Raw genomic sequence first — 225,667 nt, 5'->3', positions numbered from 1 at the left:
TCCGTCATGCTCCGCTTAATGGCATAGGGCAGCCATGCGCGTCGAGTGGAACACCAAGAAAATAGCGGAAGATCTGCTGGCGCATTATGACGTCAACGCGCGTCGCCTGCCCTGGCGAGCGCTGCCGGGCGCGAATGCCACCGATCCGTACCGCGTGTGGCTGTCCGAAGTGATGCTTCAGCAGACCACGGTCGCGGCCGTGGTACCTTATTTCACGAAATTTACCCAGCGCTGGCCCAGCGTCGAAGCACTTGCCGCAGCCGATGATGCCGACGTCATGGCTGCCTGGGCGGGGCTTGGCTATTATGCCCGCGCCCGCAACCTCCTCGCCTGCGCCCGCGCCGTGGCCAGCGCGCATGGCGGGACGTTCCCCGATACTGAAGATGGCCTTCGCGCACTTCCAGGGGTGGGGGCTTATACCGCGGCTGCCGTCGCCGCCATCGCTTTTGGCCGTCGCGCTGTCGTCGTCGATGCCAATGTCGAGCGAGTGGTCGCCCGTCTCTTCGCCATCGACACACCGCTGCCAGCCGCCAGGCCTGCCATCCGCGCCGCTGCTGACGGTGTCACGCCTGACACCCGTGCCGGAGACTTCGCGCAGGCCATGATGGATCTTGGCGCGACCATCTGCACGCCACGGACCCCCGCCTGCGGCATCTGCCCGCTGCGCGCCGACTGTGCGGCTGTGTTGACGGCCGATCCCGCCGCCTTCCCGGTCAAGGCCGCGAAGAAAATCAGACCGCATCGTCTTGGCCATGGCTGGTGGATCGAGCGCCCGGACGGCCATGTCTGGTTGGTCCGTCGCCCGGCGAAGGGGCTGCTCGGCGGTATGCGCGCGCTTCCTTCGTCTGATTGGAGAGCTACTCCTGACGCCACCCCGCCGATCACCGCTCGGTGGCGTGCGCTTGCTGCCCCCGTGGCCCATATTTTCACCCATTTCTCGCTGGCGTTGACCGTCCATGTCGCCCATGTGACGGAAAACTGTCAGCCGCCGGGGGAAGGCGAGTGGTGGCCGCTCGCCCGGATCGGGGATGCGGGACTGCCCACCCTGTTCCGCCGTGCAGCGGATGCGGTAATGAAGGAGAGTGCACATCATGCCCGGCCTTGAAAACTCTGCCCATGAGCAGCTCGGCTTTGTTGGCGGACGGCTCGACCGAGCAGACCATATTCGCGTGAAACCGGAACTCGTGGCCCAGGCTTTCGCCTCATCGGACGCGTGCTGTCTGGTCCTCGACGGCCTTGATCCCGTCACCCTCAACGGCCATTTGCTGATGGAGCCGATTGGCCCGGAAACACAGGTCGGGGATCATATTCTGCTCGGCTTGGACGCAGGGAGGCGACCAATCTTTGCCCGCCTTGCCGCCGAGGTGGGCAGCAATTTTGTGCCCAGCGCACGCAGCCGCTCGATCGTCACCGAAGTGCCCGCCGACGAAGTCGCGCTTTACGGCGCCGCGCGCAGTCTGGTCCACTGGCACGGACGCCATCCTTATTGTTCGGTATGCGGCGCGGGCACTCGACCAGAAAAGGCAGGCTGGGCGCGCCGATGCGGCACCTGTGACGCCGAACATTTTCCTCGCGTCGATCCGGTGGTCATCATGCTCGCCGAACATCGCGGCCGCGTTCTGGTGGGCCGACAGCATAGCTGGCCGCAGGGCTTTTATTCCGCTCTTGCCGGGTTCATCGAGCCGGGGGAGACGATCGAAGAGGCCGTTGCCCGTGAGATCAAGGAAGAAGCGGGCGTGACCGTACATTCGGTTCGCTATGTGACGAGCCAGCCTTGGCCTTTCCCGTCTTCGCTGATGATCGCCTGTATTGCGCAGGCCGACGATGATGCGCTGGCGCTCGACGAAACGGAAATCGAGCATGCTTTCTGGTGCGACCTCGATGGTGTCCGCGCCGCGCTGGCGAAGGATCCCAACGCACCCTTCATCTCTCCCCAGCCAATGGCTGTCGCCTGGCATCTGCTCAAATATTGGGCCGGTGCGCAGGTTGCCCCCTCGGAACCAAGCGCGTAAGGCCCAAGGCCTGAACCCTTAGCAGAAACGACCCGCACCCATGCTCAGCCTAGATGAAGCCCAGTCCCGCGCCCAGGATCTGGTGGCGGCGGCGCGCAGGGCAGGGGCTGACGCTGCCGACGCCATCTATGCCTGCAACGCATCCACTACCGTGGCGGTCCGCCTGGGCGCTCTTGAGGATGTAGAGCGGTCGGAAGGCGAAGAGATCGGTCTGCGCATATTCATGGGCCAGCGTTCCGCCAGTATCGCCGCTTCGGATATGAACGCCGCGACGCTCGGCACGCTGGTCGAACGTTGCATCGCCATGGCCCGTGAGGCGCCAGAGGACCCTTATGCCGGCCTTGCCCCGGAGGACCGGTTGCTGCGTGATGCGCTCCCTGCGCTGGACCTCGCCGATCCCAACGATCCCGAACCCGCACTGCTGCGTGAACGTGCCCTGGAGGTCGAGGAAGCTGCCCGCGCTGTCTCCGGCGTCACGAACAGCGAAGGGGGAGGCGCATCCAATGGCCGCAGCCAGGTTGCGCTCGCCACAAGCCATGGCTTTGCGGGGGCCTATGCGGGCACCAGTCATTCAACCTGGGCCAGCGTACTCGCAGGCGCCGGCGCGAACATGCAGCGCGATCATGCCAGCCATAGCGTCCGTCATCTCGATGATCTGGAGAAGCCTGCTGTCATCGGTGCCCGCGCAGGTGAGCGGGCTGTCGCCCGTCTGAACCCGGCCAAGCTGGAAAGCGGTGTCCTGCCGATCGTCTTTGACCCGCGCATCGGGTCCAGCATCATGGGCCATCTGATCGGCGGGATGGTCGGTCCTGCGATCACGCGTCGGTCCAGCTTCCTGCTCGACTCGATTGGACAGGCACTGTTCGACAGCGCCATAACCATCATCGACGATCCACTGCGGCAACGTGGCATACGCTCGCGTCCCTTCGATGGCGAAGGGCTGCCCGTCGCCCGCTGCGCGCTAATTGACCAAGGTGTATTAACGGGATGGCTGCTCGATAGCGCCTCTGCTCGCCAGCTCGGCCTGGAACCCACCGGCCATGCCAGCAGGGGTGGCAGCGGCGCGCCGGGCGCGGGTGTCACAAACGTACATATGGAGCCGGGCAGCCTTTCGCCCGCGCAACTTATGGCCGACATAAAGCGTGGTCTTTACGTCACCGAACTGATCGGCATGGGCGTTAACGGCGTTACTGGCGATTATAGTCGTGGTGCCGCCGGTTTCCTGATCGAAGATGGGGCGATCACCCGTCCCGTCTCGGAAATCACCATCGCCAGCAATTTGAAGGATATGTTCCGTGCGCTTGTCCCTGCGGACGACCTTGTTTTCCGCTACGGTATGAATGTGCCCACCATCCGCATCGACGGGATGACCATTGCCGGAGGCTGAAATCGACCTGCGCGCACTGGTTGGCGCTGTATCGGATGCCGCTGACCGCGCGCTCACCCTCTGGGCGGGCGGCCAGACCCAGGTGCGCCAGTGGGAAAAAGTGCCCGGCCATCCTGTGTGTGAGGCAGACCTCGAAATCGACGAGATGTTGCGCCAGAGCCTCGGCCGCATCGACCCCGAGGCCGGATGGTTGTCGGAGGAGACTGCCGATACCGTCCATCGTCTGGACTTGCCGCGGGTTTGGGTGGTCGATCCGATCGACGGCACCCGCGACTATCTGCGAGGCCGTCCGGGTTGGGCTGTCTCGGTCGCGCTAGTGGAACATGGTGCGGTGCGCATCGGCATTCTCGCGGCTCCCGCGCGGAACGAACTCTGGCTCGCTCAGGCGGGGGAGGGCGCGACCCGCAACGGCCGTGTCTTGCAGGCGGGCATGCGCGCGATACTGCCCGGCGCACGTGTGCCCGCCGACCAACTGCCCCGCCAAGACCGCGATCTGTTCGCCGTGCACAAGCCCAACAGCATCGCGCTGCGCATGGCGATGGTCGCCGCTGACGAAGCCGACATTGTCGCTACTGTCCGCTGGGGCAATGAATGGGACGTAGCCGCCGCCGCCCTGATAGCGCAGGAGGCTGGCGCTATCGTCACCGACGCGCTCGGCGATGAATTGTCTTTCAACCGGCCGGAGCCTACCGCCCTGGGCCTGCTGTGCACGGCGCCCGGCATCCATGCCGCCGCGACCAAACGACTTGCGCCCCGCGTCCACGAATTGCTTGGGCGCGGTTAGCGCGTGGGCCAGGACGGAATCACGCTGGGCAGAGACCCGGCCGCGACTGATTAACCAGAAGAGAAGGCTTGCGAAGATATCATTCCGATGAGGCCAGTGCGGAAAGATATCAGGTGGCGAAAAATTCATCCATCGACCTGCTGAAGGGCGCGCTGATGCTGCTCGTCATGGCCGGTCACGCCATGGAACTGGCTGAAGCGCGCCATCTTGTTCTGTGGATCGGATCGGGTTTTCGGATGCCGTTGATGATGGGCATTTCCGGCTATCTGCTCAACATCACTCGGGTTCGGAGCGTCGGATCAGCCGACTTGCTGTCCCGTTATGGACGGCGCATGCTGGTCCCCTGGTCGGTCGCGATGCTCGTTTATGTCGTCGCGGGACATTGGCCCATGTCCTGGACTACGCCGCTCGACCTGCTGCTGCGGCCACCTTTCCATCTCTGGTATGTGCCCGTCCTCTTTTTCCTGATCCTGGCCACCCGATTGCTGCCCTTTTCGCCGCTGTTATTGCTAGCGATGGCAATGCCCTTCAGCTTGGCGGTCATGTACAATTTTGGCCTCGGCCATGGCCCGGTTTACGGCGGCCTTCTGGCGCCGGACAGCCGCTTCCTGCAATATCCCATCTATTTCTTCTTCGGCATGCTGCTTGCTGAACGGACGTCTTCCAAAGGCGCTCTATTGCGAGCGCTGTTCTCAGCCGTGCTTGGTCTCATTTGGTGGTCTGGCCTTTACGTCGATGGGAAAGAACTGGCGTATGTCCCGGCTCGTTTGCTCATGTGCCTGGGTCTGATCGGCCTGCTGCCGGTCCTGTCGGGGCTTCATCTTCATAACGCGCCCCTCGACGCAATCGGGCGTGATAGCCTCTTCTTCTATCTATGGCATCCGCTGGTGATGGGATCGGTGATGCTGACCGGCATTGGTCCACTGGCGACGCTGGCCCTATCAATCCTGTTGCTCGCAGTAGCGAGCCGACTTGCCACCCCGCGACCTGTCGCCGCCCTGCTGCTGGGGACCAATCCGGCAAGGTTGCGCCCGATATCGGCCAACACGGCACCCGCGATAGCTGCCTAAAAGGTTAGCGCCCAGCCGGCCCAGTCATCGAGCCACTAGGGTCCAACCTGCCTCACAGTTTCCCATATTTGGCTTCGTATCCAGCCAAGTCGCCAGCAGCCAGATATCTCGCCTGGTCGACCCATTGGTCGCGCACCGGGCGTCCCTTGAAATTGCCTAGCTTGGTGTCGATTGCGGCGATGTCGGCATCGCTCCAGCCTGCGATCTGCGCGTAGCGGGTGACGCCCAGTTCGATCAGCAGCAGGTTCAGCTTGGGTCCTACACCCTTGAGTTTCAGCAGATTGTCAGGCTCGTCAGACGCCGCGCTGGAGGAGGCGGGGGCCGCCTCAACGGCAGCGGGCATGATTCCGGGTTCAGACTCGGCCATTGGCGCCGCGATCGGCTCGGCCGGAACGTCATCCCGGATCGGTGGGGGAGGAGCTATATCCCGCCGCTCGACTTCCGCCGGGTGCTCGACCACCGGCGCGTCCACGGTCTTCTTGCGGCCCGTCAGCAGGAAGACGACGCCGATCAAAATCAGCAGCGCGACTAGCAGCCACAGGCCATAATCAATGAAAAACTGCTGCATTAACCGGTCCTCCCTGTTTATCCAGACATTTAAGGGAGATCCGCCGGTTGAGGCAAGAGTGTCAGCGTGCTTCGCGCTCTATCTCGCGCCAGCCAATATCCCTGCGGCAGAAACCGGTTGGGAAGTCGATCGCATCCACCGCCCGATAGGCTGCCGCCTGCGCCGCGCCGACGCTGTCTCCCGTTGCCGTGACGTTCAGAACGCGACCGCCGTTGGCGACCAGCTTGCCGTGCTTCTCGGCTGTGCCGGCATGAAAGACGCGCGCGCCGTCCGCTTCGGCCGTTTCAATGCCCGCGATCACGCCGCCCTTTTCCGGCGTGCCGGGATAGCCGCTCGCCGCCATCACGACCGTCAGCGCCGTGCGGTCGGCGAGTTTCACCGGCCCCTGTTCCGCCAGCGTTCCTTGAGCAACCGCGAGTAGTAGTTCGACCAGGTCGCCGTCAAAACGCATCATCAGCACTTGGCATTCCGGGTCGCCGAAGCGCGCATTATACTCGATCAGCTTGGGACCTTCTTCCGTCAGCATCAATCCGGCGTAGAGCACTCCCGAATAGGGCGTTCCCTCAGTCGCCAGCGTCTCGACCGTCGGACGGATGATCTTCTCGATGACTTCGGCTTCCAACTCGGGGGTCAGCACCCGTGCCGGGCTATAGGCTCCCATGCCGCCGGTATTAGGGCCGGTATCGCCATCGCCGACCCGCTTGTGATCCTGCGCCGAACCGAACGGCAGGATGGCGTTGCCGTCGGTGAGAGCGAAGAAGCTTGCTTCCTCCCCGCGCATGAACTCCTCAAGCACCACTTCTTCGCCCGCTGCGCCGAACGCGCCGGAAAACATCGTGTCCAGCGCGGCGAGCGCCTCATCCTGCGTCTCCGCGATGATGACGCCCTTACCTGCAGCCAGGCCATCCGCCTTGATCACTACCGGGAGTCCGAAATCGGGCAGCGCGGCGATGGCGCCATCCTTGCTGTGGACGCGTTCATAACCGGCGGTGGGGATGTTGGCCCGTTTGCACAGGTCCTTGGTGAAGCCTTTCGACCCTTCAAGCTGGGCGGCCTTCTTCCCCGGACCGAATACCGGATATCCCTTGACCCGAAGATTGTCGGCGAGGCCATCGACCAAGGGGGCTTCCGGTCCGATCACCACCAGCCCGATCGAATGGCGCAGGCAGAAGTCGACAACTGCGCGATGATCCGTGACATCCAGATCGACCAATGTCGCATGCTGGGCTATGCCGGGGTTGCCGGGCGCTGCATAAAGGGCATTGAGAGTTGGCGATTGCGCCAGCTTCCACGCCAGAGCATGTTCGCGACCGCCGCTGCCCAACAGAAGGATGTTCATTTCGCCCATGTCCCCGGAATATGAAGCTGGTTTCGATACGTCGGGCCGCCTGTTAGCGGAGGAACGGGCGGGGGACAACGCACCGCCGCTTTCGGTGAGCGAATTGTCGGCCATGTTGAAGCGGACGGTCGAGGACCGCTTTGGCCATGTCCGCCTGCGTGGCGAAATATCGGGTTTCAAGCGCGCCGCATCGGGTCATCTTTATCTCTGCCTCAAGGACGATAATGCCGTCATCGACGGCGTGATGTGGAAGGGTGGAGCAGCACGCCTGCCGTTCGCGCCGCAGGACGGGGTCGAGGTGATCGCCACCGGCAAGCTGACGACATATCCGGGGCGCTCCAAATATCAGATCGTCATCGATCGGATGGAGCTTGCGGGCGAAGGCGCGCTGATGGCGCTGCTGGAGAAGCTGAAGCAAAAGCTCGCCGCCGAGGGCCTCTTCGACAGGGATCGGAAACGTCGCCTGCCTTTCCTGCCCCGTACAATCGGCGTCGTCACATCCCCCACCGGCGCGGTCATTCGCGACATCCTGCATCGTCTTGAGGACCGCTGCCCGACAAATGTCCTTCTCTGGCCCGTGCTAGTGCAAGGGCAAGGCGCGGCCGAGCAGGTCGCGCGGGCGGTGCGCGGTTTTTCGGACATGAAGCCCGGCGGCCCGCTGCCTCGGCCCGACCTCGTCATCGTGGCGCGTGGCGGCGGCTCCATCGAGGATCTCTGGAGCTTCAACGAGGAAATCGTGGTCCGTGCCGTGGCGGAGTGTTCAATTCCCGTCATTTCTGCCGTGGGGCATGAGACCGACACAACGCTGTGCGATCATGCCGCCGACATGCGCGCACCGACGCCCACCGCCGCAGCTGAACTGGCCGTGCCGGTCCGGGCCGACCTCATGGCCATGCTGACCGAGCAGGGTTTGCGGATGAACCGCGCCGTGCGACGGGGCGCGGCGCAGGCGCGCGAGCGGCTGGACATGCAGGTCCGTCTGATGCCGACGCCCGACACCTTGCTTGCGCCACAGCGGCAACGGCTCGACCAGCTATCCGATAGCTTGGGCAATTGCCTGCGCCATCGCGTTGCCGACGCCCGTGCGCATCTGGGGCAGGCCAGTGGCGCGCTTCGCCCTGCTCTCCTACTGCAATATCTAAGCCGGGGTAAGGAACGCCTCGACCGCTTGCGCCTGCGCCCGGATTATCTGACCCGCGTTTTTCATGCTCAGGCTACGGCTTTCGATAGCCTTTCGCGCCTCTTTGTTTCGGTCAATCCAGACCTCCCGCTCCAGCGCGGATTTGCGCGGGTGATGGCGGGAGATCACCTCGTCAAAAGGGTTGCCGACGCGCGCGCAGCAGGAGCGGTCTCGCTTCATTTTGCCGACGGTACAATCGGGGCGGTGGTGGAGGGTGGTTCCCCCTCTCAACCTCTTGAGAAGCCGGAAAGCCAATCTATATCCGCTTCACCGCGTGCGCCCCGCAATTCGCGGCAACGCGGGGAAAGCCGGCAACAGGATCTGTTCTCCTGATGCGCTCGAAAATGGAAAAGGCCGCTGATTCATGCTGATGTCCAACCGTGACCGCCCGGCCCGGCTGCATTATATGGCCTATAGCTTCCGCGTCCTGCAGGCGGGCGACCATGTTATTTGTGCCGTCACCGGACAGAAGATCCCGCTCGACGATCTTCGTTACTGGAGCATTGCCCGGCAGGAGGCCTATGCCACCGCCGAAGCCTCTGTCCGGGCCGAGTTAAAGGCGCGGGGCCACTAATCGGACCAGTCGGTGTTGTGCCCGCACGTTTGCGATGCATTTCAGGCCTATTCGATTTGCAGCGCATCTGTGTTGGCGTGTTTGGCGACGGCCAGAGCGGCCAGAACATCACTAAGGCATCGGGCGCTCTGTCATCGCCTCCAGCCCTAAGCAACTGCGCTGATCCTGTCGCCCTGCGCAACTTTTTCACACAGTTTCCGCAAACATCAGAAGCAAAGTTCGGCGGACGCCACATCAACGTCACAAAGTTATCTAGCGGCGCTAAAAGTAACATTTAGAAATGATGTGGCAAATTTACGACAGTGCAACAGCAAACTGCACTCTCTTCCGCGACGCTGCTTTACACTCTTAAAACGACTGCGCAGACTGCGCCACAGCACGGATGAAGAGGGGTTTGCTGTCGGGCTCCTAATGCTCCTCTCCATGCGTGGACAACAAAGGGCGCAGGCTTGCTTGCGTCGCTCCAGAGCAAGGGACTGGACTGTGAAGAAAATCTCGAACAATGCGTGGCTGCGCGGAAGCGCGGCGCTGCAGGCGCTTGCAAGTGCAAGCGTCGGCTTCGCGGCCCTCGCCGCACCTGCCTTCGCGCAGGACGCTCCCGCAGGCACCGTGGCTGATGAGCCCGAGGCCACTATCATCGTCACGGGGTCTATTCTGCGGCAGGACGTGAACAACACGCCTTCGCCCGTATCGGTTCTGACCTCGGAATCACTTGAACAACGCGGTATTCAGACCACTCAGGAAGCGCTGCAGCGCATCTCGTCGAATAACGGCGCGGCGCTGACCAACAGCTTCTCGGCCAACGGCGCCTTCGCGGCCGGTGCATCGGCGGTGTCGCTGCGTGGCCTCACCACCAGTTCGACACTGGTCCTGTTTGACGGCCAGCGCGCCGCCTATTACCCGCTGGCGGATGACGCGACCCGCAATTTCGTCGATCTGAACACGATCCCTGACGACATCGTCGATCGCGTCGAAGTGCTGCGGGACGGCGCGTCTTCCACCTATGGCGCAGACGCCATCGCGGGCGTCATCAACGTCATCACCAAGAAGCAGTTCAAAGGCATCGGCGGCCGCGTCGAAGGCGGCATCACCGAGCGCGGCGACGGCGAAAACTACCGGATCAGCCTGACCGCAGGCACCGGGGACCTCGGCCGCGACGGTTACAATATCTACGCCAGCGGCTTCTGGTATCGCCAGAATGCGCTCTACAATCGCGACCGGCCTTACCCCTATAACTCGCAGGATCTGTCCGGCATCTGCCGTGATGGCGTCTGCGGGCCGCAGGTCGGCCCCAACGGGGGCTCGATTAACCCTTCAAGCACCGGCTATGTTGGCTGGGACGATGCCACCTCGTCGAGTGATCGCCGCTCCTTCGCAACGACGTTCTTCGTCGCTCCGACAGATTCGCTTAGTGCGCTTGATGATCCGCTTGGGCGCTATCAGATTCTCAATCCTGCCGCGGGCTGTATCGCTGGGGAAACCCCTTATACGCTCACCCCGGCTGAGTTGGCCCAGTCGGACGGGCAGAATACATTCGCGCCCACGACTGTTTGTCAAGGCGATCTGGTGCGCCAATATGGCGTCATCTCGCCCCGTATCGAGCGTTTCGGCGGCGCGTTGAAGGCAACCGTCGCCGTCACCGACGATATCGAAGCGTCGTTCACCGCCAACTATCTGCAGAGCAAGGTCAGCTATAGCGGTGAACCGGCAACGATCCGCGCCAACGGGCCGGCCGGTATCGCCTTCCCCCGTTTCAGCACTTATAATAGCGGTTTGCCGAACGCGCCCGGTTCTTTCGCGCTCGCGCTGCCGGTCTATGTCTGCCCGCTCGTCAATGGCCTGCCACAGCCCAACTGTGACGCCGGCAATGGCACGCTCAACCCGAACAATCCCTTCGCCGCGCAAGGCCTGCAGGCCCGCATCCTTGGTCGCATTCCCAACCTGACCGAGTTCAACGAAACGCTGAGCCGTACTTATCGCGGCGCTTTCTCGATCGCGGGGCCGATCACGGACAGCTGGAACTTTGCGGCTGATATCGTCGGCATGCGGACCGATCTCACCCGCACGCAGACCGGCTATGTCTATATCCAGCGGCTGCTGAACGTCGTTGCCGATGGTAGCTATAATTTCGTCAATCCGCTGTCGAATAGCCAGGCGACACTCGATTATCTGTCACCGGATAATATCACCAAGTCGAGTTCCGAACTTTATGCGGCGCAGCTGAGCTTCAACGGCACGCTGTTCGAACTGCCGGCTGGTCCTGTTCAGCTGGGCTTTGGCGGTCAGATCCGTTTGGAAGCGATCAATGCACCTAGCGCCAACGCGGACTATGCGGGGCCCACCGAGCGCTATTTCATCATCAACGCCTTTGGCACTCAGGGCGAACGCGTCGTTAGGTCCGGCTTTGTCGAATTGAGCGTCCCTGCTTTCGAAGGTTTCGAGGTGAACGCTTCGGGCCGCTACGATAATTATAATAGCGGGCAAGACGCCTTCTCGCCGAAGGTCGGTTTCCGTTACAAACCGATTGATGCCCTGACGCTTCGCGGCACCTGGTCGCGCGGCTTCCGTATCCCCAGCTTCGCGGAAGCGAACGCACTGCCCACGACGGGATTCGTGAATAACACGGCATCGACTTTCCCCGAGTCCTATCTTGCCCAATTTGGCTGTACGAGGGCGACCTTTACCAGCTGCCCGACCTATCTCAGCTCCAGCAGCTATGGTCAAACTCAGTTGGCCAGCCCTGATCTGGAACCGGAAAAATCGACCAGCTGGACGGCAGGCGTCATATTCGAGCCGATCCGAAACGTCCGGCTCAGCGTCGATTATTACAACATCAAGAAGAAGGGCGCGATTATCCCAGCGCCGTTCGGGCCGGCATTGGCGGCATATTATTCCGGTCAGGCCATCCCGGCAGGCTACAACATCATCCAGGATTCACCCGATCCGACAAACCCCACGGCTTTGCCGCGCGTCGCCTATGTACAGGCGCCCCTCATCAACGCCACGACGATCCGTTCCGAAGGCTTGGATTTCGGGGCGACGGGCCGGTTCAATTTTGGCGATGTCCGTTTCACCAGCTCGCTGGAAGCTACCTACATCATCAATCTCGACACGACCTTTGCCGACGGAAGCCGGGAAAGCTATGAAGGCACGCTTGGCAACTACAGCCTGACCGCCGGGTCGGGCACGCCCGAATGGCACGGCAGCTGGACCAATACGCTGGAGTGGGGCAAATTCACCGTGTCCGCCACGGCGGAATTCTTTGGCGGCTACAACCTGTCTGCTGAAGATATTGAAGGTCCAGGCGCGTCTGGAGGCTGTGGCCTTCTCTCCCCGCAGTTCGTCGATTGCGATGTTGATGACTATATCACCGTCGATCTTGCCACCAGCTACAAGCTCAATGACAATTTCACGCTCTACTTGAACGTGCTCAATGTCTTTGACGACCTACCGCCGATCGATCCTGTCACCTATGGGGCCAACAATTACAACCCCGTTCAGGGCGGCACCGGCATTTACGGCCGCGCCTACCGCGTGGGCGTAAAAGCCAACTTCTGATCGAAGTGATCGCAAATAATGATTAGGGGGGTGCCGGTTGGTGCCCCCCTAATCATCGTTATGGCGAGCGAGGGATCAGTCACCCCACGCTCAGCTTAAGCGCGCCATCGCCCTCATCGACGCGCACCGTGGACCCGTCGGGAACTTCGCCGCGCAGGATGAGGTCGGCCAGTGGATCCTGCAGGTAACGCTGCACCGCTCGCTTCAATGGCCGCGCGCCATAGACCGGGTCGTAGCCTACCCGCCCCAGCCACGCCCGCGCGCCATCGGTCAGGTCCAGCACGACCTTGCGATCCTTCAACAGCTTTTGCACGCGCCCAACCTGGATATCGACGATCGGGGCCATATGGCTCGCGCCCAGACGGTGGAACAGGATCACCTCGTCCAGCCGGTTGAGGAATTCGGGCCTGAAGTGGCTCCGGACGATCTCCATCACCTGATCCTCGACCTTCTCTACCGGTTCGTCATCGGCCAGCCCGGCAATGAACTGGCTGCCCAGGTTCGACGTCAGCACGATGATCGTGTTGGTGAAATCGACGGTTCGTCCCTGACCATCGGTCAGGCGGCCATCGTCCAGCACTTGCAGCAGCACGTTGAACACATCGCTATGTGCTTTTTCAACCTCGTCGAACAGCACGACCTGGTAGGGCCGCCGCCGCACCGCCTCGGTCAACACGCCGCCTTCCTCATAGCCGACATAGCCGGGAGGCGCGCCGATCAGCCGGGCGACGCTGTGCTTCTCCATGAACTCGCTCATGTCGATGCGCACCATCGCGCTATCGTCGTCAAACAGGAAACCGGCGAGCGCCTTGGTCAATTCGGTCTTGCCGACGCCTGTCGGCCCCAGGAACAGGAAGGAACCAAGCGGCCGGTTGGGATCCTGCAATCCGGCCCGCGAGCGCCGAACGGCGGTCGATACGGCTTTCACCGCATCGGCCTGTCCGATCACTCGCTTGCCAAGCTCTTCCTCCATCGCGAGCAGCTTCTCCCGCTCCCCTTCCATCATCTTGTCGACGGGAATGCCCGTCCAGCGCGACACGACGCCTGCAATGTCTTCGCTCGTCACTTCCTCGCGCAGCATCGCGCCTTCGGTCGCGCCTTCCGCCTCCGCGATCTTGCGCTCCAGCTCGGGAATGCGCCCATAGGCCAGCTCACCAGCCTTGCCGAGGTCACCCGCCCGCTGCGCCTGCTCTAGTTCCACCCGAGCGGCGTCCAACTGCTCCTTCAACTTGCTCTCGCCAGCAATCTTGTCCTTCTCCGCCTGCCAGCGCTGTGTCAGTTCGGCCGACTGCTGCTCCAGATTGGCAAGATCGCTCTCCAAAGCCTCCAGACGATCCTTCGACGCTTTATCGGTCTCCTTGCGGAGCGCTTCGCGTTCGATTTTCAGCTGGATGATGCGCCGGTCGAGCGTCTCGATCTCCTCAGGCTTGGACTCGACCTCCATGCGCAGGCGTGACGCAGCCTCGTCCATCAGGTCGATGGCCTTGTCGGGCAGGAATCGGTCGGTAATGTAGCGGTTCGAAAGCGTCGCCGCCGACACGATCGCCCCGTCGGTGATCCGCACGCCATGGTGCAGCTCATATTTCTCCTTGAGCCCGCGCAGGATGGAGATGGTGTCCTCCACCGTCGGCTCGCCCACAAAAATGGGCTGGAAACGCCGTTGAAGCGCCGGGTCCTTTTCAACATATTTGCGATATTCGTCGAGCGTCGTCGCGCCGATGCAGTGCAATTCGCCGCGTGCGAGGGCGGGCTTGAGCAGATTGCCCGCGTCCATCGCGCCTTCTGATTTGCCCGCGCCGATCAGCGTGTGCATTTCGTCGATGAATAATATGATCTGGCCTTCACCAGCCTTCACCTCGTCGAGCACGCCTTTCAGCCGCTCTTCGAACTCGCCGCGATATTTGGCGCCAGCGATCAGCGACCCCATGTCGAGCGCCATCAGCGCGCGGTCCCTGAGCGTATCGGGCACGTCGCCATTGGCGATGCGCAGCGCTAAGCCTTCGGCGATCGCGGTCTTGCCGACGCCGGGGTCGCCGATCAGGACCGGATTGTTCTTGGTCCGGCGTGCCAGGATCTGGATGGTACGCCGGATTTCCTCGTCGCGGCCGATCACCGGGTCGAGCTTGCCATCCCTCGCCGCCTGCGTGAGGTCGCGTGCAAATTTCTTCAGCGCGTCATAGCGATCTTCCGCGCTCGCCGTATCGGCTGAACGGCCGCCGCGCAGGTTGTTGATCGCTGCGTTGAGCGCCTCGGCCTTCAGGCCAGCTGCATTCAGCGCCTTTCCGGCCGCCGTGGTGGTGGCGAGTGTCAGGGCCAGCAGCAGTCGCTCGACCGTGACGAAGCTGTCGCCCGCCTTGGCGGCAACCTGTTCGGCGCTGTCGAGCACGCGGACGGCGTCATTGTCGAGTCCCGGCGTCTGTTGCGCACCACTGCCCGACACCGCGGGCACCTTCGCCAGCGCCGCGTCGGTCTCCCGAAGTGCCACGGCAGCATCACCGCCTGCGGCCTTGATCAGGCCGGACGCCATGCCCTGCTCATCTTCCAGCAGCGCCTTCAGCAGATGCTCGGGGCTTATGCGCTGATGGCTCATCCGAATTGCGACGGTTTGCGCCGACTGGAGGAATCCCTTGGCGCGGTCAGTGAATTTCTCGAGGTTCATGTCATCCTCACGGGCTTAAATATGCCAGTCATGTAGTGTTGCTAAAAAGCCACACAAGGGGCGCATCCAAATAATGCGTCAGTCTATGCTCATTGTTTCGTCACCTTTTGCGCTTCAGCCGCAAATTCATCCCCGAAAAAATCGCCTGAATACCATTGGGGCGCATGATCCGCATTGGCGACGTCCCGCGCAATGGCGTAATTTACGTATGCGAACTTGGCCGCGGCGTTCCAATTGAAGGGCAGGCTGATCCGGTCAGACGGCTGATGATAATCGGTTTTCAGGAACTTCTGGAACTCCTGCCTTCCCGAACCGTCAAAGCCGGTCATCAGGAAGACGGCGGGGATACCTTCCTGGACGAAGCGATAATGGTCCGACCGGGTGAACAGCCCCTCGTCCGGCAACGGGTCAGGCGATAGTGCGATGCCCGACGCCTCTGCCGCCCGTTGGACAATCGGCCCCAAGGTTGAATGTTCAGCGCCAAATGCGATCAAGTCCTGGAAATCATAAGTCAGGATGGGCATGTCCAGATTGATAACTGCCACCACCCGTCCGCCAGGCGGTGTCACCGGATGTTTCGCCAGGAACTGCGATCCTATCAGCCCGTCCTCCTCGGCGGTGACGGCCGCGAACAGGATCGATCGGCGCGGTCGCCGTCCGTGTTGCGCGAAGGCCTTGGCCACCGCCAGCATGGTCGCGACGCCAGCTGCATTATCCATTGCGCCATTGCAAATCCTGGGAAGCCCCTTGGCGTCGCTGCGCATTCCCAGATGATCGAGATGCGCCATCAGCAGAATATATTCGTCCTCCAGTTGCGGGTCCGATCCCTTCAACATCGCCAGCACATTGGAGCTGGCTGCCGCGCTGACCGCAGCGTTACGTTCCAGCCTGACGGTCGGGCGAAGCGGGAAGCCTCGCATGGGCCTGCGCTTTGCCGCCTGCTTGCGGATTGCCGTCAGGGACGCGCCGCTTCCAGCCAGCAAAGCGTTGGCGGCGGCGCCGGTGGCATAGGCGGTCGCGACGATGCCCGGCGTCCGGCTGAAGCTGCGCCCATCTGCTCCCACCCAGCCGACGATGGGTCCCGTGAGGCGGTCGCGCAACCTGACCCAAGGCGTACGCGTCAGGAGACTTTCGCTGGGGATGGTGATGAGTCCGATGGCGCCTGCGGCCTGCGCTGCTGCGGCCTTTTCGGCGGCCAGATGCGCGGCGATCTCACTCGGCAAGCCGGCGGGCGCGCCGGACAGGGCGACTGCGAATTTTCCCTTCAGATCGAGACCCGCATAATCGTCGATCTTCTCGCGCACTGACGCCACTCCGAAACCGACAAATACCGCCTGCGCCTCTACGGTCTGACGAGGCTCCCGGCCAAAGGCGCTGATGATGACGTCGCCGCCATTTTCGAACCGCCTGCCGCCTATGGTGAGCGATGACGTCATCCGCTGGTCCAGCTGGGTGACGACAAGCGGCACCGACTGATACCAGCTATCTTGCACCGCCTGTCGCAGGCCGAGCGCTTCGAAGCGTGCGGCAACATAGCGTGCGGCAAGATCATAACCGCGCGTGGCCGCATCCCGGCCTTCCAGCAAATCGTCCGAGAGGAAGCCTATATCCGCCCGGATTTCGGCGGAGGAGATTTCGGCGGGCGAACCCTGCGCTGCAGGGGCGGGGATCAGGAAAAAGAATGAACAAACCAGAAAAAAGCGGCGGTCGAGGCGCATCAGCGGTTATCCTCTCCTTGATTGAAACATGACGTTATCCCGTGTTGCACCCCTGTCCAGCGGAATGCGTATTGCGCGGCTAACCCGCCTCGCTATGCTGCGCCTGTGCGGGGTGTGCGGCCGCATGCCATTGATTTCATGAGGCGCTCATGACCTTTTTCCCCCTGTCGCGGCGGCTGATGCTGGCGCTTGGCCTTTGCTCTCTGTCGCTCGCGCCGATAACGCAGGCGGTCTCCGCGCCTGGCGTGGCTGCGCCCGCGCCGCTCTCCAGCCTCGTTGAGGCAGTCGATATTCCCTATGAGCAGTTCACACTCAAAAATGGGCTGCGCGTTATCGTTCATACCGATCGCAAGGCGCCGGTGGTCGCGGTGTCGGTCTGGTATCATGTCGGGTCGCGGTTTGAACCCAAGGGCAAGACCGGCTTTGCGCATCTGTTCGAACATCTGATGTTCTATGGTTCGGAAAATGCGGACGGGCCATTTTTCGGTCGTCTGGAGGATATCGGCGCGACCGACTGGAATGGCACGACCTGGTTTGATCGAACCAATTATTTCGAGACGGTGCCGACAGGCGCGCTCGACCGGGCCTTGTTTCTGGAAGCCGACCGCATGGGCCATCTGCTGGGCGCTGTCACGCAGGCCAAGCTGGATACGCAGCGCGGGGTCGTCCAGAATGAAAAACGGATGGGCGAGAATGAGCCCTATGGCCTCGTCGAATATGCTCAGCTGGCCGCCATGCTGCCGGAGGGGCACCCCTATCGCCATTCGACGATCGGCTCGATGGCAGATCTGAATGCGGCCAGTCTTGCCGATGTGCAGAACTGGTTCAAGACGCATTACGGTCCCAACAATGCCGTACTGGTGCTGGCGGGGGACATTGATCCTCCCACTGCCCGTGCCAAGGTAGAAAAATGGTTTGGCGATATTCCGCCCGGCCCGGCGCCCAAGGATGTGGAAGCGGCCGTCCCCACCCTTCCGCAGGATGTCGAGAAGGTGATGCACGACAATGTCGCGGCCACGCGGCTCTATCGCAATTGGATCGTACCTGGAGTGAATTCGGCAGACCTGCCGCAGCTCGACCTTGCCATGGCGGTATTTGGCGGGCTCAAATCCTCTCGCCTGGATAATGTGCTGGTACGCGGGGAGAAGGTTGCGGTGGCCGTCAAGGCGAGCGTCCAGCCCTTTGAAAAGCTGTCCATCGCGGAGATTACGGTAGACGTTAAGCCCGGTCAGGATGCCGCAGCGGTGGGCAAGCGGCTGGACCAGCTGCTCGCCGACTATCTGGCCAAGGGGCCTACAAGCGATGAGGTTCAGCGGGCGGCGACGCGGCAGCTTTCCGGCACCATCGGCGGCTTGGAAAAGGTAGGCGGGTTCAGCGGCAAGGCGGTGACGCTGGCCGAAGGTGCGGTCTATTCCAACGATCCGGCAAAATATAAGAAGGACCTTGCTTTCTACGCCGCCGCTACGCCGCAATCGGTGGGCGAGGCGGCTCGCAAATGGCTGGGGCGGCCGGTGTTTCGGCTGACCGTTGCACCTGGCGACAGGTCCCCGGAAGATAATGCGCTGGCAGGCAACGCGACACATCGCCCCGCCTATTTCCGTGATCCCCAGAAGGCTGCGCCTGTGGCGGCGACACCGCCAGCGCCGACGAAAATCGCCGCGCCCGCTATCGAACCGGTCAAGGATCTGGAATTCCCGAAGATCGAACATGCGAAGCTGAAGAACGGGATTCCGGTCATATTTGCGCGCCGGGCGACGGTGCCGGTGATTCGGGTATCGGTGTCATTCGATGCTGGCAATGCCGCCGATGACAAGGCGAAGCTCGGCACGGCGGGGCTGACCACTGCGTTGCTGGACGAAGGGACGAAGACGCGGAACTCGATCCAGATTGCCGAGGAGCAGGAGCGGCTGGGGGCATCCATCAGCGCGGGTAACGGCATGGATACGACCACCGTCGGTCTTTATGCGTTGAAGCCCAATCTTGATGCGTCGCTCGGATTGCTGGCCGATGTGATCCGCAACCCGGCCTTCGCCCCGCAAGAGGTGGAACGGCTGCGTGGGCAGGTGCTGACCCGGATTGCCGCCGAAAAGACCGCGCCCATGCCGATTGCACAACGCCTGTTGCCGCCGCTTCTTTACGGGCAGGCGCATCCCTATGGCATTCCCTTTACCGGGTCGGGCACGGAAAGCGGGGTCAAGGCGGTGACGCGCGCTGACCTTATCGCCTTCCATGACAGATGGCTGCGGCCCGACAATGCCACCATCTTCGTAGCGGGCGACACGGAACTGGCCGAGGTCATGCCGCTGCTTGAAAAGCGGTTCGGCGACTGGAAAGCGCCGAATGTCGCGAAGGGAACCAAGCTGTTCCGCATGGACCGGATGATGCGACCGTCACGGATCATATTGGTCGACAAGCCGCAGAGCCCGCAGTCGATGATCCTCGCGGGGCTGCTGACCAACAAGCGCGGCATCGACAATCCGGTGACGCTGATCACAGCCAACGAGGTGCTGGGTGGTAGTTCGACGTCCCGTCTGATCATGGATCTGCGCGAGACGAAGGGGTGGGCCTATTCGGCGGGAAGCACCCTGCCTGGCGTGAAGGATACGATGCCGCTTCTGGTCTATGCGCCGGTGCAGACGGACAAGACGGGGGCGTCGATCGTTGCGGCGCGCAAGGACATCACCGACTTTCTGACGAGCAAGGGGACGAGTGAGGCCGAGCGGAACCAGACGATCAACAGCCAGATCCTGTCGCTGCCCGGCAGCTTCGAAACATCGTCCGACCTGCTGGGCGCGATGATGCGTAATCGGCTGCTGGAACGGCCGGACGATTTCTATGAAAAGCTGCCAGCGATCTACAGGGCAATGACTCCGGCCGACCTGGACATGGCCGCGCGTGACGCGATCAATCCCGACCGGCTGATCTGGGTGGTCGTGGGTGACGCGAAACTGGTGCGGCCGCAGCTTGACGCCGTGGGCCTGCCGGTCGAGATGGGAACATTGGCCGACTAAGGTCCGCAAAGGAGAATGAAGATGGCAGCTGTCGATGGAGCCTATGATTGTGTGGCGAAGACGCCGCTGGGGGAGCAGAAGGGCGTGTTGACCGTCATCAGTTCGGGAGACGGCTTCCATGGGACTTTCGCCGGGATGATGGGTTCGCTCGATGTGGCTGAGGGCAAGGTTGATGGGAACAAGCTGACCTGGAAGATGAACATGACGATGCCGATGCCGGTGACGATGGATTGCGAGGCCGAGGTGAGTGGCGACAGCATCAGCGGGACCATGCAATTGGGCGCGTTTGGGGCGGCTGGGTTTTCCGGGACGAAGCGGGCTTGATATTGAGGATTTCCGGGGGTTTTTGAAAGCTCCCGGAATTTGAATGCGTGAATGAAGTAGCGAAATAATCGCGGATTATTGACGTTACTCATTTAGTTAGCTACCTAAATTATATGTCGCGGTTGGAAATGGAGCGCGCGCTGGCGCGGAAACTGCCTTTGCTGGTGCGCAGTTGGCGGGCGCTGGCGGATGAGGCGCTGGCGGAGTTTCGCGTGTCGAACAGCGCGGGTTGGTGCCTTGTCCATCTGGACCGGCTGGGCGCTGAGACCCGGCAGGCGGATCTGGCGGAGTTGCTGGGGATCACCCAGCCTTCTCTGGTCAGGACGCTGGATCAGCTGGAGGCGATGGCGCTGGTTAAGCGGGCGTCCAATCCCGATGACAAGCGATCCAATCGCATCGGCTTTACGCCGGCGGGCAAGGAACTGGCGGGGCGCATCGAGGAACGGCTTGATGGCTTGCGGCGTGAACTGCTGGACGGGGTGCCCGATGCCGCCATCGAGATTACGGTGAACCTGTTAGAGCTGTTCAGCCGCCGGATCGCCGAGCGCCGCCAGCGGCCCTGAGCGTTTGCGCGAGCCTCTGTTGAAGGCAAAGGAAATCCCGCCGATCCTGCGACCGGCGGGATATTCCGAGGGTTCATCACGCCCCTGAGGCAGGCGAGCCGCCCGCCCGAAGAGCGATCAATATTGAACGGTGACCGTCACGGCGCGGCGGTTCTGCGCCCAGGAGGCTTCGTCGGAACCCAGCGCAGCGGGACGTTCCTTGCCATAGCTGACGGTGTTGATGCGGCTGGGGTCGATGCCCAGTGAGGCGAGATAGTTTTTCGCGGCATTGGCGCGGCGTTCGCCCAGGGCGATGTTGTAGTCGCGGGTGCCGCGTTCGTCTGCATGGCCTTCGATCGTCACGCGGACATTGGGGTTCTGCTGCAACCAGGCGGCCTGGCTTTGCAGGGTCTGCTGATCCTGCGCATCGACATCATATTGGTCCGTGTCGAAGAAGATGCGGTCGGACGAGACGGAAGCGACGAAATCCTCCTGGCTGCCCTTCACCACACCGCTGGTTCCGCCGATGTCAGTGGGGGTCTGGGCGCTCGTATCGGTCGGCGGCGGGGGAGGCAGATCCTTGGGCGCCTTCTTGCCGCAGGCGGCAAGGGCCAGGACGCATCCTGCGATCAGAAGGGGGCGGGTAAGTTTCATGGCGGTCTCCTTAAGAGAGGTATGAGTTCGTTACGCCTTCGCGACGATGTGGTTCCCTGTCAGGGCAGCAATGGACCCCATGCAGGGTCGGAGCCGCTGAGCGGGGTGGGGATGCGGCGTTCGTTTACCCCGGTAAGATCGACCTGCCAGACCTGGCTGGAGCCGTTGCGGCCGGGCGTGGTGCGGAAAAATTGCAGAACGCGGCCATTGGGCGACCAGCTTGGCTGTTCATCCTGCCAGCCGTTGGTCAATATGCGTTCATTGCCGCCGTCCGGCGTCATGACGGCGATCTTGAAGTCGCCCGAAATCTTCGTGAAGGCGATCAGGTCGCCGCGCGGGCTCCATTCGGGCGTGGCATAGCGCCCGCCCCCATGGCTGATGCGGCGCAGGCCCGATCCATCGGCGTTCATCACATAAATCTGCTGGCTGCCCGACCGGTCGCTTTCAAAGACGATGCGGCTGCCATCGGGCGAATAGCTGCCCCCGACGTCGATGCCGGGCGCGTTGGTGAGGCGAACCGGCTGGCCGCCTTGCGCGGACACGCGGTAGATGTCGGTATTGCCCCCGACAGCCATGGAAAAGAGGATATTGCGGCCATCAGGCGACCAGCGCGGCGCGAAGGTGGTATTGTTGCTTTCGGTGACGAGCCGCTGGCGACCGCTGCCGATGTCATAGACATAGATGCGTACCCGGCTGCCCAGATAGCTGACATAGACGATCGACTTGTAATCGGGCGAGAAGCGCGGAGTGAGCGCGATCGACTGGCCATTGGTGATGAAGCGGTGGTTCGCGCCATCGGAGTCCATGATGGCGAGCCGCTTGGTGCGATTCCCCTTTGGCCCGCTTTCCGCGATATAGGCGATGCGGCTGTCGAAGAAGGGACTTTCGCCCGACAGGCGGGCATAGATGGCGTCGGCGCATTTATGCGCGGCGCGTCGCCAGTCGCGGGGCGCAACGATAAAGCCCTGACGGGTCAGTTCCTGTTTCAGCGCGACGTCATAGAGGTAACAGCCAACGGTGATGTCCGCTTCGCCGCCGGTGGTGCGGACAAAGCCCTGCACGAGCGCCTGATAGGCGCCCCATTTGTCATAGACGGGGTTAGTGACTTCGGGAAAGGCGATGGTCGGGATGCCACCGGGGCCGGACGGATCGAACAGGCCGGAGCCTTTGAGGTCGGTGGCGATGACTTCGGCGATTTTCCGCCCGAGTTCAGTGGACGACCCGGCTGGCGTCGAAACCTCCGCCTGCGCGGGCAGGGCCGGGACGACGATTTTCAGGTTGCTCTCAATCTCACCTGTCACATCGACCGACAGCTGGGCGAGTGCTGGCGGAGCAAAGGCTGCGCAAAGGGCAAGCAGTGCGGTTATTCCGAAGCGTTTCATCGCGCTTTCCTTGCATAGACTCTGAGGGGTTTGAGCCAGTTCCACTGGTCATAATATTCGGCCGGAAGCCCCTGGAAAGGGGATGCCTGAAGCACGGCCTGCACCGCGCGTTCCTTGTAAATGGAAACCTGCGGGCTATTGCTGGCGGTCCTGCCCTGTATATCGAGAACCTCCGGCCTGCCGATCACCCGGCCATTGCGGTCGAGCTTCACTTCAAGAAAGGCAACCAGCAGTTCGACGTCCGCGCCCGAGGGAAGTTTCAGGTGGCGGTAGATCTGGTCGCTGATGAGGCGGTCGAGCGCGGCCTTTTGCGCCGGACCCATGGTGGCGGCGGGCGGCGGCGCGGCCTTTCGCGGCGCGTCGGCTTCGGTGTCGATGCCTTTCAGGAAATCCTTGCCGAGAAGCGAGCCTTTTGGCTTTTCCGCCTTGCCCTGCCCGGATGCGCGCGCGGGGGCATCCGCCTTGGGCTTGGCGGCAGACTTCGCCTTTGACGGCGCGGGCTTGGCGGCGGGCTTTGCAGGGGCGGGTTTGGGCTTTGGCGCAGCCTTGGCCACTTCCTTCTTCGGCGGCGCGGGCTTGGGCTTGGCGGGCGTTGGCTTTTCCGCCTTTTTGGGAGGCGCTGGCTTTGGCGGGGGCGGTGCTGGCGTCGGTTCCGGCTCAGGAGTGGGAGCGGGTTCTGGGACCGGCGCGGGCGCAGCGTCCTCGGTCGGGCCTTCTTCGGGCGCGACACTGGGCGGCGGGGGCTGAAGCGAGACCTGGGGCGCGGTGGACTGGAGCGCGGCTTCGTCCACCAGGCTGACGTCCATGGGCGGCGAGTTCAGTTTCAGGGGATTGGGGGTGGCGAGAAAGCCGACCGACAGCAAGCCGAACAGCAGGACATGTCCTGCGCTCGCCACGCCAAGGCCGATCTTCTCCGCGCGTTCCATGCCCGAACCCTATGCCCCCTATTCTGAACCGTCGCCGAGCGCGGCGTCATTGCCCCCGGTGCTGACCAGTGCGACCTTGTTGAGGCCTGCGCGGTTGAGTTCGCCCATGACCCGCATCACCCGGCCATAGTCGAGGCCGGTGTCGGCGCGCAGGAAGATTTGCGGAGGCTCTGCCTTGCCAGCATTGGCGGAGACGATTTCGGCAAGGCGGCCCGGCAGGTCAGCGTCGCTGATTTCAGCTTCGTCGATATAGAGGCCGCCGTCGCGGTCAATGGACACGATGGTCGGTTTCTGGTCCTGGTCCAGCCCCTTGGCGCGGGTTTCGGGCAGGTTCACGGGAACCCCGGTGACGAGCAGCGGCGCTGTCACCATGAAGATGATGAGCAGCACCAGCATGACATCGACCAGCGGCGTGACGTTGATGTCGGCCATCGGCGCGCGGCCACGGCCACGGCGGTGAGAGGGCGGGCCGGACATGGCCATTTATTGGACCTCCGTCCGGCTCGTCATGCCAGCGGAGGCTGGCATCTCGTGCCTTTGAGCGCGCCTGTAGTCGATGGAGATCCCAGCTTTCGCTGGGATGACGGGTGAGGGGATGATGTTGACCGTCACCGCTGCGTTTCCAGTTCGCGGCTGAGCGTCGAATAAAAGCCGTCGGCAAAGCGGGTGAGCTTTGATTCCATGCGGTTGATGCCGTGGCTGAACCGGTTGTAGGCGATGACGGCGGGGATCGCGGCGAACAGGCCGATGGCGGTGGCGAACAGGGCTTCGGCGATGCCGGGCGCGACGACCGCCAGCGAGCTGTTCTGTTCTTTCGCAATCGCGGTAAAGGCGCGCATGATGCCCCAGACGGTGCCGAACAGGCCGACGAAGGGCGCGACCGAGCCGATGGTGGCGAGGATGTTGAGCCGGTCGGACAGGCGATCCACCTCAGCCGCGATCATGCTGGACATGGCCGTCCCGAGCCGGTCGCGCGTGCCGTCGCGGTCGATCACTTTCTGCGCGGTCGATCGCCGCCATTCGGTGACGCCTGCGGCCATCACCTTAGCGGCAGGGAAATCGGACTTGCCGCGCGCTTCATAGAAGCGGTCGATATCCTCCGCCTTCCAGAAATCCTCCTCGAAGCTGCTGCTCTGGCGGCTGGCCTTGCGCAGGGTGACGCTGAAGCCGATGATCATCGCCCAGGTCCAGATGCTGGCGAGCACGAGGCCCAGCATCACCACCTTTACGACGATATCCGCCTGTAGGAACAGGGCGAGCGGCGAAATGGTCGCAGCGTCGGTGGCGGCGCCGACCGCCGCGCCTAGGTCGGGCATCGAAAGGCTCATGGGTTGATGTCTTCCCCTCTCATCAAGCAGCTGAAAATGTCTATCCAGGGCTTCGGCTGCCGCGTCGGGCGGCCCTGGTGTGTCAGGAAGGCGACGCAGACTTCGCCATCCGTCAGTATTTCATCGCCGCGCCTGACTCTCTGATGAATGGTGCAGGCGACAGGGCGAATTGCGGTCACGCGGCTTTCGACCATCAGGTCGTCGTCCAGCCGCGCGGGCCGCTTGTAGGCGATCTTTAGGTCGGTGACGGCATAGACGCCGGTGCCATCTTCCTGCGCGGCGCGCTGGTCGATGCCCGCTGCGCGCAGCATGTCCGACCGGGCGCGTTCCATGTAGCGCAGATAGTTGGCGTGATAGACCATGCCGGAAAGGTCCGTATCCTCAAAATAAACCCGCAGCGGAAAGTGATGCACGGCGGCGATGAACCTTCCGGTCGCCGGTACGGGCATGGACGCTGATACGGACATGCGCGGCCTTTTAACCATCTAGCGCGCGGCGCGCAAAGGCGGAAATGCTCCACTGCAAACCAATCTGCCGGGAGCACGGGGCCGTCCGTCCCATCCGATGACGGCGCTCATGGTCGGTTAACACAGCCGCCGTTGTGATTGACGCGCAAAAGGCGCTGGCCCGTCGCCTTCCTTGCCGCTAGTGGGCGACATGTTGATTTACGCGGAGACAATGGCATGATCGACATTCGCACAGTCGGCGTCATCGGCGCCGGCCAGATGGGCGCGGGCATCGCTCAGGTCACGGCGCAGGCCGGTTATGACGTGATCCTGTGCGACGTCGATCTGGAGCGCGCGGAAAAAGGGCTGCAGAGCATTTCGCGCCAGCTGGACCGCGCGGTGGAAAAGGGCAAGCTGACCGCGCAAGAGTCCAAGGCTGCCCTTGCCCGTATCCGCGCGAGCGGCGACCTGACGCCGCTGGCCGGGGCCCAGCTGGTGATCGAGGCGGCGACCGAGCGGGAGGAGATCAAGCGCAGCATCTTCGCCAATGTCGGCGCGGTCGTCACCCCCGGCACGATCCTGGCGACCAACACATCGTCCATCCCGATCACCCGGCTGGCGCAGGTGGCGCCCGATCCGACGTTGTTCGTGGGCATCCACTTCTTCAACCCGGTTCCGGTGATGGTGCTGGTCGAGCTGATCCGCGGGCTGGCGACGTCCGACGAGACGGTGGCGGCGGTCGAAGCCTATATCGCGCGGCTGGGCAAGCAGGTTGTGCAGGCGTTCGATGCGCCCGGTTTCGTGGTCAACCGCATCCTGCTGCCGATGATCAACGAGGCTGTGTTCGCGCTGGGCGAAGGCGTGGCGGGCATTCGCGACATCGACACGGGCGTGCAGCTGGGGCTGAACCATCCGATGGGGCCGCTGACGCTGGCGGATTTCATCGGGCTGGACACCTGCCTTGAGATCCTGAACGTGCTGCAGTCGACCACCGGCGATTCCAAATATCGCCCTGCCCCGCTGCTGGTGAAATATGTCGAGGCGGGCTGGCTGGGACGGAAGACCGGCAAGGGCTTTTACGACTATTCGGGCGCGGAGCCGGTGCCGACGCGCTGATCGGTCAGTCCGACTTTAACCGGTGTTTTTTCAGGCAGTGGCGTAGCTGGTCATAGCTGAGGCCCAGGGCCTTGGCCGTTGCGCGCTGGTTGTAGCGGTGGCGTTCCAGTGCGGCCTGCACGAGGGCCGCTTCATGCGCATCCACCGCCGCGCGCAGATCAGTGACGGGTGCGGGCGGCGTGGCGGCGATGGGAGCAACGCCCTCTGACGGCGCGCCCGGCGCTGGAGACTGCGGTTTCCAGGGCGAGGCGAAGGGGTCGAAGACGATAGCCGCGATCGGGCGGGCAGGTTCGTTCCAGCGATAGACGGCGCGCTCCACAACATTGCGCAATTCGCGGACATTGCCGGGCCAGGGGTGCGCGTCCAGACCGGCCATGCAGGCGGGGGAGAAGCCGGGCCATTCCGGCCAGCCCAGCTCCGCCGCCATGCGCCGCCCGAAATGGTCCGCCAGCACCGCCACATCGCCTTCGCGGGCGCGCAGCGGCGGCAGGGTGATGACTTCAAAGCTCAGGCGGTCGAGCAGGTCGGCGCGAAAGCGGCCGGACTCCGCCAGCGCAGGCAGATCCTCATTGGTCGCGGCGACGATGCGGGCATCGACGGTCATGGGGCGGGACGCGCCGATCCGGGTGACTTCGCCATATTCGATGACGCGGAGCAGCCTTTCCTGCGCGGCCATGGACAGCATCGCCAGTTCGTCGAGAAAGAGGGTGCCGCCGTCCGCTTCCTCGAAACGTCCGGCACGGGCGCGGGTGGCGCCGGTGAACGCGCCCTGTTCATGGCCGAACAGTTCCGCTTCGATCAGCGTTTCGGGCAGCGCGGCGCAGTTCATGATGATGAGCGGCTCGCCCCAGCGCGGCGATAGGCGGTGGAGCCGTTCGGCGATCAGTTCCTTGCCCGTGCCGCGTTCGCCGATCACAAGGACCGGGCGATTGAGTTCCGCCGCGCGGCCAGCCTGTTCGACCGCGTCGAGGAAGGCAAGCGACTGGCCGATGAACTGCGTGTTTCTTTCCATCGCCAATATATGGTGAAAATCCCCACATATTGGCAAGCCCTATCGGCGCGTGCCGAGGGAATAGTCGGCAAATCCGGGCTTCGGGGGAATTGGCACGGATTCTGCAATCACATGGCCTGAAGCCGTTGAACGGAAGGATTGCAGTTCCGATGGGTATTTTTTCACGCACGCGCGACATCATCGCCGCCAATGTCACCGACCTGCTCGACCGGGCGGAAGACCCGGCCAAGATGATCCGCATGATCATCCTGGAGATGGAGGAAACGCTGGTCGAGGTGCGCGCGTCCGCCGCCCGCACCATCGCCGACCAGAAGGAGATGCGCCGCCATATCGATAAGCTGCGCGGCCTGCAGGAAAGCTGGACGGAAAAGGCGCAGCTGGCGCTGAGCAAGGATCGCGAGGATCTGGCCAAGGCGGCGCTTGTCGAGAAACAGAAGGCCGCCGACATGGCCGAGCAGCTGTCGCACGAGATCGAGGTGCTGGACGAGGCGCTGAAGGTTTCAGAGGAGGACATCGCCAAGTTGCAGGCCAAGCTGCGCGAGGCGCGGACCCGGCAGAACAGCCTGGTCACGCGCATGGAAAGTGCCCACAATCGGCTGCGGATGCGCGAAGCCTATGCCGGCGAAAAGGTGAACGAGGCCTTTGCCCGTTTCGACATGCTGGAGCGCCGGGTGGACATGGCCGAAGGGCGCGCCGACGCCCTGGGCATGGGGCAGGGCAAGAAGAGCCTGGAGGAAGAGATTGCCGACCTTCAGTCCGCCGACAGGGTGGACGCCGAACTGGCGGCGCTGAAGGCGAGCATGAACAGCTGCAGGGGGGCATGAGGTGATGGAAGATATCATCGTCCCGATCGCCATAGTGGGCATGCTGTTCATCGGCATGCCCTGGCTGATCCTGCACTATACGACCAAGTGGAGGCAGTCGCCCAAGATCACCGATGAGGATGAGCAGTTGCTGGACGAGCTGCACCTGCTCGCCCGGCGGCTGGAGGACAGGTTGCAGACGGTCGAGCGGATCGTCGCGGCCGATAACCCTGATTTCCGGCCTGATTTCCGCACCGATTTCCGTCCATCGCGCCCGCCGCAGGACGACGGCTACGATTTCGACCGCCAAAATCTCCAAGGGAGGAACTGACATGGCTGCCCGCCGCACCAAATTCTACCTCGACAAGCAGAATGGCAAATGGATGGGCGTGTGCGCCGGCATTGCCGACTATACCGGCGTCGATGTGACGTGGGTCCGGGTCGGCGCGGTGCTGGTCACGTTGATGGGCGCCTTTCCCTGGTCGCTGATCGCCTATTTCGCCGCCGCCTATTTCGCCGAGAACAAGCCCGCGGGCCTTTATTCCGACCGGGATGACGAGAAATTCTGGCAGGGCGTGCGGTCCAACCCGGCGCGATCGGCGCGCGACGTCCGGTCCAAATTCCGCGACATCGACCGGCGGCTGGCGGACATCGAGGCTTTCTACACCAGCCGTAACCGCCGTCTGGCGGACGAGATCGACAGCCTGCGCTGAGCGTAATTGAGGAGGGACGGGATGAGCGAGCCTGTTTCGATGATGATCCTGGCGCTGAGCGGGCTGCTGGCGCTGACGATCGTTGCGTTGGCGGCGTTGCGGGGCTGGAGCGGATGGCTTGAGCTGAAGCGCGCGGAGCTGGGGCGAGCGGGTGGCGAGACGCCGCCTTCGGCCAACGCGCGGATAGAGGTGGCGGACCTTAAGGAACGCATCCGCAAGCTGGAGGCGATCGCGGCGGGCGTGGATATTTGAGAGGAAAAGCGGCTTTCGCACGCCGCTTTTCCGCCTATATGCGATGGCATGACCGATGTGCCCGCCCTTGCCGATCTTCAGGAAGAATATGAATTTCTGGATGCCGATGACCGCTATCGGTTGCTGATCGACCTGGGCCGCGCGCTGGAGCCGATGCCCGACGCGCTCAAGACCGACGCGACGCTGGTGCGGGGCTGTTCGGCGGCGGTGTGGGTTTATCCCACCGTGCTTGACGATGGACGGCTGCATTTCCTGGCCGACAGCAACGCGGCGATTACCAAGGGGATCATCGCGCTGGTGCTGTTGACCGTGCAGGACCAGACGCCCGCCGTGATCAGCGCCGCCGACATCGAAGGGGCGCTTGCGCCGTTCGACCTCAAGAATCAGCTCAGCTCCAATCGGACACAGGGCATCCCCAATATGATCGCGCTTATCCGCCAGACCGCGGACCGCTACAGCTAGGGCGGAAACCTCCTGCCCAATACGCGTTCTCCTTTACGTATGCGAAACGGACAAGGGAGACGCGCGATGCGCGGCATTATGGCGCTGGCGGCGATTGGGCTGATCGCGGCCTGTTCGGGCGAGGATAAAGGCCCAACCCAGCGCGATCAGATCGGCCAGCAGTGGAAATATGAGGGCGGCGAAGGCAGCAAGGCGACGCTCGCCTATATCGGCAGCGCCAACAGCGTGCCGACCATGACGGCGGAGGACACATTTTCCGTTCTGCTGGTGCAGCCGACGCCTGAGGGCGGTGGCGAGGTGACGGTGAAGCTGGTCGGCGCGCCATTCAGCTGCGACCTGTCCGACTGCCGCGTCACGGCGACGACCGACGATGGCAAGCGCCATGAGTGGCGCGGGCGGATGACCGAGAACAAGGATGGGATTGCCGTGCTTCCCGCCGCCGGGGCTTATGAAGCGGTGCAGGGCAACAAGGTGGTGAAGGTCGATCTGGTCGTGGGGCCAAAGGACCAGAGTTTTCCCTTTGCGTTCAATGTGGCGGGGCTGGATTTGAAGCAGTGACGCGGTGCTGGAGGACCGTCATCCCAGCGGAAGCTGGGATCTTGGGAGAGGGCGCGGCATCCGGCCTGAGACTCCTGCCTTCGCTGGGGTGACGGAGAACAGAGGAACTGCGGGCATCACTCCTGCAATGATACGCCCGGACTCCTCGGATCGGCTGCGCCCTGCCAGTGGCCGTCGGGCGTGCGTTCAGCCGCGTTGGCCTTGAGGCCCATGGGGGCAATCGTCACTTTATGGCCCCAGGCTTCGAGCGGATCCTTCATCTTTTCCAGCGTCGTGCCCTTTTCGAGGACAAGGCCGTTGGCGTTGAAGAATTGCAGGCCGAGCGCAATCGAATCCTGTGCTGACAGGCCCCAGTCGAAATGGGCGATCAGCGCCTTTGCCACCTGCATGATGATGGTGCGCCCACCTGCCGCGCCAACGGTGAAGACGGGCGTGCCCTTTGCATCATAGACAATGGTCGGCGACATGGAGGAAAGGGGGCGCTTGCCCGGCTCCACCCGGTTGGCGACGGGCGCGCCGTCCTTTTCCGGCGTGAAGCTGAAATCGGTCAGTTCATTGTTCAGGATGACGCCATTCGCGATCAGCTGGCTGCCGAAGAAGCTTTCGATGGTGGACGTCCAGGCGGCGATGTCACCATTGCGGTCGACCGCGACGAAATGGCTGGTGCCGCTTTCCGGTTGCGGCTGGGCGGTGGTGCGCGGCTGTGCACCCGGCGGCGTGCCGGGGCGATAGTCGTTGAGCGCGCGGCCTAGCGCGATCCGGGCGGAGCGTTGCTTGAGATAGGTGGGGTCGATAAGGCCCGCGATCGGCACGGATACATAGTCGGGATCGCCCAGCCATGTTTCGCGGTCGGCATAGGCGAGGCGCATGGCTTCGCCGATGACGTGCCAGGAACGGGCATCGTCCTTGCCCCATTGCCCCAGCGGAAAGCGTTCGACCATGCCCAATATCTGGAGGACGGTGACGCCCCCCGATGAAGCCGGACCCATGCCGCAGATGGTGTAGGCGCGATACGGGCCGCAGACGGGCTTGCGGGTCTTCACCTGATAGGCGGCAAGGTCGGCCTCCGTCATCGGCACGGGATTTTTGGGCGCATTGGTGACGGTGCTGGCGATCGTCCGCGCCATTTCGCCGATATAGAAGGCGTCGGGCCCCTCTGCGGCGATGCGGCGGAACAGGGCGGCGAGCGGCGGATTTTTGAGCGTCGTGCCGATGGGGGCGGGCGCGCCGTCGATCCAGAAATATTTCTGGATCTCCGGGAAGTCGGCCCAGACAGGGGCCACCGCCTTCATCGCGGTGTCGAGCCGCTGGCGCACTTCGAAACCGTCTTCGGCGAGGCGGATCGCCGGATCGAACAGGGTGGCCCACGGGAGCTTGCCCCATTTGCGGTGCGCTTCCCAGGCGAGGCGCAGATTGCCCGGCACGCCGACCGAATAGCCGCCGGGCCAGGCCGAGCGGAAGGAGAGCGGCTGGCCATCCGGGCCGAGGAAACGATCGGGCCGCGCCGCTGCCGGAGCGGTTTCGCGGCCGTCGAGCGATTCGAGCAGGCCCGTCTCGCCATCATGGTGCATCAGGAAGCCGCCCCCGCCGATGCCGCTATTATGGGGTTCGACGACGTTGAGGGCGAGCATCATGGCGATGGCCGCATCCGTGGCGCTGCCGCCCCGGCGCAGCATCTCCTGTCCGGCGGCGGCGGCGCGCGGGTCGGCGGCGGACACGGTGGCGTTGAGCGCGACCGGCTCCCGCGCTGCAAGCGGCGCGGCGGGCAGGAGGGCGAGGGCGATTGGGGCCAGCAGCGTGGCGAGGCGGAACGTCATGCGCGCCACCCTATCGTCCGTCCCCCGCGCTGCAAGTCCTTCAGATCAGGCGTCGATGCCGATGACCTGGCCGATATGGGTGAAGCCGTCGCGTGCCATCAGCTTTTTGAGGCCCGCATTGATCCGCCTGGGCAGATGAGGCCCTTCATAGACCAGCGCGCTGTATAGCTGGATCAGGCTGGCCCCGGCGCGCAGCCGGGCATAGGCCTGCTCTGCCGTGGCGATGCCGCCGACGCCGATCAGCGGCAGGCGATCGCCCAATATTGCACGGAAATCGCGTAGCCGCTGGAGCGAAAGGTCCGTGAGCGGCGCGCCGGACAGGCCGCCGCTTTCCCCTGCATGCCGAGACCGGAGCGCTGGCCGGGAAATGGTGGTGTTGGACACGATCAGCGCGTCGACCCGATGGTCGAGGCAGGCGGCGGCGATATCTTCGATATCGGCCGGCTCCAGATCCGGCGCCACCTTGAGGAAGATGGGCGTCTTGTCGGCACCCCGCGCGGCCATGACGGCCCCCAGCAGCTGGTCGAGCGCGGCGCGATCCTGCAAGGCGCGCAGGCCCGGCGTGTTCGGCGATGAGATGTTGACCGTCAGATAGTCGGCAAGCGGCGCCATGCAGGTGACGCCGGTCACATAATCGGCGATCCGGTCGGCCGCGTCCTTGTTCGCGCCGATATTGATGCCGACCACGGGCGCGGGGCCGTCCCCTGCCGGACGGCGGCGCTTGGCGACGCGTTCGGCCGCCGCTGCGAGGCCGCCATTGTTGAAGCCCATGCGATTGATGACCGCGCGATCCTCGACCAGGCGGAAAAGGCGCGGCTGGGGATTGCCCGGCTGCGGCATCGGGGTCAGCGTTCCCAGCTCGGTAAAGCCAAAGCCCAGCCCGTGCATCTTGTGGGCGACCAGCCCTTCCTTGTCATATCCTGCAGCGAGGCCGACCGGATTGGGGAAGTGGATGCCCGCGACTGTCTGCGCCAGCGCCGGATCCGGGCGGGCCGGGGCCGGGTTCGGCATCAGGCGAAGCAGCGCGATCGAAAGATGATGCGCGCGTTCGGCATCGAGAGCGAAGAACAGGGGGCGGACGAGGCTGTAGAACATGGCGCGCGCTATGCCAGCGCGTAAGGCCGCCGTCGAGTCGTTGTGGCAAGAACGCAACAGCTGCTCGGGAAGGGGATCTGGAACGCCATTTGGAGCAGAATCGTCCCGATTCAGACCGGCTCATGTCCGATCCATCCAATCATCCTTCTCCGATTCGGACTTATGAGAGTCCTGCGACCCGAAGGCTCTAAGCCATTTGGCTGACGAGACCTTTTACTGACCCGGCGGATAAAACCGCCGGGTCATTTTTTTGCGAAGCGGTTCGTAAAAAATCCTCTCTCCCTTCCATCGCTCTTGCGCGGGCGGAAAGAAGCTTCATAGTAGGCGGCAGGGGTGAATATGGGGCTATATCGCGACAGGCCGTCCGGGGGGATGCAAAGCATTTCGTCAAATAGCGCGGAGACGCCGCTTTCCTATATGGTAGAAGCGGCACAGGGGCCGGTACGACTACGCTATTTCGCGCCTCCCGAACATTTGCGGGCTTATTTCGGATCGCTGTATATCTTCACCGAAAGCGCCAGCCATTATTCGGATGTGACCCGTGCCGATGTGCCGCAGCTGCGCTTCATGGTGCAGGGCAGCGGCAATTATCATTTCCACGATGGAAAGACGAAGCCGACGCCTGAAGTCTGCCTGTTGGGTCCGACGCTGGGCGCGACGCGTTTTGAACTGGATGGCCCTGCCCACGTCATTGGCGTGTCGCTCCTGCCTGCGGGCTGGGTGAGCCTGGAAGGGGGTGATGCCAGCGCGCTGGCGGACCGGCTGCGCGACCTGAGCATCGAACATGAGGGCGCGCTTGCGGCATTGCTGTCCCGGTTGCGAACCGTCGATGACGCGGAGGTTGTCGCGGACCATTGCTGGTCCGCGCTGGACCAATGGGTGGCTCCGCTGCCCGATACGACCTGGCGGCTGCTGGAAGCGGTGGATGGTTGGTTGATGGGCGAAGGATCGCCGCGGATCGAGGCGCTGGTCGAGCGGACCGGGCTGTCGCCGCGTCAACTCGCACGGTTGACCAACCGCTATTATGGCTGCCCGCCCAAGCTGCTCGCGCGGAAATATCGAGCGCTTCGGTGCAGCGCGCGCATCGCGCTGGACGGCCATAGCTGGCAGGAATTATGCGAGGACGGGCGCTTTTACGACCAGTCCCATTTTATCCGGGAGATCAAGCATTTCATTGGATTGACCCCGCACCAGTTGCAGACAGAGCCGACCGCGGTGGCGCAATTGACGCTGCTGCGGCGTTCGCTGGGCGGCGACGTAGCGGTGCTGAACCGCTTCAGCTGATCTGCCAATCTGCGCAAAAATGGCTTGATTCCGAGGGGCCGCGCGACCACATGAGTAATCGGATTGATTCGATCCGATTTGAGAATGGTTCGCAACGCAGGGCGCTTTGTCGATATGAGGCTGTCGAGTTTCGCAGATTATGCCGTGGTGCTGATGTCCGCCGCCGCACGCCATTGCGGCGCGGCGCGGATGAATGCGACCACGCTGGCGGCTGAAACCGGCATCCCGCTTCCCACCGCGCAGAAGCTGGTGAGCCGCCTGTCGGCCGCCGGGCTGCTGGAATCGAGCCGTGGTACGGGCGGCGGGGTAAGGCTGGCACGACCGCCAGCGACTATCACGCTCGCCGATGTGGTCGAAGCGGTAGAAGGGCCGATCGCCATGACCGCCTGCGCCGAACATGGCGCGCATGACTGTTTGCTGGAGCAGGAGTGCCGCGTCCGGCCGCATATGAACGTGGCCAATGACGCGATCCGATTGGCGCTGGCAGGCGTCACGATCGCCAGCCTGACACAAGACATGCCCCAACCTCCGTTCGTTTCGAGCCCCTTGACGCCGCCTGAGGCGTTGCTTCCGGCCGATGAAGTCGAGAAACAAACCGCGCTATGACCGAAGAGACCACCACCATCCGCAACCTGGAAGCGCATGAGGCGGCGACACGCGCCTCCACCTATGAACATGGCTGGTCCTCCGCCATCGAACAGGATTTCGCGCCCAAAGGGCTGAACGAGGATACGGTCCGCTTCATTTCGGCCAAGAAGAAGGAGCCGGAATGGCTGCTGGAATGGCGGTTGAAGGCGTTCCGGTTGTGGCAGACGATGGAAGCGCCCGACTGGGCCAAGCTCAACGTGCCGCCGATCGATTATCAGGACGCCTATTATTATGCCGAGCCCAAGAAAAAGGCGGAGCTGAATTCGCTGGACGAGGTCGATCCGGAGATTTTGGCGACCTATCAGAAGCTGGGCATTCCCATCGCCGAGCAGGAAGTGCTGGCGGGGGTCAAGGGCAGCCGCAAGGTTGCCGTCGATGCAGTGTTCGACAGCGTGTCCGTCGCCACCACTTTCCGCAAGGAACTGGAGGAAGCGGGGGTCATCTTCCGTTCGATCAGCGAGGCGGTGCGCGAATATCCGGAGTTGATCCGCAAGTGGCTGGGCAAGGTCGTGCCGATGCACGACAATTATTTCGCCACATTGAACTGCGCGGTCTTTTCCGACGGCACCTTTGTCTACATCCCCAAGGGCGTGCGTTGCCCGATGGAGCTTTCCACCTATTTCCGCATCAATGCGGAGAATACCGGGCAGTTCGAACGCACGCTGATCGTCGCGGACGAGGGCAGCTATGTTTCCTATCTGGAAGGCTGCACCGCGCCGATGCGCGACGAGAACCAACTGCACGCCGCCGTGGTCGAGCTGGTCGCGCTGGACGATGCGGAGATCAAATATTCGACCGTCCAGAACTGGTATCCGGGCGACGAGAACGGCAAGGGCGGCATCTATAATTTCGTGACCAAGCGGGCGCTGTGCCAGGGCAAGAACAGCAAGGTCAGCTGGACGCAGGTGGAAACCGGCAGCGCGATTACATGGAAATATCCCAGCTGCGTGCTGAACGGCGAGAATAGCGTGGGCGAATTCTACTCGGTGGCGCTCACCAACAACATGCAGCAGGCCGATACCGGCACCAAGATGATCCATAACGGCAAGGGTTCGCGATCGACCATCGTGTCGAAGGGAATTTCAGCAGGACGCAGCAACAACACCTATCGCGGTCTCGTGCGCGTCGCGCCGGGTGCGGAGGGCGTGCGCAACTTCACTCAGTGCGACAGCCTGCTGCTGGGCGACCAGTGCGGCGCGCATACCGTGCCCTATATCGAAGTGCGCAACCCCAGCGCCCAGATCGAGCATGAGGCGACCACCAGCAAGATCAGTGACGACCAGCTGTTCTATGCGATGCAGCGCGGGCTGGATGCGGAGAGCGCGGTCGGGCTGATCGTCAACGGCTTTGCGCGCGAAGTGCTGCAACAGCTGCCGATGGAGTTCGCGGTCGAGGCACAGAAGCTGCTCGGCATTTCACTTGAAGGATCGGTGGGCTGAGGCCCCCAAAGATACCAGGGAAGAGAATTTTGAGCGACGAAGACGATATTCAGGATGCCCTGGCCGATTTCGCGGAAGATGTCGGCAATGGCCAGTCATGGACCGCCGCGATCCGTATCCTGACCGAGGATTATGAGCTGGAAGAGGGCGAGCTGGAAGAGCGCGCCCGCAAGGATTTCGGCGATCTCGACGCCTATCAGGCGGAGTGCCGTGCTGCGCTTGAAGCCGGGGACGTAGCCTTTACCGAGAAGCTGCGGACCGACAAGGCGTTTCACAAGGCGAAGGCGCCCAACCTCGCCCGCATGGGGCCGGTGACCGAATTCGTGACCGGATTGCTGGAAAAGGGATCGCCTGAACCGGGTGCGGACTGGTGGCCATATATGCCGATCAAGCGGCATATCGACACGCTGTTCCCCGCGCCGGGCGATGTGCGGGACATGGCCTTCTGGACCGCGCGGACGCTTCAGCGCGCGCATAAGGGTTGAATACATGCTGACGATCGAGAAGCTGACTAACGAGATTGACGGCAAGGCGATCCTGAAGGGTCTGTCGCTGTCCATCAATCCGGGCGAGATCCATGCGATCATGGGGCCGAACGGCGCGGGCAAGTCCACGCTGGCCTATACGCTGGGCGGCCGCCCCAATTATGAAGTGACGGGCGGCAGCGCGACCTTCGACGGCAAGGACCTGTTCGAGCTGGAGCCGCATGAGCGCGCCGCCGCCGGGCTGTTCCTTGGCTTTCAATATCCGGTCGAGATACCCGGCGTTTCCAACCTGCAATTCCTGCGCGAAAGCCTCAATGCGCAGCGCCGCGCGCGGGGCGAGAAGGAATTGAACGGCGGCGAGTTCATCCGCCTTGCCAAGGAAAAGGCGGCGCTGCTGGGTCTCGACATGGAGATGCTCAAGCGGCCGGTGAATGTCGGCTTTTCTGGCGGTGAGAAGAAGCGCGCCGAAATGGTGCAGATGGGGATCCTCGATCCCAAGCTGGCGATATTGGACGAAACCGACTCGGGGCTCGACATCGACGCGCTCAAGATCGTGGGCGCGGGCATCAACGCGATCATGCGGCGGCCCGACAAGGCGGTGCTGCTGATCACCCATTATCAGCGGCTGCTGGACTATGTGAAGCCGGACTTCGTGCATGTGCTGGCGGGTGGCCGGATCGTGAAATCGGGCGGGCCGGAACTGGCGCTGGAACTGGAGCGCGAAGGCTATGCCGAGGTAGTCGGGGCCGAGGTGGTCGCCGCGTGACCGCTCTTGCTCTGCCGACCCGCCGTCAGGAAGAATGGCGCTACAGCGATCTGGAGGCTGTCGCCTCTGTCTGGCCTTTGCCTGCGCCGACGCGGATTGATGTGCCCGAAGGTGAAACCGCGCGCCATCATCTGTTGCAGAACGCAGGCGATGGGGCGGTGGCGGTGCATGATTATGTCATCACCATTGCTGACGGGGCGCGGTGCGACTTTCATGTGCTCAATGTCGGGGGCAAGCTGGGGCGCGTGACCTTTGCCGTGACGCTGGGCAAGGGCAGCCATTTCGAGCTGAACGGCGCGATCATCGGCGGCGGGGATCAGGTGCTAGAGATCATCACCTCCGTCACCCATGCCCAGCCTGACGCCACCAGCGGGCAGACGATCCGGTCGATCCTGGGGCAGCGTGCAACCGGCAGCTATCTGGGCAGTATCAACGTCGCGCGCGATGCGCAGCGCACGGATGCCTTCCAGTCGGTGAAGGCCATGCTGCTGGACCGCACGGCGACGGCGAACGCCAAGCCGGAGCTGGAAATCTACGCCGATGACGTCAAGTGCGCCCATGGCGCGACCGTTGGCGAACTGGACAAGCAGGCGCTGTTCTACATGGCGTCGCGCGGCATGGACCCGGCGACGGCCAAGACGCTGCTGCTGAAGGCCTTTGTCGCTGGCGTGTTCGACGATGTCACCGACGAAGCGGCGAAGGACAGGCTGGAAGCGGCGGCGATCGCCAAGCTGGAGGCGCTGGTATGACGGAACTGGCCCAAGGGCTGCGGTTGCGGGATGAATTTCCCGGCGTCGGCAACTGGCATTATCTCGACAGTGCCGCCACCGCGCAGAAGCCCAATGCCGTGATCGACGCCATCGCCCGCGCCTATGGGCCGGACTATGCGACGGTGCATCGCGGCGTCTATGAGCGGTCGGCGAACATGACGCTGGCCTATGAAGCGGCGCGGCACAAGGTTGCAGACTTCATCGGCGCGCAGTCGGACAGTGAGATCGTCTATGTCCGGGGTGCGACAGAAGGGATCAACCTTGTCGCGCAAAGCTGGGCGGGGACGCAGTTGAAGGCAGGCGACCGCATCCTGCTGTCCTGCCTTGAGCATCACAGCAATATCGTGCCGTGGCAAATCGTCGCGGAAAAAGTCGGCGCACATATCGATGTCGTGCCGCTGACCACGGACGGCAAGATCGATCTGGACGCGATGCGCGGGATGATCACGCCGCAGCATCGCATGGTCGCGCTGGCCCATGTATCCAACGTGCTGGGTAGCGTGCTGGACGTGCGCCGCGCCGCCGACATTGCGCACATGGTCGGTGCAAAGATCCTGATCGATGGCTGTCAGGCAGTGCCGCGCCTTGGCGTTGATGTGCAGGCGCTCGATTGCGATTTCTACGTCTTTTCCGCGCACAAGCTTTATGGCCCGACCGGCATCGGCGTGCTGTGGGGCCGCAAGGAACTGCTGGACGCCATGCCGCCTTATCAGGGGGGCGGATCGATGATCGACAAGGTGACGTTCGAAAAGACGACCTATGCGCCGCCGCCGACCCGGTTCGAGGCGGGGACGCCGCACATCACCGGCGTGGTCGGGCTGTCCGCCGCGATCGACTATGTGCGGGGCATCGGGCTTGACGCGATCCACGCCCATGAATGCGCGCTGGTGGGCAAGGCGCGCGCGGCGCTGGAAAGCCTGAACAGCGTCCGTGTCTTCGGGCCGGAGGATAGCGCCGGAATCCTCTCCTTCGAGGTCGAGGGGGTGCATCCGCATGATGTGGGCACCATATTGGATGAAACGGGCGTCGCGATCCGCGCCGGACATCATTGCGCCCAACCGCTGATGCGCCATCTGGGCGTCGAAGCGACCGCACGGGCCAGTTTCGGCATTTATAGCGACGACAGCGATGTGGATGCGCTGGTCCTGGGACTTGAGCGAGTGAGGAAAATCTTCGGATGAGCGAAGAGCGCAAGATATTGGTGGAAGAAGTCGAAGCGGTGGACATGCCGCCCAAGGCGCGCGTCGAGGAGGTGGCAGAGGCCGCCCCCCGCCAGCGCGACTATCTGGACGGATTCCTGAGCGCCGGTCCCGCCGAAACGCCCAAGGGCGAGCCGGGCGGCAGCCTGTATGACGCGATCATCGACGCGCTGAAGGAAATTTACGACCCTGAAATCCCGGTCAACATCTATGACCTGGGCCTGGTCTATGGCGTCGATGTGACGGAGGACGGCCATGCGGTCGTCACCATGACGCTGACGACGCCGCACTGCCCGGTCGCTGAATCGATGCCGGGCGAAGTCGAATTGCGCGTGGGCGCTGTGCCCGGCGTGGGGGACGCGCAGGTGAACCTTGTCTGGGATCCGCCATGGGACCCGCAGAAAATGTCGGACGAGGCCAAGCTTGAACTGGGAATGCTCTGATGACCATTGAGACCAAGACCCGCGCCCGCCCCGCCGCCGTCATCCTGACGCCTAGCGCTGAGGCGCGTATCGCCGAACTGATGGGCAAGGCGCCCGAAGGAGCGATCGGCGTCAAGCTGTCCACGCCGCGCCGTGGCTGTTCGGGCCTTGCCTATTCGGTCGATTATGTGACCGAGGAAGCGAAGTTTGACGAGAAGATCGAGACGCCCGGCGGCACCTTCTACATTGACGGCGGTTCGGTGCTCTATCTCGTCGGGTCGACGATGGATTGGGTGGAGGATGACTTCACCGCTGGTTTCGTCTTCAACAATCCCAATGCCAAGGGCAGCTGCGGCTGCGGCGAGAGCTTTACCGTTTAATCCGGAAGGCTGGCTCTATGCCCCATATGCTGATCCTGGGCATGGGCTACACTGCCTCCCGCCTTGCAGCGCGGCTGCATGCGCAGGGCTGGCAGGTTACCGGCGTGCGACGCGCCGCCGATGCGCAGGCGATCGCCTTTGATGACGAGAGCGCGGTGTACGCCGCCGTTGCCCGCGCTACCCATATCCTTTCGTCCGTGCCGCCCGAGGGCGAGGCCGATCCCGTGCTGACCCGCTATGGCGCTGCGATCGCCGCAGCGCCCGCGCTGTGGACCGGCTATCTGTCCTCCACGGGCGTTTATGGCGATGCTTCGGGGGCCTGGGTGGATGAAGACAGCCCTACCGGATCCGGGCGGCGCGGGGCGCGGGTGCGGGCGGATGCCGATTGGGGCGCGCTGCGTCCCGACATGCGTCGGTTTCGCCTGCCGGGTATTTACGGGCCGGGCCGGAGCGCGCTGGATCGGGTGCGGGAGGGACGCGCGCATCGCATCGACCTGCCCGATCAGGTGTTCAGTCGCGCCCATGTGGATGACATCGTTTCGGGCATCGTCGCGTCGTTCGACGGGCCGCCGGGGATTTATAATCTTTCCGACGATCTGCCCTGCGCCCAAAACCGCCTTATCGAAGCGGCTTGTGCGATGCTGGGCCGTCCCGAGCCGCCGCTGCTGACACTGGAACAGGCGGGGCTGTCGCCGATGGCGCGGTCCTTCTATGCCGAGAACCGGCGGGTTGCGAATGGGCGGGCCAAGCGGCTGCTGGGCTGGTCCCCGCGCTATCCGACCTACCGCGAGGGGCTTGCCGCCTGCCTTGCACAAGCGGGCTGACACGGTTCGGCGCGTTGCTTACGCCGCGTTAACCAAATGCCGCGATGGGTGGTCCCACAGCTTTGCAGGGACCATCATCCATGGAATCGATAGACCGCCAATTCGCCGCGCTCAGCCTGCGGATGAGCCGCCTGCCGACGCCGGAACGTGCGGCCTGCGCGCCGCAGTCGCTCGCCAGCCTGATCGACCGCGTGAATGCGGCCAAGCGGCATTATGAGGCGGGCCTGCGCCGTTAAGCGGATTTCGCCCGCAGCGCGATCACCATGCCCCCGACGGCGAGCAGCGCGCCCGCCGCGCTGAGCGTGGTCCAGCGATAGCCCTCCAGCACGGTTGATATCAGCATCGCGATGACCGGGATCAGCACGCTGGTATAGGCGGCGCGGCCTGGCCCTACGCGCTGGATGAGCTGGAAATAGAGGGGGAAGGTGATGACCGACCCGGCGATCCCCAGCCATGCAATGCCCAGCAGATAGCCCGCGCGCCATTCCATCACCGGCGGGCCGACTGTCGCCCAGGCATAGGCCGCGTCGATCATGCTGCCGATCAGCATCGCCCAGGTAAGTACGGTCGCCATCGGCAGGCGGCGGGCGATCTGCATGCCCTGCATCACATTGGCGGCCGATGCGCTCAGCAGACCCGCGACGCTCAGGACGATGCCCACCAGCACGGCGTCAGCCGATACCGGGGCGGCGCGATATTCGCGCAGCAGCAGCAACGCTATCCCCGCGATCGCCACGATCGAGCCAGTGATGAAGGCGCGGCTGACCGGCTGGCGAAAGGCGATCCAGGCGATGATGCTGTTGGGGATCAGCAGCAGTGCATAGACCGTCGCGACGATGCCGGACGTCAGATAATGTTCAGCGCGATAGACGAAGTTGAAGTTGAGGACGAACTGCGCAAGGCCGAGCAGCGCGGCAAAGGCAATGCCGGCTGGCGGCAGGCGCAGGGGTACGCGCCGCGCAAGCGCGAACAGCGCCATGCCCGCCGCGCCCAGCAGGAAGCGGTAACAAACCGACCAGCTGGGCGGGACCGCGGCGAGCTGGTCGCGAATGACGATCCAGGTGGAACTCCAGATGACGACCACGAGCAGGAAGGGCAGCACCACGCCGCCCTTCGCTTCCTGGCCGTTCACGGCAGTGCCTTCAGCGCATCGGCGAGCGGGCGGACGCTGGCGGCGTCCTGTGCCCAGTTGGTGACGAGGCGCGCGGCCCCTTCGCCCCAGTCGTAAAAGTCGAACCCTTGCGCGCGCAGGCTGGCGGCCTCTTTGGGCGACAGGCGGATGAACAGTTCGTTCGCCTGAACCGGATGAAGCAGGCGCGTCGGCACGGAGAGCGCCAATGCTGTTGCTGCGGCGTTGGCGGAGCGGGCGTTGCGAAGCCAGAGGCCGTCTTCCAGCAACGCGAGTATCTGTGCGGCGAGGTAGCGGCCCTTGGACAGCAAATGGCCGCCGCGCTTGCGCCAGCGGGCTGCCTCCGCCACGCGCGCGTCCGCCTGCGGCCCAAAGAACAGCAATGCTTCGCCCGCCATGCCGCCATTCTTGACGCAGCCAAAGGTCAGGATGTCCACGCCGGCGCGCCATGTGACATCGCCGGGATGGCAATCCAGAGAGGCGATGGCGTTGGCGAATCGCGCGCCATCCATGTGCAGCCCAAGCCCATGGCCGCGCGCGACCTGACCGATCGCCGCGACCTCATCGGGCGTGTAGGCCAGGCCATATTCAGTCGCCTGGGTGATGCTGATCGCGCGGGCGGGAACTTGATGCACATCGGGCCGGATCGCCTTCAGCCGCTCGACCAGAATGACCGGCGACAGCTTTGCGCCTTCGCCGGGCAGGGCCATCAGGGTCGCGCCATGGGTGTAAAAGCCGGGCGCACCGCACTCATCGACGACGATATGCGATTCTTCATGGCAGAATATCCCGCCATAGGGCGGGCAGAGGCAGGCCAGCGCGATGCTGTTGGCGGCGGTGCCGGTGGTGACCCACAGGGCGCGGACGGGCGCATCGAACAGGTCCGAAAATGCACCGTCCAGCCGCGCGCTCCACGCGTCGCCGTCATAGCCATGATCGGCCTGATCGGCGGCGGCGATGGCGGCCATCACATCCGGGCAGACGGGCGTCGCATTGTCGGAAAAATAATGCATGGACGCGGGATAGAGACCGCGCCGCCCCGCGCCAAGATGCCAGCCAAATCGCAGCGGCCCTTTCGCCGCTGAAATAAATTGGTCAGTATTAATGACCAATTGTCTCATCCAGCCGTTTGTGACATAGGCGGCCCCGTCCTACCCCGAAGGAGCATAGATTATGGACGTCCAGCAGAAGTCGCGCTTTACCGTCATCCCGAGCAGCAAGGCTGTATCGGCTGACCAGCGCGCAATATTGCTGGAAGATCCGGGCTTCGGGCGGTTGTTCACCGACCATATGGTGACGATTCGCTACACCGAGGGACAGGGATGGCATAGCCATGTCGTTGGCCCGCGCGAGCCGTTCCAACTCGATCCTGCCTGTGCCGTGCTGCATTATGCGCAGGAAATCTTCGAAGGCATGAAGGCCTATCGCCGGGAAGATGGCAGCATCGCCATGTTCCGGCCGGAGGAAAATGCCCGCCGCTTCGCCGAATCGGCCGAGCGCATGGCGATGCCGGTCCTGCCTGAGGATGTTTTCCTGGAGGCGGTCGAGGAACTGGTGAAGATCGACGCCGACTGGATTCCGGGCGGCGAGGGCAGCCTGTACCTGCGCCCCTTCATGTTCGCGAGCGAGAGCTTCCTGGGCGTGCGCCCGGCGGCGGAATATATCTTCTGCGTCATCGCCTCGCCTGCAGGCGCCTATTTCAAGGGCGGCAAGAAGGCGGTCACGCTGTGGGTGTCCGAACATTATACCCGCGCGGCTAAGGGCGGCACGGGCGCGGCCAAGTGCGGCGGCAATTACGCCGCCAGCCTGGTGGCGCAGTCGGAAGCGACGCGGCATGGCTGCGATCAGGTCGTCTTCCTGGACGCGGCCGAACATAAATGGGTCGAGGAACTGGGCGGCATGAACGTCTTCTTCGTCATGGATGACGGGGCGATCGTCACGCCGCCGCTGTCGGGTACGATCCTGCCCGGCATCACCCGCAACAGCATCATCACTCTCGCCCGTGCCAAGGGGCATGAGGTGCGCGAGGAACTTTACAGCTTTGCCCAGTGGCGCGCGGATGCGGCCAGCGGCAAGCTGCGCGAAGCCTTTGCCTGCGGCACGGCGGCAGTCGTCACTGCCATCGGCACGGTGAAGAGTGCCGAGGGCGATTTCACCATCGGCAACGGCGACGGCGGGATCGTCACCGAAGCGCTGCGGGCCGAATTGACGGGCATCCAGCGCGGAAGCGTGGCCGACCCGGCTGGCTGGGTGCGCAAGCTGTAGGGACTGTCGCCCCGTTCGGGCTGAGCCTGTCGAAGCCCGTCGCCGGATTTGAGGTAGAAAGGCCCTTCGACAAGCTCAGCACGAGCGGAGTATTGGCAGTGGGCTGGCGCTTCCCAATTCCTTCCCAAACGCCTAGACAGGCGGCATGCAAAATTTTGATGTGGTCATCTTGGGCGCGGGTCTGGTTGGGCTGACCCTTGGCATCGCTCTTTCGGGTCATGGCGTGCGGTGCGCCGTCATCGACCCGGCCGATCCGGTGGAAACAAGCGCAGTGGGCTTTGACGGGCGCGTTTCGGCCATCAGCTCGACCAGTCACGCCATGCTGTCGGCAATCGGCGTCACCGCCTTTCTGGAAGGCAAGGGCTGCCCCATCGACCGGATCTGGGTGAGCGATGGGCTGGAGCCGGGTGCGCTCGATTTTGCGCCCGACCCTGATGACGGCGTGATGGGAACCATGTTCCCCAATCGCGAGCTGCGCATCGCACTGGCCCAAGCGGCGGAAAAGGCGGAGAAGCTGAACCGTTTCCAGCCCGACCGCGCAACCCATGTCGATCGCAATTCCGATGGCGTGACGCTGACATTGGCGAGCGGAGCGGTGTTGCACGGCGCGCTGCTGGTGGCAGCGGAGGGGCGCAACAGTCCCACGCGGGAAGCGGCCGGAATTCGCACCACGCGCTGGCAATATAAGCATACGGCCATGGTGACGGCGATCGACCATGAGGTGCCCCACGCCAACACCGCTTACGAGATTTTCTATCCCGGCGGTCCCTTCGCGCTGCTGCCGATGCTGCCGGGCACCCGATCCGCCATCGTGTGGACCGTGCCTACCGAGCAGGCGCCGGTGATGCTCAAGCTTTCCGAGCGGGCGTGGCTGGCGGAGGCGCAGAAACGGATGGGCGGGTTCCTGGGCGAGATTTCGCTCGCCGGGCCACGGTCCAGCTATCCACTGGGCTTTCATCATGCGGCGCGGATCACTGACACGCGGCTGGCGCTGGTGGGCGACAGCGCGCATGCGATCCACCCGATCGCGGGGCAAGGCCTTAATCTGGGCTTCCGCGACGTCGCGGCGCTGGTTGAAGTGCTGGTCGAAGGAATGCGGTTGGGGCTGGACCCCGGCGACGCGCAGTTGCTGGCCCGCTATCAGCGCTGGCGCGGACTGGACGCCATGTCGGTCAGCGTGGCGATGGACGGGCTGGTCCGGCTGTTCGACGTGCCGGGCCGCCTTCCTTCGCTGGTCCGTCGCGCGGGGCTGGCGGCGGTGCAGCGCACGTCGGTGCTCAAGAACCGCTTCATGGCCGAAGCGCGCGGGGAATCCGGCGCGCTGCCCAAGTTGCTGATCGGCGAAATGGTTTAAATCGAAAGGTTTAATAGCGGCGGCAACCTTCTCCTTTTATAGCCAGTGCGCGGCGATGTTGCCGCGTATCGGAGGAGAAGAAAGCAGGTGTCATTTGCAGATGCGATCATCGCTCTTGGAGTGATGATCGCCTTTGCGACCTTGGTTCTCAAGATCGTGGAGGTTTCGCGCTCCAAATAGGATGTGCGACGGGCGGAGGCGCGCGGCAACGCGCCTCCAAACGAGCGAACCCCCGCTACGGCAATAGCGGGGGTTCTAGTATCGAAGGCCAAAAGCCCGTGACATTTGCCAAGTTGATATAAGCCAAGGTGCTTAGGATTTCAACATCATGTTGAAGTCACCCCAGCCCGCGCCCCAGCATGTCGCGGGCGAAGGCACCGCTATCGACCGCTTCGGCTACCCCTGACGGTTGGCGACCAGATTCTCCACCACTGACGGGTCAGCGAGCGTGCTGGTGTCGCCCAGAGCCTGCGCGGAAACCTCGCCTTCCGCGATCTTGCGCAGGATGCGGCGCATGATCTTGCCCGACCGGGTCTTGGGCAGGCTCGGCGCGAACTGGATGACGTCGGGCGTGGCGATCGGCCCGATTTCGGTACGCACCCAGGTAACGAGCGTCTTGCGCAGCTCGTCGCTCGGCTCCTCATGGGCGTTGAGCGTCACATAGGCGTAAATGCCCTGCCCCTTGATGTCGTGGGGAAAGCCTACCACGGCGGCTTCGGCCACGGCTTCGTGCAGCACCAGCGCGCTTTCGACTTCAGCGGTGCCCATGCGGTGCCCGGAGACGTTGATGACGTCATCGACCCGGCCGGTGATCCAGTAATAGCCGTCCGCGTCGCGGCGCGCCCCGTCGCCGGTCGTATATTTGCCGGGAAAGGTGGTGAAATAGGTCTGGAAGAAGCGCTCATGATCGCCCCAGACCGTGCGCATCTGGCCGGGCCAGCTTTGCGCGATGACCAGATTGCCTTCCGCCGCGCCGTCCAGCACCTTGCCCTCGCTATCGACGATCTGTGGCACCACGCCGGGCATGGGCAGCGTTGCCGAGCCGGGCTTGAGGTCGGTCGCCCCGGGCATGGGCGCGATCATCGCCGCGCCTGTTTCGGTCTGCCACCAGGTATCGACGATCGGGCAGCGATCCTCGCCCACGACATGATGATACCAGCGCCAGGCTTCGGGATTGATGGGTTCGCCCACGGTGCCCAGCAGGCGCAGCGACTTGCGGCTGGTCCTGGTGACGAATTCGTCGCCTTCCTTCATCAGCGCGCGCAGCGCCGTGGGCGCGGTGAAGATCGTCTGCACCTGATGGCGGTCCACCACTTCCCAGATGCGGCTGGGCGTCGGATGGTTGGGCACGCCTTCATACATCAGCGTGGTCGCGCCGTTCGCCAGCGGGCCATAGACGATGTAGCTGTGGCCCGTGACCCAGCCGATGTCGGCGGCGCACCAGTAGATGTCGCCCGGGCGATAATCGAAGCAGAGTTCGTGGGTCAGGCTGGCCCAGAGCAGATAGCCGCCGGTGGTGTGCAGCACGCCCTTGGGCTTGCCGGTCGAGCCGGAAGTGTAGAGGATGAACAGCGGGTCTTCCGCATTCATCGGTTCGGGCGCGCAATCGGCGGAAACCTTGGCGGCTTCCTCATGCAGCCAGAGGTCGCGGCCTTCCTGCATGGTCACGGCGCCGCCGGTCGCCTGCACGACCACCACCTTGTCAACGCTCGGGCAATCCTTGAGCGCGGCATCGACATTGGCCTTGAGCGGCACTTGTCTGCCCGCGCGGCAGCCTTCGTCGGCGGTGATGACGAGGGTGGAATCGCAATCGATGATGCGGCCGGCGAGCGCTTCGGGTGAGAAGCCGCCAAAGACCACGCTGTGGATCGCACCGATGCGGGCGCACGCGAGCAAGGCGAAGGCCGCCTCCGGGATCATCGGCAGATAGACGGTGATACGGTCGCCCTTCTTCGCGCCCGCGCTCTTCAGCACATTGGCGAAGCGGCAGACCTCTTCATGAACCTGCCTGTAGGTGTAACGGCGCGGTTCCGCATCGGGCGAATCCGGTTCCCAGATGATCGCGGTCTGGTCGCCGCGCTCGGCAAGATGCCTGTCGATGCAGTTGATGCTGACGTTGAGGACGCCGTCTGCAAACCATTTGACGCCGAAATCGGCTTCATTGAAGCTGCTTTCATCGGTTTTGGTCGGGAAGGTTGCCCAGTCGAGCCGCCTGGCCCGATCCAGCCAATAAGCATGAGAATCCTGGATCGATCGCTGATAATCCGTCTCCCGTCCGTCCCGGTCGAGCAACGCTGAAGCGGCCCATTCCGAAGGTACCGGGAAAAAATCATCAGACATCGGGCATCCTTTCCTTTGCGATCATCAGACCCTCTAGAGGCTGTATCCGGTCACCGGAAGCCAGGATCGCGCACGCGCCGCCAAAGTTTCCACCATTATCGCCCCTGGATTTAGCAGGAGCGAGCGATTTTGTCGCTTTTCGCGAAGGCTGGCTCCGCCTAACAGGAAGCCTATGTGGCAGCTTTTCCAATTCCCGCTTTGTCCCTTTTCTCGCAAGATACGCCTGCTGCTCGGCGAAAAGGGGGTGGGCTACGATCTGGTGCGCGAATCGCCCTGGGAGGCGCGTGACGAATTCCTGGACCTCAATCCCGCTGGCACGACGCCGGTCATGGTCGATGTCGAAAAGGGCGTCACACTGATCGACAGCCAGGCGATCTGCGAATATTTCGAGGAGACGGTGGAAAAATTCCCGCTGATCTCCGGCACGGCGGCGGGCCGGGCGGAGGTGCGGCGGCTGACCGCCTTTTTCGACCAGAATTTCTATGGCGATGTCGTCGGGCCGCTGCTGCACGAGCGGATGAAGAAGCGCCTGATCGAGCGTGCGCCCCCCGATGCCAGGGTGCTGCGCGAGGCAATGAAACGCGCCAATGTCCATATGGATTATATGGATTACCTGCTGGACCATCGCAGCTGGATGGCAGGCGGAACCATGAGCCTGGCCGACATTGCCGCGGCGGCGCATCTGTCGGTCGCGGATTATCTGGGCGGCATCGACTGGGCCGGGCATGAGACGGTGAAGCGCTGGTATGCAGGCTTCAAGTCGCGCCCGTCCTTCCGTCCTCTGCTGTCGGAACGGATGGAGGTGATCACCCCGCCGCCCCATTATGAAAAGCCGGATTTCTGAAATGCCGTTCCCCTCCGCTTGGCGGAAGGGAGGCGATCAGTCGATTTCCGCAGCCAGATAGACGCGGTTGCGGCCATGTTCCTTGGCGAGATACAGCGCCCGGTCGGCGGCCTTCAGCGCGGCGCGGGGATCGTCATAGGCCAGCACGTTGGACACGCCTGCTGAAAAGCTTACCCGCTCCATGCGTTCGCCATTGGTGCGGTTGACGAGGCTGCGAGTGGCAAGATCCTGACGCACGCTGTCCACTGCCTCGCAGGCTTCGGCGGCGGTTTTGCCCCGGAACAGCATGACGAATTCCTCTCCCCCGTGCCGCGCGACATGACACTGGTCATTGCTGGCCTTCGCCAGCAGCCCGGCGACGAATTTCAGCACCCGGTCGCCCGTGTCATGGCCATGGGTATCGTTGATCAGCTTGAAATGATCGATGTCGCAAAAGGCGACGGCTAGCTGCTGGCCCTCCTTCTGCGCCAGCGCGATCTCTTCACGAAGCGTTCCTTCAAAGGCACGGCGATTGGGCAGGCCGGTCAGATGATCATGTTCGGCCGCGCGGCGTGCGTTCGCAAGGCTGGAACGCAGGGCGTGGGTTTGCTTTTCATTCTGCCTCAGCTGGCCTTCGACCTGGCGGGTCTTTTCCACCATCGACCGGGTCAGCGCGACCAGGCGGGCAAGGACGGGCTCATTATCGGCTCGGGCCGCCAAGCCCTTCACCTCTTCCTGCAAGGCGGCGCCATAATCCTTGGCCGAATTGCGCGATTCAGTCATCAGGCCGGTGAATTCGGACAGGTTTTCCTCGACCTTCGCTAGCATCATGGACAGCGCCTCGGGCGTTACCTCATCGGCGCGCTGCTCGGCGACGATTTCCTCCACCAGGCCGTTGCTGATCGTGCCGCGTTCGGCCAGCACGGCCCTGATGGCCTTTTCCACGCCAATCTGCGCGCCGGTCAGATAATCATGCGCCACGCCGAAATTGAGCGGCGTCAGGTCAAGATCATGCGCGAAGAGGAAATTGCCGATCTCGTCATAGAGTTTGCGGCGGCGGTTGATTTCGCGGTGCGCGCTGCTGCCCGCGCGGGCGCGCTGGGGTTCGGTCTCCTCGACCTCCTCCTCGGCTTCGCCCTTGCCGGACAGGCCGCGCGCCCATCGCGTCAGGCGATCGGCAAGGCCATGTTGTGGATTTGCGGAAGATGATGCCCCAGTCATAACCCCGTATAACGGACGACCACCATCAAGGTTAAGGGCGCTGAAGGCAGAAAATCACAAGCCTCTGAAGAGCCGATGATTTTCCCGTTTCAAATGTCCGCGCCGATCAGCCAATCGCGGAAAATGCGCACCGCGCGGGTTTGCAGGGCGCGCGGGCGGCAGACGAAAAAATAGCGATAGGGGCTTTCCACCCGCGTCTCGGGAAACAGCCGCACCAGACGGGAATCGCCCGCTTCCTTGTAATGGCTGGCATGCATGACCGCCACGCCCAGGCCCTGCGCCGCGGCCTCTAGCATCAACTGCCCCGAATCATAATTGTCGATGGCCAGCGGCTGAAGGTCGGGCAGCTTGACCGCTTCCTTCCACGCGTCGAACGACAGCGTCATGTCGCGATGAAGCAGAATGGTGTGCTGGGCCAGATCGGCAGGCGTCGCCAGCGCGTTGGGCGGTTCCAGCAGCGCCTTGCGGCCGATCAGGTACACCTCGTCATGGTCCAGTTCATGGGCGTAGAGCGCCGGATCGATATCCTTGGCCAGGACGATTGCCGCATCCAGCCCTTCGCCAAGCCGCGCAACGGCATAGGGCGTGGTTTCGATGTCGATATGCAGCTGGGGATGCTTTTGCCGCAGGGCGCCCAGATGGGGGAAAAGGCGCTGCGTGGCGAAGAGGGGCATGACCGCAAGGCGCAGGCGCAGCTGGTTGCCGCCGCTCTGGATGTTTTCAAGCGCCTGGCTGAGGGAATCGAGGGCCGGGGCGATGTCGTCCAGCAACTTCTGCCCATCGGCGTTCATTTCCAACGCCTGATGCTTACGGTCGAAGAGTGGGCGGCCGATGAAACGCTCCAGCGCCTGAACGCGGCGGCTGAGCGCAGGGGTCGATAGCGCAAGTTCTTCCGCCGCAGCCTTTACCGAGCCGAGGCGGGCAACCTGAACAAAGGCCTCAAGGGCCGTGAGGGGCGGTAATCTGCGCATAATATGTCAAAACCAGCATCCACTCTGCTGCGACGCGTCATCCGTTGGGGGACGGTGACGCATGATCCAGCACGTTATCATCTCTTTCCACCCAGCAGAAAATCGCGTCAACCGGCAAGATGCAAAATTTGCAACTCCTCAAATTCTTTCGCACTTGCGAAATTACATGCTGCGGCGCACATAGGAAAGGCCTTTCAGGCATCCTCTCCTAAAACTTTCCGGGCTGACCTTCGGGTCGGCCCTTTTTTTGTTTGGGCTTTCGTAATGGTCGGGCTCTTTCTTTGGCGTCTGACGTTTCCTATCTCGTTACGCAGTGACAAGAATGGGGATGGCAATGGCCGAACAGGACAGCCTGGAACGCAGGATTCAGGTCGCAAACGCGAGGCCGGAGGACGCGGGACGCGGGCTTGCGCGCATTCCGCTGGCGGTGATGGCGGAACTACAGCTGGCCGAAGGCGATGTGATCGAGATCGTTGGCAAACGGTCCACGTCCGCGCGGGTGGTCCGCCCCTACAAGGAAGATGAAGGGTTGGATGTGCTGCGCCTGGATGGCCTGCAGCGTGCCAATGCCGGGGTAGGATCAGGCGACTTCGTCCATGTCAGCAAGGTCGAGCCACGCCCGGCCCAGCGCGTCGTATTCGCACCTGCACAAAATAATCTGCGGCTCCAGGGCAACCCCGACGCACTGAAACGCGTCTTTTTTCAGCGGCCCCTGGCGGCCGGTGACATCGTCGCGACCGCCGGGCAGCAGCAAGTGCCGCCGGGCGACATGCCGCCCCAGTTGCGCCAGATGCTGGCGGCGCCCGCCTATGCGCTCCAGGAAATCCGGCTTGTCGTCGTGTCCACCCTGCCCAAGGGCGTGGTCCAGATCGATGCGGACACCGAAATCGAGCTGCGCGCCGAATATGAGGAGCCGCGCGAGCTTCGGCGGGCCGATGTCACCTATGACGATGTCGGCGGCATGGCCGAGGCGATCGACCAGTTGCGTGAGATGGTGGAATTGCCGCTGCGCTATCCCGAACTGTTCGAGCGGCTGGGCGTCGATCCGCCCAAGGGGGTGCTGCTCCATGGCCCGCCGGGAACCGGCAAGACGCGGCTGGCGCGTGCTGTCGCCAATGAATCGGAGGCGGAGTTCTTCCTGATCAACGGCCCCGAGATCATGGGTTCGGCCTATGGCGAGTCCGAAAAGCAGCTGCGCGAGATATTTGAGGCGGCGACGAAATCCTCGCCCTCGATCCTGTTCATCGACGAGATCGATTCCATCGCACCCAAGCGCGGCAATGTGACCGGAGAGACGGAAAAGCGGCTGGTAGCCCAGTTGCTGACCCTGATGGACGGGCTGGAGCCGCGCACCAATCTGGTCGTCATCGCCGCCACGAACCGGCCCGAAGCCATAGACGAGGCGCTGCGGCGGCCGGGCCGTTTCGACCGTGAAATCATTGTCGGCGTACCGGACGAGCGCGGGCGGCGCGAGATCATGGGCATCCATACGCGCGGCATGCCGCTCGACGAGCGCGTCGACCTGAGCGAACTGGCGCGGATGACCTATGGCTTTGTCGGCGCCGACCTGGCTGCGCTGACCCGCGAGGCGGCGATCGAAACGGTGCGCCGCTTCATGCCGCGCCTGAACCTTGAGGAAGGGACGATCCCGCCCGACGTGCTGGAGGAATTGTCCGTCACGCGCGAGGATTTCATGGCCGCGATCAAGCGGGTGCAGCCGTCCGCGATGCGCGAGGTCATGGTGCAGGCGCCCAATATCGGCTGGGCCGACATTGGCGGCCTGGACGACGCGCAGATGCGCCTGAAGGAAGGGGTGGAACTGCCGCTGAAGGATCCGGACGCTTTCCGCCGGCTGGGTATTCGCCCGGCCAAGGGCTTCCTGCTTTATGGTCCGCCCGGCACCGGCAAGACGCTGCTCGCCAAGGCGGTCGCGCGCGAGGCGCAGGCGAACTTCATCGCGACCAAGTCGAGCGACCTGCTGTCCAAATGGTATGGCGAGAGCGAGCAACAGATCGCCCGCCTGTTCGCGCGCGCGCGGCAGGTAGCGCCGACCGTCATCTTCATCGACGAACTGGACAGCCTGGTCCCCGTCCGTGGTGGCGGTCTGGGCGAACCGGCGGTGACGGAGCGGGTGGTGAACACCATCCTCGCGGAAATGGACGGCTTGGAAGAGTTGCAGTCGGTGATCGTCATCGGCGCGACCAACCGGCCGACGCTGATCGACCCCGCGCTGTTGCGGCCGGGGCGGTTCGACGAGCTGATCTACGTCCCCGTGCCTGACAAGGCTGGGCGCAGGCGCATCCTGGCGATCCATACCGGCAAGATGCCGCTGGCCGATGATGTCGATCTGGACGATCTGGCCGAGCGGACGGAACGGTTCACCGGCGCTGACCTTGAGGATCTGGTGCGTCGCGCCGGTTTGGTCGCGCTGCGCCAGTCGCTATCGGTCGAGAAGGTCGGGCATGCGCATTTCGAAGCCGCGATGGAGGAAACCCGTGCGTCCGTCACGCCGGAAATGGAGCGGGAATATGAACAGATCCAGACCCAGCTGAAGCAGAGCGCGATGCGCGTCGAACCGATCGGTTTCGTGTCTCCGGACATGTTGCGATCGCGGGAACGGCAATCTTAACAAGGGCTAGTGGATTGCGGATTGAACCGGTCTGCATATCCGCGCGTTCGTTACCGCAGGCCGGGCGTGCGCCCGGCCTGCGTGCAAAGCGGCTTGCAAGACTTGCCGATATTTGCAACGCCCTGACGAGATGGCAAACAGGCGAGTATTGATGGCCTCCATTCCCCTGAAGAAAAAAGCAGACCCCGCCTCGTTCCTGGGCCAGTGGAGCATGTTCTTCCGCCAGTTCGTGAAGCATCCGGGAATGATCGGATCGGTCATTCCCTCTTCCGCCGCGCTGGTGAACAGCATGCTGGATCGTGTCGATTGGCAACGGACGCGGCTGTTCGTTGAATATGGTCCCGGCGTGGGCACATTCACCCGGCCGATCCTGGAGCGGATGCATCCCGATGCGACCTTGCTGGCCATCGACCTCAACCTGGATTTCGTCGCCTGGCTGGAAGCGCAGATCGATGATCCCCGGCTGCGTGTCGTCAATGGGTCGGCGGCCGATGTGCGCCGCTTCATCACCGAATCAGGGCACCAGCAGGCCGATTACATCCTTTCGGGCATTCCTTTTTCGACCCTGCCGGACGGGGTGGGGGAATTTATCTGCGCAGAGACGCAGCGCGCGATCCGGCCGGGGGGCGAATTTCTGGTCTATCAATATTCAGCCTATGTTCGGCGGCTGCTCACAGAACAGTTCAACGAGATTGTCGAGCGGGTGGAGTGGCGCAATATCCCGCCCTGCCGCATGTTCAGGGCGCTGAAGGCGGAGCGCCTCGCACAGGCGGCTTGACCGGCGTGGCGGCAGGCCATGGCCCTGCCGCCCGCACGGGTTCGCATGGCCCGGCTTTCATGCTAAGGGCGCGGGCGAAAGGCCTGACTATCATGAACGACCTCACCCAGACTCCCGAAATGCTGATTGCGACCATGGGCGCGCGTGCGCGTTCTGCTGCCGCAACATTGGTGAGCGCAAGCGACGCGCAGAAGATCGATGCGCTGCGCCGTGCCGCTCAAGCGTTGCGCGATCAGGCGCCGCAGATCATCGCCGCCAATGCGCGTGACATGGACAATGCGGTCGCAAACGGCCTGTCGCCAGCGCTGCTGGACCGGTTGCGGCTGGACGAGGACCGGGTTCTGGCGACGGCTGCGGGCGTCGATCAGGTGGCGAGCCTCGTCAATCCGCTGGGCAGCGTGATCGACACGCAGGTGCGTCCCAATGGCATGGAGTTGAGCCGGGTGCGCGTGCCGCTGGGCGTGATCGGCATCATCTATGAAAGCCGTCCCAATGTGACCGCCGATGCGGCTGCACTGTGCCTGCGCGCAGGCAATGCCGTGATCCTGCGCGGCGGCAGCGAAGCGAAGGAAAGCAACCGGGCGATCCATGCCGCCATGGCGGAGGGTATCGCCGCCGCTGGCCTGCCCGCAGACGCGGTGCAGCTGGTCCCGACGACCGACCGTGCGGCTGTGGGCGCGCTGCTGAAAGCCGCCGAGTTCATCGACCTGATCGTGCCGCGCGGTGGCAAGAGCCTGGTCGCCCGCGTGCAGGAAGAAGCGCGCGTGCCGGTTCTCGCGCATCTCGACGGCATCAACCACAGCTATGTCGATGGCGCGGCCGACCCTGACATGGCGGTCAAGCTGGTGGTCAACGCCAAGATGCGCCGTACCGGCATTTGCGGCGCGACCGAAACCGTGCTGATCGACAAGGCGTTCGGCCAGGCGCCTGCGATCGTGAAGGCGCTGCTCGACGCCAAGTGCGAAGTGCGCGGCGACGAAGCCGTGCGGGCGATGGACAGCCGCGTTACCGCTGCGTCCGACGAGGACTGGGACACCGAATATCTCGACGCCATCGTGTCGGTTCGGATCGTCGATGGGATGGACGAAGCGCTGTCCCATATCGCGGCCCATGCCAGCCATCATACCGATGCGATCATTACGGAGGATGCGGGCAAGGCCGAGCGCTTCCTGAACGCGGTCGATAGCGCGATCGTCATGTGGAATGCTTCGACGCAGTTCGCCGATGGCGGCGAGTTCGGGCTGGGCGCGGAAATCGGCATTTCCACCGGCCGACTGCATGCGCGTGGGCCGGTCGCCCTGGAAGGGTTGACTACCTACAAGTGGTTGGTGCGTGGGACGGGGCAGACGCGGCCGTAAACATCTTGCGATACCCATTCCCCCGTTCGGGCTGAGCCTGTCGAAGCCGCTCTTTTTGCAAAGAGAAGTGAAGCCCTTCGACAAGCTCAGGGCGAACGGAGGGGAGGAATTACCCCTTCACCACCGCATCAATAGCCTTCAGCTTTTCCAGCATCGGCCCGACCCACGCAATTGGCAGCATGACCGGGCCGTCGGACGGCGCCTGATCGGGATCGTCATGGGCTTCGGCAAAGATCGCCGCGACGCCTGCGGCCACGGCGCTGCGCGCGAGTAGCGGCGCATATTCGCGCTGCCCGCCCGATGCCGATCCCAGCCCGCCGGGTTGCTGCACCGAATGGGTGGCGTCGAACACGACCGGATAGCCGGTCTGCGCCATCACCGGCAGCGAACGCATGTCGCTGACCAATGTGTTGTAGCCGAAACTCGCGCCGCGTTCGGTGAGCAGGATGCGATCATTGCCGGTGGACGCGACCTTTTGCGCGACGGCGGCCATGTCCCAGGGGGCGAGGAACTGGCCCTTCTTCACATTGACGACCGCGCCCGTCTTCCCCGCGGCCAGCAACAGGTCGGTCTGGCGGCAGAGGAAGGCGGGTATTTGCAGGATGTCGACCGCCTGCGCGGCTGCTTCGACCTGTCCCGCCTCATGCACGTCGGTCAGCACGGGGCAACCGAACTGCGCCTTCACCTCTGCCAGTATCGCAAGCCCAGCATCGATGCCGACGCCGCGTTGCCCCGAAACGGACGTCCGGTTCGCCTTGTCGAACGAGGATTTGAAGATGAAGGGCACGCCAGCCGCTGCCGCGATGCCGCACAGCCGGTCCGCCATCATCATGACATGATCGCGGCTTTCGATCTGGCAGGGGCCGGAAATCAGGACGAAGGGCAGGTCGTTGCCGATCGTCACCGATCCGATGGAAACATGTTTGATCATCGCGCTCACTTCGGCGCTTTTGCAAAACGGCGCAAGAGTTGCCCGCGCCACAGCCCCTTGCCGGGGTGATAGTTCCAGCAGAACCAGCCAAAGGCCAGGCAGGCGAGTAGGGACGGCAGCGCCATCGGGTCGCCATTGTCCCGCATGTGCCGGTAAAAGGCGAAGTCCGCCCGCCACCGGTCCCGCTCGCCGCCGCCGCCATTGATGCCATAGGCATTGTCATGGCGCCGACAGCCGATGTTTCGGTTGTATTTGCGGTGGTCTATGAAATAGCAGTAATCGCGTTCGGGTGTCGTCATGGCCCGATGTGGACGGGGGCCATGGAAAAGTTCAAGCGTAAAGTCTTCTACCTTGGCGGTTTCGATCCGCGCGGGGTGCGTTTCTATCACCAGCTGTATCGCGAGCAGGCCGAGAAATATGCGCGCCTTTCGGGTGAGCAGGTGGACGTGAGCGCGCGCCGTTCCGGCCCGGCCTCGTCCGCGTGCTGGACCATCACCAACCACAGCGCAGGGGTCGAAACCGACTATGAATTCCTCCGCTGGGAGGATCTGGTCGGCAAGGTGTGGGTGCGCAATCCGCTGGCGCTCGCCTGGCGGTCCATCGCCACCTACAGCGCCCATGCCCGGCACATGCAGTTCCTGCGGATGCGCAGGCTGCGGCCGGGGCCGGTCATCACTATCCTTTACCCGCCGCTGCTGGCCGTGCTGATCCCGCTGGCGCTGGCGCTGGTTCCGGCGCTACTGCTGTCGCTCGTGCTGCCCGCCTGGATCGCCGCGCTCGTCGGCATCGGGGTGAGCGTGCTTTTCTCGGGCCGCTTGCTGAACAAGCTGATCGTGCCGTGGCTGCTGCGCTTCATGTATTATAACCACAGCGTCGCGGCGCGGGGGCCGGGGGCGGAAATGGATGCCCGGCTCGACCAGTTCGCCGCCCGGATCGCCGAAGAGATGGACGGCCCCTATGACGAAGTCGTCTTTGCGTCGCACAGCAACGGCACCATCTATGCGATGAGCGTGCTGCGTCGCATCTTCGATCTGCGGGAAGGCAAGCCGTTGCCCGACAGGTTCATCGTGCTGACGCTGGGGCAGGTCGTGCCCGTCATCGCATTGCGCAAGGACGCCCGCTGGTATCATGAGGATCTGAAGGCGCTGGACGACAAGGCGTTTCGCTTGATTGACTTTTCCGCCCCGGCCGATGGCGCGGCCTATCATGGCGTTCACCCCGTCCGGCTGGTTTCCGACCGTTGCGTGGCGCGGGTGGAACTGCTTTCGCCGCGCTTCCACGTCTTTTACGACCCGGAAAATTATAATAGCGGCTGGTCGAACAAATATGAGGCGCATTTCGATTATCTGCGCGTAGGCGATCGCCTGTCGCCGGTGGACTATGTCAGCCTGACCGCTGGCCGTCGCACCATCGATGAAGCCTTGGCGCAGTTCAGGGCCATATCGTGACCGAACCTTTCACCCCGCCCTATCCCCAGCCACCCCGCACCCGTCGCGGCCTGATCAAGCGATTCCTGCGCGGCTGGCACAGCTGGATCCATGTGCTGTTCGAGAAAAGCTATACGATGAAGCTGGGCGAAATCCGCATGCCCGGCCAGACCATGTATATCGCCAACGAGCTGTCCCTGGTGGACAGGATATTGCGCGGCGGCACGGCCTTTCCCAAGCATCGCGAACTGGTTCGCAACCTGTCGCCGCTGATCGGCAACAGCGTCTTTTCCGCCAATGGCGAGGATTGGGAAAGCCAGCGCGCGATGGTGAACCCCGCCTTTGCGCACACCGCGCTCAATCGTTCCATGCCGTTGATGGTGGCGGCGGCGGACGATCTGCTCGCTCGCATCGACGCGGCCGACCGCCGCAGACCCGTCGATATCGACCCGATGATGACCCATGTCGCGGCCGACATCATATTCCGCACGCTCTTTTCCGAAGCGCTGGATGAGCACCGCTCCAACATCATCCACAACGCCTTCGGCAAGTTCCAGCGCTTCGCCCACAGCGCCTCCATGCTGCGCCTCTATGGCGCGCCCGCGCGCTGGTTTGAAACGCGGTCGCTGAAACCGGCAAAGGCGATCCATGATGTGTTCCGTCCCATCGTGGAGGCCCGCTACGAGGGATATCACGGGCGCGGCGAAGCCCCGCATCGCGACATCCTCCAGTCGCTTATCGAGGCGAAGCATCCCGACAGCGGGGAACCCTTCACCCTGCAACAGGTGATGGATCAGGTTTCGACCGTGTTCCTCGCGGGCCATGAAACGTCCGCCAGCACGATGACCTGGGCGCTCTACATGCTTGCTGAATGTCCGCACATCCAGACCGCCGCTCGCGCCGAAGTTGCCGGGATAGCAGGTGACGCGCCTCTTGCGGCGTCGATGCTCAAGGACATGGGGGCGATCCGCAACATCTTCCGGGAAACGCTGCGGCTATATCCGCCGGTCGCCTTCTTCCCGCGCGAAGTCACCTGCCCCATGCCGATGCGCGACAAGCAATTGGAAGAAGGCGCGATGCTGGTGGTTGCGCCCTGGCTGACGCAGCGGAACAAGGACAATTGGGCCTGCCCGCACAGCTTCGATCCCGATCGTTTCGATGATCCCGCCAATGCGGAGATGGTGAAACAGGCCTGGTTCCCCTTTGGCCGGGGCCCGCGCGTGTGCGTCGGTGCCGGTTTTGCCCAGCAGGAGGTGATGACCGTGATCGCCAGCGTGGTGCGGCGCTATCGCCTGTCCGTGCCTGACGGCTTCAAGCCCGAACCGATCAGCCGCCTGACGATCCGGCCGAGGACGGGGATGAAGCTGATGTTCGAGGGGGTTTCGGCCCCGTGAGCGAAGCGGGGGCGGTTAGCGCGCCTCCAGTACCATGTTGAAGGGGCCCTCCGTCGCACGTCTCACCCGGCTGAACCCGCCGTCGCGCAAGACAGCGGTCAGCTTTGCTTCCCCGGCCTGCGCGCCGAGCGCGGCACCCACCTCCTGATCCAGCGACGTCGGTACGCAGATCATCGTGGACGCATTGTAATAGAGCCGACCTACCGGATTGAAATTGTCTTCCGGCCGGTCTCCTGCGATCGGTTCGACGATCATCCAGCTTCCGTCCGGCGCCAGGATCTCCCGCATATGCTCGGCGCACCCGCGCGGATCGCCCATGTCGTGCAGGCAGTCATACATGGTGACGAGATCGAAATCACGGCCTGGAACCTCCTTCGCGGTCGCCACCTCGAACTGGACTCGGTCCTCGAGCCCATGCGCCTGCGCATGATGCCGCGCTTCCTCGATCGACGGCTCGTGGAAGTCGTAGCCGGTGAATCGGCTTTCCGGATAAGCCTCCGCCATTAGCAGCGTCGAAAAGCCAACGCCGCAGCCAACATCGGCGACCTTCGCGCCCGTCCGAAGCTTCGCCTCGACGCCGTCCAGCGCGGGGATCCAATTCTGGACGATGTTGTTGACATAGCCGGGCCGGAAAAAGGCCCCCGTCGCGCAAAAGAGGCAGCCGGCATGATCTCCCCAGCGGACGCCCGTCCCGTGTCGGAAGCATTCCTCGACCTTTGTTTCGGCTTCGATCATGGCTGCGACCATTTCGAAGGCCGCGACCAGATATACCGGACTATCGGCATGATGGAACACCATCGCCTGCTCGGGCGACAGGCTGAACCGGTCCGTGGTCGGGTCGAAATCTATATAGCCGTTCGCCGCCTGCGCCAACGCCCATTCCCGCACGTAGCGCTCGTGCAGCCCGCCGGCTCGCTGCGCCAGATTGGCGGCGGTAGCGGGCTCTTTTGCCAGCGCGTCGAACAGCCCCAGCCTGACGCCAATTCGCACCGTGGGTACGCTCATCGCGCCGCCCAGGTCGCCCAGCATCTTTCCCACAAACTCGTGCAGTTTCACTTCGTCGATCGGTGCGGACATGGCTGCGCTCCTCTCGTCAGACGCCCGACTCCAAGGTCGGCCGCTCGCGGGCGAGAAAATAGCATATCGATCGAGATCGCGCGACGGCGATGGTCCTCGCTCAGCCCTTTATGCGTGTCACCATCTGCTGCCCGGCAAGTCGTTGTCGTGTATAGCGCCGCTTCAACAAGACGCTCACAACCAATAACGGCACGGCCGCTATGATGCACAAGGCTCCCAGCATCGGCGGCCAGAGCCCGAACAGGCTGTGTACATCCAGCGCGAATGGCGTCAGCAGCAGGAGGAATCCCGCCGTCAGCAGCCACAGCCCCCAGCGGCGGGGCCGCACCGCGACCATGCGCATTTCGTGGCGATGCGCCTTGCGCCCTTCCTTGGTGGACAGGTCATGATGCTTCATCGCTGCCATAAAGCGGAAAAGCGCCCTGCCTGTCCAGCGCCACAACGGGGTGGCGCGGGCATTGCATTTGGGCTATCGAGGGGCATCCCCGGGGGACCGCTCACAAGCGGTTGAGAGGCAGCTGATGTGGCTGCGACCCGCTGAACCTGATCCGGCTAAAACCGGCGTAGGAAGGGACGGCTTGTCAGAGGCAGTCCGACCATCCCGCGCCACGTGCGATGAAGAGGAGGACGGAACTGCCGATGGACACGATTTCCGTCCTTACCCTGCGTCTTGCCGAAGTGATCGGCCTCTACATGGTCGTGATGGGCGTGGGCGGCCTCGCCGCGCCCCATCGCTGGCGCGCCATGATGGACGATCTGGAGCGGTCGCCGGGGCTCGTCATGGCGCTGGGCTTTCCGGTGTTTGCGATCGGCGCGGCGCTGGTGCTTATCCACGATATCTGGACCGACCCGCTGGCCATCGTCGTGACGCTGATCGGCTATGTCGCGTTGGTCAAAGGCGCGCTGCTGCTTGCCGTTCCCGGTCCGCTCGTCAAGCTGGGGCGCTGGTCACTCAACTTCACCCGTGCATGGGCGATCATTTCGATTCTGCTCGGCATCCTCCTGTTTCTCGCCGGTCTTACGGGCCGCGCGACCGTCATCGCCTGAAAGGAAAACCCATGGCCGACATTCCCGCCCGCACCGAAATGCGCGTTACCACTGGTCCCATTCGCGGATCCCGCAAGATCCATGTCGGTCCGCTGAAGGTCGCCATGCGCGAGATCGACCTGGAGCCGGGCAGCGGCGAAGCGCCGGTCCGCGTCTATGACACGTCCGGCCCCTATACCGATCCCGATGCACGCATCGACATCATGGCGGGCCTGCCTGCGCTGCGCCGTGACTGGATCATGAGACGGGGCGATGTAGAGGAATATGACGCGCGAGCGACCAAGCCCGAGGATAATGGCCTCAAAGGCCCCGATCGCAGCGGCGGCGTCCAGCCTTTTCCGCATACCATCCAGCGGCCGCTGCGCGCCAAGCCGGGCATGAACGTGTCGCAGATGCACTACGCCCGCCAGGGCATCATCACCCCGGAAATGGAATATGTCGCCGAGCGTGAGAATCTGGGCCGCGCCCGTCTGGCCGAATATGTGCGTGACGGTCAGGATTGGGGCGCGGAAATCCCTGATTATGTGACGCCCGAGTTCGTCCGCGACGAGATCGCGCGTGGCCGGGCAATCATCCCCAACAACATCAACCACCCGGAATCGGAGCCGATGGCGATCGGTCGCAATTTCCTGGTGAAGATCAACGCCAATATCGGCAACAGCGCCGTTGCATCGGACGTCGCGAGCGAAGTCGACAAGCTGGTCTGGTCGATCCGCTGGGGCGCGGACACGGTGATGGACCTGTCCACCGGCCGCAACATTCACGACACGCGCGAATGGATCATGCGCAACTCGCCCGTGCCCATCGGCACCGTGCCCATCTATCAGGCGCTGGAAAAGGTCGGCGGCATTGCCGAGGAACTGACCTGGGAAATCTTCCGCGACACGTTGATCGAGCAGGCCGAACAGGGCGTCGATTATTTCACCATCCATGCGGGCGTGCGCCTGCCCTATATCCCGATGACCGCCAAGCGCGTCACCGGCATCGTCTCGCGCGGCGGGTCGATCATGGCGAAATGGTGCCTCGCCCATCACAAGGAATCGTTCCTCTACGAGCATTTCGATGAGATCACCGAGATCATGAAGGCCTATGACATCGCCTACTCGCTGGGCGATGGCCTGCGTCCCGGATCGATCGCGGACGCCAATGACGAAGCGCAGTTCGCCGAACTCTATACGCTGGGCGAACTGACCAAGCGCGCCTGGGAACAGGATGTGCAGGTGATGATCGAAGGGCCGGGCCACGTGCCCATGCACAAGATCAAGCAAAATATGGACAAGCAGCTGGAGGCATGCGGCGAGGCGCCTTTCTATACGCTTGGCCCCCTCACCACCGACATCGCGCCGGGCTATGACCATATCACCAGCGGCATCGGCGCGGCGATGATCGGCTGGTACGGCACGGCGATGCTTTGCTATGTGACGCCAAAGGAGCATCTGGGCCTGCCGGATCGTGACGATGTGAAGGTCGGCGTGGTGACCTACAAGCTCGCCGCCCATGCCGCCGACCTTGCCAAGGGGCATCCGGCGGCCAAGGTTCGCGACGACGCATTGAGCCGCGCGCGCTTTGAATTCCGTTGGCGCGACCAGTTCAACCTGTCGCTCGACCCCGACACGGCGGAGAAATATCACGACCAGACGCTCCCTGCGGAAGGCGCGAAGTCCGCGCATTTCTGTTCCATGTGCGGACCCAAATTCTGCTCGATGAAGATCACGCAGGAAGTGCGTGATTTTGCCGCAAAGCAGAACCAGCCCGCCGACAACTTCATCGCGGCGGAGGATGCGGAAAAGGGGATGGCGGAGATGAGCGAAATCTTCCGCCAGACGGGCAGCGAACTTTACATGGGCGCTGGCGACCGGGAGCATGACTGAGCACTGACAAGGCGGTGGGCTGGCGTGGCGATGATGCTGACGCCGGCTCGTTTCCTCTTATACCTTCTGATATACTCCGCCATAGCAGTGCACGCTTGGCAGGACTGATGATAATTTGAGCCAACCCTGAAAAAGAGGAGGCTACCCTTGTCTGAGGAACCTGCCATTCTGTCTGCGGTCGAAGACCGGCGTCGCTTCTTGAAGAGCTGTGGCCGTTTCGCTGCGACTGTTCCGCCCGCGATGACGATCATGTTATCCACGTCCCTGTCATCGGCAGCGATCGCGGCTTCGGGCGGCGGCGGTGGCGGCGGACCCAAGGGCAATAATGGCGTCGGAAACGGCCCCGATCCGCAGCCTCCGGGCAACCCGCCGATCAATGACGGACCTGGCACCGGCCCCGGTAGTCCGGGCAACAGGGGCGGGGCGCACTAAGCTGGGCTTCAACGGCGAAACGGTTGTGCGCGTGGTTCCCGTAACGGGGTTGAACTGATGTTGCGCCTGACCCCCGGGACATCGATGACGTTCATCGACGACCAGCCGGTGATCGTGTCCCGGTGCCGCCATGCCCTTTTCGAGTTGAACCAGATCGCCGGTTATATCGGGTGCCGCCTGGAAGATGGCGTGAGCCTGCCTCAGCTTGCGCAGGAGGTCGTCGAGCGCGGGTTCACCCCCGCCTCGGCGATGCTCCAGACTGTACTGGCGGACTGGTCCCAATCGGGACTGGTGCATGCCACCGACCGACCGCCTGCATCCGATCCCATCCTGATCCAGTCCGTGACGCTAGGCGGGCGGAGCTTCTCGCTGCGCTACCATGATCAGGCGTTGGTCGATCATGTCGCCCCGCTTTTCGCGCATCTGCAGGCGGAATGGCCGGATGGGCCGGTCGATAATGTCTATCATCTCTGGTCCACCCACAGCCTGTGCCTGTTCAGCCGCGATCCAGGCCATGCGTCCGTGCTGCAGCTCAACCAGGCCGGTACGATCGTCAAGGCGCGGGTCATTCAGGACGTCATCCAAGACGCGCGCTGGAGCCTTGCGCTTCATGCCGGCTGTGTGAGCCGCAACGGCCGAATGCTGCTGCTGACGGGTCATCCGGGCGCGGGCAAGACGACGCTGACATCCTGGCTGCTGAAAAGCGACTTCGCCTATCATGGTGACGACATCGCTATGCTGGACCGCGACGGCCGGGTCCAGGGGCTGCCCTTCATGCCCACGGTGAAGTCGGGCGCATGGCCGATGATGGCGTCGCGCTATCCGGGGCGTCTTCAACCCAGGATCCATTGGCGTCCCGACGGCCGGCGGGTGCGCTACCTTGGCTTGCCGTCGCCCGTGGACCAGGGGCCGCTACCGGTCGGCTGGATCGTCAAGCTGCGGCGGAGAAAGGGCGCGCGCGCACAATTGACGCCCCAGCAACCGATGGCGATTATCAGGCATCTTCTGTCCGAAGCGGCGTCGGCCAGCGGTGAGGTCGATCGCCCCGCGCTCGACGCGTTGATCGGCGCCGTCAGCGGGGCGCGAAGCTGCGAACTGCATTATGACGATCTGGACGAGGCGGCGGCATTGCTGGGCGCATTTTGTGGCCCGGCTTGATCATCTTCATGGTCTGCTTGCCTGCCTGCGCGGAGACACGCCTGCCGCCGCTGATTGGTCGGCCATCATCGGGCTGGCCAACAAGACGCTGTGCAGTCCCACTGTCTCGGCCCGGCTGAGCGATGCCGGGCGGCTGGCCGAATTGCCCGCCGACGTCCGCATTTTCCTGTCCGAGATGGAAAGGCGCAATGCCGAGCGTAATGAGCGCCTGCTGAGCCAGCTTGATGAGGCGGCGGCGGTGATGAATGCCCGTGAGGTCCGCCCCATATTATTGAAGGGTACGGCCTGGCTCGCTCATGCCCCGCCGCAGGAGCGATCGGCGCGAATGCTGGCCGACATCGACCTGATGGTCGCGGTCGATCGCTTCGGCGATGTGATCGATCAGTTGTGCAGCATAGGCTATCGCCTCGAAGCGCCGGTCGTTCACGCGGGTGTCCCGGCAGTCCTGTCGCGACCGCAGGACGCGGCGACGATCGACCTTCATTGCGAATATGGCAGCCTCAGCACGCTATTCTATCTGTTTGATGATCTGGCAGGGAACGCGACCGAAGTGGCGCTGCCCGGCAGCAGGGTCCTGCTGCCGTCTCCGGTTGCTTGCACCGCGATCCTGCTGCTCCACGACCAGCTCAAGGGCCGTGATTATCTGCGGGGCCGGATCGACCTGCGCCATCTTGTCGATATCCAGTCGTTCGCCGCCGACTTTAGTGAAGCGGAGTGGGCAGAGCTGAACCACCTGTTCGGATCGGCCTACGCGCGCAACGCGATGCGCACGCAACTGCTGACGGCACGCAGGTTGCTGGGCATGGCCGTGCCCCGAGCGATGACGCGCGGCGTCCGGCCATGGCTGCAATATCGGCGGCGGCTGATCCAGCTGAGATGGCCGGGCATGGCGCCACTTCTGACGCTGCTGTCGCTGATGGACCCCTGTTATCTTTCTGCGAGACGCGCGGCGCGGCGGCAGGGCAGGGCAGGCCCTATGATAGGGATGGGCCTGCCCCGGCGTGACAGTGTGGAGCGGCTCTTCCTGCGCAATGAACTGGGCAAGATTTGATTGTGGGGTTTAACCGCAGGGCCACCCCGCAGCCGAATATCTTGCGAAACGACGAGCGTTGCCCCCGCGCGCCGTGATGGCGCGTTAGGAGGTCATGAAACTTCGCATCCGTCACGAGACGACTTATCGCTACCGGAACCCGGTGGAACTGGAAACGCATCGGCTCATGCTCATGCCGCGCAATTCCCATGACCTGCGGATTTTGTCGAACTCGGTTCGTATCGCCCCGCACGCAGAGGTGGAATGGACGCAGGATGTGTTCGGCAATCTGGTCGCCACCGCACATTTTTCGGAGCGTACGAGCCAGCTTTGCATTTCCACCGATATCCTGGTCGAGCAACATGCGCCTGCCTGGCCAGTCTTCCGGATCGCCCCGGTCGCTCATTCCTATCCATTCCGATATTCGGACGAAGAAATTGCCGATCTCGGCGCGCACGTGAAAACCCAATATCCCGACGATGGCGGGAGATTCGATAAATGGGTTCAGGGCTTTGTGTACGGGACGGTCACCGACACCCTGTCTCTCCTCAAGGACGTCAACACAGGGATAGGGGATGCGATCGCCTATCGGATCCGGGACGAGGCCGGAACGCAGGCTCCACTGGAAACCCTGTCCCTGGGGAGCGGCTCGTGCAGGGACATGGCGGCGCTGTTCATCGATGCGGTTCGTCATCTGGGCTTCGGCGCCCGCGCGGTGTCGGGCTATCTATATGATCCCGATCAGCCCGTGTCCGATCCGGGATCAACCCACGCCTGGGCGGAGGTCTATCTTCCTTCGGCAGGCTGGATCGCGTTTGATCCGACGCACCGGCGCGTCGGATCGGCCAACCTCATCGGCGTGGCGGTCGGCCGGTGCAACAAGCAGATCATGCCGGTCGCCGGCGGATTCATCGGGGCGGCTGATGATTTTATCGATATGGATGTCCGCGTGAGTGTTGCTTCAGCCTGAAGGGCGTGCGCAAGCGGTTATCTTTTGACCGATGGCAGGCGCGCCGTCCGCCGTGATGTGCTATACGGGATTATTCCGGTTCGCTTCATCCAGACCAGGCCGGGGCTGAGAGACATAGGCGCTCCCGTTTGGCGAGGAGCGTGAAATGTCGGCAGCACAATATCCCGATCCACCTTGTCATTGGCCATGAAGACCAGCGGCGCTCAGTTGAAAAGGCGGGCTGCGCAACCCGCGTCCAACGAAAAGGAATAGTGATTATGGCCAAAGGTCAGAAAAAATCGAACCGCGAAGTGCGCAAACCCAAGGCGGAAAAGCCCCGGAAGCAGAATGCATCCAATCCTTCGCAAAAGCCCGGCGTGGTGAGCCTCGTCACCCTGAAAAGCTGAACCGGACGGTCCTACATGCTACCCTGTTGGGGGCCTGTTGCGGACCCACAGGGAAACCCATCGCGGATGACGTAGGGACGCTTCCTGGGAGGGAGCGGCCTGTGCTGATGCCGCCTCGGGCGTCGGCGTCGTCGGTAGCGCAGCCTGTCGATCGCGCTCCAGCGCCGCAGCGAGATCCGCCGGGTCAATCGAGTGATGCTCGGTGACGGATCCTTTCCGGACACGGAGCGTCGTCGCCGTTCGGCGAAAGGCCGTATGCGCGGCCCCCTCCAGCATCTCCTCGTCGGTTTCCACTTCATAGGAACCGGCGGGCAGAGGTTCATCAAAGCCGATCAGGCGAAACGGCGCGGCGAAAGTTACCGACTTGCGCGTGGTACGTACCGTCATGATGCATCCTTCCCGGCGCCGCGCATTTTGATGAAAATGTCAGGCATCATCGCCCGTTTCGGCAATCGCAACCTCGGTGGTGATCAGCAGTCCTGCGATGGACGCTGCGTCCTGCAAGGCGGTGCGCACGACTTTTGTGGGGTCGATGACGCCTGACTGGAACAGGTTTTCATACTGTTCTGTCTGGGCGTTGAATCCCAGATTCTCATCCCCTCCGTCTAGTAACCGGCCAGCGACCACCCCGCCGTCGAAACCCGCATTCGCGGCGATCTGCCGAACCGGCGCCTGCAACGCGCGGTGGATGATGTCGATGCCGCGCCGCTGATCGTCATTAAGAGGGCTTATCCCCGCCAAGGCCTTCGACGCATAGAGCAAGGCGGTGCCACCGCCCGGCAACACCCCTTCCTCGACCGCCGCGCGGGTCGCGTGCAGGGCGTCCTCGACGCGGTCCTTCCTTTCCCTGACTTCCACTTCAGACGCGCCGCCGACCTTGATGACGGCGACCCCGCCGGCCAGCTTGGCCAGCCGCTCCTGGAGCTTTTCCTTGTCATAATCACTGGTCGTGGCTTCGATCTGCGCCCGGATCGCGTCCACGCGGCCGCGAATGGCGTCGGCATCGCCTGCGCCATGGACGATGGTGGTCGTATCCTTCGTGATCGATACGCGCCTGGCGGTTCCCAGCATGTCGAGCGTGACATTCGCCAGCTTGATGCCCAGATCCTGGGTCACGACGCTGCTTGCGGTCAGGATGGCCAGATCCTCAAGCATCGCCTTGCGACGATCGCCAAAGCCCGGCGCCTTGACCGCCGCGACCTTCAACCCGCCGCGCAGGTTATTGACCACCAGGGTCGATAACGCATCGCCTTCGATATCCTCGGCGATGACGAGCAGCGATCGATGCGCCTTGGCCACTGCCTCCAGGATCGGCAGCAGCGCCTGCACGTCCCCCATCTTCTTTTCATGGAGCAGGATGTAGGGATCCTCCATCTCGACGATCATCTTCTCGTGGTTGGTCACGAAATGGGGCGACAGATAGCCACGGTCGAACTGCATGCCCTCGACGACATCAAGCTCGAACTCGATCCCGGCCGCTTCCTCGATCGTGATCACGCCTTCCTTGCCGACCCTTTCCATCGCCTCGGCGATCCTGGTGCCGACAATCTCGTCGCCATTGGCCGAAACGATGCCGACCTGCGCGATCTCCTGATTGTTCGAAACGGGCTTGGACCGCGCCTTTAGCTCGGTCACGACGGCGGCTACGGCCAGGTCGATGCCGCGCTTGAGGTCCATCGGATCGACCCCGGCTGCCACCGATTTCATGCCTTCCTGCACGATTGCCTGCGCCAGCACGGTTGCCGTGGTGGTGCCGTCGCCTGCATGATCATGCGCCCTGGATGCCACCGCGCGGATCATCTGGGCGCCCATATTCTCGAACCTGTCCTTCAGCTCGATCTCCTTGGCGACGGTAACGCCATCCTTGGTGATGCGGGGCGCGCCGAAGTTCTTGTCGATGAGAATATTGCGCCCCTTGGGGCCGAGCGTCACGCGCACTGCATTGGCCAGGATATCGACACCGCGCGCGATGCCTTCGCGCGCCTCATGCGCGAATTTCACCTTTTTGGCTGTCATGGCTTTGGTTCACTTTGCTGTTGCTGGGCCGCGACGAGATCGTCGCTTTCACAAGCAGGAGCCAGCGCTGCCAATTTGCGAGTTAGCACTCCCTGGGGAATGCCTATGCCTCTCATATGCGCCTTGCCGGGGAGGATAACAAGCTGGACGCCTGCGGGTCCATCAAGGGTGCCGGAAGTGGGGCATTCACAATGCCGGAGCCCGAAGGCAAAATCAGTTTGTCAGAGACTGAATGGTGCGGTCGAGAAGACTCGAACTTCCACGGCCTTTCGGCCACAACGACCTCAACGTTGCGCGTCTACCAATTCCGCCACGACCGCACATTTTCCGGGAACCGGCGGGGCCGGTGCCTTGGTAGGAGCCGGCCCTTAGCAAAGGGTTCGGACCCATGCAACAACCGATCTTCATGCGCGTTTGTTTTGCCGAAGACGCAAATGAACACGGCGCGCCAAAGAAGGAGCAGGTCGCATGTCTCCCCGTTTCTGGTTGTTCAGCATGGCAAGTGCAGGGGCCGCCCTGGCGGGCGGGCTGGGGCTTGGCATGTACGCGACGACTTCGCCGCGTGTCGCGTTCACCGATGCCGCCACGCCCTATTCCGACGATCAGGAGAGTGTGGCGCAGCCTGAACCGGCCGCTTTGAACGGTCCTGTCGAAATCACATGCAAGGGCTGCGGTCCGACGCTGGCGGATCGGCAGATGGCGGCCATGATGGGCAGTGGGTGGAGCGGTTATGACGATCCCGTTGTGCGCGACTATATGGCGCAGGATTATGAAATAAGCGAAGTCGCGCCGGTTGTGGCCGAGGAAGCGCGGCCCATGCCTGTTCGGCAGTTGCCGGCCAATATCGAACGCTTTGCCGCTGGCGAGGTGAACGTGCCGGTACAGATGGTTCAGCAGAGCCTTGCCGCAGATGCAGCGCCGCTCAACGGCGGATCTTACTGACGCTGGACGGAGGGCCGCTATCGGGAAGTGGTTTCCCTGACCTATTAGAGAAAATGGGAGCAAGGCGTTCTGCCTCGCTCCCATTTTCATCATCTTATTCCGCCGCAACGACTTCCGCAGGGGCGTCGCTCAACGGGTGGGTCAGCCGGTTGATCATTTCCTTCGGGCAGACCTGCCAGAAGTAACGGCGCCAGCGATCCCAATCGTCCAGTATGGTGTTCGACCATTTGCTGTCGGTCGTCACCGCATGCTCGGCGATCAGCGCCTTGAGCTGGGCTTCCCAATGGGCGCTTTCCAGCCGCTGCCAGACGATGCTTTCCGGGTTGGCGCGCCGTTCAAAGCTGCCATCCTCGTCCAGGATGAAGGCCATGCCGCCGGTCATGCCCGCGCCGAAGTTGGCGCCGGTCCTGCCCAGGATCACCGCCGTCCCGCCCGTCATATATTCGCAGCCATTGGCGCCGCAGCCTTCCACGACCACCTGCGCGCCCGAATTGCGGACGGCGAAGCGTTCGCCCGCCTGGCCCGCCGCGAACAGCTTGCCCGCCGTCGCGCCGTACAGGACGGTGTTGCCGATGATCGTGTTGTCCTTGCTCGACAGTGGCGATGACACGGTCGTACGCACGACGATGGTGCCGCCCGACAGGCCCTTGCCCACATAGTCGTTGGCGTCGCCAAAGACTTCCAGCGTGATGCCCTTGCACAGGAACGCGCCCAGCGACTGGCCCGCAGAGCCGCGCAGACGCACGGTCAGATGCCCGTCCGCCAGCGTGGACATGCCGAACCGCTCTGTCACGGCAGCGGACAGGCGGGTGCCGACGGCGCGATGCGTGTTGCGCACCGTGTAGGTCAGCTGCATCTTTTCGCCACGTTCGAACACCGCCTTGGCATCGCGCATCATCTGCGCGTCCAGGCTGTCAGGCACCTCGTTGCGCCATTCGGTCAGGCTGAAGCGCCGCTGTTCGTCGGGCGCATCCACCTTGGCCAGGATGGGATTGAGGTCCAGATCGTCCAGATGCTCCGCGCCTCGATTGACCTGCTTGAGCAGTTCGGTGCGGCCGATCACTTCGTCCAGGCTGCGATAGCCCAGCCGCGCCAGGATTTCGCGCACTTCCTCGGCGATGAAGGTCATCAGGTTGATGACCTTTTCCGGCGTGCCAGTGAACTTCTGGCGCAGCTTTTCGTCCTGCACGCAAACGCCCACGGGGCAGGTGTTGCTGTGGCACTGGCGCACCATGATGCAGCCCATGGCCACCAGCGACAGCGTGCCGATGCCATATTCCTCCGCACCCAGGATCGCGGCGATCACGATGTCGCGCCCGGTCTTGAGGCCGCCATCGGTGCGTAATTTGACGCGATGGCGCAGGCCGTTGAGCGTCAACACCTGATTGGCTTCGGACAGGCCCATTTCCCAAGGCGTACCGGCATATTTGATCGACGTCTGCGGCGACGCGCCAGTGCCGCCGACATGGCCAGCGATCAGGATGACGTCGGCATGCGCCTTCGCCACGCCCGCCGCGACCGTGCCGATGCCTGCCTGGCTGACCAGCTTGACGCACACTCGCGCGCGCGGGTTGATCATCTTGCAGTCGTAGATGAGCTGCGCGAGATCCTCGATCGAATAGATGTCATGATGCGGTGGCGGCGAGATCAGCGTCACGCCGGGCGTCGAATGCCGCAGCTTGGCGATGAACTCGGTCACCTTGAAACCGGGCAGCTGGCCGCCTTCGCCAGGCTTGGCGCCCTGTGCGACCTTGATCTCGATTTCCTCGGCGCTGCCCAGATATTCGGCATGGACGCCAAAGCGGCCCGACGCGATCTGCTTGATCACGCTGTTCGCATTGTCGCCATTTTCATAGGGCTTGAAGCGGTTTGCGTCCTCGCCGCCTTCACCCGACACGGCCTTCGCGCCGATGCGGTTCATCGCGATCGCCAGCGTCTCATGCGCTTCGGGCGACAGAGCGCCCAGCGACATGCCTGGCGTCACGAAGCGCTTGCGGATTTCCGTGGTCGCCTCGACCTCGTCGATCGGCACGGCTTCGCGGGCGAAGTTGAACTCCAGCAGGTCGCGCAGATAGACCGGCGGCAAATCGCGCACGCCGCGCGCGAATTGCAGATAGGTCGAATAGCTGTCCGTGCCGACCGCCGTCTGTAGAAGGTGCATGAGCTGCGCGGAATAGGCGTGGGTTTCCCCGCCATTGCGCTGGCGATAGAAGCCGCCGATCGGCAAACGCACGGCCGCGCTGTCATAGGCCGCCTCATGGCGCAGCTTCGCGCTGTAATGGAGCGAGGCATAGCCTTCGCCCGAAATCTTCGCGGGCATGCCGGGGAAGAGATCGTTGACGAGCGCGCGGGACAGGCCGACTGCTTCGAAATTATAGCCGCCCCGATAGCTGCTGATGACCGCGATGCCCATCTTGGACATGATCTTCAGCAGGCCTTCGTTGACGGCGATGCGGAACCGTTCGAAACACTCGTCCAGCGACAGATCGCCGAACAGACCGCGCGCATGGCGGTCCGCGATGCTCGCTTCGGCGAGATAGGCGTTGACCGTGGTCGCGCCGACGCCGATCAGCACCGCGAAATAATGCGTGTCCAGCGCTTCGGCGCAGCGCACGTTGATCGACGCATAGCTGCGCAGCCCCTTGCGGACGAGATGCGTATGCACCGCCGCCGCCGCCAGCACGCCTGCAATGGCGATCCGGTCGGCATCGACATGCTCGTCGGTCAGGAAGATTTCGGTCCGGCCTTCGCGCACGGCCTGCTCGGCTTCCTCGCGGATGCGGGCGATTGCCGCGCGCAGCTGTTCCTGCCCGCCCTCTGCCGGGAATGTGCAGTCGATTTCCGCCACGGCCGGGCCGAAATGCGCTTTCAGCCGCGCCCATTCGGCCGAGACGAGCACCGGGGAGTTCAGCACCAGCACATGGCTGTTCTGGGTATCCTGCTCCAGGATATTGTGCAGGTTCGAGAACCGCGTGCGCAGGCTCATCACATGCCGTTCGCGCAAGCTGTCGATCGGCGGGTTGGTGACCTGGCTGAAATTCTGGCGGAAGAAGTGGCTGACCGTGCGCGGCTTGTCGGAAATGACGGCCAGCGGCGTGTCGTCGCCCATCGAACCGATGGCTTCCTTCGCATCCTCGACCATCGGTGCGAGGATCAGTTCCATATCCTCCAGCGTCAGGTTCGCCGCGACCTGGCGGCGCGTCAGCTCTGCCTTGTCCCAGGCAGGCAGGGCGCTTTCCGCCTGCGGCAGATCGCCGACCGTCATGAAGTCCTTGATCAGTTCGGCATAGGGCCGCTCACTTGCGATCTGGTCCTTGATGGCGCGATCGTCGTAGATCTCGCCTTCCTGCAGATCGACGGCGATCATCTGGCCGGGGCCCATGCGGCCCTTCTTGACGATGGTGGTTTCGGGCACCACGACCATGCCGGTTTCCGACCCCACGATCAGCAGGTTGTCGCCCGTCAGCGTGTAGCGCAGCGGACGCAGCGCGTTGCGGTCAACGCCCGCCACGACCCAGCGGCCATCCGTCATCGCGAGCGCGGCGGGGCCATCCCACGGCTCCATCACGGATGCGAGATATTCGTACATATCGACATGCGACTGCGGCGTTTCGTTCGCCGCCGCCTGCCATGCCTCGGGCACCAGCATCAGCTTTGCCGTGGGCGCGTCGCGGCCCGAGCGGCAGATCGCCTCGAACACGGCGTCCAGCGCAGCGGTATCCGACGCGCCAGCCGGGATCACCGGCTTGATGTCCTCCGACTGCTCGCCGAAGGCGAGGCTGGCCATCTTGATCTCGTGGCTCTTCATCCAGTTCTTGTTGCCGCGGATCGTGTTGATCTCGCCATTATGCGCCAGCGTGCGGAACGGCTGGGCCAGCCACCATTGCGGGAAGGTGTTGGTCGAATAACGCTGGTGGAATATCGCCACGCGGCTTTCGAACCGCTCATCCTGAAGGTCGGGGTAAAAGACCGACAGCGATTCGGCGAGGAACAGGCCCTTGTAGATGATCGACCGGCAGCTCAGCGAGCAGATATAGAAATCCTGGATCTGCGCGGCGATGACCTTCTTCTCGATCCGGCGGCGGATGAGGTAGAGATCCTTTTCGAACTCGGCGATGTCGCGTTCTTCGGGCATCGGCCCGGCGATCATGATCTGCTCGATCTCTGGACGGGTGCGCTGTGCCTTCTCGCCGATGACGGAGACATCGACGGGCACCTGGCGCCAGCCATAGATGGTGTAGCCCGCGTCGATGATCTCGCTTTCGACGATGGTCCGGCAGTTCTCCTGCGCCGACAGGTCCGTGCGCGGCAGGAAGATCATGCCGACCGCAAGCCGGTTGGGCAGGGGCTTGTGGCCAGAGTCCGCAATGGCGTCGTCGAAGAAGCGCACCGGCAGGTCGACATGGATGCCCGCGCCGTCGCCCGTCTTGCCATCGGCATCGACGGCGCCACGGTGCCACACGGCCTTCAGCGCATCGATCGCCGAAGCGACGACACGGCGGCTTGGGCGGCCGTCAGTAGCGGCGACGAGGCCCACGCCACAGGCGTCGCCTTCCATCTCCGGATGATACATGCCCTCGGCGGCAAGGCGCGCGCGCTCTTCCGGGCTCGCCATATAGGGGGTGTTGGCCATGAATGCCTCCTCGTCAAATCCGTCGGTTCGAGCCTGTCTCGATTTGCTGTGCCACGTTCTCGACAAGCTCGAACCGAACGGGCTGAATGGGTAGTTTTAGGCCGCGACTTTCTGGCCCGCCGCCGCCTTGGCCTTCGCCTTGAGGTAGCGGTGCATATGCTCGGTCACGTCGCGCCCGTCGCGGATCGCCCAGACGACCAGCGACGCGCCGCGCACGATGTCGCCAGCGGCGAACACGCCGTCCATCGACGTCATCATCGTCTTGTGATCGACGCGCAGCGTGCCCCAACGGGTGACCGACAGGTCTTCAGCGCCGAACATTTTGGGCAGTTCTTCGGGGTCATAGCCCAGCGCCTTGATGACGAGATCGGCCTCCAGCGTATATTCCGTGCCCGGATCGGGTTCGGGCGCACGGCGACCGGAAGCGTCGGGCTGACCCAGGCGCATCTTCGTCACCTTGACGCCGGACACATGTTCCGTGCCCTCGAACGCGATGGGTGCGGAAAGCCAGACGAACTCGACGCCTTCCTCCTCGGCATTCTGCACTTCGCGTTGCGATCCGGGCATATTGTCGCGGTCGCGGCGATAGAGGCACTTCACGGAAGTCGCGCCCTGGCGGATGGCGGTGCGGACGCAGTCCATCGCGGTGTCGCCGCCGCCGATCACGACGACCTTCTTGCCGTTGGCATGCAGCGTGCCATCCTCATGTTCCGGCACTGCGTCGCCAAATCCGGCCTTGTTCGACGCGGTCAGGAAATCGAGCGCCTTGACGACACCGGCAGCACCGACGCCGGGAGCCTTGATGTCGCGCGGCTTGTACACGCCGGTCGCGATCAGGATCGCGTCGTGCCGTGTCCGCAACTCTTCAAGCGACGCGTCGCGCCCGACCTCGAACCCTTCATGGAAGACGATGCCGCCATCCTTCAGGCGCTGGACGCGACGCATGACAACGTCCTTTTCCAGCTTGAAGCCGGGGATGCCATAGGTCAGCAGCCCGCCCGCGCGGTCGTGCCGGTCATAGACATGCACTTCATATCCAGCCACGCGCAGATATTCGGCGGTGGTGAGACCGGCAGGCCCTGCACCGATGACGCCGACCGACTGGCCGAGCGGCTTGCCGGGGACGAGCGGCTCGACCCAGCCTTCCTTCCAGGCGGTGTCGGTGATGAACTTTTCCACGCTGCCGATGGTGACGGCGCCGTGACCGGAAAATTCGATGACGCAATTGCCTTCGCACAGGCGATCCTGCGGGCAGATGCGGCCGCAGATTTCCGGCATGGTGCTGGTCAGGTTGGACAGCTCATAGGCTTCTCGCAACCGCCCCTCCGCCGTCAGGCGCAGCCAGTCGGGAATATGGTTGTGCAGCGGGCAATGCGTTGAACAATAGGGGACGCCGCACTGCGAACAGCGCGAAGACTGTTCTTCCGCGCGTTCCAGCAGAAAGCTGCGGCTGATTTCCATGAAATCGTCCGCGCGATCATCCGCCGAACGCTTCTCGGGATAGGCTTGGCCCGTTCCCACGAATTTCAGCATTGGATTGTCAGCCATGATGAGTCCCTAAAATGATTTCAGGGGGTCCATAGCAGAAAAACCCGCAGAGTCACGTGGATTCTGGCATTTAAGACAGCCAATATGACCTAATTATAAATGATTTTCCACCCGCTTCGTCGTTGGAGCAATGGCTTTGGGCCAATTTAGTCCCTATTCGGACCTAACGTGCCCACAGCCATGCCAGCGCCCCGACTCCGGCGATGATGCGATACCAGGCAAATGGCGCGAAGCCGTGGCGCGACACCAGGCCGACAAACCAGCGGATCACCAACAGCGCGACAATGAAGGAGACTGCAAAGCCCAACAATATGCTGTCCCATCCGACCGCTGACGATGTGATCTGATCGCCCTTTTTCAGCAGTTCCAGGGTGGTGGCGCCCAACATGGTGGGAATGGCGAGGAAAAAGCTGAATTCGGCGGCGGTCCGCCGCTCGACGCCCAGAGCCAGCGCGCCCATGATCGTCGCACCCGATCGGCTGACGCCGGGAATCATCGAAATGCATTGGATAAGGCCGATGCCCACCACGCGCGCGACCGGAATGTCGGCGATGCCGTGAAAGCGGCCAGCCTTGATCATCCGTTCGAGCAGGAGGATCGCCACGCCCCCCGCGATCAGCGCCCATGCCACCACATGCGGCGCTCCCAGCAACACTTCGATATAATCGTGAAGCGCCAGGCCGATGACGGCCGATGGGATGAAGGCGATCACCAGATTGCGCAGGAAACGCCAGCTGGTGGCATTGCGGTGCAGCAGCCCCATGCCTACCGCCCAGAAAGTGCGCCAATAAAGGACGACCACCGCCAGGATCGCTCCCAGTTGGATGATCACATTGAACATCGCCCAGACCGACGCGTCATATCCCAGCAGCTCGCTCGCCAGGATGAGGTGACCGGTCGAGGATACCGGCAGAAATTCGGTCAGCCCCTCGACTATGCCAAGCAGGATGACCGTCAGATAATGTAGATCCATCGGGCGGCTAAGGTCCTCGGCAAGAGAAAGAAAACCGCCCCGGACGGGTTGGGCGCGGCATTGGAGAGCCTATTGTGCAGAAGCGAAGGACGCGCGCAATGCCGCGCCTGTTCTTCGACCGCGCCATCCGGTCGTTCCGCCGATACTCGTCAAGCCAGCCGGCTGGCGCGCTCGTTCAAGCCTTTGCGCGACCGGCGAAGCGGCCGTGGCGCCGATAGCGGACCAGCCATTTGTCCGCGACCGCCTCCATCGGGGTGGGCGACACGCCCAGTTCCACGAGACCAGAAGCGCCGGGCGACACGATATTGTCTTTCTGCAGCATCGCATATTGGTCCCGCGTGATGGGTGCGCCCGGCAACCAGCCAAGGCTTGCGATCGCCGACGCGATGGAAGGGGGCACCGGAACCAGGCTGCGTTCGCGGCCAATGGCCTTGGCGATCCAGCGGTTGAGGTCGATCATGCTGATCTGGCTGGGTCCGCCCAGTTCAAACGTCTTGCCGCCGTGACGGCCGGGGTCAGCCGCCGCATTGGCAATCGCCTGCGCGACATCGGCGACATAAACCGGCTGAAACTTCGTGTCGGCGCCGATGACCGGAACCACCGGCAACCGGCTGATCAGGTCGGCAAAGCGGTTGAGGAACTGATCCTCGGGGCCGAAGATGATCGACGGGCGGATGATGGTCGCATTGGGGAACGCGGCCTTTACCGCCGCTTCGCCCGCTGCCTTAGACCGGCCATAGGCGGATGGGCTTTGCAGGTCCGCGCCGATGGCCGACACATGGACCAGCGCCTGTACGCCCGCTTCCGCCGCCGCCTTTGCTACGTTGGCCGCGCCGTCATGATGCGATCCTTCCAGATCGCCGCTCAGCACGCCGACCAGGTTGATGACGATGTCGCTGCCCGCAATGGCGCGCGCGACGCTTTGCGGCTTGCGGATGTCGGCTGCGACAAACTGGGTCTGGCCCAGCCCACCGAGCGGCTTCACGCGCAGCGCGGTCGCCAGATCGCGTTGGGCCACGCGCACGCGCGCGCCACGTTCCATCAGCGCCTGCGCGACCTGCCGGCCGAGGAAGCCGCCGCCGCCGAACACCGTAACCAGACTGTCCTTCATCACGCGTTCCATGCCTGTCCTGCTTGGGGGAATGACTGCAAGCGCTTCCCTTGCAACAGCCGCCGCCCGCTGACAACAGGCGGGCGAGGGCGCGGGTTCCTTTTTTATCCGATCCAGCCTTGCAGGCCCGCGATCATCCACAGGCCAAGGGCCAGGAACAGCAGCGCCGCGCCAATCTGCAGCGCGCGCATCGGCACTTTCTTCGCCAGCGCCTCGCCAAAAATCACCGCCGGGACGTTGGCGATCATCATGCCCAATGTGGTGCCCGCCGTCACCGCAAAGACATTTTCGAACTGCGCGCCAAGCGCCACGGTCGCGACCTGCGTCTTGTCCCCCATCTCCACCAGGAAGAAGGCGATCAGCGTGGTGAGGAATACGCCTGCCTTCGACGGCGCTTTCAGCGGTTCATCCTCGTCAATCTCGTCGGGGATCAGCGTCCAGGCGGCCATGGCGATGAAGCTGGCGGCGACGGCGTAGCGGAACCAGTCCTGGGTCAGGATATCGGCGATGGAACGACCGACCAGCGCCGCCAGGAAATGATTGGCCAGCGTCGCGAACAATATGCCCATGATGATCGGCACCGGCTTTCGAAAGCGGGTGGCGAGCAGCATGGCGAGCAATTGGGTCTTGTCGCCCATTTCGGCGAGCGCGACCAGCGTAGTGGAGGTGAGGAGAGCGTCCATAAATAATATCCGGGGCCGGGCGAAGGGTTGAAGACGCAATGCCATCGCCTCCTCCCGCCCGGCCGGACAGGGAAAAGCCGATGCCATTGGTCTCGCCCGATGCGGTGGTCCGGGCGCTTGCCCGACGTCCCCGCATCCCGCATGCCATGGCCTCTCGGCCAAATATGTTGACATGCGGCCCATTCGATCGCTCGAATGGCTGGCTACTCCCCAGATGACAGGGCGCGTTTAGGGAATATTGCGCGCGGAGGCAATTGGGTAACCGCCCCGTTGCAACGAGCATGGCGCGCGGAAGCTGCGGGGGTGGGCCATGCCCGGCCCGCTCACTACTCCGCCGCGTCGGCGATGGTTTCGGGCAATGCGCGCACGGCCTCGGCCGAAACCGGCTCGCGGACCAGTGCGTCCACCGGCTCCAGCGTGTCCAGTTCGCGCCCGCCCGTTTCGATATTGAGGTCGCGCAGCTTGCGTCCTGTCACCAGCACCCGGCCTTCGAAGCTGCCCACGAAGCTGTTATAGTCGCTCACCGCGCCCGTTAGCCGGTTGCCCAGTTTCTTGAGCGATCCAGCCGCGCCCGCCAGCCGCTCATAAAGCTCCTTGCCCAGCGCGCCGATCCGCTTGGCTTCGTCCGCCATCTTCTCCTGCCGCCACACCGCCGCGACGGTGCGGGCAATCGCGATCAGATTGGTCGGCGTCGCTAGCAGCACACGCTTGCCGAACGCATGGTCCCACAGCTGCGGATCATGCTCCAGCGCGGCGGACAGGAAATGCTCGCCCGGGACGAACATGATGACATAATCGGGCGCTTCCTCAAACTGGTCGGCGTAGCTCTTGCGCCCCAGCGTATCGACATGCGCCCGCATCGCCGCCGCGTGGGCCGAGAGCAGGCGCTTGCGCTCATCCTCGCCATCCGCGCCGTAGGCGTCCTGATAGGAATTCAGCGACACCTTCGCGTCGATCACCAGCGCCCGTCCGCCCGGCACGCGCAATATGGCGTCGGGCCGCAACCGGCCATCCTCGCCCTCGACGCTCACCTCGGTCCGGAAATCGACATGTTCGGAAAGCCCGCATGTCTCCAGCACATTGCGCAACTGCTGTTCGCCCCAGCGCCCGCGCGCCTTGGGCGCATGGCGCAGCGAATCGACCAGCCGCTGCGCCTCGGCCCGCACCGCCTCCTGCCCCGACTTCATCGATTCTATCTCGCCGCGCAGGATGCCATAGGCTTCCGTGCGTTGCTGCTCGATCTGGCTGATCTTCTGGTCGTAGCGCTGAATCGTCTCGTTGACCGGATGCAGCAATTGCTTCAGCTGCGCCTCGCTCTTTTCATGCGCCTGCGCCAGCCGCTGGTCCGCCCGCTCCAGGAAATGGCTCTGCGCCTGATGCAGCAGCTTACCGCCAATCTCGCTGAACTGCGCCGACAACTGCTCCTTGGCGTCCTTCAGCGCCGCGATCTGCGCCTCGAACGCCTCGGCCCGCGCCTGTGTGTCGGATCGCAGCGCGGCGATCTCCTGCTCGACCAGCCCTCGCGCGTTACGCTCTTCCTCCAGCCGCCGCGCAAGCTCGCCCGCCTGGACCGCGCGATCCTGCGCCACGACCAGTTCCTGTAGCGCGCCGTTGCGCTGCGCCTCCGCCTGACCAAGCCTCGCCGCAAGCTCCGCCTTTTCCGCGGCCAGCGACGCCGTCGCCTTGCCGCGCAACAGCCAGCCAAGCCCCAACCCCGCAACCAGGGCGATAAGGCTTATGATGACGGCCAGGCTGTCCATGATGATCCCCCTTATGGAACGAAAGGGGAACCTAGCGGCCCGACCCGGTCCCCGCAACCCTCGTTGCGTTCAGGCGAGTGACGCGCGAAGACCTTGCTGGCGACGGCAACTCCGGCCTTGCGCGATCTGGAGAGATCATCGCACTTGTCTGAACAGCGATGAACAGGAATATGTGTGTATGCAGACGCTTCTTGACCGCATGTGGACGGATCCCTGCGCGATCCTTTTGCGATGACGCAAACGCCGCCCTTCGCGGCCTTCGCGCCGCCCGTGCGCAAACCATCCCCGCTGCGCAAAGAGATTACGGCGGCATATCGCCGACCCGAAGCGGAATGCGTCCAGCCCTTGCTGGATCTGGCGACTTTACCCCCCAAAGTCCGGTCGGACGCCCGCACCACCGCATATGCGCTTGTCTCGTCGATCAGGGAAAAGCGGACCCGCAGCGGCGTCGAAACCCTGGTTCAGGAATTTGCCCTGTCGAGTCAGGAGGGCGTGGCGTTGATGTGCCTGGCCGAGGCCCTGCTGCGCATTCCGGACGACCAGACCCGTGACGCGTTGATCCGTGACAAGATCGCAAAGGGCGACTGGATGTCGCATGTGGGCAGCGGCAAGCCCCTTTTCGTCAATGCGGCGTCCTGGGGGCTGGTCGTCACCGGCAAGCTGCTCGACAGCGTGAATGACCGGGGGCTGGCCGCCGCACTCTCGCATTTGCTTGCGCGGGCGGGGGAACCCGTGATCCGGCGCGCCGTCGATATCGCCATGCGATTGATGGGGGAGCAGTTCGTCACCGGTGAGACCATCGGCAAGGCGTTGAAGCGCGCGCGCGCTCTGGAGGCGAAGGGTTTCACATATAGCTACGACATGCTGGGCGAGGCGGCGATGACAGCCGCGGACGCCGTCCGCTATTATCGGGATTATGAGCAGGCCATTCATGCGATAGGCAAAGCATCGGCCGGTCGCGGTATTTATTTTGGTCCCGGCGTCTCCATCAAGCTCTCCGCCCTTCACCCGCGATACAGCCGCGCCCAGGCCGGTCGCGTGACCGATGAACTTCTGCCCCGTGTCAAGGCGCTGGCGGCGCTGGCGAAACGCTATGATATCGGCTTCAATATCGACGCGGAGGAGGCGGACCGCCTCGAATTGTCGCTGGACCTGCTGGAAAGCCTGGCGCTCGATCCCGATCTGTCGGGCTGGAACGGTCTCGGCTTCGCGGTGCAGGCCTATGGCCAGCGATGCCCCTTTGTGATCGACTGGATCGTCGATCTCGCGCGCCGCGCGAACCGGCGGATCATGGTGCGGCTCGTAAAGGGCGCTTACTGGGATACCGAAATCAAGCGCACACAGGTCGATGGGCTGGCCGACTTTCCCGTCTATACGCGCAAGGTCCATACCGATGTCGCCTATATAGCCTGCGCCAAAAAGCTGTTGGCCGCCCCCGACGCGATATTCCCACAGTTCGCGACGCATAACGCCCAGACGCTGGCGACCATTTTTCACATCGCTGGCCCGAATTTCGCGGCCGGCGACTATGAGTTTCAATGCCTGCACGGCATGGGCGAGCCGCTTTATGGCGAGGTGGTGGGAAAGGAGAAGCTCGATCGGCCCTGTCGCATCTACGCGCCGGTCGGAACGCATGAGACGCTGCTGGCCTATCTTGTCCGCCGCCTGCTTGAAAACGGGGCCAATTCGTCATTCGTGAACCGGGTCGCTGATGCGAGCGTCGCGATCGACGAACTCGTCATGGATCCTGTCGAGCAGGTCCGCGCGATGGACCGGCCGGGACATCCGCACGACCAGATCGCCTTGCCGTCGGCGCTCTACGCTGATCGCCGTAACTCTGCGGGCATCGACCTGAGCGACGAGGACGCGCTGGCGCATTTGTCGTGCGCCCTGACAGAGAGTGCGACGAAGCAATGGCATGCCAGGCCCGAAATTTACGGGCACCGGATCGTGCGCAGCGAACGACCAGTGTGCAATCCTGCGGATGCGACCGATGTGGTGGGAATGGTGGCCTTTTGCGTGGAGCAGGACGCGCGCGACGCCTGCCGGATAGCCGCCCATGCCGCCGCAGCCTGGGCCGCTACGCCGGTTGCCGACCGCGCCGCCATGCTGGAGCGGGCAGCCGATGTCATGCAGGCGCAAATGCCTCATCTCATGGGGCTGGCCATCCGCGAGGCGGGCAAGTCAGCGGCAAATGCGATCGCCGAGGTCCGCGAGGCGATAGATTTCCTGCGCTACTATGCGGCGCAGGCCCGAACGACTTTGGGGCCAACGCAACAGCCGATCGGCCCCATAGTCTGCATCAGCCCCTGGAATTTCCCGCTTGCGATCTTCACGGGCCAGATCGCTGCAGCTTTGGTCGCCGGTAATCCGGTCCTTGCCAAACCGGCGGAAGAAACCCCGCTGATCGCCGCCGAGGCGGTGCGCATCCTTCATGCCGCGGGCGTCCCCGCCGATGTGCTCCAGCTGCTGCCGGGCGCGGGCGAGATCGGGGCCGCGCTCGTTGGGGCTGCGGAAATCGCGGGCGTGATCTTCACCGGCTCGACAGAGGTCGCGCGCCTGATCCAGAAACAGCTTGCCACGCGTCTGTCGCCCGATGGCCGCCCAATCCCGCTGATCGCGGAAACGGGCGGTCAAAATGCCATGATCGTGGACAGCAGCGCCCTCGCCGAACAGGTGGTGGCCGATGTGATCGCGTCGGCCTTTGACAGCGCTGGCCAGCGATGTTCGGCACTTCGCGTCCTGTGCCTGCAGGACGAGATCGCCGATGGCACCCTCTCAATGTTGAAGGAGGCTCTGAAGGAACTCAGCATCGGACGACCTGATCGCCTGTCGGTCGATATTGGTCCGGTCATTACCATGGAGGCCAAGGCCAGCATCGAGAAGCATATCGATGCGATGCGCGCAAAGGGGCGGCGTATCGAGCAGCATGCAATGCCGACGGACATCGGGCGGGGCAGCTTCGTGCCACCGACGATCATTGAGATCGACAGCATCGCCGATCTTGAGCGAGAGGTTTTCGGCCCGGTCCTTCATGTTATCCGCTACGACCGCGAACGGCTTGGACATGTGATCGAAGCGATCAACGCGACAGGATATGGGCTGACCTTCGGTCTGCACACCCGCCTCGACGCGACTATGGACTATGTGACCCAGCGGGTGAAGGCGGGCAATCTCTATATCAATCGCAACATGATCGGCGCGGTCGTCGGCGTCCAGCCATTCGGAGGAAGCGGACTGTCCGGCACGGGCCCCAAGGCGGGCGGGCCTCTCTATCTGGCCCGTCTGGTCCGGGAACCGCCAGCGGCCAGCGGGGGCACATCGATGCCTGTTGATGAGGCGCTGGCGGCCTTCACCTATTGGCTGGCGCAGCGCGGCGAAACTGCGGTGCTCGCATGGGCCCGGACCTGCGCGGCGCAATCGATGCTCAGCCAGACGATAGAGCTGCCTGGGCCAGTCGGTGAGCGCAATCTCTACACGATCCACCCCCGCGGCCGCATATTGCTGCATGCGAAAACCGAACCTGGCCTTTTGACGCAAATCGCGGCGGTGCTCGCAACAGGCTGCGAAGGCGTGATCGATGCAGCGAAGCTTCCTTCGGACTTGCCCGCCAGCGTCGCGGCGAGACTATCGGATGACACCGGCGGCGCCCTTGCCGGGGCCCTTGTAGAAGGCGAGGATGCTGACATCATCAGCCTGTCGGTAGCGATGGCGAACCGGCCCGGACCCATTGTGCCGGTTCATGCCGCATCCTCTGCTCGCCGTATCGCTGGCCAGCCTTACCCGCTCGAGTGGCTGCTCGAAGAGGTGTCGATTTCGATCAACACGACAGCAGCCGGGGGCAATGCGAGCCTGATGACGCTTGGGTGACAGCAAGCGGTTTCAGCTAACCTGTCGCCAATGTCCCATCGGCATCTCCCCTAGCCAATCTGGTTGGGGGCAAAAATCATTCCCACTCGATCGTGCCGGGGGGCTTGGACGTGAAGTCGTAGCATACGCGGTTGATGCCCTTGACCTCGTTGATGATGCGTGTCGCCACACGGCTGAGGAAGGATGCGTCGAAGGGGTAGATGTCCGCCGTCATGCCGTCGGTCGATGTGACGGCGCGCAAGGCGCACACATTGTCATAGGTGCGGTGGTCGCCCATCACGCCTACGGTGCGCACCGGCAGCAGTACGGCGAAGGCTTGCCAGATCGCGTCGTACAGGCCCGCGTTGCGGATTTCCTCCAGATAGATGGCGTCCGCCTTGCGCAGGATGTCGCAGCGTTCCTTGCTCACTTCGCCCGGAATGCGGATGGCAAGGCCAGGTCCGGGGAAGGGGTGGCGGCCAACGAAAATCTCCGGCAGCCCCAGCTCGCGGCCCAGCACGCGGACTTCGTCCTTGAACAGCTCGCGCAGCGGCTCGACCAGCTTCATGTTCATGCGCTCGGGCAGGCCACCCACATTATGATGGCTCTTGATCGTCACCGACGGCCCGCCGGTGAAGGACACAGACTCGATCACATCGGGATAAAGCGTGCCCTGCGCCAGGAACGCCGCGCCGCCGATCTTCCGCGCTTCATCCTCGAACACATCGATGAAGGTCTTGCCGATGAACTTGCGCTTGGCTTCCGGGTCGGTGACGCCCTCCAGCCCCTTCATGAACAGCGTTTCGGCGTTCACATGGACCAGCGGGATATTGTAGCTGCCCCGGAACAGCGAAACGACCTGCTCGGCCTCGCCGCTGCGCATCAGGCCGTGGTCGACGAACACGCAGGTCAGCTGGTCGCCGATCGCCTCGTGGATCAGCACGGCGGCGACGGCGCTGTCGACCCCGCCCGACAGGCCGCAGATCACCTTGCCATCGCCAACCTGCTCGCGGATTTCGGCAATCTTGGTGGCGCGGAACTCGGCCATCGTCCAATCACCCTTCAGGCCGCAGACATGGCGCGCGAAATTGGCGATCAGCTTGCCACCATCGGGCGTGTGCACGACTTCGGGATGGAATTGCGTGGCGTAGAAGCGCTTTTCCTCATTCGCGGTCATGGCGAAGGGCGCGCCCTCGCTCACCGCGACCACCTCGAAACCCGGCGCGAGCTTCGTCACCTTGTCGCCATGGCTCATCCACACCTGATGCCGTTCGCCTTCGGCCCACAGACCGTCAAACAGGGCGCAGCGCTTCTTCACCTCGATGAAGGCGCGGCCGAACTCGCCGCTCTCGCCGCCTTCCACCTGGCCGCCCATCTGCTGCATCATCGTCTGCTGGCCATAGCAGATGCCCAGGATCGGAATGCCCGCATCGAAAAATGGCTGCGGCGCGCGGGGGCTGTCCTCCCACATGACGGATGATGGTCCGCCGGACAGGATGATGCCCTTTGGCTGGAGCCGCTTGAAGGCCTCGGCGGCGCTGTTGAACGGCGCGATCTCCGAATAGACGCCCGCCTCGCGCACGCGCCGGGCGATGAGCTGCGTCACCTGGCTGCCGAAGTCCACGATAAGGATGGAATCCTGAAGGGGCAGCGTCATCGAATCGCCTTTGTCAGCCGGAAGAAGAGGGATGGGGCGCGGTTAGTCCGCCCGCTTCGATATGTCCAGTTTACTCCCGCTTCCTTGCGCAGGTCTAGGACAGCGCTTCAGCCTGTCCCTGCCGTCCCGCCGCCCATCCCAGCAAAGCCGCGGCACCCAGAACGGCAGCTGCGATCACGAAGGCGCTGCCGATGAAGGGCAGCATCGGTTTCGCGCCCACCGACAGCGAATAGATGCCGCCGAAGAAAATGGGCGACAATATCCCTGCGATCGATCCGACGCTGTTGTTGGCGCCCTGCAACTGCCCCTGTTCCGATTCCGACACCCGCTGCGTCATCAGAGACTGGATCGTGGGCATAGCCAGACCCCATAGCGCGTTGGGCAGCATCGCCGCGATGAACAGCCAGCCGGTCGGCGCCAGTCCCATCGCCAATATGCCGACCGACCCGAACGCCAGGCCGGTCACCATCGTTGCGCGATCGCCGAGCCGCTTGACCACCGGCCCCACCAGCAGCCCCTGCACGCCCATGTCCATCAGGCCCACCAGCGCCAGCAGCGTCCCCACCTGCCACGCGCCCCAGCCATAGCGATCGCCCGCATAGAGGACGAACACCGCCGAAAAGAGGTGATGTGCGAAATAAAGCAGGAAATTGACGATGGCGAGGCTCGACAATTCAGGGTGCGACCGCAGCAGCTTCAAGGCCCCAAAGGGGTTGGCCCGCCGCCAGGAAAAGGCCATGCGCCTTTCTACCGGCAGCGATTCGGGCAGCACGAACAAGCCGTAGACAAAAGCGAGGGCGGAAAGCGCCGCCGCCGCCCAGAAGGGCGCCCGCAACGAAATCTCGCCCAGCACTCCGCCCAGCAGAGGCCCCGCGACAAAGCCGCCGCTGAATGCCGCGCCGATCAGCCCATAGCCACGCGCCCTTTTTTCCGGCGGCGTGATGTCGGCCATATAGGCAAAGGTGGATGTGAAGCTGGACGATGTCACGCCCGCCAATATCCGCCCCAGCGCCAGCCACCAGAGATTGGGGGCCAAAGCCATCAGCATGAAATCCAGCGCCAGTCCCGCGACCGACACCAGGATCACGGGCCGTCGCCCGAAACGGTCGGAAAGCGATCCGATCACTGGCGAGCAGAGAAACTGCATGGCCGCCCACAGCGCCACGAACAGCCCGTTCCACAGGCCAGCCGCGCTGGTGGACCCGGACAGCTGCTCTATCAGTTGCGGCAGCACCGGGACGATGATCCCCATCGACATGACGTCGAGCAGCGCAGTCACCAGAATGAACGCGATCGCGCCTGTGCGATGAGGTGAGGACGGGGGACGCATGCAGGTCGCCTAGATCATTTGCGCGCCCTCTGGAAACAGCCGATTACAGGAAGGGCAAGAAACCGGAGGCCCCCGGTCGAAAGGTGCGGCGGGGGTGCGCGAAGGCGTCGCCTGACCGTTCATCCGCGATTTTTTTTGTGGGCTGGACAGCGCTTTAGGCGCGATACCGCCTAGCGGTCTGCCCGGTCCCGCCGGAAATAGACATTCTGTATGCGCCCGTTCGCGATCGTGCAGGTGAAGTGGCGCATGCGTCCATCCTGTGTCCGCCATCCGCTGCGTATCTCGACGTCGCCATCGATGCTGAACCCGTCGCGGCTGTCGCGCGCGGCTTCCATCTGCCGGACCTCGGCATAGCCGCCGTCGCGCTCGGCCTCGTCGCGGGCGGCCAGTGCGCAGGCATCGGCCATCGCGCTTTCCTCCCGCTCATCGGCGTCCTGCGCTTCGGGGGCATAATCCTCGTCGCGCGCACTGGAGCGACGGCTGCTTTCATCACCCCGACGGGGAAGGGGGGGCGATTGCTCCGCGCCGGTGACGTCGGAAAAATCTTCTTCATCCGCCTTATTCTGCGGGCCTTGGGGGACGTCATCCTCCACGCCATAAAAGTCATCGTCGGCAGAGGTGCCTTGCGGGGCCTGCTGGTCATTGGCTTCGGGATAATCATAGCCGGGCTGCGTCTGCGCGGTCGCAGTACCGGCCACCAGCAACGCCGCGCCCAGTATCGAAACTGTTGTCTTCAATCCTGCCTTGCCGATCATCGCCATCGCTCCTTCAGAACGGCAGCCGCTCTATATGCGGTCGGCTGTCGCGCGGCTGAACGCGGATCATGGCTCGTCGCGGATCTTCAGCCCGGTATAGTAGGCGGCAAAGGCATAGCTGTCGGCATATTCGTCGATCAGCTTGTCGACAGGCTTTCCCGATCCATGGCCCGTGCGGGTATCGACGCGCAGCAGGCGAGGGCGGGGGCCAAGGTCCGCCGCCTGCAACGCTGCGGCATATTTGAAGCTGTGCGCGGGCACCACGCGGTCGTCGGTGTCGGCGGTGTTGACCAGTATCGCCGGATAATCCTGTCCCGCCCTGATATTATGATAGGGCGAATAGCCGTAGAGCAGCCGGAAGTCCTCTTCTCGGTCCGGCGAACCATAATCCTCGATCCAGTAGCGCCCGGCGGTGAAACGGTCGAAACGCAGCATGTCCATCACGCCCACGGCGGGCAGTGCTGCCGCGAACAGGTCGGGCCGCTGGTTGACTACCGCGCCCACCAGCAGCCCTCCGTTGGAGCGCCCCTCGATCGCCAGCCCGTCCTTTGTCGTATAGCCCCGCGCTTTCAGCCATTCGCCCGCCGCGATGAAGTCGTCGAACACATTCTGCTTGTTGGCCCCGCGCCCGGCATCATACCAGGCGCGCCCATATTCGCCGCCGCCGCGCAGATTGGCGATAGCATAGACCCCGCCCTGCTCCAGCCATGCCAGCCGCGTCGCGGAATAGCCCGGCGTCAGTGATATGTTGAACCCGCCATAGCCATAGAGGATCGTGGGCGCAGGCTTCCCGCTGGCCGCCAGCGCCTTCTTGCGGATCACCGTCATCGGGATCAGCGTGCCGTCTTTCGACGGATAGCTGACCTGCTCGATCCCGAACTGATCGGGGTCGAAGGACAGGGCGGGCCGGGCGAACAGGTCGAAACGCAGCGTCGCAGTGTCGAAGCGGTAGATGCTGGGCGGACTGGTGAAGCCGGAAAAGCTGAAGAATGTTTCCGGATCGCCCTCCCGCCCCGAAAAACCCGCCGCAGCGCCGACGCCCGGCAACGGCACGTCGCTCACCCGCCGTCCGTCCAGCTCGACCAGCTCCGCAACCGTCTGCGCACCGACGGCATAGGCCAGGATCAGGCGGCTGCCGATCAGTGATCCGCCCGCCAGCCTGTCCGCGCGTTCCGCCACCACCTGCTGCGCGCCCCGCCGCCGGTTGCGCGCATCGATCGCCACCACGCGCAGATTGGGGGCGCCAAGGTCGGTGATGAAATAGAGCATCGACCCGCGACTGCCGATCAGCCGCCAGTCATTGCCCAGCCCCCGCACCAGCATGCGCAGCTTCATCCGCCCGCCGCTCAGTTCCGCCACGCGCAGCTCGCGGCGCGGATCGGTGCCCTGGAAGGAGCTGACCAGCAGCCAGCGGCCATCGCTCGTAACCTGCGCCGTATGGCCCAGGCTGGGGCGCTCAGGCGTCGCATGGACCAGCTGGTCCTGCGCCTGATGCTGGCCCAGCCGGTGATAGAATATCTGCTGCCCCATCGTTGCGGAGCGGAAGGCTTCCCCATCCTGCGGCGCGGGGAAACGCGCGTAGAAAAATCCCTCGCTTCGCCCGTCCCACGCCAGCTGGGAGAATTTCACCCACTCGACCCGATCGTCGCGCACGCGGCCGCTATCGACGTCCAGTATCTTCAGCGTGCGCCAATCGCTGCCCGCCACCTGCACCGCATAAAGCAGATAGCGGCCGTCGGGGGAGGGCGCCCATTCGGCAAGAGCCACGCCGCCATCTTCGGCCCAGCTGTTGGGGTCCAGAAGCCGCCGCTGCGTACCGCTCAACCCCTCTCGCACATAAAGTGGAGTGTGTCGTTCAAGCCCGCTGTTATAGCCGTAGAAATAGCGCCCACCAGCTTTACGCGGCAGCGTGAAGCGGCCTTGGCCAAGCAGCGCCTCCATCCGTTTGCGCAGGATGGCGCGGCCGGGAAGGCGATCAATGACACGGCGGGTGAGGGCGTTCTGCCTGTCCAGCCATTCGCGTACATCCAGGTCTGTGCGAACGTCGTTTTCCAGCCAGCGATAGGGATCGGCCACCTTGATGCCGAAACGCTCCTCGACCAGATCGAGCCGCCTGGCGTCGGGATAGCGCAGCGTAGCCCCAGCACTGTCGCGAAGGCGGCCGACATCGGGTTCGGCCGACGCGGGGAAAGCCGCCGCCAGCAGGATCAGCGCCGCCAAAAGCAGCCGAATAGCGCGCATCCTCTCCCGTTCGTACCGCTGAAAATGAAGCAGGCCATGGCTCGGTTGAGCCATGGCCTGCTTCTAATCTACTGATCCGCCTTTGTAAAAGCGGTTTACCCGATCAGGCTGCTTCCAGCTCGTCCGCGTCGGCGCCCTGCACCGGACCCGAATCCTGGCCCTTCGCATCGACGTCGCGATCGACCAGTTCGATGATCGCGATCGGCGCAGCGTCCGAAGCGCGGAAACCGGCCTTGATCACGCGGGTATAGCCGCCGTTGCGATCCTTGTAACGCTCGGCCAGGACTTCGAACAGCTTGGTCAGCTGCGTGTCGTCCTGAAGGCGGGAGTGGGCCAGACGACGGTTCGACAGGCCACCCTTCTTGGCGAGGGTGATCAGCTTTTCGACGTAAGGACGCAGTTCCTTGGCCTTGGGCGTGGTCGTCTGGATCTGCTCATGCTTGATGAGCGAAGCGGCAAGGTTGCGGAGCAGCGAGTTACGATGCCCGGTGCTGCGCTGCAGCTTACGATGACCGATCTTGTGACGCATGATATCTTCCTTCGTTCGTTAAGGGCCCGTGTGAGGTAGCCCATACCCGGCACAGTTGAGGTCGTGCCTATCACCTTGATGTCGTCACCCCAGCGGAAGCTGGGGTGACGGGTGTGGATCAGCCCAGCAGCTCCTGTTCGAGCTTCTTGGCCATTTCCTCGATATTTTCCGGCGGCCAGCCGGGGATGTCCATGCCCAGGCGCAAGCCCATGGACGACAGCACTTCCTTGATTTCGTTCAGCGACTTGCGGCCGAAATTGGGGGTGCGCAGCATCTCGGCTTCGGTCTTCTGGACGAGATCGCCGATATAGATGATGTTGTCGTTCTTGAGGCAGTTGGCGCTGCGGACCGACAGTTCCAGCTCGTCCACCTTCTTGAGCAGGTAGCGGTTGATCTGGTTGGTGTCGCTCTCGCCTTCCGAAGCGGCCGAGGCAGAGGCGCCAGCGGCCGGAGCGGCGACGGGCAGCGCGTCCTCGAAGTGGACGAACAGCTGAAGCTGGTCCTGCAGGATGCGGGCGGCATAGGCCACCGCGTCTTCCGGCGTGACGGTGCCGTCGGTTTCGACGGTCAGCGACAGCTTGTCATAGTCCAGTTCCTGGCCGACGCGGGTGTTGTCCACCTTGTAGGCGACCTGACGGACCGGCGAGTAGAGCGCGTCGATCGGGATAAGGCCGATCGGCGCATCGGCCGGACGGTTGGCGACGGCGGGGACATAGCCCTTGCCGACGTCAGCGGTCAGTTCCATGTTCAGCGTCGCGCCCTGGTCCAGGTGACAGATCACCAGATCGGGGTTCATCACTTCGATGTCGCCAACAGTGGTGATGTCACCCGCGCGGACTTCGCCAGGGCCGGTCGCGGACAGTTGCAGGCGGCGGGGACCGTCGCCTTCCATGCGCAGCGCGACCTGCTTGATGTTGAGGACGATGTCCGTGACATCTTCACGCACGCCGGTCAGCGACGAGAATTCATGCAGGACGTTCTCGATCTTGATCGAGGTGACCGCCGCGCCCTGGAGCGAGGACAGAAGAACCCGGCGCAGCGCGTTGCCAAGCGTCAGGCCAAAGCCGCGCTCCAGCGGCTCGGCGACGAAGGTCGCCTTGCGCTTGCCGTCGCCCGCGGCCTTGATCTCAAGGCTGTTGGGCTTCTTCAATTCCTGCCAGTTCTTCATGTTGACAGTCATGTATTTCCCCTGGGGATAAGGCCGGAACGCTGAAATCCTGAACCCGACAGGACGTTGCGGCGATGCAGATGGGTAAACGGGCGACGCGTCCGCCGCCCGGCAAGCCTTGTGCCGCTGTTAGACGCGGCGACGCTTGGAAGGACGCACGCCATTGTGCGGGATCGGCGTCACGTCGCGGATAGAAGTGATGTGGAAGCCGACGGCCTGCAGGGCGCGCAGTGCCGATTCACGGCCCGAACCGGGGCCCTTCACTTCGACTTCCAGCGTGCGCACGCCATGTTCGGCGGCCTTGCGGCCCGCGTCTTCAGCGCAGACCTGCGCGGCGTACGGGGTAGATTTGCGGCTGCCCTTGAAGCCCATCATGCCTGCCGAGGACCAGCTGATCGCATTGCCCTGGGCGTCGGTGATGGTCACCATGGTGTTGTTGAAGCTGGCGTTGACGTGCGCGACGCCGGCCGAGATGTTCTTGCGTTCGCGGCGCTTGATGCGCTGGGGTTCGCGTGCCATTGTTAGCTCTTCCTACAAAATCTGGTTGCGCAGGAGGCGTCTCGCTTGGGGAGATCTGCCTCCGGCGGAGTAATTCGTCCCCCGGACGAATTACTTCTTCTTGCCGGCGATCGGCTTGGCCTTGCCCTTGCGGGTGCGCGCATTGGTATGCGTGCGCTGACCGCGGACCGGCAGGCCTTTGCGATGACGCAGGCCACGATAGCAGGCCAGATCCATCAGGCGCTTGATGTTCATCGCGGTTTCACGACGCAGGTCACCTTCAACGGTGAGGTCGGCGTCAATGGCTTCGCGGATCTGCAGGACTTCGGCGTCCGACAGGTCCTGAACGCGGCGGCTCTGGTCGATGCCCAGCTTCGTGGCGATGTCGACGGCGGTCTTGCGGCCGATACCGTGAATGTAGGTGAGCGCGATGATTACGCGCTTGTTGGTCGGGATGTTAACACCCGCAATACGTGCCATGGTAATCTGTACTCCTGCTCCACGGGACGGTTGGCGCCGTCCCATCTCAAAGCGTCCGGGCCAAAGCCCTAGAAGGACTTCGGCCGATTCGATAGCCCCCGGGACGCAAAAAAGACGGCCAGTGCCATGCACTGCCGCTCACCAGCATGTCCGGGATGAGCCAGCCCCTAGCGATTCGGCGGGAAACTGTCAATCGGCAGCTGGTGTGCCGGGGGCTTTCCGCGTGCGTGCCGCCGCGCCCGCGCGTACTCACGAACGGGCAACGGCGGACCTCGCCGGTTCGCTGGCTCGCCTTTCGGGCCGCCCGGCCCTTTTCGGGTTGAAGCCTTGCCCCTGCCTCGGGCATGAGGCGGCATGCGTTTTCATCCTGTCTCCGCCGCGCTCGCGCCCATGCTGTTCCTTTTGCCTTCCTGTGTGGGCGCGCCGGAGCAGGCGGCAGCGCCTGCGCCCCGGCCATCCGCGCCGCCTCCGGCGCCAGCACCAGCGCCCGCGCCGGTTCCGGCGCCGCTGGACTGGCAATATCGCCCCGCCACGCCCGGCAACTGGGTCTACCGTGCCGATGGCGCGGGGTCGTTGGCCGCCTTCTCCGCGCCCGGCGCCGGTGCGGTGCTGACATTGCGCTGCGATCCCGCGGCGGGCCGGATCAGCTTTCTGCGTGCGGGAGCGGGGCAGGGCGCGATGACGCTGCGCACGACCTATGGCGCGGTCAGCTGGCCTGCTGCGGCAGCCACTTCGGGCACGTTCGCCACCCGCGCCGCCAGCGACCCGGCGCTTGACCAGATTGCCTACAGCCGGGGCCGGTTCGCGGTGGAAGTCCAGGGATTGGAAACGCTGATCGTTCCCGCCTGGGCAGAGGTGGGACGCGTGATCGAGGATTGCCGCCGCTAACCGCGCTGTGACCCTGCGGTCGGCGCGCAATTTCGCCATATCTTGTGGGCTGGATACTGCGCGACGCACCAGATCAGCTTTTCAGGCGGACGCGCAAGTATGATTCGAAAAAAGAATATTACAAGTCTTGATCATGTCTTCCGTCTGATTCACAGTCCGGTTCGTGGCCAAGCACTAAGATGATTTCCAAGGCAGGCTACGCCGGGCTTCAACAAGCGAAAGGAGGTGATCCGATGTCTCATGGTTCAGCAGTGAGGTCGGTCAAGTCCCTTCGGGAAACGCGCCGCTGAGCGACGCCGTCGGCGTCGATTTTTCAAGAGCATTTTTGAGGCATCTGCGCCGCCGTCCGTGGCGTGATGGTCCTCTGCTTGAGAAGATAGCGCGATCCACGTTTCCCTTGGGCGGCACTTCCGGCCGCTGACCATGTCAATGATGGGCCGCTGGGATTTATCTGCCCAGCGGCCCCTCTCATTTTGGTTGGCGGAAGGCGGGCCGCGCGATGCTATCGTTCAGCGCCTTTCACCTTGCCCCATGTGCGCGCCGCCGTGTAGCCCAGATACCCTGTCCCAAACAGCGCATAGAGCGGCTCGGGCAGTGCTTCGAAATAGGCGCGCATCGTCCGGATGATCGCTTCGGCCATCTCCGGCCGCGCGCCCCCGACCAGCCCCAGCGGTACGGACCATAACAGCAGCCCGTACATGACGTAGAGGAACGCGGGCCTTGCGCGCACCGTCCAGCGATCCGCGGGCGTGCGGGGACGGCGGGGCGCGCTCATAAATTGCCGATCCGATTTGCAAGCCAGCCATAGAGAAACGCCTCATTGGCGGGCCTGCTCTCCGCCAGCGCCACATAGCGTTCGCCCTGCAACGCCTCGATCGTCTTGAGCAGCACCTTCTCCCCGGCCTTGCCGCGCAGCATGATGAAGGCGCCGAGCGCGCCCAGTGTCTTCGCTCCGATTACGCGATCGACCCTCAGGTCCGGATAATCCTTCTGATTGCGATTGAGGGCGTTGAGCGCTCTTTGCAGGAAGCCGGTCGCAGTTCCCGGACCCATGTTGACGGCGCTGTCGAACAATTCCGCCGCTATTTGCGGCGCGGCCTGCGCGACGAAGGCATAGCCTGGCCGTTCCCAGTAAAGCCGCCGGTATATTGCTTCCGCCATCGTACGGGGCAGCCGCCGCATGTCGCCAGCATAGCCATTGGCCCGCGCCACTGCCTGCGTAATGCCGAAATTGGTCGGGCCACCCCGATCCGCCGGATGGTTGCTATAGCCCCCCTCGCGTGCGATCACTTCGTCGATCAGCGCCGAAACATCCATGAAAACCGCCTCCTCTATTCGAATGAGGCGAAGCATTTATCCCATATGGTTCGCTGTAGGACAGCGAAAATCGCCGGCTCGCACCAAAATAGGAAAAATAGGATTTGGATAAACCAGGAAGGGCACCCGCGAAAAACGCGTTCATTTCGCCACTTCATTCATCGGCAGGCGAGGCGCTCGATGCAAAGTGTTCTGACACAAGGCCAGGATCGCGCCGGTCAGGGCTTGGGGCTGCGAACCGGCATCGCCATGATGGGATTGATAGAAGAGGTCGCGAATTTCCGGGTTCCGAAACATCCGCGCATACATTTCATGGACAATGTCCAGCCCATGGGCTTCCAGTGCGGGAACCGTGGCCTTCACGAGCGCGATGGTTGGTCACTGAGGGGCTGTGACATCTACATCTCCCGTGAAATATTATCGGGATAGGCGGTCTCACCGTCAGCGGGCAGGTGGATGATCGTAAAAGTCGACCTGCATCTTCATCGCGCCGATCGGAGTGACGAAATGGGGCTGTTGTGGCTCCACCAAACCTGGCTGGTCGGGTGTGAGGAGTGTCGTGGAAGGCGGATCGAGATAAGTGAGTTCAAGCTGCCCCTCGATCACGCGGATCACGCCCCAAACGCCTGCCTTTGTATCGTGGCGCGCGCGCAGGGCCGCCGGCAATGTGTCTTGGTCGAACACAGGCGTCGAGCGATAAGGTTGGACAGTTTTCATGGACGCAACCTCTGTTCAGGCTCCTCCGCGCTGAAGACTCCTCGCGGGACATCAGCCCGGCGTGGCATGGCATCGAGCTGGAAGTAGAGGGCGAGTTTCAAACTCTCTGCAATGTGCGCTGCCTTGGCCTGGAGCGCCGTCGCGGCGTCGGGTTCCATCAATGCTTCGGTCGTCTCGTTCCAGAGACCGAGCCAGCGATCAAACAGTGCAGGCTTGATGCGATCCTTATGCTTGAAGTGGGCCGGGACTGGTTGCCCCTTGTAGCGACCGCTTCCCAACATTACCGACGACCAGAAGGCAGTCAATTTTTTCAAATGGTCGGGCCAGTCCCGAACTGCATCATGGAAGATGGGGCCGAGTTCTGCATCTGCCCGCACACGAGCATAAAAAGCCTGCACCACCCGTTCCAGGCCTGCTTCGTCGATCGTTGAGGCATTGTCCACGACTCATGCTCCAATCATGCATATTTAATGCATCTATATCTGACGTTTGAAAGATGCAACGTTAGACCTATTATCCGACTGCCGATCGCGGCCGTTCGGAACGCCATGACGCTGACGCTGTTTACGGACTATTCAATACGCGTGCTGGCTTATCTCGCCGCGCGGCCCGATCACCTGTGCTCATCGCGGAGGTCGCCACGGCCTGTCGCATCTCGCAAAATCACCTCATGAAAGGTGAATGATCTCGCGCGGTCGGGATGTCGGGATATATCGAAAGCGTCCGCGTCCGTGGCGGCGGCATCCGTCCCGGCCAAGCTCCTGAGGAGATCAACATCGGCACGCTTGTCCGCCATACCGAGGGCGGATTTGATCTTGTTGATTGCGCAAGCTGCGTGATTGCGCCTGCCTTGCAGCACGACCGGCGTGCTCAAGGAAGCGCTCTGCGTCTTCTTGGCCGTACTGGATCGTTACTCGCTGGCGGACCTGATGGACAAACGAAGGGGTACGGGCATATTGTTGGCAGGAACAGCCTCCCGCCAGAAGTCGGGCGATAATGTACGGGCCTGATTGTTGAACTACATCCGCCTTGCGCCCGGTAAGCCAGATCGACGCGTCCTATCGTCTGGCTAACGTCTCCCGCCATGCTGCTATATTCAGATGATTGGCCCGGCTTATACGATCGAGAAGCATCCCCTCCTCCCGGGTGAACGTTTGACAAATCGTCCTTCGGGAGCAGAATTCGTCGAACCGGCGCAGCTGTAGTTCAAGATATTTGACACAGGGAGGGTCTGTCATGTGCGACCATTTTCCTGGAGCGCAGCGATCATCGCCACTAAGGCGTCCTCGGCCCGCTCCCGGAGCATCGGGTCATTCGCGTTCAGGTCGCCGCGCAACCATCGTGGAATCCGCTGCACCATGTCGCGAACGGAGACGCGGGCAAGTGCGCGCTCATCGGTTGTAATCATTTCCTCGCACGTGTTCCTGTCCGTTTCCTGATCGACCCTTTGGTTGACGATGAAGGCCCTCTCGGCGGCGGATCAAGTCTTCACAAATCCCGCCCACCGCGTCGTGACATTAAGCCGCCCGCAGATGAAGGATGATCTATTATTCATCTATCACATCGCATATGTGAGATGAAAGATTGTAATTTGATGTTTCATATATCATACAGTGCTTATGATCACGTCTCAGCAAATGCGGGCTGCGCGAGCGTTGCTCGGCATCGATCAACGTCAACTCGCCGCGTTGGCAGGTGTTTCTCTGCCAACGATCCAGCGGATGGAAGCGTCCGACGGGCAGGTGCGAAGCGTCGTCGATACCTTGGTCAAGGTGATCAACGCTATCGAGTCCGCAGGAATCGAGATCATAGGAGAGAATGCCCAGAGCAGCGGGGCGGGACGTGGCGTACGCCTCAAGGACAGCTTTGTCGGCGGACAAACCAGGCGTGTACCGTCGGTCCTGTTCGATCAATCGGCACAAGACGATGGATGCTGATGGCCGCCTGATCGCTTTCACCCCGAAGCTGGTCACGGTCCTGCGCGAGGGCTATTCGCTCGATCGGCTGAGGCGCGACTGTATTGCCGGCCTCACCGTTGCGATCGTCGCCCTACCTCTGGCCATGGCGCTGGCGATCGCAAGCGGCGCATCGCCCGACAAGGGACTTGTCACGGCTGTTATTGCCGGTTTCCTGATCTCGGCGCTTGGTGGCTCGCGCGTTCAGGTGGGCGGACCAACCGGCGCCTTCGTCGTCGTCGTTTTCGGCGTCATCGCACAACATGGCTATGACGGTCTGCTGCTCGCGACATTGATGGCGGGGGCGATGCTGATCATCGCCGGCTATGCGGGCTTGGGTAACCTCGTGCGCTTCATTCCGCAGCCGGTGGTCACCGGCTTCACAGCCGGCATCGCGGTGATCATCGCATCAAGCCAGGTGAAGGATTTTCTCGGCCTGTCGATGGAAAGCGTGCCCGCTGATTTTCTTGGAAAATGGGCAGCCTATTTTGTGGAGCTGGACAGCGTCCGCCTCGGCACCCTGACGGTGGGTGTGGGATCGCTGGCGCTAATCACAGCCCTTCGCAAATGGGCGCCGCGCTTACCGGGCTTCCTGATCGCCGTTATATTAGCGGCAGTAGCCGTCGCGCTTCTCCATCTTCCAGTGGAGACGATCGGGTCGCGCTTTCCGGACCTGCCGACGGGCCTCCCCGTTCCCGCCTTGCCTGCATTTTCCCTGGCGAAGGCGCGGGCGATCATACCGTCGGCTTTCACCATCGCCTTTCTCGCCGGGATCGAGGCGCTCCTCTCGGCGGTCGTCGCCGATGGCATGATCGGTTCGCGGCATCGATCCAATCAGGAGCTGGTGGGTCAGGGGATAGCGAACATCGCGTCGGCACTGTTCGGCGGCCTGCCCGCGACCGGCGCTATCGCGCGCACGGCCACCAACATCAAGGCTGGCGCGATCACACCCGTGGCCGGCATGATGCACGCGCTGTTCCTGCTGCTGTTCATACTGTTCGCTTCGGATCTCATGGCCTATGTGCCTTTGGCGGCGCTCGCGGCCATATTGTTCATGGTCGCCTGGGGTATGAGCGAACATCATCGCTTCATCCAGTTGCTGCGCATGCCCAATGGCGATCGCACTCTCCTCCTGCTGACTTTCAGCCTCACGGTCCTCGTCGATCTCACGGTCGCGATCGGCGTCGGCGTCACGCTCGCCTCGCTCCTCTTCATGATGCGCATGAGCCGAGCGGTGGAGATCGCAAACGACAGCAGCGAAATTGTGCTGCCATCAGAGGAGGAAGGAGAGGACGTCCATCAGCGCGACGCGCTTCCTCCGGGCGTCGAAGTCTTCCGCATCGATGGCCCTCTCTTCTTCGGCGTCGCCAATGAATTGCTCGATACGCTGCGGCGCGTCGGGCCGCCGCCGAAGATCATCATCCTTCGTATGCGGCGGGTGCCGCTGCTCGATGCCAGCGGCGTGACGACGATCGAGGAAGTCGTGCGGTACGCCGCGTCGGCCGGCACGCAGATCATAATTTCGGGCATTCAGCCGCAGCCCCTAGCAATGCTCGTGCGGGTTTCACTGGGGCCAGCGGACCGGCATATGATCTTCAGTCACGATTTTCCCGACGCCCTGCGCGTTGCAAGAGCAATCGCCGCTGCACCCGCGACGGCAGCCGAACGGCTCAACTGACCAGCAAAAGATGGATCTTCACATGAACGATACGAATGATGATTATTTCTATGACGAAGCTTCAGGCGAGTGGATCTCCAAATCGGAAGCTGCCGCTATGGCGTTGGCGGCAGACCGGGTGGAGGTGCGCGATTCCGCCGGCAACCTTCTGGCGGACGGCGACAGCGTCATCACGATCAAGGATCTGAAGGTCAAGGGAGCTGGACAGACGCTGCGCAAGGGAACCGTGATCAAGTCGATCCGGCTGACTGGCGACCCGCAGGAAATTGACTGCCGCTATGAAGGAATCAAAGGGCTGGTTCTCAGGGCCGAGTTCGTTCGCAAGCATTGATCGAGGCCAGCGGCTGCACCGTCGCGCGTGAGATCAAGGGTGTTGCGGATTGAAGGCATGGGTCATCTTTCCGTGAAAGCACGATTGAGTGGGTTCATGCGTGTCGGGAGATGCAGCCTCGACCGGCCCGCCCATCGATCAGGCTGGGGTCAGAAAGCGTCTGCGGTTTGGTTCAGTAACGGCGGTGGGCGAGAAGCCATGCGGTGTGGCGGTCGAACAGTTCGCGGTCGGCGGTGTCCAGCAATGTTCTCGATGTGAGGAGGGCAAGGGCCATGCGTGCGTCAAGTTTGATCCACAATTCGCTCATCGGAACCGGACGCTGGGGGATACACTGCCAGAGGTCTTGGTCCCTGCTGACAACGAGCAAGGCGCCATGGTCGAAGAAATGCTTGCACCGCATTTGGTGATAGCGGCTTAAACGTTCCGTCGGGAAGCAGTTGCGCACACGGGATGTCGCCGCTGGCGATTTGGCTCCGAAAGAGGTCGAGTGCGCGGAGGTCACGTTCAAGCGCCTGACTCGGCTGGGTGATAAGTTTCGATTTGAGGCTCGTGGCGCACCTTGCTGCGGAAGTGGGCCAATATGAATGCGATGCCTCCGCCGAATAGCAGAGCCATCCCAATACCCGTCTCTATCGGATTGGGAGCAAGGATGAGAGTGATCGCAAGCACCGCAATGAGGGCTGAGGCGAGGCGCAATAAATCGATTAAAAGGCGATTGTTCCGCCCGCGCCTTGCAGTTGATACCATCGCGTCAAGCACGCTCGTCGGGATGATGGCTGTCAGGCCGTTCCTGACGGTCGTTTCAGAAACGCAATTAGCCGTCCCGAATTTTGACGAACTCGGCGGGACGAAGAAGCAGCGGCTCTAGCATCTGCCTGTCGGCATAATGGCGGGGAGGCGAATCCTCAATTCGGAAGGGTGGCGTACGCGTTCAATATCGAAGCGTCGGGATGCACCGCGTGGCCGCTGCCAAAAATAAATTTGCACCACCAGAGCGGATTTGTGGCCCCTGGCGGGGTGAAAATATCAGCTAACCTGTTGAAATATTGGTCGGGACGAGAGGATTCGAACCTCCGACCCCCACACCCCCAGTGTGATGCGCTACCAGGCTGCGCTACGTCCCGACCGGAGCGGCGGCACATAGAAGCATGTTTGAAAACATGCAAGCGTTTCGGCGCGCCCTTTCTGCCGTCCAGCGCCATCCCTAATCATATTGCCTCACTATCCACATCTGTGTTAGCCGCGCGCCTTTGATCCGCAGGCACTTGCCTGCCTGCGGCTGGACAAGAGAACAAGGCGAAAGTCCCACCATGCTCATTACCCCAGCCTTTGCCCAGACCGCGGGCGAGCAGTCGTCCGGCGCTTCGATGCTGATACAGATGGCGCCGCTCGTCCTCATCTTCGTCGTCTTCTACTTTCTGCTGATCCGCCCGCAGCAAAAGCGGATGAAGGAGCACAAGGCAAAGATCGACGCAGTGAAAAAGGGCGATCAGGTGGTGACCGGCGGTGGCTTGGTCGGCAAGGTTGCCCGGGTCGATGAGCATTATGTCGATGTCGAACTTGCGCCGGGCATGAAGGTGAAGGCAGTCAAATCGACCCTTACCGACGTCGTCGATCCCACGACCGCCAAGCCCGCGAACGACTGAGCCAGCGATGCTGAACTTTTCGCGCTGGGCCGTTACGGCGATCCTGCTGCCCCTGGTTATCGGCATCCTCTGCGCGGTGCCGAGTTTTCTGCCCGACACGGCTGTCGAGCGGTTACCCTCTTTCATGCAGACCCGCGTCAATCTGGGTCTGGATCTTTCGGGCGGCAGCCATCTGCTGCTTGAAGCATCAACGCAGGACGTCGCCAAGCAGCGCCTCGTCAACATGGAGGAGCAGGTCCGCACGGAGCTGCGCCGCGGCAGCCCGCGCATAGCCATCGGCGACATTTCCAGCCGCGATGGCAAGCTCAGCTTCATGGTTCGCGATCCGTCGCAAGTTGATGCTGCGGTCGAGCGTGTCCGGCCGCTGACGCAGGGCGCAGGCCTCACCGGTCAGCGTGACTTCAATGTCGAGGTGGTGAACAGTTCGACCATCGTCATCACGCCGACGAACGCGGGGATCGACAATGCGGTCAAGAGCGCGATGGAAGTCGCGACCGAGGTCATCCGCAAGCGTATCGACGAAATGGGCACGCGTGAGCCTACGATCCAGCAGCAGGGCGGCAATCGGATCGTCGTACAGGTTCCCGGCCTGCAAAACCCCAAGGCACTGAAGGATCTGCTGGGCCAGACGGCCAAGCTGGAATTCAAGCTGGTCGATACCGCCGCAAACCCGTCCGAAGTGGCGCAGGGTCGCGCGCCCGTGGGCAGCGAGGTGCTGCCTTATCTCGATAATCCTTCCGGCGTGCCGGTGATAGCGGTCAAGCGCCAGGTGATGGTGTCGGGAGAGGATCTTACCGACGCCACGCAAGGTTATGACCAGAATAACCAGCCGATCGTCAACATTCGCTTCAACGGATCGGGCGGGCGCAAGTTCGGCCAGGTGACGTCGCAGAATGTCAACCGGCCCTTCGCCATCATCCTTGACGGCAAAGTGCTGTCGGCCCCGAACATCAATGAGCCGATCCTCGGTGGCTCCGCTCAGATCAGCGGCAACTTTACCGTGGAAAGCGCGAACCAGCTGGCGATCGCACTGCGCTCGGGCAAGCTGCCCGTCGCATTGACGGTTGTTGAGGAGCGCACGGTGGGTCCGCAGTTGGGCGCGGATTCGATCCGGGCGGGCCTTATGGCTTCAATCATCGCCGTGGTTGCGGTCGCTGTCTTCATGTTCGTCAGCTACGGTCGGTTCGGCATGTACGCGAACCTTGCCGTCGCGATAAACGTGCTCGTCATCCTGGGCGTCATGGGCATGTTAGGTGCGACTTTGACGCTGCCGGGCATCGCGGGTTTCGTGCTGACCATCGGCACGGCGGTGGACGCCAACGTGCTTATTTATGAGCGGATCCGTGAAGAGCGGCGGCGCGGGCGAAATGTCGTACAGGCGATCGAGTTCGGCTATAAAGAAGCCAGCCGGACCATTTTCGAAGCGAATGTCACTCACGCCATCGCTGGCGGCATCATGCTCGCCTTGGGTTCCGGCCCGGTCAAGGGTTTCGCCATCGTGCTGCTGATTGGCATCGCTACCAGCGTATTCACTGCCGTGACCTTCACCCGCCTGCTCGCGTCGCGTTGGCTTCGTGCCAAGCGTCCGACCGAGATCGTCATTTAAGGGCCGGGAGAAAGACCCATGAAACTTCTGAAGCTCGTCCCCGATCACACCAACATCGGCTTTGTGAAGCTGCGCCACTGGGCCTTCGCCCTTACCGCGCTGCTGACCGTGCTTGCCGTCGGCACCACCGCCTATCGTGGCCTCAACTTGGGCGTCGATTTCGTCGGCGGCCTGATGATCGAGGCGCGCTTTCCCCAGGCGGTTGAAACGGATCGTGTGCGCAGCACCATCGCCGCGCTGGATGTGGGCGAAAGCTCGCTCCAGCAATTTGGCGATCCCAATACCGTGCAGATCCGCCTTCCCTTGCCCGAACAGGGCGGGGCGGGCGCGGCAAATGCGATTGTTGAAAAGACGCGTAACGCCATGACGGCCCAGTTCCCGGGTGTAACCTTCTCCCGATACGATACGGTGTCGGGTAAAGTTTCGGGCGAACTGATCCAGAACGGCGTCCTGGCCGTCCTGCTTGCCGTGATCGGCATCGCGGTCTTTTCCTGGTTCCGATATGAATGGCAGTTCGGCGTTTCGACCTTCGTCGCCATTATGCATGATCTGCTGATGACGCTGGGCTTCTTTGCTGTCACCCAGTTGGAATTCGACCTGAACATCGTCGCCGCGGTGCTGACCATCGTCGGCTACTCGATCAACGACAAGATGGTGATCGACGACCGTATCCGCGAAAATATGCGCAAATATCGCAAGATGGACATGAAAGCGCTTATCGACCTGTCGGTCAATGAAACGCTGCCGCGCACCGTCATGACGTCGGTCACGATCATGCTGGCGCTGGGCGCGTTGTTGTTCTTCGGCGGCCACGTGCTGCGTGGTTTCACCGCAGCCATGATGTTGGGCATCGTGGTCGGCACCTATTCCTCGGTCTATGTGTCCTCGTCGCTGCTGATCACGCTGGGCCTCTCGCCACAGGTGTCGGAACGCAAGGCGGCCAAGACCAATATCGCCGACAGAGCCGAGCGCACGGGGCCACGCGATGACGGGGCGCGGCCCTGATCGACAAACGCATCGGCATGGAACTGCGCCGCGACGATGCGGGGCAGGGGCCGATTGTCACGGGCTTTGTAGGGCGCGGCTTTCGCGTCAGGGATGACGTCTTTCCGGGCGGACTGCTGCTAAGTCCGCTTCGGGCGCTGGCATGGAACGATGCGCCTTCGCCCGACCAGTTGACCGTGGCCGCGTTGGGCGATCTTCTGGATATCCAACCACGGCCGGAATTCCTGCTGCTGGGCACCGGCGCCGGTCTGCGTCAGCCGCCGCGCGCCTTCGTCCGCGAATTGGAGACCAAAGGCATTGGCGTCGAAGCGATGGACAGCCGCGCTGCAGCGCGTGCCTGGGGCGTACTTCGCGCGGAAGAGCGCTGGATCGTGGCGGCTCTGCTCCCGCTTTGATCGTCAGCGCATACCACCGCGCTATGGTGTTGGCTTTTCAGGCCCCGTCTTGCGCTTTGTGCGCCACCCGCATAGTCTGAAGCCAAGTTCCGCCACCTGTCGGTGTCGGCGAAGAAGAAAAGAGTTACGGCCATGGTGCAGCAAAGCCGCCCATCGCCGCAGAGTTCCGGTCCCGCCGGGGGTGTTTCGGGCAAGGGCGCCCGTTCCGGCCAGGGTAATGGGAGCAAGGCTGCGGCCATACCTCCCCCGTCGGCGCAGCGGGGTCCGTTGCCTCATTCGCCGCGCGGCAGACGGTCCTATGCCGCGATCGACCTTGGTACGAATAATTGCCGCCTGCTGATTGCCAAGCCTTCCGCCGATGGATTCATCGTCGTCGATGCCTTTTCCCGCATCGTCCGGTTGGGTGAAGGACTGGCGGCGACCGGACGAATCAGCGATGCCGCCATCGATCGGGCGATTGCGGCGTTGTCCATCTGCGCCGACAAGCTGCGGCGTCGGCATGTGACACTTGCGCGATCGGTTGCGACAGAGGCATGCCGCCGCGCCTCCAACGGCGCCGACTTCATTCAGCGCGTCTATCGCGAAACTGGCATCGCCCTCGACATCATCAGCGCGCAGGAGGAAGCCAGGCTGGCTGTCATGGGATGTCATGCGCTGCTGGAGCCAGGCGATAGCCCGGCGCTGATATTCGACATCGGCGGCGGCTCGACCGAACTGGTGCTGGTAGACGCCAATCAATCGGGCGCGCCGCATATTGTTGACTGGGTCAGCGCGCCTTGGGGCGTCGTCTCACTCACGGAAAGCGAATTGTTCGACCATGCTGATCCGGGTGAACGGATCGCCGCCTATGCGCGGATGCGCTCGCGCGTGGCCGACGCATTCGCCCCGCTTGCTCGCCGCCTGCCGCGCAATGTGCCAGCGATAAGGCTGCTTGGCACGTCGGGGACCGTGACAACGCTGGCCAGCTTGCATCTTAACCTTCCCCGCTATGACCGACAGGCAATCGACGGGCTGATTGTGCCATCCGCGTCCATGCGCGCCATTTCCGGCAGGCTATCGACCATGGCGTTGGCGGAGCGGCAGAAGCTGCCCTGTATCGGATCGGAACGGGCGGACCTGGTCGTGGCGGGCTGCGCGATACTCGAAGCCATACTCGACATCTGGCCTGCGGAGCGGCTGGGCGTAGCGGACCGGGGCATTCGTGAAGGCATATTGCGCGGCCTCATGGACCGTGACGGAGTAGTGATGTGAGGGGTGCAGGTGCGGGCAAGGTCCGGGTCAAATCGGCGAAGGGGCGCACGGCGCAATCGACACGCTGGCTCGAACGGCAGCTTAACGATCCCTATGTCCGGCGCGCCAAGGCGGAAGGGTGGCGCAGCCGCGCTGCCTTCAAGCTGATCGAGCTTGACGAGAAGTTTCACTTCGTAAAGGGATCCCGCGCGGTCGTCGATCTGGGCGTCGCGCCTGGCGGATGGGCGCAGGTCGTCAGGAAATTGTCGCCCAAGGCGAAGGTGGTGGGCATCGACCTGCTGCCGACCGATCCCATTCACGGAGTCACCCTGTTTCAGATGGACTTCATGGACGACAAGGCTCCGGCTCTGCTGACCGAGACGCTGGGGGATGCACCCGATCTCGTCATCTCTGACATGGCGGCAAACACTGTGGGCCATGCGCAGACCGACCATCTGCGCACGATGGGGCTCGTCGAGGCGGCGGCGTGGTTTGCGGTAGAGAATCTGCGGAAGGGCGGCACCTTTGTCGCGAAGGTGTTTGCGGGGGGGACTGATGCTGACCTGCTCGCCATATTGAAAAAGCATTTCACGACAATCAAGCACGCTAAGCCGCCGGCCAGCCGAAAGGGCAGCGTTGAGTGGTATGTCGTGGCACAGGGTTTCAAGGGACGGCCCGAAGAACAGGGCTGACGCCGCCGCACGCAGCGGCCTTTTTTCAGACAGCGGGGGCACATTGGTTTCGACGGTATCGACGGTCGCCTATCTCGGGCTGGACGCGCGCAGCGTGGAGGTTCAGTGCCAGCTGGTCCCGGGCCTCCCCAACTTCATCGTGGTGGGCCTGCCTGACAAGGCGGTGGCGGAAAGCCGGGAACGGGTGCGCAACGCCATCGCCGCTATAGGCCTGTCGCTGCCGCCCAAGCGGATTACGGTAAACCTTTCGCCTGCGGATCTGCCCAAGGAAGGCTCTCATTTCGACCTGCCTATCGCCCTGGCCCTGCTGGGAGCGATGGGAGTGATCGATGCGGAGACGCTGGCCGGCTATATGGTGGTCGGCGAACTGAGCCTGGACGGCCGCATCGCCACGACCCCCGGCGTCCTGCTTGCTGCGCTGCACGCGGGGGAAAGGGAATTGGGCCTGGTGTGCCCGGTCGCTCAAGGATCGGAAGCGGCATGGGCGGGCCAGGTCGAAGTGATCGCGGCGCCAGACCTGCTCAGCCTTCTCAACCATTTCAAGGGCAGCGCTGCACTGTCGCCTCCCCAGCCCGGCGCAGTCGAGCCGCCGCCGCGCGCGTCCGATCTGAAACAGGTAAAGGGACAGGAGACGGCCAAGCGTGCGTTGGAGATCGCTGCCGCTGGCGGTCATAACCTGTTGATGGTTGGTCCTCCCGGAGCAGGCAAGTCGCTGATGGCGAGCTGCCTGCCCGGCATATTGCCGGAACTGACCCCGGCCGAGGCGCTGGAAACCTCAATGGTCGCGAGCGTCGCCGGATCATTGGAAGGGGGACGGATCAGCCGCGCGCGGCCGTTCCGCAATCCGCATCACAGCGCATCCATGGCCGCGTTGGTTGGCGGCGGACACAAGGCCCGACCTGGTGAAGTCAGCATGGCGCATCTGGGCGTGCTGTTCCTGGATGAGTTGCCCGAATTCCAGCGCACGGTTCTTGATTCCCTGCGTCAGCCGCTGGAGACCGGCGAGGTCACGGTGGCGCGCGCCAACGCACATGTCACGTTTCCGGCGCGGGTGCAGTTGGTGGCGGCGATGAATCCCTGCCGCTGCGGTCATCTGGGCGATCCGGCATTGGCTTGTTCGCGCGCGCCTCGATGCGCCGCCGATTATCAGGCCAAGGTATCGGGGCCGTTGCTGGACCGCATCGACCTGCATGTGGAAGTGCAGGCGGTGACGGCGGCGGATCTGGTCCTGCCTCCACCCGCCGAAGGTTCGACAGAGGTCGCAGCGCGGGTCGCGGCGGCGCGAGAGGTGCAGACGCAGCGCTATGCGGGAACCAGGGTCCGCACCAATGCCGAGGTCGATGGCGACCGGCTGGAGGATGTAGCAGGCCCCGACGCGGCCGGGCGTGAACTGCTGGCGCAGGCGGCAGCGGCAATGAAGCTGTCGGCGAGGGGCTATACACGGGTGCTGCGGGTGGCGCGGACCATTGCCGACCTCGCCGGATCGGAAAAGGTCGGGCGGGTGCATGTGGCCGAAGCGCTCAGCTATCGCAGGCGGGCTCCGGTGAACTGACCATGACAATGCACGCGATCAAAAGGGCGCACATCTAACCCCGATCGCCGACATCGGCGAGGCGGGCAGTTGCGACCCGCTGCACCTGGAGAACGTCTTTCCGGGCATCCAGGAAACGGCGGGGATTGATGGGTTCGCCGTTCAGCCGCACCTCGAAATGCAGATGGTCGCCAGTAGAACGGCCGGTCGATCCCATGCGAGCGATCATCGCGCCCCGGCCGACCTGCTGGCCGACCCGGGCGGCAAAGCCCGACAGATGGGCGTAGCGGGTCATGAGACCATTACCGTGACTAACCTCTACCACATTGCCATAGCCGCTGCGCTGGCCGACAAAGCTGATCTTGCCAGCTGCGGCGGCCAGGATCGGCTGGCCATGGCTGCCGGGAAAGTCGATGCCCGCATGAAAGGCCGCGTGGCCGTTGAACGGGTCGCGGCGATAGCCGTATGAACTGGATTGCATCGGCGCCAAAGTGGGGCGGCCCGACGGAATCGTCATCAGGCTGCTCTCCAGAAACTCCATGCGGGACAGCGCGTCCGTCAGCCGTTCAAATTCCTGCGGCATCGCGTCGCGCTGGCCGCGCCATGGCACAAAGGGGCCGCCTTGCGCACGCGCGGCGGTACGCGCCAGGGCATCGGGATTGAGGCCGAAACTGCGGATCGCCGCCGCCGTTTTGTCGGCACGCCGCTTCACGGCATCGGTCAGCAGCATGGCGAACCGGCGCTGACGGGCATCGATCGTCAGCAGGGGCTGGGCTTCTGAAGAGGCGCTGATCTGGAGCTTGAGAGCGGGAGAGCCACCCTTGGCTGCCGCCTTGTCCGACTTGCCCACCAATCCTTCTGCGGCGTCGCTTTCCTCATCGCCGAAATGGGTGCGGTAAAGATCGTCCATGAAATCCTGCCGCGCCTGAAGGTCGCGGGCGAGTGTCTCCACCGACCGGCGATAGCTCTCCACCTTATCGGACGCCTTGGCGACCGCCTTGCGCTCGGCGTCTATTGCGGCGCGCTCGTGCGCCACAGCCGAGCGGTCAGAGACCATCGAGAGTGAAAGTGCGGCCGCTCCCATCAAAAGCGCGCAAAGAAGCGCCGCCGCCAGCAGTTGAACGCGGGTAGATATGCGTATGAATTTGACCTGTCCGTCAGACCGCAGGAAGATTTCCCGCTCGGGGCACAGGGTAATAATCCTGACCCAGAGGGCAGCAACCCTCTTCTTGGTTCGATACAACAATTGCGACCCCGCATTCGATTTTTCGAGAATCGGGGCGCTAGCAAATGCAGGAAGAGCGCGCGAATCCGCACCGGCGGACTCGTGACGAGTCGAAATGAAGGCGGGCTGAAACGTGCAATCGGGGTTACGGTTCCCGACAAAGGCAAATTTTTCAGGCGTTTTGAGAGCGGGTCGTTCGGGCCGAGCGTAGCAAGGTCGGCACCATAATTGCGGGTACAGCGGCGCCGAAATGAAATCCTTGCGCATAATGGCATCCGCCCGCCCGCAGATAGTTTAGTTGGTGCCTATTTTCGACGCCCTCGGCGACGGTGCGGATGTTCAGGCTGTAGGCCAGGTTGAGCAGCGTCCTGACGATCGCTGCATCATCGGGGTCGGTTTCCAGGTCGCGAACGAAGCGTTGGTCGATCTTGATGACGTCGATCGGAAACTGTTTCAAATGCGAGAGCGAGGCATAGCCGGTGCCAAAATCGTCCAGCGCGATCGATAGGCCCGCGTCGCTGAGCTGATGCAGGCTGCGTTCCACGACTTCGGCGTTGCGGCCAAGGAATACGGACTCCGTCACCTCAAGCTCTATTCGTGAAGGCGGCACGCCCACACTTTCCAACTGCGCTAACAAACGGTCGGGAAAGCCGCTGTCATGCAATTCCACGCCTGGCACATTAATGGCGACATGGCCGATATCGAGGCCAAGATCCTGCCAGCGCCGACAGTCGGCGAGTACCTGTTCCAGCATCCGATCGGTGATCTTGCGTCCCAATTCCGAATGCTCGAACGCGGCGGCTATTTCGCCGGGCATGATGATCGATCCATCCGTTCGGACGCAGCGAAGCAGCGCTTCGAAACCGATTATGGCGCCGGTCGCAAGATCGATTTTTGGCTGATACCAGGGGGCGGGTGGCGCATGCACCAGCGCATGACGTGCACGTTCCAGCATCCTGGCCTCGCGTTGCCAGCGGTCCAGCAGCCAGGGTTCGAACAGGCAAGCCCGGCCGCGGCCACCATTCTTCGCCTCATAAAGCGCGATGTCCGCGAACTTCATCAGATCGGCAATGTCGCCAGCATGCTCGGGGAACAGTGCGACGCCCATGCTGACCCGGCAGTCCACATCGCGAGCGCCATGGCTAAGCGGCTGGTGCAATTGTGTCGTCATGCGCGCGAGAATCGCCTCCAGATCGGAGGCGTTGCGCAGGCGGGTGAGCAGCACGGCAAATTCGTCGCCGCCCATGCGGGCGACAAGATCGCCGGGCCGCACCGCCGCCCGCAGCCGCTCAGCCACCGCGCACAGCAGTGCGTCGCCGGCATCGTGGCCCGCGCTGTCATTGATTCGCTTGAACTCATCGACGTCGATCAGCACCACGGCCATCAGCCCGCCGGTCCGGCTGGTCGCGCTTACCGCCTGGGTCAGCGTCGCCATGAAATGCGACCGGTTGGCAAGGCCAGTGAGCGCATCGGTCATGGCCAGATGGGCGAGGTGCCGCTCCGCATTCTTGCGGTCGGTAATATCGACAATGCTGGAAAGCACGCAATCTTCGCCTCCGATCGCGATCGGACGAGACGCCAGCAAAACGTCGTGAACCATGGCATCCTTGGCAACGATCCGGCATTCCTGATTATCGACCGCGTCGCCGGAGGATATCCGGTCGCGGAGGCTGGCCTGAGCCGCAGCCCCTTCGCCGAGTACTTGAACGCGCGAAATATCACCATCCGAACCAAAAGTACGGGCTGCCGCGTCGTTGAAGCGGACGACCGTTCCGCCAGGGCGCGTTACCAGCAATGGGATTGGCACGCTCATGAACATGCGCTCCAGCGTTTCGCCATTGCTTGCCAGGGCTGCGCGCGCGTCCTGCGCCGCCTGGCTAGCCACCCATTCCTGACGCTGGAGGCGATTGGTGCGGCTGATGGCGATCCACATGCTGCAGTGGAGCATCAGTCCCGCCATCAGCATGCCCGGCATTGTAGGGGATAACGGCGCGGGCGCGAGATAGCCGGCCAGCAGCAGGATGCCACATCCCAGGCCGCCGCCGAAATTGCCGCGAAAGCTGGTCGGCACCACGAGGTAGAAGACCAGCGGCAGCATCACCAACACGAATATCGCGATATCGCTGCGCGAGGTGACCAGGAATGCGACACCTATGGCGGTCACGATCTGCCAGATGAAGCACAGCCGTTCGACCGCTTTGAAATCGGCCAGGCGGCTGCTGAGCGACAGGCAGAAGAGCGACCAGAGGACGACCGTCACACGCGCCGGGACGGCGATCCAGAAATGCGCCGTACCGGCGAAGCGCCAGTCGCTCAGCAGGAATAGCGCATTGAGAATTGCGGACAGAAAGAACAGCGTTCGCGCTTGGCGACAGGATTCCGGCAGGCGCTGCCCCTGGAAGGCGGCCTCTCTAGCCGGATCACGAAATTCGCCAGTGAAAGAAGATAGTTGCGTCACGACCTGTCCAAGTGAGCGTCGTCGGAGCGCCCTTTACGAAACAATAGCTTGGCGACCGTTATCAATTTCCTAAAACGGTTGTTCACCATTCCGGGCTGAGTGGGAAACGGAGCGCATCGGGACTCCGCTTGACCCTGAAAGGCGCCATGGTTATAGGCGCGCCTGCTCAGCTACCGGATGCATTGAGGATTCGTCTTCAGGTCGATGGCGCTAGGCAGAGCTGAACATTGCCGGCTGCTCTTGCGGCTCCAGCGGGCATCTGCCCACCGGGGCCTTTGCTGTTTGGAGGATTTGTGCCTTCAGCGGCAAGCAACGCGGGGATGGTTCCGGTAAAGTAACTGAAAAGGTGAAGGGCTTCATGCCAACGATCAACCAGCTGGTCCGCAAGGGCCGCGAGCTGCAGAAGACCAAGTCGAAGGTCCCTGCAATGGAAGCAAACCCGCAAAAGCGCGGCGTTTGCACCCGTGTTTACACGACGACCCCGAAGAAGCCGAACTCGGCTCTCCGCAAGGTGGCGAAGGTGCGTCTGGTCAACCAGCGCGAAGTCATCACCTACATTCCGGGTGAAGGCCACAACCTTCAGGAGCACAGCGTCGTGCTGATCCGTGGCGGCCGCGTACGCGATCTTCCCGGTGTGCGTTACCACGTGCTGCGCGGCGTTCTGGATACCCAGGGCGTCAAGGACCGTAAGCAGAGCCGTTCGAAGTACGGCGCGAAGCGTCCGAAGTAAGGGGAGACCAGTAATATGTCACGTCGTCGTCGCCCCGAAAAGCGCGTTATCCTTCCCGATCCCAAGTTCGGTGATATCGTGCTGTCGAAGTTCATGAACAGCATCATGCAAGACGGCAAGAAGGCCGTTGCAGAGTCCATCGTGTACGGTGCGCTCGAAACCGTCGAGACGAAGTCCAAGAAGGACCCGATCGCGATGTTCCATGATGCGCTCAACAATGTGAAGCCCGGCATCGAAGTCCGTAGCCGCCGTGTTGGTGGTGCGACCTACCAGGTCCCCGTCGAAGTGCGCCCCGAGCGCGCTCAGGCGCTGGCCATCCGCTGGCTGATCACGGCTTCGCGCAACCGCAGCGAAACCACCATGGCCGCCCGCCTGTCGGGCGAGTTGCTGGACGCTGCCAACAACCGCGGCAATGCCGTCAAGAAGCGCGAAGACACGCACCGCATGGCGGAAGCGAACCGCGCCTTCTCGCACTACCGCTGGTAAGGAGTGGCGGGCGCCCCGGTGCCCGCTCCGCCAACTTGGTTTTGAAGATCGGTCCGTTCGCCGTGGGGCTACCCATGGCGGACGGATTGGTTTAGGGGCCAGCCGCAAGACTCATTCACTCACCGCCGGCGTGCCGGCAACGGAGAAGCATCATGGCCCGCAGCCATCCGCTCGAACGCTATCGTAATTTCGGTATCATGGCGCATATCGACGCCGGCAAGACCACCACGACCGAGCGTATCCTTTATTATACCGGCAAGTCATACAAGATCGGCGAAGTCCACGACGGCGCGGCCACGATGGACTGGATGGAGCAGGAGCAGGAGCGTGGTATCACCATCACCTCGGCTGCGACGACCTGCGTTTGGAAGGCCGAAGAGGGCAAGGGCCCCGAGCATCGCCTGAACATCATCGACACCCCCGGCCACGTTGACTTCACCATCGAAGTCGAGCGTTCGCTGCGCGTGCTCGACGGCGCTGTCGCCGCGTTCGACGGTGTCGCCGGCGTTGAGCCGCAGTCGGAAACCGTGTGGCGCCAGGCGGACAAGTACAAGGTTCCGCGGATGTGCTTCATCAACAAGCTCGACCGTACCGGCGCCAACTTCTATTATTGCGTACAGACGATCATCGACCGCCTGGGCGCCACGCCGGCCGTCCTCTATCTGCCCATTGGTGCGGAGTCAGAGTTCAAGGGCCTGGTCGATCTGGTTGAGAATCGCGCGATCATCTGGAAGGACGAGAATCTGGGTGCTGAGTTCACCTATGAGGAAATACCGGCCGATCTCGCCGACAAGGCTGCCGAATATCGTGAAAAGCTGATCGAACTGGCTGTTGAGCAGGACGACGAGGCGATGGAAGCCTATCTGGAAGGCAATCTGCCCGACGTCGCCACGCTCAAGAAGTTGATCCGCAAGGGCACGCTCAATCAGTCGTTCGTGCCGGTCCTGTGCGGCTCGGCGTTTAAGAACAAGGGCGTGCAGCCTCTGCTAGACGCGGTCGTGGACTATCTGCCTTCGCCGCTGGATATCGAAGACGTTCAGGGTATCAACCCGGACACCGAAGAGCCGGACAGCCGCGCGACCGCGGATGACGCGCCTTTCTCCGGTCTGGCGTTCAAGATCATGAACGATCCGTTCGTGGGCTCGCTGACCTTCCTGCGCGTCTATTCCGGCACCCTGACCAAGGGCACCTATCTGAACTCGGTCAAGGACAAGAAGGAAAAGATCGGCCGTATGCTTCTGATGCATGCGAACAGCCGTGAAGACATTGACGCGGCCTATGCCGGCGACATCGTCGCGCTGGCGGGCATGAAGGAGACCACCACCGGTGATACGCTGTGCGCCGAGCGCCAGCCCATCATCCTGGAGCGGATGGAATTCCCCGAGCCGGTCATCGAACTGTCGGTCGAACCCAAGACCAAGGCCGACCAGGAAAAGATGGGCGTTGCTCTCAACCGCCTGGCCGCCGAGGATCCGTCCTTCCGTGTCTCGACCGACCACGAATCGGGTCAGACCATCATCAAGGGCATGGGCGAACTTCACCTCGAAATCCTGGTCGATCGCATGAAGCGCGAGTTCAAGGTCGAGGCGAATGTCGGTGCGCCGCAGGTGGCCTATCGCGAATATCTCAAAAAGGCCGTTGACGTCGATTATACCCACAAGAAGCAGTCGGGCGGCACCGGCCAGTTCGGCCGCATCAAGGTGAAGGTCACGCCGGGCGAGCGTGGCGCGGGCATCATCTTCAAGGATGAGATCAAGGGCGGCAATATTCCCAAGGAATATATCCCGGCGATCGAGAAGGGCATGCGCGAAACCGCAGCGACCGGCTCGCTGATCGGCTTCCCGATCATCGACTTCGAGATCAACCTGTATGACGGCGCCTATCATGATGTCGACTCGTCAGCGCTGGCCTTCGAAATCACCGGTCGAGCCGCGATGCGGGAAGTCGCGCAGAAGGCAGGAATCACGCTGCTCGAACCGGTCATGAAGGTCGAGGTCGTCACCCCTGAAGAATATCTGGGCGACGTCATCGGCGACATGAACAGTCGCCGCGGCCAGATCCAGGGCACCGATACGCGCGGCAACGCGCAGGTGGTCGAGGCTATGGTCCCGCTGGCCAACATGTTCGGCTATGTGAACTCGCTGCGTTCCTTCACCCAGGGACGCGCGAACTACTCCATGATCTTCTCCCATTATGACGAAGTGCCGCAGAATGTTGCGGACGAAGTCAAGGCGAAGATGGCCTGATGATTTTCCTCGGCCGGGCCGTGAAAACGGCTCGGTTAGGGGCTGGTAATCTGTGAATTTGCTGCTATGGACGCGCCTTCGCGAGGCGCGGCCGAGCGGTCTGACCAAGCTGATTTGATTAGAAGGTAGGATAAAAATGGCTAAGGCTAAGTTTGAGCGGAACAAGCCGCACTGCAACATCGGCACCATCGGTCACGTCGACCATGGCAAGACCTCGCTGACCGCGGCGATCACCAAGGTTCTCGCCGAAACCGGCGGTGCGACCTTCACCAGCTATGACAACATCGACAAGGCTCCTGAAGAGCGCGAGCGTGGCATCACCATCTCGACCGCGCACGTCGAGTATGAGACTGAAGCGCGTCACTATGCGCACGTCGACTGCCCGGGTCACGCTGACTACGTCAAGAACATGATCACCGGTGCGGCTCAGATGGACGGCGCGATTCTCGTTGTTTCGGCTACCGACGGCCCGATGCCCCAGACCCGTGAGCACATCCTGCTCGCCAAGCAGGTCGGCGTTCCGCAGCTCGTCGTGTTCATGAACAAGGTTGACCTTGTCGATGACGCTGAAATCCTCGAGCTGGTCGAGCTGGAAATCCGCGAGCTGTTGAGCTCCTATGATTTCGACGGCGACAATATTCCGATCATCCCCGGTTCGGCTGTCGCTGCTCTGCAGGACAAGACTCCTGAAATCGGCCATGACGCCGTTCTGAAGCTGATGGCTGCTGTCGACAGCTGGATTCCGCAGCCGGAGCGTCCGGTTGACAAGCCGTTCCTGATGCCGATCGAAGACGTGTTCTCGATCTCGGGTCGCGGCACCGTCGTGACCGGCCGCGTCGAAACCGGCATCGTCAAGGTGGGTGAAGAAGTCGAGATCGTCGGCATCAAGGACACCCGCAAGACCACCGTCACGGGCGTTGAAATGTTCCGTAAGCTGCTGGACGAAGGTCGCGCAGGCGACAACATCGGTGCGCTGGTGCGTGGTGTTGGCCGTGAAGACGTCGAGCGTGGCCAGGTTCTGGCCAAGCCCGGTTCGGTCACCCCGCACACCGAGTTCGACGCTGAAGTGTATGTGCTGTCGAAGGAAGAAGGCGGCCGTCACACTCCGTTCTTCGCGAACTATCGTCCGCAGTTCTACTTCCGCACCACGGATGTCACCGGCGAAGTCATCCTGCCCGAGGGCACTGAGATGGTCATGCCCGGCGACAACGTGAAGCTCGGGGTGAAGCTGATTGCTCCGATTGCGATGGACGCGGGTCTCCGCTTCGCCATCCGTGAAGGTGGCCGCACCGTCGGCGCCGGGGTTGTCGGTACGATCTCGAAGTAATATAGGACGCCAGCGGCGCGAATCGCCTGATTCGCGCCGCTGAGAATTTTAACCGCCCCGGATCGCCTTTCTCCGGCTCGAATGAGCTAGAAGGGCATTGCAGGGGCGGTTTGTTATTGGCTCTTTCGCATCGGTACAGGAACAATGGACAGCAACATCCGCATTCGCCTCAAGGCGTTCGATCATCGCGTGCTTGATCAGGCGACCGGCGACATCGCCGACACCGCCCGCCGCACCGGTGCCCTTATTCGCGGTCCGATTCCCCTTCCGACGCGCATCGAAAAGTTCACAGTCAACCGTGGTCCGCACATCGACAAGAAGTCGCGTGAGCAGTTCGAGGTTCGCACCTACAAGCGTATGCTTGACATTGTGCAGCCGACGCCGCAGACGGTCGACGCGCTGATGAAGCTGGACTTGGCTGCCGGCGTGAACGTCGAAATCAAGCTGGCCTAAGCTGGCAAGTCCCTGCTTTCCGAAAGGAGGGCAGGGTATCGGGCATTCCGGAAATCCGGACGCTCAAACGACACAAGGGATACCGCACGGCCCTTCCGGTGAACCGGGAAGGCTCGTGGTTCTGGTCCTCCGTCGCTGTTCCCGAGCAGGGGGTGGCATCCAACCCGGACGGGGTGATCTATATAGGGGTTGGCCGCGAAGGAGAGATCCTGAGCGGTTTTTTCGTTGGATACGCCCGCTGCTAAGGCGGGCCTCTATGGGAGTAATCAGTGATGCGCACAGGCGTGATCGCTAAGAAAGTCGGGATGACCCGTCTGTTCCAAGAGGATGGACGGCATGTTCCGGTTACGGTTTTGGCCCTTGAGGGCAATCAGGTCGTGGCCCGCAAGGAAGTTGATCGCGACGGCTATGTCGCAGTTCAGCTCGGTGCGGGTGTTGCGAAGGTCAAGAATGTTGCCAAGCCGCAGCGCGGTCATTTCGCCAAGGCGGAAGTGGAGCCGAAGGCGCGTCTGGTGGAATTCCGTGTCGCCGAGGATGCGCTCCTCGATGTCGGCGCAGAAATCGCCGCTGACCATTTCATCGCCGGCCAGCTGGTCGATGTTGCCGGTCACACCCAGGGTAAGGGTTTCGCCGGCGCCATGAAGCGCTGGGGCTTCGGCGGTATGCGCGCCACCCACGGCGTGTCGATCAGTCACCGTGCGCATGGTTCGACTGGTAACCGCCAGGATCCGGGCCGCGTCTTCAAGAACAAGAAGATGGCGGGCCATATGGGCGATCGCGAACGGACCCAGCAGAATCTGGAAATCGTGCGCACCGATGTCGAGCGCGGCCTTCTCTTCGTGAAGGGCAGCGTACCAGGCGCCAAGGGCACCTGGCTGACCGTCAGCGACGCCGTTAAGGTGAAGCGCCCGGCAGATGCTCCTTATCCAGCGAGCCTGAAGGCGGCCGCCAACAGCAACCCCGCTCCGGCCGAGACGCCTGCTGAAGAAGCTGCTGCTCCCGAAGCGACCGAAGGCCAGGAGGGCTAAATCATGAAGGTCAATGTACAGACCCTCGACGCGCAGGCTGCTGGTGACCTGGAGCTCAACGATGCCGTGTTCGGCGTTGAGCCCCGCACCGACATCCTGCACCGCGTCGTCACTTGGCAGCTCGAAAAGCGCCGGGCGCCTGCCCGCGCCACCCGTGAGCGTTCGGACGTTGCCCGCACCGGCAAGAAGTTCGGCCGTCAAAAGGGCGGCGGTACTGCCCGTCACGGCGATCGCAGGGCGCCCGTGTTTATCGGCGGTGGTAAGGCTCATGGTGCCCGCGCTCGCGACTTTGGGCACGATCTCAACAAGAAGATTCGTGCGCTCGGCCTGAAAATGGCTCTGTCGTCGAAGGCGAAGGATGGTTCGTTGATCGTCCTCGACAATCTGGACGTCGCGGAGGGCAAGACCAAGGCGCTCGTCGCGCACCTCGCCAAGCTGAACCTGACCAAGGCGCTGTTTATCGATGGCGATGCGGTCAACGTCAGCTTTGCGAAGGCTTCGGCCAACATCATCGGCGTGAACCTGCTGCCGGCCGTTGGCGCCAACGTTTACGACATCCTGAAAGCCGATTCGCTGGTGCTTACCCGCGCCGCGGTCGAAAAGCTGGAGGCCCGTTTCAATGGCTAAGAAAGAAGCCGCGACCGTTGACAATCGTCATTATGACGTCGTCGTCGCGCCGGTCATCACTGAGAAGTCCACCCTTCTCTCCGAAAATAACGCCGTTGTCTTCAAGGTCGCCAATGATGCGACCAAGCCAGAGATCAAGGCTGCCGTCGAAGCGCTCTGGGGCGTGACGGTCAAGAGCGTGAACACGCTGGTCACGAAGGGCAAGACGAAGAAGTGGAAGGGCAAGCCCTACACGCGGTCGGATGTGAAGAAGGCGATCGTTCGCCTGGCTGAAGGCCAGTCGATCGACATCACCGAAGGAGTGCGCTGACGATGGCGCTGAAGCATTATAATCCGACGAGCCCGGCACGCCGTGGCTTGATCCTCGTGGATCGCAGCGGCCTGCACAAGGGCAAGCCGGTCAAGGCGCTGACTGAGGGCAAGCGCAAGACGGGCGGCCGTAACAACAAGGGCCATGTGACCTCGCGCGGTATCGCCGGTGGCCACAAGCAGCGCTATCGCATCATCGACTTCAAGCGTCGCCTGTGGGACGTGGAGGGCACGGTCGAGCGTTTGGAATATGACCCCAACCGCACTGCCTTTATCGCGCTGGTCAACTATCCCGACGGCACCCAGGCCTATATCCTGGCGCCGCAGCGTCTGGCGCCCGGTGACAAGGTCGTCGCGGGTAAGAAGACCGACGTGAAGCCAGGCAACGCGATGGAACTGGGTCAGATGCCGGTCGGCACGATCATCCACAATATCGAGATGAAGCCGGGCAAGGGCGGTCAGCTCTGCCGTTCGGCGGGCACCTATGCCCAGCTGGTCGGTCGTGATCGTGGCATGGTGATGGTTCGCTTGTCCTCGGGCGAACAGCGTTACATCCGTTCGGACTGCATGGGCACCATCGGTGCTGTCAGTAATCCGGACAATGGCAACACCAACCTCGCCAAGGCAGGCCGCAACCGTTGGAAGGGCATCCGCCCCCTGACGCGCGGTGTGGCGAAGAACCCGGTCGATCACCCCCACGGCGGTGGCGAAGGCCGGACCTCGGGCGGCCGTCATCCGGTTACCCCCTGGGGCAAGCCGACAAAGGGTGCGCGCACCCGCCACAACAAGGCGACGGACAAGTTCATCATCCGTAGCCGCCACGCTAAGAAGAAGAGGTAAGCGAGATGGCTCGTTCCGTCTGGAAAGGTCCGTTCGTGGACCTCAGCCTTCTGAAGAAGGCGGAAGTCGCGCAGGACGCCGGTGGCCGTTCGGGTCCGATCAAGACCTGGTCGCGCCGCTCCACGATCCTGCCGCAGTTCGTAGGCCTGACGTTCAACGTCTATAATGGCCGCAAGCACGTGCCGGTTTCGGTCAACGAGGACATGGTGGGTCACAAGCTGGGCGAATTCGCCCCGACCCGCTACTTCCCCGGCCACGCTGCCGACAAGAAGGGCAAGCGCTAATGAGCAAGGAAAAGGCTCCCCGTCGCGTCGCTGACAATGAGGCGCTGGCTGTTGGCACGCAAATCCGTGGTTCGGCCCAGAAGCTGAACCTGGTGGCTACGCTGATTCGCGGCCGCAAGGTTGAGGATGCGCTGAACATCCTCGCTTTCTCGAAGAAGGCGATGGCGGTGGACGTACGCAAGGTGCTGGCTTCGGCCATCGCCAATGCGGAAAACAATCACAATCTGGATGTCGATGCACTGGTCGTCGCGGAAGCCTCGGTGGGTAAGAGCTTCACTTTGAAGCGCTTCCACGCTCGCGGCCGTGGCAAATCGACCCGGATCCTGAAGCCCTTCAGCCGCGTGCGCATCGTCGTGCGGGAAGCAGCTGAAGAAGCGGAGGCGTAAGACTATGGGTCACAAGAGCAATCCGATCGGTCTGCGCCTGCAGATCAACCGTACCTGGGACAGCCGCTGGTTCGCAGAAGGCGCCGACTATGGCCGCCTGCTGCTGGAGGATCTGAAGATCCGCCAGTTCATCATGAAGAACCTGCCGCAGGCCGCGATCTCCAAGGTCGTGATCGAGCGACCGGCCAAGCTGTGCCGGATTTCGATCTACGCAGCCCGCCCCGGTGTCATCATCGGCAAGAAGGGCGCGGACATTGAAAAGCTCCGCAAGAAGCTAGGCAGCCTGACATCTTCGGACGTCAGCTTGAACATCGTTGAAATCCGCAAGCCGGAAATCGACTCCAAGCTCGTTGCGCAGGGTATCGCCGATCAGCTGGAACGCCGCGTGGCATTCCGCCGCGCTATGAAGCGTGCTGTACAGTCTGCTCTCCGTCTGGGCGCAGAAGGTATCAAGATAACCTGTGGCGGCCGTCTGGGCGGCGCAGAGATCGCGCGCGTCGAATGGTATCGCGAAGGCCGCGTTCCGCTGCACACGCTGCGTGCGAACGTCGACTATGCTGAAGCCACGGCGCACACCGCTTATGGCGTCTGCGGCATCAAGGTCTGGATCTTCAAGGGCGAGATTCTCGGCCATGATCCGTTCGCGACCGACCGGCTGATGCTGGAGGCTCAGACCTCCGGTGTGCGCCCGGCGCGCTGAAGATAAGAAGGTAATAGCGTCATGCTGCAACCGAAGAAAATGAAGTTCCGCAAGACCTTCAAGGGCCGGATCAAGGGCGACGCCAAAGGCGGATCGGCTCTGAACTTTGGCTCCTATGGTCTGAAGGCTCTGGAGCCCGAGCGGATCACCGCACGCCAGATCGAAGCGGCTCGCCGTGCGATCACGCGCCACATCCGCCGTCAGGGACGGCTGTGGATCCGCGTGTTCCCCGATGTGCCTGTGTCGAAGAAGCCGGCCGAAGTCCGTCAGGGCAAGGGCAAGGGTTCGGTTGAATATTGGGCGGCACGGGTTAAGCCCGGTCGTATCCTGTTCGAACTGGACGGCGTTCCCGGCCCGCTCGCAGCAGAGGCATTCTCGCGCGCCGCGATGAAGCTGCCCGTCAAGACCAAGGTTGTTGCCCGCCTCGGCGACACCTCGCACCTGGAGGGTTAAGCCGTGGCGAACGTTGCCGACCTCAAGACCAAGACGGACGACGAACTGTCGACCGAACTCAACAACCTGAAGCGCGAGCAGTTCAATCTGCGCTTCCAGGCGGCCACCAACCAGCTGGAAAAGCCCAGCCGCGTGAAGGAAGTCCGCCGGTCGATCGCGCAGATCAAGACCCTCCAGACCGAGCGTTCGCGCTTGGCCGCGAAGTAAAGGAAACACACGATGCCCAAGCGCGTGCTGACGGGAACGGTGGTTTCCGACAAGACCGACAAGACGGTGGTAGTTCGCGTGGAGCGCAAGGTTAAGCATGCGCTCTACGGCAAGATCATCCGCCGTTCGAAGAAGTACCATGCCCATGACGAGGGCAATGTCTACAAGGAAGGCGAAACGGTCCGCATCGAGGAGACCGCTCCGATTTCCAAGCTCAAGACCTGGAAGGTCATCGAGCGCGTGGACACCCACAAGTCGCCGGAAACGGCGGCCTGAGGGAGGCTCGTTGAGCCTTTGAACGAAAAATGCGGCGCGGGGCTGGCCTTTTCCTTAAGGAAAGGGTACAGGCCCGCGCTTCGCGTAGAGTCAAAGGTTCGGCTTAGGGGCTCTAGGCAACGAAATTCGGAACCGCCGGGAATTGCCCCGGTAGGCCAAATAAGAAGGAACCGGATCCATGATCCAGATGCAATCCAATCTTGACGTCGCTGACAACAGCGGCGCCAAGCGCGTCCAGTGCATCAAGGTGCTGGGCGGCTCGAAGCGTCGCTTCGCGAGCGTGGGCGACATCATCGTCGTCTCGATCAAGGAAGCTGCCCCTCGTGGCAAGGTGAAGAAGGGTGACGTGCATCGCGCCGTCATCGTGCGCACCGCCAAGGACGTGCGTCGCGCTGATGGCAGCGTGATTCGTTTCGACGGCAACGCCGCTGTGCTCATCAACAAGAACGAGGAGCCGATCGGCACCCGTATCTTTGGCCCGGTCGTTCGCGAACTGCGCGCCAAGAAGCACATGAAGATCATCTCGCTCGCTCCCGAGGTGCTGTAATGAGCGCTGCAAGAATCAAGAAGGGCGACAAGGTCGTCATCCTGGCTGGCAAGGACAAGGGCCGCACCGGCTCGGTCCTTCAGGTGCTGCCGACCAAGGACAAGGTCCTCGTCGAAGGCATCAACGTGCATGCGCGTCACCGCAAGCCTGACCAGGCGAACCCGCAAGGTGGCATCGAGCGCAAGCCCGCGCCGCTCCACATTTCGAACGTTGCTGTCGCCGACAAGGATGGCAAGCCGACCCGCGTCCGTTTCGAGGACCGCGACGGCAAGAAGGTCCGCGTCGCCGTCAAGTCGGGTGAGGTGCTGTAATGAGCGACAAGTATACTCCGCGCTCGAAGGCGCAGTATGACGCCGAAATCGTCAAGGCGATGACCGAGAAGTTCGGTTACAAGAACGTCATGGAAGTGCCGAAGATCGAGAAGATCACGCTTAACATGGGCGTGGGCGAGGCGACGCAGGACAAGAAGAAGGTCACTTCTGCGGCCGAGGAAATGGAACTGATCGCCGGTCAGAAGCCGGTCATCACCAAGGCTCGCAAGTCGATCGCGCAGTTCAAGCTGCGTGAAGGCATGCCGATCGGCGCCAAGGTGACGCTGCGCCGCGAGCGCATGTATGAGTTCCTGGATCGTCTGATCAACGTCGCGCTCCCTCGCGTGCGCGACTTCCGTGGTCTCAATCCGAAGAGCTTCGATGGCCGTGGCAACTATGCCTTCGGTATCAAGGAGCAGATCATCTTCCCCGAGATCAACTATGACCGCATCGACAAGGTGCGCGGCATGGACATCATCGTGACCACCACGGCGAAGACGGACGAGGAAGCGCGCGAACTGCTGCGTCTCTTCGGCTTCCCCTTCCCGCTTGAAGAGCAGAAGCAGGCGGCCTGAACAGGTCCCGCTTCTCTCCCAATGCATAGACAAAGGAAGAGAACTTAAGTCATGGCGAAACTGAGTTCGATCAACAAGAACGAGCGCCGCAAGAAGCTGGTAAAGAAATATGCCGGCCGCTATGCGAAGCTCAAGGCGATCGCGAATGATACCGCGGCCGATGACAGCGATCGCCTGATCGCGCGTCTGAAGATGGCGGAGATCCCCCGCAATGGTAACCCGACTCGCGTCCGGAACCGCTGTGAACTGACGGGACGTCCCCGCGCTTATTACCGCAAATTCCGTCTCTGCCGCGTGCAGCTTCGTGATCTGGCTAACAAGGGCCTGATCCCCGGCGTCACCAAGTCGAGCTGGTAAGGATCATTTGAGATGGCATTGACCGATCCCCTGGGTGATATGCTCACCCGCATCCGCAATGGGCAGCAGGCGAAGAAGGACAGCGTAGTGTCTCCCGCTTCGAAGCTCCGTGCCCGCGTGCTCGACGTGTTGCAGCGCGAAGGATATATCCGTGGCTATTCCGAGGAAGCTCTCGGCAAGCACCCCGGCCTGCGCATTGAATTGAAGTATTTCGAAGGCCAGCCGGCGATTAAGCATGTCGCCCGCGTGTCGAAGCCCGGCCGTCGCGTCTATTCAGGTTCCAAGGAACTGCCGGTAGTGCGTAATGGCCTGGGCATCACCATCGTGTCGACGCCTCGTGGCGTTCTGTCCGACGCCGAGGCGCGTGAGCAGAATGTCGGCGGCGAAGTGCTGGCGGAGGTGTTCTGATGAGCCGTATCGGTAAAAAGCCGGTCGCGATCCCCGCGGGGGTGACGGCGACCATCGAGGCCGGGCAGCTCTCGGTGAAAGGCCCCAAGGGCACTCTCGCCATGCCGCTGCGCGACGAGATCAGCTACACGCTGGAGAATGACGGCATTTCGGTGCAGCCCGCAAACAAGACCAAGCAGGCGCGCGCCTTCTGGGGCATGCAGCGGACCCTGGTGCAGAACCTGATCACCGGCGTGACCGAGGGCTTCTCCAAGAAGTTGCTCATCACCGGTGTCGGCTACCGCGCCAACTCGCAGGGCAAGAACCTCAAGCTGCAGCTGGGCTACAGCCATGACGTCGATTTCGAGATCCCGGAAGGGATCGAGATCAAGACCCCGGACAATACCACGGTCGAGATCAGCGGCATCGACAAACAGCAGGTCGGTCAGGTAGCGGCCGAGATCCGTCGTTGGCGCAAGCCCGAACCCTATAAGGGCAAGGGCATCAAGTACGCCGGCGAATTCATCTTCCGCAAGGAAGGGAAGAAGAAGTAAGATGGCAAAGCTTTCCCTCTTCGCGCGGCGTCGCCGTCGCGTTCGCACCGCGCTCAAGGCTGTTTCGGGCCATAAGCCCCGCCTTAGCGTCCACCGTTCGGGCCGTCACATTTACGCCCAGGTGATTGATGACACGCAGGGCAAGACCCTGGCTGCGGCATCGACCCTGGACAAGGATGTGCGCGGTAAGGCCGGTGCAACCGCGCAAGCCGCCGCCGAAGTCGGCAAGCGGGTCGCCGTTGCGGCGACCGCTGCCGGCGTCACCCAGGTCGTGTTCGATCGCGGTGGCTTCCTCTTCCATGGCCGCGTCAAGGCGCTGGCCGATGCGGCCCGTGAAGCCGGGCTGGAGTTCTGAACATGGCTGACGAAAACGAAATCCAGGCCCAGCCGGGCGCACCCGCTGCCGTCGAAGGTGGCGAGCAGCAGACCGAGGCGCGCGGTCCCGGCCGTGGTCGTGGCCGTGGCGGCGACCGCAACCGTGGCGAACGTGGTGGTCGTGGCCGCCGTGACGACCGCCGTGGCGGCAATCGCGATGAAGATCAGGGCGAAGAACTGATCGAGAAGCTGGTTCACATCAACCGCGTATCGAAGACCGTCAAGGGCGGTAAGCGCTTCGGCTTCGCTGCTCTGGTCGTGGTCGGCGACGGCAAGGGCCGTGCGGGCTTTGGTCATGGCAAGGCGCGCGAAGTGCCTGAAGCGATCAGCAAGGCGACTGCTTCGGCCAAGAAGGCGATGGTTCGCGTTCCGCTGAAGGAAGGCCGCACGCTGCATCATGACGGCCTTGGTCATTTCGGCGCAGGCAAGGTGACGGTTCGTTCGGCTCCGGCCGGTACGGGCATCATTGCGGGCGGTCCGATGCGCGCCGTGTTCGAAAGCCTCGGCGTCGCTGACGTCGTGACCAAGTCGAACGGCACGTCGAACCCCTACAACATGATCCGTGCAACCTTCGCGGCGCTGGGTGAGCAGACCAGCCCGAAGTCGGTGGCGCAGCGCCGTGGCAAGAAGGTCGCTGACCTGCTCCGTCGCGGCGGTGCTTCGGCCGAAGTCGCGCAGGCTGATGCCGAAGCGATTGTGGAGTAAGACGACATGGCGAAGATCAAGATCAAGCAGATCGGTTCGCCGATCCGTCGCCCCGCCGACCAGAAGAAGATTCTGATCGGTCTGGGCCTGGGCAAGATGCACCGGGTGGTGGAGCTGGAAGACACTGCGGAAGTCCGCGGCGCGATCAAGAAGCTGCCCCATATGGTGCAGGTGGTGGAAGGCTAAGGCCTGCGACCAGACAGAATTGAGCGGGAGAGGGGGGAGCCCCTCTTTCGTTTTTTGGGAAGCGCGCTAGTGGCGCCTCCTCTTTGTTGTCCCTCGTCGGGACTGCGCGAACATAGCGAAAGCGAGTGCACAGATGACCAAGCTTAACGAACTCAATGACAATGCTGGCGCCCGCAAGGGCCGCATGCGCGTCGGCCGCGGCATCGGCTCGGGCAAGGGCAAGACTGCTGGCCGAGGCCAGAAGGGCGCGAAGGCTCGTTCGGGCGTTGCCATCAATGGCTTCGAGGGTGGCCAGATGCCGCTCCACATGCGCATTCCGAAGCGCGGCTTCAACAACATCTTCGCCAAGGATTACGCGATCGTGAACCTGGGGGCGCTGCAGAAGGCTATTGAGGCCGGCAAGCTGGACGCCAACGCGACGATCGATCATGCAGCGCTCAAGGCGGCTGCTCTGGCCCGTGGCGGCAAGGATGGCGTGCGTTTGCTCGGCAAGGGCGAACTGACCGCGAAGGTCAACTTGCTGGTGGCCGGCGCATCGAAGGGCGCTATTGAGGCTGTTGAGAAGGCTGGCGGTAAGGTCGAGGTGATCGAGGTCGTTCCTGCAGCAGAAAAGGCCAAGGCCAAGAAGGGCACCGCCCTGGCCGCCAAGAAGGCGGCCCGGAAGGGCTGAGCCTGCTTCCAAAGCTTGCAAGCATGACCCCGCTGCCCGATATGGGCCAGCGGGGTCATCTGTTTCGGGGGCGCTTTGTCGCATGAACCGCAAATCGCGGTTCGACAGGGCTCCGTGACCCCGCTAAGGGGTTAGCGATTCAGGCCGGGGCGAGACTCCGGCAAGATGTTTTGAAGGGCAGCCAAGATGGCATCGAGAGCCGACCAGCTCGCATCCAATCTCAGCCTGGCGAAGTTCAGCCAGGCGACCGATCTCAAGAAGCGCCTATGGTTTACGCTGGGCGCGCTGATCGTTTTCCGCTTTTTGAGCTTCGTGCCGCTGCCGGGTGTAGATCCGACCGCGCTGGCGGAGCTGTACAAGCAGACCAATGGCGGTGTCCTCGACATCTTCAATACCTTCTCGGGCGGGTCGCTGTCGCGCATGAGCCTTATTGCGCTTGGCGTGATGCCGTACATTACGGCGTCGATCGTGGTGCAACTGGCCGCCTCTCTCTCGCCGCAGCTCGCTGCGATCAAGAAGGAAGGCGAAAGCGGGCGCAAGAAGCTCAATCAATATACGCGCTACGGGACGGTCGGCCTGACGGCCGTGCAGGGCTATTTCATCGCCGTGGGCCTTGAGAGTTTCGGCGCGCAGTCCGGCGTGCAGGCTGTTGTCGATCCGGGCGTTCTCTTCCGCGTCGCCGCGGTCGTATCGCTGATCGGCGGCACCATGTTCCTGATGTGGCTCGGTGAGCAAATCACGTCGCGCGGGATCGGCAATGGCGTCAGTCTCATAATTATGGCGGGCATCGTGGCGCAGTTGCCGGTGACGCTTGGCAACCTGTTCAAGTCGGGGAGCGAGGGGTCGATCTCCGGCCTGCTCATCGTGCTGATCATCGCAATGGCGGTCGGTCTGATCCTGCTGATCTGCTTCATGGAGCGGGCGCAGCGACGGGTGCTGATCCAGTATCCCAAGCGCCAGACCCGGCAAGGCCTTATGCAGGCCGATCGCAGCCATCTGCCGCTGAAAGTGAATACAGCAGGTGTCATCCCGCCGATCTTCGCCAGTTCGCTGCTGCTCATGCCGCTCACCATCTCGCAATTCGCGGGACAGACCGTGGCGGGTGAGAGCAGGCTGGGTGATTTCGTGTTGACGCTGAACCAGTATCTGTCTCATGGCAGTCCGGTCTACATGGCCCTCTACGGCCTCGGCATCGTGTTCTTCTGCTTCTTTTACACGGCAGTCGTGTTCAATCCGGAAGAGACTGCGGATAATCTGAAGCGTAATGGTGGCTTCATACCCGGCATTCGTCCGGGTAAGAACACGGAACATTATCTGGACTATGTGCTGACCCGGATCACCGTGATCGGTGCAGCCTATCTCACGATCATCTGTCTGGTGCCGGAGTTCGCCATCGCAAGGGCGGGTATTCCCTTCTATCTGGGTGGAACAAGCCTGCTGATCGTCGTCAATGTTACGGTGGATACCGTGACGCAGATCCAGAGCCATCTGCTGGCGCATCAATATGGCGATCTGATCAAGAAGGCCAAGCTGAAGGGACGGCTCCGCTGAGCGGTGCGACGCGTCAAAGCGCAAGAACAGGGGAGTATGCGCGCATGAATATCATTCTGCTGGGTCCTCCGGGAGCGGGCAAGGGCACGCAGGCGAGCCGCCTGGTGGAAAGCCGGGGCATGGTGCAACTGTCGACTGGCGACATGCTGCGAGCCGCAGTCAAGGCGCAGACGCCCATCGGCCTCAAGGCCAAAGCGGTCATGGAAGCGGGTCAATTGGTATCCGACGAGATCGTGTCGGGAATCATCGGCGAAGCGCTCGATGATCTTGGCGTCGAAACCGGGGTAATCTTCGATGGTTACCCGCGGACTGAGGCGCAGGCGCACTCGCTCGACGGGATTCTCGCTGATCGCGGCCGGACGCTTGATTATGTCGTGGAGTTGGAGGTCGATGAGGATGCGCTGGTCGAGCGCATCACTGGCCGCTTCACCTGCGCGACTTGCGGCGAGGGCTATCATGACGTCTTCAAGCAGCCCAAAGTCGAGGGTCAGTGCGACAAATGCGAGGGGCATGAATTCAAGCGTCGTCCTGACGATAACGAGCAAACCGTGCGGACCCGGATGGCCGAATATCGCGCCAAGACGTCGCCGATTCTGCCCATCTATGAAGCGCGCGGCATCGTGTCGCGTGTTGATGGCATGGCCGATATGAGCGATGTGAGCGTCGCGATCGCCGCAATCCTGGACCAGGGCCAAGGCTGAGTTACCTCCTGCCCGGCGGATCAAGACCCGGCTTGCCGTTCGCCGAGGGCTTGGCCTTGGCGAACCTGAGCGTCCAGCTTGGTCGGTGTCCTTTTGCGCCGCCGGGGCGGGCTGGAGCTAGATCTCGTTGAAGCCCTTGTCCGCCTTGATCGCGTCCTGTTCGGGGGCGTTGTTGCCCTGCTTGGAAAAGGCCGCAATCCTGCCTTGCGCCCGAGGCAAAGCAGTTTACACCGATGCCTGTAGAGCTACTGTATTTCCGGTTGCCGAAGGACGATCGGGTGAAGCCGAAGGAGAATATGAGATCGACTACTTCCAAGTCGATATCGCTGAACTGCGCTACGAGGGCGGTAAAGGCTTCCTCTTTATCGCCGTGGACCGCAGGCCGAACTGATGTTTGCTGGCATGCACTGCAAGGCGACCAAGCTTGCAGCAGCCCGCCATACCAGATCCACACTATCCTCGGACAATGGGGTCCGGTTCACCGATCGCTGTCAAAGCGAAGGAAAAGCTTGGATCGCTTGTGCGAATATCACGAAATTGAAAACTCGGTCCCATTTACATTTCTGCGTTTCTATTAACGGTTGATTGCTGTTTAATTGCTATGGCGGGCGGGTGAGTGGATTGCCCTCTCGTGCCCGTCTGACGGAATTGGATGCATTGCGCGGCGTTGGTGCGCTGTGTGTGCTGATATTCCACTATTCCACACGCTTTCACGAATTGTTCCCGCAGGCAGCGCATGTGCCTTTCAGCTTTCCTGGCGGCAATTATCGGGTGCTGCTGTTCTTCACCATTTCGGGCTTCGCCATTTTCTTCACGCTGGACCGGATCGCGAGCGTGGCGGATTTCACCGTCAATCGCATAGCCCGGCTCTATCCCGCCTACCTGGTAGCCATGGCGCTGACGCTTTCGATCGAATATCTGGCCAAGGCATCGCAATTGCTGATCGGGCCCGGGGCTATCCTTGCGAATATCACCATGCTGCAGGGCTTTGCCTTTCTGCCCGAGGTGGATGGCGCCTATTGGACCTTGACGGTCGAGATCGCCTTTTACTTTTGCATGATTGAGATGTGGAAATGGGTTGGCATGAGGTGGCTGGAGCCCATGTTCATCCCGTGGCTGGCGCTCCGGGCGATTTATGGTTTCTGGCCAGACATGCCCGAACGCATCGTAATGATCCTGGTGCTGCGCTATGTGCCATTTTTCATCATCGGCATGCTATCCTATCGCGTATGGGCGGGACAGCGAAGCTGGCGGCAACAGGCGATCTATGCGGCGCTTGCCCTGCTATCGGTCGCAGTGATGGAAAGCTGGGACGTCACGCTGGTCGCTTGCATCCTGCTGGCCAGCTTCGCTGCGCTGATCGCGGGCTATTTGCGTTGGGTCGCTGTGCGGCCGCTCGTTTGGATGGGCGGCATCAGCTATTCCTTCTACCTCATCCACCAGCATGTCGGCTTTGTCGTGATGCTGAAGATTGCAGAACTGGGCTTTAGCCCCTGGATTGGTTTTCTGACTGCATTTCTTGTCGCCCTGACCCTGGGAACGCTGATCAACCGTGTCGTCGAACGGCCTGCGGGGGAGGCAATCCTGAACTGGTGGCGCAAGCGGCGTCGGAAGAGTGTGGCATTGACCGAGGCAACAGCCGGTTCCACCTGACCCTTGGGAAGGCGCCATTGTCGCTCGGAGAAGCCTTTCCCGCATGATTGACTTGGCCGGACATGAAAAATGGGGCGCTGCCTTGATCCGGCAACGCCCCATTTTTACTAACAGTCATTCTTACTGCGCGCGCGGAGCCGCGGCTGCTGCGTTCGCCGGAAGGCCGCCGAGCTGGGTCACCAGCTTCGTATAGGCGTCGAGATAGGCAAGGACAATGACCTGACCTATCTCCGTATTCTGATAGCCGCCGCCACCGGCTGCGGCGAAACCGCCCCACCAGCCCGCGCCGCCACCACCGCCGAAGCTGAGGTCCGACTTGCGCGAATAGCCTTCGGTCAGCGCCTCTTCCTCGGTCGTGCGGGCGTTGACGATCGACAGGGTGACGTTGGCCTCGCTCTTCTTGACTGAAATGCCGCCAGCCAGTGCGCCCAGGGTGCGGCCGCCGAGGAATCCGCCAAGCATGCCGCCGATTGCGTTGCCGCCCGAATTCTTGTTCGATGAGACGATGTCAGGCTGCAGATAATAATCGGCCGCTTTCACCTGGCCCTTGCCTAGGTTCGATCCCGCCTGAAGTTCGCCGGAGTCCGCCATCGCGCGTTCCAGGTTTCTGCTGGCCATCGCGCGTCCGCGATTGACGATGCCGAAGCAGCCGGACTGCTGAATGAAGACCTTCAGGATCGCTTCGGGGCTGCCCAGATTCAGTTCGCGCCACCACTGATTGTCCGGTTCAACGATCGCGACCGTGCCAATGCGACGGGTGCAACGCGGAATTTCGGCGGTTTTCTTGGCCTGCTGTTGACGCGCGGACGAGCCCTTTTCAGCGGCGATGGCAGGCGTGGTCAGAACGGCAAGGCTGGCCGCGGCGGCGAGGAATTTCGTGAACCTATGCATGGCTATGCACCCCCTGGAAGTTGCTGATCTGTGTTTGTTTGAGGCCACCCTGTTGTTGAGCAATCCTCTAGCACAACGGTGTGGCGGTTCAAGCGATGCAAAGGAGGGATAGGGCATGCTTGTGCGATGAACGTCGCCGATGCGCGTCTCTGCTGACAGGTCTGCAAATGGCTGCTATCGGCGCGGTCCATGACCGACCTTTCCCACATTCGCAATTTCTCGATCATCGCTCATATCGACCATGGCAAGTCGACATTGGCCGACCGGCTGATCCAGCGCACCGGCGGCCTCACGGACCGCGAGATGTCGGCCCAGGTTCTCGACAATATGGATATCGAGAAAGAGCGTGGCATCACCATCAAGGCGCAGACCGTGCGCCTCGACTATGTTGCCAAGAATGGGGAAACCTATGAACTGAACCTCATGGACACACCGGGCCATGTCGATTTCGCTTATGAGGTCAGCAGGTCGCTCGCCGCTTGCGAGGGAGCGTTGCTGGTGGTCGATGCGGCGCAGGGCGTGGAAGCGCAGACGCTGGCTAACGTCTATCAGTCAATCGAGCATGACCATGAGATCGTGCCTGTTCTCAACAAGATCGACCTGCCTGCAGCCGAGCCGGAGAAGGTGCGCGCGGAAATCGAGGAAGTGATTGGCCTCGATGCGTCGCAGGCCGTATTGGCCAGCGCAAAGTCGGGCATCGGCATCGACGAGGTGCTGGAAGCCATCGTTGCCCGCATTCCGGCGCCCAAGGGCGACAGGGACGCGCCGCTCGAAGCGATGCTGGTCGATAGCTGGTACGACCCCTATCTGGGCGTCGTCATTCTGGTGCGCGTGATGAACGGTGTCATCAAGAAGGGCCAGAACATCAAGTTCATGATCGGCGGCACCGAGCATCTGATCGACCGCGTCGGTTGCATGCGGCCCAAGATCGAAGCGTTGCCCGAGCTTGGCCCCGGCGAGATCGGCTTCATCACCGCCCAGATCAAGGACATCAGCCAGACCCGCGTTGGCGACACAATCACGACGGTCAAGAACCCCGCAGCTAAGCCGCTGCCGGGGTTCAAGGAAGTGCAGCCTGTTGTCTTCTGTGGCCTGTTCCCCGTCGATGCGAACGACTTTGAGAAGCTGCGGGATTCGATCTCCAAGCTGCGCCTGAACGATGCGAGCTTCTCCTTCGAGATGGAAACCAGCGCGGCGCTGGGCTTCGGCTTTCGCTGCGGGTTCCTGGGGTTGCTCCACCTGGAGATCATCCAGGAGCGGCTGACGCGCGAATATGATCTGGACCTCATCACGACCGCGCCGTCGGTGGTCTATGAGATGCACATGAAGGACGGGACCGTGCGCCACCTGCACAACCCGGCCGACATGCCCGATCCCAACCATATCGAGATGATCGAGGAGCCATGGATCGAGGCGGTGATCTATTGCCCTGACGAGTATCTCGGCTCGATCCTAAAGCTCTGCCAGGACCGGCGCGGCATCCAGAAGAACCTGACCTATGTCGGCGGCCGCGCGCAGGTGACCTATGAACTGCCGCTCAACGAAGTGGTGTTCGATTTCTATGACCGGCTGAAGTCGATTTCACGCGGCTATGCGAGTTTCGACTATCATCAGATCGGCACGCGCGAGGGTGACCTCGTCAAGATGAGCATTCTCGTCAATAACGAGCCGGTCGATGCGCTCAGCATGATTGTCCACCGCAGCGCCGCCGAAGCGCGAGGTCGGCATATGTGCGAACGGCTGAAAGACCTGATCCCCCGTCACCTGTTCAAGATTCCGATCCAGGCGGCGATCGGCGGCAAGGTTATCGCGCGCGAGACGATCGCGGCGATGCGCAAGGACGTGACCGCCAAATGCTATGGCGGCGACATCACCCGCAAGAAGAAGCTGTTGGAGAAGCAGAAGGAAGGCAAGAAGCGGATGCGCGAATATGGCAGCGTCCAGATTCCTCAGGAAGCCTTTATCGCAGCGCTACGCATGGGCGACGAAAGCTGATTAATCGCGCATGTTGACCAGAGCGCGGCTTCCATGGTCAATGCAGTAAGCAAGCGGCAGGAGGCGAAATGGGCACGGGCTGGCTATATGACGAACATCCCGCGATGTTCCGGGCGCATCCTTTCCTGTTCATCCTGCTGCTGATTTCGGTCCTCGGCATCCTTGTCATCGCGATCTGGTGGATCATGGCGAAAGGCGAGCGGCTGGCGCTATCCGATCGCGAAGTCCTGATGGAACGCGGCATCCTGTCCAAGCAGCGGACGGAGATCGCCCTGTCCAGCATCCGCAGTGTGCGGATCACTCAAAGCCTGAGCCAGCGCCTGTTCGATGTCGGCAACATCGAACTGTTCAGCGCAGGCGACGTCGCGGAAATCGCGATCAAGTCAATGCCTCGCCCCGGACGCATCCGCGATATCGCCGCATCGCGCAACTTGGACCTGCTGCCACAGCGTTGATGCGCGATCCTACTTGACTCACGCACTTTATTTTAACGATGTACAGGTGATGGGCCTGCCAGAGCCCTTAAAGGGAAGGACGCCTCCAGGGTAACGCCGATCTGCAATGAAGCAGAACGGCGATGCAAGGGAATGCCGTCCATGAGCCTGCCCGTGATGCCGTCGCTGCCAGCGCTGACGACCCAGCAGCGAGACGATATACGGCAGGCATGCGGATTTGCCTGCGTGCGCTGTGGCGTCACCATCTACCGCTATTTGCGCTTACCGGAGGGGTCTGGCGGCACGCTGCTGTGCCCCACATGTCATGGCCTAGTCGAGGAAGGGCGGCTGACGTCCACGCAGGTGCAGAGTTTTCATACCAATCCGGTCGTACGGCAGCGCCACTTCGCCCGCGATCGCCTGCCATTTTCGCCCGACCTTCCTACGTTGATCCTTGGCGGATCCCGTCAGGTGCGCGACACCCCTATTCCGCTGACGCTCGAAGGCGAGCCGATTCTGATATTCGCGCCGCCTCGCCGCAGCAATGGCGCCACCCGGATCAGCCTGCGACTGGGTGGGGCCGATGGAGCGCCCGTTCAAATCATTGATGGCAACGAATGGCTACCCTCTGACGGCAGCTGGCACTTCCTGCTGCGCGGCGACCGCTACAGCGTCATGGCAGCCCGCGGCGACGGATTGGCGGTGCTGCGGATCGTGGCGCGCAATCGAATAGCGGTCGAACATCTGCGCACGACGATCAGGGGACGGCGGCTGGAGGTCACCCCTGACTGGATGGAAATCGATGGCAAACGCAATGTCGGGCGGATTGCCGGTGGTACGCTTATCGGGTTGGAATGCTGATCTGCCCGCCATGTCTTCCGGGCAGGTTGGTGTTTTGCGACGTCCTTGTTGGTCTCGCCGTGCAGATAATGTCTTTGCAGGATCAGGCGGTACGCCGTGCCACTACCTTCGTTGACGATGGTGAGTTCAGGCGATGAAGCTTCTGCCGTCAACCGCATCGTGCAGAGGTGATCACCATCTTTTCATCATAGTTGACGGTCAGCCGGTCGGCCCGAAAGTCCATCGTCATGGCCATGCCCGGCGCGCCCCAGCGCAACGTGCGTGCGCCCGAGGCAGCAAGAAGTTGCGCGCCTACCGGAGAGCTGGCGGTCTGGCCCAGGAACTGGTCAAGCCCGTTATTCCGGCAAGCGCCTTCGACAGCTGAAGGGGTGGCAGGGCCCGGATCTCCCGTGCCTACGCAAGCCGCTAGCATAGTGAGAGGAATAAGCGCCGCCATCCGCATATCGTCTGCTCCTATTCGGTGCGTGTCATCTTGAGCCGGCCCCCCTTGACCGCGAAGGCAAGACGGCCTTCCACCAGGTCAACCGCGTCGCGGCCGAATTGTTCATAGCGCCACCCTTCGAGGATCGAGAGGTCCTCACGAACGCCTGCCGCCAGTGCGTCGATATCGTCCGTCCGGGCGATCAGTCGCGCGGCGACATTGATGTCGCGCGACCGGATTTTCAGGAGAAGCTTGAGCAAGTCGGCGACCAGTGCACCGTCCTTCCCCAGTCCGGGGCGCTTGGGATCGCGCTCGGGCATTTCCTCCTTGTCCAGCGGCTGGTGGCTGGCGAGGGCCTGCATCAACCGCGCGCCGATATCGTTCGTTTTCCATGTGGCGGACAGGCCGCGCACCTTGCCCAGATCCTCTTGGGCACGCGGTGGGTGGCTGGCGATATCGGCCAGCGTCTCATCCTTGACGATGCGGCCGCGCGGGAGGTTCTTGTCCTGCGCCTCTATCTCGCGCCATGCGGCCAGCGCCTTCAAACGGCCAAGCACATCCGCCTTGCGGCTGGCGATGCGGACGCGCTTCCACGCCTCCGCCGGCTCATTCACGTAATTTTCCGCGTCGCTGATCCGTTCCATTTCCTGGTCGAGCCAGTCGCCCCGACCGGTGCGCTTCAATTCCTCGAGCATTTTCGGGAAGATCTGAATGAGGTAGGTGACGTCGCCGATCGCATAGTCGATCTGACGCTTGTCGAGCGGGCGGCGCCCCCAGTCGGTAAAGCGCGCGCCCTTGTCGAGCTGAACGCCCAGCCAGGCATCGACCAGATTGCCATATCCGATCTGCTCGCCAAGGCCGAGCGCCATAGCCGCAATCTGGGTGTCGAACAGCGGATGAGGCGTCTTGCCGGTCAGATTGTAGATGATCTCCAGATCCTGCCCACCGGCGTGAAAGACCTTTAGCACATCCTCATTATCGACCAGCAGGTCGAGCAGGGGCGAAAGGTCAAGGCCGGGGGCCTTGGGATCGATGGCGGCTGCTTCATTGTCGTCCGCAACCTGCACGAGGCAGAGGTCGGGCCAATAGCTGTTCTCGCGCATGAACTCGGTATCGACCGCTATATAGGGCGATTTGGCGATCCGTGCGCAAAATGAAGCGAGAGTCTTGCTGTCGGTAATCAGCGGATGGATTTGCATATGGTCTTCGATCTTATTATGGGCTGGCCCGCTCCCCGGCGGGCTCGTCGATAGTCGACAAGGCTAGCCCATAGCGGGGCCGCAACAATTTGTCATTTCCGTAAAACGCAGTTGAAAGACCAAAACGCCATGCACGCCTATCGCACCCATACCTGCGGCGCCCTGACATCGGCCGAAGTCGGTAATGAGGTTCGCGTGTCGGGATGGGTGCATCGCAAGCGCGATCATGGCGATCTGGTCTTCATCGATTTGCGGGACCATTATGGCATGGTGCAGATTGTCACCGAAGTCGATGGTCCGGTGTTCAAGGTGATCGAATCGCTGCGCGCCGAAAGCGTCGTGACCGTGACGGGCAAGGTCGTCGCCCGCGCGAAGGAGGCGGTGAACCCAAACCTGCCGACCGGCGAGATCGAAATCCGCGCGCTGGATGCGGTGCTGCTGTCTGCCGCCGCAGACCTGCCGCTGCCGGTCGCGGGCGAGCAGGAATATCCCGAGGATATTCGCCTGCGATACCGCTTCCTCGACCTGCGCCGCGAGACGCTGCACGCCAATATCGTCAAGCGGACGAAAATCATTTCGGACATGCGCCGCCGCATGGAGGGGATTGGCTTCACCGAATATTCAACGCCCATCCTGACCGCAAGCAGCCCGGAAGGCGCGCGCGACTTTCTGGTGCCCAGCCGCATTCATGCCGGGAAATTCTACGCCCTGCCGCAGGCGCCGCAGCAGTATAAGCAGCTGCTGATGGTGGCGGGCTTTGACCGCTATTTCCAGATCGCACCCTGCTTCCGCGATGAAGACCCCCGCGCCGATCGTTTGCCGGGTGAGTTCTACCAGCTCGATCTGGAAATGAGCTTCGTCACGCAGGAAGATGTGTGGAACACCATGGAGCCGGTCATCGCCCAGGTGTTCGAGGCGTTCGCCGACGGTAAGCCGGTCACCCCGGCGGGCAGCTTCCCGCGCATCCCGCATGCCGAAGCGATGCTGAAATATGGGTCGGACAAGCCTGACCTACGCAACCCGATCCTGATTACCGACGTCACCGAGCATTTCGTGGGTTCGGGCTTCGGCATCTTCGCCAGCCTGGTAGACAGCGGCAGCGTCATTCGCGCAATCCCTGCGCCGGGCGCAGGTGCTGGCAGCCGCAAATTCTTCGATGAAATGAACAACTGGGCGCGGGCGGAAGGCTATTCGGGCCTTGGCTATATCAACATCAAGGACGGCGTGCCGGGTGGTCCCATCGCCAAGAATCATGGCGAAGAGCAGACGACCAAGCTGATCGAAGCGCTCGCCCTGGGTCCGAATGACGGCGTGTTTTTCGCCGCAGGCAAGGAAAGCCAGGCGGCCAAGCTCGCGGGCCTTGCACGGATTCGCGTGGGTGAACAGCTCGACTTGATCGACAAGGACAGGTTTGAACTGTGCTGGATCGTCGATTTCCCCTTCTACGAGTATGACGAGGAAACGAAGTCGATCGATTTCGCGCACAACCCCTTCTCCATGCCGCAAGGCGGAATGGACGCGCTCGATAATCAAGACCCGCTGAGCCTCAAGGCTTATCAATATGACATGGTCTGCAACGGCTATGAGATCGCGTCGGGTTCGATCCGTAACCAGTCGCCGGAGCTGATGGTAAAGGCATTCGAGAAGGTGGGCCTGTCGCAGCAGGACGTGGAGGAACGTTTCGGAGGCCTTTATCGCGCCTTCCAATATGGCGCGCCGCCGCATGGTGGGATGGCTGCGGGCGTGGACCGAATCGTGATGCTGCTCTGCGGGGCGCAGAATCTGCGGGAGATAACGCTCTTCCCGATGAACCAGCGTGCTGAAGACCTGCTCATGGGCGCGCCGTCCCCGGCCGAGTTCAAGCAGCTTCGCGATTTGCATATCCGCGTTGTGGAGCCGCAGGCCAAGGCGTGACTTATCATCGTCATGCTTGTCGTCCACCGTCACTGGGATGGTGACAGGCATGACGATCACTCGCAGTTCCGTTTTCCTGCTGTGCTTGGCCGGCGTGACGCTCGGTGTGCTCAACTGGGCCGCGAACGGACCGTTGCCCGGTGACGTCGCTCTGACGCGTGGCCTCCAGGCGCTGCTGGGTCACTCGCCCGAATGGGCAGGCATTGTCACGAAAAGCGCGACTGAACCATGGATGTGGGCGATGACTGGCGTCGTCGCGCTGCTCCTTTGGATCTTGCGGGGGCGTGTTGCCGCGCTTGCGGCGCCGATCGCCTTCGCGCTCGCCCTCGCGACCGACGGCTTGCTTCGGTTTTTCATTTTTTCGCCCCGACCCTTGCCCACGCTGGTCGCCGTTGCGAGGCCCAGTCCGTCGTCGGGCCTGCCATCGACCTATGGCCTGATAACGGGTACCACGACAGGCCTGCTAATGCTCGTCGCGCTGGCGGAACGGCGCGGCTGGGCGCGGGCCGCGGGCTGGATCGCGCTGGTCTGGCTGGTGCTGGGCTGGGCGGCGCGGGTGACGATGGGCGGTCATTGGACCAGCCAGTTGCTGGCCAGTTACGCATTGTCGATCCTGATGGCGCAGGGTGTCTTGCGGCTGATGCGGGTGCGCTGACCCCACTCGACAGCAGCGCGGGCACGGCGCATGATCTGTTCATGACCATTGAACTTGCCGATTATGAGAAGGGCAAAGCGCTCAAGGGCGACTATGACGCCCAACTGGCCAGTTTACAGGAGCGGTTGGCGAAGATTCAGGTCGCTCATCTGATCCATGGCAGGCGCAGCGTCATCCTGCTTGAAGGGTGGGATGCGGCAGGCAAGGGCGGCATCATCAAGCGGATGACCGCCGATTGGGACCCGCGTTATTACCGCGTCTGGCCGATCGCGGCGCCTAGCGAGGAGGAACGCGACCGCCATTTCCTATGGCGTTTCTGGACGCGGCTACCCGCAGGCAAGCATATCGCCATCTTCGACCGCAGCTGGTACGGGCGCGTTCTGGTGGAGCGAGTAGAAGGCTATTGCGCGAAGTCCGAATGGAAGCGCGCTTATGACGAAATCAACGCCTTCGAAAAGCAGCAGGTCGATGCGGGGACGAACATCGTCAAGCTATTCGTCCACATCACGCAGGAGACCCAGGACGAGCAGCTGGCCCAGCGGCTCGATACGCCTTGGAAACGCTGGAAAACCGGAACGGAAGACTATCGTAACCGAGCGCGGCGCGACGACTACTTGGCTGCCATGCACAGCATGTTCGCCAAGACCGACAGCAAATATGCCCCTTGGCATGTCATCGACAATAATCACCGCAAGGCAGGGCGCATCGCCGCGCTGAAATATGTTGCCGAGACGCTGGAAAAGCTCGTGCCGATGGATTTCCCTGATCCCGATCCGAAGGTGGTGGAACTGGCCAACAAGGCATTTGGCTATCGGATGCTTTGAGGAAAAATCCGCAGAAAACAGCCTCTTGTCATCATATTGTCATCAAAACCTAACCGCACGTTTACCATTGGGGCGGTAATCGGCGCCCATGTATTCGCCACAGATCCTCGATCCCCTATCCTCCTTGCCTCGCTCACAGGGCTTGCCTTTCGTTGCCGACAGTCCGGTGATCCGGCTGGGGCGGCCGCTGAGCGAGGCTGTGGACCAGTTCCAGTCTGAACCCGCGCTTCGCCTTCTGCCCGTCCTCGACGGCCAGGGGCGGCCTGTGGGCGCGATTTACGAGCGCCATATGCGGCGCATCCTGTTCAATCCGTTCGGCCACGCACTATTGCGCAATCCCAGCTTCGGAGGGCGGTTGGACAATCATGTTCGTCCTTGCGCCTGCGTGGAACGGAGCGCCACGATCGAGGCGCTGATCGACCTTTACGCCGCGCAGGGCCAGGCATGCGAGGGACTGATCGTGGTGGAAGGGGGACGCTATGCCGGCGTGGTGGGAGGTCAACTATTGTTGAAGCTCGCCGCTGAGCGGGATGCGCAAGTAGCGATTGCGCGGGCCGAACGGCTGGAGCGGGTGACGCGCGAAAGTGGAAGCTTTCGAAACGACATCGGTGCTTTGATCGCCGATCTGGTCGCCATGGCCGACATGCTTTCCCGGCTCGCGAACGAGGCGGCGGAGCGCGCGGGCCATAATGGGCAGGCATCGGCCGGCATGGCGGTGGCCGCAGCCCAGACTGCGGACCACCTGTCGGGCATGGCCGCGTCGGCGAGCGATCTGAACCAACTGTTCCAGACCATTGAGGAGGAAGCCCGGGCGGCGGGTGCGGCGATCCGCCGTGCCGTCGATCAGACGCGGCTGGGTTCCGCCCACACACATCAACTGTCTACGCAAGCGGATGGGATCGGCGAGGTGACGGCACTGATCGACGCGATCGCGCGTGCGACCACGACGCTGGCGCTGAACGCGGGCATTGAAGCGGCGCGCGCAGGCGAATCGGGGCAGGGCTTTGCCGTCGTCGCGCGCGAGGTGAAACTGCTGGCTGGTCAGACGCGGGACGCCGCGGCGGAGATCGCAAACCGCATCGAACATATCCGTGCGACCGTCGGTCAGGTTGCGCAGGGTCATGCGCTCATGGACTCGGCGATCGCGACGGCGGAACGACTTTCCGGGTCGGTGTTTGAAGCCGTTGCACGGCACGGCGCGTTCAGCCGGACGATAGCAGATGGCGTCGCCGAGGCTGGCGTGTCCAGCGAGCATGTCAGGACCAGCGCTAGCCAGATCAGCGAGAATGCGGGGGCAGCGGTGGAAGGCGCGCACGGCATCCGCCAAGCGGCCAGCCAGTTGGCGCAGGAGGCACACCGTCTGGATGCGCGCGCCAGCCTGTTCATCCAAGCGATCAGTCAGGACTGACGGCGTCGTCAGAAAAACGGCTGGCTTGCTGCGGAAATGCGGCTACCTTCGATATCCAATAAGAAGGAGAGGAAAAGCTATGCTCGTCATGTTCGTGGGCGCTGACCGGACCGAAACCGCCATCAATCCCGCGCAGGTCACCTTCGTTTCATCGGTCACGGACGGCACCCGCATCCGTTTTGGCGAGGGCCGGAGCGTGACGGTGATAGAGCCTATCGCCCAAGTGATGGAGAGCTTGAACCAGGCCCTGCGCCCGCACGAATAGGATAACGGGACCGGCCCCTACCAAGGAAGCTGTGGGAGGCGTGGCGCTCGCCAACGGCTGGGGCGTGGTTCACCGATCCTTTGCGTCTGGCTGACAACCTGCCTATAGTCGCGGCTTGATGCCAGGACTCAGGACAGCAATGACTTCCAATTTTTTCCGGGGCGCCATTGCCCTTGGCGCGCTTGCGCTCATCCCTGCCACGACCGCCGCGCTCGCCGATGGGGAAGCCAGCAGCTACAAGGCGCTCGACGAGTTCATGGATGTGTTCCAAAAGGTGCGCAGCGACTATGTCGAGAAGGTCGATGACGAAAAGCTGATCAAGGGGGCGATCGACGGCATGCTCGCCAGTCTCGACCCGCATTCCAGCTTCCTTGATGCGCGCGATTTCCAGAATCTGCGGACGCAGACGGAGGGCAGCTATGGCGGCCTTGGCCTGTCGGTGACGCAGGAGGATGGGGCGGTCAAGGTAATCGCGCCGACGCAGGATACGCCTGCGTGGCGCGCGGGCATCAAGGCGGGCGACTATATCACGCATCTGGACGGGCAGCTCATCTATGGCGGTACGCTGGACGAGGCGGTGGATAAGATGCGCGGTGCGCCTGGCACCGCCATCAAGCTGACCATTGTCCGGCCTGGCCGGGACAAGCCCATCGAGTTGACGCTGACGCGGGAGATCATCCAGCTGAAGCCGGTGAAGTGGGAAGTGAAGAACGGCGTCGGCATCATCAACATCGTCAGCTTTTCGGCTAACACCGGCGCCGACGTGCGCCAGGCGATCCGCAGCATCGACAAGAGCCTGGGACGCAAGCCCACAGGCTATATCCTTGACCTGCGCTCCAATCCGGGTGGGCTGCTCGACGAAGCTGTGTCGGTCAGCGACAGCTTCCTGGAAAGGGGCGAAATCGTTTCCCAGCGCGGCCGGAACAAGAGCGATGTGGAACGCTATTACGCCAAGCCTGGCGATGATGCGAAGGGCCTGCCGGTCATCGTGCTGGTTGATGCCGGATCGGCTTCAGCGTCGGAAATCGTTGCGGGTGCGCTACAGGACCAGCGTCGCGCGCTGGTGATGGGCGAGCGCAGCTTCGGCAAGGGCAGCGTGCAGACGATGTTGCCGCTCACCAACACGACTGCGCTCAAGCTGACGACGGCGCGCTATTATACGCCTTCGGGCAAGTCCGTGCAGGAAGGCGGCATCGAACCGGATGTACGCGTGCCCCAGCTGTCTGACCCCGATTACAAGAACCGTCCGAAGTTCCGAGAAAGCGACCTGCGTCGCCATCTGATCAACGAGATCAAGACGGACAATGCGGCGCTGGAAGAGGATACGAAGGAAGATCCCCGCTTTTCCATGAGCGCCGAGGAACTGAAGAAAAAGGGCATTGAGGATTTCCAGCTTGACTATGCGCTCAAGACCATCGGACGGCTCGCGGCAAAGCCGGGAGCCGTAGTGGCGCAGGCGCAGCCGATCGCGAAGAAGGCGCCGTTGCGCTGACGGACGGCTTACCTCGGATAGTCGATTTCGATCACCTCATATTCCTTCTCCCCCGCGGGCAGCAGGACACGGCGCAGGTTTCCGATGGTCGCGCCCCGCAAGGCGCGGGCAATGGGGGAACCCCAGCCGATGCGCCCGGCACTCGCATCCGCTTCGTCATTGCCGACGATAGTGACGGTGCGATGATTGTCCTCTTCGTCGGCGATGGTCACCGTCGCTCCGAAGAACACCTTGCTCTTGTCGGGTTGCTGGCGCGGATCGACGACCTTGGCATCTTTCATTTTCTTCGACAAGCGGCGGAGTTGGCCGTCAATCTCGCGCATGCGTTTGCGGCCGTAGAGATAGTCGCCATTTTCGCTGCGATCCCCATTCCCCGCTGCCCAACTGACGATCTCGACAACACGCGGCCGCTCCACCCCCAGCAGTTGGTCATATTCCGCGCGTAGCCTGGCGAAGCCTTCAGGCGTGATGTAGTTGGGATAGGGTGTGGTCATCGCGCTGCTTTACCCGCCGCGATCAGGTTCGTGCAAATTTCACTGGAAGAAGGATTAAATCGCGCGCCGATGGGCTATGGTTTTTTGTGCGCACAGCGGCGCTGAGGGCGCAGAGATTATTCGAGTTGCGCGGAAGCGCGGAGGTCCCGGTAGGCCGCTTACCGGCCTTTGAATCCTCTGGCCTCCGCGCGAACTCAATTCAACCGGGCATCTGCTTGCCAAGATATTTGGAAAGCGGCGTGCTGGAACCGCGAAAGCGCGCCCGTTCCGGGTTCATCGCATCATAGACCACCGCATTCTCCAATACGCGCTGCACATAGTTGCGCGTCTCGAAGATCGGGATCTGTTCGATCCAGCGCAGCATGTCGGAGCCGGGCAGGCGAGGGTCGCCATTGGCTCTGATCCAGCGGTTCACATTGCCCGGCCCTGCATTATAGGCGGCCACCGCCAACGGATAGCTGCCGCCATAATAGCTGAGCATCCGCTGGAAATAGGACGAACCCAGCATGATGTTATAGCTGGGATCGTTGAGCGAACCGGGGTCATAGCTCAGGCCAAGTTTGCCCGCCTGTTCCCGCGCAGTGCCCGGCATCAACTGCATCAATCCCCGCGCGCCTGCATGGCTAACGATCTGCCGATCGAACTGGCTTTCCTGCCGCGCGATGGCGTGGACCATTGTCCAGTTGGATTGCGCGGCGGGCGGCACCGGCACGCGCGGGAATGCGCTTTCGCCATAGCCGGTCAACCCGCTCGACACAGCGCGGCGGCCGACCATTACCCCCAGGTCCGGCCTGCCGATATTCTTTGCGAGTTCGACGGCAAGATAGTGATCGCTATCGCTTTCGGCATTGTTCGCGATCGCGCGGGCGAATTTGCTCTGATCCTCCCAATATCCCATCTGCCCCAGCGCCTTTACGGCCCGGACGACCGACCGATTGTTGAATGCGGTCCGGTCGGCCGCCGAAATCTCGATCGGCCGTTCCACCATTGCGGGGGCGGGCACGGGCTTGCCGACGCGCTCAAGCGATAGTTGCCCGTAAAACTGGTCAGGGAAGGCCGATGCCTGGGCGAAATAGCTGTTGGCGGTTGCCGTGTCTCCAGCGGCCAGTGCGGCGCGACCGGCCCAATAATAGCCCTTGGACTGAGTCTGGGGCGACTGTGCAGCGGTGGCGTAGCGACGAAACATCGCCGCCGCGTCCGCAGGCCGGTTGAGATTGTAGAAAGCCGTCGTTCCAGCGAGCCAGGCCAGGCTGGTATAATCGTCACGTTCGCCGAGAGGGCGGCCGGAAACATCAACGCCGGGTGCATAGGCATCATCGATCTTGCTCGCGATGCCGTAAGCAAAGCTCCACTGGCTGTCATTGGCGGCGGCGCGGGCCTGGCCCAGCAGCGTCTCGTACCATTTTTCAGCATTGCCGGGACGGAAGGTCAGCGTCGGCCGGTTGGCAAGATATTGTCGCGCGGCGACCCAATTGCCCGTATTCATCAGCCATGTCGCCTTGTCGGCGATATAGCCGGCGTCGGACACGCCGACGGCCTCTGCGCTCTGCATCCGCGCCGCGGCGTCAGGCGATTTCTGGCGGAAACCGACACGAGCCTCATAAACAGGGCGTCGCGTTGGGGTAACATACGGCAGCATCCGCTGCGCACCGGCGATGTCATTGCTCCACAACAGCATGTCGGCGCGCTGGTCATGGTCTGCGCTCGTCCAGCTTGAGCCGAAGAGCGATAGTAGCCGCGCCTCATCGTCAGGAGAGAGCGCGCCCCCCAACCACGCGGTCCGCGCGGCGATGCGAGCTTCCGCCATGCGGCCCAGCTGGGTCAGCGCTATGGCATGGCGCGCATTGCCTGTCGCCGTGCGCGCCGGGAAACGGGCGAAGAAGGCTGTGACCTGACGTGGGTCATAGCTATTCGGATTGATACCGGTCTCGGCCAACCGCCGCATCCGATCTTCGCCCGGCCAGCCGGGATTGGCCAGGATGAAGTTGGCATAGGTTGAAAAGCCCAGCCCGTCGCTCTGCTGCAATGCGCGCCACTGGCTGATGGTGCCGGATATGGAGGGGTCGGACGCAACACCGATTCGCCCGCTCACCTGATTCCACGGCGAGGGCTGAGTCGCGGCAGGAACCTGCTGCACCACCGCACCCGCCGGGTAGGGCGACGCAGGAGGATAAGTGGGTGCTTCGGGCTGGGCGCTGGCGCCGGCGGTCAAAAGAAGAAGAGCAATCAAGGGCATCCGGACCAATGTTGTTGGAAGGCGGCGAGGTGATAGCCTACTGGACATCATCACAAATCCATCCTTATCAGGCCATGAATGACGCGCTATAGCGCCCCGTCGCCCTACACTCGACAGTGTGCCCCGGAATGCCGGTGAATTGAAGGAGTTTGTTGATGTTTTCCGGATCTATTCCGGCGCTGGTCACCCCATTCCGCGATGGAACGGTGGACGAGGTGGCATTTCGCGCGCTGGTGGATTGGCAGATCGAGGAGGGAAGCAGCGCGCTCGTGCCCTGTGGCACCACCGGCGAAAGCGCCACCATGACGGTCGAAGAGCATAATCGCGTGGTCGCGATCTGCGTCGATCAGGCGGCAGGGCGGGTGCCGGTGATCGCAGGCTGCGGGTCGAACGACACGCGCATCGCGCTGGAACATATGTTCGCCGCGCAAGCGGCTGGCGCGGATGCTGCGTTGGTGGTCGCGCCCTATTATAACAAGCCGAATCAGGAAGGCGTTTACCAGCATTTCGCCTACCTTGCCGAACGCTGCGACCTGCCCATCGTTCTCTATAATGTGCCGAGCCGCACGATCACCGACATCGGCGTTCCGGTGATCCACCGCCTGTCGGAGGAATATCAGTCGATCGTCGGAATAAAGGACGCCACCGGGAATCTGGGGCGGGTCACCGCGCAGCGCCTCGCCTGCCGGGAGGATTTCTGCCAGTTGTCGGGTAATGATGAAACCGCTCTGGGATTCAATGCAATGGGAGGCAGAGGCTGTATCTCCGTTACGGCCAATGTCGTGCCGCGCCTGTGCGCGCAGTTTCAGGCGGCCTGCGCATCAGGCGATTGGGATGGAGCACTTGAGCTGCAGGATCGTCTCTATCCTCTGCACGATGCCCTGTTCAGCGATTCTTCACCTGGGCCGGTCAAATATGCGCTTACCCGTGTGCGGTCCGACATGCCCGGTGACCTGCGGCTGCCCATCACCTGGCCGTCTGAATCAAGTCGGGCCGCTGTCGATCGGGCCTTGGAAATTGCAGGTCTCGTCTAAAAGGGCTGCGGCCTTATATGGTGAAGTGAGTTAGTTTAGAATCCATGGCCCGCCCCCGTCCCGAACTGTTCGACAAGAAGAAGATCGTCGCTGAAAACCGGCGCGCACGCTTTGAATATTTCCTTGAGGATGTGTTCGAGGCGGGTATCGCGTTGCAGGGTACGGAGGTGAAATCGCTTCGCTTTGGCGAGGGCAACATCGCCGAAAGCTATGCCGAGGTGAAGGGCAACCAGGTATGGCTGGTCAACAGCAATATTCCTGAATTCAGCCATGGCAATCGCTTCAACCATGAGCCCAAACGCCCCCGAAAGCTGCTGCTGCACGAGCGGGAAATCGCCCGGATGCACGGGGCGGTAGAGCGCAAGGGCATGACGCTGGTCCCGCTCAGCATCTATTTCAACGGCCGTGGCAAGGCGAAGGTCGAACTGGCCCTCGCCCGCGGCAAGAAAACGCATGACAAGCGGGAGACTATCAAGGAGCGCGACTGGAAACGCGACCAGCAACGCATCATGAAAGCGCATCGTTAAATGGGTCCCCGGGCGAGCATGGGACGTCTTTCCCGCTGGTGGCACGCCAATGCACCCACCCGCGAGTCGCTGGAGTGCAATCGCTTTCTGGCACCGGTCGCGCACCGGGTGCTGGAACCCTCTCTCTGGCGTTTTACCCGCCGGTCGGTGCCGCGTGGCGTGGCGCTGGGACTGTTGGTGGGCATATTCCTGCTGATCCCCGGTATCCAGATTGCAGGCGCTGCGCTGCTGGCGCTGCCTTTCCGCGCCAACATTCCCATCGCGGCGGCCATGACCTTCCTGTCCAATCCGGCTACGACGCCCCTCATCCTCTGGGCGTCGGTCTATATTGGCAACTGGATGCTGGGACGATCGGCGGATGCGTCAGGCTTCATGGCGTTGGTCAATGATCATGCGACAATTCGGCAGTGGATCGCCTGGCTCTTTTCGGAAGCAGCACCTGCCATGCTGTTCGGCCTGACGCTGATCTCTGTCGCAACGGCGGTCATCGGCTACATCATCGCCGACTGGATCTGGCGCCATCGCATGGGCCGGAAATGGCATTCTCGCAAATTGAGGATTGGCAAGGCGCACGAAAGCAGCGCATTGGAAGAAGTCGCCTCCGTCTGACGGCCGGCGGCGCTGTCCGAGCGTTATCAAGGGGGAAGGCCGGCCGATGGCCTCGCGCGTCAAAAGGGATGAGGAAGCGTGGACGGGTGAACGCCCTTCGCGTCTGTCCCTTCCGCTGCTGATCGTGGCTGCGCTGCTGTCGGCGGGCCTTGTCATCTATGCGATTGGCGACCGGGCTTTGGCGGCTGGCTTCGCCGCCATGGTGCTGGCGGCTGCTGCGTTGCTCAGCTGGTATCGGCGCATCTTTCCAGAGGAAGCAGCGGATCGCGATGCGGTTCCAGACTGGACGGTGGCGCGCGCGGCTGCTGACGCGTCCAACGTGGCGATTGCGGTGACAGATCGGGCGGGTCGGCTGGCTTGCGCCAGCGATCTGTTCGGCGAATGGTTTCCCGGTTTTCCGACGCCTCCCAACATGGCGGCCGAACCTGAAGTGTCCGAATCGCTGGGCGCTGCCGCCCGCGCTGCGTGGCGGGATGGCGAGGCGCGGGTGGAAGGCATTGCTCAGGGCGCCCTGCGGCTTGACGTCGATATTTGCCGCACCGGGCGGTCCGAAGATTATCTGCTCTGGCGCTTTACCCCGGTGCGCCAGCCCAATGCGCTGGACGATGTGCACCGGCTGCTGACTGGAGACGCCGGGCGGCAAATGGGCGAGGCCGGGATCATGGCAGTCATGATCGGGGGAGAAGGGCGTATCCGCGCAGCCAACGGCGCCTTTCTCCTTCGCGCGGCCGGTCGGATCGACGCGAATATCACGGGCCGTGATTTCGCAGCCCATATGCGCGTCGATGACAAGGGCCGGCTGTTTCTGGCGCGCGAGGAATCCGGCGGGTTGCCATTGCGACTGCTGCAGGTGCCGCTGCGCCGTGCGACGCAGCCAGTGGGCAATCAGGGTGGCCAGGACGGGCCGATGCTCCTGTTGCTGATTGACGAGCCTGCTGGCAGCGCGGGCGGGACGTCAGCACTTTCCTATATCGAAACCCTGCTGTCCCTGCTGCCCTTCGGCCTCGCCATGGCGGACCGCGATGGGCGTGTGCTGTTCCTCAACAACGCCTTTTCCCGTGCGGCGGGGCTCAAGCGCTCAGACAAGCCCAGCTATCCCGGCGACCTGGTCGTGCGCGAGGATCAGGGCGCGGTTGCCGACGCGGTGCGCCGTTTTGCGGTGGGTCCACAAATGTCAGGCGACATCGCCGTCAGGCTCCGCAACGAGCCAGAGGAGCCGACCGCGCTCAGCCTGGCGGGCGTGCGGGGCCTGGGGGAAGCGGCGGTGCTGCTCAGCCTTAAGGACAATAGCGAGGAGAGCAAGCTCAAGCGGCAGGTTGCGCAGGCCACGAAGATGCAGGCGATCGGGCAGCTTGCCGGCGGCGTCGCCCATGACTTCAACAATATCCTGACCGCGATCATCGGCCATTGCGACCTGATGCTGATGCGCCATACGCCGGGCGACAGCGATTATGACGACATTCAGCAGATCAAGTCGAACAGCAATCGGGCCGCCGGTTTGACCCGTCAGTTGCTCGCCTTCTCCCGCCAGCAGACGCTGCGTCCACAGGTCTTGCAGCTGCCTGACATCGTGGCGGAGGTGTCCAACCTCCTGAAGCGTCTATTGGGTGAAAGCGTGAAGCTGGACGTCAGCCATGGCCGCAATCTGGGTGCGGTGCGCGCCGATCCGGGGCAGCTGGAACAGGTGATCGTAAACCTCGCGGTCAACGCGCGTGACGCAATGCCGGAGGGCGGGATCCTCAATATCCAGACCTATGCGGTCCCAGCCGCCAAGGTGCGGGAGATGCGACAGGAGATATTGCCGGCGGCAGATTATACGGCGTTGCGCGTGTCCGACACGGGGCTTGGCATCCCGCCCGACATCCTGTCGAAGATATTCGAACCCTTCTTCACGACCAAGGAACTGGGCAAGGGTACAGGCCTTGGCCTTTCCACCGTCTATGGCATCGTCAAGCAGTCGGGCGGGTATATCTTCGCCGAATCAGAGCTTGGCCGGGGCGCCAGTTTCGTGATCTACCTGCCGGTCTATCAGGGCGCGGACATGGACCATGCGCTTCCTGCGAAGGCGCCGGTCAAGCGGAGCGAGACCTGGGGTACGGGTACAGTCCTGCTGGTCGAAGACGAGGATATGGTGCGGGCCGTCGCGGAACGCGCCCTCGTCCGGCAAGGATATAAGGTGCTGACCGCCCATGATGGCGAACAGGGGCTGGAAGTACTGGCCGGCGGCGAAAAGATCGATCTGCTGATATCTGATGTGGTCATGCCCAACATGGATGGGCCGTCCATGGTCGCCCGCGCGCGGCACAGCCATCCCGACCTTCCGGTACTGTTCATGTCCGGCTATGCCGAGGAGCAACTGCGCAAGTCTATCGACATCGCCAATGTCGCGTTCCTGCCCAAGCCCTTCTCCGTCAGCCAACTGGCGGAAGCAGCGCGGGATGCATTGGCGATGCATCCAGTGGTGGAATGAACTTCTTTGGTGTCCAAGTGTTTATACGGGTCAGCGCACCGATGATAAAATGGCTAGCGTAACGAAAAATGGGGGATCGCACATGTCGGACAGCAAGGCCATCCTGGTGGTCGAGGATGAAGCGATGATCGGCATGATGCTGGAAGATTATCTCGATACATTGGGTTATCGCCTGCACGCCATCGCCGTATCTGTTGAGGAAGCGTGTGACCAGGCGCGCAAGGGTGGTTTTGACGCGGCGCTGGTCGATTGCAATCTCCAGGGCGAAAAGAGCTGGCCGGTGGCTGACATTCTGGCCGACAGCGGCATCCCGTTTGTCTTTGCGACCGGTGGCATGGCCGATGATGTACCATCCAGCCATTCGAGCCGTCCGACATTGGCAAAACCCTATACGATCGGGGCGGTTGAGCGGGCCCTGACCAAGGTTCTGTCTGCTTAAAATAGGAAAATTCCGTTCCCCCCTTGTTCTATGAGAACAAAGGGGATACGTAGTGGCCAAGGCGCCACTGAATCGGCGCTTCCGCTTGACAGGGGATAGGCCGATGACAGCAATGCTCTCACTCATCGATTCCAAGAAGACAGGGACAATGGACAGACAAAAAGCATTGGAAGCGGCCCTTTCCCAGATTGATCGTGCTTTTGGCAAGGGCTCGGCAATGAAACTGGGCAGCCGAGAAAAAATCGAGATTGAGGCGGTCTCCACTGGATCGCTCGGGTTGGATATTGCGTTGGGCATCGGCGGCTTGCCGCGCGGCCGTATTATCGAGATCTATGGCCCGGAAAGCTCGGGCAAGACTACCCTTGCGCTTCACGCCATTGCCGAGGCGCAGAAGACAGGCGGTGTCGCGGCCTTTGTCGATGCGGAACATGCGCTCGATCCGGGCTACGCCAAGAAGCTGGGCGTTGATATCGACGAGTTGATCGTGTCTCAGCCCGATACAGGCGAGCAGGCGCTCGAAATTGTCGATACGTTGGTCCGGTCAAATGCCATCGACGTGCTGGTGATCGATTCGGTCGCCGCGCTTGTGCCCCGTGCCGAAATCGAAGGCGAGATGGGCGACAGCCATGTCGGCCTGCAGGCGCGCCTGATGAGCCAGGCGCTGCGCAAGCTCACCGGCTCCATCTCGCGCTCAAAGTGCCTGGTGATCTTCATCAATCAGGTCCGCATGAAGATCGGCGTCATGTACGGTAATCCGGAAACGACGACCGGCGGCAATGCGCTTAAATTTTACGCCTCGGTGCGTCTCGACATTCGCCGCACCGGTCAGATCAAGGACCGTGACGATATCGTGGGCAATGCGACCCGTGTGAAGGTGGTGAAGAACAAGGTCGCGCCGCCGTTCAAGCAGGTCGAATTCGACATCATGTATGGCGAGGGCATCTCGAAGATCGGCGAGATTCTCGACCTGGGCGTCAAGGCCGGCGTGGTCGAAAAGTCAGGTGCCTGGTTCTCCTATGACTCTGTCCGCATTGGTCAGGGGCGTGAGAACGCCAAAACCTTCCTCAAGGAACATCCCGAAATGGCGGAGCGCCTGGAAAAGGTGATCCGCGGCAAGACCGAAGAGGTCGCCGAAGCGATGATGACCGGACCCGAAGCGGAGGATGACGGCGAATAAGCGTGGCAAGCGCCTGCGGCCGGATCAGCTGCAGGACGGTTACGCAGTTCTGCCCGCCTCTCGTTTCAAGCACTGAAAAGGCCCGCCCACGCTTCAATGCGGGGTGGGCCTTTTACCGTACTGCTACTGATCGGTATGGCGCACAATTCATGCCGGTTCAGGATCGGAAGACGGCGACTTGGGCATGATCTTGCGGGACTTCCTGCTCTGCCGAACGGCAAGTTTTTTCTTGAGTCTCACTCCCTGCAGCCCCCAGTCTCCAAAATGCACTCCGGCCAGAAGCGTGAACAGGCCGTAGAGAAACAGGGTAATGGTCAGTGGTAGCGCCAGGAGAACGTCCAGGAATTGCTCGGTCGGCGTCTCCACGGGCCCGAGCCGGTCGATCCCGAATAGGGCAAGGCCATCCTCCAGGGAGTGGCCGTCCCATTCGCGCCGGAACAACCATTCACCTACCTCTATCACCAATATGGGTGGGGCGACGACCATGGCGGCAAGGCCGATGATGACCATGACTTCGCTCAGCAACTGAACGCCGAGATTCGCCAGGCGGCGATTGGTCGTAAAATCATGCGCCGCTTCCTTCGGCGCTGGGGATTTCGGGGTCCTGGTCTGCCCGGCAGCAGGGGATGGGTGGATGTCCAGAAAGCCGTATCGCTCCAGCCTCGCCAGCATGCGCCTGTCCAACTGGGATTTGCAGCTATCCTCTATGAATTTTTGTTGATCAATGGTCAGTTCTTCACGGAAGCTGTCCGATTGCCCCTTTCTTATCCGCAAGGCATCTGCGTCTGATCGGTCATAATCGTGGCCAGGAATGCCTTGCGCAAGTTCCAATGCCTTTAATTTTTCAAAGGATGAACTTTCCACAGCATATTGTAGAGCTTTAAAGTTGACCGGATCATCAAGGAATTCGAGCATTCTTTCTACTTCGGATTCCGTATCAGCCAGCAAGTCCTCATAGTATATGATGTGATGATCATGGCGTGCGAGGCCAATGGCCCAGCTGTTCATATATTTGATGTAGTGGGGTAGGCCTCTGTCTTCATTGATGAGGAAATCATCAATGCTGCCGCGGAAGGACAGCTTGTGCCGTGTTACGTGATGATAGTCGGAAATGAGCACTGCTCGTGGATCACGGATCAGGAACATGACGGGAAGTCGGCTGGGTAGGGTCGGCTTGAAGCGAAGATGAGTGGAAGGGACTAAGGGGAAAGAGGCTTCTTCCGATCTGCGGACGAAGGCGGGTATCCCGCGTATAGGATCCAGATCGAAATTCGGGGCGAAGGTGAACATGCTCTGTGTCGTGATCGGCGCATATTGACGCGATGCGAGGAAATATTGTGACAGAATAAACCTTAGCCATGTCCGGCCCGATTTCGGATAAGAGGCTAGAAGGGCCGCCGCTGCGTTCGATACAAGGCTTAGGCTGCGCGCAGAGGAAATCCGGCGAGCCAGGAGGGAAGGAGCCTGTACGAGCGAAGCGATCAGGGGCGTGTCCATATGATGCAAATTAGCTTGGCGGATTGCGGGCGCGTAGAACCTTTCTGGATGATAGCCGAATTTGTAACGAAGGTGACACAGACATCTCCTTTGCAGACCGTCACCAACTTCATTGACAGGAGTCGTCTTACCGTCGAAAAGAACATATAGAGAACATCTATATGATCGAGTCGGTGAACACGCTTGCAGCCCTCAGGCGGCACATCGCATCGCTGGAAGGGATTCCGGCCGCCAAAGCCGGTGCGCGGATCGCGACCGGGCATGCGCCCCTGGATCAGACATTACAGGGCGGCTTGGCCCAGGGTCGCGTGCACGAACTGTTCGGAAGAAACGAAGACGAAGGCGCTGCTGCCGGGCTTTCCCTGATTCTTGCTCATCTCGCAGCAGGGCAGTCCCCTATGTTCTGGCTGCGCCCTATAAATGGAGCAGCCGGGCAGCCCTATGGTCCCGGCCTTGCCGCGCTGGGAATTGATCCTGCCCATTTGCTGATCGGGGTCATGAAGGATGACGCGCTGCTGCTGCGGGCTGCGGTTGATGCGCTGCGTTGCCCCGCCCTTGGCGCGCTCGTGATCGAACTACGCGGGCGCACGCCGCTTATGGACCTGACCGCCAGCCGCCGCCTGGCGCTCGCGGCGGAAGCATCGGGCGTCACAGCCTTTTTGTTGCGTATCGGGGGCGATCCAGTGCCCAGCGCTGCCGACACGCGCTGGCGGGTGACGGCAGCGCCTTCGGTTCCGTTGCCCGGTAATGCGCCGGGCATGACTGCCTTTGATCTTAGCCTGCTGCGCCGTCGGTCGGGACCCGACGGCATGACGTGGCGTCTTGTGTGGAACAGCGAACGGGGCGTCTTTGGAGAAGAATGCGATGAACGCCATGACCGGAGAAGTGACAGCGCGGACACGCCGCTACCTGGCACTGTGGTTCCCGTTCCTCCCGCTCGACCGGCTGCGCATCGAGCAGCCTGATCTCTGGGCGGCGCAAGGGCAGGATGCGCCCGCCGTGATCGTCGAAACGGTGCGGGGGGCGATGCGGCTGGTGGCGCTGGATGCCGATGCGCTGGCGATCGGCCTTAGTGCGGGTATGACGTTGGCCGATGCCCGAGTGCGCGAGCCCGGCCTGCGGATATTCGAGGCCGATCCCCATGCCGATCAGGATTGGCTGGAGCGGCTGTGTGACGGCTGCGCGCGCTATACGCCGATCGCTGCGCTCGACCCGCCTCAGGGATTGTTGCTCGACATCAGCGGCTGCGCGCATCTGTGGAACGGTGAGGAAGCATTGGCGCGCGAGGCGGTCGAGCGGCTGGAACGGCACGGCATGTGCGTACGCCATGCGCTGGCGGGTACGGCGGAGGGCGCGCATGCGCTCGTTCGCTTCGCTTCGGTCCCTGCCGCCGATGAGGATGCCGCCCTGCGCCGCCTGCCGGTAGAGGCGCTGGGATTGGAAGAGGAAAGCGCGGTCGGGCTGCGCCGGGCGGGATTGCGCACGGTGGGGGATCTTGCCGCGCGCCCCGCCGCAACCCTGGGGGCCCGCTTTGGTGAGGAAGCGGTTGATGCGCTGCACCGGTTGCTGGGCCTGGACCACCGTCCGCTTGCTCCGCGCCGTCCGCGCCCCGCGGTCCGGATCGAGCGCCGCTTTGCCGAACCGATGGGCAGCACCGCTTATGCGCTTCAAAGTCTGGAGAAGATGGCGGCCGAAGCGGGGGAACGGCTCGGGGAACGTGGCGAAGGCGGCCGTCGGTTCGAAATAATGTTCTTTCGCACCGACGGCCTCGCCTTTCCGCTGCGGGTCGAAACCAGCCTGCCTGTGCGAGACGCGCCCTCCATCATGCGTCTGGTGCAGGAACGGATCGACAGTTTGTCGGACCCGCTCGACCCTGGCTTTGGTTTCGACATGCTGCGCCTGACAGTGCCCCGGACCGAAGCCATGGCCGCCACCCAACTGGCGCTCGAGGGTGGAGAAGCGCGCCGGGAGGAGGCGATCGCCGCGCTCATCGATCGGCTTTCCGTCCGCGCTGGCCGGGGCCGGATTCAGCGCCTCGAACCGCGCGACAGTCACATCCCTGAGCAGGCGCAACTCGCACTGCCCGCAGTGGAAAGTCGCTCCCCATCAAGCTGGCAGCGCCAGTCGGAGCCGGGCGATCCACCGATGCGGCCCATCCATTTGTTCGATCCTCCCCAACCAATCGAGGTGGTGGCAGAGGTTCCCGACGGCCCGCCGCACCATTTTCGATGGCGCCGCGCGGCCCATGAAGTGACCCGCTATGAAGGGCCCGAGCGGATCGCGCCTGAATGGTGGAAGGCGAAAGACGGCGCGCTGGAGGGCGAAAGCGCCGGCATGACGCGCGACTATTACCGGATCGAAGATGCGCGTGGGCGGCGCTACTGGATTTTCCGCCATGGCTTTTACGGTGTGGAGGCTCGCCATCCGCGCTGGTATATCCACGGCCTGTTCGCATGAAAGGGGGCAAAGGTCCCGATCCCGCCAAGCCGAAGTCGATTGATCGGCGAGCATTGAATGCGATCGAGGCCGCGCGAAAGAAGGGGAGGCCGCAGCGGCCTGATCCCCCACGACCCGCAAAGGAAGGTCCTGCTTTTGCTGAATTGGCCGCTGCGACCCACTTCTCCTTCTTGCGTGGCGCATCGCATCCTTCCGACATGGTCGATCAGGCCATCCATCTTGGACTTGCGGGATTGGGCATCGCTGATCGGAACATGGTGGCGGGCGTGGTGCGCGCGCATGTTGCGCGCAAACGTGCGCCTGAAATGGCCAGGACGCGCCTGCTCGAAGCTAAAAAGGAAGCAGGGCAGCCGTTGGAACTGACCGAAGATGAAAAGCGGGCATGCGAGACCGATTTGAGGCTGATCGTCGGGGCACGGCTGGTCTTTGCCGATGGCACGCCCGACATCGTCGCTTATCCATCGACACGAACGGGGTGGGGCGAACTCACCAAATTATTGACCAAAGGCAATCTGAAATCGGTGAAGGGAGACTGCATCCTTAGCTATGAGGAACTGACCGCCTATCTCGACGATCTGCTTTTGATCGTGCTGCCTTATTCCACCGCTACTGAGCAGACGGCGCACCGTCGCCCCGTGGCTTTTGAATATGATGACCGGCCGTCCAGGGAAACGATCCGCCAAGGGCATCTAAGCCTGGTGCCCCCGCCGCGTCCGGCCGACCTGGAAGCTCTGCTGATCCGGCTGGCTCGATTGGCGCCGGACCGCATATGGCTGGGCGCCGCGTTGCGCCGGGATGGGCGGGATGCGCGGCGTCTGGTGCGTTTCAAAACCTTGAGCGAACGTAGTGGCGTGCCCTTGATCGCGACCATGGACGCGCTGTACGCCAGTCCGACGCAGCGGCCTTTGCAGGATGTGCTAAGCTGCATCCGGGCAGGCACCAGCATCGCCAAGGCAGGACGTCTGCTTGAACCCAATGCGGAAAGGCACATCCATTCCCCTGCGGAAATTGCGCGCCTTTTTCACACCTGCCCGGAAGCAGTGGCGGAGACGGTTAGCTTTCTGGACAAGGTGCATTTCACGCTGGATCAACTGGCCTACGAATATCCCCATGAGCCAGTGCCCGAAGGTTGGACGGCACAGCAATGGCTGGAAGAACTGACCATCTCGGCGGCGCATGCGCGCTATGGCCCGCGCATCCCACAAGCGGTTCGAAAGCTATTGGACGAGGAGTTCGGACTGGTCCGGGAGCGCAACTATGCAAGTTACTTCCTGACGGTCCACGATATCGTCGCCTTTGCCCGGATGAAGGGCATATTATGCCAGGGGCGAGGCTCGGCCGCCAATTCCATGATCTGCTTTCTGCTGGGCGTCACCTCCGTCGATCCGCTCAAGCATGACCTGCTCTTCTCCCGCTTTGTGTCCGAGGAACGGGACGAGCCCCCCGACATTGACGTGGATTTCGAACATGAGCGGCGCGAGGAGGTCATGCAATATATCTACGAACGCTATGGCCGTCACCGCGCCGGGATAGCGGCAACGGTCATTCACTACCGGTCCCGCAGTGCCGTGCGGGAAGTCGCCAAGGTTCTGGGCCTTAGCGACGATATCGCGACGCGTCTCTCAAGCACGGTCTGGGGCAGTTATTCAGGCGATATGGGCGATGCACGCATAGTGGAGGCGGGTTTTGCCCTCGACAATCCGCAAATGGTGCGGTTGCGGGGCATTGTGGATCAGTTGTTGGACGCACCTTTTCCCCGCCACCTGTCGCAACATGTCGGCGGCTTTGTTCTGACCCAGAACCGGCTCGATGAAACGGTCCCGCTGCATCATGGGGCGATGGCGGACCGCAGCTTCATAGAATGGGACAAGGATGACATTGACGCCCTTGGCCTGATGAAGGTCGATATCCTGGCGCTCGGCATGTTGAGCTGCATCCGTAAGGCCTATGACCTGATGCGGACCCATGATCTTGGCAATCACGACCTGGACATAGATCTACAATCGGATGATCCCGAAGTGTATGATATGCTCTGCAAGGGCGATAGTATCGGCGTGTTCCAGGTGGAAAGCCGGGCGCAGATCAACATGTTGCCACGGTTGCGGCCACGCTCGCTTTACGACTTGACGGTGCAAGTGGCGATCGTGCGGCCTGGTCCGATCGAAGGCGACATGGTGCATCCTTATTTGCGGCGGCGCTGCGGGGAGGAAAAGGTAGAATTTCCTGCGCCAAGCCCAGAGCATGGCCGTTCGGATGAATTGAAAGCCTTGCTCGGTCATACCTATGGCGTCCCCCTGTTCCAGGAACAGGCGATGAAGCTCGCCATCGTAGCTGCTGAGTTTAAGCCTTCCGAGGCGAACCAGTTGCGCCGGTCGATGGCAACCTTCCGCCAGGTGGGCGGCATGGACAAGTTCCGGGACAAGATGATCCGCGGCATGGTGAGGCGCGGCTACAAAACTGACTTTGCCGAACGCTGCTACAAGCAGATCGAGGGGTTTGGCAGCTATGGCTTCCCCGAAAGCCACGCCCTGTCCTTTGCCCGGCTGGTCTATGTCTCCGCCTGGATCAAATGCCATCAGCCCGCCGTCTTTGCCTGCGCGTTGCTGAATTCGCAGCCCATGGGTTTTTACGCTCCGGCGCAGATCGTGCGCGATGCGCGCGAGCATGGCGTTGCCGTGCATGATGTCGATGTGAACATGAGCGGTTGGGATAACAGCCTTGAACCTCTGTTGCGTTCGCGGGATCGGCGCAAAGGGGAGGGGGTGGGGCGAGCGCTCGCGCTGCGGTTGGGCTTTCGGCAGATCGACGGTTTTCGTGAAGACTGGGCCATGCGGCTGATAGAGGCGCGGGAGCAGGGACTGTTTACCGGTCTTGAGGATCTGGCGCGGCGGGCGGGGCTGCCCGCTCGCGCGCTGCGCCTGCTGGCTGATGCCGATGCTTGCCGCTCATTGGGGCAGGACCGGCGCGCGGCCTTGTGGGAAGCGCGGCGCACCCCTTCCAACGAACTGCCGCTCTTTGCCGCCGCCCGTGCGCGCGACATGCAGGCAGGTGAGTTGGGGCAGGAACCCGATGCGATGCTGCCCGCCATGCCGCTCGCCGAACAGGTCGCGGCCGATTACCAGATGACGCGGTTATCACTCAAAGGTCATCCGATGCAGTTTCTGCGGCCAGTCTTTGAAGCCGAGGGCGTACTCAGCTGTGCGCAGACCAGCGCCGCGAAAAATGGCGCGCTGGTGCGGACTGCCGGGGTGGTGTTGGTGCGGCAGAGACCGGGGAAAGGCAATGCCGTTTTCATCACCATCGAAGATGAGACGGGGATCGCCAATATCCTGCTTTGGGCGCGGTTGTTCGAAATGCAGCGCCGTCCCGTCATGGCATCCCGGCTGATGCTGGTGGAAGGAGAGGTCCAGCGCAGCAAGGAAGGGGTCGTCCACCTGATGGCGAGCCGCGTGCATGACCGCACCGCCGAACTGTCGCGCCTGTCGGATGCGCATCGGCCGCATATCGCCCTGTCGCGCGCGGACGAATTCATCCATCCTCAGCATCCCCGGACTTCCAGCCACCCGCGCAATGTTCGTCTATTGCCCAAGTCACGGGATTTTCATTGAGCGGGCGCTCTCCGGGTTGCAACATGCTGCATCGCCCTCAAGGAGTCTGCCCATGACCCTCCCGCAATTTCCCGTTGAAGGCGGTTGCCGCTGTGGCCGTGTGCGTTTCCGGCTGAATGAAGCGCCCTGGAGCGAAACCGCATGCCACTGCCATGGCTGTCAGAAGATGACCGGCAGCGCTTTTTCCACTACCTTGATAATGTCTTCGAGCGCGGTCGAACTAATCGCGGGCGAAACGGTGATCGGCGGCATGCATGCCAAAGACGTCCATCACCATCATTGCGACCAGTGCAAAAGCTGGATCTTCACCCGGCCCGAAGCCGACATCGGCTTCATCAATGTCCGCGCCACATTGGTGGACGATGCAAGCTGGTTCGCGCCTTGGATGGAAACGCAGACCGCCGAAAAGCTGCCTTGGGCCAACACGGGTGCGATTGTCAGCTTCGAACGATTCCGAGCAATGGCAGATTATCAGGATCTGGTCGCCCGTTACCGATCAGATCGGTCTCAATAATCCTTTGAGTAGCGAAGGTTCGCTGACGAGCCCGCATTGGTGCCCGTCTTTGACAGCAGGCTCAGCGTCCTGGACAGCGAGATTTCCAGCTGCGTAGCGGTAAAGCCCTTGGGATCGGTGATCACCTCGACATAGATATTGTTGGAAATATGCTGCCCGACCGCCAGCGATGTGCCGCGCCCCGTCCCATCGTCGCCACCTACGATACCGATCCGATCAACACCCGACGCATTCTGCAACTTGCCCATCGGATTGAGCCCGCCGCCGCCACCCCGCAGGCCGTTGAGCGCCGCCGCCAGCTGGATGGCCTGCGTCGCCGACAGGTTCGCGACATTGTCGCCGAACAATATTCGCGCCAGGATTTCATCCTGCGGCAGGCTGGGGGTCGAGACGAAGCTGATATCCGGTCGCTGTGCAGTGCCCCCCACCGCGATGCCAGCAGTCACTGTATTGATGCGGGTTTCCGCACGGATCGCCAGCACCGGGTTCATCATCGGCCCGTTGAATGTGATGACGCCCTGTTCCAGATCGAACTGATGGCCCGAGAAGCTGTACCGGCCCCGGATCACCTCTATTTTTCCCACGACACGAGGCGCTTTCGTGGTGCCTGTGACGCGCATATTGGTCTTCCATTCGGAATCGAGGCCCATGCCTGTCAGGTAGATTTCATTGTCGGCGCGCACGCGGATGTCCAGCTTCCAGTCGGCAGGTGACGCTGCCGCCTGCCGCGAAGCCACCCGCTGGTCGAGCAGGTCGGTCCCTTCACCCTTGCGCCGGACGCCCTGCAACTGGCGGATTTCGGCCCCGCCCTGCCACGCGATCCGGTATCGGGTTTCGGGCAGCCACAGATCGCCTTTGATCAGACCGCCATTGGCCGCGCTATTGGTCACGTTGATGTTGCCGCTGACGACGCTGGTGATCGCTTCGCTGCGGGCGATTCGCGCGCGGTCCAGCTTTACCGCGATGTTCATGGGGTAACCGCTTTCCGCCGCAAGTCCCACAGAGCCGCTTGCCTGCACTGTACCGTCGCCCGCCCGGCCGGAAAAGTCGCGTATCTCAAGCCGGTCATTGGTGAAACGGCCATCCAGCCGCATCTGCGTCAGGCGTGTGCCAAAGGTTTCATTTTCATATGTCAGCGCATTGGCGCGAACGATGCCGTTGAGGCGCGGCGCGGCAAGACGTCCGCTGAAATCCGCCGCTACTGCGATCGGGCCGCTCAACTGCTGGTCGGCAAGGCCGGCGAAGGAAAACAGAACGTCGGCAGGGCCTGCGTAGCGGATGCCGCCACCCAGCGGCGCCGATTGAAGTTGCTGCGACCAACTGGCCCCCGGTCCCGGGGGTGCGAGCGTCGCGATAAACCGTCCGAGTGACGTATTGCCGCGACGGATGAGGCCGCGCAGGTCGCCGCCCGCGCTCGACAGCTTGCCTTCCACCGCCATGGACACCGGGTCCGACACTGCGGTCAGGCTGGAGCGGCGAAAATCGCTGATCGCGACGCGGGTCGTCGCGGTCGGGAAGGCGTTGCCATTCTGGGCGAAGTCCAGCGCGCCCGTCGCTTTGCCGCTGATTCCAAGGCCTGGACTCGCCACGTTGATTATGGCGAGATCGAGATCCTTGAACCGCGCCTGCAACGCCGTCTGACTACCGAAACGACCGGCAAGATCGACCTTGCCCTGCGGCAAGACCAGCGTTGCAGGCTCCAGCCGATAACCCTGCGGCTCGATGCGGATGATGGCGGGCTGGGCAAAGCGGAAGGGAATGCTACTCGCCTTGCCCTCAAGCGCCACTGCATAAAGGCTCGGTCGCAGCGCGGCATTTATGGCGATGGAGAAGGGGACGCCACTCGACCCATCGGCCACCAGTTGTGCACGACCGCGGCCACCCTGATAGTCGATCCGACCGCGCGCCTTGCGCACGACATAGTCGCCATAGGCGGCGTTCGCCATCTGCACATCGGCATTGATCCGCGGCTGATCGGTAAGGACCATGTTCGCCGTAACAATCGCGCGTCCGATGACCACATCCGCCTCGCCCGGTAGCCTGGCGTTGCTCGCAGTGGCATTGACGGCGATGCCCTGCGCCTGGCCCACCGCTGACAGGTGCGCCGCGCCGTTTATGCCCGATCCGTTCATCGCGAGCTGTCCGGCGAAAGGCCCGGCCGCAGTCTGCTGCAAGCGGCCGTTCATATCGACCCCGGCGAAGCGCGCTCGTGTGACGTCGATGGTCAGAGGTCCGTTGGCCGTTCGGATCAGCACGTTGGCGAAAAAGGGACCATAGGCAGAACCGCCGGTCGCCTCCAGCCGGTAACCAGCTGCCTCGCCATTCAGCTTTGCGACGACATTGGAAAGCTGCACGCCCACATTGGGGCTTGGCGCGCGCAACATTGCCAGGGGACGCTCCATCGTCCCCCGCACGCTGAGCGCCAGCGGTCCATATTGTCGGGAAGTCGCTGCTGCGTCGAAGCGGATCTCTCCATCTGTATCATAGCTGCCCGACCCGGAATGCACGCGGAAATTGGGTGCAGCGCCCTTCAATCCCGCAAGGGTGAACTTGCCCTCGGGCGTCATGCCGATGCGTCCCGACATGATGGCGTTTCCGCCCAGGAAGTCACGCACCGACGCATTGTCCCATCGCGCAGTGCGAACTCCGAACTTGCCGGACAGGCCCCAGCCCCCCTTCGGCCCAGGCACCAGCTCAACATCGGTGTTCAGGTTGACGACGCCGACCCCGTCGATCTTGTAATCATTGACGCGTCCTTTCAGCGCGCCGCGATAAATGGCGTTTTCGAGGTCTGCCAGGACAATTGCGGTTGCGTCCACGCGGTCGCTATCGATTTTCAAATTGTCGCTGATCAGCTTGCCCGCGGCGTAGGCGAAGTCGCCTTTGACCCGCAGATTTTGGAGCAGCCCGCCTGCCGCCGCATTAAGCCCGGTGACGCGCCTTGCAGTAGCGTTGACTGGAATGCGAATGCGGTCAGCATCGATGACCGCGCGTCCGCTGGCTTTCAATCCCTCAATGCCGGTCTGGTCAAAGGCGATCAGTGCGGCGCTCAGGTCATAGTCGATAAAGGGGGTTGCCATCGGACCGTCCAAAGTTACCGACGCCCGGACATCCCTTCCGCGAACCTTTTCCATGATCGCGCCGGGCGTTTTCAGCACCGCATCGATCTTGAGACCGCTGAAGCGGCTCTGCCCAAGATCGATCAGCCCCCGTGCGGTCGCCGCCAGCGCCGTCGAGCGCAGAGAGGCTTTCAGGTTGACGCGCCGCTCGTTAAGTCCCGCGAAAAGATCGACGTTGAGCGCGGGGGCGGTGAGCCGATCGACAGTCCCGCCAAAGACAAGCCCAGGCCGCACCGGCCCCCTCGCGGTGAAATTGCCGTCGCGCGCAGCCAGCGCGATATCGGCGAGCTGCCCCTTTGGTGAGATCGCGACGATCTTGCCATTCCACGCCTGCCATGTTCCTCGGCCATCCAGGTTCGCCGTCATCCCGTCAGTCAATCCGCCAATCTTCGCGATCACGCCACCTTTGGGGGCAGTCAGCGTGCCCTTCATGGCGAGGCGGTTCTGGGCCGGCACCGCGTCCAGCGAGGCTTGCAGCCGGTCGCCGCTATCGACGATCGCATCGGCGCTCAGCTGCGCGCGACCATCGGCGATATGGGTAACGCCATTGATCGCGATTTCCCGCTTCTGGCCGATCACCGGTTTGGCAAGGACGAATCTGGCGATCTTCAACCGGTCCACATCGATGTCCAGATCGGGGAGGATCGGCGCGTCCGGATCACTTTGCGTTACGTTGAACTGCGGACTGCGAGCCAGCACGACGAGCGGGCTTTCCAACAGCCGCACACTGATATGATTGTTGATGTAGCGAAACGGGCTCCATACGACATGGACGCGCGGGCTGACGGCAAAGGGGCCCTTCGGATCGCGCAGCACCAGGTCGTGAATGACCATGTCGCTATAGACAGATCCTTCGATCCGACCGACCTCGATCGCCATGCCCGATTCCAGCTTCAGCGCCGCAATCTGCCGGATCAGGAATTTTTTGCCCGGCTGCGTATTGAGGAACAGTAGCAAACCGGCCGTCAGGACAACCAGCGCGATGATCAGCCCGGCCGCGCCCAGCAAAATCTTCCGCCATAGTGGCCGACCTTGCCGGATCGCGACCGGATCGGCGGCGGGCGAGGGGGGAGGCGTATCTTCTGCCATCAGAATGCCTGCCCTATGCCGATATAGAGGGTGAATTTGGATTCACCCGGCTGGCGGTTGATTGGCATCGCGATATCAGCGCGGAACGGGCCGAAATCGGTATAGAAGCGTCCGCCCACCCCGACGCCGTAACGAATGTCGGAAAATCGCGGTATTGAGCTTTCATAGACCTGGCCCGCATCGACAAAGGCAACCACGCCATAATTACCGAAACGGTAGCGGCCCTCGACCGCGAACTCATTCACTGACCGGCCGCCGATGGGATCGTCGTTGACGTCCTTCGGTCCCAGTTCCTGATAGCCAAAGCCGCGCACCGATCCGCCACCGCCCGCGTAAACCCGGCGGGAGGGCGCAATCTGATCGCGCGCCGCGCCGCTGATGGTGCCAAGCCGGGTTCGCGCCGCTATCACCAGTGCGTTGGATACCGGATAATAGCCGCTCAGGTCGAAAGTCCCGCGCACATAGGGCGATATATTACCCTGCAACGATGCTTCGGGCGAAACCCGCAGATTGGCGCGGAAGCCCTTGGTGGGATTGAGCAGATCGTTTGATCGATCATAGCCCAACTGCACAGGCAGTGAGCCGATGAAATAGGTCAGGCGCTTGCTTTCCGCCGTGGCTGGGTCAATCGTGGTCTTTTCGTTGGAAAGCAGGATTTCCGCACCGTAGGTGTAGGTCCAGCGCTTCTGGAAGATCGGCGTTGATTGCCGGGCCCAGCTGATGTTGAGGCCCGCTGTGAAGGCTTCATAGGCGTCATATTTTTGATGGTTCAACAGGACGCCAGCCTGGAAGGTCCGGTCCCGCTTTCCGGCGTTTGAACGGCGAAAAGTGCCCGACACGCCCTGCTCCTGCGTGCCTGCAATCACCCGGCCGATCAATGCGCCCTCAGGCGGGAAAAGGTTGCGATGCGTCCATGTCGCCTCCGCGCGGAAGCCCTGCCCTGTCCCGTAACCCAGTTCGCCTGCCAGCGTGCGCGGCGGCCCTGCATCCTGTTCGACATGAAGGTCGATATATTCAGTTCCGTTCGGCCCCGGCTCATTGGTCCGCACCGGATCCACGGCGACGCTGGAAAACAGCCCCGTCGCCACCAGGGCCCGGCGCAGGTCGTCCACCTTGCGGCTGTCATACAGCTCACCAGGCTTGAAGCGGCTGATGACCTTCACATGATCTGCGCCAAACGCCTGCTTGCGGCCTGAAGTCGTGATGCCACGGAAGGACCCACGCGGACCGACCTCGACGGGCAGGGTATAGTCGCCCGTCACAGTGGCGGGATCCAGCAATATGTCGCGTTCCCCGACCTTGGCGAAGGCATAACCCTTTTCCGGCAGCCTGATGCCGATATTGGCTTCGGCGCTCTCAACATCTGCCGTGACGATGTAATCGCCTGTTTTCAGGGGAAGGCTATCGCGGACGAGATTGGTCGGCACCGTCGCCGCCGCATTGATGACGATTTCCCCAATCTTGTATCGCTTGCCAGGCGTGACCGAAACGATCGCCTTCAGCGCGCCATCCCCCGTCTGGTCGAGCGAGGCGAGCGCGGTCGCGTCATAATAGCCCTGCGAGTAGAGCAGCCGGACAGCCAGTGCTTCATCCTCATGCGCGCGGGCCTGCACCATGGCGGCGGTCTCGGCCCGCCCGTCGCCATCCAGCAGCGCGGAAGCGTCGCGGAACTCATTCTCAAGGCCGGTCTTGCCAAAGCCCTCGATTCCAACCGCATAGCGCACATCCGGCGTCTTTTCGTCTGGGTCGTCTGCTGCGACCTGCGCGGGAACGGTCACGCTTTCGAGGGGCGGCAGGGGTTGCGCAAGCTCGGTTTCGGCTGGTGGTTCTGTGGGGGTAGGCAGTTCTGTAGACGCACCCGCCTGCGGCATCTGCTGGTCGATCCAATTTTCGATCGACGGCAGAGGGTCGGAGGGATCGGCAGGATCGGCTTGGCTATTGTTGGGAAGGCGGGATTCAAATTCTTCATCGGGCAGGATGGGCGCTTCCTGTTTCGCCGTCCCGGTGGCTGGCGGGGTTTGCGCCTGGAGCGCCAGGGGCGATGCAGCGATCATCAGGACGGCCACGGCATGCCGCACGCGTTTCGCCTGCCCTGATTTCATTTAGACTTCGCCGCCCCTTTTAGCCCGCCGTGCACGCGCGGGAGGGTAATACGCGCAAAGGTCTGTTTTAGTTCCGCTTCTGCGGCGCAGCTTCCCTCGGAGGCCCGCCCGGTCTAGGAATTGGGAATGAACATCGCGCTCAACATATCCCGATCAATCCTTGGACAACCTTGGCGGTGGCGCGGCGCTGGTGCGGACGCACGGGAGCCGGGCTATCTGCCGGACGACCTTGTTACGCAGCTGCTGATGGCGCGAGGCTGCCCGCGTGACGCGGTGGATGCGCACCGCAATCCGACGATCCGTCACTTCATGCCAGACCCAAGCCTGTTTCGCGACATGGACAGCGCCGCTGAACGATTGGCCGATGCGGTCGAAAAGGGTGAGCATGTCCGTATTTTCGGCGATTATGATGTGGATGGCGCGACCAGTGCCGCCTTGCTGATCCGCCTGCTGCGCGACCTGGGCCTTGTCGCGCGCCCCTATATTCCTGACCGTCTGATGGAAGGATATGGTCCGTCGGGCGAAGCGTTGGTGCGGCTGGCGGGGGAGGGGGCAACCCTGATCGTCACGGTCGATTGCGGGGCGCAGGCTTTTGAAGCGCTCGCCATGGCCAAGGCCGTCGGCGTCGATGTCGTCGTTGTCGATCATCACAAATGCGCAGCGGCGCTTCCCGAGGCTTTCGCCCTCGTCAATCCCAACCGGTTGGATGAGGCGGCGGAAGCCGCCGCCCACGGTCATCTGGCGGCGGTCGGGGTCGCGTTCCTGCTGGGTGCCGCCCTGATCCGCGTTCTGCGCAAACGGGGCTGGTTCAACCAGCGGGCCGAACCTGCCCTGATGGACTTGCTCGACATCGTGGCGCTCGGCACCGTGGCTGACGTCGCGCAGCTCAAGGGGCTTAACCGTGCCTTTGTCGCCCAAGGACTCAAGGTTATGGCCAAGCGCCGCAACATCGGCATTTCCGCACTGATCGACGCCAGCCGTCTTAACCGGGCTCCGCTCTGCCATGATCTTGGCTTTGCGCTGGGCCCGCGCATCAATGCGGGCGGGCGGGTTGGCAAGGCGGATCTGGGCGTACGGCTACTCACTACTGAAGATCCGTTGGAAGCCGCGCACATTGCCGCCGAACTCGACCAATTGAACGAGGAACGCCGGACCATCGAATCTACGGTCCAGGCCGAGGCCGAGGAACTTCTCGCCGCACAAGGCAACCGTGCTGTTGCGGTGATCGCTGGCTCCGGCTGGCATCCCGGCGTTATTGGCATCGTCGCGGGCCGCATCAAGGAAAAGGCGGGGCGTCCCGCCATCATCATTGCTATTGATGAAGCGGGCATCGGCAAAGGATCAGGCCGCTCCATTTCCGGCGTAGACCTTGGCGCAGCGGTGCTGGCGGCGAAGGACAGCGGCCTGCTGGTCGCGGGGGGCGGTCACGCCATGGCTGCCGGTTTGACGGTCGCGGCGGACAAGTTGGACGCCCTTGCGGAATTTCTGGACGAACGGCTCGCTGCCGCCGTCACCCGCGCCCGGGATGACCGTGCGCTGTTGATCGATGCCGTGCTGGCTCCTGCCGGAGTAAATCCGGATTTCGTCGCCGCGATCGAGGCGGGGGGCCCCTATGGCGCGGGTTGGCCAGCACCCCTCGTCGTCGCCGGGCCGATGCGCGTGGTCAAGGCCGACATTGTGGGCAATGGGCATCTGCGCGCCATCATGGCTGGCGAGGATGGCCGATCAATCAAGACGATCGCCTTCCGCCAGGCGGAAAGCGACCTTGGACAGGCCATATTGGGCGCTCCGCGCGACCGGCGACTTTGGGTCGCGGGCCGGGCCAAGATCGATGACTGGGGCAGCCGCTCTGCCGCTGAACTGCATCTGGAAGACGCGGCCTGGGTTGATTGAAAGGCGAGGTCGTTTTTCCTGTCGCAAGGGGGTTGACCGTTGCAACCTCCCCCCCTAAAGCCGCCCTCGCTTCGCAGCGCTGCCAAAGGCGCTCTGCATATGGCCCCTTCGTCTAGCGGTTAGGACGCGGCCCTTTCACGGCTGAAACACGGGTTCGATTCCCGTAGGGGTCACCACCTTGCTTTTGCAGGGTTTTTTTAACTCTCCTCGGAGAGTTCCCCCAGTTGGTGGGGGAAAAGTTCCCCCACCCTGGTTTAGCGCCCCATTTTGAGGGGGGTGACGTTGGTCATCTTTTCCGATGCGCCGACGGCGATCATGTAGGCGCGGGCGCGCTTGCCATAGTGCCGCACGGTTTCAGGAGTCATACCCAGGATCGCGCCGACGTCAGTGTCGCTGAGGCCTGTTTCGAGCAGGTAGCAGCAGGCGTTCTTGCGGAGGCCGTGGAAGGTGTAGAGCAGCTGGTTCTCGTCGTCGACGTGGCCGAGCTGGCGCATCAGCACGCGCATGCGCTCCTGGATGCGGTCCTCGCCGCTGAAGGGTTTGCCCGCGCGGTCGTAGAGCAGCGTGACGGCCTTCTTCTCGACCTTGGCGATTTCCTCGCGCCACCAGGGGTGGACTGGCACAGCCACGTCGACATCGGTCTTCACCTGGCTCAGTTCCATGATGCCGCCGGTCAGCCAGTTGTGCCGGATGCGGATCACGTCGCTGACGCGCTGGCCGGTGCAGAGGCCGGTGACGATCGCGAGGCGCAGCATCGGCGTGGCATGCTCCAGCGCCTCGGCCAAGACGTCACGGGGCCAGGGTTCATGCTCGCCGATCGGGAGGGGTGCGATGTCGTCCGCCGGATTGTCGCCGCGCCAGTCGCGCTCGCAGGCGAAGATGAACATGAGCTTCAGGACGTTGAGCCAGTTGTTCGCCTTCCCCGGCTTGTCGGCCATTGCGTCGCGCAGCTGATAGACATGGGTCGGCCGCATGCCGGCGACGGACATATCGCGGACTGCCTTGTCCTCGCCGGTCTTCATGCGGAAGGTGAAATCCTCGGCCTCGAACATGGCGACATAGCGCAGATAGTTGGTCATGGTGTTATCGGAGAGGGCCTTGGCGCCCTTCTTCCGCTTCTTGCGGGTCCAGCCTGTGGCCAGGGCGGCGCGGAACTCGCGGGCGAGGGCGCCAAAGGAGCCGGATATGGGCACCCATCGCTGCTCCGCCCGATTCGCGGCCTGTTCTGCCTCGGCGTTTACGCGCGCCAGCTCGGTCGCAAACTTCGGATCGGCTGGATCGGGGAGCCTGACGTAGCGATCTTTCCGTTTGCCGTCAGCATCATAGTAGCGGAAGCGCCGGTAGGTCAGGCCCTTCTTTTGGCAAACGCCCTCGATGTCCACTAGTCCCATTCCCCAAGAGATGATCTGAAACCGGAGCGCTGGTCAACATAGCGGTCGAGCGCGCGCAGATCCCAAAGGTCGACATTGCCGTTGCGATCGGCCGGGCCCGGCAGCTGGCGGGCCTTCACCTGCTCGCGAAAGCGGGTGCGGCCGCGACCGAGATAGGCGGCGGCGGTTTCCTCGTCGACGAGGCGCGGCGCGATCGGCGCGATGTTGACGTGCTTGCCCATGTCAGGCGGCCGCTCCTCGACGATCGACCGGGATCGGATGGACCTTGGTGTAGAGAAGCGTGAATTCGATGGCGTACCAGACATGCGTCATGGCATCGATCCTCTGGCGCGTCATGCCGGGGGCGCTGTTGTCGTAGGCGATGAGCATCCGCTGCTTTGTTGCGCGGACACTGCGGGCCATCAGATCCTTGTCGTCCTGGTGCCAGTGCCGCGGTTCTCGGCGATCACCGCCCAGGACGCGCATGAAGTGGACGATATTGGACCAGATGATGTCGTCCCAGTCGGCCTTCTCGGCTGTGATCTGGCCAGCCTTTACCGCCGCCAGCGAGGCTTCGCGGCGTCGGGTGCGCTCCTCGGTCGCGGTCGCGATGAGGTCGGTGGGCGGCAGGGGGTCACGGCCGAGATAGGCGCTCATGGGTTCGCCGCCTCCAGTAGGGCGTCGACATGGCACCAGCGCGAGCTGAGCGGGCACCAGCATTGCAGGTCTCGCCCGCGCAGCGTGGGCAGTTCACGATCGAGGCGGTTGCGCCACTGGACCAGGCCGTTGATCTCGGACTGGTTGAAACCGAGCCGCTCCAGATCGCCGATCGTCAGCGCGCGTGAGAGCCAGCGGCGGTAAAGGCGCACCGATCGGGCATGGCCAAAGCGATCGGCGCGGAAAGGGTTGCCGCGAATGGTCGGGCGGCCACAGTAGATAATCCCCTCCGGGGTCGTCGCGCCGCGCTTGCGGCTGCGCTGATGCCGTCGAGGGGTGCGCAAGATCATGATCGAGGGGGCAGGGCCCCCTCGATCTTCCGACGGTTCAGCCGTCGCCGTAGCCGGAGCCGTCGCCGGAGCCGTCGCCGTAGCCGTCGCCGTAGCCGGAGCCGTAGCCGGAGCCGTCGCCGTAGCCGTCGCCGTAGCCGTAGCCGGAGCCGTAGCCGGAGCCGTCGCCGTAGCCGTCGCCGTAGCCGGAGCCGTAGCCGGAGCCGTAGCCGGCCTGCCCTGATAGCCCGCCCACATTAGCGGCCCGGATGGCTGGCGAGCGCGCGGATGCTCTGCTCGGCGGTTTCGGTGCATGCGATGATCTCGCAGTTCTCGGTCAGCACGATGTCGACCGGCGCGCCGATCTTGCTGTCGCCGTGCAGGCCCTCGGTCGCGACGCCGGAGAGGAAGGCCGCCTTGTTGGCCGGCTTCCAGTACCAGAGGCGGCGGGCGTCGGTCAGTTCGCAGGCACGTTCGCCGCGGCTTTTCAGCACGCCGGCATGCACGCCCGCATCACGGCAGCGCACGATCACATATTTGCCGACCCAGTTGTCGTCGGCGGTCACGGTATCAGCCATTGCATTCTCCTGTTGGCTGGTTGGAAAAAGGGGGGTGACGTCAGGCGCGCGGCTGGTCGTTGGGCCAGAAGAGGCGGACGATGAAGGCGACCAGGCCGACGGCGATGAAGAAGCCGATCCAGGGCAGGATGGCCCACACGATCATGGCGAGCAGCACGGCGACGAAGGCCGCGACTGCGATCTTCGCGGCGGGCGACTGGATGCCCGACCAACGGGCTTCGAGGTCGACGAAAAGCGCCTTGCCCTTGGCGAGGAGGGTGTTGAACATTTCCACGTTCGCTTGTCCTTTCGCAGGCGAATAGGACGGCGGGGGTCGTGTCCCCGCCGTCCACCCCCGATCAGTCGTTGATGGCCTTGTTGATCAGGTCGATCGGCTCCAGCTTGTCGGCTTCGGCCGCGCTGATCGTGTCGACGATGTCGAACTTGGCCGACGTCAGGCCGTCATCCAGGTGCGCGAGGAACTTCGCCGCGCCGGCGTCGTCACCGATCTGGACAAAGAGGATGGTGAAGTCCTCGTCCTTCTCCAGCTTGCCGGCGGCGCTGACGATCGCCGCTTCGGCTGCGGCGCGATCGTCGGGCTCGCCATCGGTGAAGATGAGCGCCACGGCCTTCTTGCCGTCGCCGTTGAGGGCGTCGATCTTCTGGATCGCTTCGGCCAGCGGGGTCGAGCCGCGCGGGCTGCGGGCCTGGAAGATCGAGGCGACCTTGTCGGCGGTCACGCCCTCATGGACTTCGACCGAGCCGCCAAACACGACGATGTCGATGCCGTCGGTGTCATACTGACCGAGGATCGACGCGAGGCCGAAGATGGTTTCCTGGGCTTCCTGCCAGCGGGTCTTGCCAGGATAGCGGGTCGAGGGCGATGCCATCGAGCCGGAGGCGTCCAGGCCGATGACGAAATCATATTCCGTGATCGTCTCGGGCGTTAGGGTAATCGTGTTCATCCTTGGTCCTTTCGCTTTAAACATCCACCGCTTTTCGGTGGGCATCCGGCGTCGTGTGCCGGGGTGCTTGGGTCGCCGGAAATCCGGCGGAATGGGGTCAGGAGCAGCGCGTCCACTGTGTCGTGGGCGTCGGCAGCGTCCCGAAATCGAAGCTGGCGAGCATGAACAGCGCGCCGATCGCAATGAGGGCGGCAAAGAAGAGGGCGGACCGCGTCACGGCTCGCGCCTTTCCGGGCTCGCCGGGTCGACATCGTCGCTGAAGCGGTCGCTGCCCGTGGCGAAGCTGTCGGGATAGAGGGGCCGACAGACGGCGCAGAAGCCGTCTTCCTGCGCGCCTGGCTTGCCGCACTCGGCGCAGTGCTTGAGGAAATGGACGCGGCTCATCCGCGCCGCCGCAGGCTGAACCATGACCGGCGCGGCTGCTCCATCGGCAGGATTGCGCCGCGCGCCCGTTCGCGCTGCCACTGGGTCAGCGGCGAGCGCAGCAGCGGATCGCGGCCGCGAATGTGAAAGCGAGCGCTCAACGGGCAGTCTTTCGCAGGACGATCGGCGCATCGCGCGGGATTGGTTCGAACAGCAGGGCGGCGACCATCTTGTGGCGATAGGCCGCGAACATGCTGACGATCGTCCAGGCGGCGAGGCCGAAGGCGCTGGTGAAGACCAGGGCGGCGATCTGGCTGGCGGCGCTCACTGGACAGCGCCCCGGACATAGATGGACGACCGGCTGCCTTGCGCGATGTTGCCAATCTTGCGCCAGCCCAGCTTCCGCAGGAGCATGGCGATCTGGAAATTATCGCGCGGCGCGGGGACGCGGCCTTCGCGCGCGGCCTCGCTCAGGTCGCGGCGCAGATCGGCCAGCGTGATCTCATTGGCGTCGCGCAACTGGCGGGCGATGAACAGGCCGATGCGCTTGCCCGCCTCGCTGGCGTCGGTCAGTGCGATCAGGGCGTTGTCATCGGCGGCCTTGGGATCGACCAGCTCGTCGATCGCGGCGCGGCGGCTCAGGCTGGCGGCAACGCCTTCGCGGGCGATGTGCGCGGTGCCGTCAGCGGCGTGGCTCAGCACGCGCCAGCGCAGGCCGTTGAACAAGGCGATGCTGCCGGGATTAGGGAATTCGGTTTCGACCTGAAGCATGACTGCCTCCCGTTGGTGTTGCGGGGCGGTATGTACGCCATGAACGTACACTAGTCAAATCGAAATGTACGGTGCATGCGTACCTCTTGTCGGATAGGCTGCACGGATGGGGATCAAAACATACGACGCGGGGCTTGTTGGCGAAGCGCGATACCAAAAGGCGGTGCGCGAAACGCGCTACGGCGAACGGGTTTCACTCGTGCATGAAACCGACAATCGGCATGATCCGCTGGCGGTGGTCGCGCGCAATGCGAGCGGCCAAGTCATTGGCTATGTGCCACGCGATTCCTGGTTGCAGCGTGCAATCGCGAAAGAGCGCAAAGACGTCGCAGCCTATGTTGTCGAGGTTACGGGCGGTACGCGCGACAAGCCCTCTTCCGGCATCGTCCTTCGCGTTGCCATAGGAGATCAGGCAGAATTGATGCGCGCCGAACTAGACCGCATGGCGGCGTCGAAGGGTTGCCTAGGCTTCCTGTTCAAGTGAAACGGCGCGTGCTGTGCCGTTGCTGGGACGATAACACGATGCCCACGATCTGGACGCCATCATCGGTCACAAGGTCCAGGCTTGCTGACCCTACCCGGATGACTTCCTGAAATTCTGGCCTGCTGGACTCTGCTCGCAGGACATATTCACTGCCTTCAACATCGAGCCGCTTGCAGGTCAATTCGACCAGGTCGTGCCGATGGCGTTCAACAATCACCAGATCGCCGGGAACGGGCGTGATATTGGTGAACTTGATCCACAAGACCTCCAGGTCGGAGCCTGGTGGGATGGTAAGGTCCATAGAATGGCCGGTCATCTTGACCGCCATGCGCTTCGCGTCCTTGAAGGGCGGTGGGCCGACCTCGATGTCGTATCGTTCCGATTCCGGCCACTCAGATTGTTCGCGCCACACGCCTGCTTCCACGGTTCCTTCAACGGTGAGGAAATATCGCTGCGGTTCGCCGCTGGCGGCACGGAGTGCTTCGGAGATCGACAGCTTCAAGACGTCATCCGCCTTGATCGACGGCTCGCCCTTACCTGCTAGGGCGCGAGCGAGGGCTACCGCAGCGTCGGGAGGAAGAGGCCCAGAGAAATCGGACGAGAAGTACCGCTGTACAGAAGATCGGCCAGCATAGCCGCCTCCCTTCGCGATGGCGTCGAGCGACAGGCCTGCGCGATGTTTCAGCGCTAAGAGCTGAGAACCAATGGTTTCTTCCTGATCCACAATGTCTGCATGACGGAACGGCTGTACATATTCTACGTTGACACCAGTACGCTGTGAGCGTACATCGCCGTTATGTCGCACGCAGAGATCATAGACCGCATCGGGGGTATAAGGAAGCTGGCCCAGTTGCTGGGCCACGCTCGCCATACCACCGTGCAAGGGTGGCGCGATCGGGACGCTATCCCGGTTAAGCATTGGCCTGACGTGATGACGGCCGCGCGGTCGGTTGAACAGCCATTGGAGCCTGAAGACTTCCTTCCTGATGAGATGCGTCATTCAGCATCTGACACTGCGGTTGATACGGAAGCGGAAGGATCGTCGTCACCGGGAAATGAGCCGCCGAAATCCCCTCCTGCTGAAGATGAGGCTGCATGATGCAGTCCGCCTGCCTCGGCAATGCCGATCGGATCGTTGCGCTGTGCGCGTCAGCCGTTGCCCGCTGGGATGCTATGTTCCAGGGCCGCACTGGCCGCATCCGCAAGCGCTTTGAGCCAATTGCTGTCTATCGACAGGATGACCGGCCCGGCGCTGAGCTGGAGGTGCAGCAGCGCCCGTCCGGTTTCATCGAAGGGTTTGAGGTAGATGTCCTGCACGACGGGAAATCGGTTCCGCTCCTTTGTTTCATCTACTGCGGCGTTGCCGAGGATGGTGGAGAGCCGGAGCAGATCGCTGGCCTCGATGACATGGGTCTTGTCCTTGATTTTAAGCGTGACAGCGCCGTTCGGCCCGCTGCTGAGCTTGATATCCTCGGGCCTGAGACGGGCCATGCCAGTTCCTTTCGTGTTCGATTCGATACCGACACGATAGCCGAAGCCGGGGGCGCTGGCAGCGCCCCTGGTGGAGGGCGCCGGAAAGCCCGTCACAAGCGCGGGGCGGCATAGATCATGCCGATCCGGGGGGATATCAGCATCGGGGAAAAGGCGCTTGCCCTGGCGACGAAGCGTGCGGTCGAGGCCGCAGGCGGGCTTGACCGCTGTGCCGAGGAAACGCCGGTGGGGCGCAGCCAGCTGTCGCGCTGCGGCTCGGTCAATGACCGGGACAGCATCGCGATCCGCGACGCCGTGACGATCGATCTGCTGGGGACGCGCACCGACGGTCATCCCTTCATCGTGCGGGCCATGTGCCGCCAGCTGGGCGGGGTGTTCGTGCGGATGCCCGATGCCAGTGAGGATGCGGGCGGGTTGACGCTGACAGTGGTCGAACTGGCCGGTGAGCTGGGCGACCTGTCGAACAGCATCCGCGCGGCGCTCAGCCCAGACGGTGAGATGGGCGTCGAGCCCTCGCCGCGCGAGCGCGAGAAGATCCGCGCCGACATTCTTCGGATGCAGGAAACGCTGGCGGCGCTCGATCGCCGCCTCGCCGATCAGGAGGGGGACCGTTGAATATGCAGGCACTGTCGCCCGATCAGTTCGAAGCCTGGGTCGCGCGCGCGGTGCCCGGCGAAGATGTCGTCTATTGCACCGGCCTGCGGCCGAGTGAGGCGATCGGGGCTGCGGTGCGCGCGCTGCATGAGCGCGGGCTGGTGACGATGACCACGAAGCGGGCCGACGAAGGCTTCCGCTTCATCGCGCAGCGCCTGCCCGATCCGCCGCGTCGTGTGCCGGAGCGGCGCGGGCGGTTCGTGCGGCGCGAGATCAGGGGCCGCTACACAGCTGAGCGCATGATCCTGAAGATACTCGTGACGGCGGCAGACAAAGGGCATCCGTGCCCGACCAATGGCGAGTTGGCGCGGCGTGTCGGCCTCGCCGGTGCAGCGTCCGCCAGCTACCGGATGCGCCGACTGGTCGCCGCAGGAAAGATCGCGATCGAGGAGCCGTCGCCGCTCGAACGGCGGGTGGTGACGATCGCGGCCACAGGCAAGCAGACACGGAGGGCGATGCTGTGAGCGGGGAAGGGATGATCGCGGCCGACAGGGAGGAACTGATCCAGTGTTTCCGCTGCCCCGCCCAAGGCGTGGTGGTAGCCGGTGTCGCGCTGCCCGATGGATGGGACGCGCTTCGCGTACCTGGCTATGTGCCCGCCTATTTCTGCGACTGCTGCGTCGGCAGCGGGTCGATGGAATATTATCGCGCGCAGCAGGGGATTCCTCGTCGGCAGCAATGGCGCTTCGCCAGCGGGATCGACGCATTCTATCAGCCCGTCACGCGTAAGGTGCTGCTGGCTACGCCGGAGGGCATGGCGGAGATCAGTGAGCAGGACGCGCAGGCGCTCTATGCCGCCATCGGAGCCGCGCTGGCGATCCGCGACCATGCCTATCATCTGGCGGCGGAGGTCCGTTCGTGAGCTTCGTCGACATGACCATCACCCGCCGCCATTTCGAGGCGCGGTACAACCAGGTCGGCCGCGCGTTGCTGGCCAACCTCGCCGACATCTTCGGCGTCGATTTCGACACGGCCGAGCATTGGGCCGACGAAATCGACCGCGCCACCCAACAACAGATTGCCGCTGCGCCCCTCTCAGGCGGCGGCATGGCGGGGGCGGTCCCCATAGCAGCCGCCCCCGCCGATCCCGAACAACCATAAGCCGGAACCGGCGCACCACCAGAGAAGGACGTCCCATCATGCCCAGAGCGAAGAAAGCGGCGCCGGCAGTGGCGCCAGAGGAGATCACAGCACCGGAGGGCCTTCGGGTCGCACCTATGGCCATTCAGCCGGTGCCGCTCGACCGTCTTGTCCGCGCGCCAGAAAATGTGCGCCACACGGACAAGGCGGCCGATGTCGACAGCCTGGCCGACGACATCGCTGCCAAGGGCCTGCTGCAGAACCTGATCGGCTATGCCGACATTGACGCGGTGATGGTCTATGTCGTCGGCGGCGGTCGGCGGCTCCAGGCGTTGCATGTGCTGCGGGAGCGCGGCCTGCTGGACGACAGCTTCGCGGTCCCGGTGCTGATCCGCGACCAGGCCGAGGCGGTCGAGCTGTCGCTGTCGGAAAATCTGGCGAAGCGGGACATGAACCCGGCGGACGAATTCCTAGCGTTCCAGGAGTTGATGCGGCCGGGCACGCTGTCGCCCGCCGATCTCGCCAAGCGGTTCGGCTTTTCCGAGCGTTATGTGAAGCAGCGGCTTAGGCTGGCGGGCCTGGTGCCCGAGATCCTCGACGCCATGCGGCAGGGCAAGCTGACGATCGACGCGGCGATGGCCTATGCCGGAACGCAGGATCAGAAGCTGCAGCTCAAGATATTCCATGCCGAGGCGAAGAAGGGCACCTGGGGCCACGGCGTACAGAGCATCCGGGGCGGCATCGTCAATGCCCAGATGCGGACCGGCGACCCGCTGTTCAAACTCGTCGGCAAGGCGGATTATGAGAAGAAAGGCGGGCGCTATGAAGATGACCTATTCGCCGACGCTGAGGGCCATGACGGCCGCAAGCTGATCGATCCCGACATCATCGTCACGACCGCCGCCGATCGCGCGCATTTCCAGCAGGCCCGGCTGTTGAGCGAGGCGCAGGCTTCGCATCCGACGACGAGCGATCTGCTGCCCTGCCCAGGGTTGCGGATCGGACGGTTCCCGACCGCGCCGAAAGGCTATGTCCTGGTCGAGCGACCTTATTGGCGGCAGGATCTTCCGGCCTATCCCAAGCTGCGCGACCAGGCCGCTGCCAAAGGGATCGACATCGTCGGCGTCTATGGCGTCGAATATAACGGCAAGCTGATCGTCCATGAGCAGTTTTTCGTGCCTGGCGCGCGGCTTCCAGATCTGATCCCGCCGCAGCAAGCGGCGCCTCGGAAGTCGGAAGCGGAATATGCAGCGGAGCGGCGTGCGGCGTCGATCCGGGGCGTCGCGGCCTGGTTGGTGGCGCGGGATCACTACCGGGAACGCCCGGAGGGACGGATATGGTGGGAAACGACACAGCCCCATCTCGGTCGCACCGTCGAGCAGGACGGCCTTGGCGAATGCTACACGGTCGGCATGTCGATCCTGGTAACGCCGGAAGAGATCGACGCACGGCTGGAGGATGCCCAGAAGGAATATCTGCTGCAGGAGGCCGAGAAGGCCGCGCAGCGCGAAGCCGAGGAAAGGGCGAAGGCGGAAGCCGCTGCTGCGCTGGAGGCCCGTCGGGCCGAAGTGCTGGCGATGGACCCGGCCCCGATCGTCATCCTGGTCGACGGGCTGGCGCATTTCCGCTGGGAGAATGGCGGCTATGCCGACGAGCAGGAGGATGCGGGCGAGGATCTCGACGGCTCCTATTATGACGATCTGGAAGAGTTGCTGGAGTGTGCTGGCAGCATAGGCCCGGTCTGGCCGTCGATCGAAGCCTGGGCGGAAAACCCGCATGGCGACAATGTCGCTGAAATCGAGGAGGAGGCCGCGTGAGCCGGCCCGCCACAGCCCGGCTGAAGGTGCAGCCGATCCGCGGGCTGCGGCCCAGCCTGGAATTCCGCCCGCTCCATTCGCTGGGTATCGACCCGACCTATCAGCGGTCGATCGATGTCGGCGGCAGCCAGTCGCTGATCCGGCGCATCGCCATGCATTGGGACTGGGGGCTGTGCCAGCCCCTGACCGTCGCCAAGCGGGATGACGGGTCGCTGTGGGTGGTGGATGGGCAGCACCGGCTGGCTGCGGCCCGGATGCGGAGCGACATCTATGACCTGCCCTGCGTCGTCATGCCGTCGCAGTCGGCCGACGAGGAAGCGGCGACCTTCGTCGCCATGAACCAGCAGCGGCGGCCGCTAAGCAAGCTGGAGATCTTCCGCGCCGCGCTGGTCGCGCATGATGAGGAGGCGCGCACGATCGACCGGGCGCTGAAGGATGCCGGGCTCGGCCTCGCGACCTCGACCAATCCCGACAGCTGGAAGCCGGGCCAGGTGGTGAATGTCGGCGGGCTGCAATGGTGTCTCAGCCAATATGGCGAGCATGTGCTGCGCCGGTCCTGCATGGTCGCCGCCCAGGCGTTCGCCGACCAGGTGCTGCGCTACTTCGGCACGATCTTTCCCGGCATCGCGGCGGCGGTCGCGCGGCTGCCCCGTCCGCTGGCCGACAGCGACATCGCCTTCCTGCAGGCGGTGCTGGGGGGGGGCACTCAGGCCGATTGGGTCCGCGACATCCAGCGGGTCAAGGCGGACAAGCCCGATCTGAACATGCGCGCCGCCGCCAAGCAGGCGATCGCTGACGCGCTCGACGAAGCTCTGGCGGACGACTGATGCGGGGCGGCCCTTCCTTGCGGCGGCTCGCCTTCGTCGCCGGTCGCCGTGTCGGTGTCGGCGCTGCATCCCGCGCACCGGGACGGGCGCAGCATCTTTCCGTCGCGCGTGTTCGAGGCGGGCGAAGTCAAGCGGGTGCTGAAGACCGGGCATCAGTCGCGCAAGATCGGCAAGGTGGTGATGAAGGGCCATCGCAAGGGCTGGCCGATCTTCACCCTGACGCTGGAGGAACGGGCGACCTGTCCGCGCAGCTGTCAGGCATGGGGCTGGTGCTATGGCAACAATATGCAGGCGGCCGAGCGGATCGTCGCGGACCATGCGCTGGAGGCGGGCCTGTGGCGCGAGCTGGAGCAGCTGCAGCGCGCGCATCCCGGCGGCTATCTGGTGCGGGTCCATATCCTCGGCGACTTCTATTCGGTCGGCTATGTCGACCTGTGGGCGCGGGCGCTGAAGGCGTTTCCTGCTCTCCATGTCTTCGGCTTTTCGGCGCGTGATCCCGGCTGCGACCCGATCGGGCAGGCGCTGGACCAGCTCGCGTCGGCCGACTGGCAGCGGTTCGCGCTGCGCTTTTCGGGCCGGCCTGGTTCCGAGCGGGCGAGCCGGCTGGTCAGCGGCGATGAAGTGGACGAAGCCGCGATCCTGTGCCCGGCCCAGACCGGCGCCACCGACTGCTGCGCGACCTGCGCGCTCTGCTGGCAGTCCGCCAAATCCATAGCGTTTCGGAGGCATTGACGATGATGCGATTCTTGCCACGTTTTGAATTTACCGACCATGGGGTGGGCGGCATCGCTGCCGACGACCGATTTGAATGGTTCGAGGGGCGCGGGCTGCTGATCCAGTGGGGCCGCTTCCTCATCGAGATCGTCTTCGCGCGGCGGGAGCAGCTCGGATGATCCAGGTCAACGTCAAGACGCTGCGCGGGGCGCTGAAGGCGATCAACGCCGTGGTGGAGAAACGCACGACCGTGTCGATCTGCGCGACCGTGCTGGTGCGCTCCACGCCGGGCCAGATGTTCCTGACCGGCACCGGCCTCGACATCATGATCGAGAAGACGGTCGACCTTGAGGATGCGGGCGCGAACAAGGCCATGTCCTTCTGCGTCGACGCCTCGACCCTGGCGTCGATCGCGGGCAAGCTGCCGGCGGAGGGCGTCGCGACGATCGAAGGCGACGGCAACACCGGCATCACGATCAAGTGCGGTCGCGCCCGGTTCAAGCTGCCGACGCTGTCGGCCGACGACTTCCCGGTACTCGTCGGTGGCGACTGGGACGCCCAGTGGGAACAGGACGGCACCCAACTGGTGCAGATGATCGAGAGCGTGCGCTTCGCCATCTCGACCGAGGAAACCCGCTATTATCTGAACGGCATCTATGTCCATGTGCCGGATGGCTCGGAATGTCAGTTCGCTGCGGCAACAGACGGCCATCGTCTCGCGCGCTTCCATTGCGATGCGGCGGAGGGTGCGGAGGAAATGCCGGGCATCATCCTGCCGCGCAAGGCGGTCGCCGCGCTCGCCCAGCTGCTGGACGAAGAGGGCGGCAAGGTCGATGTCGCGGTGAGCACGTCGAAATTCCGCTTCGAGATCGGAACGACTGTGCTGACGGGCAAGCTGATCGACGGCACCTTCCCCGATTACACCCGCGTCATTCCTGCCGCCAACCGGCTCGACTGCTGGTTCGAGCCCGGCCCGCTGGCCGAGGCGGTGGAGCGGGTGCTGACGATCAGCAGCGACAAGTCGCGGTCGATCGCGTTCACCTTCGACGCCAAGGCGATCACGCTGGAGGTCGTCAGCCCGGAAAACGGCACGGCGAGCGAGGAAGTGCCCTGCGAATATGAGGGCGACGCGCTGCGGATCGGCTTCAATGGCGGCTATCTGCTCGACGTGCTGCGGCACCTGAAGGGCGGCGGCGACGAGCGCGCGCGTGTGAAGCTGGCCGATCCTGCCGCGCCGTCGCTCTGGCAGACCAGCGACAATGCCGCCCGCCTCTATGTCCTGATGCCGTTGAGGGTGTGAGCCATGGCCGAGCTGCAGCGATTCCTTCCTCCTGGTGAACTCTACCGCCGCGCCCGCAAGGTCGAGGAGCTGGCGCGCGTGGTGATGGACTGCACGAGCAGAGGATGCGCGCTGCGCGATGTCGCGCGGGCGACGAAGATCATGTCGGAAATCAGCGCCATCGTCGGCGCGGGGGAGGAATGATGGATACGGTGGCGAAAGAGCCCTGGGTCACGCGCTGGGGTCGGGAATCCGACAGCTGGAACATTGTCGAGCTGGATGATGGCAACCCGGATGAGGATGTGGAGGGCGGTGAGAGCGATGGATCGGGTCTGCCGGGCCGCTGGCTGGTGGGGCAGGCCGTCGCGCAATGGTCGTTGACGCAGCCGACGGAACCGACGGCCGAAGTTGTTGCCAATGTCTTCAACCTGCCTCTCGACCTTGCCCAGGACGTGATGGGCCTCGATCCCGGACAGTCGATCACGAAGCCTGCCCTCGGTCGCGCCATCCAGGTGTGGAGCGGCCTGCAGGACCAGGGCTGGGCCGATCAGACGGTCGGAGCGGCGGCGCTCGCCTTTCATTTGTCTCCGGCGTTGATCGCTGAAGCCGTCGAGGATCATCCCTGGATGTTTCTGGGCGGCGACCGCGCCGATCTCGCTGCCATGACCATCGAACATGACGGGGAATAGCGCGCCGTCGTCCTGACGGCCGCGATCTTCGCAACATCGATATTTGCTTCGACCTGACTTTTCGGGGTGGGAATTCGTGTCTCTTCCACAATCGTTCCTGGACAGCATCCGCGATCGCACTTCGCTTTCGGCGCTGATCGGCGCGTCGATCAAGCTGGAGAAGGCGGGGCGCGAGCATAAGGCGTGCTGCCCCTTCCACGGCGAGAAGACCGCCAGCTTCACGATCAATGATGACAAGGGCTTCTATCACTGCTTCGGCTGCGGCGCGCATGGCGATGCCATCCGCTGGCTGACCGATCATGCCGGCATGGACTTCATCGATGCGGTGAAGGAGCTGGCGGCGAAGGCGGGGATCGAGATGCCGGCGCGATCGCCGGAGGATGCCCAGCGCGAGCGCCGCCGCAGCGAAACCAGCGATGTCATGGGCAGCGCGGCCGAATGGTTCCAGCGGCAGCTGCACGGGGAATCGCGGGCGCTGGCGCAGCTGGAGGCGCGCGGGATCTCCACGGCCTCGATCGCGCGCTTTGGCCTGGGCTATGCGCCGGGGCAGCGATCAATCGGCGGCAGCGGCATCGCGCCGGCGCAGCTGGTCGACGCGGGGCTGCTGATCGACACGGACGATGGCTTTCGCGATCGGTTCCGCGGGCGGCTGATGGTGCCGATCCAGGATGCGCGCGGGCGCGTCATCGCCTTTGGCGGCCGCGCCACCCGTCCGGGGCAGGAGCCCAAATATGTCAACAGCGAGGGCGGCAGCTTCGACAAGGGCGCCACCCTCTACAATCTGCACCGCGCGGCGCCGGCGGCGCGATCGGCGCGGCGGCTGATCATCGTCGAAGGCTATTTCGACGTGATCGCGCTCGACCAGGCCGGGATCGCGGAAGTCGTCGCGCCGATGGGCACAGCGATCACCCCGCAGCAGCTGGAGCGCGCCTGGCGCGTGTTCGAGCGCCCGGTGCTGCTTATGGACGGCGATGCGGCAGGGCGGAAGGCCGCGCTGCGCGCCTGCGAACGGGCGCTTCCGCTCGTCGGGCCGGGCCGCTCGCTGTCGATTGCCACCCTTCCTGACGGTTCCGATCCCGACGATCTGGTGCGATCGCAGGGGCGGGCGGCGATCGACGCGCTGATCGACGCGGCCGTACCGCTCGCCGACGCGCTGTGGCAGGGGGTGCTGGCCGATGCCGACCACGCCACCCCTGAAGGCCGCGCTGCGATCTGGAAGCGGCTCGCCGGCATGGCGGGCGCCATCGCGGACGAGGAAACCCGCGCCCAATATCTGAGCGACTGGCGGGCGCGGTTCGATGTCGCCTTCCCGCCGCCGCCGCCTTGGGCGCGCGACATCGAAACCCTTCCATTCGGAAGGCTGGAAGCTCTGTCCGAACAGCCCGAGCCGGTGCAGGCACGGCTGAAGGCGATGGCCGTGGCCTGGTTCGATGGCCGGATCGAGCGTCTGGTCGACAGCAAGGACGCGGTGCTGCGGCTCGCCTTCGTCGCCGGTCGCCGTGTCGGCGCGGGGCTGCTGGCGGAGGTCGAGGTCAAGGAAAAGCTGCTGGTGCGGCTCGATGCGCTGCCCGACCTGCAGCCCGCCGACGTGGAGCGGGCGCTGGGCGATGGCATCAACCGGGCTTGGGACATCGGGCCGGATCTGGTGACGCTGGGCTGCGTCCTGCACCCGATGACCGATTTCGGCATAGGAGAGCGCCTGATCGCACGACATGGCACGGCCTTTCGTTTCACCACGGCGAAGGGCTGGCTGGGGTGGGACGATCGGCGCTGGCGCGTGCTCGACCAGGACAAGGATGGTCCGCCGCCATCGGAGCTGCAATCGGCGATCTTCGACACGATCCGCGCCATCCAGGCGGAGGCGCGGGCGGTGCGGCAGACGGGCATCCATGATCCCGACAGCAATCCGCACGGGCTCGACCGGCTGATCCCTTCCGGCAGGAAGAATGTGCTGCTGTCGGCGCTGCTCGCCAAGTTCGGCCGCGAAAGCGAGACGGCGGGCAAGCCCAGCTCGATCGCCAAGCTGGCGCAGAAATGGCTGACGGTGTCGATCGAGGCGTTCGACTGCGATCCGTTCGCCATCAACGTGCTGAACGGCACGCTGCGCTTCGAGCGGTATCGGGACAGCGACGGCCGCCGGCGCGCGCGGTTCAGCCTGGAGGCGCATCGGCGCGAGGATCTGAACACGAAGCTGGCGCCGGTGGCGTTCGATCCCGACGCGATCTGCCCGATCTATGACGACTTCTTTGCCTGGGCGCATCCCGACGGCGGCATGCGGCGCTATCTGCACCAGGTCGTCGGCTATACCGCGACGGGCGACACGGGCGAGCAGAAGCTGTGGTTTCACTATGGCCTGGGTGCGAACGGCAAGTCGACGGCGATGGACCTGTGGGCGCATGTGCTGGGCGATTATGCCGGCACGATCGGGATCGAAACCTTCCTCGACCAGGGCATCAAGAAGCGAGGTGATGCGGCCTCGCCGGATCTCGCGCGGCTCGGTGGCGTACGCCTGTTGCGCGCGTCGGAGCCGGAGCGCGGGGCGAAGCTCAATGAGGCGCTGATCAAGGCGGCGACCGGCGGCGAGCCGATGGCGGTGCGCGCCCTGCATCGCGGTTTCTTCGACCTGCTGCCGCTGTTCAAGCTGCATATCGGCGGCAATTACAAGCCGTCGATCCCCGGCACCGACGAGGGCATCTGGCGGCGCATGAAGCTGGTGCCGTGGAACGCGCATGTCGCCGATGGTGAACGCGACGAGCAGCTGCCGCTGAAGCTGCGCGCTGAAGCCGCGGGCGTGCTCAACCACATGGTGCGCGGCCTGCTGGACTGGCTCGCCAACGGGCTGATCGAGCCTGACGCGGTGCGCGAGGCCACGGCGCAATATCGTGAGGACAGCGACCCGCTGGCGCGATTCCTGAAGCTCTGCACAGCGCAGGACCAGCAAGGGCGCGTCCAGTCGTCGCGGCTCTACGAAGTCTTCCAGGCATGGTGCAAGGCCGCTGGCGAGCGCGAGTGGACGCCCGTCGGTTTCAGCAAGGCCATGCTCGACAAGGGCTTTGTGAAGAAGACCAGCAACGGCGTCCAGTGGCTCGGCATGCGCCTGGTGCGGGAGGTCGGCGACTTTGTCGATGAGCATGGGCGGGTGCGCGAGGTGCCGATCGAGACGCCCGAGGAGGTTCGCGCGCCTCCTGCGGGGCCGCCTCCCGATGCTGATGCCGACTGGGTGCCGGACTTCTGACGGCGGTTTGATCGACGCGAAGGCTTCCAAAGTGGAAGGGCTGCGGAAGGGTTGATGGAAGGGCAAAAGCGCGGATTTCTGCGCCTTTGGAAGGGCTGGAATGGTTGCCGACATATTGCCATCGCATGCGCGCGCGGGCGCATGCATGAGCGAAAATATACGTTATCTATTCCAACCCTTCCAAGGCTTCCAAAATAGAGAAAATACATAGAGATTTCATTGATTTAGAATGTGGAAGGGTGAGAGCATGGGGGTTCCAGTGGTGGAAGGGTCGCAATTCTGGACTTTCGCGGACGTGGAGGAGCGCCTGATCGAGGCGATGCGCTTCTGGTGGCATGTCGATGGCGGGGGCTGGCCGTTCGCGTCCGATGGTCCGTGGCATCTGATCGCGGCCGACAAGAGTTGGGATTGGGACAAGGATCGGTGGGCCGATGCGCTGCCGCCCAAGCTGCCGCTGTCGATCGAGCAGATGAAGCGGCGGGATGAGGCGACGGCGTGGCTGCTGCATGCGCCTGCCCAGGACCGGCGGCTCGTGCTGCTGGCCGTGCGGGCGCTGGCTGCTGGTCGGAAGCGGGTGCCGTGGCGGCAGTTGCTCAAGCCGATGGGGCTGAAGCTCGGCGCAGATGGGTTGCGGATGCGCTATGGCCGCGCCGTAACGTGCATTTGCAATGCGCTGAACACCGCAGAAATGCGCGCATAGAGACGGCGCAAGCCCTAGAATGTTGCCTTAAAAAAATATTCTGTGTTCGTCTCTGCGGCCAATTCGGGTAATTCACAGATACGCTGATGGCGGGCCTTCGCTCTCCATCATCGGGCATCCTCTTCTCACCTTGCAACGCCCCGCTTGGCCTCGTGCTCGGCGGGGCGTTGCCGTTTCGGACATCATCCATGCCCACGATGCCCAAGCTGCTGCGCCCCGCGGGATCGCGGTCGGGCGTCCAGGTGCGGCGGGAGCAGGACCAGCGGCGCGGATCGTCCACATCGCGCGGATATACCGGGCGATGGGCCAAGGCGGCGGCCTCCTTCCGGCGGTCGCATCCGCTCTGTGAATATTGTGCCTTGGAGGGGAAGGCCGAGGCGTCGACGCTGGTCGATCATCTCTATCCCCATCGCGTGTTCGATGGCGTGTTCTGGCTGGTCGAGTGGTGGGTGGCGAGCTGCGACCCATGCCATTCGGGCATGAAGCAGGCGGTGGAGCGCGCCGGCAAGGCGGCGATCGACGCCCTCGCGCGGCGGTTGGGCCGGGCCGTCATGTCGGACCCACCGGGGGGCGGGTAAAACATTGGAGCCGATCGCCTGCCGACCGGGCTGCAAGACAGGAAAAAATCGGCGCGAAATTGGCGCCCAGATATTTTTTTAAGCCGCTGATCAAGCGGCGGAAACGGTGAAGGAGGTGGGCCGCAAGGTCGATCGGCCAAGGAGTTTTTTATGGCACGCGGACGAAAGCCGGACCCGCATCAGGCGGAGAAGGGCTATCCCAACCGGCGCAAGTCGGCGACGCAGAAGCGCGAAGCGGAAGCGCAGCGCGTGGCGCAGCTGCTGGTTGCCACCACGGCGACAGATGCGCTGAAACCGCCGCCCCTGATCGACCAGGGACCGCTCTATGCCGGGGCAGTGGCGGTGTGGACTGAGATGGCGCCGCGGTTGATCCGGACCAACCGCTTGCCCGAACAGCACCGCATGATCTTCGCGATGTTCTGCGTCTATTATGCCGACTGGGTTTCGTTGAATGACCAGCTGAAGCAGGAAGGCATGACGCAGCGGGTGAAGACGGTCGCGGGTGGCTACATGATCCGCGATCATCCGGCGGTGCGCCGGCGGCAGGAATGCTTCGACAATGTCATGACGCTGTCGCGGCAATTCGGCCTGACGCCGCATGACGAATATGACCTGTTCAAGAACCAGGCTGCGGCCGTCGCGACGAACCCCGGCCTGTTCGGCGGGGCTTTGCCGGTTCCCGCCCAGGGGCGCGGCGAGCCCGATGCCGATCCAGCCCCGGCGCCGAGCCCTTCCGGTCCTCGCGTCGGTATGCTGACCGACATGGATTCGCCGCCACCGGGCCATCGGCCGAACTGACATGGCGACCGAGACGGCAGCGCCCGCGCTGTCGCCGTGGTGGCAGAAAGGTGACCCGCTGCCGCCCTGGCTCAATCAGGTGGCGGACGACGTGGCCTTTCGGTGGGCGATCGGGGCGTGGAAGAAGGCGGCGGCGCAGCCCGGTGCATGGTTTGACCATGCCAAGGCAGCGCGGGTCGTCGAACTATGGCCCCAGATTTTCCGGCTGACGGACGACCGCTTCGCGGGCGTGCCGTTCCGCCTCAATGTCTGGCAGGAGATCATCGTCCGGCTGCTGTTTGGGTGGAAGCATCCGATCCAGATCATCGACCCGCTGACGGGCCTGGAGGTCGAGGAGCATGTGCGGATCTTCCAGATCCTGCGCCTGTGGATTCCGCGCAAGAACGGGAAGTCGGAGTTTCTGGCCGCCCTTGCGCTGATGTTCTGGGCGATCGAGGGCGTGCAGGGCGGACAGGGCTTCGTCTTCGCCCGCGACGAAACGCAGGCGGAAATACCGTTCGCCAAGATGCAGGCGATGGTCGCACATAGCGAAACGCTGTCGAGCGACGTCCAGGTGCATAGCGGTCATATGTGGCTGAAGCCGCTGGCGTCGTCCTTCGTGCTGCTCACCGGCAGCGACCAGGGAAAACATGGCAAGTCGCCCACCGTAACGCTGGGCGATGAGATGCACGAGTGGAAGAGCCGCAAGATCGAGAACGATCTGCGGCAAGGCCAAGGCGCCCGCCTGCAGCCGATCGCGCTGTTCGCATCGACCGCGGGCCTGAAGACGAACCAGACTGGCGTCGAGATCTGGGAGGAGAGCGAGCAGATATTGGACGGGTCGATCGACGATCCGTCGACGCTGGTCGTGGTGTTCGCGGCGCCGGAAGAGGCAGACTGGGAAGACGAGGCGGTGTGGCGGGCGGCGAACCCGTCGCTCGGCCTCTCGCCGACGCTGCAGTTCCTGCGGAGCGAGGCACGGCTTGCCAAGGGCAATCCCGTCAAGGAAGCGCATTTCCGCTGCTACCATCTCAACCAGTGGGTCGATGACCAGGCCCTCTGGCTGAACATGGCGAAGTGGGACGTCTGTCAGTCGCCCCGCAATGGGTGGAAGGAGATGGCCGAACGGATGGCGGGCCGCCGCTGCTTCGGCGCCTGGGACTTGTCGTCGGTGCGGGACATCACCGCGCTGGTGTGGCTGTTCCCGCCTATCGCGGGCGATCCGCTCTGGCATCTGGCGTGTCGTTTTTGGGTGCCGGAAACCTCGCTGGCGCAGCGCGTGAAGGAGAGCAAGGTTCCCTTCGATCGGTGGCAGTCGATCGGCGCTCTGGAAGTGACGCCGGGGGACATCGTTGACCAGGACTATGTCCTGCGAGCGGTGCAGGAAGGTATCGGCGCGTTCGATGTCGAGCGGATCGGTTACGATCCGTGGGGTGGCGTCAAGCTCGTGACGGACATGCAGAAGGAAGGCATCGATGCCGACCTCCTGCTGCAGGTTCGCCAGGGCATCCATACGTTGGGTGAGCCGACCAAGGAATTCGAGCGGCACGTCTATGCCGGCACACTGGATCATGGGGGGCATCCCCTGCTGCGCTATATGGCGCGAAACACGATGGTCCGGTTCGACGAGAACCTGAATTACATGCCCGCGAAGAAGCGGTCGAAGGACAAGATCGACGGCATCGTCGCGGCCGTGATGGCGCAGGCGGTGGCGATGGCTGGTGATACGCCCGAGCTGACGCCGGGGGTCATCGCCCTGTGACACATCAATTTGGCGAAGGGATCATGCGATGACTGCGGATGCGCCTCGGCCGCCGGCAGCAAAGGACGCCGCCTGATGGGCTGGCGGAACTGGCTGGGCCTGCCCGAGCTGGAGCAGAAATCGGCGAGCGCGGACACGCTCGACCAGATCCTGCGCGAGGTGTTTGGTCAGGCCAACAGCAAGGCCGGTCAGGCGGTGAACCTCCGCACGGCGCTGGAGGTGACGACGGTTCTCTGCTGCGCGCGGGTGATTGCCGAGGGAATCGCCCAGGTGCCGTGGAAGCTCTACCAGCGGGAGACCGATGGCGGGCGCCGCGAAGCGCGAGATCATTCGCTCTTTCGATTGCTGCATCGCCAGCCCAATGCCTGGCAGACCAGCTTTGAGTTTCGCGAGACGATCGCCCTGCACTTGGTGCTGGCCGGGGATGCCTTTGTATGGAAGAACAGGCGGGCATCGGGGGAGATATTGGAGCTGATCCCCTACGAGCCGGGATGTGTGACTGTCACGCGCAACAGTGACATGACGCTGGACTATGACCTGACGCTGCGCGGAGGGCGCCGCCAGCGCATCCCGCGTAACCAGATGTGGCACATTCGGGGGCCCAGCTGGAACGGTTATCTCGGCCTCAACGCCGTCAACCTGGCGCGCAACGCGATCGGGCTGGCCCTCGCGACGGAAGAATTCGGCTCGGCACTATTCGCCAACGGGGCTCGCCCAGGGGGGCTGCTGACGACCGACCAACCGTTGAAGCCGGAAACGGCGGAGCAGATTCGCACGAGCTGGCAGGCGGCGCAGGAGGGGACCGGGAACGCCATGAAGACGGCGATCCTGCACTCTGGCCTCAGCTATAGCGCGCTGTCCTACAATGCCGAGGAAGCCCAGTTCAACGAAACGCAGAAGCGAGCGGCGATCAGCATCTGCGCGGCGCTCAGGGTGCTGCCGATCATGGCGATGCAGAATGAAGGCACGATGGCCTATGCCAGCGTCGAACAGCTGCTGCTCGCGCACCTGACGCACACGCTGATGCCTTGGTTCGAGCGGATCGATCAGTCGGCCGAGACGAACCTGCTGTCCATGGCTGAGCAGCGCGAGGGCTTCTACACCAAGCTGGAAGCCAAGGGCATGATGCGCGGGACCGCCAAGGACCGGGCCGAATTCAATCAGATCATGCGCCAGAATGGCGTGATTACCGTCAATGAGTGGCGCGAGTCCGAGGACATGGACCGCTCCGACGATCCCACGGCCGACCACCTGCGGCCCGCGGTCAACATCTACGGTCCCGACAACCAACCTTCCGGGGAATGACCATGGAGAAAATGCAGTTCGACCTGCGCGAATTCAAGTTCGCGGAGGGTGGGGATACCATGTCCCTGGAGGGCTATGGCGCTGTGTTCGGCAATGTCGACAGCTATGGCGACGTGATCGAGCCGGGGGCCTTCGCCAAGACGCTGGCGCACCACAAGACTGCCGGCACTTTGCCGCAGATGTTGCTGGAGCATGGCTTCTCGGCTTCGCCGCTGCCTGTCGGAAAATGGACCGAGATGTCGGAAGACGGCCATGGCCTGAAGGTCAAGGGCGAGATCCTGCCCACGAGCGAGGGCAAGGATACCTATATCGCCCTGAAGGCGAAGGCGATCACCGGCTTGTCGATCGGCTACCGTCCGGTTGAATTCGAGATGCGCGCCAAGCCTGAAGATCCGCGCCGCCGGCTCAAGAGCGTCGACTTGGTCGAGGTGTCGATCGTCGGCAACCCGGCCAACGGCAAGGCGCGCGTGGCCAGCGTGAAATCGGCCGATGCCATCATCACCATTCGCGACCTGGAGGATACCCTGCGGGAGGCAGGCTTTTCCAAGTCCGAGGCGCTCGCCGTGTGCGGGCGGTTCCAAGCCAAGACCGACCGGAGGGATTCCGGCGCGGATGCGGCGACCGTTGCCGATTTCGATCGGCTTCTCTCCAAAATCCGGGCCTGAGCCCGTTTCCCAAGGACATCATCATGAGTGAGATCACCGAAAAGCTCGGCCAGATCGAGCGCGCCTTCGACGAGTTCAAGTCGAAGCAGGACACCGTCATCGCCGACGAGGTGAAGAAGGGCACGGCCGACGTCGTTCGCAAGAATGAGGTTGATGAGATCAATGCCAGCATCACGCAGCTTTCCGATGAGCTGAAGGCGCTGGAAGCCAAGGCGAACCGCATCGGCGCGGGCGAGGACGACAGCCCCGAAGTGGCCGAACATAAGGCCGCGTTCGGCAAGTGGATGCGGAAGGGCGTCGACGACGGTCTCGCCGATCTGGAAGCCAAGGCGCTCAACGTCACGACCTCGGCCGATGGCGGCTATGCCGTGCCGGAAGAGATCGACCGCAACATCCTCGATCTCATCAAGCAAGTTTCGCCGGTGCGGGCCCTGGCCACCGTCGTCGCCGTTGGCACCAGCGATTACAAGAAGCTGGTCAATGTCCGCGGCACTGCCAGCGGTTGGGTCGGCGAAACCTCGACCCGGCCCGAGACCAACACGCCGCAGCTGGCTGAAGTGCCGGCGATCATGGGCGAGCTGTATGCCAACCCGCAGGCGACCCAGCGGATGCTCGACGATGCCTTCTTCGACAGCGAAGCCTGGCTCGCCGCGGAACTGGCCGACGAGTTCGCCAAGGCGGAAGGCGCGGCATTCATCAGCGGCAACGGCACCAACCGGCCCAAGGGCTTCCTGGCCTATACCATCAACACCTCGGCCGATGGAGCGCGCACCTTCGGCGACCTGCAGATGGTGAAGACTGCCGTGGCCGGCGACTTTGCGGCGACCACCACGTCGAGCAATCCTGGCGACAGCTTCATCGATGTGATCCACTCGCTGAAGAGCCCGCTCCGCAATGGCGCGGCTTGGCTGATGAACTCGCTGACCCTTGCCAAGGTCCGCAAGTTCCGCGACGTCGACGGCAACTATATCTGGCGTCCCGGTCTCGCCGAAGGTCAGCCGGCGACGATCCTCGGCTATGCGGTCGAGGAAGCCCAGGACATGCCCGACGTGGCGACCAACACCTATCCGATTGCCTTCGGCAACTGGAAGCGCGGTTATTATGTCATCGACCGCCTGGGCACGCGCCTGTTGCGCGATCCCTTCACCAACAAGCCCTATGTCGGCTTTTACACCACCAAGCGCGTCGGCGGCATGGTGGTCGACAGCGAGGCGATCAAGATCCTCGCGACCCGCACCTGATCCGGGTTCGATCGAGTGCATGACGGAAGGGGCGGGCGCCATGCCTGCCCCTTCCCCGTTTTCGGAGCAGCAGAATGTCCGATGAAATTCGCCTGATGATCGCCACGCACACGCATGGCAGCGTGACGCCGGCCTATGCCCAGTCGCTTGCGCTGACGGCCGCGGCGCTCGCCGCTCATGGCGTGCCGCATGTGGTGGTGCTGTTCGAGGACAGCCTGGTCGACCGCGGGCGCGATCGTGCTGCTGCCGCCATGTTGGAGGGCGGCTTCACCCATCTGCTGTTCATTGATGCCGACATCGAATTTCGCCCGCATGACGTCATCCGCTTGCTGGCCGATGACAAGGATCTGGTCGTCGGCGCCTACAAGAAGAAGAACGAGCGCGACGAATATGCGATTTCCTTCCTGCCCGACGCGGCGGCGACGCTGGAGCAATGCCCTGACACTGGCACGGTGAAGATTGCCCGTGCCGGCACTGGCTTCATGATGATCCGCCGCACTGTTTTCGAGCAGCTGCGCTACGCCATGCCGGAGCTGCATTATGTCGATCATAGCACCCTGACGGGGTCCCGCCCGATGGTCGCCTATTTCGAGCACATTGTTCGCGATGGCCGCCGCTGGAGCGAGGACTATACCTTCTGCGAACGGTGGCGCGCGATCGGGGGCGACATCTGGCTGGATACCGCGATCACGCTGGGCCATTGGGGGCCGCATGTCTGGCGGGGGAGCATCCTCGACCATATCCATGTGACCGACACGACCAGCTCGGCAGCGTGACGCGATGGCCTGGCTGGAAACAACGGTTGAGGCTGCGCCGGGAAGCGAGCCGATCGATCTCGACGACGCCAAGCGGCAATGCGGCGTCCTGGAAGATGACTTCGACGATCTGCTCGAAAGCTATATCGAGGGTGCGCGCGGGCATATCGAAGATACGACGGGGCTGCGGATTTGCACGCAGACGGTCGTGATGCGAACCGGCAGCTGGGCCGATCTGGCGCAGCTGCCCACTGCGCCGCTGCAAACGGTGGATGGCATCACCTATCTCGACCCAGATGGCGTAATGCAGACGCTGTCCGGCAGCGTCTATCAGGCGCGTCTGTTTGGTCTGCGGCCTGCGGTCGTTCTCGTGCCTGGCGCGGCCTGGCCCTCGATCCAGTCGGGATCGCTCATCAGCGTAACGGCCGTTGCCGGCTATGCCGACGACGCTGTGCCTGGGGCGCTCAAGGATGCGGTGCGGTATTCCGTGGCGCAGCGGTTTGCCAATCGGGAGGTGAACGATCCGGCGTTTGCCGAAACGATCGACCGCCTGACCTTCAATCATCGGGTCTGGCGCTGAGCATGGCGCAGTCGCCCTATGTGCCAAGCCGCCGGAAACATCAGGTGATGTTTCAGCGGAACACGCCGACTACCGACGACTATGGCGCGGCGGTCGATAGCTGGGCAGATTATTGTCCGGCCCTGGCGGAGGTCGCCTTTGGCGCAGCTGATGAGCGGCGCGAGGCGGCGCAGCAGGCCGGATCGGAATCGGCGACCTTCTACGTGTTGCGTACCGCCAAGACGGCCGCGCTCAGCGTGCGGGACCGCATCCTGTTCAACGGCACCTGGGACATTCGCTCGGCGGTGCCGTCGCTGACCTACAATCGCGGGATGGAAGTCACCGCCGTTCGGGTCGCCGAGTGATGGCGCGCGGCACGTCGCGGCTGACCGGCTTCCGCGAGGCGGCGCGCCAGCTCAATGACATGAAACGATCGGCGGCGCAGGGGGTGGGCCGCCGATCGCTGCTGTTTCCCGCCGAGATCCTGGCGCTGGAAATGCAGAACCGGGTGTCGGTGCTGAGTGGCGCCACGCGCGACAGTATTGCTGTCGGCAAGGAAAAGGCGCGGCGTGGTCGGCCGCAGGTCAATGTCACCGCGGCGGACATCGCGTCGATCCAGCTGGAGTTCGGCAACAGCGACATGGTTGCGGAGCCCTTCGCCCGTCCGGCGAAGGAGGCGAAGCAGGACGTCATGCTGGAGAGCTTTGGCGAGGCGCTGAAGCGCGAGGTCGACAAGACCGTAATCCGCTCGGCGAAGAAGGCTGGCAAGGGATAGACCATGGATTTTCATGCTGGCCTGCGGGCGCGGCTGCTGGCGGACAGCGGCGTCGCGGCGATCGTCGGCACGCGCGTGTCGTGGCTGGAGCGGCCGCAGGGCGCCGCGCTGCCCGCCATCACGCTGCAGGTCATCTCCGACCCGCGGCCGCAGCACCTGAAGGGGCTGGACGGCGCGCGGGGAACGCGGGTGCAGCTGGACTGCTGGGCCGCCAGCTTCGCGCAGGCGCTCGCCCTGGCACGCGCGGCGATCGCCACGCTGCAGCCGCCGACGACGATCGAGGGCAAGAAATTCGGGAACGCGCGCATCGATGGGCAGCGCGATCTGGGGGAAACCGCCGCTGGCGGCGCATTCGTCCACCGGCAGTCGGTGGATTTGTTCATCTGGCACGTAGGAGACTAAGATGGCGGAAACGCAGGACGCCAGCACTGGCTATATGGGAGAGGTGTGGCTGCACAACGGCACCGCTCTCTATGAGCTGACGCAGGTCAAGAATTACAAGATCCCCGGCGGCGGCGCGCGGGAGCAGGTCGAGAAGACGCACCTCAAATCGCCGAACTGGCGCCGCGAATATCTCAGCACCTTCTATGAGGACAGCGACTTCGACGTGGTGCTGAACAGCCGCCCGCTGTCCACCACCGACACGCTGCTGGAGGCGGCGCGTGTTGCCGGCGACACCCGCGCGATGCTGGTCGTCATCCCGGAAGACGGCGTGCCTGTCGCCCAGATCTCGCTCACGGCCAAGTGCATCAATTATGACCGCGGCGAGGTCGGCGAGGATGTGATCGAGGCGACCGCGACCTTCCGCGTGATGACGATCGAAGCCATTGAAGCCTATGAGGAACCGGCCTGATGGCGAATATCCATCGGGGCGAGGCGTCGTTCGAGGTCGATGGCCGCATCTACAGGCTGGTCATCGACTTCGCGGCCCTGGCGGAGGCCGAGGATGCCGCCGACATGGCGGTGGACGACCTGCTGAAGGCAATCACGCCGGTGATCGACCTCGATAGCGGCAAGGTGCTCCGCAAGCCCCGGATCAAGCATCTCGGCGCGATCCTCTACGGCGCGCTGAAGGCACACCAGCCCAGCATCACGCTCGCAGCCGCCATCAACCTGATGTCTGCCGGCGAACAGGTGGGCGAGGCCATCGCCAAGGCCCTGCAGGGCGCCATGCCCAAGCCCGATGCGAGTGCGGAGGGAAAGGGCGAGGCGGGCGCTGGGACTGGGACGAAGCCCTAACCAACTGGGCCGCTGAAGGTCTGGACCCGGAATCCTTCTGGCGCCAGACCTTCCGCTCCTACCGCACTATCCTCGCAGGCCGCGCCCGTGGCCATCAGGAGCGGATCATCACCCTGGCGCACCAGATCGAAGCGATGGCGCGGCAGGGCAAACGGTTCAAGGCGTCCCCGCAGGATTACATCGGCGAGGCTGCGCGCTCCAATCGGAAGGGTGCGTCGGCGGTGCTGTCGATGCTGCGGCGGTTCAAGGATCGCCAGGACAAAGGCGGGGCGGCGGCGCCCTAAGCAGCTCATCATCTTCGAGGAATCGGCATGGCAACGAAACAGGGTCAGGGCGTCGTCCTTGGCTATCTGAAATATGTGCTCGGCTTCGACAGCCTCGCCTTCGAAGAGGGGGTTGGCGACGCCGAAAAGCGCATGAAGGCGGCGCAGAAGTCGCTGCAGAAGTCGGGCGACGGCATCAAGGATATGGGCGCCAAGCTGTCGCTCGCAGTGTCGGCGCCGCTGGCGGCCTTCGCTGCGGCGTCCGTCCAGGGCTTCAAGGCGCAGCAGGCGGCGATGGCGCAGGTTGACGCGGCTATCGCATCGATGGGGAACACCGCGGGTCTGTCCAGCGCCGAGTTGTCGAAGTTCGCGGATGGCCTGGAACTCAAGAGCCTGTTCGATGCCGACGAGATCCTGAAGAAGTCGACGGCCAACCTGCTGACCTTCGGCAATGTCGCCGGCGACAATTTCAAGAAGGCGCAGCAGGCGGCGGTCGATCTCGCCTCCCGCATGGAAGGCGATCTGCAGGGCGCGACGCTGATGGTCGGCAAGGCGCTCAACGATCCAATCAAGGGCCTCACCGCCCTTTCCCGTGTCGGCATCCAGTTCACGGAGCAGCAGAAAGAGCAGATCAAGACCATGCAGGAGGCCGGCAACGTCGCCGGCGCGCAGGCGATCATCCTGGGCGAACTCAACCGCCAGTTCGGCGGCGCTGCCGAGGCCGCGGCAAAGGCTGACCCGATGCGCGAGGTCATGGTCAAGCTCGGCCAGGCCGGTGACGCCATCGGCGAAAAGCTGCTGCCCATCATCCCGGTTCTGGCGGACGCGCTCGTGAGCGTGCTGGACGCCTTCAACGGCCTTTCGCCCGAAACCCAGAAATGGGTGCTGATCGTCGGCGCGGCTGCTGCGGCCCTGGGCCCGGTGCTGATCGGCATCGGCAGCCTCGTGACGGGCCTCGGCGCGATCCTGCCAGTGCTCGGCCCGGTGGCTGCGGCGTTCGGCACGTTCGTCACCATCATTACGACGGGCGTCATCCCGGCGATCGGCGCGGTGCTGGTTGCGCTGGCGCCGATCCTGGTGCCCCTTGCTGCCGTGGCCGCGGCGGTCGCGGCCGTCTATCTGGCCTGGAAGAACTGGGACAAAATCGAGCCGGTGCTGCGCAACCTCTATAATGGGGTGAAGACGTGGATCGGCGACAAGCTGAGCGCCATCTGGAACACCGTGAAGGCTGGCATCCAGTCGGTCGCCGACAAGTTCAAATGGCTGTGGGACGTGGTTGTCGGTCATAGCTATGTGCCCGACCTGGTCGACGACATCGGCGCCGAGATGGCCCGGCTCGATAAGGTCATGGTGCAGCCGATCAACAAGGCGACCAGCGCCGGCGCCAAGGCGTTCAAGGACATGGCGTCGAACATTTCCGGGCTGCTCGACCGGCTGTTCCCCGAACAGGCGGAGATCCAGTCTCTGCTGAGTGATCTGGCGCTGCTCGATCAGGCCAAGGGCAATCTCGACCCGTCAGTATATGGCAAGGCGCGGGACAAGCTCACCGGCCAGCTGGCCGACCGGCAGAATGAACTGGCGCTGACGGGTGATGTTGACGTTCTGCAGCGCACCAAGGCAGCGCTGGGCGATATTGTTCCTGTCCTCGTCAATCTGCAGCCTGCAGCGACGAAGGCGCAGCAGGCGCTGGAGAGCTTCGGCAACTCCCTGGGTGACAGCATCATGGGCGGGCTGCGCGATTTCCTGACGGGCCGGGCCTCGCTGGGCGATGCGTTGCGCGACGGTCTCTCGCGCGTGCTCGATCATGCAATCACCGACTCGCTCCGACAGCTGGAAGTATCAATTTTCGGTGAAGGCGGGCTCGGCAGTTTTCTCGGCAGCGCCCTGAAAAGTCTGTTCGGCAGCATCTTCGGTGGCGCGCGGGCGTTGGGCGGTCCCGTGTCTTCGGGCCGCACCTATCTGGTTGGCGAGCATGGGCCGGAACTCTTCACCGCGCAGCGTTCCGGTTACATCCACAGCAACGATGCGACCCAGCTGGCGGCGCGATCGGGTGGCGCCGGCATCAGCATCGGATCGATGGTCTTCCCCGGTGTGACCAACGCCCGCGAGGCGCGGGAAACAGCGAACCAGGCCGCAGCTGTCCTCCGGAACAAGATCGCCCTGACGTCCAAGAGGGGCTACTGATGGCTTTCATTAATGAGCATCTGCCGCACGAGGTGGAGATCGGCGCTATTCGCCGCGATGTCGAGGATATCGAGATCGTCACCACCGATGGCGGATGGGAAGTCCGCAATGCCCGCGCCTCGCAGTCCTTGCGCGAATTCGACATCAGCTTCCCGACCTCGGCGCGCGACGATTCCATCTATCTGGCCGTGGTCGCCATGTTCAAGGCGGCGCGCGGGAATCTCCATAGCTTCCGGTTCCGGGACTGGGCGGACTATCAACTAACGGCCGAGGTTATCGGCACCGGCAACGGCGTCGCAACCGCGTTCCAGCTCAAGCAAAGCTGGACCGTTGATGGCGTCACGCAAAGTCGGAACATCACCCGGCCTGTCTCTTCCCTGCTGGTCTATAAGAACGGCGTCCAGCAGCTATCGGGCTATTCCATCAACTATGCGACGGGCGTGCTGACCTTCTCCAGCGCCCCCGCGATCGGCGTCGCGGTCAGCGTCACGGGTGAATTCGATATCCCCGTCCGGTTTGACGGGCCGCTCCAGACCCTCGGCTATTCCGCCGACTATGAGCATATAGAGACGATCACGCTGAAAGAGGTGCGCGAGTGAGCCGCACGCTCAGCAGCGGCATGAATATCATGCTTGCGGGCCGCACACACACCCGCTGCCGGATGCTGCGGCTCGACCTTACCGATGGCACCGTCATGGCCTTCACCGATCATAATCGTTCGATCGACTATGACCTGGGTGACGGGTCGGCCAGCTATTCGCCGGCGGTGGGCATGTTCGGCAGCGACGTGGCTCTGAGCGAAGGCTTCGACGTCGACAATTTCGAGTCGACCGGACCGCTGGGCGAGATCGTCACGCGCATCGCCGTCATGGGCGGTCGCTATGATCGCGCCCGCGCCCGCCTGTTCGAGATCAACTGGAGCACGCCAGCGGACGGGGAGATCGCCCAGCTCGCGGGCAATGTCGCGGAAGCGCGGATGGAGGGCGGCAAGTTCACCTTCGGCATCCGCAGCCAGATCGACCGATACAACCAGGTCATCGGCCGTGTGATCTCCAACCTGTGCAGCGCCGATCATGGCGACGCGCGCTGCGGACGCGCGGTGGAGACGGTGGACGGCGCGATCGGCGTGGTGACGGACGCCATGCGGTTCCAGATCAGCTTCGCCGGTAGCTTCGCGAACGACTATTTCAATGCCGGCAAGCTGGTCTTCACCCTGGGCGAGATGGTCGGGATCAAGCCCGTCCGCATCTTCGACTGGACCGCTGCCGGCGCGATCACCCTGATGGAGCCGCTGCCCACGGCGCCGCAGGTCGGCGATACCGTCACCCTGTCGCGCGGCTGTCCAAAGACGCGAGCGGGCTGCATGGAGCGGGACAACATCGCCAACGCCCGCGCCTTCTTCGAGGTGCCGGGTTCCGACCAGGTGCTGAAGGTGCCGGTGCCGGGGTCTGCCGGTGCGTGACGCCATCGTCGCGGAAGCGCGGTCCTGGATCGGAACGCCCTTCCATTGGGAGGCGTCGGTCAAGGGCGTTGGCTGCGATTGCAAAGGGCTGGTCGCCGGGGTGGCGCGGGCGCTGGGGCTGACCGAGGCGGAGAGCGTCTTCGCGCGGGCGACGGCCTATCACCGCAGCATCGATGCCGCCTATCTGCGCCAGGGCCTCGCCGCGCTGTTCGACCAGGCCGAGGAGGCGCGGCCCGGTGACGTCCTGTTGCTGCGCGTGGGCGGCAAGGCCCAGCATCTCGCCATCCTGACCGAACCGGGACGGATGATCCACACTTACGGAAAAGGCCCGAAATGCGTGGTCGAAGTGCCGATGGGCGCCATCTGGTGCGCGGCGATCGACAGCAGCTGGGCATGGCGGACGCATAATGTCGATTGATCCAGTCTCCCTTGCCGTCACGGCGGCGCTGACCGCCGGCCAGATGGCGCTGCAGATGACGAACAAGATCGAGGGGCCGCGCCTCGACAGCCTGGACGTCACGGTTGCCGACTATGGCACCCCGCTCAATTACTTCTACGGCACGCGCCGCTTTTCTGCCGTGCCGATCATCTGGGCGGAGCCGATCCGCGAGGTGAAGCGTAAGAGCAAGACCAAGGGCGGCAAGCATACCGAATATAGCTATTTCGGGAGCTGGGCGGTCGTGGTCGCGGATCATGAGATCGACCGGGTGACGCGCATCTGGTTCGACAAGCATCTGGTCTATGACATCACCGGGCCGGGCCCGATCCAAGTGTTCAACATCGGCACGACCTCCACCACCAACAAGGGCAAGGGGACGCGCACCACCAATATCCAGCTGACCGAGCATCTCCGCATCTATCTCGGCACGGAGGATCAGGAAGCCGATCCCCGAATGCTCGCCGACGTCGAAAGCAAGCACGGCGCGAATTCCTGCCCGCATTACAAGGGCGTCGCCTATATCGTCTTCGAGGAAATCCCGCTGGAGAAGTTCGGGAATCGCATCCCGCAGATCAGCGTCGAGGCGCAGCGCGAGGAAAGCCACGGCTATCCCTATGAGAGCTTCCCGGTAACGGTTGGGAATAACCGTCTATGGAACACTTGCATAAGCGCGGATGGAACAAAGCTCGCATGGTTCGGAAATGATCGGATTGAGCTTTGGCACCTTCCGTCCCGGACCCGGCTCCGTACAGCCCCAGCAGCAGGAATAGGCGTTGGCGAAGCCGGCATGTTCTCCACGGGGGCCGCGGCTCTCCTGGGGGATGGCGGCATCCGCTTCTATTCGGTGGACGGCGTTTTCACCGGATCGCAGTCGGTGCTTTACCAGGATGGCCTCCGGGTGGTGCAACTACCGGACGGATCGGACCTGCTTGTCACCTTCGGGCAAGCCTTCATCACGCGCTTTTACACCTTCGGCATGGCGGGTTTGGCGGAGTTTTTCACGACCGATTTTGGCGACCTCTCTGCCTGGACCGTTCGGGCCTGTTGCGTTGACAGCTATGGCGATGTGTGGGTTTCGGGGAGCATTGCGGGATTCTTCGATAGTTGGGATGACCTCTATCTGCTCCGCATTTCCAACATTAGCGGCCGCACCACGCCTGGATTTGCACACCTCAACACCGGCACCTTCTACAACGGCGGCGCGACCTCCTTTGCCCATTATGACGGGCATTTCGTGGTGCATTGGGGGCACGATTATCTCATCAAGATCGATGATGAGACATTGTCCATCGTGGATACTGTGGCAATGGGCGGCGACGTCTATAGCTCCGCCAAGCAGTGGGGGAACCTCGCGCCCGGCTCTTCGTCGATCTGGCTCAACTATTCGGAAGTGAGCCTTTCTGATCTTTCCGTCATTCGTACGGTTAACGGGCTGGACTGGAAATTCGAGGATGCGGACGGCATTCTCTACAGCAGCAATCTTCATGCGCTTCTCTGCTGGCCGCAATATGACGCCACGCTGACGATCCGTTATCTCGATCGGCCCGGCGATCCGGGCACGACGCTGGAGGCCGTCATCATGGACGTGTCGGAACGGTGCGGGCTCGACCTGGCCGACGTCGATGCATCGGAACTGACCCAACGTGTCAACTACAGCTGGACGCAAGGGAGCGGCCGGGACATTCTGGAGCCGTTGCTGGACGTCCATGACAGCATCGTGCGCCCGCATGATTTCGGGCTGGAGTTCATCAAGCTCGGTCGCGCCAGCCTTGGCTCGATGGACGTCGAGGATTTCGTTACCGACAGCGGGCCGCGGGCACGCTATGACATGCCCCGCGAGCTGGACACGGACCTGCCGCGCCGGGTGAGCGTCAACTATTCAGACCTCACCGCCGACCAGCAGCCCAATAATGCGGCCGACCAGATCCCGCTCGACGTGACGGACAGCGTTCGGGAGCTGTCGCTCAACCTCACCACGCTCGCCCTGATGCCCGACGACGCCCAGCAGCTGACGGAACGCTGGCTGCGCCGCCGCTGGTATAGCCGGGAAGGCTACAAATTCGTGGTGACGTCGCAGATGCTCAAGATCGAGCCTGGCGATGTCTATGACCTCGACTTCGACGGAATCGCCAAGCGCGGCCGGGTGAAGGCGATGACGATCGAGAAGCGCGGCGCGGTCCAGATCGAGATGAAGCGGGACGATCCGCTGGTGGCTACATTGTCCACCAGCACCGGCCAGATCGCGAGCGGCCATGTCGCGGAAGTCCTGCTGGTGCCGATGCCGACGCGGGCCTTCATCATCGACACAACCTATGTGGTCGATGCCGACGATGCGGTTTCGCCTTTCCTCACGATCGGCGCTGGACCGGCGGCCGAGGGGGCGTGGCTGGGCGCTGCCTTCTATGAGGCGCGCGACGGGGTGAACTATGATGCGGAGGTCGCGAACGTCCCGTCCTATTTCCCGGCGACCTGGGGCTATTGCACGGCGGCCCTGAATGATGTGGAGACATGCTCGCTTTGGGACCGGGGCGCGGGCGTCAATGTCATGGTGCCCGGCAGCACGCTCTCCTCCATCACGGAGGCGGAGGCGAATGCCGATCCGACGCTCAACCGCCTCATCTTCGAGAGCGGCGAGCAGGTCCAGTTCACCACGGCGACGCTGGAAAGCGATGGCTCCTATACATTGACCGGGTTCAAGCGGGGTCGCCGCGGCACGGAATGGGCCACCGACCTGCACGCCGCGGGGGAATGCTTCATCCTTCCTGACAGTACGCTGAAGATGACCCGCGGGGCGTCGGACATTGCCAGGACGCTCTATTTCAAGGCGTTGGGATCGGTCGATGTGCTGGACAATGCGACACCCATCACCTTCACCTATGACGGCCGAACCCATAAGCCCTACGCGCCGTGCCATCTCCACGCCACCAAGGATGTGGTGACAGGAGACTGGACGATCACATGGGTGCGCCGGACGCGCCTGGGCGGCGCCTGGACGGGTGGGGGCGCTATCCCCTTGGGCGAAGCAACAGAGGCTTACGAACTGGTCGTTCTGGACGGCGCGGATGAAAAGCGGGTCATTTCGATCACATCGCCGAGCGCGACCTATACCGCTGCTCAGCAGGTGGCCGATTTCGGCGCCGAGCTGGAATTGGGCGAACTGGCCCTGGCTACCTACCAGCTGAGTGATCTTGCGGGCCGTGGCTTCGCAACGGTTGGGACGTTCTGAAAGGATCTACATGAGCACCGCACCACGCTTTGGCTATACCGAATTGACGGAAGGCCAGGACGTTCCCGAAGTGACCGTCAATGAAATGCTCCGTTACCTGATCCAGGGTGCGGGGCATTTCATTATCAAGAGCCGCGCCACGGCCACACCGCCGGGCTCGCCGGCGCAATCGGACGCCTATCTCATCCCGGCCAGCCCGACCGGCGATTGGGCGGCGCACACCGGCAAGCTGACCTTTTATCAAAACACCGGCTGGATAAAGCTTGCCCCCTGGGCTGGTCTCACCGCCTATGTGGCCGACGAGCAGGTTTCGATCATCTATGACGGAACAAGCTGGAACCCCTTTGGCCCTGGCGCCGCCTCGGGCCCCACCACACAATCCGGCACCACATACACCGCCGTCCGCGCCGATGCCGGGGGCTATATCCTTTTCACCAACGCATCCCCGGTGACGTTCACCATTCCGCCGGAGGCGTCCGTGAGTTGGCCCGCCGGTTCCGTGCTCACCTTTGAACAGAACGGCGCGGGCGCGGTGACAGTTTCGCCCGGCGCGGGCGTCACCATCCATAGCCGGGGATCGCTCTACACCAGCAACGGCCAATATGCCGTTTGCCAGCTCAAAAAGGTCGGGACGAATATCTGGACCATGACGGGGGATTTGACATGAGCATTGTTTTTGCAGCCTCGGAGGCGTCCGGCCTTGATATTGCCGGGACGGCGGCGGAGGACACCGCCACCACGGCGGCCCGCCGCACGTCCAACAGCCGCGCCTCCATCGGTAGCCCGGACGGCACCGCGCTCATCACCGCCACGCTCGACACGGCCTTGACGGAGTGCTGGATACATGGCCTCGCCTATTCCGGCGCATGGGATAATGACCAGAACGCCTATTTGCTCCGGGTGAAAGACAGCTCCGGCAACAATGTCTTTCAGATTTATACCAACAGTCCCGGCGTTTTTTTCGCGCAATATTGGAACGGCTCCGCGTGGGTGACGGTCGGCTCATCTTGGACCATCACCAGCGGCCAGACATCCTATGCCATCTATCTGAAAACCGGAGCCAGCGGCACGTCCTGCATCGTGCTCACCAATGGCACCATCGTTGCGTCCGGTTCCATTGGAACCGCCACCGTCAACGTCAAGACGCTGGTATGGGGCACGCCGGACAACAACCTCGCGGGCTATTTCAGCGAGATCGCGGTCGATAATGCCAACCTCTCCTTGGTCGGCTGCTATGTGGAGACGGAAGCGCCCACCGGCGCGGGCGGGGATGCCACCGGAACCGGCGCTTATACGGACGTTGATGAGGCGGTCATCAATGACGCGGACGTCATCACCTTTGGCGCGGCCGGGGATCGCAACAGCTTCACCAGTCCGGCGCGGACCAGCACCCTCTCCTTGGTTCGGGGCGTGGGCGTGGCGGCGCGGGCCAAGCGCGATGCCTCCGGCCCGCAAAAGATGAAATTCTATCTCAAGATCGGCGGCACCCGGTACTATAGCCCGGACATTACGCTCACCACCGGCTTTGCCGCCTATCAATATGTGTGGGCCACCAATCCGTCCACCTCGGCCGCATGGACCTCAACGGACGCCAACGCGGCCGGGCTGGAGTGGGGGATTGAGGCCGTCGCATGACGATCTCGATTTCCAAGGCCACCTTGCAAGTGGCCTCCAGTCCGCCCTCCGAGAAAGTCATCATATCGAAAGCCACGCTTCAGGTGGTGTCCGGTCCTTCTCTCGGATTTGTCACCATTTCAAAGGCTACCCTGCAGGTGGTGAGCGGCCCGTATCTGGACTTGGTAAAGGTGTCCAAGGCCACCCTCCAGGTCATAAGCTCGCCGGTTAAGCCGGCGCGCCGCCGGGTGCTGCAGCACGGCTCATTCTAGCCATTCGGAAGCGGGCGACCGCCTCGATGATCGTCACGTCACATGAAGCCGGGGGGCAAAGATTTGGACATGAAGGAAGTGGTGGAATCCGCAGCCAATAACGGCTGGTGGATCATTCCTGGCATTTTGGGCCGCCTGATGTTTCACAGCAAGGAAGTGCAGGAGGGCCGCCGGCGCTTTTTCGGGCGCGAGCTGCCCTTCGAGGTGCTGATCGCCATCGGCATGGGAATGATCGGCTATGGTATCGGCGCCTATTGGCAGTTTTCCGGGCCGGTGACGGCCGGGATCATCAGCACCATCGCCTATCTGGGGCCGCGCTTCATCGACACGGCAGGGGCGCGGGCACTGGAATGGGTCGCGTCTAAGAAAGGGGGTGCGTGATGGTAGCGTTGAGCAACGCGGGGGCCTTTTTCGTGGGCGTTCGCAAAATCACGGGTCCGCTCGACAGCCAGCAGGTCGACATCGTCAACCGCCTGCTGGCCGCCGCGGAGGGTTGGGGCGTTGCCTGGCTGGCCTATGGTCTGGCGACGGCGTGGCACGAGGCGCGGCTGAAGCCGATCGAGGAATGGGGCAAGGGCAAGGGCCGTCCCTATGGCAAGGTCGATGAGACGGGCAAGGCACCCTATGGCCGCGGCCTGGTGCAGCTGACCTGGGCGGCGAACTATCAGCGCGCCGACGACGAGCTGAAGTTGAAAGGCAAGCTGGCGAAGGATTACGCCCTGGCGCTCGATCCCGACATTGCGGTGAAGATCCTTGTGCGCGGCATGGCGAAGGGCTGGTTCACCGGCAAGTCGCTGGCAACCTATCTCGGCGCCGGCCTCGGCACCGACGAGGAGTTCCGCGACTGCCGGCGCATCATCAACGGGTCGGACCGAGCCGAGCTAGTGGCCGGATATGCCTTGAAATTTCAGAATGCGCTTGTCGCGGGAGGGTGGAAATGAACCAGCGCCACGCCATTATCGGCTTCATCGCCACGCTCATCACGCTGGTCGTCGTGCTGGCGGCGTCCTTCACTGCAACCTATTTCGTGCCGCAGCTCGTCGGCAAGATTGAGGCGTTCGGGCTGGGCACCGTTACGGGCGGTCTTATCACGCTCGCCGCGTCCTTCCGCCCTCGCTACCCGCAGGATGGCGCGCAATGAACCCGCTGCAGATCATGCTGGCGACGCTGCTGATCTTCCACGGCTGCACCTGGGAGAATGACGAATGACCGACGATCAAATCAAGCACATGGTAAATCGCTTCCTCGCGTGGCGGTTGCCTGAAAATTTCAACCCCGACGCGGGGATCAGCTTCAAAGCCGAATACAATGACAGCCCCAATGTGATGGCAATGTTAGGTCTCAGTGAACCGTGCCGCCACGAGCCTATTGGCACCAACCTGTTCGACTACACTCAGGCGGAGACCATGGTTCGCCACATGATCGAGGGGATGCCGTGAGCGGCGTCCTCGGCGCCGCTGCCGGCGGCTTCTTCCTCGGCCTTGCGACTGCGGTCGGGGTCTTGGTGCTCATCGCAGCCGCCGTCTGGAAGGACATCCGCGGCTGACACCCGTGGTGCAACAGGAGATAGTCCCATGAAGATATTTGGGCTTCGTATCATTCCGAACAGTCAGTTCAAGGATCTGAAAGCCGCCGCCGAAATCGCGCTCAACATCGTGCCCAGCGAAACCGCGAAGGCGGTGCTGGCGCTGAAGCAGACGGAGATCGGCGCGGCCGTCGCCAATAATATCGAGGCGATTTCGTCGAAGAGCCTGACCGGCGCTGACAAGTTCGAGGCGGTGCTGGCGAACACGCTGCCGCTGGTGGCGGACTTCCTCACCGGCAAGGGATTGGAGGTCGCGATCGCCGAGATCGAGGATATCGGCCGCGCGCTGGTCCAGTCCGTGTTCAATGATTTCAAGTCGACCACAGCGGGCAAGATCGCTGGGCTCATTCTCCAACTGTTCAAGCTGATCTGACGGTCATCGAACGGCTGAATCAATCTGAAGCGATTGAGTCAAAATGTTCATTTCTCCCGGCGTCGGGCATCAGGAGATAATCAAGGGCATGAAAGCGAACCTTATTTTTGCCGGTATGCTGGTCCTTGCCGTGTGGGGCGGACTGGCGCTCTTGGGTGCGGCGCTCACCAGCGAACGCTATGGCGTCATCGTGCGAACGCTCAATTCCTGACCATATTCCCGGCGCCGGGAATATGGTCGGCAGTTCCCCCACCCCTCCGAAAGTCGCGGAAAACCGTGGGCCTATATGGTCGCGATTTGGGGGAAGCGGCATTGAAAACAAACAGGAAAAGGCTTCCACGGCTGAAACACGGGTTCGATTCCCGTAGGGGTCACCATTTCCAAGGCACATCCTCATGATGAGGGGCTTGTCGTCGGGATCAAAGCAGCAACGCGACCGTTCTTCATGCTTCGGTATTTTCAGCATGAAAGGCAGGAGATCGCGTGGCGTCCCTTCATTGGCCAAGCCAGCTCATTATAGTCCGCCATGGTCAGAGTGCTGGCAATGTCGCGCGCGATATCGCTACTGAGACTCAGGCGGACAGGATTGCGCTGTCCGTGCGCGATGCCGATGTACCGCTAAGCGAGCTCGGTCGCGATCAGGCGCGGGCGCTGGGCCATTGGTTTGCCGATGAGACAGAGGACAACCGCCCTGAAATCCTGCTGTCCTCCCCCTATCTTCGCGCTTTCCAGACAGCGCAGATTTTTCGCAATGCCGGCGGCGCGATCGTCGATGAACCGATTTGCTTCGATGAGCGGCTGCGCGAAAAGGAATTTGGAATTTTGGACGGCCTGACTACGTCGGGCATCCGCAATCTTGAACCTGAACAATATGAGTTCCGGCGGATGCTGGGTAAATTCTATCACCGATCGCCTGGCGGAGAGAGTTGGTGTGACGTCATCCTGCGGCTCCGTTCCGTCATGGACACTATATCGCTGCACTATGCCGGGCGGCGAGTGATGATCTTCACGCATCAGGTTGTCGTGCTGTGTCTGCGCTACATCATAGAATCGCTGAACGAGACGGAGATATTGGCGATAGACCGGGCAGGAGACGTCGCAAATTGCGCGATCACCGACTATGTCTATGATCCTTCACTCGGTCACCGCGGGGGTCTGGTGCTGCGGCGTTACAATGTGACCGCGCCGATGGAAGAAGAGGCGACCGAGGTTACTCGTGAACCCGACGCCATTGCGGGCGCGCGGGGATGATGCCCACTGTGCTCGATGCGGCATGGCTGCGCGCTCATCCCCTGCCCGCAATCGACAGCGATTCGGACAAGAACAGCCGTGGCCGGGTGCTCGTCGTCGGCGGGGCGGAATTCGTACCGGGCGCCTTGCGCCTGACGGGGGAAGCCGCGCTGCGGGCAGGCGCTGGTAAGCTTCAGATGGCCACGGTGCGATCGGCGGCCATGTCGCTTGGCGTGCTGGTGCCGGAAGCTGCGATGATCGCGCTCCCCGCGCAGGATGATGGCGAAATTGCCGCAGGAGCGGCCGGCCTGCTGACGTCCCAACTCGCGCGGTGCGATGCGCTGGTCCTTGGTCCGGGCATGAATATAAGCGCACAGACTGACGAATTTGTGGCAGCGATCCTGGCTACCACGGGACCGGAGGTAAGTATCGTCCTGGACGCGGCCGCGCTGACATCGGGACGGGAACTGGGATCCCTGATCGCCGATCATGACGGGGATGTCATCCTGACGCCGCATCATGGTGAGATGGCCATTCTTACAGGCCTGAGTGCCGAGGCGATTGCCCACGATCCGGCCGCCATCGCGCTGCGCGTGGCGAGTGACTTTCGAGCCAGCGTGATCCTGAAGGGCGACCGCAGCGTCATCGCAGGCCCGGATGGCACTTGCCTGCTGCACGAGGGCGGCTGCGTCGGTTTGGCGACTGGGGGTTCGGGGGACGTGCTCGCGGGAATCGTGGGCGGACTCGCGGCGCGCGGCTCGGACCCAATGCGTGCCGCTGCATGGGGAAGCTGGGTCCACGGAAGGGCGGGACGGATGCTCGCGCAGACGGTCGGCTCTATCGGCTTCCTGGCCCGTGAACTGTTGCCGCTCATCCCTCGCTTTTTGGAGGAGCCTGATCGCGACTAAAGCATTTTCGACGCAGGTGGCATCACCTGCTGGCTCGGATCATGCTCTAGCGCATTCGTTCCGCATCCGAATTCACCGTCGCGCGTTTGACGCTCATGATCGAGACATTTTCCGTGCTGCCGCACCTTGTTCCGATAGCTATCGCCTATTGTCTGGCGCTACCGATCGGCTGGAACAGGGAGCAGGCGGAGCGCAGTGCAGGCTTGCGGACCTTTCCGCTGGTCGCCGTGGCGAGCTGCGGCTTCGTGCAGGCCGTGGAGTCAACGATGGCGCAGGATGCGTCGGCGCTTGCCCGCGTGCTGGAGGGCGTCATCGCTGGCATCGGTTTCCTGGGTGGCGGCGCGATCCTGCAGCAACGGCATTCGGTCAAGGGCACGGCCACCGCCGCCAGCCTCTGGATTACCGGCGCAATCGGTTTGGCAGCCGGGCTGAACAAATATGACGTCGCGGTCGTTCTGACCGGCTTTACGCTTCTGACCTTCTGGATCATGGCGCCACTTAAGCCACGGGAAAATGAACGTGGCGAAGAGGAGATCAGTAAGCCGGGTTCGCCCCGCTGAAATCTCCCCCGCCCTTTATCCCAGCGCTGCCTGCTTTTCCGCCGCCAGCCGGTCCAGTTCCGCGCGGCTCTTTTTCTCGGAAGCAGACTTGAGTTGTCCGCACGCAGCCATGATGTCGCGGCCCCGCGGGGTGCGTACCGGCGCGGAAATTCCACCTTCGAACACAATCTCGGAAAAGCGCTTGATCCGTTCGGGCGTCGAACATTGATAGTCAGTGCCCGGCCAGGGGTTGAATGGGATCAGATTTACCTTCGCGGGCAATCTGTAGTGGCGAAGAAGCCGCACCAGCTCGCGCGCATCCTCGTCGCTGTCATTCTTGTCCTTGATCATCACATATTCGAACGTGATGCGCCGCGCATTGTTCGCGTTGGGATAGTCGGCGCAGGCCTGCAAAAGCTGCTCTATCCCGTATTTCTTGTTCAACGGCACCAGCTCGTCACGCACATCCTTGGTCACGGCGTGCAACGATACCGCGAGATTTACGCCGATCTCCGCGCCCGCGCGCGCCATCATCGGCACAACGCCGGAGGTTGAAAGGGTGATGCGCCGCTTGGACAACGCCAGTCCGTCGCCATCCATGACGACCTTGAGCGCGTCCCGCACATGGTCGAAATTATAGAGCGGCTCGCCCATGCCCATCATGACGATGTTGGTCAGCATCCGCCCGTCGGCCGTATATTGAGGCGTGTCGTCCGTTTCGTCGTCATTGGCGGACGCCATGCTGCCCTTGGGCCACTCGCCCAGAGCATCACGTGCCAGCATCACCTGCCCGACGATCTCGCCGGGCGTCAGGTTGCGCACGAGCCGCATTGTGCCGGTATGGCAGAAACGGCAGTTCAGGGTGCAACCCACCTGGCTCGACACGCACAGGGTCCCCCGATCGGCATCGGGAATGAACACCATTTCATAATCCTGCCCGTCGTCGGATCGCAGCAGCCATTTGCGCGTACCGTCAATCGACACCTGCGCCTCCACCACTTCCGGGCGGCCAACGACGAAGCGTTCCGCCATCCATGCGCGCATCGGCTTGGCAAGGTCGGTCATCGCGTCGAAATCTGTTTCGCCGCGATGATAGAGCCAATGGAACAGTTGCTTGGAGCGCAACTTCGCCTGCTTCTGATCAAGCCCCGCTTCCTCCAGCGCGCTCTTTATCTGAGGGCGCGAAAGGCCCATCAGGTCCACGCGCCCATCCTCACGAGGCGTCACGGCGCGCGGGACTGGCACAGGATCGATAGCGCCGGGAATCGGCATAAGCGGGTTGGCGGATGATTGCATGCGCGGCCCATAGCTGATTTCGCGTGGTTTATAAAGTGATGCCGTTGCCGCCTTCGCGGCTGCTTTGGCGCGTCAACGCAGGCGCGCGCATCCCAGCGCCGCCGCATCGATCGCCGTCGCCGCGCCCCGCAATATATAGGTATCCGCGAAGGCGCGTCTATTTGCGCCCGTTGCTTGCACGCTCATGCTGCTGGCAGACCGTATGGCGGCGATGATGGCGGCATCCGCCCGGGGATCAGCTGCCCAGGCGTCAGTCTGACCGGCAACGAGGGTGAAGCGGCGCTCTCCCACGTTCAGGATCACTGGCGCATCCTCGGCGCGGACGCGGCTCAGACGGAAATGCACCTGCCCGCGTATGCGCTGGCGAGGCCAGCTTCCTACTGATGCAAAGCCTGTCCCTCGGCGGCCTACCGGTTTTGAAATGGCGTAGCAGCGCGGCGTGGCCGGATCGCGAAAGGCGCCCCAAGCCTCGAACATGCCAAGGGAATCCCGTGCCGCTGCAGGCGTGGCGATCAGCAGCATCAGGGCCAGGGCGCGTCTCATCCACCGTGGCAAAGCGCATCATGTCCCCTTTTGCAACCCTTGGGAGTGCGAAACGATCAGCAGGCGCTTGCCGCCGCCGCAACAGTGGCTATGAAGGATCATCCATCATTGTCGCCCGGATTCGACCGTCTCCGGGCATTGCGCAGAAAAGAAACGGACAAACAGGGACATGAAGGCCACCATCGAACGCGCAACGCTCCTGAAGAGCCTGAGCCACGTCCAGTCGGTGGTTGAGCGGCGCAATACCATACCCATCCTGTCGAACGTGCTGATAGAGGCGTCGGCCGACGGCGCGATCAAGCTCATGGCGACCGACCTTGACCTCCAGGTCGTCGAAAGCGTGTCGGCGCAGGTGGAACAGCCCGGTGCAACCACCATCTCCGCTCACACATTGTTCGACATCGCCCGCAAGCTGCCGGAGGGCAGCCAGGTCTCGCTTCAGGCGGCGGAAGGCAAGATGCTGATTCAGGCAGGCCGGGCGCGTTTCAACCTGTCGACCCTGCCGCGCGACGACTTCCCGGTTATCGCAGAAGGCGATCTGCCGACCAGCTTTGAACTGCCAGCCGAGACATTGAAGCAGATCATAGACAAGACGCGCTTCGCCATCTCGACCGAAGAAACGCGCTACTACCTCAACGGCATCTATTTCCATGTTTCGGATGAAGGCCAGCCCGTGCTGAAGGCGGCCGCGACCGACGGTCACCGCCTCGCGCGCGTCACGGTGCCGCGTCCTGATGGCGCCGAGGGCATGCCGGGGATCATCATACCTCGCAAATGTATCGGCGAATTGCGCAAGCTGCTCGACGAAGTCGATGGATCGGTCGCCATTACGCTTTCCGCCAGCAAGATTCGCTTCGGCCTGGGTAGCGCGATCCTCACCAGCAAGCTGATCGACGGCACTTTCCCTGATTATAGCCGCGTCATCCCGACCGCCAATGATAAGCTGCTCAAGATCGATCCGCGTAGCTTTGAAGAGGGTGTCGATCGCGTGGCGACAATCGCGACGGAAAAGACACGCGCCGTGAAGATGACGCTGGACCGCGACAAGATCACCCTGTCAGTTACCAGTCCCGAAAATGGCACGGCGGCCGAAGAGGTGCCGGGTGCATTTCAGGGCGAGGGGTTCGACATCGGCTTCAACGCCCGATATCTGCTCGACATCCTGGGCCAGATCGACAGCGAGACCGTCGAACTGCACCTTGCAGACGCCGCCGCGCCGACGCTGATTCGGGAAAATGACCGCAGCCCGGCGCTCTATGTCCTGATGCCGATGCGCGTCTAGGCGGGGCGTGGGTCGAAGGCTATGAGGGGAAAGCAGAGACCGTTCCCTCAAGCTGGAATCTGACGTCACGGCGAGGGACGGCCACACTTGTCGTGCCTCCTCCCGGGTGGGCAATTCGGGTAAGTTTCTTTCAACTTCTGTGCGTTACGCATAGGTCATGGCCCCGTCGCGCATCAAATTGAACGATACGTTGTTCCGGCGGGGCAATCTTGCAATCGCGCTTGGCTTGGCCGAAAGCGGGACGGAAGTGTCGGCCTTCTGGATATCGGAAGCCTTCACTCATATCGCCAGGCTATGGCCGCTGGTTCTTCTGGGCAAGCTATGTACGCTTACCCTGCTGCATGTATCGCTGTTCGATTTTCGCAGCATCATGCATGTTCTCATCTTCGCCTTCATGCTGCTGGTCGATGGCGTGCTGATCTTCGTCCCCAGAGGCGAAAATTTTCAGAATCAGCGACCCCATATTCAGAAATGGCTCATGCTGCCGACGGTCCTGCTGTCGGGCATGGCCTTCAGTCTGCTGATGGGGCCGGCTCAATTTGCTGGCCCGCTATCCCTTTCGCTGGCAGCTGAGGTCGCGGTGGCGCTGCTCGCCGCTTCGATCTTCGGGGACCGGCGGCTGCTGGGCGTCAGCTATTTGCTGGGCACGCTCATCGTATCCATCATCCAGGGCGCTGGCTTTGCCCAGATCGGCCTGCTGCTCAGTTGTATCGTCGTCATGCTGATCGCCGCGATGCGGCAAGCGCATTCGGACCTCGACCGTGCAATCCAACGCCATCAACAGGATCTGCGTGCCCAGCGGGCCGATCGGCTTCTTCAGGAATATGAACAGTCGGGCCAGGGGTGGTTTTGGGAAACCGATCGTCAGGGCTGTCTCAGCTATATTTCCGAAACACTGGTGGGAACGCTGGACATCGCCGATGGGGAGATGGTCGGACGGCCGATCACGGACATCATCTGCGCGGGCGACCACCGGCAAGGCGGAGGTGAGCGCACGCTGGGTTTTCATCTTTCGGCGCGAACCGGTTTTTCGGATATTCATGTTCGCGCTGCCGCGACGCGGGATGAACGCTGGTGGTCGATGTCCGGTCAGCCGGTATTCAATGAATATGGACAGTTCCATGGCTTCCGGGGCAGCGGAACCGACCTTACCGAGATGCGCCGCAGCCAGGCTGAGGTAAAGCGGCTGGCCCAGTTCGACTCCCTCACCGGCCTTGCCAATCGGGTGCAGATGCTGCGGTCGCTGGAGGATGCGGTCGCCGGATCGCAAGGGCGGACGGGCGATTGCGCGCTGATGATGCTCGACCTTGATCGCTTCAAATCTGTCAACGATACGCTGGGCCATCCCGCCGGAGATGCATTGCTGCGGCAGGTGAGCCAGCGCCTCCAGCGCGTGGTGGGTGAACGCGGGCTGGTCGGGCGGCAGGGCGGCGACGAATTCAAGATTCTGCTGCCTGGGCGACATGACCGCACCGCACTGGCTCAACTGGCGCAGACGGTCATTAGTTCGGTTGGCCAGCCTTACACGGTCGAGGGGACTGCGGTGGTCATCGGTGTATCCATCGGCATTTCTTCCTGCCCACATGACGGCGATACCGCTGACGCGCTGATTCGCAACGCGGACCTTGCCCTCTACGCCGCCAAGGGTGATGGACGCGGTGTTCATCGCTTCTATTCGGCGGAGATGCACGCGGACGCCGAAGATCGCAGGCGGTTGGAAGAGGATTTACGCCACGCGCTCGCCGGCGATGGATTGCATCTGGTCTATCAACCTGTCGTGTCGTCCGGGACGGAACGGATCACGGGCTTTGAGGCGCTGCTGCGCTGGAACCATCCGGTACGGGGCGCCATATCCCCCACCGTGTTCATACCAATCGCGGAGGAGACTGGCCTGATCGGGCCGATCGGCGACTGGGTGCTTCGTACTGCCTGCCGGGATGCGGCGATGTGGGCGGATGAGATTCGCGTTGCAGTCAATGTTTCTCCGATCCAGTTCGCTAATCCGGGCCTTCCCGCTACGGTCATGAATGCACTGGCCGCAGCCCAGCTCGCGCCCGGGCGGCTGGAGCTGGAGATCACCGAAAGCGTGTTCCTGAACGATGACGAGGGCACGGACTCGATGTTCGCCCGGCTCAAGGGCATTGGCGTGCGCCTGGCGCTCGACGATTTCGGCACTGGCTATTCTTCGCTCGGCTATCTGAAAAAGGCTCCGTTCGACAAGATCAAGATCGATCAGAGCTTCGTGCGCGGCGCTGTGATCAACGGCAGCCGCAACAGCGCGATCATCAGGGCGATCGTCAGTCTGGCCGAGGCGTTGGGCATGGACACCACGGCGGAGGGCGCTGAAACGCAGGACGAACTGGCGTTGATCCGCGAACTTGGGTGCAGCCATATTCAGGGCTATGTCTACGGCCGCCCGCTCGAAGCGGGCGAAGTGCTGAGGCGCCAGGAAAGTCACGGCACCCTAGCCTTGGTCGAAGGCTTTCAGTCGAGTCGTCCAGAGCGAAAGACCATGCTGCGGACGATTGCGGTGCATCATGATGCCCATGTCTACACCGGTCGTATTCGCAATATTTCCGCGACCGGCGCGCTGATCGAAGGACTGTGGCATGTGCCAGAAGGGACGCAACTGGCGGTCGAGTTCAACGAGAGCCTGCGCGCCGATGCGGTGGTGCGCTGGTCGCGCGACGATCGCATGGGCGTGGAATTCACCGTTGCGATCGACATCACCAGCGCAAGCGCGGCGCCTCGGTCGTTGGCTTCCTGAAGCGAACTGAAATCCCTTCGTGCCGGAACTGACAAGGACCATGCAATCGTCCGGCCCCGGCCTGATGAATCACATGGTTCCCTTTGCCAAAGGTCAAAAGAACAACTTCCGGAACGAAATGCTGATCGTCCGCCCCAGCGGATCCAGATAGCCCTGCTGATAGCGCAGCGGCGTCGCGCCAGTGGCGTCGGTCACTTCTCGCCGCTTGTTGAAGATGTTGTCGATGCCGATCGACACACGCGTCCCGCGCAGGAAGGGATGGTCCTTCACCAGCGACGGCATTTGGCCCAGATTCGCGAAGAGGCGCAGATTTGCCGTCGCCAGGCTGCCGAAATTCAGGCGAGAGGTTCCTCCCAGCGCGCCATCCACATGCGTGCCGCTCTCCCAATCAACGCTGAGCCGTGCGCCCAGACCGTTGTTGGTATAGCCGATGCGGGCTTTGATCTCATGCCGCGGCTGTCCTCCCGACGATCCGGTCGCGTCGCCATTCAGCAGGTCGAGTTCCGGCACATCAGGCGCGATTAGGATGCTCTCCGTGAAATGCCATGTGTGATAGAGGCTGAAGCTGAGCCGCCCATTCCCTCCGCGGTGCCCTCCGCCAAAGCCGCCACCGGGCCGCCCGCCACCGCGTGGCCCGCCCATGCCGCCTTCGCTGCGCGGCTGATCGCCGCTATCGTGGCCTGGCGGCGGAGATGCGCCTTCCGGGCCGCCCTGGCCTTCACCCTGCCTGCCACCACGCCTGCCGCGATTGCCGAACAGACCGCGCATCGCCTGCAGTTCCTTAGGCCGATCTTCCGGCTTGGCTCCTGCGGCGCGCCATGCTTCGGCGAGCTTCTGGATACGCGATTTCAGAGGGAAGGACAGATCGAAGCCCCAGCGCAGCTGCTCGCTTTGCGACCGCAGATAATTGACGGGGAAAGCCCTGATCTCGGTCAGCCGCTGATCTGCGTCGCGGATGAACCGGTCTGCAAAGGCCGCCTCGAGCGCCGGGGTAGGTTCGGGGAACGCGGCGATCGGGTTGGCCGTCCGGCTGTTGAGGTAGGTGGCGGTTAGCGTCAGGTTTGGCTTTTCGAAGGGTTTCACCGTCGCGCTCACCCGGAACTGGTCGCGTACGCTTTCACGGAGCAGCGCATTGCCGCCCGTGACCCGCGTCACGAACACAGTCTCGCCGGTGCGATAATCGAACACCGGAATATTCTCGGTCCTGACCTCTGGATCGGTGATCTGATTGCCGGTCGGCGCCGCGCGATCCTGGTTCGCCGACACAAGCAACTGCACCGCCGGAACCGGTCGCCACCGCAGGCCATAGCCAAGGGTGGAGAGCGTACCAAAATCGGAAAGCTCCTGTGTGGCCGCATTCAGGTTGACGCCAATGTCGCCCACCGCGCCCAGCACGCCGCGGGCCTTGCTGGTGATCGGCACGTCCAGGCTGATCTGGCCGCTGGCGATCTGCCGGTCATAATCATTGTCCCGCTCGACGCCGTTGCGGATCGACCAGCCTTCAAAACCGTTGGCTGATGCACCCACCCGGACCGAGCTGGTGACGGTGCCCGCAGGCAGGTCGAACAGCGGACCGGACAGCAACAGATCACCTATAACGGCCTGCGACCGTGCGCTGGTCCTATCCGTGGACGCCGATCGTTCCGTCCGCGTGCGGGTGTCGGACACATCGCCATTGCCGGTGAAGGACCATTGCCAGCCCTTGCCCAGCAATCCGTTGAACGTCAGGCCCACATGCCCGGTCGTACCACGGATCTGCTGATCGAGTGCGTTCTCCCGCAGGAAATCGCGATAGAGCGGACCGTCACCGAGCGGCGCAGCCAGAGCGGCGACCGAGAGCCCCTGAAGTGTATCATTGTCCGACAATTCCACACGGCCATTGACCGTCATGGACACCTTGCCAAGCGCGCGCGCATAGGTCGCGTTGGCCGAAACACTTTCCGTTGCCGGGCTGAGCGTGCGGAAGCGGGTGAGATCGATGAGCGCCGGGCCACTCGCCGGGCGGTCGATATCCCGCTCGCTCTCCAGCAGCGAAGCCGCATTCCCATATTTGAGGTTCAGGGTGAAGCGATTGTCGCCCCGGATGCGTAGCAGTCCCGCTTCGACCGAGCCATTTTCCCGCCCGCCATCGGTGGTCGTCCCGCCGCGCAGATCCGCTAGTTCGGCACGAAAACGCTGGCGCAGCACGATGTTGACCACCTTCTGCGTCGGTGCATAGCCATAGGACAGCGCCACCTCTTCAGGCAGGATATCGACGCGCGCCACCGCTTCGGACGGGATGTCCTGAATCTCGGAAAAGCTGGAAATCCGCTTGCCGTTGAGCAGTACCACAGGCGTACCGTTTGTCTGCGCCGATAGCTCGGTGATCATTTCCGAGATGGAGGTGACGCCCAGCGCCCGGACGTCGGCGGCGGACAGCTGTTGTTCGGGCTTGACGTTGCCAACCACCGCCCCGCGCTGCGGCTGGCCGGTGACGATGATCTCTTCGCCTTCATCCTGCGCGGCCGCTTCACTATCCATCGTCTGCGCCATCAGGGCAGCAGGCGACGCGCCCATCAACAGAAATACCGTCAGCCCAGCAGATCGACGCACACTATACCCCTTTGGAAAAAGCAGACCCGTACCGGTCTGTCATTAGGCGCGAGTTGTCTCAAAAAATTGGCAACGCCAAGACCATTCTGTCGCAAAATGTATCGGAACCTTTGGCCCGGATCGGACGTGGCATTTCCATCGGCGTGTAGCCTTTCTAAGATCGCGGGATGCGCACCCTTTATCCTCCTGTCGAGCCCTTCGCGTCCGGTCATCTCGATGTGGGGGACGGGCACCACATCTATTGGGAACGCGTGGGGACGCCGGGGGCCAAGCCTGCGGTGTTTCTGCATGGCGGGCCGGGGGGCGGTATATCGCCCGATCATCGTCGTCTGTTCGACCCGGACCGTTACGACCTCCTGCTTTTCGACCAGCGCGGCTGCGGCCGCTCGACGCCGCATGCGGAGCTGGAAGCGAACACCACCTGGCATCTGGTCGCAGATATAGAGCAGCTGCGGCTGATGACCGGAGCGGACCAATGGCTGGTATTCGGGGGCAGTTGGGGCTCGGCGCTGGCGCTGGCTTATGCGCAAGCACATGTGGATAGCGTGAGCGAACTTATCCTGCGCGGCATCTTCACCATCCGCAAGCAGGAGATTGACTGGTACTATCAGCAGGGCGCCAGCCGCATTTACCCGGATAAATGGGAACGCTTCGTCGCGCCCATTGCGGAGGCCGAGCGCGGCGACCTGCTCCACGCCTATCGCCGGATCCTGACGGGCGATGACCGTGCGGCGCAGATCGCCGCCGCCAAGGCATGGAGCGTCTGGGAAGGGGAAACCATCCGCCTGCTGCCCGACGACGCCTTGTCAGCCACGCATGAGGCCGATGATTTCGCGTTGGCCTTTGCGCGCATCGAAAATCACTATTTCGTGCATGGCGGCTGGCTGGAGGAGGGGCAACTGATCAGGGATGCCGCCAAGCTCCGGCACGTTCCCGGCGTCATCATACAGGGGCGCTATGACATGGCATGTCCGGCCGAGACGGCGTGGGCGCTGCACAGGGCCTGGCCGGAAGCGCGGTTCGAAATGATCGAAGGGGCGGGGCATGCCTATAATGAGCCCGGCATATTGGACGCATTGATCCGCGCGACCGATGCGTTTGCAACCGTTCGCGCCTGAATCTGACGGAAGGACGATCAAGGCTCGCCCTTGGACTCCTGCATCCGTCGCTCTGCAAACCATTGTTCCAGCATCTTGGCGGTGCAGCCGGTAAAGCCGTTGCTGCCGATTGCCGAACAACTGCCCGGCAGTGTCTGCCGCTGCACCTGCTCCATCGTCGCGACCTGGCTGCCCCATCCCGGCCCGCCGGATGGCGCGGGCTTTTCGCGCAGTTTCTTGGGGATGCGATAGCGCTCGGATTCCGGCTTGCGGGCGCAGACGACGATTTCGTCACCCTCGCCCTTGGGGCAGGGGTCATCGCCATAGACGATAAGGTTGAAAACCCGCTGCGGCGGTTCGGCTCTAACCGGTGCGGCCAGCGACAGCGGCAGAAGCGCCGCTGCGACCAAAGGCAAATGAACAGGGAAACGCATCGGCTATCATCCTATATTCGCCCCTGTCCTTCAGCGGAGTGCCCATTTCCGCGTCGCTTGACCTAAACGCCGCGCGCCGGGGAAAACCGTCAGGGCTGTTCGGGCGCCCCTGGTTGTGACGCAGTCGGCGGCGGTTGCTGTGCAGTTTGTTCCTGTTCTTCCGCGACAACGCGCGCCTCGATCGCCTTGCTGTCCTCGTCGATGGTGGACAGACGGCGCGCGCGCTCCGCCTCGACCAGATCTTTCCAGCTTGCGCTGTCCGCAGCCTGGCGTTCAGCCTTGGCCAGACGGGCGAGCTGGTTGAAGCAGCCGGTGAAGCCGCCGGGGCCGGTGGCGGAGCAGCTTTCCGTCCCGCTGCGGCCGACATATTCCATTGATCGCACTCGTTCCCCCCATGCCTGATTGCTCGGCTGGTTGGGGTCGCCACGCAATGGCTCGGGGATGCGATAACGTTCCTCCTCGCCCTTGCGCGCGCACACCACGATGTCGCTGCCTGCACTCTGCGGGCAGGGGTCGTCACCATAGACTATGACGAGATTCGTGCGCTCGGAGCCGGTTGTCCCGGCGGGCGCCGTCTCTGCCTGCTGCGGAGCAGGGCCGGGTTGCTGCTGCGCCATGGCGGGTAACGCGCTCGCGGCCATCAGCAGTGCGGCGGTCATCGCGGTCTTCATCATCATCTTTGTCTCCTCAGATCCGCTTCGACAGCGCGATCGCGGCGCGGCATCCCAGGCGAATGACGCCGGAGAGCAAGGGGTAGGCGGGAGCCTGTTCCGCGCCATGGGCCATGGCGGTTTCGCGGTGTTCGACTTCCTCCGCCTGAAAATCCGTGATGGTGGCGGCAAGTTCCGGGTCGTCTCCTGCCAGCGCGTCCAACTGCTCTGCGTAATGGCGATCGATCTCTGTTTCGATCGCCGCCGTGCAAGCCATGGCCGCGTTCGGGCCAATAGCTGCCGTCGCAGCGCCCAATGCGAATCCCGCCACATCCCAAATCGGCTGCAACACTGTCGGACGGACGCCCCGCCGCGAGATCATCGCGTCGAAAATCTTGCGATGGCGTTCTTCCTGCGCCGCCATGCCAGCGATCACGCGGGCGTGAGGATGTCTGTCGCCCAGCACAGCGAGTTGCCCCGCATAAATGCGCGTCGCGCCGAACTCGCCCGCCTGATCCACGCGCAGCATCGCCGCGCGCTCTGCGTCCGTCACTTTCCGGCCCGGACGGGGGAATTCCTTTGGCGCGCTCATGCCTCCTTCCTTCCCTTTATCAGCAGGGCCAAGATGGCGAGTGCGCTCGCCCCCGACAAGAGGCCGTTGAAACCCGCCAGCGAAATGCCCAGCAGGGTCCAGGGCGCAACGTCGCACCGGGTGATCGGCGTCGCCATGATCTGGTTCAATATGTCGGCGGGATTGCCCGTGGCGGGCGCAGTCGAACAGGCGGTAAGCCCCTCCCACCAGCCATATTCGACCCCGGCATGGAACAGACCGATCGCCCCGCTGATGCCGATGGCCAGCCCCGCAAGGCTGGTGAAGAGGGCGCTGACGCATGGCCGCCCGTTCGTGCCATAGGCGATCATCGCCAGCGGGATCGCCGCCATATGGGGATAGCGCTGCCACCAGCACATTTCGCACGGGTACAGCCCGCCTATATATTGCGAGGCATAGGCGCCTCCCAGCAGCAGCAGCGGAACGGCCAGGGCGAGGAGGCGGGCGAGGGGCAGGCTCTTCATCATGCCCGCTTAAACCGCCCTGCGCCTTTCGTCATGCTGAACTTGCGTCAGCGTCCGAACTTCCGCTGCGTCTTGCCATAGCGGAGTTTCCGGGTGCCGGGCTTTCCTTCGGTCGCGCGCCCGCGCGGCGTGGCCACATGCTCGTCGGCGGGCAGGCCCAGTTCCTCTGCCTCCAGCTTGCGAATTTCGTCGCGGATGCGGCCAGCTTCCTCGAACTCCAGGTCCGCCGCCGCCGCGCGCATCTTCTTTTCCAGGTCCTCGATATAGGCGCGCAGATTGTGGCCGACCAGGTGCGGGCGGTCCTCCAGTCCCGTATCGACGGTGACCTGATCCTTGCTCGCCACATGGGCGATGATGTCGCCGATGTTGCGCTTGATCGTCGTCGGCGTGATGCCATGTTCCAGATTATAGGCCGTCTGCTTCTCGCGCCGCCGCGATGTTTCGTTCAGCGCTCGCTCCATGCTGCCGGTGATGCGGTCGGCATAGAGGATCACCCGTCCATCCACATTACGCGCCGCGCGGCCGATCGTCTGGATCAGCGACGTTTCGGAGCGCAGGAACCCTTCCTTGTCGGCGTCAAGGATAGCCACCAGACCGCATTCGGGGATGTCCAGACCCTCGCGCAGCAGGTTGATGCCGATCAGCACGTCATAGACGCCCAGCCGCAGGTCTCGGATCAGTTCGATGCGTTCCAGCGTCTCGACGTCGCTGTGCATATAGCGGACCTTTATGCCCGCCTCGTGCATGAACTCGGTCAGGTCTTCGGCCATCCGCTTGGTCAGCGTGGTGACGAGCGTGCGGTATCCCTGCGCCGCCACCTTGCGGCACTCGTTGATCAGGTCGTCCACCTGATCCTCGACCGGCTTGATTTCGACCGGCGGGTCGATGAGTCCGGTTGGACGGATCACCTGCTCGCTGAATACGCCGCCGGTCTGCTCCATCTCCCATTTGCCCGGCGTTGCGGAAACGCTGACCGTCTGTGGCCGCATCGCGTCCCATTCATTGAAACGCAGCGGCCGGTTGTCGATGCAGCTTGGCAGGCGGAATCCATATTCGGCCAGCGTGATCTTGCGCCGATGGTCGCCCCGCGCCATGGCCCCGATTTGCGGCACCGTCTGGTGGCTTTCGTCCACGAACAGCAGCGCATTTTCCGGTAGATATTCAAACAGCGTCGGCGGCGGCTCGCCGGGCAGACGGCCCGTCAGGAAGCGGCTGTAATTTTCAATCCCCGCGCAGGAACCGGTCGCCGCGATCATCTCCAGGTCGAAATTGGTCCGCTGCTCCAGCCTCTGCGCCTCCAGCAGTTTTCCTTCCGTTGTCAGTTCCTTCAGCCGTTCCGTCAGCTCATGGCGGATCGCCTCCATGGCCTGTTTCAGCGTCGGTCCCGGCGTCACATGGTGCGAATTGGGAAAGACCTTCACATATTCGAGGGTGGCGACCTTCTTCCCGGTCAGCGGATCAAATTCGACGATATCCTCTATTTCATTGCCAAAGAAGCTAACCCGCCACGCCGTATCTTCATAGTGGGACGGGAATATCTCCAGATTATCCCCCTTCACCCGGAAAGTCCCGCGCGCGAAGGCCGCATCGTTGCGCTTATACTGCAGCGCTACCAGCTTGCGGATGATCTCCCGCTGGTCCTCGACCTGGCCCTTCTTCATGGAGAAGGTCATGGCCGAATAGGTTTCGACCGATCCGATGCCGTAGAGGCAGGATACCGATGCGACGATTAGTACATCGTCCCGCTCAAGAAGTGCGCGCGTCGCCGAATGCCGCATCCGGTCGATCGCCTCGTTTACGCTCGATTCCTTCTCGATATAGGTATCGGAGCGGGGCACATAGGCTTCGGGCTGGTAATAGTCATAATAGCTGACGAAATATTCGACGGCATTTTCGGGGAAGAAGCTCTTGAACTCCCCGTAAAGCTGTGCCGCCAGAATCTTGTTCGGCGCCAGCACCAGCGCGGGGCGCTGCAAAGCCTCGATCACCTTCGCCATGGTGAAGGTCTTGCCTGACCCGGTGACGCCGAGGAGCACCTGGTCCTTCTCGCCCGCCAGTGCCGTTTCCACCAGTTCGGCGATGGCTGTCGGCTGGTCGCCCGAAGGCTCATAGTCTGAAACCAGCTTGAACGGTCGACCCCCTTCGCTCTTTTCGGGGCGCGCGGGGCGGTGGGGGACGAAGCCTTCGCCGGTCTGGGGCTCGTCCAGCGTGGTGCGGATTTGAATTGTCATCACCGATTGATATGGTCCTGCTGCCCATGGGGTGCAACAGGGAGGATATCGATGCGCAGAACGATGGTTGGCCTTGCCGGAATGATCGCCTTACTGGCCGCCTGTAGCGATAAGCCCTCGGGCGAACCCCAAAGCCGGGAAGAGGTGAAAGCGCAAGTACAGAAGGTGCAGCTCAAGCCCGGCCAGTGGGAAGGCAGCTATACGCTCGAGGACATCGACATGCCCGATATGCCGGGCGGTGGCGACCAGATGGAAGAGCAGATGAAGAAGATGATGAATCGCGCCTCCATCAAATATTGCGTCTCGCCCGAAGAGGCCGCCAACCCCAGCGGCAAGATGTTCTCGGGCCAGGAGAACAAGGATTGCACCTACAAGGGCTTCGATGCCAGCGGCGGTTCGGTGAAGGGGGAAATTTCCTGCAAGGCCGAACAGGGCGCGATGAACGCGGTCATGTCGGGCAGCTATGCGCCGGAAA

234 protein-coding genes, 3 tRNA genes, 1 pseudogene and 2 riboswitches (2 of these 240 cut by a window edge) are annotated in these 225,667 nt (G+C 63.0%); of the genes and pseudogenes, 158 read left to right on the top strand and 80 right to left on the bottom strand.

What is annotated here, in order from left to right:
• A protein-coding gene (locus tag K663_RS15800) for a DUF721 domain-containing protein (protein ID WP_062119663.1) crosses the window boundary here: on the bottom strand, positions 1-8 show its beginning. The gene continues 535 nt to the left of window position 1, outside the view; 8 of the gene's 543 nt are visible here — the first part of the coding sequence; its start codon is at positions 6-8; its stop codon lies off the left edge, out of view.
• Positions 9-34: 26 nt separating this feature from the next.
• Here K663_RS15800 and mutY point away from each other — a divergent pair, with 26 nt between their 5' ends.
• From mutY to K663_RS15775, 5 genes are all read left to right on the top strand, one after another.
• Entirely contained in the window at positions 35-1,105 is a 1,071-nt protein-coding gene (mutY, locus tag K663_RS15795) for an A/G-specific adenine glycosylase (protein WP_062119662.1), read from the top strand.
• Positions 1,092-2,012 (top strand): NAD(+) diphosphatase, encoded by a 921-nt coding sequence (gene nudC / locus K663_RS15790; protein ID WP_062119661.1) that lies wholly within the window; start codon positions 1,092-1,094, stop codon positions 2,010-2,012. The genes mutY and nudC overlap by 14 nt, the downstream gene beginning before the upstream one ends.
• Before the next feature lie 40 nt (positions 2,013-2,052).
• Positions 2,053-3,399 (top strand): TldD/PmbA family protein, encoded by a 1,347-nt coding sequence (locus K663_RS15785; protein WP_062119660.1) that lies wholly within the window; start codon positions 2,053-2,055, stop codon positions 3,397-3,399.
• Positions 3,386-4,183, top strand: a complete 798-nt coding sequence (locus tag K663_RS15780; protein ID WP_062119658.1) for an inositol monophosphatase family protein — start codon at positions 3,386-3,388, stop codon at positions 4,181-4,183. Before K663_RS15785 ends, K663_RS15780 begins: the two co-directional genes overlap by 14 nt.
• A gap of 113 nt (positions 4,184-4,296) precedes the next feature.
• Positions 4,297-5,253, top strand: coding sequence for an acyltransferase family protein (locus K663_RS15775; RefSeq protein WP_062119655.1), 957 nt, complete (start codon positions 4,297-4,299; stop codon positions 5,251-5,253).
• A 52-nt stretch (positions 5,254-5,305) separates the two neighbouring features.
• On the opposite strand, the gene K663_RS15770 is transcribed toward K663_RS15775, so the two are convergent.
• Together K663_RS15770 and purD are read right to left on the bottom strand one after the other, a co-directional pair.
• A complete protein-coding gene (locus K663_RS15770; protein ID WP_062119652.1) occupies positions 5,306-5,821 on the bottom strand; it encodes a hypothetical protein in 516 nt (171 codons plus the stop codon).
• Positions 5,822-5,882: 61 nt separating this feature from the next.
• Positions 5,883-7,160 (bottom strand): phosphoribosylamine--glycine ligase, encoded by a 1,278-nt coding sequence (gene purD, locus K663_RS15765; protein ID WP_062121078.1) that lies wholly within the window; start codon positions 7,158-7,160, stop codon positions 5,883-5,885.
• A gap of 7 nt (positions 7,161-7,167) precedes the next feature.
• Between purD and xseA the strand changes: the two genes are divergently transcribed.
• From xseA to K663_RS15750, 3 genes are all read left to right on the top strand, one after another.
• Positions 7,168-8,673, top strand: coding sequence for an exodeoxyribonuclease VII large subunit (xseA, locus tag K663_RS15760; protein WP_062119650.1), 1,506 nt, complete (start codon positions 7,168-7,170; stop codon positions 8,671-8,673).
• 31 nt (positions 8,674-8,704) lie between these two features.
• Positions 8,705-8,914 carry a DUF2093 domain-containing protein gene (locus K663_RS15755; RefSeq protein ID WP_062119647.1) on the top strand — a complete coding sequence of 70 codons (210 nt, stop codon included), beginning with the start codon at positions 8,705-8,707 and terminating at the stop codon, positions 8,912-8,914.
• 483 nt (positions 8,915-9,397) lie between these two features.
• Entirely contained in the window at positions 9,398-12,472 is a 3,075-nt protein-coding gene (locus K663_RS15750; RefSeq protein WP_235589462.1) for a TonB-dependent receptor domain-containing protein, read from the top strand.
• 79 nt (positions 12,473-12,551) lie between these two features.
• On the opposite strand, the gene clpB is transcribed toward K663_RS15750, so the two are convergent.
• Together clpB and K663_RS15740 are read right to left on the bottom strand one after the other, a co-directional pair.
• A complete protein-coding gene (clpB, locus tag K663_RS15745; RefSeq protein ID WP_062119644.1) occupies positions 12,552-15,131 on the bottom strand; it encodes an ATP-dependent chaperone ClpB in 2,580 nt (859 codons plus the stop codon).
• Between the two features lie 89 nt (positions 15,132-15,220).
• Positions 15,221-16,849 (bottom strand): M20/M25/M40 family metallo-hydrolase, encoded by a 1,629-nt coding sequence (locus K663_RS15740; protein ID WP_062119639.1) that lies wholly within the window; start codon positions 16,847-16,849, stop codon positions 15,221-15,223.
• Positions 16,850-16,998: 149 nt separating this feature from the next.
• On the opposite strand from K663_RS15740, the gene K663_RS15735 reads away from it, so the two are divergent.
• The 3 genes from K663_RS15735 to K663_RS15725 all read left to right on the top strand — a co-directional run bounded on the left by K663_RS15735 (position 16,999) and on the right by K663_RS15725 (position 20,747).
• On the top strand, positions 16,999-19,860 hold the full coding sequence (locus K663_RS15735) for a M16 family metallopeptidase (RefSeq protein WP_062119637.1): 2,862 nt from the start codon (positions 16,999-17,001) through the stop codon (positions 19,858-19,860).
• 21 nt (positions 19,861-19,881) lie between these two features.
• On the top strand, positions 19,882-20,184 hold the full coding sequence (locus tag K663_RS15730) for a hypothetical protein (RefSeq protein ID WP_062121072.1): 303 nt from the start codon (positions 19,882-19,884) through the stop codon (positions 20,182-20,184).
• Between the two features lie 113 nt (positions 20,185-20,297).
• Positions 20,298-20,747, top strand: a complete 450-nt coding sequence (locus tag K663_RS15725; protein ID WP_062119634.1) for a MarR family transcriptional regulator — start codon at positions 20,298-20,300, stop codon at positions 20,745-20,747.
• Positions 20,748-20,864: 117 nt separating this feature from the next.
• Here K663_RS15725 and pal read toward each other — a convergent pair whose 3' ends face one another.
• The 6 genes from pal to ybgC form a co-directional block, all read right to left on the bottom strand.
• Positions 20,865-21,380 carry a peptidoglycan-associated lipoprotein Pal gene (pal, locus tag K663_RS15720; RefSeq protein ID WP_062119631.1) on the bottom strand — a complete coding sequence of 172 codons (516 nt, stop codon included), beginning with the start codon at positions 21,378-21,380 and terminating at the stop codon, positions 20,865-20,867.
• A gap of 59 nt (positions 21,381-21,439) precedes the next feature.
• Positions 21,440-22,762, bottom strand: a complete 1,323-nt coding sequence (tolB, locus tag K663_RS15715) for a Tol-Pal system beta propeller repeat protein TolB (RefSeq protein ID WP_062119628.1) — start codon at positions 22,760-22,762, stop codon at positions 21,440-21,442.
• Complete coding sequence (locus tag K663_RS15710) at positions 22,759-23,688, bottom strand: hypothetical protein (protein ID WP_062119625.1); 930 nt, start codon at positions 23,686-23,688, stop codon at positions 22,759-22,761. The genes tolB and K663_RS15710 overlap by 4 nt, the downstream gene beginning before the upstream one ends.
• Positions 23,689-23,706: 18 nt before the next feature.
• The gene (tolR, locus tag K663_RS15705) at positions 23,707-24,171 is read right to left on the bottom strand and encodes a protein TolR (protein WP_062119622.1); all 465 of its coding nucleotides are present in this window, start codon (positions 24,169-24,171) and stop codon (positions 23,707-23,709) included.
• Positions 24,172-24,296: 125 nt separating this feature from the next.
• On the bottom strand, positions 24,297-25,016 hold the full coding sequence (tolQ, locus tag K663_RS15700) for a protein TolQ (RefSeq protein WP_062119619.1): 720 nt from the start codon (positions 25,014-25,016) through the stop codon (positions 24,297-24,299).
• Positions 25,013-25,483, bottom strand: a complete 471-nt coding sequence (gene ybgC, locus K663_RS15695) for a tol-pal system-associated acyl-CoA thioesterase (protein WP_062119617.1) — start codon at positions 25,481-25,483, stop codon at positions 25,013-25,015. Before ybgC ends, tolQ begins: the two co-directional genes overlap by 4 nt.
• Positions 25,484-25,699: 216 nt before the next feature.
• Between ybgC and K663_RS15690 the strand changes: the two genes are divergently transcribed.
• The gene (locus K663_RS15690) at positions 25,700-26,578 is read left to right on the top strand and encodes a 3-hydroxybutyryl-CoA dehydrogenase (RefSeq protein ID WP_062119615.1); all 879 of its coding nucleotides are present in this window, start codon (positions 25,700-25,702) and stop codon (positions 26,576-26,578) included.
• Between the two features lie 4 nt (positions 26,579-26,582).
• Here the strand turns inward: K663_RS15690 and pspF are convergent, their stop codons facing one another.
• Positions 26,583-27,590 carry a phage shock protein operon transcriptional activator gene (gene pspF / locus K663_RS15685; RefSeq protein ID WP_062119608.1) on the bottom strand — a complete coding sequence of 336 codons (1,008 nt, stop codon included), beginning with the start codon at positions 27,588-27,590 and terminating at the stop codon, positions 26,583-26,585.
• A gap of 149 nt (positions 27,591-27,739) precedes the next feature.
• Here pspF and pspA point away from each other — a divergent pair, with 149 nt between their 5' ends.
• The 6 genes from pspA to K663_RS15655 all read left to right on the top strand — a co-directional run bounded on the left by pspA (position 27,740) and on the right by K663_RS15655 (position 30,378).
• Positions 27,740-28,414 carry a phage shock protein PspA gene (pspA, locus tag K663_RS15680; protein ID WP_062119605.1) on the top strand — a complete coding sequence of 225 codons (675 nt, stop codon included), beginning with the start codon at positions 27,740-27,742 and terminating at the stop codon, positions 28,412-28,414.
• Between the two features lie 4 nt (positions 28,415-28,418).
• Positions 28,419-28,724 (top strand): envelope stress response membrane protein PspB, encoded by a 306-nt coding sequence (gene pspB, locus K663_RS15675; protein WP_062119602.1) that lies wholly within the window; start codon positions 28,419-28,421, stop codon positions 28,722-28,724.
• A gap of 1 nt (position 28,725) precedes the next feature.
• On the top strand, positions 28,726-29,106 hold the full coding sequence (gene pspC / locus K663_RS15670; protein WP_037465381.1) for an envelope stress response membrane protein PspC: 381 nt from the start codon (positions 28,726-28,728) through the stop codon (positions 29,104-29,106).
• Between the two features lie 21 nt (positions 29,107-29,127).
• Entirely contained in the window at positions 29,128-29,358 is a 231-nt protein-coding gene (locus K663_RS15665; protein ID WP_062119599.1) for a hypothetical protein, read from the top strand.
• 48 nt (positions 29,359-29,406) lie between these two features.
• Complete coding sequence (locus tag K663_RS15660; RefSeq protein WP_062119595.1) at positions 29,407-29,820, top strand: SufE family protein; 414 nt, start codon at positions 29,407-29,409, stop codon at positions 29,818-29,820.
• Between the two features lie 66 nt (positions 29,821-29,886).
• Entirely contained in the window at positions 29,887-30,378 is a 492-nt protein-coding gene (locus K663_RS15655) for a hypothetical protein (protein WP_062119592.1), read from the top strand.
• A gap of 116 nt (positions 30,379-30,494) precedes the next feature.
• On the opposite strand, the gene ggt is transcribed toward K663_RS15655, so the two are convergent.
• Entirely contained in the window at positions 30,495-32,195 is a 1,701-nt protein-coding gene (gene ggt / locus K663_RS15650; protein WP_062119589.1) for a gamma-glutamyltransferase, read from the bottom strand.
• A gap of 45 nt (positions 32,196-32,240) precedes the next feature.
• Positions 32,241-33,290, bottom strand: coding sequence for a quinone-dependent dihydroorotate dehydrogenase (locus K663_RS15645; RefSeq protein WP_062119586.1), 1,050 nt, complete (start codon positions 33,288-33,290; stop codon positions 32,241-32,243).
• A 339-nt stretch (positions 33,291-33,629) separates the two neighbouring features.
• On the opposite strand from K663_RS15645, the gene K663_RS15640 reads away from it, so the two are divergent.
• The 11 genes from K663_RS15640 (at position 33,630) to K663_RS24680 (ending at position 41,743) form a co-directional block, all read left to right on the top strand.
• Positions 33,630-34,574, top strand: a complete 945-nt coding sequence (locus tag K663_RS15640; RefSeq protein ID WP_062119583.1) for a helix-turn-helix domain-containing protein — start codon at positions 33,630-33,632, stop codon at positions 34,572-34,574.
• A 114-nt stretch (positions 34,575-34,688) separates the two neighbouring features.
• Complete coding sequence (locus K663_RS15635) at positions 34,689-35,180, top strand: RrF2 family transcriptional regulator (RefSeq protein WP_062121070.1); 492 nt, start codon at positions 34,689-34,691, stop codon at positions 35,178-35,180.
• Positions 35,177-36,661: a Fe-S cluster assembly protein SufB gene (gene sufB / locus K663_RS15630; protein ID WP_062119580.1), complete on the top strand. Its 1,485-nt coding sequence runs from the start codon at positions 35,177-35,179 to the stop codon at positions 36,659-36,661. The genes K663_RS15635 and sufB overlap by 4 nt, the downstream gene beginning before the upstream one ends.
• 29 nt (positions 36,662-36,690) lie before the next feature.
• Positions 36,691-37,146, top strand: a complete 456-nt coding sequence (locus K663_RS15625) for a hypothetical protein (protein ID WP_062119577.1) — start codon at positions 36,691-36,693, stop codon at positions 37,144-37,146.
• Positions 37,147-37,150: 4 nt separating this feature from the next.
• A complete protein-coding gene (sufC, locus tag K663_RS15620; RefSeq protein ID WP_062119575.1) occupies positions 37,151-37,912 on the top strand; it encodes a Fe-S cluster assembly ATPase SufC in 762 nt (253 codons plus the stop codon).
• Entirely contained in the window at positions 37,909-38,661 is a 753-nt protein-coding gene (locus tag K663_RS15615) for a SufD family Fe-S cluster assembly protein (RefSeq protein WP_062119572.1), read from the top strand. The genes sufC and K663_RS15615 overlap by 4 nt, the downstream gene beginning before the upstream one ends.
• Complete coding sequence (locus K663_RS15610) at positions 38,658-39,863, top strand: cysteine desulfurase (RefSeq protein ID WP_062119570.1); 1,206 nt, start codon at positions 38,658-38,660, stop codon at positions 39,861-39,863. Before K663_RS15615 ends, K663_RS15610 begins: the two co-directional genes overlap by 4 nt.
• The gene (locus K663_RS15605; protein WP_062119567.1) at positions 39,860-40,324 is read left to right on the top strand and encodes an SUF system Fe-S cluster assembly protein; all 465 of its coding nucleotides are present in this window, start codon (positions 39,860-39,862) and stop codon (positions 40,322-40,324) included. The genes K663_RS15610 and K663_RS15605 overlap by 4 nt, the downstream gene beginning before the upstream one ends.
• Entirely contained in the window at positions 40,324-40,683 is a 360-nt protein-coding gene (locus K663_RS15600) for a HesB/IscA family protein (protein ID WP_062119564.1), read from the top strand. The genes K663_RS15605 and K663_RS15600 overlap by 1 nt, the downstream gene beginning before the upstream one ends.
• Positions 40,684-40,700: 17 nt before the next feature.
• Complete coding sequence (locus tag K663_RS15595; protein ID WP_062119560.1) at positions 40,701-41,507, top strand: NAD(P)-dependent oxidoreductase; 807 nt, start codon at positions 40,701-40,703, stop codon at positions 41,505-41,507.
• An 80-nt stretch (positions 41,508-41,587) separates the two neighbouring features.
• Positions 41,588-41,743 (top strand): hypothetical protein, encoded by a 156-nt coding sequence (locus K663_RS24680; protein WP_201026647.1) that lies wholly within the window; start codon positions 41,588-41,590, stop codon positions 41,741-41,743.
• Here K663_RS24680 and K663_RS15590 read toward each other — a convergent pair.
• Entirely contained in the window at positions 41,740-42,639 is a 900-nt protein-coding gene (locus tag K663_RS15590) for a DMT family transporter (RefSeq protein WP_062119557.1), read from the bottom strand. The two genes, K663_RS24680 and K663_RS15590, sit on opposite strands and share 4 nt — an antisense overlap.
• Positions 42,636-43,649 (bottom strand): threonine aldolase family protein, encoded by a 1,014-nt coding sequence (locus tag K663_RS15585; protein ID WP_062121067.1) that lies wholly within the window; start codon positions 43,647-43,649, stop codon positions 42,636-42,638. Before K663_RS15585 ends, K663_RS15590 begins: the two co-directional genes overlap by 4 nt.
• A gap of 160 nt (positions 43,650-43,809) precedes the next feature.
• On the opposite strand from K663_RS15585, the gene K663_RS15580 reads away from it, so the two are divergent.
• Positions 43,810-44,901 (top strand): branched-chain amino acid aminotransferase, encoded by a 1,092-nt coding sequence (locus K663_RS15580; protein WP_062119554.1) that lies wholly within the window; start codon positions 43,810-43,812, stop codon positions 44,899-44,901.
• Positions 44,902-45,046: 145 nt separating this feature from the next.
• Positions 45,047-46,255: a UbiH/UbiF/VisC/COQ6 family ubiquinone biosynthesis hydroxylase gene (locus K663_RS15575; RefSeq protein WP_062119550.1), complete on the top strand. Its 1,209-nt coding sequence runs from the start codon at positions 45,047-45,049 to the stop codon at positions 46,253-46,255.
• 396 nt (positions 46,256-46,651) lie between these two features.
• Here the strand turns inward: K663_RS15575 and acs are convergent, their stop codons facing one another.
• Entirely contained in the window at positions 46,652-48,595 is a 1,944-nt protein-coding gene (acs, locus tag K663_RS15570; protein ID WP_062119547.1) for an acetate--CoA ligase, read from the bottom strand.
• Between the two features lie 172 nt (positions 48,596-48,767).
• On the opposite strand from acs, the gene K663_RS15565 reads away from it, so the two are divergent.
• Positions 48,768-49,439, top strand: coding sequence for a glutathione S-transferase family protein (locus K663_RS15565; protein WP_062119544.1), 672 nt, complete (start codon positions 48,768-48,770; stop codon positions 49,437-49,439).
• A gap of 36 nt (positions 49,440-49,475) precedes the next feature.
• Here K663_RS15565 and K663_RS15560 read toward each other — a convergent pair whose 3' ends face one another.
• A complete protein-coding gene (locus tag K663_RS15560; protein ID WP_062119540.1) occupies positions 49,476-50,639 on the bottom strand; it encodes a GGDEF domain-containing protein in 1,164 nt (387 codons plus the stop codon).
• Positions 50,640-50,728: 89 nt separating this feature from the next.
• The gene (locus K663_RS15555; protein WP_062119537.1) at positions 50,729-51,610 is read right to left on the bottom strand and encodes a LysR substrate-binding domain-containing protein; all 882 of its coding nucleotides are present in this window, start codon (positions 51,608-51,610) and stop codon (positions 50,729-50,731) included.
• 334 nt (positions 51,611-51,944) lie between these two features.
• On the opposite strand from K663_RS15555, the gene K663_RS15550 reads away from it, so the two are divergent.
• From K663_RS15550 to K663_RS15540, 3 genes are all read left to right on the top strand, one after another.
• Positions 51,945-54,239: a CDC48 family AAA ATPase gene (locus K663_RS15550; RefSeq protein WP_201026646.1), complete on the top strand. Its 2,295-nt coding sequence runs from the start codon at positions 51,945-51,947 to the stop codon at positions 54,237-54,239.
• A gap of 151 nt (positions 54,240-54,390) precedes the next feature.
• A complete protein-coding gene (locus K663_RS15545) occupies positions 54,391-55,017 on the top strand; it encodes a class I SAM-dependent methyltransferase (protein WP_062119530.1) in 627 nt (208 codons plus the stop codon).
• Positions 55,018-55,109: 92 nt separating this feature from the next.
• A complete protein-coding gene (locus K663_RS15540) occupies positions 55,110-56,375 on the top strand; it encodes a glutamate-5-semialdehyde dehydrogenase (RefSeq protein ID WP_062119527.1) in 1,266 nt (421 codons plus the stop codon).
• A 109-nt stretch (positions 56,376-56,484) separates the two neighbouring features.
• Here the strand turns inward: K663_RS15540 and kdsA are convergent, their stop codons facing one another.
• Positions 56,485-57,306 carry a 3-deoxy-8-phosphooctulonate synthase gene (gene kdsA / locus K663_RS15535; protein ID WP_062121053.1) on the bottom strand — a complete coding sequence of 274 codons (822 nt, stop codon included), beginning with the start codon at positions 57,304-57,306 and terminating at the stop codon, positions 56,485-56,487.
• 5 nt (positions 57,307-57,311) lie between these two features.
• A complete protein-coding gene (locus K663_RS15530) occupies positions 57,312-57,605 on the bottom strand; it encodes a hypothetical protein (RefSeq protein ID WP_062119524.1) in 294 nt (97 codons plus the stop codon).
• A gap of 21 nt (positions 57,606-57,626) precedes the next feature.
• Here K663_RS15530 and K663_RS15525 point away from each other — a divergent pair, with 21 nt between their 5' ends.
• On the top strand, positions 57,627-58,754 hold the full coding sequence (locus tag K663_RS15525; protein ID WP_062119520.1) for a hypothetical protein: 1,128 nt from the start codon (positions 57,627-57,629) through the stop codon (positions 58,752-58,754).
• The gene (locus K663_RS15520) at positions 58,751-60,127 is read left to right on the top strand and encodes a cytochrome P450 (RefSeq protein ID WP_062119515.1); all 1,377 of its coding nucleotides are present in this window, start codon (positions 58,751-58,753) and stop codon (positions 60,125-60,127) included. The genes K663_RS15525 and K663_RS15520 overlap by 4 nt, the downstream gene beginning before the upstream one ends.
• Before the next feature lie 15 nt (positions 60,128-60,142).
• Here K663_RS15520 and K663_RS15515 read toward each other — a convergent pair whose 3' ends face one another.
• Both K663_RS15515 and K663_RS15510 read right to left on the bottom strand, forming a co-directional pair.
• A complete protein-coding gene (locus tag K663_RS15515) occupies positions 60,143-61,204 on the bottom strand; it encodes a class I SAM-dependent methyltransferase (protein WP_062119511.1) in 1,062 nt (353 codons plus the stop codon).
• Between the two features lie 100 nt (positions 61,205-61,304).
• Positions 61,305-61,601, bottom strand: coding sequence for a hypothetical protein (locus K663_RS15510; RefSeq protein ID WP_062119508.1), 297 nt, complete (start codon positions 61,599-61,601; stop codon positions 61,305-61,307).
• A gap of 79 nt (positions 61,602-61,680) precedes the next feature.
• Positions 61,681-61,791: riboswitch (TPP riboswitch) on the top strand.
• 52 nt (positions 61,792-61,843) lie between these two features.
• On the opposite strand from K663_RS15510, the gene K663_RS15505 reads away from it, so the two are divergent.
• From K663_RS15505 to K663_RS23925, 7 genes are all read left to right on the top strand, one after another.
• Positions 61,844-62,251 (top strand): DUF2065 family protein, encoded by a 408-nt coding sequence (locus K663_RS15505; protein WP_062121051.1) that lies wholly within the window; start codon positions 61,844-61,846, stop codon positions 62,249-62,251.
• A gap of 11 nt (positions 62,252-62,262) precedes the next feature.
• Complete coding sequence (gene thiC, locus K663_RS15500) at positions 62,263-64,122, top strand: phosphomethylpyrimidine synthase ThiC (protein WP_062119505.1); 1,860 nt, start codon at positions 62,263-62,265, stop codon at positions 64,120-64,122.
• Positions 64,123-64,269: 147 nt separating this feature from the next.
• A complete protein-coding gene (locus tag K663_RS15495; protein ID WP_062119502.1) occupies positions 64,270-64,554 on the top strand; it encodes a hypothetical protein in 285 nt (94 codons plus the stop codon).
• Between the two features lie 57 nt (positions 64,555-64,611).
• Positions 64,612-65,712, top strand: a complete 1,101-nt coding sequence (locus tag K663_RS15490; RefSeq protein ID WP_145902296.1) for a hypothetical protein — start codon at positions 64,612-64,614, stop codon at positions 65,710-65,712.
• A complete protein-coding gene (locus tag K663_RS15485; protein ID WP_062119493.1) occupies positions 65,699-66,763 on the top strand; it encodes a nucleotidyltransferase family protein in 1,065 nt (354 codons plus the stop codon). Before K663_RS15490 ends, K663_RS15485 begins: the two co-directional genes overlap by 14 nt.
• 94 nt (positions 66,764-66,857) lie before the next feature.
• Complete coding sequence (locus K663_RS15480; RefSeq protein WP_062119490.1) at positions 66,858-67,712, top strand: transglutaminase family protein; 855 nt, start codon at positions 66,858-66,860, stop codon at positions 67,710-67,712.
• A gap of 128 nt (positions 67,713-67,840) precedes the next feature.
• The gene (locus K663_RS23925) at positions 67,841-68,098 is read left to right on the top strand and encodes a hypothetical protein (protein WP_145902295.1); all 258 of its coding nucleotides are present in this window, start codon (positions 67,841-67,843) and stop codon (positions 68,096-68,098) included.
• Positions 68,099-68,116: 18 nt separating this feature from the next.
• Here K663_RS23925 and K663_RS15475 read toward each other — a convergent pair whose 3' ends face one another.
• The 3 genes from K663_RS15475 to K663_RS15465 form a co-directional block, all read right to left on the bottom strand.
• Positions 68,117-68,485 (bottom strand): hypothetical protein, encoded by a 369-nt coding sequence (locus K663_RS15475; protein ID WP_063619046.1) that lies wholly within the window; start codon positions 68,483-68,485, stop codon positions 68,117-68,119.
• A 39-nt stretch (positions 68,486-68,524) separates the two neighbouring features.
• Positions 68,525-70,114 carry a chaperonin GroEL gene (groL, locus tag K663_RS15470; RefSeq protein ID WP_062119487.1) on the bottom strand — a complete coding sequence of 530 codons (1,590 nt, stop codon included), beginning with the start codon at positions 70,112-70,114 and terminating at the stop codon, positions 68,525-68,527.
• A gap of 233 nt (positions 70,115-70,347) precedes the next feature.
• A tRNA-Leu gene (locus K663_RS15465) sits at positions 70,348-70,434 on the bottom strand.
• Between the two features lie 148 nt (positions 70,435-70,582).
• Between K663_RS15465 and K663_RS15460 the strand changes: the two genes are divergently transcribed.
• Positions 70,583-71,056, top strand: coding sequence for a hypothetical protein (locus K663_RS15460; protein WP_062119484.1), 474 nt, complete (start codon positions 70,583-70,585; stop codon positions 71,054-71,056).
• A gap of 94 nt (positions 71,057-71,150) precedes the next feature.
• Here K663_RS15460 and gltB read toward each other — a convergent pair whose 3' ends face one another.
• From gltB to K663_RS15430, 6 genes are all read right to left on the bottom strand, one after another.
• Positions 71,151-75,689: a glutamate synthase large subunit gene (gene gltB / locus K663_RS15455; RefSeq protein ID WP_062119481.1), complete on the bottom strand. Its 4,539-nt coding sequence runs from the start codon at positions 75,687-75,689 to the stop codon at positions 71,151-71,153.
• Between the two features lie 96 nt (positions 75,690-75,785).
• Positions 75,786-77,237, bottom strand: coding sequence for an NAD(P)-dependent oxidoreductase (locus K663_RS15450; protein ID WP_062119478.1), 1,452 nt, complete (start codon positions 77,235-77,237; stop codon positions 75,786-75,788).
• 163 nt (positions 77,238-77,400) lie between these two features.
• Positions 77,401-78,210 (bottom strand): undecaprenyl-diphosphate phosphatase, encoded by an 810-nt coding sequence (locus K663_RS15445; RefSeq protein WP_062119475.1) that lies wholly within the window; start codon positions 78,208-78,210, stop codon positions 77,401-77,403.
• Positions 78,211-78,385: 175 nt separating this feature from the next.
• A complete protein-coding gene (locus tag K663_RS15440) occupies positions 78,386-79,333 on the bottom strand; it encodes a complex I NDUFA9 subunit family protein (protein ID WP_062119472.1) in 948 nt (315 codons plus the stop codon).
• Positions 79,334-79,425: 92 nt separating this feature from the next.
• The gene (locus K663_RS15435) at positions 79,426-80,004 is read right to left on the bottom strand and encodes a TMEM165/GDT1 family protein (protein ID WP_062119469.1); all 579 of its coding nucleotides are present in this window, start codon (positions 80,002-80,004) and stop codon (positions 79,426-79,428) included.
• 98 nt (positions 80,005-80,102) lie between these two features.
• A riboswitch (yybP-ykoY riboswitch) is annotated at positions 80,103-80,229 on the bottom strand.
• 101 nt (positions 80,230-80,330) lie between these two features.
• Positions 80,331-81,764: a DNA recombination protein RmuC gene (locus K663_RS15430; RefSeq protein ID WP_062119466.1), complete on the bottom strand. Its 1,434-nt coding sequence runs from the start codon at positions 81,762-81,764 to the stop codon at positions 80,331-80,333.
• A gap of 231 nt (positions 81,765-81,995) precedes the next feature.
• Here K663_RS15430 and putA point away from each other — a divergent pair, with 231 nt between their 5' ends.
• Positions 81,996-85,634, top strand: coding sequence for a trifunctional transcriptional regulator/proline dehydrogenase/L-glutamate gamma-semialdehyde dehydrogenase (gene putA / locus K663_RS15425; protein WP_062121048.1), 3,639 nt, complete (start codon positions 81,996-81,998; stop codon positions 85,632-85,634).
• 76 nt (positions 85,635-85,710) lie between these two features.
• On the opposite strand, the gene guaA is transcribed toward putA, so the two are convergent.
• The 8 genes from guaA to rpsM all read right to left on the bottom strand — a co-directional run bounded on the left by guaA (position 85,711) and on the right by rpsM (position 94,271).
• Positions 85,711-87,270, bottom strand: a complete 1,560-nt coding sequence (gene guaA / locus K663_RS15420) for a glutamine-hydrolyzing GMP synthase (RefSeq protein WP_062119463.1) — start codon at positions 87,268-87,270, stop codon at positions 85,711-85,713.
• Positions 87,271-87,364: 94 nt separating this feature from the next.
• Entirely contained in the window at positions 87,365-88,600 is a 1,236-nt protein-coding gene (locus K663_RS15415; RefSeq protein ID WP_062119460.1) for a TCR/Tet family MFS transporter, read from the bottom strand.
• A gap of 170 nt (positions 88,601-88,770) precedes the next feature.
• On the bottom strand, positions 88,771-89,355 hold the full coding sequence (locus tag K663_RS15410; RefSeq protein WP_063619073.1) for a hypothetical protein: 585 nt from the start codon (positions 89,353-89,355) through the stop codon (positions 88,771-88,773).
• A 66-nt stretch (positions 89,356-89,421) separates the two neighbouring features.
• Positions 89,422-91,596, bottom strand: coding sequence for a prolyl oligopeptidase family serine peptidase (locus tag K663_RS15405; protein WP_062119454.1), 2,175 nt, complete (start codon positions 91,594-91,596; stop codon positions 89,422-89,424).
• A 103-nt stretch (positions 91,597-91,699) separates the two neighbouring features.
• Entirely contained in the window at positions 91,700-92,125 is a 426-nt protein-coding gene (gene rplQ / locus K663_RS15400; protein ID WP_062119452.1) for a 50S ribosomal protein L17, read from the bottom strand.
• Positions 92,126-92,243: 118 nt separating this feature from the next.
• Complete coding sequence (locus K663_RS15395) at positions 92,244-93,305, bottom strand: DNA-directed RNA polymerase subunit alpha (protein ID WP_062119449.1); 1,062 nt, start codon at positions 93,303-93,305, stop codon at positions 92,244-92,246.
• Between the two features lie 117 nt (positions 93,306-93,422).
• A complete protein-coding gene (rpsK, locus tag K663_RS15390; RefSeq protein WP_004208752.1) occupies positions 93,423-93,812 on the bottom strand; it encodes a 30S ribosomal protein S11 in 390 nt (129 codons plus the stop codon).
• A 90-nt stretch (positions 93,813-93,902) separates the two neighbouring features.
• Positions 93,903-94,271: a 30S ribosomal protein S13 gene (rpsM, locus tag K663_RS15385; RefSeq protein WP_037467883.1), complete on the bottom strand. Its 369-nt coding sequence runs from the start codon at positions 94,269-94,271 to the stop codon at positions 93,903-93,905.
• Positions 94,272-94,625: 354 nt separating this feature from the next.
• Between rpsM and K663_RS15380 the strand changes: the two genes are divergently transcribed.
• Positions 94,626-95,159 carry a hypothetical protein gene (locus tag K663_RS15380; protein WP_062119446.1) on the top strand — a complete coding sequence of 178 codons (534 nt, stop codon included), beginning with the start codon at positions 94,626-94,628 and terminating at the stop codon, positions 95,157-95,159.
• A gap of 502 nt (positions 95,160-95,661) precedes the next feature.
• Here K663_RS15380 and K663_RS15375 read toward each other — a convergent pair.
• The 6 genes and pseudogenes from K663_RS15375 to K663_RS24675 form a co-directional block, all read right to left on the bottom strand.
• Entirely contained in the window at positions 95,662-95,934 is a 273-nt protein-coding gene (locus K663_RS15375; RefSeq protein WP_062119443.1) for a 3TM-type holin, read from the bottom strand.
• Complete coding sequence (locus K663_RS15370) at positions 95,931-96,476, bottom strand: glycoside hydrolase family 108 protein (RefSeq protein ID WP_062121043.1); 546 nt, start codon at positions 96,474-96,476, stop codon at positions 95,931-95,933. Before K663_RS15370 ends, K663_RS15375 begins: the two co-directional genes overlap by 4 nt.
• Before the next feature lie 189 nt (positions 96,477-96,665).
• Positions 96,666-96,874: pseudogene (locus K663_RS15365) on the bottom strand (nitric oxide dioxygenase); the annotation flags it as partial.
• 43 nt (positions 96,875-96,917) lie between these two features.
• A complete protein-coding gene (locus K663_RS15360) occupies positions 96,918-97,193 on the bottom strand; it encodes a DUF1971 domain-containing protein (protein WP_062119436.1) in 276 nt (91 codons plus the stop codon).
• Positions 97,190-97,636 carry a group III truncated hemoglobin gene (locus K663_RS15355; RefSeq protein WP_062119432.1) on the bottom strand — a complete coding sequence of 149 codons (447 nt, stop codon included), beginning with the start codon at positions 97,634-97,636 and terminating at the stop codon, positions 97,190-97,192. Before K663_RS15355 ends, K663_RS15360 begins: the two co-directional genes overlap by 4 nt.
• A 791-nt stretch (positions 97,637-98,427) precedes the next feature.
• A complete protein-coding gene (locus K663_RS24675) occupies positions 98,428-98,601 on the bottom strand; it encodes a hypothetical protein (protein WP_201026645.1) in 174 nt (57 codons plus the stop codon).
• 211 nt (positions 98,602-98,812) lie between these two features.
• Here K663_RS24675 and K663_RS15345 point away from each other — a divergent pair, with 211 nt between their 5' ends.
• From K663_RS15345 to K663_RS15335, 3 genes are read left to right on the top strand one after another with little or no spacing between them, the layout of a single operon-like run.
• Positions 98,813-99,130 carry a helix-turn-helix domain-containing protein gene (locus tag K663_RS15345; RefSeq protein WP_062119427.1) on the top strand — a complete coding sequence of 106 codons (318 nt, stop codon included), beginning with the start codon at positions 98,813-98,815 and terminating at the stop codon, positions 99,128-99,130.
• Positions 99,120-100,826: a SulP family inorganic anion transporter gene (locus K663_RS15340; RefSeq protein ID WP_062119413.1), complete on the top strand. Its 1,707-nt coding sequence runs from the start codon at positions 99,120-99,122 to the stop codon at positions 100,824-100,826. The genes K663_RS15345 and K663_RS15340 overlap by 11 nt, the downstream gene beginning before the upstream one ends.
• A 22-nt stretch (positions 100,827-100,848) precedes the next feature.
• Positions 100,849-101,157 (top strand): alkylphosphonate utilization protein, encoded by a 309-nt coding sequence (locus K663_RS15335; protein WP_062119409.1) that lies wholly within the window; start codon positions 100,849-100,851, stop codon positions 101,155-101,157.
• Between the two features lie 172 nt (positions 101,158-101,329).
• Here the strand turns inward: K663_RS15335 and K663_RS25090 are convergent, their stop codons facing one another.
• On the bottom strand, positions 101,330-101,464 hold the full coding sequence (locus K663_RS25090; protein WP_256382103.1) for a hypothetical protein: 135 nt from the start codon (positions 101,462-101,464) through the stop codon (positions 101,330-101,332).
• A gap of 342 nt (positions 101,465-101,806) precedes the next feature.
• Between K663_RS25090 and K663_RS15325 the strand changes: the two genes are divergently transcribed.
• Positions 101,807-102,025 carry a hypothetical protein gene (locus K663_RS15325; protein ID WP_062119403.1) on the top strand — a complete coding sequence of 73 codons (219 nt, stop codon included), beginning with the start codon at positions 101,807-101,809 and terminating at the stop codon, positions 102,023-102,025.
• Between the two features lie 179 nt (positions 102,026-102,204).
• On the opposite strand, the gene K663_RS15320 is transcribed toward K663_RS15325, so the two are convergent.
• Positions 102,205-102,281, bottom strand: a tRNA-Pro gene (locus K663_RS15320).
• Positions 102,282-102,467: 186 nt separating this feature from the next.
• On the opposite strand from K663_RS15320, the gene yajC reads away from it, so the two are divergent.
• The 7 genes from yajC to K663_RS15285 all read left to right on the top strand — a co-directional run bounded on the left by yajC (position 102,468) and on the right by K663_RS15285 (position 109,283).
• Positions 102,468-102,803, top strand: a complete 336-nt coding sequence (gene yajC, locus K663_RS15315; RefSeq protein WP_037464383.1) for a preprotein translocase subunit YajC — start codon at positions 102,468-102,470, stop codon at positions 102,801-102,803.
• A gap of 7 nt (positions 102,804-102,810) precedes the next feature.
• Entirely contained in the window at positions 102,811-104,409 is a 1,599-nt protein-coding gene (gene secD / locus K663_RS15310; RefSeq protein WP_062119400.1) for a protein translocase subunit SecD, read from the top strand.
• Between the two features lie 18 nt (positions 104,410-104,427).
• On the top strand, positions 104,428-105,414 hold the full coding sequence (gene secF / locus K663_RS15305) for a protein translocase subunit SecF (RefSeq protein ID WP_062119398.1): 987 nt from the start codon (positions 104,428-104,430) through the stop codon (positions 105,412-105,414).
• A 17-nt stretch (positions 105,415-105,431) separates the two neighbouring features.
• A complete protein-coding gene (locus K663_RS15300; protein WP_083535926.1) occupies positions 105,432-105,809 on the top strand; it encodes an Mth938-like domain-containing protein in 378 nt (125 codons plus the stop codon).
• Between the two features lie 132 nt (positions 105,810-105,941).
• Positions 105,942-107,060, top strand: coding sequence for a Ppx/GppA phosphatase family protein (locus tag K663_RS15295; RefSeq protein ID WP_062119395.1), 1,119 nt, complete (start codon positions 105,942-105,944; stop codon positions 107,058-107,060).
• Positions 107,057-107,731: an RlmE family RNA methyltransferase gene (locus K663_RS15290; protein ID WP_037464396.1), complete on the top strand. Its 675-nt coding sequence runs from the start codon at positions 107,057-107,059 to the stop codon at positions 107,729-107,731. The genes K663_RS15295 and K663_RS15290 overlap by 4 nt, the downstream gene beginning before the upstream one ends.
• A gap of 43 nt (positions 107,732-107,774) precedes the next feature.
• Positions 107,775-109,283, top strand: a complete 1,509-nt coding sequence (locus K663_RS15285) for a YifB family Mg chelatase-like AAA ATPase (RefSeq protein WP_062119393.1) — start codon at positions 107,775-107,777, stop codon at positions 109,281-109,283.
• A gap of 34 nt (positions 109,284-109,317) precedes the next feature.
• Here K663_RS15285 and K663_RS15280 read toward each other — a convergent pair whose 3' ends face one another.
• Both K663_RS15280 and K663_RS15275 read right to left on the bottom strand, forming a co-directional pair.
• The gene (locus K663_RS15280) at positions 109,318-110,508 is read right to left on the bottom strand and encodes a M23 family metallopeptidase (RefSeq protein ID WP_235589460.1); all 1,191 of its coding nucleotides are present in this window, start codon (positions 110,506-110,508) and stop codon (positions 109,318-109,320) included.
• 151 nt (positions 110,509-110,659) lie between these two features.
• Positions 110,660-112,945: a putative bifunctional diguanylate cyclase/phosphodiesterase gene (locus K663_RS15275; RefSeq protein ID WP_062119391.1), complete on the bottom strand. Its 2,286-nt coding sequence runs from the start codon at positions 112,943-112,945 to the stop codon at positions 110,660-110,662.
• 358 nt (positions 112,946-113,303) lie between these two features.
• Here K663_RS15275 and rpsL point away from each other — a divergent pair, with 358 nt between their 5' ends.
• The 29 genes from rpsL to K663_RS15135 all read left to right on the top strand — a co-directional run bounded on the left by rpsL (position 113,304) and on the right by K663_RS15135 (position 131,869).
• Positions 113,304-113,675: a 30S ribosomal protein S12 gene (gene rpsL, locus K663_RS15270; RefSeq protein WP_007686591.1), complete on the top strand. Its 372-nt coding sequence runs from the start codon at positions 113,304-113,306 to the stop codon at positions 113,673-113,675.
• Positions 113,676-113,690: 15 nt separating this feature from the next.
• The gene (gene rpsG / locus K663_RS15265; protein ID WP_037464411.1) at positions 113,691-114,161 is read left to right on the top strand and encodes a 30S ribosomal protein S7; all 471 of its coding nucleotides are present in this window, start codon (positions 113,691-113,693) and stop codon (positions 114,159-114,161) included.
• A gap of 152 nt (positions 114,162-114,313) precedes the next feature.
• Complete coding sequence (gene fusA, locus K663_RS15260) at positions 114,314-116,407, top strand: elongation factor G (RefSeq protein WP_062119388.1); 2,094 nt, start codon at positions 114,314-114,316, stop codon at positions 116,405-116,407.
• A gap of 136 nt (positions 116,408-116,543) precedes the next feature.
• Positions 116,544-117,734 (top strand): elongation factor Tu, encoded by a 1,191-nt coding sequence (tuf, locus tag K663_RS15255; RefSeq protein ID WP_037464417.1) that lies wholly within the window; start codon positions 116,544-116,546, stop codon positions 117,732-117,734.
• A gap of 144 nt (positions 117,735-117,878) precedes the next feature.
• On the top strand, positions 117,879-118,187 hold the full coding sequence (gene rpsJ / locus K663_RS15250) for a 30S ribosomal protein S10 (protein WP_007686587.1): 309 nt from the start codon (positions 117,879-117,881) through the stop codon (positions 118,185-118,187).
• 272 nt (positions 118,188-118,459) lie between these two features.
• Entirely contained in the window at positions 118,460-119,215 is a 756-nt protein-coding gene (rplC, locus tag K663_RS15245) for a 50S ribosomal protein L3 (RefSeq protein WP_037464420.1), read from the top strand.
• A gap of 3 nt (positions 119,216-119,218) precedes the next feature.
• A complete protein-coding gene (gene rplD / locus K663_RS15240) occupies positions 119,219-119,842 on the top strand; it encodes a 50S ribosomal protein L4 (RefSeq protein WP_062119385.1) in 624 nt (207 codons plus the stop codon).
• Entirely contained in the window at positions 119,835-120,152 is a 318-nt protein-coding gene (locus tag K663_RS15235; protein ID WP_062119382.1) for a 50S ribosomal protein L23, read from the top strand. Before rplD ends, K663_RS15235 begins: the two co-directional genes overlap by 8 nt.
• A 2-nt stretch (positions 120,153-120,154) precedes the next feature.
• Positions 120,155-120,991 carry a 50S ribosomal protein L2 gene (gene rplB, locus K663_RS15230; protein ID WP_062119379.1) on the top strand — a complete coding sequence of 279 codons (837 nt, stop codon included), beginning with the start codon at positions 120,155-120,157 and terminating at the stop codon, positions 120,989-120,991.
• A 5-nt stretch (positions 120,992-120,996) separates the two neighbouring features.
• Positions 120,997-121,275 (top strand): 30S ribosomal protein S19, encoded by a 279-nt coding sequence (gene rpsS, locus K663_RS15225; RefSeq protein ID WP_007686576.1) that lies wholly within the window; start codon positions 120,997-120,999, stop codon positions 121,273-121,275.
• Entirely contained in the window at positions 121,275-121,661 is a 387-nt protein-coding gene (rplV, locus tag K663_RS15220) for a 50S ribosomal protein L22 (RefSeq protein ID WP_013847761.1), read from the top strand. The genes rpsS and rplV overlap by 1 nt, the downstream gene beginning before the upstream one ends.
• 4 nt (positions 121,662-121,665) lie before the next feature.
• Positions 121,666-122,361 carry a 30S ribosomal protein S3 gene (rpsC, locus tag K663_RS15215; protein WP_062119376.1) on the top strand — a complete coding sequence of 232 codons (696 nt, stop codon included), beginning with the start codon at positions 121,666-121,668 and terminating at the stop codon, positions 122,359-122,361.
• Positions 122,362-122,382: 21 nt separating this feature from the next.
• Entirely contained in the window at positions 122,383-122,814 is a 432-nt protein-coding gene (gene rplP, locus K663_RS15210; RefSeq protein WP_037464435.1) for a 50S ribosomal protein L16, read from the top strand.
• A gap of 3 nt (positions 122,815-122,817) precedes the next feature.
• Positions 122,818-123,021 (top strand): 50S ribosomal protein L29, encoded by a 204-nt coding sequence (gene rpmC / locus K663_RS15205; RefSeq protein WP_062119373.1) that lies wholly within the window; start codon positions 122,818-122,820, stop codon positions 123,019-123,021.
• Positions 123,022-123,033: 12 nt separating this feature from the next.
• Positions 123,034-123,297, top strand: coding sequence for a 30S ribosomal protein S17 (gene rpsQ / locus K663_RS15200; protein WP_006960320.1), 264 nt, complete (start codon positions 123,034-123,036; stop codon positions 123,295-123,297).
• 178 nt (positions 123,298-123,475) lie between these two features.
• Positions 123,476-123,844: a 50S ribosomal protein L14 gene (rplN, locus tag K663_RS15195; protein ID WP_007686569.1), complete on the top strand. Its 369-nt coding sequence runs from the start codon at positions 123,476-123,478 to the stop codon at positions 123,842-123,844.
• Positions 123,844-124,155: a 50S ribosomal protein L24 gene (gene rplX, locus K663_RS15190; RefSeq protein ID WP_062119370.1), complete on the top strand. Its 312-nt coding sequence runs from the start codon at positions 123,844-123,846 to the stop codon at positions 124,153-124,155. Before rplN ends, rplX begins: the two co-directional genes overlap by 1 nt.
• Positions 124,155-124,730 (top strand): 50S ribosomal protein L5, encoded by a 576-nt coding sequence (rplE, locus tag K663_RS15185; RefSeq protein WP_037464441.1) that lies wholly within the window; start codon positions 124,155-124,157, stop codon positions 124,728-124,730. Before rplX ends, rplE begins: the two co-directional genes overlap by 1 nt.
• 51 nt (positions 124,731-124,781) lie before the next feature.
• The gene (rpsN, locus tag K663_RS15180; protein ID WP_007707881.1) at positions 124,782-125,087 is read left to right on the top strand and encodes a 30S ribosomal protein S14; all 306 of its coding nucleotides are present in this window, start codon (positions 124,782-124,784) and stop codon (positions 125,085-125,087) included.
• Positions 125,088-125,099: 12 nt separating this feature from the next.
• Positions 125,100-125,495, top strand: a complete 396-nt coding sequence (gene rpsH / locus K663_RS15175; RefSeq protein WP_021239751.1) for a 30S ribosomal protein S8 — start codon at positions 125,100-125,102, stop codon at positions 125,493-125,495.
• Positions 125,495-126,028: a 50S ribosomal protein L6 gene (gene rplF, locus K663_RS15170; RefSeq protein ID WP_062119368.1), complete on the top strand. Its 534-nt coding sequence runs from the start codon at positions 125,495-125,497 to the stop codon at positions 126,026-126,028. Before rpsH ends, rplF begins: the two co-directional genes overlap by 1 nt.
• A gap of 1 nt (position 126,029) precedes the next feature.
• The gene (rplR, locus tag K663_RS15165) at positions 126,030-126,383 is read left to right on the top strand and encodes a 50S ribosomal protein L18 (protein WP_062119364.1); all 354 of its coding nucleotides are present in this window, start codon (positions 126,030-126,032) and stop codon (positions 126,381-126,383) included.
• Between the two features lie 2 nt (positions 126,384-126,385).
• Positions 126,386-127,108 (top strand): 30S ribosomal protein S5, encoded by a 723-nt coding sequence (gene rpsE, locus K663_RS15160; RefSeq protein ID WP_037464450.1) that lies wholly within the window; start codon positions 126,386-126,388, stop codon positions 127,106-127,108.
• A gap of 6 nt (positions 127,109-127,114) precedes the next feature.
• Positions 127,115-127,294 (top strand): 50S ribosomal protein L30, encoded by a 180-nt coding sequence (gene rpmD, locus K663_RS15155; protein WP_022682102.1) that lies wholly within the window; start codon positions 127,115-127,117, stop codon positions 127,292-127,294.
• Positions 127,295-127,427: 133 nt separating this feature from the next.
• A complete protein-coding gene (gene rplO, locus K663_RS15150; protein WP_062119362.1) occupies positions 127,428-127,964 on the top strand; it encodes a 50S ribosomal protein L15 in 537 nt (178 codons plus the stop codon).
• Between the two features lie 186 nt (positions 127,965-128,150).
• Complete coding sequence (secY, locus tag K663_RS15145) at positions 128,151-129,515, top strand: preprotein translocase subunit SecY (RefSeq protein ID WP_062119360.1); 1,365 nt, start codon at positions 128,151-128,153, stop codon at positions 129,513-129,515.
• Positions 129,516-129,559: 44 nt separating this feature from the next.
• Positions 129,560-130,216, top strand: a complete 657-nt coding sequence (locus K663_RS15140; protein WP_062119357.1) for an adenylate kinase — start codon at positions 129,560-129,562, stop codon at positions 130,214-130,216.
• Between the two features lie 127 nt (positions 130,217-130,343).
• Positions 130,344-130,607, top strand: coding sequence for a hypothetical protein (locus K663_RS23920; protein WP_145902293.1), 264 nt, complete (start codon positions 130,344-130,346; stop codon positions 130,605-130,607).
• A 221-nt stretch (positions 130,608-130,828) separates the two neighbouring features.
• Positions 130,829-131,869, top strand: a complete 1,041-nt coding sequence (locus K663_RS15135; RefSeq protein ID WP_201026644.1) for an acyltransferase family protein — start codon at positions 130,829-130,831, stop codon at positions 131,867-131,869.
• A 120-nt stretch (positions 131,870-131,989) separates the two neighbouring features.
• Here K663_RS15135 and K663_RS15130 read toward each other — a convergent pair whose 3' ends face one another.
• Positions 131,990-132,760 carry a CsgG/HfaB family protein gene (locus K663_RS15130; protein WP_062119352.1) on the bottom strand — a complete coding sequence of 257 codons (771 nt, stop codon included), beginning with the start codon at positions 132,758-132,760 and terminating at the stop codon, positions 131,990-131,992.
• A 189-nt stretch (positions 132,761-132,949) separates the two neighbouring features.
• Between K663_RS15130 and lepA the strand changes: the two genes are divergently transcribed.
• The 3 genes from lepA to K663_RS15115 all read left to right on the top strand — a co-directional run bounded on the left by lepA (position 132,950) and on the right by K663_RS15115 (position 136,050).
• On the top strand, positions 132,950-134,755 hold the full coding sequence (gene lepA / locus K663_RS15125; protein WP_062119349.1) for a translation elongation factor 4: 1,806 nt from the start codon (positions 132,950-132,952) through the stop codon (positions 134,753-134,755).
• 68 nt (positions 134,756-134,823) lie between these two features.
• Positions 134,824-135,210, top strand: a complete 387-nt coding sequence (locus tag K663_RS15120; protein ID WP_062119346.1) for a PH domain-containing protein — start codon at positions 134,824-134,826, stop codon at positions 135,208-135,210.
• Positions 135,211-135,366: 156 nt separating this feature from the next.
• Entirely contained in the window at positions 135,367-136,050 is a 684-nt protein-coding gene (locus tag K663_RS15115) for a hypothetical protein (protein WP_062121035.1), read from the top strand.
• Between the two features lie 148 nt (positions 136,051-136,198).
• Here the strand turns inward: K663_RS15115 and K663_RS15110 are convergent, their stop codons facing one another.
• Complete coding sequence (locus K663_RS15110) at positions 136,199-136,492, bottom strand: I78 family peptidase inhibitor (protein ID WP_083535924.1); 294 nt, start codon at positions 136,490-136,492, stop codon at positions 136,199-136,201.
• A gap of 11 nt (positions 136,493-136,503) precedes the next feature.
• Complete coding sequence (rnd, locus tag K663_RS15105; protein ID WP_062119340.1) at positions 136,504-137,670, bottom strand: ribonuclease D; 1,167 nt, start codon at positions 137,668-137,670, stop codon at positions 136,504-136,506.
• 129 nt (positions 137,671-137,799) lie between these two features.
• Between rnd and aspS the strand changes: the two genes are divergently transcribed.
• The 6 genes from aspS (at position 137,800) to K663_RS15075 (ending at position 144,228) form a co-directional block, all read left to right on the top strand.
• Complete coding sequence (gene aspS / locus K663_RS15100; protein WP_062119339.1) at positions 137,800-139,584, top strand: aspartate--tRNA ligase; 1,785 nt, start codon at positions 137,800-137,802, stop codon at positions 139,582-139,584.
• A gap of 49 nt (positions 139,585-139,633) precedes the next feature.
• Positions 139,634-140,239 (top strand): phosphatase PAP2 family protein, encoded by a 606-nt coding sequence (locus K663_RS15095; protein WP_145902292.1) that lies wholly within the window; start codon positions 139,634-139,636, stop codon positions 140,237-140,239.
• A gap of 41 nt (positions 140,240-140,280) precedes the next feature.
• Entirely contained in the window at positions 140,281-141,063 is a 783-nt protein-coding gene (locus K663_RS15090) for a polyphosphate kinase 2 family protein (RefSeq protein ID WP_062119335.1), read from the top strand.
• An 88-nt stretch (positions 141,064-141,151) separates the two neighbouring features.
• Positions 141,152-142,471, top strand: a complete 1,320-nt coding sequence (locus tag K663_RS15085) for a methyl-accepting chemotaxis protein (RefSeq protein WP_062119334.1) — start codon at positions 141,152-141,154, stop codon at positions 142,469-142,471.
• A 79-nt stretch (positions 142,472-142,550) separates the two neighbouring features.
• Complete coding sequence (locus K663_RS15080; RefSeq protein ID WP_037464476.1) at positions 142,551-142,736, top strand: hypothetical protein; 186 nt, start codon at positions 142,551-142,553, stop codon at positions 142,734-142,736.
• Positions 142,737-142,875: 139 nt separating this feature from the next.
• Entirely contained in the window at positions 142,876-144,228 is a 1,353-nt protein-coding gene (locus K663_RS15075; RefSeq protein WP_062119332.1) for a S41 family peptidase, read from the top strand.
• Positions 144,229-144,236: 8 nt separating this feature from the next.
• Here K663_RS15075 and greB read toward each other — a convergent pair whose 3' ends face one another.
• A complete protein-coding gene (gene greB, locus K663_RS15070; RefSeq protein WP_062119330.1) occupies positions 144,237-144,722 on the bottom strand; it encodes a transcription elongation factor GreB in 486 nt (161 codons plus the stop codon).
• 199 nt (positions 144,723-144,921) lie between these two features.
• Positions 144,922-146,958, bottom strand: a complete 2,037-nt coding sequence (locus K663_RS15065; protein ID WP_443018968.1) for a transglycosylase SLT domain-containing protein — start codon at positions 146,956-146,958, stop codon at positions 144,922-144,924.
• Between the two features lie 155 nt (positions 146,959-147,113).
• Between K663_RS15065 and dapA the strand changes: the two genes are divergently transcribed.
• From dapA to recA, 6 genes are all read left to right on the top strand, one after another.
• The gene (dapA, locus tag K663_RS15060; RefSeq protein WP_062119326.1) at positions 147,114-147,992 is read left to right on the top strand and encodes a 4-hydroxy-tetrahydrodipicolinate synthase; all 879 of its coding nucleotides are present in this window, start codon (positions 147,114-147,116) and stop codon (positions 147,990-147,992) included.
• Positions 147,993-148,036: 44 nt separating this feature from the next.
• Positions 148,037-148,519 (top strand): SsrA-binding protein SmpB, encoded by a 483-nt coding sequence (gene smpB, locus K663_RS15055; protein WP_037464483.1) that lies wholly within the window; start codon positions 148,037-148,039, stop codon positions 148,517-148,519.
• An 18-nt stretch (positions 148,520-148,537) separates the two neighbouring features.
• Positions 148,538-149,128 carry a DUF2062 domain-containing protein gene (locus K663_RS15050; protein ID WP_062121031.1) on the top strand — a complete coding sequence of 197 codons (591 nt, stop codon included), beginning with the start codon at positions 148,538-148,540 and terminating at the stop codon, positions 149,126-149,128.
• A 46-nt stretch (positions 149,129-149,174) separates the two neighbouring features.
• The gene (locus K663_RS15045; RefSeq protein ID WP_062119323.1) at positions 149,175-151,598 is read left to right on the top strand and encodes a hybrid sensor histidine kinase/response regulator; all 2,424 of its coding nucleotides are present in this window, start codon (positions 149,175-149,177) and stop codon (positions 151,596-151,598) included.
• Between the two features lie 82 nt (positions 151,599-151,680).
• On the top strand, positions 151,681-152,037 hold the full coding sequence (locus tag K663_RS15040; RefSeq protein ID WP_062119321.1) for a response regulator: 357 nt from the start codon (positions 151,681-151,683) through the stop codon (positions 152,035-152,037).
• Positions 152,038-152,140: 103 nt separating this feature from the next.
• Complete coding sequence (gene recA / locus K663_RS15035; protein WP_037464491.1) at positions 152,141-153,214, top strand: recombinase RecA; 1,074 nt, start codon at positions 152,141-152,143, stop codon at positions 153,212-153,214.
• A gap of 147 nt (positions 153,215-153,361) precedes the next feature.
• Here the strand turns inward: recA and K663_RS15030 are convergent, their stop codons facing one another.
• Positions 153,362-154,711, bottom strand: coding sequence for a sulfotransferase domain-containing protein (locus K663_RS15030; protein WP_062119318.1), 1,350 nt, complete (start codon positions 154,709-154,711; stop codon positions 153,362-153,364).
• 161 nt (positions 154,712-154,872) lie between these two features.
• Between K663_RS15030 and K663_RS15025 the strand changes: the two genes are divergently transcribed.
• The 4 genes from K663_RS15025 to K663_RS15010 are packed head-to-tail and all read left to right on the top strand — an operon-like array spanning position 154,873 to position 161,290.
• Positions 154,873-155,676, top strand: coding sequence for an ImuA family protein (locus tag K663_RS15025; protein WP_062119315.1), 804 nt, complete (start codon positions 154,873-154,875; stop codon positions 155,674-155,676).
• Positions 155,576-157,168: a Y-family DNA polymerase gene (locus K663_RS15020; protein ID WP_145902291.1), complete on the top strand. Its 1,593-nt coding sequence runs from the start codon at positions 155,576-155,578 to the stop codon at positions 157,166-157,168. The genes K663_RS15025 and K663_RS15020 overlap by 101 nt, the downstream gene beginning before the upstream one ends.
• Complete coding sequence (locus tag K663_RS15015) at positions 157,165-160,776, top strand: error-prone DNA polymerase (RefSeq protein ID WP_062119309.1); 3,612 nt, start codon at positions 157,165-157,167, stop codon at positions 160,774-160,776. The genes K663_RS15020 and K663_RS15015 overlap by 4 nt, the downstream gene beginning before the upstream one ends.
• A 52-nt stretch (positions 160,777-160,828) precedes the next feature.
• Entirely contained in the window at positions 160,829-161,290 is a 462-nt protein-coding gene (locus tag K663_RS15010) for a GFA family protein (protein ID WP_062119306.1), read from the top strand.
• Here the strand turns inward: K663_RS15010 and K663_RS15005 are convergent.
• On the bottom strand, positions 161,284-165,498 hold the full coding sequence (locus tag K663_RS15005; protein WP_062119302.1) for a translocation/assembly module TamB domain-containing protein: 4,215 nt from the start codon (positions 165,496-165,498) through the stop codon (positions 161,284-161,286). The genes K663_RS15010 and K663_RS15005 overlap by 7 nt on opposite strands.
• The gene (locus K663_RS15000) at positions 165,498-167,600 is read right to left on the bottom strand and encodes an autotransporter assembly complex protein TamA (RefSeq protein WP_062119299.1); all 2,103 of its coding nucleotides are present in this window, start codon (positions 167,598-167,600) and stop codon (positions 165,498-165,500) included. The genes K663_RS15005 and K663_RS15000 overlap by 1 nt, the downstream gene beginning before the upstream one ends.
• 126 nt (positions 167,601-167,726) lie before the next feature.
• On the opposite strand from K663_RS15000, the gene recJ reads away from it, so the two are divergent.
• On the top strand, positions 167,727-169,493 hold the full coding sequence (gene recJ / locus K663_RS14995) for a single-stranded-DNA-specific exonuclease RecJ (protein ID WP_062119296.1): 1,767 nt from the start codon (positions 167,727-167,729) through the stop codon (positions 169,491-169,493).
• 101 nt (positions 169,494-169,594) lie between these two features.
• Positions 169,595-169,669: transfer RNA gene (locus tag K663_RS14990), tRNA-Glu, on the top strand.
• Positions 169,670-169,747: 78 nt separating this feature from the next.
• Here the strand turns inward: K663_RS14990 and K663_RS14985 are convergent.
• From K663_RS14985 to K663_RS14945, 12 genes are all read right to left on the bottom strand, one after another.
• A complete protein-coding gene (locus K663_RS14985; protein WP_063619045.1) occupies positions 169,748-170,884 on the bottom strand; it encodes a tyrosine-type recombinase/integrase in 1,137 nt (378 codons plus the stop codon).
• A complete protein-coding gene (locus tag K663_RS14980; protein ID WP_062119290.1) occupies positions 170,875-171,105 on the bottom strand; it encodes a hypothetical protein in 231 nt (76 codons plus the stop codon). The genes K663_RS14985 and K663_RS14980 overlap by 10 nt, the downstream gene beginning before the upstream one ends.
• 1 nt (position 171,106) lies before the next feature.
• Positions 171,107-171,520, bottom strand: coding sequence for a hypothetical protein (locus K663_RS14975; RefSeq protein ID WP_062119287.1), 414 nt, complete (start codon positions 171,518-171,520; stop codon positions 171,107-171,109).
• Entirely contained in the window at positions 171,517-171,870 is a 354-nt protein-coding gene (locus K663_RS14970) for a DUF4326 domain-containing protein (protein WP_062119284.1), read from the bottom strand. Before K663_RS14970 ends, K663_RS14975 begins: the two co-directional genes overlap by 4 nt.
• 37 nt (positions 171,871-171,907) lie before the next feature.
• Complete coding sequence (locus K663_RS24535; protein ID WP_162492762.1) at positions 171,908-172,105, bottom strand: hypothetical protein; 198 nt, start codon at positions 172,103-172,105, stop codon at positions 171,908-171,910.
• A gap of 1 nt (position 172,106) precedes the next feature.
• Positions 172,107-172,427 carry a DUF6948 domain-containing protein gene (locus tag K663_RS14960; RefSeq protein ID WP_062119278.1) on the bottom strand — a complete coding sequence of 107 codons (321 nt, stop codon included), beginning with the start codon at positions 172,425-172,427 and terminating at the stop codon, positions 172,107-172,109.
• Between the two features lie 40 nt (positions 172,428-172,467).
• On the bottom strand, positions 172,468-172,701 hold the full coding sequence (locus K663_RS14955; RefSeq protein ID WP_145902290.1) for a hypothetical protein: 234 nt from the start codon (positions 172,699-172,701) through the stop codon (positions 172,468-172,470).
• Between the two features lie 64 nt (positions 172,702-172,765).
• A complete protein-coding gene (locus K663_RS14950) occupies positions 172,766-173,371 on the bottom strand; it encodes a VWA domain-containing protein (RefSeq protein ID WP_063619072.1) in 606 nt (201 codons plus the stop codon).
• Between the two features lie 213 nt (positions 173,372-173,584).
• Positions 173,585-173,779: a hypothetical protein gene (locus K663_RS23915; RefSeq protein ID WP_145902289.1), complete on the bottom strand. Its 195-nt coding sequence runs from the start codon at positions 173,777-173,779 to the stop codon at positions 173,585-173,587.
• Positions 173,752-173,895, bottom strand: a complete 144-nt coding sequence (locus K663_RS24920) for a hypothetical protein (protein WP_235589459.1) — start codon at positions 173,893-173,895, stop codon at positions 173,752-173,754. Before K663_RS24920 ends, K663_RS23915 begins: the two co-directional genes overlap by 28 nt.
• Positions 173,892-174,062: a hypothetical protein gene (locus tag K663_RS24670; protein WP_201026643.1), complete on the bottom strand. Its 171-nt coding sequence runs from the start codon at positions 174,060-174,062 to the stop codon at positions 173,892-173,894. Before K663_RS24670 ends, K663_RS24920 begins: the two co-directional genes overlap by 4 nt.
• Complete coding sequence (locus K663_RS14945; protein ID WP_062119269.1) at positions 174,059-174,505, bottom strand: hypothetical protein; 447 nt, start codon at positions 174,503-174,505, stop codon at positions 174,059-174,061. The genes K663_RS24670 and K663_RS14945 overlap by 4 nt, the downstream gene beginning before the upstream one ends.
• A 106-nt stretch (positions 174,506-174,611) precedes the next feature.
• Between K663_RS14945 and K663_RS14940 the strand changes: the two genes are divergently transcribed.
• Complete coding sequence (locus tag K663_RS14940) at positions 174,612-174,989, top strand: HIRAN domain-containing protein (protein ID WP_062119266.1); 378 nt, start codon at positions 174,612-174,614, stop codon at positions 174,987-174,989.
• Here K663_RS14940 and K663_RS14935 read toward each other — a convergent pair.
• Entirely contained in the window at positions 174,982-175,860 is an 879-nt protein-coding gene (locus K663_RS14935) for a S24 family peptidase (protein ID WP_062119263.1), read from the bottom strand. The genes K663_RS14940 and K663_RS14935 overlap by 8 nt on opposite strands.
• Between K663_RS14935 and K663_RS25275 the strand changes: the two genes are divergently transcribed.
• Positions 175,786-176,088, top strand: coding sequence for a carph-isopro domain-containing protein (locus tag K663_RS25275; protein ID WP_443018967.1), 303 nt, complete (start codon positions 175,786-175,788; stop codon positions 176,086-176,088). The genes K663_RS14935 and K663_RS25275 overlap by 75 nt on opposite strands.
• A gap of 50 nt (positions 176,089-176,138) precedes the next feature.
• On the opposite strand, the gene K663_RS14930 is transcribed toward K663_RS25275, so the two are convergent.
• The gene (locus K663_RS14930) at positions 176,139-176,480 is read right to left on the bottom strand and encodes a hypothetical protein (RefSeq protein WP_145902287.1); all 342 of its coding nucleotides are present in this window, start codon (positions 176,478-176,480) and stop codon (positions 176,139-176,141) included.
• 117 nt (positions 176,481-176,597) lie between these two features.
• On the opposite strand from K663_RS14930, the gene K663_RS14925 reads away from it, so the two are divergent.
• The 44 genes from K663_RS14925 to K663_RS14725 all read left to right on the top strand — a co-directional run bounded on the left by K663_RS14925 (position 176,598) and on the right by K663_RS14725 (position 211,247).
• Positions 176,598-177,095: a phage regulatory CII family protein gene (locus K663_RS14925; RefSeq protein ID WP_062119257.1), complete on the top strand. Its 498-nt coding sequence runs from the start codon at positions 176,598-176,600 to the stop codon at positions 177,093-177,095.
• Positions 177,092-177,598, top strand: coding sequence for a winged helix-turn-helix domain-containing protein (locus K663_RS14920; protein ID WP_145902286.1), 507 nt, complete (start codon positions 177,092-177,094; stop codon positions 177,596-177,598). Before K663_RS14925 ends, K663_RS14920 begins: the two co-directional genes overlap by 4 nt.
• Positions 177,595-177,996: a hypothetical protein gene (locus K663_RS24385; RefSeq protein WP_158511193.1), complete on the top strand. Its 402-nt coding sequence runs from the start codon at positions 177,595-177,597 to the stop codon at positions 177,994-177,996. Before K663_RS14920 ends, K663_RS24385 begins: the two co-directional genes overlap by 4 nt.
• The gene (locus K663_RS24380) at positions 177,993-178,235 is read left to right on the top strand and encodes a hypothetical protein (protein ID WP_062119248.1); all 243 of its coding nucleotides are present in this window, start codon (positions 177,993-177,995) and stop codon (positions 178,233-178,235) included. The genes K663_RS24385 and K663_RS24380 overlap by 4 nt, the downstream gene beginning before the upstream one ends.
• Positions 178,236-178,273: 38 nt before the next feature.
• Positions 178,274-180,031: a ParB/RepB/Spo0J family partition protein gene (locus tag K663_RS14905; RefSeq protein WP_158511192.1), complete on the top strand. Its 1,758-nt coding sequence runs from the start codon at positions 178,274-178,276 to the stop codon at positions 180,029-180,031.
• On the top strand, positions 180,028-180,858 hold the full coding sequence (locus K663_RS14900; RefSeq protein WP_062119243.1) for a DUF6551 family protein: 831 nt from the start codon (positions 180,028-180,030) through the stop codon (positions 180,856-180,858). Before K663_RS14905 ends, K663_RS14900 begins: the two co-directional genes overlap by 4 nt.
• Before the next feature lie 48 nt (positions 180,859-180,906).
• Positions 180,907-181,590: a hypothetical protein gene (locus tag K663_RS14895; protein WP_062119240.1), complete on the top strand. Its 684-nt coding sequence runs from the start codon at positions 180,907-180,909 to the stop codon at positions 181,588-181,590.
• 2 nt (positions 181,591-181,592) lie between these two features.
• Positions 181,593-181,751 (top strand): hypothetical protein, encoded by a 159-nt coding sequence (locus K663_RS24375; protein WP_158511190.1) that lies wholly within the window; start codon positions 181,593-181,595, stop codon positions 181,749-181,751.
• A complete protein-coding gene (gene dnaN / locus K663_RS14890; protein ID WP_062119239.1) occupies positions 181,748-182,872 on the top strand; it encodes a DNA polymerase III subunit beta in 1,125 nt (374 codons plus the stop codon). Before K663_RS24375 ends, dnaN (K663_RS14890) begins: the two co-directional genes overlap by 4 nt.
• Positions 182,873-182,875: 3 nt before the next feature.
• On the top strand, positions 182,876-183,055 hold the full coding sequence (locus K663_RS14885) for a hypothetical protein (RefSeq protein ID WP_062119237.1): 180 nt from the start codon (positions 182,876-182,878) through the stop codon (positions 183,053-183,055).
• 8 nt (positions 183,056-183,063) lie between these two features.
• On the top strand, positions 183,064-183,540 hold the full coding sequence (locus K663_RS14880) for a hypothetical protein (RefSeq protein WP_145902285.1): 477 nt from the start codon (positions 183,064-183,066) through the stop codon (positions 183,538-183,540).
• Between the two features lie 76 nt (positions 183,541-183,616).
• Entirely contained in the window at positions 183,617-186,775 is a 3,159-nt protein-coding gene (dnaG, locus tag K663_RS14875) for a DNA primase (protein ID WP_062119233.1), read from the top strand.
• Between the two features lie 247 nt (positions 186,776-187,022).
• Positions 187,023-187,475, top strand: a complete 453-nt coding sequence (locus K663_RS14870) for a hypothetical protein (protein ID WP_062119230.1) — start codon at positions 187,023-187,025, stop codon at positions 187,473-187,475.
• Positions 187,476-187,663: 188 nt separating this feature from the next.
• Entirely contained in the window at positions 187,664-188,053 is a 390-nt protein-coding gene (locus tag K663_RS14865; RefSeq protein WP_062119227.1) for a hypothetical protein, read from the top strand.
• Between the two features lie 150 nt (positions 188,054-188,203).
• On the top strand, positions 188,204-188,851 hold the full coding sequence (locus K663_RS14860; RefSeq protein WP_062119224.1) for a P27 family phage terminase small subunit: 648 nt from the start codon (positions 188,204-188,206) through the stop codon (positions 188,849-188,851).
• Between the two features lies 1 nt (position 188,852).
• Complete coding sequence (locus tag K663_RS14855; RefSeq protein ID WP_062119221.1) at positions 188,853-190,592, top strand: terminase large subunit; 1,740 nt, start codon at positions 188,853-188,855, stop codon at positions 190,590-190,592.
• Positions 190,593-190,667: 75 nt separating this feature from the next.
• Positions 190,668-191,897 carry a phage portal protein gene (locus tag K663_RS14850; protein WP_063619071.1) on the top strand — a complete coding sequence of 410 codons (1,230 nt, stop codon included), beginning with the start codon at positions 190,668-190,670 and terminating at the stop codon, positions 191,895-191,897.
• A 2-nt stretch (positions 191,898-191,899) separates the two neighbouring features.
• Positions 191,900-192,562: an HK97 family phage prohead protease gene (locus K663_RS14845; RefSeq protein WP_062119208.1), complete on the top strand. Its 663-nt coding sequence runs from the start codon at positions 191,900-191,902 to the stop codon at positions 192,560-192,562.
• Positions 192,563-192,585: 23 nt separating this feature from the next.
• A complete protein-coding gene (locus K663_RS14840) occupies positions 192,586-193,803 on the top strand; it encodes a phage major capsid protein (RefSeq protein ID WP_062119205.1) in 1,218 nt (405 codons plus the stop codon).
• 74 nt (positions 193,804-193,877) lie between these two features.
• A complete protein-coding gene (locus tag K663_RS14835; RefSeq protein ID WP_062119202.1) occupies positions 193,878-194,579 on the top strand; it encodes a hypothetical protein in 702 nt (233 codons plus the stop codon).
• 4 nt (positions 194,580-194,583) lie between these two features.
• Positions 194,584-195,138, top strand: a complete 555-nt coding sequence (locus K663_RS14830; RefSeq protein WP_062119199.1) for a head-tail connector protein — start codon at positions 194,584-194,586, stop codon at positions 195,136-195,138.
• A gap of 2 nt (positions 195,139-195,140) precedes the next feature.
• A complete protein-coding gene (locus K663_RS14825) occupies positions 195,141-195,482 on the top strand; it encodes a phage head completion protein (protein ID WP_062119194.1) in 342 nt (113 codons plus the stop codon).
• On the top strand, positions 195,482-195,892 hold the full coding sequence (locus K663_RS14820) for a hypothetical protein (protein ID WP_062119192.1): 411 nt from the start codon (positions 195,482-195,484) through the stop codon (positions 195,890-195,892). Before K663_RS14825 ends, K663_RS14820 begins: the two co-directional genes overlap by 1 nt.
• Before the next feature lie 3 nt (positions 195,893-195,895).
• Complete coding sequence (gene gp17, locus K663_RS14815) at positions 195,896-196,294, top strand: tail completion protein gp17 (protein WP_062119188.1); 399 nt, start codon at positions 195,896-195,898, stop codon at positions 196,292-196,294.
• Between the two features lies 1 nt (position 196,295).
• Entirely contained in the window at positions 196,296-196,745 is a 450-nt protein-coding gene (locus K663_RS14810; RefSeq protein ID WP_062119185.1) for a phage tail tube protein, read from the top strand.
• On the top strand, positions 196,745-197,131 hold the full coding sequence (locus tag K663_RS14805) for a hypothetical protein (RefSeq protein WP_062119182.1): 387 nt from the start codon (positions 196,745-196,747) through the stop codon (positions 197,129-197,131). Before K663_RS14810 ends, K663_RS14805 begins: the two co-directional genes overlap by 1 nt.
• 134 nt (positions 197,132-197,265) lie before the next feature.
• The gene (locus tag K663_RS24370; protein WP_158511189.1) at positions 197,266-197,415 is read left to right on the top strand and encodes a hypothetical protein; all 150 of its coding nucleotides are present in this window, start codon (positions 197,266-197,268) and stop codon (positions 197,413-197,415) included.
• Between the two features lie 27 nt (positions 197,416-197,442).
• Complete coding sequence (locus K663_RS14800) at positions 197,443-199,578, top strand: phage tail length tape measure family protein (RefSeq protein WP_062119179.1); 2,136 nt, start codon at positions 197,443-197,445, stop codon at positions 199,576-199,578.
• Positions 199,578-200,177 (top strand): DUF2460 domain-containing protein, encoded by a 600-nt coding sequence (locus K663_RS14795; protein ID WP_062119177.1) that lies wholly within the window; start codon positions 199,578-199,580, stop codon positions 200,175-200,177. Before K663_RS14800 ends, K663_RS14795 begins: the two co-directional genes overlap by 1 nt.
• Positions 200,174-201,040 carry a DUF2163 domain-containing protein gene (locus tag K663_RS14790; protein WP_062119172.1) on the top strand — a complete coding sequence of 289 codons (867 nt, stop codon included), beginning with the start codon at positions 200,174-200,176 and terminating at the stop codon, positions 201,038-201,040. The genes K663_RS14795 and K663_RS14790 overlap by 4 nt, the downstream gene beginning before the upstream one ends.
• Positions 201,033-201,458 carry an NlpC/P60 family protein gene (locus tag K663_RS14785; RefSeq protein WP_062119170.1) on the top strand — a complete coding sequence of 142 codons (426 nt, stop codon included), beginning with the start codon at positions 201,033-201,035 and terminating at the stop codon, positions 201,456-201,458. Before K663_RS14790 ends, K663_RS14785 begins: the two co-directional genes overlap by 8 nt.
• Positions 201,448-204,705: a phage tail protein gene (locus tag K663_RS14780; RefSeq protein WP_062119166.1), complete on the top strand. Its 3,258-nt coding sequence runs from the start codon at positions 201,448-201,450 to the stop codon at positions 204,703-204,705. Before K663_RS14785 ends, K663_RS14780 begins: the two co-directional genes overlap by 11 nt.
• 10 nt (positions 204,706-204,715) lie before the next feature.
• Positions 204,716-205,372, top strand: coding sequence for a DUF2793 domain-containing protein (locus K663_RS14775; protein ID WP_062119163.1), 657 nt, complete (start codon positions 204,716-204,718; stop codon positions 205,370-205,372).
• Positions 205,369-206,340, top strand: coding sequence for a hypothetical protein (locus tag K663_RS14770; protein ID WP_062119160.1), 972 nt, complete (start codon positions 205,369-205,371; stop codon positions 206,338-206,340). Before K663_RS14775 ends, K663_RS14770 begins: the two co-directional genes overlap by 4 nt.
• Positions 206,337-206,591: a hypothetical protein gene (locus K663_RS14765; RefSeq protein WP_062119157.1), complete on the top strand. Its 255-nt coding sequence runs from the start codon at positions 206,337-206,339 to the stop codon at positions 206,589-206,591. Before K663_RS14770 ends, K663_RS14765 begins: the two co-directional genes overlap by 4 nt.
• Before the next feature lie 69 nt (positions 206,592-206,660).
• A complete protein-coding gene (locus K663_RS14760) occupies positions 206,661-206,972 on the top strand; it encodes a phage holin family protein (protein ID WP_158511188.1) in 312 nt (103 codons plus the stop codon).
• Entirely contained in the window at positions 206,972-207,532 is a 561-nt protein-coding gene (locus K663_RS14755; protein WP_063619043.1) for a hypothetical protein, read from the top strand. Before K663_RS14760 ends, K663_RS14755 begins: the two co-directional genes overlap by 1 nt.
• Positions 207,529-207,732 (top strand): hypothetical protein, encoded by a 204-nt coding sequence (locus K663_RS14750; RefSeq protein WP_062119151.1) that lies wholly within the window; start codon positions 207,529-207,531, stop codon positions 207,730-207,732. Before K663_RS14755 ends, K663_RS14750 begins: the two co-directional genes overlap by 4 nt.
• 64 nt (positions 207,733-207,796) lie before the next feature.
• Entirely contained in the window at positions 207,797-208,030 is a 234-nt protein-coding gene (locus K663_RS14745) for a hypothetical protein (protein ID WP_062119148.1), read from the top strand.
• Between the two features lie 135 nt (positions 208,031-208,165).
• A complete protein-coding gene (locus tag K663_RS14740; protein WP_062119144.1) occupies positions 208,166-208,549 on the top strand; it encodes a hypothetical protein in 384 nt (127 codons plus the stop codon).
• Between the two features lie 43 nt (positions 208,550-208,592).
• Entirely contained in the window at positions 208,593-208,760 is a 168-nt protein-coding gene (locus K663_RS24915; RefSeq protein ID WP_235589458.1) for a hypothetical protein, read from the top strand.
• A gap of 272 nt (positions 208,761-209,032) precedes the next feature.
• Complete coding sequence (locus tag K663_RS14735) at positions 209,033-209,800, top strand: histidine phosphatase family protein (protein ID WP_062119141.1); 768 nt, start codon at positions 209,033-209,035, stop codon at positions 209,798-209,800.
• Positions 209,797-210,687, top strand: a complete 891-nt coding sequence (locus K663_RS14730; protein ID WP_062119138.1) for an NAD(P)H-hydrate dehydratase — start codon at positions 209,797-209,799, stop codon at positions 210,685-210,687. Before K663_RS14735 ends, K663_RS14730 begins: the two co-directional genes overlap by 4 nt.
• Before the next feature lie 95 nt (positions 210,688-210,782).
• Positions 210,783-211,247, top strand: coding sequence for an MgtC/SapB family protein (locus K663_RS14725; protein WP_062119135.1), 465 nt, complete (start codon positions 210,783-210,785; stop codon positions 211,245-211,247).
• 15 nt (positions 211,248-211,262) lie between these two features.
• On the opposite strand, the gene rlmN is transcribed toward K663_RS14725, so the two are convergent.
• Complete coding sequence (rlmN, locus tag K663_RS14720; protein ID WP_062119133.1) at positions 211,263-212,522, bottom strand: 23S rRNA (adenine(2503)-C(2))-methyltransferase RlmN; 1,260 nt, start codon at positions 212,520-212,522, stop codon at positions 211,263-211,265.
• Positions 212,523-212,594: 72 nt separating this feature from the next.
• Positions 212,595-213,065 carry a hypothetical protein gene (locus tag K663_RS14715; RefSeq protein ID WP_062119130.1) on the bottom strand — a complete coding sequence of 157 codons (471 nt, stop codon included), beginning with the start codon at positions 213,063-213,065 and terminating at the stop codon, positions 212,595-212,597.
• A gap of 169 nt (positions 213,066-213,234) precedes the next feature.
• Between K663_RS14715 and dnaN (K663_RS14710) the strand changes: the two genes are divergently transcribed.
• Positions 213,235-214,347, top strand: coding sequence for a DNA polymerase III subunit beta (dnaN, locus tag K663_RS14710; RefSeq protein WP_062119127.1), 1,113 nt, complete (start codon positions 213,235-213,237; stop codon positions 214,345-214,347).
• A gap of 157 nt (positions 214,348-214,504) precedes the next feature.
• On the top strand, positions 214,505-217,114 hold the full coding sequence (locus K663_RS14705) for an EAL domain-containing protein (protein ID WP_062119123.1): 2,610 nt from the start codon (positions 214,505-214,507) through the stop codon (positions 217,112-217,114).
• 93 nt (positions 217,115-217,207) lie between these two features.
• On the opposite strand, the gene K663_RS14700 is transcribed toward K663_RS14705, so the two are convergent.
• Positions 217,208-219,706, bottom strand: a complete 2,499-nt coding sequence (locus tag K663_RS14700) for a TonB-dependent receptor (protein WP_062119120.1) — start codon at positions 219,704-219,706, stop codon at positions 217,208-217,210.
• A gap of 167 nt (positions 219,707-219,873) precedes the next feature.
• Here K663_RS14700 and pip point away from each other — a divergent pair, with 167 nt between their 5' ends.
• Positions 219,874-220,824 (top strand): prolyl aminopeptidase, encoded by a 951-nt coding sequence (gene pip / locus K663_RS14695; protein ID WP_062119117.1) that lies wholly within the window; start codon positions 219,874-219,876, stop codon positions 220,822-220,824.
• Between the two features lie 17 nt (positions 220,825-220,841).
• Here the strand turns inward: pip and K663_RS14690 are convergent, their stop codons facing one another.
• The 5 genes from K663_RS14690 to uvrB form a co-directional block, all read right to left on the bottom strand.
• Complete coding sequence (locus K663_RS14690) at positions 220,842-221,237, bottom strand: hypothetical protein (RefSeq protein WP_062119115.1); 396 nt, start codon at positions 221,235-221,237, stop codon at positions 220,842-220,844.
• Between the two features lie 89 nt (positions 221,238-221,326).
• Entirely contained in the window at positions 221,327-221,911 is a 585-nt protein-coding gene (locus K663_RS14685; RefSeq protein ID WP_062121028.1) for a hypothetical protein, read from the bottom strand.
• Between the two features lie 13 nt (positions 221,912-221,924).
• Positions 221,925-222,479: a demethoxyubiquinone hydroxylase family protein gene (locus tag K663_RS14680; protein ID WP_062119112.1), complete on the bottom strand. Its 555-nt coding sequence runs from the start codon at positions 222,477-222,479 to the stop codon at positions 221,925-221,927.
• Positions 222,476-222,961, bottom strand: coding sequence for a disulfide bond formation protein B (locus K663_RS14675; RefSeq protein WP_062121025.1), 486 nt, complete (start codon positions 222,959-222,961; stop codon positions 222,476-222,478). The genes K663_RS14680 and K663_RS14675 overlap by 4 nt, the downstream gene beginning before the upstream one ends.
• A 47-nt stretch (positions 222,962-223,008) precedes the next feature.
• Positions 223,009-225,192 (bottom strand): excinuclease ABC subunit UvrB, encoded by a 2,184-nt coding sequence (gene uvrB, locus K663_RS14670; protein ID WP_062119109.1) that lies wholly within the window; start codon positions 225,190-225,192, stop codon positions 223,009-223,011.
• A gap of 51 nt (positions 225,193-225,243) precedes the next feature.
• On the opposite strand from uvrB, the gene K663_RS14665 reads away from it, so the two are divergent.
• Positions 225,244-225,667, top strand: partial view of a DUF3617 domain-containing protein gene (locus tag K663_RS14665; RefSeq protein ID WP_062119106.1) — the 5' portion only. Its footprint extends 113 nt past the window's final position; the window shows 424 of its 537 coding nt (coding positions 1-424); its start codon is at positions 225,244-225,246; its stop codon lies beyond the right edge, outside the window.

This window comes from Sphingobium sp. MI1205 (assembly GCF_001563285.1).
GTDB lineage: Bacteria > Pseudomonadota > Alphaproteobacteria > Sphingomonadales > Sphingomonadaceae > Sphingobium.
Note: the sequence above shows the minus strand (reverse complement) of the source record. Positions and strands in the feature narration are given on the sequence as shown.

Coding starts and splice junctions, on each gene's coding strand:
- mutY (WP_062119662.1), top strand. CDS start 35: ATGCGCGTCGAGTGGAACACCAAGAAAATAGCGGAAGATCTGCTGGCG.
- nudC (WP_062119661.1), top strand. CDS start 1,092: ATGCCCGGCCTTGAAAACTCTGCCCATGAGCAGCTCGGCTTTGTTGGC.
- K663_RS15785 (WP_062119660.1), top strand. CDS start 2,053: ATGCTCAGCCTAGATGAAGCCCAGTCCCGCGCCCAGGATCTGGTGGCG.
- K663_RS15770 (WP_062119652.1), bottom strand. CDS start 5,821: ATGCAGCAGTTTTTCATTGATTATGGCCTGTGGCTGCTAGTCGCGCTG.
- purD (WP_062121078.1), bottom strand. CDS start 7,160: ATGAACATCCTTCTGTTGGGCAGCGGCGGTCGCGAACATGCTCTGGCG.
- xseA (WP_062119650.1), top strand. CDS start 7,168: ATGTCCCCGGAATATGAAGCTGGTTTCGATACGTCGGGCCGCCTGTTA.
- K663_RS15755 (WP_062119647.1), top strand. CDS start 8,705: ATGCTGATGTCCAACCGTGACCGCCCGGCCCGGCTGCATTATATGGCC.
- clpB (WP_062119644.1), bottom strand. CDS start 15,131: ATGAACCTCGAGAAATTCACTGACCGCGCCAAGGGATTCCTCCAGTCG.
- K663_RS15740 (WP_062119639.1), bottom strand. CDS start 16,849: ATGCGCCTCGACCGCCGCTTTTTTCTGGTTTGTTCATTCTTTTTCCTG.
- K663_RS15735 (WP_062119637.1), top strand. CDS start 16,999: ATGACCTTTTTCCCCCTGTCGCGGCGGCTGATGCTGGCGCTTGGCCTT.
- K663_RS15730 (WP_062121072.1), top strand. CDS start 19,882: ATGGCAGCTGTCGATGGAGCCTATGATTGTGTGGCGAAGACGCCGCTG.
- K663_RS15725 (WP_062119634.1), top strand. CDS start 20,298: ATGTCGCGGTTGGAAATGGAGCGCGCGCTGGCGCGGAAACTGCCTTTG.
- pal (WP_062119631.1), bottom strand. CDS start 21,380: ATGAAACTTACCCGCCCCCTTCTGATCGCAGGATGCGTCCTGGCCCTT.
- tolB (WP_062119628.1), bottom strand. CDS start 22,762: ATGAAACGCTTCGGAATAACCGCACTGCTTGCCCTTTGCGCAGCCTTT.
- K663_RS15710 (WP_062119625.1), bottom strand. CDS start 23,688: ATGGAACGCGCGGAGAAGATCGGCCTTGGCGTGGCGAGCGCAGGACAT.
- tolR (WP_062119622.1), bottom strand. CDS start 24,171: ATGGCCATGTCCGGCCCGCCCTCTCACCGCCGTGGCCGTGGCCGCGCG.
- tolQ (WP_062119619.1), bottom strand. CDS start 25,016: ATGAGCCTTTCGATGCCCGACCTAGGCGCGGCGGTCGGCGCCGCCACC.
- ybgC (WP_062119617.1), bottom strand. CDS start 25,483: ATGTCCGTATCAGCGTCCATGCCCGTACCGGCGACCGGAAGGTTCATC.
- K663_RS15690 (WP_062119615.1), top strand. CDS start 25,700: ATGATCGACATTCGCACAGTCGGCGTCATCGGCGCCGGCCAGATGGGC.
- pspF (WP_062119608.1), bottom strand. CDS start 27,590: ATGGAAAGAAACACGCAGTTCATCGGCCAGTCGCTTGCCTTCCTCGAC.
- pspA (WP_062119605.1), top strand. CDS start 27,740: ATGGGTATTTTTTCACGCACGCGCGACATCATCGCCGCCAATGTCACC.
- pspB (WP_062119602.1), top strand. CDS start 28,419: ATGGAAGATATCATCGTCCCGATCGCCATAGTGGGCATGCTGTTCATC.
- pspC (WP_037465381.1), top strand. CDS start 28,726: ATGGCTGCCCGCCGCACCAAATTCTACCTCGACAAGCAGAATGGCAAA.
- K663_RS15665 (WP_062119599.1), top strand. CDS start 29,128: ATGAGCGAGCCTGTTTCGATGATGATCCTGGCGCTGAGCGGGCTGCTG.
- K663_RS15660 (WP_062119595.1), top strand. CDS start 29,407: ATGACCGATGTGCCCGCCCTTGCCGATCTTCAGGAAGAATATGAATTT.
- K663_RS15655 (WP_062119592.1), top strand. CDS start 29,887: ATGCGCGGCATTATGGCGCTGGCGGCGATTGGGCTGATCGCGGCCTGT.
- ggt (WP_062119589.1), bottom strand. CDS start 32,195: ATGACGTTCCGCCTCGCCACGCTGCTGGCCCCAATCGCCCTCGCCCTC.
- K663_RS15645 (WP_062119586.1), bottom strand. CDS start 33,290: ATGTTCTACAGCCTCGTCCGCCCCCTGTTCTTCGCTCTCGATGCCGAA.
- K663_RS15640 (WP_062119583.1), top strand. CDS start 33,630: ATGGGGCTATATCGCGACAGGCCGTCCGGGGGGATGCAAAGCATTTCG.
- K663_RS15635 (WP_062121070.1), top strand. CDS start 34,689: ATGAGGCTGTCGAGTTTCGCAGATTATGCCGTGGTGCTGATGTCCGCC.
- sufB (WP_062119580.1), top strand. CDS start 35,177: ATGACCGAAGAGACCACCACCATCCGCAACCTGGAAGCGCATGAGGCG.
- sufC (WP_062119575.1), top strand. CDS start 37,151: ATGCTGACGATCGAGAAGCTGACTAACGAGATTGACGGCAAGGCGATC.
- K663_RS15610 (WP_062119570.1), top strand. CDS start 38,658: ATGACGGAACTGGCCCAAGGGCTGCGGTTGCGGGATGAATTTCCCGGC.
- K663_RS15605 (WP_062119567.1), top strand. CDS start 39,860: ATGAGCGAAGAGCGCAAGATATTGGTGGAAGAAGTCGAAGCGGTGGAC.
- K663_RS15600 (WP_062119564.1), top strand. CDS start 40,324: ATGACCATTGAGACCAAGACCCGCGCCCGCCCCGCCGCCGTCATCCTG.
- K663_RS15595 (WP_062119560.1), top strand. CDS start 40,701: ATGCCCCATATGCTGATCCTGGGCATGGGCTACACTGCCTCCCGCCTT.
- K663_RS24680 (WP_201026647.1), top strand. CDS start 41,588: ATGGAATCGATAGACCGCCAATTCGCCGCGCTCAGCCTGCGGATGAGC.
- K663_RS15585 (WP_062121067.1), bottom strand. CDS start 43,649: ATGCATTATTTTTCCGACAATGCGACGCCCGTCTGCCCGGATGTGATG.
- K663_RS15580 (WP_062119554.1), top strand. CDS start 43,810: ATGGACGTCCAGCAGAAGTCGCGCTTTACCGTCATCCCGAGCAGCAAG.
- K663_RS15575 (WP_062119550.1), top strand. CDS start 45,047: ATGCAAAATTTTGATGTGGTCATCTTGGGCGCGGGTCTGGTTGGGCTG.
- acs (WP_062119547.1), bottom strand. CDS start 48,595: ATGTCTGATGATTTTTTCCCGGTACCTTCGGAATGGGCCGCTTCAGCG.
- K663_RS15565 (WP_062119544.1), top strand. CDS start 48,768: ATGTGGCAGCTTTTCCAATTCCCGCTTTGTCCCTTTTCTCGCAAGATA.
- K663_RS15560 (WP_062119540.1), bottom strand. CDS start 50,639: ATGACTGGGGCATCATCTTCCGCAAATCCACAACATGGCCTTGCCGAT.
- K663_RS15555 (WP_062119537.1), bottom strand. CDS start 51,610: ATGCGCAGATTACCGCCCCTCACGGCCCTTGAGGCCTTTGTTCAGGTT.
- K663_RS15550 (WP_201026646.1), top strand. CDS start 51,945: ATGGCCGAACAGGACAGCCTGGAACGCAGGATTCAGGTCGCAAACGCG.
- K663_RS15545 (WP_062119530.1), top strand. CDS start 54,391: ATGGCCTCCATTCCCCTGAAGAAAAAAGCAGACCCCGCCTCGTTCCTG.
- K663_RS15540 (WP_062119527.1), top strand. CDS start 55,110: ATGAACGACCTCACCCAGACTCCCGAAATGCTGATTGCGACCATGGGC.
- kdsA (WP_062121053.1), bottom strand. CDS start 57,306: ATGATCAAACATGTTTCCATCGGATCGGTGACGATCGGCAACGACCTG.
- K663_RS15530 (WP_062119524.1), bottom strand. CDS start 57,605: ATGACGACACCCGAACGCGATTACTGCTATTTCATAGACCACCGCAAA.
- K663_RS15525 (WP_062119520.1), top strand. CDS start 57,627: ATGGAAAAGTTCAAGCGTAAAGTCTTCTACCTTGGCGGTTTCGATCCG.
- K663_RS15515 (WP_062119511.1), bottom strand. CDS start 61,204: ATGTCCGCACCGATCGACGAAGTGAAACTGCACGAGTTTGTGGGAAAG.
- K663_RS15510 (WP_062119508.1), bottom strand. CDS start 61,601: ATGAAGCATCATGACCTGTCCACCAAGGAAGGGCGCAAGGCGCATCGC.
- K663_RS15505 (WP_062121051.1), top strand. CDS start 61,844: ATGGACACGATTTCCGTCCTTACCCTGCGTCTTGCCGAAGTGATCGGC.
- thiC (WP_062119505.1), top strand. CDS start 62,263: ATGGCCGACATTCCCGCCCGCACCGAAATGCGCGTTACCACTGGTCCC.
- K663_RS15490 (WP_145902296.1), top strand. CDS start 64,612: ATGTTGCGCCTGACCCCCGGGACATCGATGACGTTCATCGACGACCAG.
- K663_RS15480 (WP_062119490.1), top strand. CDS start 66,858: ATGAAACTTCGCATCCGTCACGAGACGACTTATCGCTACCGGAACCCG.
- K663_RS15475 (WP_063619046.1), bottom strand. CDS start 68,485: ATGACGGTACGTACCACGCGCAAGTCGGTAACTTTCGCCGCGCCGTTT.
- groL (WP_062119487.1), bottom strand. CDS start 70,114: ATGACAGCCAAAAAGGTGAAATTCGCGCATGAGGCGCGCGAAGGCATC.
- K663_RS15460 (WP_062119484.1), top strand. CDS start 70,583: ATGTCTCCCCGTTTCTGGTTGTTCAGCATGGCAAGTGCAGGGGCCGCC.
- gltB (WP_062119481.1), bottom strand. CDS start 75,689: ATGGCCAACACCCCCTATATGGCGAGCCCGGAAGAGCGCGCGCGCCTT.
- K663_RS15450 (WP_062119478.1), bottom strand. CDS start 77,237: ATGGCTGACAATCCAATGCTGAAATTCGTGGGAACGGGCCAAGCCTAT.
- K663_RS15445 (WP_062119475.1), bottom strand. CDS start 78,210: ATGGATCTACATTATCTGACGGTCATCCTGCTTGGCATAGTCGAGGGG.
- K663_RS15440 (WP_062119472.1), bottom strand. CDS start 79,333: ATGGAACGCGTGATGAAGGACAGTCTGGTTACGGTGTTCGGCGGCGGC.
- K663_RS15435 (WP_062119469.1), bottom strand. CDS start 80,004: ATGGACGCTCTCCTCACCTCCACTACGCTGGTCGCGCTCGCCGAAATG.
- K663_RS15430 (WP_062119466.1), bottom strand. CDS start 81,764: ATGGACAGCCTGGCCGTCATCATAAGCCTTATCGCCCTGGTTGCGGGG.
- putA (WP_062121048.1), top strand. CDS start 81,996: ATGACGCAAACGCCGCCCTTCGCGGCCTTCGCGCCGCCCGTGCGCAAA.
- guaA (WP_062119463.1), bottom strand. CDS start 87,270: ATGACGCTGCCCCTTCAGGATTCCATCCTTATCGTGGACTTCGGCAGC.
- K663_RS15415 (WP_062119460.1), bottom strand. CDS start 88,600: ATGCGTCCCCCGTCCTCACCTCATCGCACAGGCGCGATCGCGTTCATT.
- K663_RS15410 (WP_063619073.1), bottom strand. CDS start 89,355: ATGATCGGCAAGGCAGGATTGAAGACAACAGTTTCGATACTGGGCGCG.
- K663_RS15405 (WP_062119454.1), bottom strand. CDS start 91,596: ATGCGCGCTATTCGGCTGCTTTTGGCGGCGCTGATCCTGCTGGCGGCG.
- rplQ (WP_062119452.1), bottom strand. CDS start 92,125: ATGCGTCACAAGATCGGTCATCGTAAGCTGCAGCGCAGCACCGGGCAT.
- K663_RS15395 (WP_062119449.1), bottom strand. CDS start 93,305: ATGACTGTCAACATGAAGAACTGGCAGGAATTGAAGAAGCCCAACAGC.
- rpsK (WP_004208752.1), bottom strand. CDS start 93,812: ATGGCACGCGAACCCCAGCGCATCAAGCGCCGCGAACGCAAGAACATC.
- rpsM (WP_037467883.1), bottom strand. CDS start 94,271: ATGGCACGTATTGCGGGTGTTAACATCCCGACCAACAAGCGCGTAATC.
- K663_RS15380 (WP_062119446.1), top strand. CDS start 94,626: ATGCGTTTTCATCCTGTCTCCGCCGCGCTCGCGCCCATGCTGTTCCTT.
- K663_RS15375 (WP_062119443.1), bottom strand. CDS start 95,934: ATGAGCGCGCCCCGCCGTCCCCGCACGCCCGCGGATCGCTGGACGGTG.
- K663_RS15370 (WP_062121043.1), bottom strand. CDS start 96,476: ATGGATGTTTCGGCGCTGATCGACGAAGTGATCGCACGCGAGGGGGGC.
- K663_RS15360 (WP_062119436.1), bottom strand. CDS start 97,193: ATGAAAACTGTCCAACCTTATCGCTCGACGCCTGTGTTCGACCAAGAC.
- K663_RS24675 (WP_201026645.1), bottom strand. CDS start 98,601: ATGATTACAACCGATGAGCGCGCACTTGCCCGCGTCTCCGTTCGCGAC.
- K663_RS15345 (WP_062119427.1), top strand. CDS start 98,813: ATGATCACGTCTCAGCAAATGCGGGCTGCGCGAGCGTTGCTCGGCATC.
- K663_RS15340 (WP_062119413.1), top strand. CDS start 99,120: ATGGATGCTGATGGCCGCCTGATCGCTTTCACCCCGAAGCTGGTCACG.
- K663_RS15335 (WP_062119409.1), top strand. CDS start 100,849: ATGAACGATACGAATGATGATTATTTCTATGACGAAGCTTCAGGCGAG.
- K663_RS25090 (WP_256382103.1), bottom strand. CDS start 101,464: ATGAGCGAATTGTGGATCAAACTTGACGCACGCATGGCCCTTGCCCTC.
- K663_RS15325 (WP_062119403.1), top strand. CDS start 101,807: ATGAGAGTGATCGCAAGCACCGCAATGAGGGCTGAGGCGAGGCGCAAT.
- yajC (WP_037464383.1), top strand. CDS start 102,468: ATGCTCATTACCCCAGCCTTTGCCCAGACCGCGGGCGAGCAGTCGTCC.
- secD (WP_062119400.1), top strand. CDS start 102,811: ATGCTGAACTTTTCGCGCTGGGCCGTTACGGCGATCCTGCTGCCCCTG.
- secF (WP_062119398.1), top strand. CDS start 104,428: ATGAAACTTCTGAAGCTCGTCCCCGATCACACCAACATCGGCTTTGTG.
- K663_RS15300 (WP_083535926.1), top strand. CDS start 105,432: ATGGAACTGCGCCGCGACGATGCGGGGCAGGGGCCGATTGTCACGGGC.
- K663_RS15295 (WP_062119395.1), top strand. CDS start 105,942: ATGGTGCAGCAAAGCCGCCCATCGCCGCAGAGTTCCGGTCCCGCCGGG.
- rpsL (WP_007686591.1), top strand. CDS start 113,304: ATGCCAACGATCAACCAGCTGGTCCGCAAGGGCCGCGAGCTGCAGAAG.
- rpsG (WP_037464411.1), top strand. CDS start 113,691: ATGTCACGTCGTCGTCGCCCCGAAAAGCGCGTTATCCTTCCCGATCCC.
- fusA (WP_062119388.1), top strand. CDS start 114,314: ATGGCCCGCAGCCATCCGCTCGAACGCTATCGTAATTTCGGTATCATG.
- tuf (WP_037464417.1), top strand. CDS start 116,544: ATGGCTAAGGCTAAGTTTGAGCGGAACAAGCCGCACTGCAACATCGGC.
- rpsJ (WP_007686587.1), top strand. CDS start 117,879: ATGGACAGCAACATCCGCATTCGCCTCAAGGCGTTCGATCATCGCGTG.
- rplC (WP_037464420.1), top strand. CDS start 118,460: ATGCGCACAGGCGTGATCGCTAAGAAAGTCGGGATGACCCGTCTGTTC.
- rplD (WP_062119385.1), top strand. CDS start 119,219: ATGAAGGTCAATGTACAGACCCTCGACGCGCAGGCTGCTGGTGACCTG.
- K663_RS15235 (WP_062119382.1), top strand. CDS start 119,835: ATGGCTAAGAAAGAAGCCGCGACCGTTGACAATCGTCATTATGACGTC.
- rplB (WP_062119379.1), top strand. CDS start 120,155: ATGGCGCTGAAGCATTATAATCCGACGAGCCCGGCACGCCGTGGCTTG.
- rpsS (WP_007686576.1), top strand. CDS start 120,997: ATGGCTCGTTCCGTCTGGAAAGGTCCGTTCGTGGACCTCAGCCTTCTG.
- rplV (WP_013847761.1), top strand. CDS start 121,275: ATGAGCAAGGAAAAGGCTCCCCGTCGCGTCGCTGACAATGAGGCGCTG.
- rpsC (WP_062119376.1), top strand. CDS start 121,666: ATGGGTCACAAGAGCAATCCGATCGGTCTGCGCCTGCAGATCAACCGT.
- rplP (WP_037464435.1), top strand. CDS start 122,383: ATGCTGCAACCGAAGAAAATGAAGTTCCGCAAGACCTTCAAGGGCCGG.
- rpsQ (WP_006960320.1), top strand. CDS start 123,034: ATGCCCAAGCGCGTGCTGACGGGAACGGTGGTTTCCGACAAGACCGAC.
- rplN (WP_007686569.1), top strand. CDS start 123,476: ATGATCCAGATGCAATCCAATCTTGACGTCGCTGACAACAGCGGCGCC.
- rplX (WP_062119370.1), top strand. CDS start 123,844: ATGAGCGCTGCAAGAATCAAGAAGGGCGACAAGGTCGTCATCCTGGCT.
- rplE (WP_037464441.1), top strand. CDS start 124,155: ATGAGCGACAAGTATACTCCGCGCTCGAAGGCGCAGTATGACGCCGAA.
- rpsN (WP_007707881.1), top strand. CDS start 124,782: ATGGCGAAACTGAGTTCGATCAACAAGAACGAGCGCCGCAAGAAGCTG.
- rpsH (WP_021239751.1), top strand. CDS start 125,100: ATGGCATTGACCGATCCCCTGGGTGATATGCTCACCCGCATCCGCAAT.
- rplF (WP_062119368.1), top strand. CDS start 125,495: ATGAGCCGTATCGGTAAAAAGCCGGTCGCGATCCCCGCGGGGGTGACG.
- rplR (WP_062119364.1), top strand. CDS start 126,030: ATGGCAAAGCTTTCCCTCTTCGCGCGGCGTCGCCGTCGCGTTCGCACC.
- rpsE (WP_037464450.1), top strand. CDS start 126,386: ATGGCTGACGAAAACGAAATCCAGGCCCAGCCGGGCGCACCCGCTGCC.
- rpmD (WP_022682102.1), top strand. CDS start 127,115: ATGGCGAAGATCAAGATCAAGCAGATCGGTTCGCCGATCCGTCGCCCC.
- rplO (WP_062119362.1), top strand. CDS start 127,428: ATGACCAAGCTTAACGAACTCAATGACAATGCTGGCGCCCGCAAGGGC.
- secY (WP_062119360.1), top strand. CDS start 128,151: ATGGCATCGAGAGCCGACCAGCTCGCATCCAATCTCAGCCTGGCGAAG.
- K663_RS15140 (WP_062119357.1), top strand. CDS start 129,560: ATGAATATCATTCTGCTGGGTCCTCCGGGAGCGGGCAAGGGCACGCAG.
- K663_RS15130 (WP_062119352.1), bottom strand. CDS start 132,760: ATGCATAGGTTCACGAAATTCCTCGCCGCCGCGGCCAGCCTTGCCGTT.
- lepA (WP_062119349.1), top strand. CDS start 132,950: ATGACCGACCTTTCCCACATTCGCAATTTCTCGATCATCGCTCATATC.
- K663_RS15120 (WP_062119346.1), top strand. CDS start 134,824: ATGGGCACGGGCTGGCTATATGACGAACATCCCGCGATGTTCCGGGCG.
- K663_RS15115 (WP_062121035.1), top strand. CDS start 135,367: ATGCCGTCGCTGCCAGCGCTGACGACCCAGCAGCGAGACGATATACGG.
- K663_RS15110 (WP_083535924.1), bottom strand. CDS start 136,492: ATGCGGATGGCGGCGCTTATTCCTCTCACTATGCTAGCGGCTTGCGTA.
- rnd (WP_062119340.1), bottom strand. CDS start 137,670: ATGCAAATCCATCCGCTGATTACCGACAGCAAGACTCTCGCTTCATTT.
- aspS (WP_062119339.1), top strand. CDS start 137,800: ATGCACGCCTATCGCACCCATACCTGCGGCGCCCTGACATCGGCCGAA.
- K663_RS15095 (WP_145902292.1), top strand. CDS start 139,634: ATGACGATCACTCGCAGTTCCGTTTTCCTGCTGTGCTTGGCCGGCGTG.
- K663_RS15090 (WP_062119335.1), top strand. CDS start 140,281: ATGACCATTGAACTTGCCGATTATGAGAAGGGCAAAGCGCTCAAGGGC.
- K663_RS15085 (WP_062119334.1), top strand. CDS start 141,152: ATGTATTCGCCACAGATCCTCGATCCCCTATCCTCCTTGCCTCGCTCA.
- K663_RS15080 (WP_037464476.1), top strand. CDS start 142,551: ATGCTCGTCATGTTCGTGGGCGCTGACCGGACCGAAACCGCCATCAAT.
- K663_RS15075 (WP_062119332.1), top strand. CDS start 142,876: ATGACTTCCAATTTTTTCCGGGGCGCCATTGCCCTTGGCGCGCTTGCG.
- greB (WP_062119330.1), bottom strand. CDS start 144,722: ATGACCACACCCTATCCCAACTACATCACGCCTGAAGGCTTCGCCAGG.
- K663_RS15065 (WP_443018968.1), bottom strand. CDS start 146,958: ATGCCCTTGATTGCTCTTCTTCTTTTGACCGCCGGCGCCAGCGCCCAG.
- dapA (WP_062119326.1), top strand. CDS start 147,114: ATGTTTTCCGGATCTATTCCGGCGCTGGTCACCCCATTCCGCGATGGA.
- smpB (WP_037464483.1), top strand. CDS start 148,037: ATGGCCCGCCCCCGTCCCGAACTGTTCGACAAGAAGAAGATCGTCGCT.
- K663_RS15050 (WP_062121031.1), top strand. CDS start 148,538: ATGGGACGTCTTTCCCGCTGGTGGCACGCCAATGCACCCACCCGCGAG.
- K663_RS15045 (WP_062119323.1), top strand. CDS start 149,175: ATGGCCTCGCGCGTCAAAAGGGATGAGGAAGCGTGGACGGGTGAACGC.
- K663_RS15040 (WP_062119321.1), top strand. CDS start 151,681: ATGTCGGACAGCAAGGCCATCCTGGTGGTCGAGGATGAAGCGATGATC.
- recA (WP_037464491.1), top strand. CDS start 152,141: ATGACAGCAATGCTCTCACTCATCGATTCCAAGAAGACAGGGACAATG.
- K663_RS15030 (WP_062119318.1), bottom strand. CDS start 154,711: ATGGACACGCCCCTGATCGCTTCGCTCGTACAGGCTCCTTCCCTCCTG.
- K663_RS15025 (WP_062119315.1), top strand. CDS start 154,873: ATGATCGAGTCGGTGAACACGCTTGCAGCCCTCAGGCGGCACATCGCA.
- K663_RS15020 (WP_145902291.1), top strand. CDS start 155,576: ATGAACGCCATGACCGGAGAAGTGACAGCGCGGACACGCCGCTACCTG.
- K663_RS15015 (WP_062119309.1), top strand. CDS start 157,165: ATGAAAGGGGGCAAAGGTCCCGATCCCGCCAAGCCGAAGTCGATTGAT.
- K663_RS15010 (WP_062119306.1), top strand. CDS start 160,829: ATGACCCTCCCGCAATTTCCCGTTGAAGGCGGTTGCCGCTGTGGCCGT.
- K663_RS15005 (WP_062119302.1), bottom strand. CDS start 165,498: ATGGCAGAAGATACGCCTCCCCCCTCGCCCGCCGCCGATCCGGTCGCG.
- K663_RS15000 (WP_062119299.1), bottom strand. CDS start 167,600: ATGAAATCAGGGCAGGCGAAACGCGTGCGGCATGCCGTGGCCGTCCTG.
- recJ (WP_062119296.1), top strand. CDS start 167,727: ATGAACATCGCGCTCAACATATCCCGATCAATCCTTGGACAACCTTGG.
- K663_RS14985 (WP_063619045.1), bottom strand. CDS start 170,884: ATGGGACTAGTGGACATCGAGGGCGTTTGCCAAAAGAAGGGCCTGACC.
- K663_RS14980 (WP_062119290.1), bottom strand. CDS start 171,105: ATGGGCAAGCACGTCAACATCGCGCCGATCGCGCCGCGCCTCGTCGAC.
- K663_RS14975 (WP_062119287.1), bottom strand. CDS start 171,520: ATGAGCGCCTATCTCGGCCGTGACCCCCTGCCGCCCACCGACCTCATC.
- K663_RS14970 (WP_062119284.1), bottom strand. CDS start 171,870: ATGATCTTGCGCACCCCTCGACGGCATCAGCGCAGCCGCAAGCGCGGC.
- K663_RS14960 (WP_062119278.1), bottom strand. CDS start 172,427: ATGGCTGATACCGTGACCGCCGACGACAACTGGGTCGGCAAATATGTG.
- K663_RS14950 (WP_063619072.1), bottom strand. CDS start 173,371: ATGAACACGATTACCCTAACGCCCGAGACGATCACGGAATATGATTTC.
- K663_RS23915 (WP_145902289.1), bottom strand. CDS start 173,779: ATGGTTCAGCCTGCGGCGGCGCGGATGAGCCGCGTCCATTTCCTCAAG.
- K663_RS14945 (WP_062119269.1), bottom strand. CDS start 174,505: ATGCTTCAGGTCGAAACCGAATTCCCTAATCCCGGCAGCATCGCCTTG.
- K663_RS14940 (WP_062119266.1), top strand. CDS start 174,612: ATGGGGATCAAAACATACGACGCGGGGCTTGTTGGCGAAGCGCGATAC.
- K663_RS25275 (WP_443018967.1), top strand. CDS start 175,786: ATGTCGCACGCAGAGATCATAGACCGCATCGGGGGTATAAGGAAGCTG.
- K663_RS14935 (WP_062119263.1), bottom strand. CDS start 175,860: ATGGCGAGCGTGGCCCAGCAACTGGGCCAGCTTCCTTATACCCCCGAT.
- K663_RS14930 (WP_145902287.1), bottom strand. CDS start 176,480: ATGGCCCGTCTCAGGCCCGAGGATATCAAGCTCAGCAGCGGGCCGAAC.
- K663_RS14925 (WP_062119257.1), top strand. CDS start 176,598: ATGCCGATCCGGGGGGATATCAGCATCGGGGAAAAGGCGCTTGCCCTG.
- K663_RS14905 (WP_158511192.1), top strand. CDS start 178,274: ATGCCCAGAGCGAAGAAAGCGGCGCCGGCAGTGGCGCCAGAGGAGATC.
- K663_RS24375 (WP_158511190.1), top strand. CDS start 181,593: ATGATGCGATTCTTGCCACGTTTTGAATTTACCGACCATGGGGTGGGC.
- dnaN (WP_062119239.1), top strand. CDS start 181,748: ATGATCCAGGTCAACGTCAAGACGCTGCGCGGGGCGCTGAAGGCGATC.
- K663_RS14885 (WP_062119237.1), top strand. CDS start 182,876: ATGGCCGAGCTGCAGCGATTCCTTCCTCCTGGTGAACTCTACCGCCGC.
- K663_RS14870 (WP_062119230.1), top strand. CDS start 187,023: ATGGGGGTTCCAGTGGTGGAAGGGTCGCAATTCTGGACTTTCGCGGAC.
- K663_RS14865 (WP_062119227.1), top strand. CDS start 187,664: ATGCCCACGATGCCCAAGCTGCTGCGCCCCGCGGGATCGCGGTCGGGC.
- K663_RS14860 (WP_062119224.1), top strand. CDS start 188,204: ATGGCACGCGGACGAAAGCCGGACCCGCATCAGGCGGAGAAGGGCTAT.
- K663_RS14855 (WP_062119221.1), top strand. CDS start 188,853: ATGGCGACCGAGACGGCAGCGCCCGCGCTGTCGCCGTGGTGGCAGAAA.
- K663_RS14850 (WP_063619071.1), top strand. CDS start 190,668: ATGGGCTGGCGGAACTGGCTGGGCCTGCCCGAGCTGGAGCAGAAATCG.
- K663_RS14845 (WP_062119208.1), top strand. CDS start 191,900: ATGGAGAAAATGCAGTTCGACCTGCGCGAATTCAAGTTCGCGGAGGGT.
- K663_RS14840 (WP_062119205.1), top strand. CDS start 192,586: ATGAGTGAGATCACCGAAAAGCTCGGCCAGATCGAGCGCGCCTTCGAC.
- K663_RS14835 (WP_062119202.1), top strand. CDS start 193,878: ATGTCCGATGAAATTCGCCTGATGATCGCCACGCACACGCATGGCAGC.
- K663_RS14830 (WP_062119199.1), top strand. CDS start 194,584: ATGGCCTGGCTGGAAACAACGGTTGAGGCTGCGCCGGGAAGCGAGCCG.
- K663_RS14825 (WP_062119194.1), top strand. CDS start 195,141: ATGGCGCAGTCGCCCTATGTGCCAAGCCGCCGGAAACATCAGGTGATG.
- K663_RS14820 (WP_062119192.1), top strand. CDS start 195,482: ATGGCGCGCGGCACGTCGCGGCTGACCGGCTTCCGCGAGGCGGCGCGC.
- gp17 (WP_062119188.1), top strand. CDS start 195,896: ATGGATTTTCATGCTGGCCTGCGGGCGCGGCTGCTGGCGGACAGCGGC.
- K663_RS14810 (WP_062119185.1), top strand. CDS start 196,296: ATGGCGGAAACGCAGGACGCCAGCACTGGCTATATGGGAGAGGTGTGG.
- K663_RS14805 (WP_062119182.1), top strand. CDS start 196,745: ATGGCGAATATCCATCGGGGCGAGGCGTCGTTCGAGGTCGATGGCCGC.
- K663_RS24370 (WP_158511189.1), top strand. CDS start 197,266: ATGGCGCGGCAGGGCAAACGGTTCAAGGCGTCCCCGCAGGATTACATC.
- K663_RS14800 (WP_062119179.1), top strand. CDS start 197,443: ATGGCAACGAAACAGGGTCAGGGCGTCGTCCTTGGCTATCTGAAATAT.
- K663_RS14795 (WP_062119177.1), top strand. CDS start 199,578: ATGGCTTTCATTAATGAGCATCTGCCGCACGAGGTGGAGATCGGCGCT.
- K663_RS14780 (WP_062119166.1), top strand. CDS start 201,448: ATGTCGATTGATCCAGTCTCCCTTGCCGTCACGGCGGCGCTGACCGCC.
- K663_RS14775 (WP_062119163.1), top strand. CDS start 204,716: ATGAGCACCGCACCACGCTTTGGCTATACCGAATTGACGGAAGGCCAG.
- K663_RS14770 (WP_062119160.1), top strand. CDS start 205,369: ATGAGCATTGTTTTTGCAGCCTCGGAGGCGTCCGGCCTTGATATTGCC.
- K663_RS14765 (WP_062119157.1), top strand. CDS start 206,337: ATGACGATCTCGATTTCCAAGGCCACCTTGCAAGTGGCCTCCAGTCCG.
- K663_RS14760 (WP_158511188.1), top strand. CDS start 206,661: ATGAAGGAAGTGGTGGAATCCGCAGCCAATAACGGCTGGTGGATCATT.
- K663_RS14755 (WP_063619043.1), top strand. CDS start 206,972: ATGGTAGCGTTGAGCAACGCGGGGGCCTTTTTCGTGGGCGTTCGCAAA.
- K663_RS14750 (WP_062119151.1), top strand. CDS start 207,529: ATGAACCAGCGCCACGCCATTATCGGCTTCATCGCCACGCTCATCACG.
- K663_RS14745 (WP_062119148.1), top strand. CDS start 207,797: ATGACCGACGATCAAATCAAGCACATGGTAAATCGCTTCCTCGCGTGG.
- K663_RS14740 (WP_062119144.1), top strand. CDS start 208,166: ATGAAGATATTTGGGCTTCGTATCATTCCGAACAGTCAGTTCAAGGAT.
- K663_RS24915 (WP_235589458.1), top strand. CDS start 208,593: ATGTTCATTTCTCCCGGCGTCGGGCATCAGGAGATAATCAAGGGCATG.
- K663_RS14730 (WP_062119138.1), top strand. CDS start 209,797: ATGATGCCCACTGTGCTCGATGCGGCATGGCTGCGCGCTCATCCCCTG.
- K663_RS14725 (WP_062119135.1), top strand. CDS start 210,783: ATGATCGAGACATTTTCCGTGCTGCCGCACCTTGTTCCGATAGCTATC.
- rlmN (WP_062119133.1), bottom strand. CDS start 212,522: ATGCAATCATCCGCCAACCCGCTTATGCCGATTCCCGGCGCTATCGAT.
- K663_RS14715 (WP_062119130.1), bottom strand. CDS start 213,065: ATGAGACGCGCCCTGGCCCTGATGCTGCTGATCGCCACGCCTGCAGCG.
- dnaN (WP_062119127.1), top strand. CDS start 213,235: ATGAAGGCCACCATCGAACGCGCAACGCTCCTGAAGAGCCTGAGCCAC.
- K663_RS14705 (WP_062119123.1), top strand. CDS start 214,505: ATGGCCCCGTCGCGCATCAAATTGAACGATACGTTGTTCCGGCGGGGC.
- pip (WP_062119117.1), top strand. CDS start 219,874: ATGCGCACCCTTTATCCTCCTGTCGAGCCCTTCGCGTCCGGTCATCTC.
- K663_RS14690 (WP_062119115.1), bottom strand. CDS start 221,237: ATGCGTTTCCCTGTTCATTTGCCTTTGGTCGCAGCGGCGCTTCTGCCG.
- K663_RS14685 (WP_062121028.1), bottom strand. CDS start 221,911: ATGATGAAGACCGCGATGACCGCCGCACTGCTGATGGCCGCGAGCGCG.
- K663_RS14680 (WP_062119112.1), bottom strand. CDS start 222,479: ATGAGCGCGCCAAAGGAATTCCCCCGTCCGGGCCGGAAAGTGACGGAC.
- K663_RS14675 (WP_062121025.1), bottom strand. CDS start 222,961: ATGAAGAGCCTGCCCCTCGCCCGCCTCCTCGCCCTGGCCGTTCCGCTG.
- uvrB (WP_062119109.1), bottom strand. CDS start 225,192: ATGACAATTCAAATCCGCACCACGCTGGACGAGCCCCAGACCGGCGAA.